The following is a 230,686-nucleotide window of genomic DNA, read 5'->3' as shown; positions in this document are numbered from 1 at the left end:
CGAGAACCGGTGGCCGTCGAGCCGCCAGGCCGACCCGATCCGGCCGTACGGCGACTCGTGCGCGGCCGCGGCGCGCGTGAGCCCGCCGCCGGGGCGGGGTCGGACGCGGAAGCGGCGGTACGCGGGCTCCACCGGCTCGATGCCCGCGGTGTACCGGTGCAGGAACGAGATCACCGCGCCCTTGGAGTAGTGGTTGAGCGACTCGTGCGGGACGCCGTCGGCGTCGACGCCGTCCCACCGCTCCCACACCGTCGTCGAGCCGCGGTCGACCATGACCAGCCACCCGGGCTCGGTGTCCTGCAGCAGCAGCTCGTAGGCCACGTCGAGGTGCCCGGCGTCGGCGAGCACCGGCAGCAGGTGCGGGGTGGCGAGGAACCCGGTGCCCAGGTGGGTGCCGGCCTTGCGGACCAGCTCGACCAGCCGCTCGGCGACGGCCGGGCGCAGCCCGTCGGGCACCAGGCCGAAGGCGAGCGCACGCACGTGGTCGGCCTGGGTGTCGGAGACCAGCCGCCCGTCGTCGTCGAGGTACTCGGCCTGCCAGGCGGCGCGCACCCGCGCGGCGAGCCCGGCGTAGCGGGCGGCGTCGCCGTCCCGGCCGAGCACCGCGGCGATCCGGCCCGCCAGCTCCGCGCTGTGGGCGTACCAGGCGGTGGCGACGACGCCCTCGTCCGCGGCGACGAACGCGCCGAAGTCGCCGACCTCCTCGCCGGGGACCAGCCACTCGCCCCAGTGGAAGCCGGTGTCCCACAGCCACCGCTCGTGCGGCGCGGGCTCGGGCCGGCGGGCGGCGCGCTCCGGGTGGCGCCGCTCGCGGGCCGCGCGCTCGGTGCGGTCCAGCCAGCGGACCACCGCCGGCCAGGTCTCCTCGAGCACGCGGGTGTCGCCGTAGGCGCGGTACAGCTCCCACGGCACGACCACGACCGCGTCGCCCCAGCCGGCCGAGCCGTTGAGGAACGACACCGGGCTGTCCCGGCCCTCACCGCGCGGGCACGGGCTGACGTTGGCGACCGTCCCGTCGGGCCACTGGTCGGCGACGACGTCGTGCAGCCACTTCGTGGAGAACCCGGCGACGTCGTAGAGGAACGCCGCGGTCGGGACGTAGAGCTGCCAGTCGCCGGTCCAGCCGTGCCGCTCGCGGTGCGGGCAGTCGGTCGGGATGTCGCAGGCGTTGTCCCGGAAGCTCCACACGGCCGCCTCGTGGAAGGCGTCCAGTCGCGCATCGCTGGAGGAGAACCAGCCGGTGCGCCGCAGGTCGGTGTGCACGACGACGCCGCGGACGTCGTCGGGGGTGAGGTCGCGCGGGTGGCCCTCGACCCGCACGTAGCGGAAGCCGTGCGTGGTGCGGCGCGGCTCGAAGACCTCGCCGGGCACGCCCGCGGAGACGACGACGTCGACCTGGCCGGCGGGCAGCCGGTGGGGCAGGAACGGCAGGTCGGGCTCGAGGTTGGCCACCGTGACGTCGCCGTCGGGGGCGAGCCACTCGCCGTGGGTCAGCGTGAGCGTCGTCCCGGCCGGGCCGAGGTCGGTCAGCCGCACCCAGCCGTTGACGTTCTGCCCGAGGTCGACCACCTGGGCGCCGCCCGGCAGCCGGGTGACCGAGACGGGCACGAGCTCCTCCACCCGGCGCACCGGCGGGGCCGGCGAGTCCACGAGGCCGGCGAAACCGTGCTGCACCACGGTGACCGGGTCCCAGCCGGCGTCGTCGAAGCCGGGGGCGTCCCAGCCGCGGGGCAGGGCGCGCAGGTCCCAGCGCTCGCCGGCGACGAGGTCGGCGGCGAGGACGTGCCCGGTCGCGCTGCGCCAGTCCGGGCCGGTGCCGAGCACGGTGACCGTGCCGTCGTCGTGGGTCAGGTGCAGCTGGGCGAGGAACGCCGTCCGGTCGCCCCACTGGTCGGCGGAGCGGGTGACGCCGGTCTGGCCGCGGAACCAGCCGTCGGCGAGGACGACGGCCAGCGCGTGCCGGCCCTCGCCCACCGGGCCGACGTCGTGCGTCTGCACCTGCAGCCGCTGGTCGTACTGGGTGTACCCGGGGGTGAGCTCGGCGTCGCCGATCCGGGCGCCGTCGAGGAACGCCTCGTAGAGCCCCTGCGCGGTGGCGTGCAGCCGGGCGGAGGCGACGGGCCGGTCGGCGGCGAACTCCCACCGCAGCAGGGCGGCCGCCCGCTCCCCCGCCGGGCCGGCCGGGACGGTCCCCGGCTCGATCCACTCGACCTGCCAGTCGTGCGCCTCGAGCAGGCCCGTCTCGAACCACGCGGGCCCGGACACCGGGCTCTCGCCGAGGTCGGTGCGCACCCGCACCCGCCAGGTGACCCGCTGGGCGGAGCGCAGCGCCGGGCCGGGCCACGGGACGAGCACGTGCCGGTCGTCGTCGACCCAGCCGGAGTCCCAGCCGTCGTCGGTGGTCAGCCGGTACGCGTGCTGCACGCGGGCGCCGCCGGGCAGCCGCCAGGACAGCCGCGGCGACGTCGTCCCGGTGCCGAGCGGCTCGTCGAGGTGCTCGACCCGGAGACCCGACGGTGCGGCCGTCACAGGACGGGGACGGACTCGGCGTGGTGGCAGGCGGCCTCCGTGCCCTCGACCAGCCGCAGCGGCGGGCGCTGCTCGACGCAGACATCGCTGGCCAGCGGGCAGCGCGGCACGAAGGGGCAGCCGGTGGCCGCGGGCTGCGCCGCGCCGGCGGTGCCGAACCCGGCGGCCTCGCGGGCGGCGCGGCGGGCGGCCTGCTCGGCCGGGCGCGGCACGGGCGCGGCGGCGGTCAGCGCCACCGTGTACGGGTGCCGCGGCGCCTGGCTGACCGCCTCGACCGGCCCGGTCTCCATGACCTGCCCGCGGTAGAGGACCACCGTCCGCTGGGCGAGGAACCGCACGACGCCGAGGTCGTGGGCGATGAAGAGGAACGCCAGGCCGTGCTGGTCGCGCAGGTCGGCGAGCAGGTTGAGCACCTGCGCCTGGGTGGACAGGTCCAGCGCGCTGACCGGCTCGTCGAGGACGACGACCTTCGGGTCGCAGACCAGCGCGCGGGCGATGGCGATGCGCTGGCGCTGGCCGCCGGAGAACTGCGACGGGTAGCGGTCGACGGCGTCGCCGGGCAGGCCCACCGACTCCAGCCCCTGCCGCGCCCGCGCCGTCGCCTCGGCGCCCTTCACGCCCATCAGCCGGAGCGGCTCGACCAGCGTCTGGCCGATGGTGCGCGCCGGGTTGAGCGAGGAGTACGGGTCCTGGAAGACCACGCGCAGGTCGGCGACCTGGCGGCTGCGCTGCTTGAGCGACATCCGGGTGACGTCCTGGCCGTTGACCCGGATCGTCCCGGACGTCGCCGGCTGCAGCCCGAGGACCGCCTTGCCGATCGTCGACTTGCCCGAGCCGGACTCGCCGACCAGGCCGACGGTCTCGCCGGGGGCGATGTCGAGGCTGACCCGGTCGATGGCCGGCGGGGCCTGCCGCGCCCTGCGGCCGGAGCCGTAGCGGACGACGAGGTCGCGGATCTCCAGGGCGGGCGTGGTGGTGGCCGCGACGGGCGCGGTCCCGGCGGGGGCGGTCATGCGGGGACTCCGGCGGTCGGGGCGGGCTTCTGGACGGACGTCTCGTCGCCGGCGGACTCGGGCTGCCACACGGCGTGCTCGCGGGACAGCTCGTCGGCGCGGACGCAGCGGACGGCTCCCTCACCGTGCGCGGGCAGCACCGGGAACGGCACCGTGCACGCCTCCTCCGCGAACCGGCAGCGGGTGGCGAACCGGCAGCCGGTCGGCCAGGAGCCCGGCGGCGGGACGGTGCCGGCGATGGAGGCCAGCCGCTGGGGCACCGGCTCGCCCTCGGGCACGTGCGGGTTCGCCCCCAGCAGCGCCATCGTGTACGGGTGCGCCGGCCCGTCCAGCACGGCCGCGGCGGTGCCGGACTCGACGACCTCGCCGGCGTACATGACGGCGACGGTGTCGCAGATGTCGGCGACGACGCCGAGGTCGTGGCTGACGACGACGACCGACAGGCCGGTGTCGCGCACCAGCGCCCGCAGCAGCGACAGGATCTCCGCCTGCACGGTGACGTCGAGGGCCGTCGTCGGCTCGTCGGCGATGAGCAGCCGCGGCTCGCCGGTGAGCGCGAGCGCGATGCAGACCCGCTGCGCCATGCCGCCCGAGAGCTGGTGCGGGTAGCTCCTGAGCACCCGCTCGGCGTCGACGATGCCGACGTTGCGCAGCAGCTCCGCGGCGATCCGCTTCGCCTGCCTCCGGTCGACCCGGCGGAACCGGCGGATGGGGCCGGTGAGCTGGGAGGCGATGGAGAACACCGGGTCCAGCGCGACCATCGGCTCCTGCGAGATCATCGCGATCTCCCGGCCGCGGACGCGGTTGAGCTCGGCCTCGGACAGCCCGGCCAGCTCCCGGCCCTGCCAGCGGATCGAGCCGCCGGTGACCGAGACGCCGTCGGGCAGCAGCCCCATGAGCGAGCGGGCGGTCATCGTCTTGCCGCAGCCGGACTCGCCGACCAGGCCGAGGACCTGCCCCTGCCGCAGGGAGAAGGAGACGCCGGTGACCAGGTCGGGGCCGTCGTCGACGGAGACGGTGAGGTCGCGGACGTCGAGCACCGCCTCCGGGTCGGCCGGGGCGGCGGGCACCGCGGTGGCCGCGGCCACGGCGCGGCGCAGCGGCCGGCGACGGCGGGCCGTGCCGGGGCCGGCGGCCCTCCCGGCGAGGGCGTCGGCGAGCTCGTTGGCCGCCACGACGGTGAGCGCCAGCACCAGGCCGGTGGGGACCATCAGCCACGGCGCGTTGTAGATGTAGCCCGAGGCGTCCTGGATCATGAAGCCCCAGCTGGGCTCCGGCTCCCCGGGCCCGAAGCCGAGGAACGCCAGGCCGGCGACGATCAGCAGGCCGATGCCGAACAGCTGCGCGGCCTGCACGGCGACCACCGTGGCCATGGACGGCAGCACGTGCACGAGGTTGACCCGCAGCGAGCCCAGGCCGTTGACGCGCGCGGCGTCGACGTACAGCCGCTGGCGCACCGACTGCGCCACACCGAGGAGCACCCGGTAGACGGCGGCGGAGATCAGCACGCCCATGATCGCCATGACCGGGTACAGCCGGTTGCCGATCACCCCGATGACGGCGAGCAGCAGGATCGTCGCCGGCAGGGCGAGGAACACCTCGGTCACCCGGCTGATCGCCCGCTCGACCCGGCGCCCGCGCTCGGCGGCGACCAGGGCCAGCGGCAGGCCGATCCCGAACGCGACGACCAGCATCAGTGCCGAGGCGAGCAGCGGCAGTGCCCCGGCGGTGAAGATGCGGGAGAGCAGGTCCCGCCCCAGCGGGTCGGTGCCCAGCCAGTGCTCGGCCGAGGGCAGCGCCAGCCGGTTCGCGGTGTCCTGCTGCCCCGGCTCGAAGGGCCGCCACAGCGGGGCGGTGAGCGAGGCGACCACGACGAGGAGCAGCCAGGTGGCGCCGAAGACCCCGCCGGGGCGGCGCAGGGAGGACGGCAGGCCGCGGCGGCGGCGGGCCGGCGGGACCGGCTCGGTGGCGACCTCGTCGGCCGCGTCGAGGGGCAGCACGCTCATGCGGTACGCACCTTCGGGTCGAGCGCCGCGACCAGCAGGTCGAGCAGCAGGTTGATGACGACGACCACCGCCGTGGCGACGACCACCACCCCGACCAGCGCGGGGAAGTCGCTCGACGACGCGGCGGCCTGGCTGGCCTGGCCGAGACCGGGCAGCGCGAAGAGGTTCTCGATGATCACCGAGCCGCCGAACAGCGCGATGAACTGGATGCCGAGCGTGGAGACCACCGGCACGCTGGCGTAGCGCAGGGCGTGCACGTACCGGATCCGCCACGGCGGCGTCCCCATCGCCCGCAGGGTGCGGACGTGCTCCTGGGTCAGCGCCTCGCGCATGCCGGCGTTGGCGGTCCGGGCGACGATCGCCGCCCCACCGACGGTGAGCGTGAGCACCGGCAGCAGCAGGCTCCGGAACCAGGCGGCCGGGTCCGCGGAGAACTCGACGTAGCCGGTCGCCGGCAGCCAGCCCAGCTGCAGCGACAGGAGGTAGACGAGGAGGATCCCGACCCAGAACGCCGGCAGCGACAGGGCGACGCCGCTGCCGGTGGTGATCCCCTTCCCCAGACGGCCGCCGCGCACCGCGGCGGTCACGCCCAGCAGCACTCCCACGATCCCGGACAGCAGCGTGGCGAAGAAGGCGATGGAGGCGGTGACCGGCAGACGGTCGGCCAGGTCGGCGGCGACGTCCCGGCCGTCGACGAGCGAGCTCCCCAGGTCGAGCCGGAACAGGGACCCGAGGTAGTCGAAGAACTGGACGTACAGCGGGCGGTTCCAGCCGAGCGCCTCGTTCTCCGCGGCCACGGCCTCCGGAGTGGCACCGGCACCGAGCCGGACCGCGCCGGGGGTGCTGTCGCTGGCGTGGACGAGCAGGAAGGTGATCAGCACCGCGGCCAGCAGGGTGCCGATCGCCAGGGCGAGTCGCCGGGCGACGTAGGCGAGCATCTGGGGGTCCCTCGATGAGGAGTGGTCTGGGGCCGGGCCGGCGGCCGCCGGGCGTGCCGGCGGCCACCGGCCGATCAGGGAGCGGTCAGCTCGCCGGCTCGATGTCGGAGAGCACGAGGTAGGCGTTGGTCCCGGCGAAGGACGGCTCGGCGACCGACTCGGCGTTGTAGCCGGCGTAGACGAAGTCCTCGTACACCGGGACGAACCAGCCGTTCTCGGTGATGGCCCGGTTCAGGTCGGTCAGGGCCTGCTCCTGGGCGTCGCCGGTCGCACCGAGGGCGGCGCCGAGCGGGCCCTCGATCTCCGGCTCGGTGGCGTCCTGCATGTTCATGAAGCCGCCGTAGAGGGCACCGGCGACGAAGCCCGCGGGCTGGGCGCCCACGGTGAAGGGGCCGAAGATCACCGGGTCGGTCCGCACCGCCGCGAAGACCTGGTCGGTCGAGGTGGCGGTGACGAAGTTGAGCCGGATGCCGACCTCGGCCCACTGGCTCTGGATGGCGACGGCGTCCTCGTCGGGCTGGCCGAGGACGGTCAGGTCGACGTCGAAGCCGTCCGGGAACCCGGCCTCGGCGAGCAGCTCCCGGGCGCGGTCCGGGTCGTAGCCGAACTCCTCGTCCAGCGCCGGGTCGAAGCCGGGGGCCTCCTCGGGGAAGAGCTGGGAGGTCGGCCGGGAGCCGTCGTGCAGGTCGCTGACGAGCGCCTCGCGGTCGGTGGCGTAGGTCATCGCCAGCCGGGCCTGCTCGCTGGCGAAGGCCGGGTTGCTCGCGCCGGTCTTGTCGATGACCGGGAAGCCGACGATCGTGCCGCCGACGCTGACGACGCTCTGCCGCTCCTCGACCAGGTCGATCGTCGTCGGGTCGAGGACGGTCGCGACGTCGGCCTGGCCCGAGACGACCGCGTTCGCCAGCGCCTGCGGGTCGGTGATGACGTTGAAGACGATGGAGTCGTAGGCCCACTCGTCGGCGCCCCAGGCCTCGTCGTTCTTGGCGAGGGTGTAGGTGCTCGCGCGCGTCGTCTCGCCGGTGTCGAGGGTGTAGGCCCCCGAGCCGTTCGGTGCCGTCTCGAGGGTGCTCGGGTCGGCGACACCGTCGCGGCCGACGATGATGCCCGCGGTGTCGACGAGGTTGTTCTCCGGCGTCGCCTGGGGCTGTGCCCAGGTGATGACCACGGTCCGCGGGTCCTGCACCGTCACGTCGGTGATCTCGGACGCCTGCCCGGGGGCCAGCGCGCCGTAGGCCTCGAGGTCCGGGTCGCTGCGCCGGTCGAGGTTGGCCTTGACCAGCTCGGCGTCCAGGGTCGACCCGTCGGTGAAGGTCACCCCCTCGCGCAGGGTGAGCGTGGTCTGGGTGTTCTCCGGGTTGTTGGAGAACTCGGTGACCAGGCTCGGCTCGACCGTGCCGTCGGAGGTGGTGACGAACAGCGCGTCGTACAGCGCGCTGAAGAAGGTGAACTGCCCCTGCGAGTACCGCAGCGGGTCGTAGCCGGTGGGCGCGGCATCGGCGTCGTAGGCGAAGGTCAGGGTGCCCGTGGCGCTCTGGCTGCCGCCGCCACCGCCACCGCCGTTGCCGCCGCAGGCGGCCAGCGTCGCGGCGGTCGCGGTGGCCAGCACCGCGGCACCGATCCGCACGGTCGTCGGCCGGGTGCGCCGGCTGGTCAGCAGGGTGGATCGATTCATCGTGTCCTGGCTCCTCATCCTCGACGGACGCGAGGGGTCTGGACGGCCGACCGGCGGCCGTGCGGGCTGCTCCGCCCGACTGCTCCAAGACGATGAGGACGACTGCGCTGTGGCGTCAGGCACAATGCCGGTCAATGGAAAACGAGTGTGGTGCGCACCTCACCGGTGACGGACGGACGTCCTCCCGGTGAACGAGGACCCCGTGGCCGACGTGACCGACGGACCGGGCCCGGCGCCGCGCGTCCGTGGCAAGCGGCCGCCGCAGGGCGACCCGGTGGTCGACCGCGCACTCGCCCTGCTCGCCGCCTTCGACGCCACGCGTCCGTCGCTGACGCTGGGCGAACTGGCCCGCCGCAGCGGCATCCCGACCAGCTCCACGCTCCGGCTGGCCGGCCGGCTGGTCGCCTGGGGCGCGCTGGAGCGCGACGCCGAGGGCCGGTTCACCGTCGGGCTGCGGCTGTGGGAGGTGGCCTCCCTGGCGCCCCGCGCCCGCGGCCTGCGGCAGGTGGCGATGCCCTTCCTCGGCGACCTGGAGGAGGTCACCCGCCAGCACGTGCTGCTCGCCGTCCGGGAGGGCGGGGACGCCGTGCTGCTCGAGCGGCTCTCGGCGCACGCGGCGATCCCGGTGCTGTACCAGGTGGGCGGGCGGCTGCCGCTGCACTCCACCGGCGTCGGCCTGGTGCTGCTGGCCTACGCCGACCCCGACGTGCAGGAGGAGTACCTGGCCCGGCCGCTGGTGCACGAGCCCGAGCGCACGCCGGTGTCGGAGGCGGCGCTGCGACGGACGCTGGCCGAGGTCCGCCGGGAGGGCCTCGCCCACTTCCGCCGCCGCGTCCCCCGGCCGATCGTCTCGGTGGCCGCGCCGGTCTTCGACGCCGCCGACCGGCTGGCCGCCGCGGTCTCTGTCGTCGTGCCGCAGGAGGGCGCCGACGCCCGCGTGCTCGGCCCCGCGGTGCGGACCGCCGCCCGCGCGATCTCCCGCGGCCTCGGCGCTCGGCGCCCGCTCGGCCCCGGCCGCTGAGGCCGCCCGATGCCGGCAGGCCCGCGCGACCGTCCGCGGTCGTGCGACGGGCGGCCGAGCGGGCCGGTGCGGGTGGGTTCAGGCAGCGGGTGCGCGCGGCGCCGGCGCCAGGGGTGCCGGGGTGGTGATCTCGGTGCCGTCGGGCCGCCAGGTGCGCCAGGTCCCGGTGGGTTGTCGTTCCACGCGGAAGCCGTGGTGGACCTTGGTGTGGTGGCGCTCGCACAGCAGCGCCGAGTTCTCCAGTGACGTCTCGCCACCGTCGATCCAGTGGACCAGGTGGTGCACGTCGCACCACCACGTCGGGGCGCCGCACCCGGTGAACACGCACCCGCCGTCGCGCAGCTCCGCGGCGCGGCGGATGTGCCGGCTCATCAGCCGCTGCTCCCGGCCCAGGTCCAGTGGTGCGCCGTCGGGGCCGAACACCACCCGGGAGACGGCGCCGTCGCAGGCCAGCCAGCGGGCCCTCGCGGCGGAGATGGTGGCGCCGAAGCCCATCCGCCCGGCGTTCGGCCGCCCGGCCGGGTCGACCAGGTCCTCCACGTCGATGACGACGGCGACCTGCGGCCTGTGCCCGCGCAGCTGCGGCAGCGATCCGGCGGCGAGGGCGTTGTCGGCGACCTGCACCAGCGCGTCGCCGAGGCGCTGGGCGCGGGTGCGCCCGTCGCCGGCCGGGCGGTCGGCCTGCACGTGCGCCTCCAGGGCGGTCTGCAGCCTCTCCCCGCCGACCGCGTCCAGGTGCCCGCGGATCGTGAGGGAGCCGTCGGCGTGCCGGGCCAGCGTCAGCGACCGCCCCTCGGTCGGATCCGGCTCCGGGCCGTCGGGATCGAGGTCGTTGCAGTAGTGCTGCACCACCTGGACGAGGTCGGCGTGCGACTGCTCGACCGCCACCCCGGTGAACGCCGCGTCGACCACCGCCAGGTCCACGCCCTGCTCGACAGCGGAGGCCAGCCGCTCCGGGGTCACCGCCTCGGCCGCCTTCGCCATCTGCTCCGAGGTCGCCAGTCCGGCGTCGTGGGCCTCGGCGAGGGCGGGCAGGTGCTCCAGCGCCCGCCCGGTGCGCACCAGCCGAGAGGCCTCCGCCGTCGACAGCCGGCAGTGCCCGCGCAGCCACGAGGCCATCGACGCCAGCCCGTCCCGCTCCGGCGCCTGGGACAGCTCCGCGGCGCGCACCGCGCGGGCCAGTCGGGCGTCGATCCGGTTGCGCTCGGCGACCAGCGTGGCGACGTCGTCGAGCACGTCCCCGCCGCCCAGCCCACCCGAACACATGTACGAAGCCTAGCCGATCAGGCACCCGTCCGCGACGCGAATCCGCAGGCCAGCGGCTCGTCCACAGGTTTCCGGTAGCCGTCGACAGGGACCCACAGACGCCTCGACCTGCCGGTCAATGGCACGGGGATGGCCGGACCGGCCCCTCGCTGAGGAGGGTGACGCGGACCACCGCCGAGCACCGGAGGACCCGTGCCGATCCACCCCATCATCGCCGCGAACCTGCACCTGCTGGAGGGCATCGAGTCCTTCGAGCAGGGTCTCGCCGACCCGGAGCAGCGCGCCCGCCTCGACGCGTTCCTGTCGATCGAGGGCGCTCCCCCGCCGCCCGCCGTCGCCGCCCGGCCGGCGTCCGCGCCCGGTCCGCACGGCGACGTCCCGGTCCGGGTCTACGAGCCCGACGGCAGCGGCACCGACCGCCCCTGCCTCGTCTGGCTGCACGGCGGCGCGTTCCGGATGGGCGACCTGGACATGCCCGAGGCCGACTGGACCGCGCGGCAGGTCTGCGAGCGGGCCGGTGCCGTCGTGGTGAGCGTCGACTACCGGCTCTGCGTCGGCGGGGTCACCTACCCCGTGCCGCACGACGACGCCGTCGCCGCCGTCCGGTGGGTGCGCGACTCCGCCGCGGTCCTGGGCGTCGACCCCGCGCGCCTCTCCGTCGGTGGCGCCAGCGCCGGCGGCAACCTGGCCACCGGGGCCGTGCTGCGGCTGCGCGACGACGACGGCTGGGCCCCCGCGGCGCTGGTCCTCGCCTACACGACCCTGCACGCCGTCGTCCCCGCGCCGTCGGCCGCGCTCGCGGCGCTCATGACCGAGGTCCCCCGGCTGCTGCGCTTCCTGCCGGAGGACCGTGCGTCGATCACCCGCAACTACCTGGGCGGGCCGGAGAGCCGCGCGGACGGGTACGCGATGCCGGCGAACGCCGTCCTCGACGGGCTCTGCCCCGTGCTGCTGCTGAACTCCGAGTACGACGACCTGCGCGCCTCCGCCGAGGCGTTCACCGCGGCGCTCGCGCTGGCCGGCGTCGACGTCCGGCAGGTGCTCGTCCCCGGGATGCTGCACGGCTTCCTCAACACGCCCGCGGCCGACGTCGAGCCGGTGGACCGGGCGCTCGCGCTGGTGGCCGAGGTCGTCGCCGGGCAGCCCGTCGCCGTCCCGGTGTCCGCGTGACCGTGCCGGTCAATGGCACGGGCGTTGGTCGGGTGACCCGGGTCACCGATGCTCGGACGGTCAGTGTCGACCCGACCCGGGAGTGCAGATGAGCTTCGAGTACCTGATCGACCCGGAGAAGGGCCCGCAGTGGCAGGGGGTGCTGCCCGGCAAGCCGGTCCCCTACGTGCTCAAGCGCGGCGAGGGCGAGCACGCGATGCTGTTCGGCGACCTGTTCAGCGTGCTGCTGTCCGGCGACGAGACCGAGAACCAGTTCGGGATCGTCGTCAGCGACTCCCCCGCCGGCGACGTCATCCCCACGCACTCGCACAACGCCACCCACGAGACGTTCTTCGTGCTCGACGGGAAGGTGCGGCTGTTCTTCGAGGACGCCGAGGGCGGCAAGCAGTCGCAGCTGCTCACCCCCGGCGACTTCGGCTTCGTGCCGGCCGGGTTCGCGCACGCGTACCAGATCGTCGAGGACGCCCGGATGATGGGCACCCTCTCCGGCGGCTTCGAGCGGTTCTTCCAGCACATGGGCCAGCCGACCGACCACCCGACCAAGGACCAGCCGCCGTTCATCCCGGACTTCCCGCGCATGCAGGCGGCGGCGCAGCAGCACGACATGCAGTTCATGCGCGACTACGAGTGGCCCGAGCAGGCCTGAGTCCCGCACCTCGCTCCCCGGGCGCGGTCCCTGACCAGGGGCCGCGCCCGGCGTCCGTTCCGAGGAGGCCCCGTGCCCACGCCCGCCCTGCCGCTGCCCCCGCCGGCGCACGCCGCTCCCCTGCCCGCGCCCGCGCCGGGCCCGGACGGCACCCGCGTCCTGTCCGGGGTCGCCTACGCGGCGCTCCCCGGCGTCCGGCCGCTGGAGCTCGACCTGTACCTCCCGCCCGGCGACGGGCCGCACCCGGTCGCGCTGTTCCTGCACGGCGGCGGGTGGCGGCTGGGCAGCCGGCACTCCGGCGGTCCCGCGTTCTCCGGCCGCACACTGTTCGAGCGGGTCGCGGACGCCGGGATCGCGGTGGCCAGCGCCGACTACCGGCTCTCCGGCGAGGCGGTCTGGCCGGCGCAGCTGTCCGACGCGAAGGCCGCCGTCCGCTGGCTGCGCGCGCGGGCGGACGAGCTCGGCGTCGACCCGGACCGGGTGGCCGCGTGGGGCGAGTCCGCGGGCGGCCACCTCGCCGGGCTGCTCGGCCTGGTCACCGACGCGGACCTGGAGGGCGACGTCGGCGTGACCGGCCCGTCGAGCGCCGTCGTCGCGGTCGCCGCCTGGTACGCGCCGGCCGACCTCGCCGGCTTCGCCGGGGACGCCGGCGCCGACCCGGCCGACGCCGGCACCCGGGAGGCGCAGCTGCTCGGCGCCCCGCCGGCGAGCGTGCCCGACGCCGCGGCCCAGGCGAGCCCGGTCACCCACGTCCGGGCGGACGCGCCGCCGTTCCTGCTGCTGCACGGCACCGGCGACCGGTTCGTGCCGTGCGTGCAGAGCGAGCGGCTGGCGGAGGCGCTGCGGAGAGCCGGGGCCGAGGTCGAGCTGCACACCTACGACGGCGCGGACCACATGTGGCTGGGCGCCCCGGACGCGGCCGCGGACGCGCTCGACCGGACGACCGCGTTCCTGCGCGCCCGGCTGCTCGGGACGTGATCCGGAACCGTCCGGGACCGCTTGCCGGTCAATGGAATCGCCCCTCGGCAGAGTGACCCCGGCCACCCATCCTCGACGTGTCCGGGCGCGGCCACTGAGCCCCCCGGCCCCCAGATCTCCCCGCCCCTCCCCCGCCTTCCGCGCGCGAAAGGCGACCGAGGGCGGCACCGCAGTCCGACAGGAGTCCCCGTGACCGAAGCGCACGTCCCGTCCCGGGTCCCGGTCCTCGTCGCCGGCGGCGGCCCCAGCGGGCTGGCCGCCGCGATCGAGCTGGGCCGCCGTGGCGTCGAGGTGCTCGTCGTCGAGCCGCGCACCGAGCTGGACCCGCTGCGCCCGCGCGCCAAGACCACCAGCGTCCGCACGATGGAGCACCTGCGCCGCTGGGGCCTGGCCGACCGGCTGCGCGCCGCCGCGCCGCTCCCGGTGTCCTACGCCCAGGACGTCGTCTTCTGCACCGGGCTGTTCGGGCACGAGATCACCCGCTTCCCCGAGGCGTTCGGGCTGTGGACCGAGCCCCGCCAGGTCGCCGCCGAGGCCGGCCAGCAGGCGCCCCAGTCGCAGGTCGAGCGGCTGCTGCGCGAGGCCGCCGCGGCCCTGCCCACGGTCACCCTGCTGGTCGGCTCGCGGGTCACCGCGATCACCGACGGGCCGGACGGGGTCCGCGCGACCGTCGAGGGCCCGGACGGCACGGGCACCGACGTCGTCGCCGGGTACCTGCTCGGCTGCGACGGCAGCGCCGGCATCTCGCGGCGCGCGATCGGCGCCCGGTACGAGGGCTCCTCCGGCGCGATGCCCAACCTCAGCGTCACCTTCCGCTCCCGCGCGCTGGAGGAGCGGCCGCTGTGCGCGCTCGGCGTGCACCACTGGGTGATCGGCACCGAGCGCGGCGGGCTCATGGGCCGGCTCGACCTCGACGGCACGTGGTGGGCGATCGTGCAGGGCGTCGACACGGTGGCCGAGGACGCCGACCCGGAGGCCCTGGTGCGGGCGATGGTCGGGGACGACATCGACGTCGAGGTGCTGGCCACCGACCCGTGGCAGGCCCGGATGCTGCTGGCCGACCGCTACCGCGGCGAGCGCGTGTTCCTCGTCGGCGACGCCGCGCACCTGAACCCGCCGTGGGGCGGGCACGGGTTCAACACCTGCGTCGGCGACGCCGTGAACGTCGGGTGGAAGCTCGCCGCCGTCCTGCAGGGCTGGGCGCCGGCCGCGCTGCTCGACAGCTACGAACCCGAGCGGCGCCCGGTCGCGCGGCGCACCATCGACGCCGCCGGCAGCCAGGAGGCGTTCCTCGCCCCCGCGTTCACCGGCCGCGACCTCGACGACGACGGCCCCACCGGCGTCGAGCTGCGGGCGGCGCTGGCCGAGGCGCTGCAGGTGAAGGACCCGGAGTTCCACAGCCTCGGGCTGGTGCTCGGCTACGACTACCCGGACTCCCCCGTCGTGGTCCCCGACGGCCGGCCGGTCCCCGCGCCGGCCCTGGCCACCTTCACCCCCTCGGCGCACCCCGGCGCCCGGCTGCCGCACGCCTGGCTGGGCGACGGCGACTCGCTGTTCGACCGCCTCGGCGACGGCTTCACCGTGCTGCGGCTGGACCCGGCCGCCGACGCCGGGTCGCTGGCGAGCGCCGCGGCCGCCCGCGGGGTGCCGCTGACCGACGCCGACCTGTCCGGCGTGCCGGGGCTGCGCGACCTGCTCGGCGCCGACCTCGTCCTCATCCGCCCCGACCAGCACGTGGCCTGGCGCGGGGACGCGGTGCTCGACGCCGACACGCTGCTCGCCCGCGTCCTCGGGGCCGCCGTCCCCGCCTCCGCCCTCCGCTGACCCCCGATCCGAGGAGACCCGCCCCATGACCGCCGCCCAGTTCCTGGAGGGCTTCCTCTGGGGTGCCGCCACCGCCGCCCACCAGGTCGAGGGCGGCAACGTGAACAACGACCACTGGGAGATGGAGCACGCCGAGCACTCGCCGTTCGCCGAGCCCAGCGGCGACGCGTGCGACTCCTTCCACCGCTGGCCCGAGGACCTCGACCTCGTCACGGGTGCCGGGCTCTCCGCCTACCGGTTCAGCCTGGAGTGGAGCCGGATCGAGCCCGAGGAGGGCGAGGTCTCGCGCGCCGCGCTCGACCACTACCGGCGGATCGTCGACGGCTGCCGCGACCGCGGGCTGGCGCCGGTGGTCACGCTCGTGCACTTCACCCAGCCCCGCTGGCTGTCCCACGACGGCGGCTGGACCGGCCCGAAGGCCGGCGACCGGATCGCCCGCTACACCGAGGCCGTGCTGCCGGTGCTGGCCGACGCCGAGTACGTGTGCACCGTCAACGAGCCCAACCTGGTGGCCGCCCAGCCGGTGATGGGCGCGATGGCGATGCGCGGCGAGCCGATCAGGGGGTTGCCCCGCCCCGACCAGGAGGTCGCCGAGGCGCTGCTCGGCCTGCACGCCCGCTCGATGGACGTGCTCCGTGGGAACGTCGCCCGCGCCGGCATGACGCTGGTCGGCCGCGAGCACCTCGCCGAGCCCGGCGGCGAGGAGCGGATGCGCGCCGAGCGCGCCGCCTTCGAGGACCAGTTCCTCGAGGCCGCCCGCGGCGACGACTTCGTCGGCCTGCAGGTGTACACCTGCGCCCGCTTCGACGCCGACGGCCTGGTCGCCCCCGCCCCGGAGCTGCAGACGCTCGCCCACGGCATGGAGCGCCGGCCGGAGGCGCTCGGTGCCGCCGTCGCGCGGGCCGCCGAGGTGCTGCCCGGCACGCCGCTGCTGGTCACCGAGAACGGCATCGCCACGGCCGACGACACCGACCGCATCGCCTTCACCCGCGACGCGCTCGCGTCCCTGGCCGCGGCGGTCGACGGCGGCGCGGACGTGCGCGGCTACGTGCACTGGTCGCTGCTGGACAACTTCGAGTGGATGCTCGGCTACCGCCCGACCTTCGGCCTGGTCGCCGTCGACCGGCAGACCTTCGCCCGCACGCCCAAGCCGAGCCTCGCCTGGCTCGGCGACGTCGCTCGCCGGAACGGGCTCGCCTGATGCGCGTCGTGGGCATCCGCCGGGCCGGCGGACCGGTCGAGGCGGCGGCGCTGTCCGACGACGGCGCGACGGTGACCCTGCTGGCGCCGCTGGCGGGGTTCTGGGCCGACGCGGCCCGGTTCCTGGCCGCGGAGCCGGCCGGGGACCCCGTCCCGGTCGCCGGCGTCGAGGTGGTGCCGCCGGTGCTGCCCGGCGCCCGCGTGGTCTGCATCGGGCTCAACTACCTCAAGCACGTCGCCGAAGGCTCCTTCGCCGGCGAGGGCGTGCCGCCGCACCCGACGCTGTTCGCCCGCTGGACCCGGTCGCTGACCGTCGGCGGGGCGGAGATCCCGGTGCCCGCCGACGAGGACGGCCTCGACTGGGAGGGCGAGGTCGTCGCCTACGTCGGGTCGACGCTGGTCGACGCCACGCCGGACGAGGCGCTGGCCGCCGTCGTCGGCTACTCGACGTTCAACGACGTCACCTCGCGGCGGGCGCAGAAGCTCACCTCGCAGTGGATCCTCGGCAAGAACGGCGACCGGTCCGGACCGCTCGGGCCGATCGTCCCCGCCGCCGAGGTCGGCGACCTGCGCGACGGGCTGCGCGTGCGGACCCGGGTCAACGGCGAGACCGTCCAGGACGGGCGCACCGACGAGATGGTCTACACCGTCGGCGACACCCTCGCGCTGATCAGCCGCACCATCACGCTGCACCCCGGGGACCTGCTGGCCACCGGCACGCCGTCCGGCGTCGGCTACGCCCGCACGCCCCCGTGGCTGATGCGGCCCGGCGACGTCGTCGAGGTCGAGGTCGAGCGGCTGGGCGTCCTGACCAACCGCATCGTCGGGAACGAGGCCCGGGAGGTGGCCGGCCGTGGCCGGTGAGTTCCGGCAGTACCTGTTCCTGCACGACCACCCGCGGCTGGCCGAGGTGCGTGGGCTCGACGCGTACGCCTACGGGGAGTTCGCGCGGAAGCCGGGCACGTTCACCGGCGGGCTGGTCGAGGGCTGGACGCCGCTGTACCTGGCGCCGTTCCGCGGGGTCACCGAGGACGGCACGCTGCGTCCGGAGGTGCACCGCTGGGAGCCCGCGCGACCCGGCGAGGAGGCGCCGGTCGCGGCGATGGTCGAGGCCGCGGAGGCGCTGCTGTCGCTGCTGTCACCGGAGGACCGGGAGCGGGTGTCGCACGCCGTCGACGCCCCGGAGTGGCAGACCTGGGCCAACCCGGAGTTCCTGCAGTTCGACACCGGCCTGCGGCTGGAGTTCCAGCCGCCCCAGGTGCGCGAGGCGGCGCTGGCGCTGGTCCGCGCGTCCCTGTCGCCCGAGGGTGCCGACCTCGTGCACGCCGCGATGCTGGTCAACGGCTTCCTCGGCGACGTCGTCGACCTGCCCGCGCTGCTCGGCGAGTGGAGCTACAACCTCGCCCTCTACGGCACCCCGGACCTGCGCGCGCCGTGGGGCTGGCAGCTCTACGGCCACCACTGCGCGGTCGACGTGCTGGTGGTCGAGGGCCGGATGGTGGTCTCGCCGGTGTTCGTGGGCGCCGAGCCCGACGAGATCGACGACGGCCCGCACGCCGGGATCTCCGGCCTGTTCGCCGACCGGATCGCCGCCGGGCTGGCCGTCATGGCGGCGCTGACGCCGGAGCAGCGGGCCGCCGCCACGGTCTACGAGCGGATGGTCGACCCGGCTATGCCGCCCGGCCGGGTGCACCCCGGCGACGAGCGGCACCTGGCCGGCGCGTTCCAGGACAACCGGGTCATCCCGGTCGAGGGGGTCCGGGTCGCCGACCTGCCCCAGGACGCCCGGCGGCGGGTGCTCGACGTCGTGGCCACCTTCGTCGCGCTGCTGCCCGCCGGCCCCCGGGCCGCGCGGCTGCGCGAGGTCGAGGCGCACCTGGACGAGACCTGGTTCTCCTGGATCGGCGGGCACGAGCCCGGCGACGTCTTCTACTACCGGGTGCAGTCGCCGGTCGTCGTCGCCGAGCTCGACCACCACTGCGGTGTCTTCCTCGACTACGACACCCCGCAGCCCTTCCACGTGCACACGGTGCTGCGCACCCCGCACGGCAACGACTACGGCCGCGCCTGGGTGCGGCAGTGGCGGGAGCGCGCCGGCGGCTGAGCGGCCTCAGCCGGCCGCTTCCTCCTCCTCCTCGTCCTCCTCGTCCTCCTCGTCCTCCTCCTCGCCCTCCTCGTCCTCCTCGTCCTCGTCGTCCTGCTGGTCGGCCTGCTGGGCGTCCTGAGCCGGCCCGTCGTCCTGCTGCCCGTCGTCGTCCTGCTGCCCGTCGTCGCCCGCCTCGTCGTCGTACCCGTCCGCGCCGGCCATGACGGCGTAGAGGTCCTCGAGGACGTCGAGCGCGGTGTCGATGTCCTCCGGCGCGCGGTCGGCGAGCGCCCCGAGGGACTCCACGCGCTCCTCGGTGAGGAGGTCGGGCAGGCGCTCGAGCAGCGTGGCGACCGCCTGCGGCCCCTGGCCGGTGAGCGCCCGGCCGACGCGCAGCAGCGCCCGGACCGCGGCGGCGCCGCGCCCGTTGCCGAGCAGCTCGCCGGCCTGGTCGAGGTTCTCCTCGGCCAGCACCCGGTCCAGGCCGGCGGCCACCCGCTCCACCCGGCCGTCGTCGAGGACCTCGCCGGCACGGTCGACCACGTGCGGCAGGCGGTCGTCGGCGAGGAGCAGGTCGAGCCGGGCGAGCAGCCGGCCGAAGCGCTCGTCGGCGGGGAGGTCCAGCAGCCGGCCGATGCGCTCGTCGGCCGCGAGGTCCAGCAGCCGGCCGATGCGCTCGTCGCCGGCCAGGTCCAGCGCCTTCGCGACGCGGTCGCCGGTCACGAGCTCGAGCAGCGCGTCGAGCCGGTCGACCCGGTCCGGGGAGGCCAGGCGGTCGATCCCGGCGCCCAGGCGCTGCAGCCGCCCGGAGGAGAGCAGCCCGTCGAGCGCGTCGAGGGCCCGCGGCACGACGTCCGCCCGCGCCCGGACCGAGTCCGCCACCCGGGACATGCCCGCGATCCGGTCGGGGGTGAGGACGGCGACCAGCCGGTCGGTCAGCGCGGCCACCGCGGCCGTCCGCTCGGGGGTCAGGACGCCCGCGAGCCGCTGCACGACGCCGGTGGCCGTGTCGACCACCTCGGGCGCGACCGCGGCCGCCCGCGCCACCGCGGGGGCGACCCCGTCGAGCAGCGTGCGGGTGCTCCGGAGCACGTCGTCGGCCATCGGCAGCAGGTTCTCCGCGCGCGGCAGGGCGGCGCCGAGCGTGCGGACCGACTCGACGAGGGTCCGGGGGAGGTCGAACAGGTCCGCGGGGTCGGGCAGGCGCATTGGCGCTCCCTACCCGCTCGGTGACCTGACTCACTCGCGGGACACGCCGGCGTCCGGCGCCACCCGGTCAGGTGCCCCCCCCCCGGCGGTTGTGCTCCGCCACGGCATCGGGGCAGGGCACGACCGCCGGCCGGACGTCAGGAGCGGTGCACCTCGTCGTAGCCGTAGTCGCCGCCGGGGTCGTGCCCGGTCCGGTCGGCCGGCTCCGCGCCCACCGGGGGCACCGGCGCGCGCGCCGCCCCGGCAGCGGCCCCGTGGGCCATGTCGTAGCCGTAGTCGCCGTCGGAACGCTCAGCCGGCTGGGTCACGGCCCCTCCTCGACGCCCGTCGTGCACGTGCGGCCGATGGTCCGCGCCCGGCCGGGACGCGGGCAAGGGCCGCCGCCGCGGTCAGCGGGCGACGCGCGCCTCGGCGGCCGCCCAGCCGGCGTCGGACCCCGAGGGCCGGTACTCCACCAGCGCCTGCGTGGTGCGCAGCAGCCGGCGCATCTCCCCCAGCCCGCCCTCGAGGGCCCCGAGCGCCCGGGCCTGCACCAGCGCGTTGCCCAGCGCCGCGGCCTCCACCGGGCCGGCGAGCACCGGCCGCTGGCAGGCGTCGGCGGTGAGCTGGCACAGCAGCGCGTTGCGCGCTCCCCCGCCGACCAGGTGGACGACGTCGACGTCGCGGCCGGACAGCTCGACCGCCGCCCGGACCGTGCGCCGGTAGGCCAGGGCCAGGCTGTCGACGACGCAGCGCACCGTCTCGGCCTGGCTCTGCGGCGGCGTCTGCCCCGTCTCGGTGCACACCTGCGCGATGCGCGCGGGCACGTCGCCGGGCGGCAGGAACCGCGGGTCGTCGACGTCGACCACCGCCGTGAAGGCCGGCACCCGCGCGGCCGCGGCGAGCAGCTCGGGCAGGTCGGCCGGCAACCCGGCCGCCGCCCAGGTGCGCAGCGACTCCTGCAGCAGCCACAGCCCCATGACGTTGTGCAGGTACCGCACGGTGCCGTCGACGCCGAGCTCGTTGGTGAAGCCCGCCGTCCGGCCGGCCTCGGTGAGCACCGGCTTCTCCAGCTCCACCCCGACCAGCGACCACGTGCCGCAGGAGACGTAGGCGAACCGGTCGCCGCGCGCCGGGACCCCGGCCACCGCCGACGCGGTGTCGTGCGACCCGACCGCGACCACCGGCACCTCGCCCAGCCCGGTCTCGGCGCGGACCTCCGCGGTGAGCCGGCCGATCTCGTCGCCGGGCTGCACGAGGTCCGCGAGCAGGTCGCGCGGCAGCTCGAGCCGGTCGAGCAGGCCGGTCGCCCACTGCCGCGTCGTCGCGTCGAGCAGTCCGGTCGTGGAGGCGTTGGTGACCTCCGCGACCCGCGCGCCGGTCAGCCAGTACGCGAGCAGGTCCGGGACGAGCAGCGCCTGCCGGGCGGCGGCGAACCGCGCCGTCCCGCGCATCGCGGCGAGCTGGAACACCGTGTTGAACGGCAGGTGCTGCAGCCCGTTGACCCGGTACAGCTCGTCGGGCGGGACGACGGCGTGCACCACCGGCACCGCGGTCTCGTGCCGGGCGTCGCGGTAGTGCACCGGGTTGCCCAGCAGCGCGCCGTCGGCGTCGAGCAGGCCGACGTCGACCGCCCAGCTGTCGATGCCGATGCCGTCGAGCCCGTCGGCCTCGCGGCCGGCCGCGCGCAGCCCGTCGAGCACGCCGGCGTAGAGGCCCAGGACGTCCCAGTGCAGCGTGGCCGCCGTGCGCACCGGCCGGTTGGGGAACCGGTGCAGCTCGGTGAGGTCCAGCCGCCCCGGGCCGACCCTCGCGGCCATGACCCGGCCGCTGGAGGCGCCCAGGTCGACGGCCGCGAGGGACAGCTCGCGGGTCACCGGAGGAAGGCCGCGGCGACCCCGGAGTCGACCGGGACGTGCAGGCCGGTGGTCCGGGTGAGCTCCCCGCCGGTGAGGGCGAAGACGGCGTCGGCGACGTGCTCGGGCAGCACCTCGCGCTTGAGCAGCGTGCGCTGGGCGTAGAACTGCCCGAGCTCCTCCTCCGGCACCCCGTAGACCGCGGCGCGCTTGGCGCCCCAGCCGCCGGCGAAGATGCCCGACCCGCGGACGACGCCGTCGGGGTTGATGCCGTTGACCCGGATCTGGTGCTCGCCGAGCTCGGCGGCCAGCAGCCGGACCTGGTGGGCCTGGTCGGCCTTGGTCGAGGAGTAGGCGATGTTGCTCGGGCCGGCGAACACGGAGTTCTTCGAGGAGATGTAGACGACGTCGCCGCCCATCCCCTGCTCGATCATGATCCGGGCCGCCTCGCGGGAGACGAGGAAGCTGCCCTTGGCCATGACGTCGTGCTGCAGGTCCCAGTCCCGCTCGGTGGTCTCCAGCAGCGGCTTGGAGATCGACAGGCCGGCGTTGTTGACCACGAGGTCCACGCCGCCGAAGGCGAGCACCGCCTCGCGGAACGCGGCGGCCACGGCCTCGGCGTCGGACACGTCGGCGGCCACGCCGATCGCGACGTCGGGGCCGCCGATCCCGGCCGCGGCGTCGGTGGCCTTCTGCAGGTCCAGGTCGGCGACGACGACGCAGGCGCCCTCGGCGGCGAGCCGCTCGGCGATGGCCTTGCCGATGCCGCTCGCCGCGCCGGTGACCAGCGCGACCCGGGTGGCCAGCGGCTTGGGCTTCGGCATCCGCTGGAGCTTGGCCTCCTCCAGCGCCCAGTACTCGATGCGGAACTTCTCGCTCTCGTCGATCGGCGCGTAGGTGGAGACCGCCTCGGCGCCGCGCATGACGTTGATGGCGTTGACGTAGAACTCGCCGGCCACCCGCGCGGTCTGCTTGTTGGCGCCGAAGCTGAACATGCCCACGCCGGGCACCAGCACGATCGCCGGGTCGGCGCCGCGCATCGCCGGCGAGTCGGGCGTCGCGTGCCGCTCGTAGTAGGCCGCGTACTCGGTGCGGTACTCCTCGTGGAGCTCCTTCAGCCGCCGCACCACCTCGTCGGTGGTCGCGGTGGCCGGCAGGTCGACGACCATCGGCCGCACCTTGGTGCGCAGGAAGTGGTCCGGGCAGGAGGTGCCCAGCGCGGCGAGGGGCTGCAGCTTCTCCCGCGACAGGAAGTCCAGGACGACGTCGGAGTCGGTGAAGTGGCCGACCTGGGGCCGGTCGGTGCTCGCGAGCCCGCGGATGACCGGCGCCAGCGCGGCCGCCCTCGCCCGGCGCTCGTCCTCGGGCAGCGCCTCGAAGCCGGGGACGACGGCGCCGAACGGCTCGGCCTCCCCGCGCTCGGCGAGGAAGCGCTCGGCGGTCCGGATGACGTCGAGGGAGTTGGCCTCGGCCTCCGCGGCGGTGGCGCCCCACGCGGTGATGCCGTGGCCGCCGAGGACGCAGCCGATCGCCTGCGGGTTCTTCTCCTTGATCGCGGCGATGTCCAGGCCGAGCTGGAAGCCGGGACGGCGCCACGGCACCCAGACGACGCGGTCGCCGAAGCACTCGCGGGTCAGCGCCTCGCCGTCGGCCGCCGTCGCCAGGGCGATGCCGGAGTCGGGGTGCAGGTGGTCCACGTGCGCGGCGTCGACGAGCCCGTGCATCGCGGTGTCGATCGAGGGGGCGGCGCCGCCGCGGCCGTGCAGGCAGAAGTCGAACGCGGCGACCATCTCGTCCTCGCGGTCGACGCCGGGGTAGACGTCGACCAGCGAGCGCAGCCGGTCCAGCCGCAGCACGGCCAGGCCGGACTCCTGCAGGGTGCCGAGGTCGCCGCCGGAGCCCTTGACCCACAGCAGCTCGACCGGCTGACCGGTCACCGGGTCGGTCTCGGTGCCCTTGGCGGAGGTGTTGCCGCCGGCGTAGTTGGTGTTGCGCGGGTCGGAGCCCAGCCGGTTGCTGCGCTCGAGCAGCTCACGGACGACGGGGTTGGTCACGAGGGGTGCTTCCTTCCGGGAGTCCGGGGACCGCCTTTCGCGCGCGAAAGGCGATGGGAGGGAGTGCCTTTCGCGCGCGAAAGGCGAAGAGCTCAGGCGCCCCAGGAGGCCTGGGTGCCGCCGATGCGCTCGCGGGCGATGCGCTCCTGGTGGCCGGAGCGGGCGTAGGCGGCGTACGGGTCGGCGGCGAGGCCCTTCGACTCGCGCAGCTCCGCCAGCAGCGGGCGGACGTCGGTGGAGAAGGCGTCGGTCAGCGCGCCGTGCGCGGCCAGCACGTCACCGGAGGACTGCGCGGCGGCCAGCGCCTCGCGGTCGACCAGCAGCGCCTTGGCCGTGGCCTCCTGCACGTTCATCACCGAGCGGATCTGGCCGGGGATCTTCGGCTCGATGTTGTGGCACTGGTCGAGCATGAAGTTGACCTGCGACTCCGGGCGCAGCGCGTCCGCGGCCACGATCTCGTTCATGATCCGGAACAGCTGGAACGGGTCGGCCGAGCCGACGATCAGGTCGTCGTCGCCGTAGTACCGGGAGTTGAAGTCGAACGCGCCGAGCCGGCCGACCCGCAGCAGCTGCATGACGATGAACTCGATGTTGGTGCCCGGCGCGTGGTGGCCGGTGTCGAGCACGACGGTGGCCCGGTCGCCCAGGGCCAGGCAGTGCAGCAGCGAGGTGCCCCAGTCGGGGATGTCCATCGCGTAGAAGTAGGGCTCGTAGAACTTGTACTCGAGCAGCAGCCGGTGGCCCGGGTCGAGCAGCGCGTAGATCTGCTGGAGCGAGTCGGCCAGCCGGTCCTGGCGGCCGCGCAGGTCGTCCTGGCCGGCGTAGTTCGTGCCGTCGGGCAGCCACAGCTTGAGGTCGGCCGACCCGGTGGCGCGCATGACGTCGACGCACTGCGCGTGGTGGGCGATCGCCTTGTCCCGGACCGCCTTGTCCGGGTGGGTCAGCGACCCGAGCCGGTAGTCGTCGTCCTGGAACAGGTTGGAGTTGATCGCGCCGATCGAGACGCCGAGGTCGGCGGCGTGCGCGGCGAGCTTGGAGAAGTCGTCGACGAGGTCCCACGGGATGTGCAGCGACACCCGCGGCGCGGCGCCGGTGTGGCGGTGCACCACCGCTGCGTCCTCGATCTTCTCGAACGGGTCGCGGGCGACGCCCGGCTGGCCGAAGACCTTGAAGCGGGTGCCGGAGTTGCCGAACGCCCACGAGGGCAGCTCGATGGTCTGCTCGGCCAGCGCGGCGAGCGCGGCGGCCCTGCGGTCAGAGGTGCCGAGGTCGGTCACGAGGGGTCTCCCGTCGGTGCGGTGGTGGTCTCCCCGAGCGCCGTCAGCTGGGCGTCGAGGTCGAAGACGAGCGGCAGCTCGGCCTTGCCGGAGCCGTCGCCGGTCACGAAGAAGGGAGCCATCGAGGCCTCCCACCGGGCGCTCACCTCGGTGGCGTCCACGGCGGCCTGCGCGGCGGCCAAGCCGCCGACACCGTCGTCGGTCTCCACGATCCCGACGAGCAGGCCGTCCTCGCGCAGGTAGAGCCGGTAGTCGCGCCAGCCGGCGTCGCGCAGGGCGCGCAGCATCTCCGGCCAGACGGCGGCGTGCCGCTCGCGGTACTCGGCGAGCCGGTCCGGGCGGACCTGGAGGGTGAAGCAGGCGCGGGGCACGGGCGTCTCCTTGCGGGGGGTCCCGGTCCCGCCGCCGGGGAGCCGGCGGCGGGACCGGGCGCGACGACTCAGAAGTCGAAGTCGTCGATGTTGTCGGCGTTGAACACGGTGGGCTCGCCGAGCACGACGACGCCGTCGGCGCCGACCTCGTACTCGCCCAGGTCACCGGCCTCGAAGGTCTCGCCCTCCTCGCCGGTGATCCGGCCGGCGGCCAGCGCGGCGCCGGCGTGGGCGGCCAGGTAGCCCAGGTCCTCGGGGTTCCACAGGGCGAAGGCGGTCACCGTGCCGTCCTGCACGAACTCGCGCATCTGGTTCGGGGTGCCCAGGCCCGTCAGCGCGACCCGGCCCTTGTACTCCGAGCCGGACAGGTAGCGCGCCGCGGCGGAGATGCCCACGGTGGTCGGCGAGATGATGCCCTTGAGGTCCGGGTAGGTCTGCAGCAGACCCTGGGTCTCCTGGAAGGACTTCTCGTCCTCGTCGTCGCCGTAGACCGTCGTCACGATCTCCATGTCCGGGTACTCCTGGGCGGCGTACTCGGTCATGAGCTCGATCCAGGTGTTCTGGTTCGTGGCGTTCGCCGTCGCCGACAGGATCGCCACCTGGCCGGCGCCGCCGATCTGCTCGGCCATGAGGTCGATCTGCGTCTGCGCGATGCCCTCGGCCGTGGCCTGGTTGATGAACAGGTCGCGGCACTCGGGGTTCGTGTCCGAGTCGAACGTGACGACGCTGGCGCCGCCGCTGCGGGCCTGGTCCAGGGCGCTGCAGATGGCGTTCGGGTCGTTGGCCGAGGTGAGGATGACGTCGGCGCCCTGCTGGGTCAGCGTGTTGATGTAGCTGACCTGCGAGGAGGCGCTGGCCTCCGACGGGCCGACCTGGCTGAACTCGCCCTCGACCTCCCCGACGGCGCGCTCGGCGCCGGTGGCGGCGACGTCGAAGTAGGGGTTGTTCAGCTGCTTGGGCAGGAAGGCGATCGCGAGGTCCGCGGGGATCTCGGCGTCGGGGTTCGCGGAGGCGCCGGCGGCGTCGTTGCCGCCGCTGCTCCCCTCGTCCTCGCCGCGGGTGGTCCCGCCGCAGGCGGCGGTGGTGAGCACGACGGCGGCCACCGCCACGCCGGTCAGGCCACCGCGCAGGCGGCGGCTGGTCAGGAACAGCGACATCGGGGTCCCTCTCTTCGGGTGGGTGGGGTCTGGTGGTGCGGTGGTGCGGCTGTGGGTGGGGAGCGGGGGCGGGTCAGGCGGGGGCCCGGCGTCGCCGGCCCTTGACCCGGGCGGCGACCTGCGGCGCGACGACGGCGGTGATCAGCAGGACGCCGGTGACGATGTTCAGGACGTCCGAGGGCACGTTGACCAGCTGCAGCGCGTTGCGGACCGAGGCGAGCAGCAGGGCGCCGGCCATGACGCCGAGCAGGCCGCCGCTGCCGCCGAAGATGGAGACGCCGCCGAGCAGGATCGCCGCGATGACCTGCAGCTCCAGGCCCGTGGCGTTGTCGGCGCGGGCGCTGCCGTAGCGGAGGGTCCAGTAGACGCCGCCGAGCGCGCTGACCACGCCGGTGGCGACGAACAGCCACAGCTTGGTGCGGGCGACGTCGATGCCGCTGAAGCGGGCGGCGTCCTCGCTGTTGCCCATGGCGTACAGCGAGCGGCCGACCGGGGTGGCGTGCAGGAGGACCGCGGTGACCGCGACCAGCACCAGCAGCGGGAGCACGACGGTGGGGATGCCGGTCGAGCCGATCGAGCTGATCGCCCACGTCGTCCAGGCACGCGGGAAGTCGGCCACGGCCTGGTCGCCCAGGACGACGAACGCGAGCCCGCGGTAGAGCGCCAGCGTGCCGATGGTGACCGCCAGCGAGGGCAGCCCCAGCCTGGTCACGAGGAACCCGTTGACCGCGCCGAGCACCGCGCCCAGCACGAGGACCAGCGGGATGATCGCCTCCAGCGGCAGCCCGGCCACCCACAGCTGGCCCATGACCGCGCTGGACAGGCCGACGGTGCTGGCCACCGACAGGTCGATCTCGCCGGTGACCACGACCAGCGTCAGCGGCAGCGCGATGAGCGCGATGACGACGACGTCGAGCAGCAGGAAGCCGGCGTTGCGGGTGCTGGCGAAGCCCTCGACCGAGAACGCGGCGATCACGAGGAACAGCACGAGGAACGTGGTGATGACGCTGCCGCTGGGCAGGGTCGGCCCGCGGCGGGCCGGCGCGGCGGCCGGCGCGGCCGGGGCGGGGGCGGTCTCAACGGTCACGGCGGGCGTTCCTCCCCCGGAGGCGGGCGGCCAGGCGCAGCTGCAGCGCCCGGTCCAGTGCGATGGCGGCGAGGATCAGCGCGCCGACGGCGGCGTCCCGCCAGAACGGGTCCAGGCCCAGCTGCGGGAGCGCGGTGCCGATCGTGGTGAGCAGCAGCGCGCCGAGCGCGGCGCCGTAGACCGAGCCGCTGCCGCCGAAGATGGCGACCCCGCCGACGACCGCGGCGGCGACGACGAACAGCTCCTGGCCGGTGCCGGCGGTGGTGTCCAGCGTCTGGAACCGCGCGGCGTAGAGGACGCCGGCGAGCCCGGCGAGGGCCCCGTTGACGACGAAGGCGGTGAGCACCCGCCGGCCGACCGGGATGCCCGACAGCCGCGCGGCCTCGGGCGCCGAGCCGATGCCGTAGAGCTCGCGGCCGCTGCGGAAGGTCCGCAGGTAGTAGCCGACGAGCAGGACGACGGCGACGGCGATGAGGAACAGCACCGGGACGCCCAGCAGCCGGGCGCCGCCCAGGGACTTGAAGCCGGCGGGCAGGTCGGCGGCGTTGATCTGCAACCGGTCGGCGCTGGAGGCCCACAGCGAGTCCAGCCCGCGGAAGGCGTAGAGCGTGCCGAGGGTGACCACCAGGGAGGGCACCCCGGCGGCCGCGACGATCAGGCCGTTGAGCAGGCCGCAGACCGCGCCGACGGCCGTGCCGGCCAGGATCGCGACCACCACCGGCGTGCCGGGGGCGACCACCAGCAGCGTGCCGGTGGCGTAGGCCGACAGGCCGAGCACCGAGCCGACCGACAGGTCGACGTTGCGCGTGATGACCACCATCGTCTGGCCGGCGGCCAGGACGGTGAGGATCGCCGCGGACAGCAGCAGGTCGCGGACGTTCTGCCCCGACAGGAACCGCGGGTTGGCGATCACCGTCACGACGACGAGCAGCACGAGCGCGGCGAGGATGCCGAGCTCGCGCACCACGAACAGCCGGTGGACCAGCGCCGACCCGCGGCGGCCGGTGCGCTCGGGCGCGGCCAGCTCCTCCGGCAGCGCCGCGGGGGTCCTCGTCAGGGGCGCGCTCACCGGGCGGCCCCCGCGGTCGAGGAGCCCTGGCCGGTCGCGGCCAGCATGACGCTGTCCTCGTCGGCGCGGGCGCGGGGGATGTCGTCGACGAGGCGGCCCTCGGAGACGACGAGGACGCGGTCGGCCATGCCGAGCACCTCCGGCAGTTCGCTGGACACCATGACGACGGCCAGCCCCTCGGCGGCCAGCTCCGACAGCAGCCGGTGCACCTCGGACTTGGTGCCGACGTCGATGCCGCGGGTGGGCTCGTCGACGATCAGCACGCGCGGCTCGGTCGACAGCCACTTGGCGAGGACGACCTTCTGCTGGTTGCCGCCCGACAGCGTCGACACCGGGTCGGACAGCTTCCCGGCCTTGACCTGCAGGCGCTCGGACCACTCGGCGGCCTGGGCGCGCTCGGCGCGGGAGCTGAGCAGGCCCGCCCTCGCCAGCTTCCAGCGCCGGGTGAGGGTGGCGTTCCTCTCCACCGACAGCTCCATGACCAGGCCCTGCTGGCGGCGGTCCTCGGGGACGAGCGCGATGCCGGCGGCCATGGCCGCGGCCGGGTCGCCCTTCCTCAGCGCCTTGCCGGAGACCCGGACCGAGCCGGCGTCGTAGGTGTCGACGCCGAAGACCGCGCGCACGATCTCGCTGCGGCCGGCGCCGACCAGGCCGGCCAGCGCGACGATCTCGCCCGCCCGCACGTCGAAGGAGACGTCGGAGAACACGCCGCGGGTGGTCAGGCCGCGCACCTCGAGCACGACGTCGCCGGGCTCGACGTCGACCTTCGGGAACAGCGAGGAGACCTCGCGGCCGACCATCCGGCGGACCACCTGGTCGACGGTGAGGTCGCGGGTGGGGTCGGTGGAGACCCACTGCCCGTCGCGCATGACGGTGATCCGGTCGCAGAGGTCGAACACCTCGTCGAACCGGTGGGAGATGAACAGCACCGCGGCGCCGGAGTCGCGCAGCGACCGGGCGACGGCGAACAGCCGCTCGACCTCGACGCCGGACAGCGCGGCGGTGGGCTCGTCCATGACGAGCACCCGCGCGTCGAACGACAGCGCCTTGGCGATCTCGACCATCTGCTGGTCGGCGATGGACAGGCCGCGCGCCGGGCGGTCGGGGTCGAGCGCGACGCCGAGGCGGTCGAACAGCGCCCGGCAGCGGCGGCCGAGCTCGCGGCGGTCGATGCGCCGGCCCGACAGCAGCGGCTGGCGGCCCATGAAGATGTTCTCCGCGACCGACAGGTCGGGGAACAGCGTGGGCTCCTGGTAGATGACCGCGATGCCGGCGGCCCGCGCGGCGGCGGGGTCGGCGAGGGTCACCGGCCGCCCGTCGAGCAGCACGCGGCCGGTGTCCGGGCCGTGCACGCCGGCGAGGATCTTGACCAGCGTCGACTTGCCGGCACCGTTCTCGCCGACGAGCGCATGGGCCTCCCCCGCGCGCAGCTCCAGCTGCGCGCCGCGCAGCGCCGCGACCGCGCCGAAGCTCTTGCCCACGTCCTCGAGGGCCAGGACCACGGTGCCGTCCTGTGCCCGACCGGCCGCCGGCGGCGCGGGTGGCGCCGAGGCGTGGTCCACGACGACCACCTCCGTTTGTGAAACGATTCAGGCGTGCTGTGGCGCAGACCATAGGGAGGCGTTTCGAGACGTGTCAACACCGCGTGTCCGGCCCGCGACCGGTGTTTGACACGTTTCAGTACACGGGCGACCATCGCTGCCGGACGGTGTCCCCCGTCACCCACCCCGACCCCCTGAGGAGACGCCGTGCCGGTGAGCATCCGCGACGTCGCCGAGCAGGCCGGCGTCTCGGTCGGGACGGTGAGCAACGTGCTCAACCGCCCCGAGGTGGTGAGCGGGCCGACCCGCGAGCGGGTGCTCGACGCGATCGCCGCGCTCGGCTTCGTCCGCAACGAGTCGGCCCGCCACCTGCGCGCCGGGCACAGCCGGACCATCGGCCTGGTCGTCCTCGACATCGCCAACCCGTTCTTCACCGACGTCGCGCGCGGCGTGGACGACGTCGTCGACCCGGCCGGCCTCGCTGTGATCCTGTGCAACTCCGACGACCGCCCGGAGAAGGAGGCCGCCCACCTCGACGTGCTCGCCGAGCAGCGGGTGCAGGGCGTCCTCATCACCCCGACCGCGGAGCTGTCGCCGCACCTGGACTCGCTGCGCCGCCGCGGGGTGCCGGTGGTGCTGGTCGACCGGCGCGCGCCCGGCCCCGACCAGTGCGCGGTCGCCGTCGACGACGTCCTCGGGGGCCGGCTGGCCGCCGAGCACCTGCTCGAGCGCGGGCACCGGCGGATCGCCTTCATCGGCGGTGCCTCCGGGCTGCCGCAGGTGCAGGAGCGGCACGCCGGCGTCGTGGCCGCCGTCCGGGAGGCCACCGGGGACGACGACGCGCTGCTGGTCCTCTCCCCCGAGCACCTCACCGTCGACGGCGGCCGCGAGGCCGCCGCCCGCATCGTCGGGCTGCCCGCCGCCCGCCGGCCCACCGCCGCCGTGTGCGCCAACGACCTGCTGGCCCTCGGCGTGCTGCAGGAGATGGTCCGCCAGGGCGTGCGGGTGCCCGACGACTTCGCGATCGTCGGCTACGACGACATCGACTTCGCCGCGGCCGCCGCGGTCCCGCTGACCTCGGTGCGCAAGCCGCGGGCGGCGCTGGGGTCGCGGGCCGCCGAGCTGCTGCTGGACGAGGCGCGCGGCGAGGGGCACGTGCACGTGCAGGAGGTCTTCGAGCCGACGCTCGTGGTCCGCGAGTCGAGCATGGTCTTCCGCGACAGAGAGGGGACCCCGTGAGGGTCGCGCTGTTCGCCACCTGCCTGGTGGACACGGTGGTGCCGCAGGTCGCCCTGGCCACCGCGCGGCTGCTGGAGCGGCTGGGCCACGAGGTGGTCGTGCCGCCGACGCAGGCCTGCTGCGGGCAGATGCACGTCAACACCGGCTACCGGCGCGAGGCGGTGCCGATCGTGGCCAACCACGTGCGGGCGTTCGCCGGGGCGGAGGCGGTCGTGGCGCCGTCGGGGTCGTGCGTGGCCTCGATCCACCACCAGCAGGCCGCCGTCGCCCGCCGCGCGGGCGAGGAGGGGCTGGCCGCCGAGGCGGAGGCCCTGGCCGCGCGCACCCACGAGCTGTCGCAGTTCCTCGTCGACGTGCTCGGCGTGACCGACGTCGGCGCCTACTACCCGCACCGCGTCACCTACCACCCGACCTGCCACTCGCTGCGCCTGCTGCGGGTGGGCGACCGGCCGCTGCGGCTGCTGCGCGCCGTCCGCGGGCTGGAGCTGGTGGAGCTGCCCGGCGCGGAGTCCTGCTGCGGGTTCGGCGGCACCTTCGCGGTGAAGAACGCCGACACCTCGACGGCGATGCTCACCGACAAGATGGCGAACGTGCTGTCCACGCACGCCGAGGTGTGCACCGCCGGCGACGCCTCCTGCCTGATGCACATCGGCGGCGGGCTGTCCCGGCTGCGCTCGGGCACCCGGACGGTGCACCTGGCCGAGATCCTCGCCTCGACGGAGGAGAACGTGAGCCCCGACCAGACCACCGCCCCCGCGGTCCCGGCGTGAGCGCGACGCCGCTCGCCCCGGGCGCCCCCCGATCCGGGACGACGTTCCTCGGCCTGCCGACCGCCCCTCGCGGCGTCGGCCACCTGCGCGGCACGCAGCCGTTCCCCGACGCCGCCCGCACGGCCCTGCGCGACGGGCAGCTGCGCGCCAACCTCGGCCGGGCCACGACGACGATCCGCGGCAAGCGCGCCGCCGTCGTCTCGGAGGTGCCGCACTGGGAGCAGCTGCGCCAGGCCGGCAGGGCGCTCAAGGCCGCCACCATGGCCCGGCTCGACGAGCACCTCGAGGAGCTCGAGCGGCAGGTGACCGCGCGCGGCGGCACGGTGCACTGGGCCCGCGACGCCGCCGAGGCCAACCGCATCGTCACCGACCTGGTGCGGGCCACCGGCAGCGACGAGGTGGTCAAGGTCAAGTCGATGGCCACCCAGGAGATCGGCCTCAACGAGGCGCTGGAGACCGCGGGGATCAGCGCGGTCGAGACCGACCTGGCCGAGCTGATCGTCCAGCTGGGCGAGGACACGCCGTCGCACATCCTCGTGCCGGCGATCCACAAGAACCGCTCGGAGATCCGCGAGATCTTCAGCCGCACCATCCCCGGCGTCGACCCCGGCCTGACCGACGAGCCGCGGCAGCTGGCGATGGCCGCCCGCGCCCACCTGCGCGAGCGGTTCCTGCGCGCCCGGGTCGCCGTCAGCGGGGCCAACTTCGCCGTCGCGGAGACCGGCACGCTCGCCGTCGTCGAGAGCGAGGGCAACGGCCGGATGTGCCTGACCCTCCCGCAGACGCTGATCACCGTCATGGGCATCGAGAAGGTCGTGCCGCGGTGGGAGGACCTCGGCGTCTTCCTGCAGCTGCTCCCCCGCTCCTCCACCGGCGAGCGGATGAACCCCTACACCTCGCTGTGGGCCGGCGTGACCCCCGGCGACGGGCCGCAGGAGTTCCACCTCGTCCTGCTCGACAACGGCCGGACGGCGGTGCTCGCCGACGAGGTGGGCCGCGAGGCGCTGCACTGCATCCGCTGCTCGGCCTGCCTGAACGTGTGCCCGGTGTACGAGCGCACCGGCGGGCACGCCTACGGCTCGGTGTACCCCGGCCCGATCGGCGCGGTGCTGTCCCCGCAGCTGACCGGCGTCGAGGACAACGCCTCGCTGCCGTACGCGTCGTCGCTGTGCGGCGCCTGCTACGACGTGTGCCCGGTGGCGATCGACATCCCGTCGATCCTCGTGCACCTGCGCGCCGAGCACGTCGAGGCGGTCGCCAGGGACAGGGAGCGGCCCACCGCCGAGGCGGTCGCCTTCCGCGGGCTGTCGCGAGTGATGAGCAACCCGCGGCTGTGGCACCTCGCGCAGCGCGCGGCCGGGCTCGCACGGCTGTTCGCCCGGGGGAGGCCGACGCTGCCGGCCGCGCTGCCGCCGCCGGCGAGCGCCTGGACCCGCACCCGCGACCTGCCCACCCCGCCGGGGAGGACGTTCGTGCAGCAGTGGAACGAGGAGCACGGCCGGTGAGCGCGCGCGAGGAGGTGCTCGGCCGGATCCGGACGGCGCTCGGGACCGACCGGCCGTCGGTCGCCGTCCCGCCGGTGCCGGCGCCGCGCGAGCTGCCGGCGGCCGAGCTGCTGGACCTGCTCGCCGAACGGGTGGAGGACTACCGCGCCACGGTGCTCCGGTGCGCGCCGGCCGACGTCCCGGCGACCGTCGTCCGCGCGCTCGACACGGCACTGGGCACCGGCTGGGACCCGGCCGGTGTCGTCGTCGCCCCCGGGGTGCCGGCCGCCTGGCGGCCCTCCGGCTCGGCCGAGGACGACGGCCGGCCCGCGGTGGAGCTCGCCGCGTTCGCCGCGACGCTCACCGGCGTGGCGACGGCGGTCGCCGAGACCGGGACGCTGGTGCTCGACGGGTCGCCGCTGTCGGGCCGGCGGGCGCTGTCCCTGCTGCCCGACGTCCTGGTCTGCGTGGTCGAGGCCGCGCAGGTGGTGCCCGACGTGCCCGACGCCCTGGCCCGGCTGGACCCGGTCGCCCCGCTGACGATGGTCAGCGGCCCGTCGGCGACCAGCGACATCGAGCTGCAGCGGGTCGAGGGCGTGCACGGCCCGCGCACCCTCGTGGTCGTCCTCGCCGGCTGACCGGGCGCCTGGCACGTCCCCCGAGCGGGCGGTCCGGTGTGGCACCGCCTTGCTGCGCGGAGGACCAGCGGTCATCCTCCGACGGTGCGCCGTCCCTCGACCACCTCCCCGGCCCGCGGTCCTGAGTGACCGCTCCAGTGCAGTCGATCACCCGGCGCCGCCGGTCGATCGCGACGGTCTGTCTGTCCGGACTGCTCGAGGACAAGCTCGACGCGGCCGCGTCGGCGGGCTTCGACGGCGTGGAGCTGTGCGAGCCGGACCTGGTGTCCGCGGCGTGGACACCGGCGGAGGTGGCCGGCCGCTGTGCGGACCTCGGCCTGTCGATCGACCTCCTCCAGCCGTTCCGCGACCTGGACTCCACCGATCCGGACCGCTTCGCGCGCAACCTGCGCCGCGTCGAGCGCACCCTCGACGTGGTGGCCGCCCTCGGCACCGAGACGCTCCTGGTCGTCTCGTCCGTCGCGGCCGACGCGGTGCAGGACCTCGACCGGCTGGCCGCCCAGCTGGCCGAGGCGGCCGACCGGGCGCAGCGGCGTGGGCTCCGGGTCGCCTACGAGGCCCTGGCGTGGGGCACCCACGTCTCCACGTGGGAGCGCAGCTGGGAGGTGGTCCGCCGGGCCGGTCACCCCGCGCTGGGACTGTGCCTGGACAGCTTCCACGTCTTCGCGCGGGACGGGGACGTCGCCGGCATCACCGCGGTCCCCGGCGACAAGATCTTCTCCGTGCAGCTGGCCGACGCGCCCGACCTGCGGATGGACGTGCTGCAGTGGAGCCGCCACCACCGGCTCTTCCCGGGGCAGGGGGCCTTCGACCTGCCGGGGTTCCTCGGGGCCGTCCTCGCCGCCGGCTACACCGGGCCGCTGTCACTCGAGACCTTCAACGACGTCCACCGCTCGTCCGCACCCACCTGCACGGCGGCCGACGCCATGCGCTCGCTGCGGTGGCTGGAGGAGGTGGTGGCGCGCGACCACCCGGGCAGTGGCGCGCTCCTGCCCCCTCCGGCACCGGACCTGACCGGCTGGTCGTTCGCCGGGCTGACCGCCGACGGGACCTCCGCGTCCCGGCTCTCGGAGGTCCTCACCTCGCTCGGTTTCACCCGCACCGCCCGTTCCCGGACCGAGCCCGTCGCCGTGTGGGAGCAGGGCGGGGCCCGGTTGCTCGTCGACTCCCGGCGGAGCCAGCCGTCCCGGCGGGGCGCCGTCGCCCTCACCTCCCTCGGGGTCGCGAGCACCGATCCCGTCCGGTCGGCCCAGCGGGCGCGGGCGATGGGCGCCCCGGTGGCGGAGCGCGGCTCCGGCGCCGCCGGGACCGGGTCCTGGGCGGTGGCCGCACCCGACGGCACGGAGATCCGGTGCACGCCTCCCGCGTCGGAGGGCTTCGTCCCGACGGGTGAGCGGCCGGGGGCCGGCAGCGGGTTGACCCGCATCGACCACGTCGGCCTCACCGTGACGCCCGACGACGTCGAGAGGACCACCCTGTTCCACCGCGCGGTCCTGGGGCTGGAGGCGCACGGCGAGGCCGACGTCCCCGGCCCGTCGGGCCTCCTGCGCACCCGCGGGATCGCCGGCCCGGACCGGGCCGTGCGGCTGGCGCTCACCGTGCCGGTCCTGCGCCGCGGTGAGTGGGCGTCCGAGGTCCCGGAACCGCAGTACGTCGCGTTCGCCACCGACGACGTCGTCGCCACGGTCCGGGCGCTGCGCGCGGCCGGTGCCCCGTTGCTGCCCCCACCGGTCAACTACGCCGACGACCTGGAGACCCGGCTCGACCCGGACCCGGACCTGCTGGCGGTCGTCCGCGAGCACGGCCTGATGTACGACGAGGACGGGGACGGCGGCTACCTGCACGTGGCCACCGAGCTGGTCGGCGACCGGGTCTTCTTCCTGGTGGTCCAGCGACTGGGACGCTACGACGGCTACGGCGCCCCGGACGCTCCCGCACGCATGGCAGGGCACCGGCGCAGGGCGGGCGGGCGGTCCCCCGTCGCCGCCGCCCCGGCGGCGGGCACGCCCTGCCCCGTCGGTCGCCGGGCCTGACCTCCGCCGCCACCGCTCGCGGGCGGCGGCGTCCGCGCTCAGTCGATCGGCTCCGGGTACAGCGCCCGGACGGCGGGCATGTCGAGCGCGCGGATCGTCTCGACCAGCAGGTCGAGGGAGTCCGCGGGGATCCACCCCGGCTCGGCGAAGACCAGCACGCCGTCGCGGTAGACCCGCAGCGTCGGCGCCGACCGCACGCCCAGCTCGGCCGCCAGCGCGGCCTCGGCCTCGGTGTCGACGGCGGTGAAGCGCAGGTCCGGGTGCCGCGCCGCGGCCTGGTCGAACACCGCGGTGAACGCGCGGCTGCTGCCCGACCGCGACGTCCGGAAGTCGACCAGCACGATGCCCGGCGCGGAGACCGCCGCCGGGAAGTCGGCCGCGCCGATGGTCGCCGTCGTCATGTCCCCTCCCGTCTCCTCCCCCAGTGTGGCCCCCGGCCCCCCCGGCGCACAGCCGCGGCACTCCTCGCCGGCGTCTCGGGTGCGGCGCCGGCGCGGGCTCGGCTGGTGACCGCTGCCGTACGCTCCGTACCCGGCGCCTGCGGACGGGGAGCCGGGACGGAGCCGGGGTGAGCAGCGACGACGGGACCGGGGACGTCGAGCGCTACCGCTACCTCGCCGAGGTCACCGAGTCCCTGACGCAGAGCCTGGACACCGGCACCACGGCCGACCAGCTCGCCCGCCTCGTCGTGCCGGTCCTCGCCGACTGGGCCACCGTCACCCTGCTCGCCGGGGACGGCGCCCCCGGCAGCTCCGCCCGCGCGCACCGGGACCCCCGGCGCCTCGACGACGTCGACACCTACCTCGCCGGGCGGGTCACCGCCCCGCGCGACCAGGCCGCGCTCGCCTCGGCGCTCGCGTCCGGCGAGCCCGTGCAGCTGGAGCGCATCGAGGCGGACCTCGGCCCGGAGTCCCTGCCCCAGGGTCCGGTGCGCGCGGCGTGGGAGCGGCTGGACCCCCGGTCGAGCCTGTTCGTCCCGCTGCAGGCGCGCGGCTCGGGCTTCGGCGTCCTGTCCCTCGTCCGGTGCGGCGACCGGCCGCCGGCCGGGCCCGCCGACGTCGCGCTCGCCGTCGAGGTCGCCCGCCGCGGGGCGCTGGCGCTGGACAACGCCCGGCTCTACGGCCGCCAGCTGCGGGCGGCCGAGACGCTGCAGCACAGCCTGCTCACCCCGCCGCCGCAGCCGCCCGGTCTCGAGGTCGCCGTCCGCTACCGGCCCGCGGTGTCGCAGCACCTGGTCGGCGGTGACTGGTACGACGCGTTCCCCCGTCCCGACGGGACCACGGTGCTGGTCATCGGCGACGTCGCCGGGCACGGCGTCGAGGCCGCCGCGGCGATGGCGCAGCTGCGCAGCGCGGTGCGCACGCTCGCCTACGACTCCCCCGACGGGCCGGCGCGGACCCTCGACCGCGTCGACCGGGTGCTGGCCGGCCTGCACGTCGGCACGCTGGCCACCGCGCTGGTCGCCCACCTGGCGCCCGCGCCCGGTGGTTCCGGCCGGCTGCTGCGCTGGTCGTCGGCCGGTCACCTGCCGCCGCTGGTGCTCGGTGCCGACGACGCGGTGCGGCTGCTCGAGACCCCGCCCGAGCGGCTGCTCGGCACCGACGAGCCCGGCCTGCGCCGCGACCACGAGGCGGCGATCGCACCCGGCGAGACGCTGGTGCTGGTCACCGACGGGCTGGTCGAGGTCGGCCGGCAGGGCATCGACGAGGGTCTCGCGGCCGCCGCCGAGGCGCTGTCCGGGCTGTCCGGGCTGGCCGCGGACGCCCTGTGCGACCGGCTGCTCACCCGCGCCCTGCCCGGCCGCACCGACGACGACGTCGCCGTGCTCGCCGTCCGCGTCCTGCCCGGCTGAGGCCGCTCACCGCCCACCGGGTGGTCACCTGCCGGGGTCACCGGCCTGCGGTGACCCCGGCAGGTGACCACCCGACGCCGGACGTCAGCCCCAGAAGGCGCGGACCTCGTCGGCGACGCGCGCGGCCTGGGCGCGGCCGGCGCGGGCGCAGGGCTCACGGGTGGCGGGGTCGAGCGGGTTGGTGCCGAAGGCGCGCACCGCGGCCTCGTCGGCGAGCACCAGGTGCGCCTTCCCCTCCCGCCGCAGCGTCGCCAGCTCGTCGTCCAGCGACGGGCCCAGCGGGCTGCCCGCGATCCCCGCCATCGGCGCGACCACGAGCACCGTGTCGCAGCCGGCCGCGAGGTCGGCGTTGGTCGCCGAGCGCATCCCGCCGTCCATGAACCGCCGCTCCCCGATCGTGATCGGCGGGTAGACGCCCGGAACCGCGCAGGACGCGGCGACGGCGTCGAGCAGCGGGAACCCGGTGTCGCGGTCGACGGCGAGGAACTCCCCGTCCGCGGTGTCGACGGCGGTCACCACGAGCCGCTGCGCGGGCCACTCCGGTGCGCCGATCCGCGCGCCGATGACCGCGCGCCGCTCGGACTCGGGCACGGTCTGCGCGCGCAGCGCGAGTGCGCCGATCCGGGCGCGCGCGTCCTGCTCGCCGGTCGCACCGGCCAGCGCGGCGGCGAACGAGGCGAAGAAGGCCGCCCCGTCGAACTGCACCGCCCGCTCGGTCGCCGGCACCGGGCCGAGCTGCGCGGCGTGAAGCTGCTCGAGGTCGTGACCGGTGCGCAGCAGCGTGCCGACGATCGAGCCGGCCGAGGTGCCCACCACCAGGTCGGCGTCCCGGACGTCGACCCCGGCCTCGGCCAGCCCGGACAGCAGCCCGATCTCCCAGGCGATCCCGGCGATGCCACCGCCGCCGAGGACCAGTGCGCGGCTCACCTCAGGACTCCGGGACGCCGGCGCCGGCGGCCGTCCGTCGGGCAGTCACGGAGCGGGGGGAGGGAGGAGATCACGGGCGCCAGTCTGGCGTCGCCGGCGGCGCACGGTCGACCCGCCCCCACCCTCCACCCGGGTCGCCCGGGTGCACGTGCGGCCCGGACACGCTACGCAGGGTCCATGAGCGCGGGGGCCGGGCAGCCAGGAGCCGAGCAGCCGGGAGCCGAACAGCTGCGGGCCGGGGCCCGGCGGGCGTGGGCGGCGCTGCGGCCGCGGCTCGCCGACGAGGCGGTCGCCGTCCTGGGCGAGGCGGAGGCGGACGCCTTCCTGGCCCGGGCCGACCTGGCGCTGCACGACGTCCACGAGCCGCTGGCCGTCCTGTACAGGGACGCCGCCGACGACCTGTTCGCCCGCGGGCTGCGCGCCGCGCTGGCCGCGGCGGCCGAGCGCCCGGAGCCGCTGCGGCGGATCGACCGGCGGCGGGAGATCGACCCGGCGTGGTTCCAGCGGGCCCGGGTGCAGGGCTACGTCTGCTACGTCGACCGGTTCTGCGGCACCCTCGCCGAGCTGCCCGGCCGGCTCGGCCACCTCGCCGAGCTGGGCACCACCTACCTGCACCTGATGCCGCTGCTGCGCCCGCGCGAGGGCGAGAACGACGGTGGCTACGCGGTGGCCGACTACCGCGCGGTCGACCCGCGGCTGGGCACCATGGCCGACCTCGAGGCGGTCGCGGCCGCGCTGCACGAGCGGGAGATGGCGCTGTGCATCGACCTCGTGCTCAACCACACCGCCCGCGAGCACCCCTGGGCGCAGGGCTGGCTGGCCGGCGACCCCGCGTACGCCGGCTTCTACACCGCCTTCCCCGACCGGGAGATGCCCGACGCCTACGACGCGACGATCCCGGAGGTCTTCCCCGACCGGGCCCCCGGCTCGTTCAGCTGGGTGCCCGAGGCGCTCGGCGGCGCCGGCGGCTGGGTGTGGACGACGTTCTGGCCGTACCAGTGGGACCTCGACTACACCAACCCCGAGGTGACGCTGGCGATGGCCGGTGAGATCGCCTGGCTGGCCAACCGCGGCGTCGACGTCTTCCGGATGGACGCCGTCCCGTTCATGTGGAAGCGGCTGGGCACCAGCTGCCAGAACCAGCCCGAGGGGCACACCCTCCTGCAGCTGCTGCACGCGCTGACCCGGCTGGCCGCTCCCGGCGTGGTGTTCAAGGCGGAGGCGATCGTCTCCCCCGACGACCTGGTGGCCTACCTCGGCGGCCACGACCGCTACCGGCCCGAGTGCGAGCTGGCCTACCACAACTCGCTCATGGTGCTGCTGTGGAGCAGCCTGGCCACCCAGGACGTCCGGCTGGCCCGGCAGGCGCTGCGCCGGATGCGGCCGATCCCGCCCACGACCACCTGGTGCACCTACGTGCGCGGCCACGACGACATCGGCTGGGCGGTCACCGACGAGGACGCCGCCGCCGTGGGCCTCGACGGGTTCGCCCACCGCCGGTTCCTCAACGACTTCTACGCCGGCCGCTTCCCCGGCTCCTTCGCCCGCGGCGCGCTGTTCCAGGAGAACCCGGTCACCGGCGACGCGCGGATCTCCGGGTCGGCGGCGTCGCTGTGCGGCATCGAGGACGCCCTCGACCGCGACGACCCGGTCGCCCTCGACGCCGGGGTGCGCCGGCTGCTGCTCCTGTACTCGGTCGCCTACGCCTTCGGCGGGGTCCCGCTGCTCTACATGGGCGACGAGCTGGCGCTGCGCAACGACAGCTCCTACCTCGCCGAGCCCGAGCGGGCGCCGGACAACCGCTGGATGCACCGCCCGCCGATGGACTGGGCGGCCGCGGCCCGCCGCGGCGACCCGACCACGCTGGAGGGCCGGGTGTGGGCCGGGATCCGCCGGCTCGGGGAGGTGCGCCGGTCGCTGCTGGCGCTGCGCGGCGGGGTGGAGTCGACGGTGGTCGACGTCGGCAACGACGCGGTGCTGGTCTGGCGGCGGCGGCACCCGCGCGGCGGCACGTTCGTCGGGGTGGCCAACTTCTCGCCGCACCCGCAGCGGATCGACGCCGACACCGTCACCGGGTTCGGCACGTTCGCGCAGGTGCACGGCAGCGACGGGCCCCTGCCCGTCCGCGACGGCCTGCTGCTGGTCCCCGGCCTCGGCTCCGCCTGGTTCGCCGAGCCCTGACCGGTGCGGACCACCTCACCCGCGGAGGAAGTCCGCGACCAGCGGCGCCAGGACCTCGGGAGCGACGACGTGGCCGGAGGCGGGAAGCACCCGCAGCGCGCCCGCCGGGAGGAGGTCCGCCAGCCGCCGGGCCACCTCCTGCATGAACGGAGGGCTGTCGCCGCCGACCAGCACGAGCCCGGGCCGCGCCGCGCGGCGGGCGACGTCCTCGGGCACCGCGCCGCCGGTCCGCACCGAGTCGAGCACCGCCAGGTCGTACGCGAGGGTCGGGGCGAGGGCCAGCAGCTCCGCCCACCGCGGCGTCGCCCGCATCGCGTCGACCACCTCGCCGGGCATCCCGGTGCCGCGGCACCACCGGTCCACCGCCTCGTCCCGCTCCCCGGCGGCCAGCAGGTCCAGGATCCCGGCCGCGAAGGTGCGGCTCTCGCCCCGGAACGCGGGGTCGTCGGGGGCGAAGGGCGGGTCGTGGAGGACGAACCGGTCCACCGGCAGCCCCGCCCCGACGGCGCGCAGCACCAGGGCGGCGCCGGAGGAGTGCCCGTAGAGGGACGCGTGCCCGCCCACCGCGTCGACCAGCGCGGTGAGGTCCTCGACCTCCCGCTCGACGGCGTACGGCAGGGTGTCGCCGCTGTCGCCGCGGCCCCGCCGGTCGTAGTCGATCGTCGTGAACCGCTCGCCGAGCGCCCGGGCCGTGGGGCGCATCAGCGCGCGGTCGCACGTCGCGCCGCACACGGTGACCAGCGGCGGCCCGGACCCGCAGACCTCGTAGGCGATGCGGGTGCCGTCCGCCGAGGCGACCGTCTCGTACGTCATGCCGGGGAGACCGGCGGACGGCGCACCACTCATCGGCACCACACGGAGGAGGACACGTGGCACGGATGGACCTGAGGGTTCGGCTGCTGGGCCGGCTGCTCGCGCGGACGTCGATCACGCGGATGGACGGCGAGCGGCTGCGCAGGGCGCAGCAGCGGCGCGTCCCGCACAACCCGGTGACCGACCTGCTGCTCGGCGGCGTGGCACCGGGCGTGCGGCTCACCGACGGGACCGCACGGGGCGAGGCCGGCAAGGTGCCCGTGCGCACGTACCGGCCGGAGTGGGCCACCGGCCCCCTGCCGCTGGTCGTGAACTTCCACGGCGGCGGCTGGACGCTGGGCAACCTCGACTCCGCGGACTGGCTGTGCAGCAGCGTGTCCGCCACCGTCGGCGCCGTCGTCGTCTCGGTCGAGTACCGGCTCGCGCCCGGGCACCGCTGGCCGGCCGCGGCCGAGGACTGCTACGCCGCCCTGACCGACGTCGTGGAGCGGGCCGCCGAGTTCGGCGCCGACCCCGAGCGGGTCGCGGTGATGGGCGACAGCGCGGGCGGCAACCTGGCCGCCGTCGTCTGCCTGATGGCCCGGGAGCGCTCCGGCCCGCGGATCGCCCACCAGGGGCTGGTCTACCCGTCGGTCGACCTGACGATGAGCAGCCCGTCGATCGACGAGAACGCCCACGCGCCGATCCTCACCCGCGCCGACTGCCGCGCCTTCCGCGACCACTACCTCGGCGACGGCGACCCGCACCACCCGCACGCCTCGCCGCTGTTCGCCACCGACCACGCGGGCCTCCCGCCGGCGCTGGTCCAGGTGGCCGAGCACGACCCCATCCGCGACGACGGCGTGCGCTACGCCGCGGTGCTGCGGGACGCGGGCGTGCCCGTCCGGCTGACGGAGTACGTCGGCATGCCGCACGGGTTCCTCGCCTTCCCGCGGCTGTGCCGGTCGGCGCCGCAGGCCCTGGCGGAGCTGTGCGCGGAGCAGGCGGCGGTGTTCAGCCGCTGACCGTGGCGCCCGCCGTCGCGGGGTGCCCGGGCCCGCTCCCCGCACCCCCGGCCCTGCCACCACCTGCCGCACGCCCTGGCGGCTGCTCCCGTCACCGCGCACGGTGGGCAGAGCCCATGGCCCCTGTCGGTCCACGGGCCCCGCGGGCCCCTCCGGGTGGCAGACCTGGCCACGACCGCGGGACGTGCCGCCGGTCCGGTCTCCCGAGGACGCCGCCGCACTCGGCCGGCGACCGCGGGCCCGCCTCGGGCTCCCGTCCCTCAGTGGTCGCTGCAGCAGTCCCGCTGTCTCGGGGACTCGAACGGGACGACCTCGCCGTCGCCCGACGCGGCCACCGGCAGCACGAGGACGCCGTCGCGGTACTCCGGGCGCACGTGCCCGCGCGTCCGCAGGACCAGGCCCGGGTCGTCGGCGACGCCGACGAGGTCGACCGCCTGCACCGACGACCGGGTGGTCAGCTCGGCCAGTGGCAGCCGGCCGGGGAGGTCCTCCTGGCCGGGGAAGCGGACCAGCCGGCCGGAGGCCCGCTCCCGGTGCGCGCGGCCGACTGCGACCGCGTGCTCGAGGTGCCCGGGGTCCCCGGCCGACGGGGCGTCCCCGTCCCCGGAGACCACCACCGCGTCCCCGGGGCGGGCCCACGCCGCGACGGCGGCTGCGAGCTCCGCCGAGCGGGGAGCCCGCAGCGAGCCGGCGTGGTGGTTGCCGCCGGCCGACCGCACGACGTGCGTCGCCACCTCGGTGGCGCCGACCCGCCGGCCGAGGTCGAGCAGCCGGTGCTCGACCTCGGCCAGCGCGGCCGGCGAGGTGCCCGTGTCGCCGCAGACGGCGAGCCAGCAGTCGCCGGAGCGGCACTCAGCCAACGGTGACGAACACCGGGTTCGAGTAGAACCACAGGTCGGTCCAGGGGTCGCTGTTGCCGTCGGGGTCCTGCCGCGGCTCGATGCTGCCGGGCGCCGAGAAGTTGCCGTCGGTCCCGCGCAGCCGCAGGTAGAACGGGCGGTCGACCCGCCGGAACACGTGGTTGACCACGACCTGCCCGTTGCCGCGGACCTCGAAGGACTCGACGACGGCGGTCTCCGGCGCCGTCTGGGTGTCCCGGTCGGCCACCGGGCCGGTGATCGGGCCGCTGATCAGGTCGACCCGGCGCAGGACCGGCACGTCGCCGTGTGCGTTGGGCCGGCGGCGCGGGGTGATCCGGACCTGCACGTGCACGTTCTCGCCGCGGCCGACGCGCAGCTGCTCGCCCAGGGTGGCCGGTGCGTCGCCGCCGTCGCCCCGGACGCTGACCTCGAGGGCGTCGACGAGGTCGCCGTGGACGACGAACGCGCGCCCGGCCCGCAGGCCGTCCATGACGGCGCCGTAGTCGCGGCTCGCCGCCCCCACCCACGTCCGCGAGTAGTGGCCGGGGAAGAAGTCACCGCGGCCGACCTGCGGGACGCCGCCGTCCACCGGGTCGCCGTAGCGGCCGTTGGCGGTGAACCACTCGCTGGAGTCCGCACCCACGGGACGGACGAGCTGGTCGCGGTAGACCGAGTGCGAGTCGGAGTTGGCGGTGATCCACCAGGGCCGGCCCTCCGCCAGCAGCGAGTCCCACACGCCGCCGACCTTGGCGGTCATCCAGTCGAAGCCGCCGAAGGTCCGGTAGGACTCGAGGGGGTAGCCGGGGAAGCTGTCGGGCCGGGGGCTGTTGCCGTAGTAGCCGCGCGCCTCGCCCGGGCCCTCCGGCGCCGGGATGCCGGCGGCCTGGTGCCCGGGCGCGCCCTCCATGCCGATCGCGATCCGCGGGTCGGCGTCGCGCCACGCGCGGAGCTCGTGCGGCGAGTCGATGCCGTTGCGGGCGGGGTGGTTGGCGAGGAAGAGCGCGTTGGGGGTGCGGCGGTTCGTCATCTGCTGGCCGAGCCACCGGATGCCGGCCACCGCGCGGTCCTCGGTCGTGTTGCCGAGGGAGCCGTCGAACTGCTGCTCGAACTCCCGCAGGACGGCGACCTCCTCGCTGCTGGGGAGGACGAAGACGGTGCCGTGCTCGGCGGCCGGGATGTTCCACTCCAGCCCCTGGAACACCAGCACGTCCCGGTGGGCCGTCCGGGCGGCGCGGATGTCGGGGTTGACCAGGTCGACGCCCAGGCGCGCGTGCGTGGCCGAGCCGTGGTCGGTGACGACCATCCAGTCGACGCCGTTGCGCCGGGCCTGCTCCACCTGCTGGCGGACGGTGTAGAGGCCGTCGGAGCTGTACTGCGTGTGGACGTGGTGGTCCCCGTTGAGCCAGGTGTAGGAGGCGGCGCCGCCGCTGCCCCCGCGCGGGGCGGCCTGGGCGGTCCGGGGCGCGCCGGCCACCGTCGCGCCGGCCGCCAGACCGAGGACCCCGGCCGCCTGCAGGAACCGCCGGCGCGAGAGGTCGCCGGGCGAGAGGTCCCGGTCGGGGACCGAGACGTCGCCGTAGGGCGTCCAGGCGGCGGGCCCGTGCCCGTGGTCGTGCCCGTGGTCGTGGTCGTGGCCGTGGTGGTGGTCGTGGTGGTGGTGCGGACCGGACACGTCTCTCCTCGGGGAGCGGCGACAGGAGGGCCGGCCGCGGGAAGCGGTCCGGCCCCGACCCATCCTCAGGACCGAGGTGACCGACGGGTGGCTCGTCGATGACACACCGTGGTGCCCGGCGTGACGTCTGCGCGACGGGCGTGGGGATGCCAGGGTGGACGGGTGACCGACGTCCAGCACCGCGACGGCCGCCGCACGGCCGCCGTCCGCACCTACCAGGGGCACGGCATCCACGCGGCCCCCGGCGTGCACGAGTACGCCGCGAGCCTGGTCCGGACGCTGCTCCCCGACGGCGGGCGGGTGCTCGAGGTCGGCTCCGGCTGCGGCGCGCTGGCGCTGCGGCTGCGCGACGCCGGGGTCGACGTCGTCCCCACCGACCTCGACCCGCCGCACGAGTGGATCGCCCGGCTCGACCTCGACGACCCGGACTGGACCGACGAGACCCGCGGCCCGTTCGACCTGGTGGTGTGCGTGGAGACGCTGGAGCACGTGGAGAACCCGCGGCAGGTGCTGCGCTCGATCCGGGCCCTGCTGCGCCCCGGCGGCCGGCTGCTGGTGAGCACCCCCAACGTCACGCACCCCCACTCGCGGCTGCTGACCCTGCTGCGCGGGGCGCCCTACATCTTCGGCCCCAGCCACTACCACTCCCCCGGCCACATCACGCTGCTGCCGGACTGGATGCTCACCGAGCACGTGCGGCTGGCCGGGTTCGACCGGATCGAGGTCACCACCGCCGGCGACACCCTCTACACCGGGCCCATGCGGCTGGCCTACCGCGTGGAGATGGCGGTGCTGCGGCTGCTCGGCATCCGGCAGCGGGCCACCTCCGGCGACGGCGTCTGCACGTTCGTCACCGCCACGGCGGTCTAGCGGCCGGGAGCGTGTGCGCCGACGCCGCGTCCCGGCGCACGGAACGCGGCGTCAGCGCACCCCGTCCCGGTCCCCGACACCTGCGTCCGGGAGGTCTCCCCATGTCCCTGGTGACGGTGCTCGCGACCGGCGGCACGATCGCGACCCGCGCCGACGCGAGCGGGGTGTCGACGGCGCAGGACGGCGGGGCCGACCTCGTCGCCCGGCTGGCCGGGGACCTCGGCGTCCGCCTGAGGGTCCGGGACGTGCTGCGGGTCGGTAGCTACCTGATGACGCTCGAGCGCGTGCACGCCGTCGCGTCCGCGGTGGCCGGCGAGCTGGCCGACCCGGAGGTCGACGGGGTCGTCGTCACGCACGGCACGGACACCACCGAGGAGACCGCCTTCCTCCTCGACCTCGTCCACGGCGATCCCCGGCCGGTCGTGCTCACCGGCGCCCAGCGGCCGGCGGACGCCCCCGACAGCGACGGGCCGCGCAACCTCGCCGACGCGGCCACCGTCGCCGCGAGCCCGGCCGCCCGGGACCAGGGCGTCCTGATCGCCTTCGGCGGGCACGTGTTCCCGGCACGGGGCACGCGCAAGGGCCACACGCTGGCGGCCGACACCTTCACCGCGCCGGACGCGGGTCCGCTGGGCTGGGTCCGGGACGGCGCCCTCCTCCTCGAGCGCTCGGCCCGCCGCTCCGCTCCCCTCGACCTCGCCCGCGTCGACCTGTCCGGTGTCCGCGTCGACGTCGTCGCCTGCCACCCCGACGCCGACGCCACCGCGCTGCACGCGTTCGCGGCGGCCGGCGCCCGCGGGATCGTCCTGGAGGCGACGGGCGCCGGCAACGCCAACCCCGTCGTCTGCCGGGCCGTCCGGGAGCTCACCGACGCCGGCGTCGTCGTCGTCACCTCGACGCGGGTGGCGGCCGGCCCGGTCGCCGCCCTCTACGGGAACGGTGGCGGCACCGACCTGCTCGCCGCCGGCGCCCTCCCCGCCGGCCTGCTGCGGCCCTCCCAGGCGCGGGTGCTGCTGGCCGTCCTGCTGGGGCTGGACCGGGACCCGGATGCCGTCCGCGCCGGGTGGCGGGCCCGGACCGCCGGCTGACCGGCACCGGCCGGCAGGAACGACCCCGGCTGCAGGTCGCGGTCCGGGGAACCCGAGAGGAGAGGTGCATGCCCAAGGAGATCCTCTGCGCCTTCGGCGTCGACGTCGACGCGGTGGGCGGCTGGCTGGGGTCCTACGGCGGAGAGGACTCGCCGGACGACATCTCGCGCGGCATCTTCGCCGGAGAGGTCGGCGTCCCTCGCATGCTCGAGCTCTTCCGTCGCAACGGGATGCCGAGCACGTGGTTCTGGCCGGGCCACTCCATCGAGACGTTCCCGGAGCAGTTCGACGCCTGCGTGGCGGCCGGGCACGAGATCGGCGTCCACGGCTACAGCCACGAGAACCCCATCGCCATGAGCCGCGAGCAGGAGTCCGCGGTGCTCGACCGCTGCATCGAGCTGATCGAGGAGCGCGCCGGCCGCCGTCCCACCGGCTACGTCGCCCCGTGGTGGGAGTTCTCCCCCGTCACCAACGAGCTGCTGCTCGAGCGCGGCATCAAGTACGACCACTCGCTCATGCACCGGGACTTCGAGCCCTACTACGTCCGGGTCGGCGACAGCTGGACGAAGATCGACTACTCCCGGCCGGCCGACACCTGGATGAAGCCGCTGGTCCGGGGCCGGGAGACCGACCTGATCGAGATTCCGGCGAACTGGTACCTCGACGACCTGCCGCCGATGATGTTCATCAAGGCCAGCCCCAACAGCCACGGCTTCGTCAGCCCCCGCCACCTCGGCGAGATGTGGCAGGACCAGTTCGACTGGGTCCACCGGGAGATGGACTACGCGGTGGTCACCTTCACCGTGCACCCCGACGTGTCCGGCCGGCCGCAGGTGCTCCTCATGCTCGAGCGGCTCATCGAGCACGTCAACGCCCACGAGGGCGTCCGCTGGACGACCTTCGACCAGATCGCCGACGACTTCGCGGCGCGCCGTCCCCGCCGGGACTGACGGCCGGCTCCCCCCAGCTGCCGCCGGCGGGCGCCGAGCGCCCGCCGGCCGAACGGAGGTCCCCAGGTGTGCGGTGCATGCGGCCCCGGCCCGGCCGAGGACTGGGCCTCCCCCGTCCTCGGCTCCCCCGCGGCGCGGTCGGCGGCGGCCGCGGTGGTCGGGGCCGCCGCTCCCCGCGGCGTCCGCGTGCGGGCGGTGCCCGGCGGGTGGACGGTCGCCCGTCCCACCGGCGGGACCACCGTGGCCGGCACGCTCACCCGGCTGGTCGAGGCCGCCGCGGCCGATCCGGGCGCCGAGGTCGACCTGCCGCCCGCGGCCGGTGCCCACGTGCCGGTGGGCGGGCGCCGTCCGGTGACGCTGGTGCACGGCGACGCGGTCCCCGGCGCGGTGGACACCCGCGACGTGGCCTGGCCGCACCGGGTGACCGGGGCCCGCGCACCCGTCGTGCTGACCGCCCGGGAGCGGCCGGAGGAGGTGCTGGACCTGCTCCTGGCCGACCCCCTCCGCCGCTCCGTCCGGGTCGCCGGCCTCGAGAGCGCCACGCTCGCGGGGTGGCGAGGCCCGGCCGCGCGGCTCCCCGGGGTCCCCGCCGCGGTCCCCCGCGACCGGGTGCCCGCGCTCGCCGCCCTGCTCGCCCTGCGGCTGGCCGGTCGCGGACCGCACGAGCGGACCCGCACCCGGGTGGCGGTCGACGGGACGCCCCTGACGCTCGACGCCCTCGGCCGTCGGGTGCTGGCCCTGCACGCGGGCGAGGGGTGACCCGGGCGACCGGCCCGGGCTCCCCCGCCGCCGTCAGATGGGGAACTCCACCCCCTGCGCGAGCGGCAGCTCACCGGAGAAGTTGATCGTGTTGGTGGCCCGGCGCATGTAGCCCTTCCACGCGTCCGAGCCGGACTCGCGGCCGCCGCCGGTGTGCTTCTCCCCGCCGAACGCGCCGCCGATCTCCGCCCCCGAGGTGCCGATGTTGACGTTGGCGATGCCGCAGTCGGAGCCGTCGGCGGCGAGGAAGCGCTCGGCCTCGGCCTGGTCGGAGGTGAAGATGCTCGACGACAGCCCCTGCGGGACGTCGTTGTTGAGCGCCACCGCCTCCTCCAGCGTGCGGTAGGGCAGCACGTAGAGGATCGGCGCGAACGTCTCCTGCCGGACGATGTCGGTCTGCCCGGGCATCCGGACCAGCGCGGGCTCGGCGTAGTAGGCGTCCGGCGCCTCGTCGGCCAGGCGCCGTCCCCCGCCGGCCAGCACCTCCCCGCCCTGCTGGCGGGCGGCCTCGAGCGCGTCCTGCATGGCCTTGAACGCGGCGTCGTGGATCAGCGGCCCGACCAGCGTGCCCGGCTCCAGCGGCGAGCCGATCGGCAGCCGGCGGTAGGCGGCCGCGACCCGCTCGGTGAGGGCGTCGACGACGTCGACGTGCGCGATGAGCCGGCGCATCGTGGTGCAGCGCTGCCCGGCGGTGCCGGCGGCGGAGAAGACGATCCCGCGGGTGGCGAGGTCGAGGTCGGCCGACGGCGTGACGATCGCGGCGTTGTTGCCGCCGAGCTCGAGCAGCGACCGGCCGAAGCGGTCGGCCACCCGCGGCCCCACGAGCCGGCCCATCCGCGTCGACCCGGTCGCCGACAGCAGCGCCACCCCGGGCGACTCGACCAGCGCCTCGCCGACGTCGGCGCCGCCGAGCACGACCTGGCTCAGCCCCTCCGGCGCGCCGGTCTCCGCGATCGCCCGGTCCAGCAGGGCGGCGGAGGCGAGCGCGGACAGCGGCGCGAGCTCCGAGGGCTTCCAGACGACGGGGTCGCCGCAGACCAGTGCGAGCGCGGTGTTCCACGACCAGACGGCGACGGGGAAGTTGAACGCGCTGATGACGCCGACGACGCCGAGCGGGTGCCAGGTCTCCATGAGCCGGTGGCCGGGGCGCTCGGAGCTGATCGTGCGGCCGTAGAGCTGCCGCGAGAGGCCGACGGCGAACTCGCAGATGTCGATCATCTCCTGGACCTCACCGGCCGCCTCGGAGGTGATCTTCCCGACCTCGACGCTGACCAGCGTGGCGAGGTCGGCCTTGTGCTCGCGCAGCAGCTCGCCGAACCGGCGGACCAGCGCGCCGCGCACCGGCGCCGGGACCGTCCGCCAGGTGCGGAACGCCTCGTCCGCGCGCTCGACGGCGGTCGCGACGTCGGCGGCGGTGTCCCGGCGCAGCGAGGCGACCCGCTGCCCGTTCACCGGGGAGGTCACCGGGAAGTCGCCCGCGATCGCATCGAGGTCGACGCCGCAGCGGCCCGCGGCGTCGGCCGCCAGGCGCGCGAGGTCCTCGGCGGTGGGCAGGGTGGTCACAGGGCACTCCTCAGGGTGGGTGTGGTCGCCATCGTGCAGTCTCCCGCCGGCGGCCCCGTCCAGAGGCTCGCCGCGAGCTTGCGAGCGGTGAGGGGGACGGGGTCCTTCATCGAGCGGTGGGGGCAGAGGGGTCCTCACACGATGTTCAGTTCCGGGCGGACGCCGGCGCCGGCGAACCGGCGGACGTCCAGCCCGGAGACGTCGACGAACGGCTGCGCGCCGACGTACAGGTCACGCACCACCTCCCCGACCGCCGGTCCCATGAGGAACCCGTGGCCGGAGAAGCCGGTGGCGTACAGGAACCCCTCGACGTCGGCGGCGCGGCCGATGAGGGCGTTGTGGTCCGGCGTCATCTCGTACAGGCCCGCCCACCCGCCGGCGACGCCGACGCCGGCCAGCGCGGGCGCCCGCCGCTCGATCGCCGCGCCCAGCCGGGGCAACCAGGCGTCGGAGCGGGTGAGCCGGAAGCCGGGGGTCTCGTCGGGATCGGACATGCCCAGGAGCAGGCCCTCGCCCTCCCGGTGGAAGTAGAACGAGGTGCCGAAGTCGATGGTGAACGGCGTGTGCGGGTCCAGGCCGGGCACCGGCTCGGTGACCAGGATCTGCCGGCGCAGCGGGCTCACCGGCAGGTCGACGCCGGCCCACGCGCCGACCTGCGCCGACCACGGGCCGGCCGCGCAGACCACGGCCCCGGTCCCGATCGCGCCCGCCGCGGTCTCGACGGCGGCGACGCGCCCGTCGCGGACGTCGATGCCGGTCGCCGGGCAGTGCGGCAGCACGGTGACCCCAGCCCGCCGCGCGGCGGAGGCGTAGCCGAGCACGACCGACTCGGGCGTGCAGTGCCCGTCGGTGGGCGACCACGCGGCGGCCAGCAGCCCGTCCGGGTCGACCATCGGGGACAGCCGCACCGCCTCGGCGACGTCGACCATCCGGCTGGGCACACCGAGGTCGTTCTGCAGCGCCACCGCCGCCTCGAAGTCCGCGACGGCCGCGGCGTCGTCGAGGAGGAACAGGTAGCCGACCGGGGCGAAGTCGATCTCCTGCCCGAAGCGGGCCGGGAAGTCGCGGAAGGTCTCCAGGCTGCGGGCGCCGAGGGCGACGTTCACCGGATCGGAGAACATCGCCCGGACTCCCCCGGCGGCCCGGCACGTCGAGCCCGACCCGAGGGCGTCCCGCTCGAGCAGGACGACGTCCTGGACCCCGGCCAGGGCGAGCTCGTACGCCGTGGCCAGCCCGACGACCCCGCCGCCGATGACGACGACCGAGGCCGAGCGGGGCAGCTGCCGGGTCATGGGACCTCCTGCTCAGGACGGGACGGAGCCCCATCCTGGGCCCTGGCGGCCCCCCGCACCACGACCCGGCCGCCGCGGAGCCCGATCAGGCGGGCCGGACCCCGAACGTCTCGGCCAGCCGCTGGATCTTGCGCGCCCGGCCGAGCCGGGGCAGGTCGCTGCCGTCGCGGATGACTTGGCCGCGGGCCTCGAAGTCGGCGAGGAAGTCCAGCGCCCACGCGACGTCCGACGGCGCGGGGCTGATCACCTCGTTGATCACCGGTGCCTGCTCGGGGTCCAGGCACAGCTTGCCGGTGAGGCCGAGGGTCACGGTGACCGCCGACTGCTCGCGCAGCACCGGGTGGCTGGTGCTCACCGTGGGGCCGTCGATCGGGCCGGGCAGGCCGCCGATCCGGCTGGCCACGACCAGCCGGGAACGCGGGTAGGCCATCGCCAGCTCGTCGGCGCTGGTGCCGGTGTCGCGGCGGTAGTCGCCGCTGCCGAAGGCGAGCCGGAAGGCGCCGCGGGCGCGGGCGATGGTCACCGCCTCCTCGATGCCCAGCGCCGACTCCACCAGCGCGAGCACCGGCGTCGAGCCGCCCAGCCGGTCGAAGGTCTCGGTGACGTGCTCGCCGGCCTCGGTCTTGGCCAGCATCACGCCGGCGAGCCCGGGCAGGCCGGCCAGGGCGGCGACGTCGTCCTCCCAGAACGGCGTCGAGTGGTCGTTGATCCGCACCCAGGTCGACCGGTCGCCGTCCCGCAGCCAGTCCACGACGCCGGCGCGGGCCTCGTCCTTGCGGGCCGGGTCGACGGCGTCCTCGATGTCGAGCACCACCTGGTCCGCGCGCGAGGCGTACCGCTCCGCGAACAGTTCCGGGCGGGCGCCGTTGACGAGGAGCCACGAGCGCGCGTCCGCCGGGCCGACCCTCCTGCGTGTCGTCATGACGTCATCCTCGCCCGGCGCGCGCGGAGACCCGGGAGCGACTCCCGCCCAGCGGGATGCTGTGAGCGACCCCACGCCGACCGGATCGGGCGGTCACCCGACCGAATCGGTCGGTCGGCCGTAGCTTGGGACCGTGGCCCGCCCGTTCCGGCAGCAGATCGACGAGGGGATCCTCGACCGCGCCGCCGCCCTCTTCGCCCGGCGTGGCTACGCCAAGACGTCGGTCCAGGACGTCGCCGACGCCGTGGGCCTGTCCAAGGCCGGGCTGCTGCACCACTACCCCAGCAAGGACGCGTTGCACGAGGCCGTGCTCGCGCAGGCGGAGACGCTCGGCAAGCGGGTGCTCGACCAGGTGGCACACCTGCCGCTGGGCCCGGCGCGGGACCGCCGCGCCGTCGAGGTGCTCGTCGACGTCGCCCTGGCCCACCCCGGCGTCGTCGCGCTGCTCCTGGCGCCGGCCACGCAGGGCGAGCCCGGCGCCGAGGGGGCCCTCACCGAGGGGGCCGGCGCGATGGCGCTGGCCGCCTTCGGCGTCGACCCGGAGACCGCCGAGCCCGAGCGGTGCGTCCGGGTCGTCGGTGCCCTCGGCGCGCTCGCCGTCCTCACCCTGGCCGCCCGCCAGGCGGACCTGACCCCGGCGTGGCGGCCGTACGTCGTCGCGACCTGCTTCGACGCGCTCGGCCACCGCCGTCCGCGCGCGACCCCTTCCCACCCCACCCAGGCGGAGGCCTGATCGTCCATGGCAGTCCTGTTGTCCCGTCTCGGGACCTCCTCCGCGCGGCACCGGTTCGCCGTCCTCGCCGTGTGGCTGCTGGTCCTCGTGGCCGGCGGCGTCGGCGCGGTCACCCTCTCCGGGCCGACGTCGACCAGCTTCTCCATCCCCGGCCAGGAGTCCACGACCGCGCTGGAGCGGATCGGCGAGGAGTTCGGCGCGGGGGCCGGCGGCGTGTCCGCGCGGGTCGTCGTCGCCGCGCCCGAGGGCGCCACGCTGACCACGCCGGAGAACGCCGCCGCGGTCACCGGGCTGGCCGGCACGCTGGGGCAGCTGCCCGGCGTCGTGTCCGCGACCGATCCCCTGGACCCGGCCGCGCCGTCGGTCAACCCGCAGCAGACGGTCGGCTACAGCACCGTCACGTACGACGCCGAGGCCGGTGGGGTCACCCCCGAGGAGCAGGACGCGCTGCGCGACGCCGTCGCCGACGCCCGCGACACCGGGCTGACCGTCGAGGTCACCGGCCAGGCGCTGGAGGAGGTGCCGGCCGTCGGCGGCCCGGCCGAGGTCCTCGGCGTCGTCGTCGCGCTGGTCGTCCTGGCCGTCACCTACGGCGCGCTCGCCGTGGCCGGCATGAACCTGCTGACGGCGCTCGTCGGCGTGGGCGTCGGCGTCCTGGGCATCACCATCGCCACCGGCTTCGTCGACCTGTCCTCGACCACGCCGATCCTCGCCGCGATGCTCGGCCTGGCCGTCGGCATCGACTACACGCTGTTCATCGTCACCCGGCACCGGCAGGAGCTGCTGCGGGGCGCCGACGTCCACCGGTCCATCGGGCTGGCCGTCGGCACCGCCGGCTCCGCGGTGGTCACCGCCGGGCTCACCGTCGTCATCGCGCTGGCCGGGCTGTTCGTCGCCGGCATCCCGTTCCTGACCCAGATGGGTCTGGCCGCGGCCGCGACGATCGTCGTCGCCGTGCTGGTGGCGCTCACGCTGGTGCCGGCGGTGCTCGCCCTGCTCGGGCACCGGGTGCTGCCGCGCAGGAGCCGCGCCGCGGCGACCGCCGGGACCGCCGTGCCGGCCCGCGGGCGGGGCTTCCTCGGCGGCTGGGTCGGCACCGTCACCCGGTTCCGCACGGCCTCGCTGCTGCTCGCGATCGTGGGCCTCGGCGTGATCGCGATCCCGGTCGCGTCCATGCAGACCACGCTCATCCAGACGCCGGCCGAGGGGACCTCCGCCGCCCGCGCCGACGCGCTGCTGGCCGAGGGCTTCGGCGAGGGCTTCAACGGCCCGATCACCGTCCTGTTCGAGGGCGACCGCGCCGCGGAGGCCGCCGGGCAGGCCGCGGGCGCGGTCAGCGGCCTCGACGACGTCGCGCTGGTCGCGCCGCCGGTGCCCAACGCCGACGACACCGCCGCGCTGCTCACCGTGGTCCCCGGGTCGGGCCCGACCACGCAGGCCACCGAGCAGCTCGTCGCCGACCTGCGCGCACAGCTGGCCGACCTCGACGGCGTCGACGCCCACGTCACCGGCGCGACGGCGGTCAGCGTCGACGTCGCGCAGAGCCTGGACGAGGCGCTGCCGAAGTACCTGCTGCTCGTCGTCGGGCTGGCGCTGGTGCTGCTCGTGCTGGTCTTCCGGTCGCTGCTGGTGCCGCTGGTCGGCGTCCTGGGCTTCCTGCTGACCATCGGCGCCTCGCTCGGCGCGACGGTGGCGGTGTTCCAGTGGGGCTGGCTGGCCGACGTGGTCAACCTGGACACCACCGGCCCGCTGCTGAGCCTCACGCCGATCCTGGTCATCGGCATCCTGTTCGGCCTGGCGATGGACTACCAGGTGTTCCTGGTGTCGCGGATGCACGAGGCGCACAGCCACGGCACCCCGCCGCTGGAGGCGATCCGCACCGGGTTCCGGCAGGCCGCGCCGGTCGTCGTCGCCGCGGCGCTGATCATGTTCAGCGTGTTCGCCGGGTTCGTCCCGGCCGGCGAGGCGACGATCAAGTCGATCGCCTTCGCGCTGGCCATCGGGATCCTGGTCGACGCGTTCGTCGTCCGGATGGTGCTGGTGCCCGCCGCACTGGCGCTGCTCGGGAAGGCCGCCTGGTGGCTGCCCCGCTGGCTGCGCTGGCTGCCGGTGCTCGACGTCGAGGGCGCCGCGCTGGAGCGGCACCCCGAACCCGCGCGCGAGCCGGCGCTGGCCGGCGACCCGCGCTGATCCACGACGTCCACGGCCCGTCTCCCCTCCCGGGGAGGCGGGCCGTGCGGTGTCATGGCGGGGTGGTGGACACGAGCCCGGTGAACCGTCCCGACGTCCTGCGGTACGTCGCGTTCAGCGACGACCCGTCCGGCGGCAACCCCGCCGGGGTCGTGCTGGACGCGACCGGCCTGACCGACGACGAGATGCTGGCGATCGCCGCCGACGTCGGGTTCTCCGAGACGGCGTTCCTGCTCCCCCACGCCGACGGCCTGGACGCCCGGTACTTCAGCCCGCTCGCCGAGGTGAGCTTCTGCGGCCACGCCACGATCGCCACCGCCGTCGCGCACGCCGAGCGCGCCGGCGCGGGGACGCTGCACCTGCGCACCGCGGCCGGCGAGGTGCCGGTGCGGACCGGGCGCGGCGCCGACGGCGCCTGGACGGCGACGCTCACCAGCGTCCCGCCGCGGACCGCGCCGCTGACCGACGGCGACCTGCGCGACCTGCTGGCGCTGCTGCGGCTGACCCCGGGCGACCTCGACCCCGCGCTGCCGCCGCGGGTGGCCTACGCCGGCGCGTGGCACCCGGTGCTGGCCCTCGCCTCCCGCGAGCGGCTGGCCGTCCTCGACTACGACGTGCCCGGGCTCGGCCGGCTGATGGCCGACCGCGGCTGGACGACGGTCGCGCTGGTGTGGCGCCAGGACGCGACCACCTTCTCCGCGCGCAACCCGTTCCCGCCCGGCGGCGTCGTCGAGGACCCGGCCACCGGCGCGGCCGCGGCGGCGCTCGGCGGGTACCTCCGGGAGGGCGGGCACGTGGCGGTGCCCGCCCGGCTCACCGTGCTGCAGGGCGCGGACATGGGGCGGCCGAGCACGCTGTCGGTGCACGTGCCGGCCGGGAGCGGCGGCATCGAGGTCAGCGGCACCGCCGTCCCGATCCCGGGGTGACCCGCGTCAGGCCCGGCCGTCCTCCTGGTCGATGCACAGGACGTTGCCCTCGCTGTCCTTGAACCAGGCGGCGCGGCCCATGCCGGGGATCGAGGCGATCTCCCCGCTCCACTCGACGCCGGGCATGTCCTCGTACGTCTCGAAGGCGACCCCGCGGGACTTGAGCTCCTTCACCTGGGCCTCGACGTCGTCGACGTGGAACTGGGCGATGGTGTGGCCGGCCTGCCCGGCGTAGTCGGTCCGGTAGACGCCGAAGCGGGTCCCCCCGGCGGTCTCGTACTCCAGGACCTCACCCATGAGCTCGCGCACCGGGGTGAGGCCCAGCTTGTCGGCGTAGAAGGCGCGCGCCCGGTCGATGTCGCTCGCCGGGATGTTCGCCGCGACGCGGCTGTCGTCCAGCATGACCGGCTCCCGAGGGGTGGGACGGGTCCCCCGTGCTGACGTCCGCGGACGCTAGACCCGGCCGGCACCGGGGGGCAACGGAGACCGGGCCGTCACCCTCCCGCGCCGCCTCAGACCAGGCCGTGCGCGTGGACGGCCTCGGCCACCTGCAGGAAGCCGGCCACGTTCGCGCCGAGGACCAGGTCGCCCGGGGAGCCGTACTCCTCGGCGGTGGCGTGGCACCGCTCGTGGATGCCGCGCATGATCTCCTCCAGCCGGGCCTCGGTGTGCTCGAAGGTCCAGCGGTCTCGCGAGGCGTTCTGCTGCATCTCCAGCGCGGAGGTGGCCACTCCCCCGGCGTTGGCGGCCTTGCCGGGCGCGAACGCGACCCCGGCCTCGCGGAACACCCGGACCGCGTCGGGCGTGGCCGGCATGTTGGCCCCCTCGACGACGTAGCGGCAGCCGCTGCGGGCGAGGACGGCGGCGGCGTCGCCGTCGAGCTCGTTCTGCGTCGCGCTGGGGATCGCGACGTCGCAGGGCACGTCCCAGACGCTGCCGCCGGCCACGAACGACGCCGAGCCGACCCGCTCGGCGTACTCGCCGATCCGGGCCCGCTCGACCTCCTTGACCTGCTTGAGGACCTCGAGGTCGATGCCCTTCTCGTCGACGACGTAGCCGCTGGAGTCCGAGCAGGCGACGACGGTGCCGCCGAGCTGGTGCACCTTCTCGATCGCGTAGACGGCGACGTTGCCCGACCCGCTGACGGTGACGCGCCGGCCGTCGAACGACTCCCCGGCCGTCTCCATCATCGCCTCGGCGAAGAAGGCCGCCCCGTAGCCGGTGGCCTCGGTGCGGACCAGCGCGCCGCCCCAGCCCAGGCCCTTGCCGGTGATGACCCCGGACTCGTAGCGGTTGGTTATCCGCTTGTACTGGCCGAACAGGTAGCCGATCTCCCGGGAGCCCACGCCGATGTCCCCGGCGGGCACGTCGGTGTACTCGCCGAGGTGCCGGTAGAGCTCCGTCATGAACGACTGGCAGAAGCGCATGACCTCGGCGTCCGACCGGCCCTTGGGGTCGAAGTCCGAGCCGCCCTTGCCGCCGCCGATGGGCATGCCGGTGAGCGCGTTCTTGAACACCTGCTCGAAGCCCAGGAACTTGACGATCCCGAGGTTGACCGACGGGTGGAAGCGCAGCCCGCCCTTGTAGGGACCCAGGGCCGAGTTGAACTCGACGCGGAACCCCCGGTTGATCTGGACCTCGCCCGAGTCGTCCTGCCAGGGCACCCGGAAGATGACCTGCCGCTCGGGCTCGCAGATGCGCTCGACGGTCTTCATCTCGGTGTACTCGCCGTGCCGGCTGAGCACCACGGCGAGCGACTCGAGCACCTCGCGGACCGCCTGGTGGAACTCCGGCTCCGCGGGGTTGCGGCGCAGCACCTCCTCGTGGATGCGCTCGACCACCGGCGGGAGGCTGTCGGCCACGGGGATCCCTCCACTCCTCGGCCGGACCCGTTCCGGATCCGCGGTGCGGTCATGATGCCCGGTCCGGGTCCGGGTCCGCCTCGCACGTACCCACCTCGCCGGGCGGTACCCGGGACCTACCCGGCGGCCTCCAGCGCGGCGGCGAGGTCGGCCCACAGGTCCTCGACGTGCTCGATCCCGACGCTGAGGCGCACCAGCCCGGCCGGCACGTGCTCCTGCCCGGGCAGCTTCGCCCGCCGCTCGACGGTGGACTCCACCCCGCCGAGGCTGGTGGCGGACGCGACGACCCGCACGTGCGCGCACACCGCGTCCGCGGTGGTGGCGTCGGCCACCTCGAAGGCGAGCACCGGGCCCGGCCCGCGCATCTGCCGGGCGGCGAGGGCGGCGTGCGGGTCGCCGGGCAGGCCCGGGTAGCGCACCCGCTCCACCGCGGGGTGGGCGGCCAGCCGGCGGGCGAGCTCGCCCGCGGACTCCTGCGCCTGGCGCAGCCGGACGGCGAGGGTGCGGGCACCGCGCAGCGCGAGGAACGCCTCCAGCGCGCCCGGCGTGGCCCCGGCGACCTCGCGCCGGCGGGCCAGCCGCGCCCGGTCCTCCGGGCGGCGGCACACCACCGCGCCGAGCAGCAGGTCGGAGTGCCCGCCGATCGCCTTGGTCGCGCTGTGGACGGCGAAGTCGGCGCCGAGCCGCAGCGGGTTCTGCAGCAGCGGGGTGGCGAAGGTGTTGTCCACGGCGACGAGCGCCCCGCTCGCGGCGGCGACCGCGGCGACGTCGACGACCTGGAGCAGCGGGTTGCTCGGCGTCTCCAGCCAGACGAGGTCCGCGTCGCCGGCCGCGGCGGCGAGCGCGCCGGCGTCGGCCGCGTCGACCGTGCGCACCGCCCAGCGCCCGCCGGCCGCCGCGCCGTCCGCGAGCAGCGCGCGCAGGCCGGTGTAGCTGTCCCGCGGCACCACCACCCGCGCCCCCACCGGCAGCAGCTCGAGGACCGCGGCGATCGCCGCCATCCCGGAGGAGAAGGCCACCGCGGAGCCGCCCTCGAGGTCGCCGATCAGCTCCTCGAACGCCTCCCAGCCGGGCGTGCCGTCGTCGCGGGAGTACTCCCGCCCCGCCGTCCCGGCCGGGGCGGCGCGGAAGTTCGACGCCGGCACGATCGGGACGTTGAGCGGCTGCCCCGGCGCCCCGCTCCCCCGGCCCAGGACCGCCAGCCGGGTCTCCGCCCGCAGCTCCACGGACACCGCCTCCTCTGATGCAGTATGTTGCACTATCGAGAGCAGCGTACGAGGAGTGAGCGGGTATGACGCAAGCGCCCGGGGTCAACGAGCTGATCGGGCAGCGTGTCCGGCAGCACCGCACCGCCCGCGGCTGGACCCTCGACGAGCTGGCCGACCGCTCCGGCGTCAGCCGCCGGATGGTGATCACCATCGAGCACGGCGAGGGCAACCCGAGCATCGCCACCCTGCTGCGGATCAGCGACGCCCTCGGCGTCGGCCTGCCCGTGCTGGTCGACGTCGAGCGCCCCCGCGCGCTGACCGTCACCGCGGCCGGGCAGGCACCGGTGCTGTGGCGCGGCGCGCGCGGCGGGCGGGCGCTGCTGGTCGCCGGCACCGAGCCGCCCGACGTCGTCGAGCTGTGGGACTGGACCCTGCACCCGGGCGAGGAGCACACCAGCGAGCCGCACAGCGCCGGCACCCGCGAGCTGCTGCTGGTGCTCGACGGCGGGGTCGACCTCCGCGTCGGGGACCGCACCGAGCGGCTGGGGAGCGGGGACTCCGCGGCCTTCGCCGGCGACGTCCCCCACGGCTACGCCGCCCCCGCCGACGCGACCGGCCCCGCCCGCTTCACCCTGACCGTGTTCCAGCCCGACGTCACCGGAGGACGCAGATGACCGACCCGCAGGAGTGGCTGGCCGCTGCCGCCGTCGACGACGCCGTGCTCGCCCTGCGCCCGGACTACCGGGCGCTGCTGCTGACCGCCGACGGGCTGCAGGGCGGCCCCAGCGACGCGGTGAGCGAGCGCGTCCTCGCCGCCGCCGAGGCCACCGCGCGGGAGCGGCTGGACGGGCGCAGGCCCGAGGAGCTGCCGCACCCGGCCGCCTGGCGCGAGGCGTACCGGGCCTTCGGCGCCAAGCCGCAGCGCACCCGACCCAGCGTCGAGGCGCTGCTGCGCCGCCTCAACGCCGACGGTCTGCCCCGGGTCGACCGGATCACCGACGTCTACAACGCCGTCTCCGTCGCCCACCTGCTGCCGCTCGGCGGGGAGGACCGCACCGCCTACGCCGGCCCGCCGCGGCTGGTGCGCGCCGACGGCAGCGAGCCGTTCGACACCACCGCGGGCGGGGAGACGGTGGTCGAGCACCCGGAGCCGGGCGAGGTCGTGTGGCGCGACGACGCCGGGGTCACCTGCCGCCGCTGGAACTGGCGGCAGGGCGTGCGCACCCGGATCACGACCGGCACCACCAGCGCGCTGTTCATCCTGGACGTCCTGGACCCGATGACCGACGACGACGCGCACGCCGCGGCCGACGCGCTCACCGACGCCCTGCTCGCGCTGGGCCCCGGCGCCGTCGTCCACCGGCGGCTGCTCGGCGCTCAGGCGTCGACGGGGGCGTAGAGCCCGGCCGAGGCGCTCGCGCCGCTGACGACCAGGTCCGCCACCACGCGGGAGGCGACCCACGCCTGCACGTGGCCGGTGCCGTTGTAGCCACCCAGCGCGAGCACCCGCCCGCCGGTGCCGGGCACCGGCCCGCACCGGGGCAGGGGGTCCGCGGCGAAGCCCACGACGCCGGCCCACCGGTGCGTCACCGGCGCGCCGACCCGGAGCTCCTCGCGCAGCCACCGGTCCAGCCGCGCCTGCACCGGCCCGGAGACCTCGGCGCGGTCGGTCCAGCTGGCGTCCCCGTCGAGGTCGGAGAAGCCGCCGAGGGCGATCCGGCCGTCCGCGGTCTGGTGCACGTACTCGTGGCCGTAGCGGGCGTACACGGGGAACGGGAGGACCGTCTCCCCGAGCGGTGCGGTGGCGAGCATGTTGAGCCGCCGCGGGCGCACGGCCGCCGCCGTGGGCACCAGCGCCGCGAGGTCGCCGTCGACGGCCACGACCGCCCGGTCGCAGCGCACCGTCCCGGCCGCCGTCCGCACGACGACGCCGTCCCCGTCGGCGGCCGGCGGCGCGACCACCGCCGAGCGCTCGAAGACCCGCGCGCCGCGCGCCTCCAGGGCGGCGGCCAGCGCCCGCAGCCAGCGGACCGGGTGCACCGACCCGTCGTGCGGGAAGAGCAGCCCGGCGCGCTCCGGCCGGGCGAGCGGGCCGGGGAGGTCGTCGCCCGCCACGACCTGCCCGGGGAAGCCGTCCTCGGCGAGCGCCGCGGCGTTGGCCCGGACGTCGTCGGCCTCGGCCGCGTCGACGGCGAGCCGGAGCAGCCCGTCGACGCGGAAGTGCGCGCGGGCGCCGACGGCCTCGGCCACCTCGAGCACCTCCCGCTGGGCGGCCAGCGTCGCCGCGTGGACGGCGACCGCCCGCTCGCGCCCCCAGAGCTCACGGGTCTCGTGGTACATCGGCGCGGCGCCGGCGATGAAGAAGCCGCCGTTGCGGCCGCTGGCGCCCGACGCCACCTCGTGCCGGTCGAGCACGACCACCGAGAGGCCGGCGTCGAGCAGCCGCCGGGCGGTCGCCAGCCCGCCGACGCCCGCGCCGACCACGCACACGTCCGCCCGCGCCTCCCCCTGCAGCGGGGACCGCGGGCGGTACGGCTCGTCCTGCCACAGCGGCACCGGGGCGCTGGTCACGGGTGTCCTCCTCCGGGGGTGACGGTGCCGCGACTCTGCCGGACCGGGTGCGGGGAGTGCCACGCCCCCGGCGAGCCGACGACGGCGAGGGGGTCCCGCGGCTCCGCGGTCAGCCCTTGAGCAGGCGCATCGTCTGGTGGGAGACGGCGCGGGCGACGGCCGGGAGGCCGATCAACTTGTTCATCTGGAACGCCTCGAACGCCTCGGCGTCGGCGACGGCGACGAGGAGGAAGTAGTCGGGGACACCGAACAGCCGCCGCACCTCGACCACCTCCTCGAAGGCCAGGACGGCGTCCTCGAACTCCTCGACGGTGCGCCGGTCGTTGGCCCGGATCTCCACCGCGACGACGACCTGGAAGGCCCGTCCGGCCGCCCGCGGGTCGACCACCGCCCGGTACCCGGTGATGACCCCCTCGGCCTCGAGCCGCTTGACCCGGCGCAGGCACGGCGGCGGGGCGAGGCCGACCTCCTCCCGGCCGCTGCCGCAGTCCCCGCCGGGTCGGCGCGCCGAGGTCCGTGCCGGGGTCCGCCTGGCGGCACCGGTGGCGCTGGGGATGATCCCGCTCGGCGTCGCGTTCGGCCTGCTCGTGCTCCACTCCGGCCTGGCGTGGTGGTGGGCGACGGTCTTCAGCGCCGTCGTCTTCGCCGGGTCGCTGGAGTTCCTGCTGGTCGGGATGGTGGCCGCGGCGGCGCCCCTGGCGCAGGTGGCGGTGACGGCGGCCGTGGTCAACTGCCGGCACGTGTTCTACGCGCTGTCCTTCCCGCTGCACCGGTTGCGCGGACCGGTCGCCCGCACCTACGGCACGTCCGCGCTCACCGACGAGGCCCACGCGTTCACCACCGGCCCCGACGCGCAGCGGTGGTCGAGCACCCGGATCGTCAGCCTGCAGGTCGTCCTGCACGCCTCCTGGGTCACCGGCGCGACCCTCGGCGGCCTGCTCGGCGACGTCCTGCCGCTGGACTCCCTGCACGGCCTGGACTTCGCGCTGTCCGCCCTGTTCACCGTGCTGGCCGTCGACGCCTACCGGGCGCAGCCGGACCTGCGCACCGCGGTGGTGGCGCTGGCCTGCGCCCTGGGCGCAATGGTCCTGCTGCCCGGGCAGGCGCTGCCGGCCGCCTACGCCGGCTTCACCGCACTGCTGCTCCTGCGCCACGGCGCCGGCCGCCGGCGCGCGCGCCGCCCGACCGGCCGCCGACCCGGGAGCGGGGCCCGCCGTGCCTGAGCCCGGCTACGTCGCCGTCGTCGTCGGCCTGTCCGCCGCGGTGACCTGGACGCTGCGCGCCGCACCGTTCGCCGTGCTGGCACCCGTGCACGACAGCGCCGTCGTCGCCACCCTGCGCCGGCACGTGCCGCTGGGCGTCCTGTGCATCCTCGCCGCCCCCACGCTGCGGGACGTCCCGACCGGCTCGGTGGTCGCCGCGCTGCCGTTCGTCGTCGCCGTCGCGGTCACCGTCGGGCTGCACCTGTGGCGGGGGCACGTGCTGCTCAGCATCGCCGTCGGCACCGCCGTGCACGTCACCCTCGCCACCCTGCTCGCCGGCGCCTGAGGCCGTCCGCCGCAGCCCCCGCCGGCCGGTCCGGCGCCCGCCGTCCTGCCGACCCGGTCGGACGCCCCCCGGGGCACGGCCGGGCCCCGACCGTCGACGGGCACCGCCGCCCCGTCCGGACACCCGTCGGCGACGTCCCGGCGACGCGTTGACCATAAAAACGACAGCGCTATAGGTTCACTGTCCCACCCAGCGCTCGCCCGGAGGTCACCCATGCCCACCGCCCGCCGTTCCGCCCGCGCGGCCGTGCTCGCCGCCGTCCTGGTCCCGACCGTCTGCGCCTCCTCAGCCGCGGTGGCGGCACCGGGCAACAGGCCGGGGGACCAGCCGACCGGCCCCGTCCGCGAGGTCGTGTCGTTCGGGGACAGCTGGTCGGACGCCGGCACGTTCGGCTACGTCTTCGGGACGACGCCGGGTGAGGCCTGGCCGCAGCTGCTCGCCGCCGAGTACGGGGCCGACCAGGAGGTCAACCGCCTCGTGACGCAGGGCGAGGACGGCGCGGTCCTCTCCGAGGAGACCGTCGGCGGCCTGAACTACGCCGAGGGCGGGGCCTTCGTCGCGCCGATCACCGACGACCCGGACGGCACGCCCCGCCCCATGACCGCCCAGCTGGAGGCGTTCCTGGACGAGCACGGCTCCTTCGACAGCCACCAGCTCGTCACCGTCTGGGCGGGCGGCAACGACATCCTCACCCACCTGGCCGGTGACGAGGAACAGGCCGCACGCTTCGTCGTCGGGGACCTCACCGGCGAGGAGATCGAGCAGGCGACCGACGAGGTCGTGGCGGTGGCCCGGCGCGAGGCGGACCTGGTCGCGGACGTCCTGGCCGCCGGGGCCAAGCGGGTGGCGGTGCTCAACATGATCGACCTCGGGATCACCGCCGAGGGGCCCGGCATCCAGGCGGGGGGCAACGCACTGGCCGGGGCGCTCACCACCACCTTCAACCTGGCGCTGGCCGACGCGCTCCCCGAGGACCGCCGGGTCCGGCTGGTGGACGTGGCCGGCCTGTTCGCCGACGTCGAGGCCTCCCCCGCCGAGTACGGCTTCGAGGTCGTGGACGGCGACGCGTGCACGAACGCCGGGTTCTCCTGCGGGCCGGACGCCTGGGTCACCCCGGACGCGGACCGGACGTACGCCTTCGCCGGCTACGGCCACTTCACGGCCGCCACCCGGGAGCTCATCGCCGGCTTCGTGCACGACGAGGCGGCCGCCGCCTGGCACGTCTGAGCACCCCCGGGGAGGCCCGGCCCCATCCGGGCGCCGGGCCTCCCTGCCTGCGGGAACCGAAGGAAGCGGTCGCGTCCTCGTGTCCCGAGACGGCCGTACAGGACGCCCCGAGCTCGGACACCCGCTCGAGCACGAGGGAAGGTCCCGCGATCGAGGTCGCGGGCCCTTCCCTCGTTCTGGGAGAGCCTCGCTCGACCCGCGGACGCGATGGCTGCCACCCCGGTCGCTGACGGGCACGGGGGGTCCGACCGGCCCGGGACGGGCCGGACGTGCGGTCCGGTCAGTGCTGCAGCCGACCCCTGAGCGGTGCCCGGGCCCATGGTTCTCGGACCCCCGCTGGGTCAGGACTGCGCGCGCAGTCGGGCAGGCGAGCGCCTCAGCCGATCCGTGACACGTGGACGGGTGGGAGCCGGTGCCGCCAGGGAGCCGCTCGCTCCAGATCCGCCGCCAACTGCAGCACGGTGTCGTCGCGCCCATGGGGAGCAGCGAGGTGGATGCCGATCGGCAGGCCCTCCACCGAGACCTCGAGCGGGATGGAGATCGCCGGTTGCCCCGAGCAGTTGAAGACCATGGTCGTCACCTCCAGCTGCCCGACGGGGCTGCCGTAGTACCACTCCGCCGGGACGTCGAGATCCGGGTCGTAGGTGCCGAGTGGTGGGGGCAGTACGGGCAGGGTCGAGCTGACGTAGGCGTCGAATCCGGCCATGAAGCGGTTCATCCGCCGGCGGACGTCGTCGAGGACGTCGAGCGCCCGCCCGAGACGCAACGGCGTGAGCCGTCTTCCGTGCTCCGCCCAGGCGAGGGTCAGGCCCTCGAGATGCTCGTCGTCCGCCGGCCGACCGCTGGCCAGCGCGGCCTCGTCTACTGCGATGGCCGTCTCGAGACCCCAGACGGCGAGGGTGGCCTCGACATAGCTCTCATACGGCAGCTCCGGACGGCACTCGACCATCTCGTGACCGAGGGCCGCGCACAGCTCGACCGCGCGTTCCACACCGGCCCGCACCTCCGGGTCGGTGGGGCGGCCGTCCATGCGCTCGAGCGTGTACCCGATGCGCAACGGCTCCGACGGTCGTTCCAGGCAACCGGCGTAACCGGCCTCGGGTGTGGGGAGGCCGTGGGTGACGTCCGGGTCCGGGCCGGCCAGGACGTCGAGCATGCGTGCGGAATCACGCACGGACCTGGTCAGGACGAACTCGTAGACCAGGTCACCGACGGGTCGTCGCCACGGCGCGGACGACACCCGGCCGCGACTGGGCTTCATACCCACGACTCCGCAGCAGGCGGCGGGCATGCGGATGGATCCGCCGCCGTCGTTGCCGTGGGCCACGGGGACGATCCCCGCGGCGACGGCGGCCGCGGCCCCACCGCTGGATCCCCCGGCGATGCGGCTGCCGTCCCACGGGTTGCGGGTGATCCCGTACGCGCGGGTCTCGACCGTCGCCATGATCGCGAACTCGGAGGCGGTGGTCCGCCCCACGCTGGTGACGCCCGCGGCACGGAGCCGCCGCATGAGCTCGCTGTCCTCCGCGGCCATCACGCCCTCGAGCAGTGCACTGCCGCAGGTGGCCGACCGCCCGCGCTCGTGGAAGCCGACGTCCTTCATCATGATCGGCACCCCGGCGAACGGGAGCCCGGCGTCGACCTCGGTCACCTGCTCCAGCCGGTCGGTGTAGAACTCCGCGACCGCACCGACGGTGCCGGCAGTCCCGTTCGCCGCTCGGTGCGCCGTCTCGACCAGTTCGCCCGCTGACACCGATCCGGCGCGAACGGCCTCGGCGAGTCCGGTGCCGTCGAGTGCGGCGTAGGCAGCGAGATCCATCAGGCCGACTCCTGCACGGGGAGGGTGGTGGGCAGCGCTTCCCCGCGCTCCTCCCGCGTCGACGCACGGACGGCGTAGATGCCACCGACGAGCGCGAGGCCGGCGCCTACCACCGGAGTCCACGTGAACGGCGCGACCGGTGGCGCCGGCACGAAGTAGGTGACGAGCGCCAGCCCCATGACCGTGACGCAGAGGATCGGCGCGACGTAGGTGAAGAGGAGCCCCTTGCCGTGGCGCCGTCCGTACACGAAGCCGGCGACTCCCACCATGAGGTACGCGAGGATCTCACCGAAGACCCCGGCGAGCGACAGCCAGGTGAACGAGTTGAAGGCACCCGCGGCCGATCCACCCTGCCACGCGAAGAAGAACACGACGGCGACGGCGACGGCGACGGCGACCACCGCGGTCGCGACGTGCGGGGTGCGATGGGTCGGGTGGCTGCGCGCCAGGGACCGAGGCAGCAGGCCCTTCTGAGCCCAGCTGTAGAGCAACCGCACCGTGCTGTTGGCGTTGGCGATCGCGACCGAGAAACCCGACAGGGCGACCATGGCGAGGAGGAACTGCCCGTAGCCGGGGAAGAGGTAGATGTCCGAGAGCTCGAGGAGGACGCCGCTGACCTTGGTGCCCCACTCCTCGCCCACTCGCTCGGTCCCGTAGCCGCTGACGACTGCCAGGGCGGTCAGGATGAAGAAGCCGCTGGCGATCCCGCCGGAGATGAGGACGGCTCTGGGCACCGTGCGGGTCGGTGCCTCGGCCTCCTCTGCGAGGTAGACCGAGCCCTCGAGGCCGCCGAAGGTGTAAACGGCCAGGCCGAGCGCAGCGAACAGCGCTGTGGCACCGATCCCACCCAGGTTCCACGGCAGGAGCGAACCCCAGGCGATGCCCTCGAGGCCACCCTGCAACAGGATCGCCAGGTCGAACACCAGCAGGGCTGTCAGACCGAGGAAGGTCATGGCCAGCAGGAGCGTGACCGAGACCGTGACGCCGCGGAAGACGACGAAGAGCCCGACCGTCGTCAGGACGACCGCCCACCAGATCCACTGACCGCTCAACGCCGTCATGCCGGGGGTCACGGCGGCGAAGAAAGCCTGGGTCAGGAAGGCCGCGGCGATGAAGAGCGACGGCACGATGAGCACCAGGCCGTACACCATGAACCAGCCGGTCACCGCGCCCGCCCGCCGCCCCAGCCCCTCGGTCGCGATGGTGTAGAGACCACCCGCATCGCCCACGACGGCGGAGAACTTCGCCACGAGGTAGAGGAAGCCGGCGATCCCGATCGCGGCGATGAGCAGGGCGGCGGGGGTCGCTCCCCCGGCGAACAGTGCGACGGACGCGACCACGACGACCGCGGACAGCTGCGGCTCGTCAGCCCCCAGTGACTGTGCGATCAAGCCTGGCGTGCGCACGGAGTTGGCCCTCAGGCCCGTCGGTTCGTGCTTCGTGCTCATGGGTTCTCAATCCGTAGTGAGGAGGCGGCGGATGACCCGCCGTCGAGTGGTGGAGGTCACGCGGCCTGGACGCGGCTGTAATACCTACAGTGCTGTCGGTTTTGTTGGCAAGGGTGCGACTCGGCGAGTTGTCACACCCGCGCCTCGACCAGCCCCGCGCCGAACGCCGGAGGTCACCGTCGCTTCCCAGGAGCAGGGATCCCGTGGCTGCCGCTCCGGTCCCGTCCCACTCATGACGTCCGCGACGACACCAGCGATGGTCGTGCCCCCGCCCGACCCTCCGGTGACGAGCGGGACCCGCAGCCGGCGACCGCCGCGCTTCCCGTGACGCGTCGGGGACTCCAGGCCAGGGACGACTCTGGAGCAGCGAGACCGATGACTCCGGCGGTCAGAGACGGACGACGGCCCAGCCGAACTGCGCGATCCCGGCGCGCGCCGCGACCGGGCCCACCTCCGTGGCGGCCAACCTCGAGCCGGTCTCCAGCTGCGGGTGGATCGCGGTGATGACCCGGTCCTCCTCGTCGAGCAGGGCGGTGGCCCCCGCCGCCACGAGCAGTCGCTCGACGGCGTCGAGGAAGGCGCGGACGTCGAGGTCGGCGGCCACCACGCCCAGCGTCTCGCCGCCCACGGTGAGCGGCACGGCCGCGGTCATCGTGACGTCGTCGGTGCCCCAGCTGTCGACGTACGGGGAGAGCAGCGTGGGCGCCCCGCTGGCGTAGGGCACGCGGAACCAGCGGGCCCGGGGGACGTCGTAGAAGGAGTCGGACCTGGGGTTGAGGACGTGTTGCTTGACGCGGACCTCGCCGTCCCGGATGACCCACCAGGCCATCGAGGGCACCCCGGCCCCCGACTCGGTCGGCGGGCGGACCGCCAGGCCGGCCCCGGTGACCAGCGCCCGGTTCCGGAGCATCGCGCCCACGTCGGGCTCGAGGGCGTCCCAGGCCCGCGGTTCACCGAAGACCGGGTGCCGGGTGAGGTCGAGCCGCCGGGCGGCCGTCTCCCCGAGCCCGGTCAGGTCGCCGAAGACCGGGGCGGTCAGCTCGACGACACCGGCGGCGGCGTCCCGCAGCGCACCGTCGGCGGACGCCGGCGCCGTGCCGGCCATCAGACGGCCCACCCGCGGGTCCGCAGCTCCGCGACCCGCCCGGCCACGTGGTCGACCGCCCGGACCACGCACCCGCGGGCCACGTCGGGCTCCGCGTCGCGGACCGCGCGGACGGTGGCCTCGAACAACTGCGACACGGTCGACCTCACACCTGTGTCCACGTACGCGAGGGTCAGCAACGGCGCGTACTCCACCTGCAGACCGATCATGCTCGTGCTCAGCCGCACCGACTGCGCCGCCGCCGCCAGCTCGATGAGGAAGCGGCTGTCGGCCCGGCGTGCCTCCACCTCGTCGCCGGCGGTGGACAGCCGATCGCTGCCCCGCTCGAGCAGGGCGACGTTCTCGGCGGAGGCCCGGCGGGCGGCGAGCGCCGCGGACTCCGCCGCGACGGCGCGCCGCCAGTCGGCCAGGTCGCGCAGGTCCAGACCGGACAGCGGTCGGGCCTGCTCCGCCGCCGCACGGAGCTGGTCCGGCCGCCCGGCGGTGACGACGGTGCCGCCCCCGCGGCCGCGCTTGGTGGTGACCAGCCCCTGGTCCCGCAGCTGGGTGAGGGCCTCCCGGAGGGTCACCGGGGAGATGTTGAACTGCGCCGCGAGGTCGGCCTCGGCCGGCAGCTGCTCGCCCTCGGCGAGCACCCCGAGGGTGATGGCGGTGCGCAGCCGGACCGCCACGACGTCCGCCCGGCCCTGGTCGGCCAGCGGCGCGAACAGCACCCGCCGCGTCAGCGTCGACAGCAGATCGGTGCGCACGTCACCTCCGGTCCCGTGGCGTCGCGGACGCCGATCCCGGCGGCCACCCTAGTCGGCCCGGCCCGGCCGGGCCGGGCCGGTCGTCGGACGCGGGACTAGACGGCCCGGAAGACACCGTCGTCCTCACGCACCCGTCCCGCCCGCCGCAGGCGTTCGAGGTGCAGTTCGGCCGTCCGGCGCTCGACGGCGGCCACGAAGGGCAGCTGGACGTGGGGGCGGTACACCAGCCGCCGGGCGACGACGTCGGCCACCGTCAGCGGCTCGGCCAGCATCGCGAGGAGCGCCTCGTCGCGGCGGCCGATCACCGCGGCGAACTCGTCGAGCCGGGCGAGGAACTCCGTCCGGCCCTCGACGACCCCGCGCTGGTGCGCGGTGCCGTACCAGCGGGCCTCGACGTCCCGGAGCCGCGCCAGGGAGGCCTCGAAGGCGTCCAGATCGCTGCCGACGTCGCCGTAGTACGGACCGAAGGACGTCAGGTCGATGTCGCCGGTGAAGAGGAAGCCGTCCGGCTCGACGAGGAAGCCGCAGTGGCCCGCGGTGTGCCCGGGGAGGTGGACGACGGTCAGCGACCGGCCGCCGAGGTCGATCACCTCACCGTCCGCGACGGGCCGGACGTCCGCGTGGCCGACGAGGGAGAAGGTGTCGCGCAGGGTCGCGCGGAACTCCGCCGCCTCCGGGCCGGCCATCCCGAAGCCCGAGAGGAGGACCTCCGGGTCCTGGACCGCCGGGGCGTCGGCCGGGTGCGCCAGGGCGGGCACCTCGGGGAAGACGTGCAGCCCGGAGACGTGGTCCTCGTGGCCGTGGCTCACCGCCACCAGGTCGACCGCCCCCGTGGCCCGCCCGCGGCGCGAGACCTCGAGGGAGGGGTCGACGAGGACGGTGGCCTCGGACCCGGAGACCAGCAGCGAGTTGCCACAGGGATAGCGGCCGCCCTCCGGGGAGGCGAGGACGGTCACGCCCCCGTACCGGACGTCGTGATCAGCACCTGGACCCATGCGTGCAGTGCACCCCCTCGCGGCGTCGGGCACCGGTCGGACCCCCGCAGAACACGATCCGGTAACCGCCCGGCCGACGACCGTTGACTCAAACCGACAGGGCTATATGTTTACCCGCACGCCGAGGTGGACCTCCGGCCGACGACCCGGTCCGACGTCCACCCGCAGCGACAGCAGGCCCGGACACCCACGCGGCCGCTGGACGAGGTTCCCCCGCTGAGGCCCTGCTGACTCCGAGGAGTTCGACGTGAGTGATGTCCGTGTCGCGGTGATCGGCGCCGGGGTCTGCGGGCTGTCCACCGCCACGGAGCTGCAGGACCTCGGCGTCGGGGACGTGGTCGTCCTCGACGCCGGCCACCCCGGCGACGGGTCGTCCGGGCTGTCCGTCGGCATGGTCGAGACCCAGTACGTCGAGGCCGCCGACATCGCGGTCCGGGCGCACGGCCGTCGCCACTACGACCGCCTGGAACGCGACCACGGGCTGACCTTCGTCCGCGGCGGCTACCTGCGCACCGCCCGCAGCGCGGCGGACCTCGACGCCTACGGGCGCAGCATCGAGCGGCAGCGCGCCGCCGGCGTGCCCGACGCCGAGGTCCTGACCCCGGCCGAGATCGCCCGGCGGTGGCCGCACCTGGTGGTCGACGACCTCGTCGGCGGGCTCTTCGGCCCCTCGGACGGGCACATCGACGGCTACGAGTACTGCACGCTGGCCGCCCGGCTCGTCCGGGAGCGGGGCGGGCGGGTCCTGACGAACGAGCGGCTGGTCGGCGCCGAGGCGTCGTCGGGCGGGTGGACGCTGCGGACCCCCCGCCGGACGGTCGAGGCCGACGTCGTGGTCAACGCCGCGGGCCCGTGGGCCGGCGCGGTCGGCGACCTGCTCGGGGCGCCGGTGCCGCTGGTCCCGCAGCTGCACGGCGCGGTGACCATCGAGCTGGCCGAGCCGCTCACCCCGCTGCTGCCCTTCGTCATGGACTACGTGCCCGGGTCCGGACGGGCCGGCGTCTACTTCCGCTCCGAGCGCGCCGACCAGCTCATCGCGGGGCTGCACGTGGAGGAGGCGGTCGCCGACGCCGTCTCGCCCGACGTGCCCCTCGGCCGGGTCGACGACGCCTTCCTGGAGGAGCTCGTCGAGCGGCTGACCGAGCGACTCGCCGACACCGACGGCGCGGCGATCGGGCGCAGCTGGACCGGTCTCTACCCGATGACGCCCGACCACCGGCCGATCGTCGGGCGCCACCCCTCCCGCGCCGACGTCGTCTGCGCCGTCGGCGGCGGCGGCAACGGCATCCAGCTCGCCCCCGCCATCGGCCGGGTCGCCGCCGAGGCGCTCGTCGGCGTCCCCGAGCCGACCTTCGCCGCCACCGACCCGGGCTGGGACCCGGCCCGCCTGGCGCCGGCGGCGCCGGCCGCCACCCAGGCCCCCTGACCGCCCCGTCCGATCCCCCGCACGCAAGGAGAGTCCCGGTGACCACCAAGCTCGACTACGGATCGACCGACCTCGGCGACGCCGACCTCGACGCCCGCTTCGAGGCCGCCCTCGCCGAGGCCCGCAAGGGCAGCGAGGTGCTCGCCCACGTCATCGCCGGGCGGCCCGACGAGCGCGGCGCGACGTTCACCCGCGAGGACCCCTGCGCGCCCGGGACCGTGGTCGCCACCGCGCGCACCGCCGACAGCGCCGTGGTCGCCGACGCCGTGGCCGCCGCCCGCGCCGCGACCCGGGGCTGGCGGACGACGCCCGCCGCGGACCGCATCGCGGCGCTGCGGCAGGCGAAGGCCGGGTTCGCCGACCGCGCCGCCGAGATCGCCGGCGTCGTCTCGGCCGAGACCGGCAAGACCCGGCTCGAGGCGCTGGCCGAGGCCCAGGAGGCCGTCGACCTCGTCGAGCACTACTGCGCCGAGATGGAGCGCAACGACGGCTTCGTCACCCCCCTCCGGTCGGCACCGGGCGAGCGCAACACCGACGTCCTGCGCCCCTTCGGCGTCTTCGCCGTCATCGCGCCCTTCAACTTCCCCGTCGCCCTGGCCGTCAACATGGCCGCGGCCGCGCTGGTCACCGGCAACACCGTCGTCGCCAAGCCGTCGGACAAGACGCCGCGCTCCACGGCGCTGGCGTGGGAGATCCTGGGCGCGGCGCTGCCCGCCGGCGTGCTGAACGTCGTGCACGGCGGCGCGGACACCGGCCGCGAGCTGGCCGGCGCCGCCGTCGACGGGATCGCCTTCACCGGCTCGGCCGCCGTCGGCTGGCAGCTGGTCCGCGAGCTGGGTCAGGGCGCGTACGCCCGGCCGGTGCTCGCCGAGATGGGCGGCAGCAACCCCGCGATCGTCACCGCCACCGCCGACCTCGACGACGCCGCGCACGGCATCGCCCGCTCCGCGTTCGGCCTGTCGGGCCAGAAGTGCAGCGCCTGCCGCCGCGTGGTCGTCGACCGCCGCGTCGCCGACGAGCTCGTCGCCAAGCTCGCCGCGGCGGCCGAGGCGATCGTCGTCGGCGACCCGGCCGACCCGCGCACCGGCATGGGCCCGGTCGCCGACGACGCCGTCAGCCGCCGCATCGACGACGCCCTCGCCGCGGCGGCGCGCGACGGCCGGGTGGTCACCGGCGGCCGCGCCGAGGAGCGCAGCGGCAACTTCTACCGCCCGGTCGTCGTCGCCGACCTGCCGCTGGGCCACCCGCTGACCCGCGAGGAGCTGTTCGCGCCGTTCGTCACCGTCACCGCGGTGGACGGGTTCGACGAGGCGATCGCGGAGGCCAACGCCGTCGACTACGGCCTGTCGGCCGGCGTCTTCACCGGCGACCAGGACGAGGTCGACCGCTTCCTCGACGAGATCGAGGCCGGCGTCGTCTACGTCAACCGGCGTGCGGGCGCGACCACCGGCGCCTGGCCCGGCATCCAGTCCTTCTGCGGCTGGAAGGCCAGCGGCTCGTCCGGCAAGGGCGGCCTGGGCCCCTGGTACCTGCCCGGCTTCATGCGCGAGCAGTCGCGCACCGTCGCCGGCTGACCGACCCGACCCCACCGACCGAGGAGGCACCGTGACGGTCGCCGAGCTCCGGGACCGCGCCCGCCGCGTCATGCCGGGCGGCAACACCCGCAGCACGCTCTTCGTGCCGCCGCACCCGCCGTACGCGGTGTCCGGCAGCGGCTGCGTCGTCACCGACGCCACCGGGCACCAGGTCGTCGACTGCAACAACAACTACACGGCGCTGATCCACGGCCACGCCCACCCCGAGCTGGTCGCGGTGGCCACCGAGGCAGTGGCCGCCGGGTCCGCCTTCGGGTTGCCGACGGAGTCCGAGGTGGTCTGCGCCGAGCTGCTGCGGGAGCGGGTGGGCCTGCCGAGCTGGCGGTTCTGCAACTCCGGCACCGAGGCCGTGATGATGGCCCTGCGCGGCGCCCGCGCGGCCACCGGCCGCGACCTGGTGGTCCGCTTCGCCGGCAGCTACCACGGCACCTACGACGCCGTCGTCGACCCCACCGCCCCGGGCGTCCCCGGCAGCGTGGCCGAGGCCGTGGTGACCCTCCCGCAGGGCGACGCGGGGGCCTTCGCCGACCTGATGCGGGCCCGGGGCGGCGAGGTGGCCGCCGTCCTCGTCGACCTCATGCCCAACCGGGCCGGGCTGCGGCCGGCGGACCCGTCGTTCGTCGAGCTGGTGGCCGCGCTGACCCGCGGGGCCGGCGCGCTGCTGGTCGTCGACGAGGTCATCACCCTGCGGCTGGAGGTCGGTGGCCTGCACAGCCGCTACGGCGTCGAACCCGACCTGGTCACCGTCGGCAAGGTCGTCGGCGGCGGGTTCCCGGTGGGCGGCGTCGGCGGGCGCCGCGAGGTCCTCGACGCCTTCAGCCCGCTCGCCGACGGCGCGGTCAGCTGGGGCGGCACCTTCAGCGCCAACCCGGTGACCATGCGCACCGGCACGGCGGCCCTGCGGCTCTTCGGCGCCGACGAGGTGGCCGCCCTCAACGCCCGCGGCGACCGGCTGCGGGAGGAGCTCGCCGCCCGCGGTGTCGCGGTCAGCGGCTCGGGCTCGCTGGTCCGGCTCCTGCTGCCCGACCCGGGCGCCACCTGGTGGCGCCTCTACGAGCGGGGGGTGCTGGCCGGCACCAACGGCCTGCTCGCCCTCTCGACCCCGATGACCGACGACGACGTGGACACCGTCCGCGACGCCGTCCTCGCCGCTGTGGAGGTGGCCGCGTGAGCGCCGTGGCGCAGGAACCCGTCGTCGTCCTCGACCGGATCCACAAGCAGTTCGGCGACCTCGTGGTCGTCAAGGACGTCTCGCTGTCGGTCGCCCGCGGCGAGGTCGTGGCGATCATCGGCCCCAGCGGGTCGGGCAAGAGCACGCTGCTGCGCTGCATCAACCTGCTCGAGCGGGCCGACTCCGGCCGCGTCGAGGTGGTCGGCCGGGCGGTCGAGCCCGGCGCCGGCGTCTCCCACCGCGACCTCGCCGCCCTGCGCCGCAACGTCGGCATGGTCTTCCAGTCGTTCAACCTGTTCCCGCACATGACCGTGCTGCGCAACGTCTCCCTCCCGCAGGAGCGGGTGCTCGGCCGCAGCCGCGCCGAGGCCGACGAGCGCTCCCGGCAGCTGCTCGAGCGGGTGGGCCTCGGCGCCAAGGCCGACACCTACCCCTCCCGCTGCTCCGGCGGTCAGCAGCAGCGGGTCGCGATCGCCCGCGCCCTGGCCCTCGACCCGGAGGTCATGCTCTTCGACGAGCCGACGTCCGCGCTGGACCCGGAGCTGGGCCTGGAGGTCCTCGCCGTCATGCGCGAGCTGGCCGCCGACGGCATGACCATGGTCGTCGTCACCCACGAGATCCACTTCGCGGCCGACGTCGCCGACCGCGTCGTGGTCATGGCCGACGGCGCGATCCTCGAGGAGGGCAGCCCCGAGCAGGTGCTGCGCACGCCGGCCACCGACCGTGCCCGGCGCTTCCTCAGCGCGGTGGTCGACCGCTGATGGACGTCCTCGAGGCTGTGCTGCTCGGGGTGCCGGTCACCCTGCTGGTCACGGTCCTGGCGTTCGCGCTGGGCGCCGTGCTGGCGGTGCCCCTGGCGGCGGCCCGGCGGTCGCGGGTGACGCCGGTCCGCTGGCTGGGCCGCGTCGTCATCGACGTCGTCCGCGGGATCCCGCCGGTGGTCTGGCTGTTCCTCATCTTCTTCGGCCTGGGCAGGGACCTGATCCGGCTCGAGCCGATCGAGGCCGGGGTGATCGGGCTCGGGATCATCTCCGCCGGCTACCTGGCCGAGATCTACCGCGGTGGGCTGTCCGCCGTGCACCGCGGGCAGTGGGAGGCCGCCTCGGCGCTGGGGATGGGCGGCAGCGACACGCTGGTCCGCATCGTGGCGCCGCAGGCGTTCCGGGTCTCGCTGCCCGCCGCGACCACCTACGCGATCAGCCTGCTCAAGGACTCCACGATCGTCTCGGCGATCGGCGTCACCGAGATCCTTTTCCGGGCCACGCAGAGCGCCCGGTCGATGGGGGCGGGACTCACCCCGTTCTTCGTCGCCGCGGCGGTCTACATCCTGCTCAGCGCGCCGCTGGCCTGGCTGTCCCGCGGCCTCGACGCACGACTCCGGGCGCGGGTGGCGCGATGACCGGCCTGCTGACCTCGTGGGGCGACTGGCTGCCCCGGCTGCTGGAGGGCCTGCTCACCAGCCTGCAGCTCACCGTGGTGAGCCTGCTGATCGGGGTGCCGCTCGGCCTGGCGCTCGCCCTGCTCAGCTCGGCGCGCAACCGGGCGGTGCGGTGGACGGCCATCGGCCTGGTGGAGATCGGCCGCGGCACGCCGGCGCTGGTCATGCTGCAGTTCGTCTACTACGGGCTGCCCTCGGCCGGGCTGTCCCTGACCGCCTTCGTCTCCGCCATCGCGGCGCTGTCGCTCACCACGGCCGGCTACACCAGCGAGATCCTCCGCGGCGGCCTGCAGGCCGTGCCGGCCGGGGAGACCGAGGCGGCCGGTGCCCTGGGCATGTCGCGCCGGGACACGCTCCGCTACGTCATCGTCCCGCAGGGGGTCCGGATCGCCCTGCCGTCGCTCATGGGCTTCGCGATCCTGATCTTCCAGGCCACGTCGCTGACCTTCACGATCTCGGTCGTCGAGCTGCTCAGCCAGGCCTACTCCATCGGCGCGGCGACCTTCCGCTACCTCGACGTCCTCGTGCTGGCCGGGCTGCTCTACCTGGCCGTGACGATCCCCGCCGGCTGGCTGACCAACGGCACAGAACGGCGGCTGTCCCGCCACCTCTGACGGCACCACCCGCTCCACCCACCGCACCGCAGCGCGACGGCGATCCCGCCGTCGGGCCCGTTCGTCCTGAGGAGATCACCGTGAAGACGCACCGCCTGAGCGCCGCCGTCCTCGCCCTCGGTTCCGCCGTGGCCCTCGTGGGCTGCGGATCGGACCCGGCCGGCGAGGTGGCGGCCGACTGCGAGCCCGCCCACCAGTTCGAGACGGTCGAGGAGGGCGTGCTCACCGTCGCCCTGACCAACACCCCGCCCTACTCCTTCGAGGAGGGCGGCCAGGCCGAGGGCATCGACAGCGACATCCTCAAGGAGATCGCCGCCGACGAGTGCCTGACGATCGAGTACGAGGCCTACACCTACGCCACCGCGGTCCCTGCCGTGGAGACCGGCCGGGTCGACGTCGCGGTCGGCGGCTTCTACCGGACCGCCGCGCGCGGCGACGTGGTCACCCTGAGCGCCCCCGTGTACCTCGACGAGCTCACCGTGATGTCGGCCGACGGCGTCTCGACCGTCGACGACCTCATCGGCAAGCAGGTGGGCACCGTGGAGGGCTACCTCTGGGTCGACGCGCTGCGCGAGCTGCTCGGCGACAGCCTGCGGACCTACCCCGACTCGCTCAGCCTCGCCCAGGACCTGACCGCCGGGCGCCTGGACATCGGCCTGGACGGCTACGGCGCCGCGGCGCAGTCCACCGAGGGCACCGACTTCCGGATCGAGGTCCTCGAGACCGACCCGCGGGTCCCCGCGACCGAGGAGCCCTCGCAGACGAGCCTGCTGCTCGACCCGAGCAACGACGCCCTGGCCACGGCGATCGACGAGCACGTCACGCAGATGCGCGCGGACGGCTCGCTGGTCGAGATCCTCGAGGCCAACGGGCTGCCGGCGTCGGCCGCCGAGGTGGGCGACCCCCGGCTGATCTGACGGTCCGCCTGCAAGTCAGGGGCCCGTGGTCGCGCTCACCCGTGGCCACGGGCCCTCCCCGTCTGCCGGTGGGGTGCCGTGCTGGTCCCCGTCCACGGCGGTGCCGGTCCCCGTGAGCACACGGGGTCGGCCGACCACTCCGCCGGCCGGGCGCCATCCCGGATCGGGCTCACGCGGCGGTGACGCACGCCCACACGTGCTTGCGACCGTCGTCGACCGTCCAGCCGTGCGTGCGGCACAGCCGGGCCACGAGGTGCAGGCCCAGACCCCCGTCGACCGGGTCACGGTCGACGGCCGGCACCGGAGGACTCTCGACCGCGGCATCGGTGACGTCGACGAGCCAACCGCCGCTGGCGGCCACGACGCAGACGGCGACCGGCGACCGGCCGTGGCGCATGCCGTTGGAGGCCAGCTCCTCGTAGACCAGGAGCAGCTCGTCGACGTCCACCGGCGCGCGGTCTCGCAGCCCCGCCGTGCGCACCGTCGCCTGGAGCTGGTTCCGGCTCACCGTGAGGTCGACGGGCGTGCACAGCTCCCGTCGCCAGACCGCACGGGCGACGTCGGGCACGGTCGGGAGCGGTCGCTGAGTCCACATCACCTGGTCCATCGGCCACCCTCTGCTCGGGGAGGAGCGAGGCCCCGGACCGATCGGCACGTGTCCGCTCCAGGCTCCGGCGGTCGGGCAGGGCACAGGGACCCTGCTCCTTGCGGCCGCTGCTGTTCTGTAATCCGAGCGTAGGCCTGCGGGGGTCGGGGCCGCCCGGCCGAGCGCGTGCTCCACCGGCGAGGGGTGACCCGACACGCTCGGCCCTGTCGCTGCAGTCACGGGGTGCACCAGGAGATGGCGCGTCAGGTGACCGGGTCGGACGGGCTGAGGAGCTGGGCCCCTCGCACTGCGGGGGTGGGCCGACGCGGAGCCGGGGGCCAGGGTGCCGAGGGGGGTCCGGAGGACGGTGGAACCGGCCCTACGAGGAGTCGCTGAGCGGGGCTCGAGCTCCTGGTCGGCGCTGGGAAGGTGGCGGCGTCACCAGGTCGCCGGACACCGCCGGCAGCACCCGGTCGACGTAGTCCCGCACCGCGGCCTGCATCCCGACGTCCCGGCCGGCCGCCTCGGACAGGAACCACCGGTGCTCGAGGACCTCGTGGAAGATCTCGGCGGCGTCCAGCCGGCTGCGCAGGTGCGCGGGGACGGCGGCGATCGTCGGCTGGTAGCTCTCGTTCAGCCAGCGGATGGCGGCCGCGGTCTCGGAGACCGGGCCTCCCGCCACCTGTTCGAGCGCGGCCCGGTAGCTCACGATGTCGGCGAGGAGGCGGCGGGCCTGCTTCTCCTGGACGTCCAGCCCCGTCCGGCTGAACAGCGCCCGCCGGCAGTCGCCGGGCTCCGCGACGCGGGTGGTGAGGCGCAGCCGGCTCCCGCCGGCCGGGTCCTCGACGAGCTCCACCTCGCCGACGTCGAACCCCAGGTCCTGGAGCCTGCGGATCCGCCCGGCGACGCGGAGCTGCTGCTCCTCGCGCGACACCACCTCCTCGCTGGTCAGCTGGGCCCACAGCTGCTCGTACCGCGCCACCAGGTCGGCCGCCGCCAGTGCCGGGTCGACGTCCTCGGCCAGGGAGCCGCTCTCCCGCAGGGCCGTCAGTTCGCTGACGACCCGGGCGTAGGCGACGTCCGTGTCGTGGTCCCGCTGGCTCTGGGTGAGCCGCTCGTGCACCTCCCCCGTCTCGGCGTCCACGAGGTAGGCGGCCAGCGTCCCGGCGTCGAAGCGGAACAGGGTGTTGGCCAGGGAGCAGTCGCCCCACACGATCCCGGCCAGGTGCAGGCGGACCAGCAGCTCCACCTGCGCGTTCATCACCCGGTCGATCAGGTGCGCGCCCCGCGGGTTGGCGAACAGCGCGAGGAACGACGACGAGTAGTCCAGGAAGCGGGTGACGAGCACCGCCTGCTGGTCGCCGGGCCGGTCGACGACGGCGCCGACGACCTCGACCGCCGGGATGCCGAGCTCGTGCAGTCGGCGCAGCACCTCGTACTCGCGGCGAGCGGGTCGCTCGGGCAGCTCCTTGAGCGCGAACACGCGTCCGGCCTCCGCCACGAACCGGACGACGTGACGGGAGCGCCCGTGCTGCGGGATCTCGACGAGCCGGTCGTCGGTCCACTGCGCGAGCGGGACGTCCCAGGGCAGGGTGAGCAGATCGGCCGCCGCCTCGGCGGGAGGACTGAACACGAAGCGCATCCCGGACCTCCGGTTCCCGGACCCGGTTCTGATGCGAGGTTAGCGCGCGCCTCCTCGGATGCCGCACGATCGGCCGCAGGCCGGCGCGCCGCCGGGGCCGGCGCCGTGAGGGCGAGCGGGGGCGTGCCGACGGCCGCCCACGGTCGGCTGCGGCACCGCGTGTCCCCGGTGTCCGTCCGGGTCGTCAGCCCGGCCAGGGTCCACACCCACCGGTCGGCGGCCACAGCGAGGTGGTCGGGGACGAGCTCAGCGGCACACCGGGCCTCCGAGCCGTCGGCGGCAGACCCGTCCCGGGTGGGGACCTCGAACACGGCTGAGGTGGTCGTGCACCCTGCGGATGACGACCTCCCCGCCCCGACCGCGGAGACCACCCGCTCCACCGACCCGTGCCGGACGTCGCCGACGGCGAACACCAGGGCACGCTGGTCTCGAACTCGTGGACCCCATCCCGGCGGAGCCGCCGCGTCGATCTCCCGGATCGGGTGGTCGGACATGGTCGCGCCGACCGCCTGGATACGGCCGAAGATGACCGCGGCGCCCGGCCGGTCTGCCCGCTCCCCTGGGTGGCTGGCGCGAGCCCTCCAACACCCAGGCCGACCTGCGCGACGCCTTCGCCGCCGCCGTCCTCGAGGCCCTCGACACGTGAGCCACCCCTGCTTCTGCGGACGGGGCGAAGCCGTCAAGACGCCGAGACGTGCGAGACGTGTCCGCCGCGGCGGAAGGAGGGGCGTCTTCGCAGGCGGAGGGGACACGGGACCGCAGCGAACCAAGGCGGACAACGGAGCGCGAGGAGGAATCGTGGCGAGACACGGTGGTGGGGAACGGCTCCTCGGATCCGCGCTGACGCCGCCGTCGGCCCGCCGGCGAGTCGGCTCCGGCGTCTGAGGTGACTCACGGGGTCGTGCTCCGCTACAGATCCGGTTCAGACGGGTCGGGCGAGCGCGACGAGAACCCGTGTCCGTGAGCCGTCCCGGCGGGGGCGGATGCCGGGTGGATCCTGCTCCTCCTCTTCCCCGTACGGACGTCGCGACCAGCAGCCGGCAACCGCGGCGGTTCCGTGGTGATCGGGCTGCATCCTGCTGTCGGCCGGGACGGATGCCGCTCCGCCCTGCTCGACGAGCTCGTCCGGCCAGTGCGGCAGCCGCGCCTGTGGTGCTGTCCCTCAGGTCAGCAACTGCCGCTCCATGAGGACCTTGACCAGCTCGGCTCGCCGTCTCACGCCGAAGCGCTTCAACATCTGGGCGATGTTCAGCTTGATCGTGTGCACGCTGAACTGCAGTGCCTCGGCGATCTGGTGGTTGTCCGCCCCGTCTGCGACGAGTCGCAGGATGGCGAGTTCACGATCAGTGAGCGGGGAATGGTCCTTGCCTCGCCTCGACCCGATGAGGGAGGCGTTGACCACGCGCGGATCGAAGTAGGCCCCTTCCGCCTTCGCCGTCCGGAGCGCGTGCGGGAGGGCGCTCGTGGACGTGTCCTTGAGCAGGTAGCCCACCGCGCCCGCGTGGATGGCGCCCTGCAGCAGGTCCTCGTTGGCGAAGGCCGTGAACATGAGGACGGCCGTCCCGGGCACCCGTTCGGACAGCTCCTCACACAAGGGGAAGCTGTTCCGGGTCCCGAGTCGGAGGTCGAGCAGGACGAGGTCGGGCTCCGTCTCCTGGATCAGGGCCAGGGCACGACGGGCGTCGGTCGCTCCACCGCAGTACTCGAGGTCCGGTTCCTTGGCCGCCATGGCCTCGACCGCGAACAGGATGATGTCGTGGTCGTCGATCGCGCAGAAGCGCACCACGTCGTCCACCGCGTCACCACGTGCGGGGCACGTCGAGGCAGACCCTGGTGCCCTCGTCGGCGCTCGAGTCGATCGTCAGGGACGCTCCGATCCTGGCCGCGCGCCGGCGCATGGACGTCACCCCGAGGTGCCCCATGCTGGACAGCTGGGCCGGGTCCAGGTTCACGATGGGAGACCCCCGGCCGTCGTCCGTGACGCGCAGCGTCACGCCGGTCGCCGAGCTGTCGATGCTGATGGTCTGCATGGTGCAAGCGGAGTGCTTGAGCGAGTTCGTCAGGGCCTCGGCGCCGACCTGGACGACTGCCTCGGCCACGTGGGACGGCAGTGGGGCCTCCGTCATCGGGCCGATGACGAGGACGGTCCGCGAGACGCCCGGCCGAGCCCTGACGGAGGTGATGCTGTCGAGGACCTGACTGACGCTCATCTGCGCAGGGCCCCGCGGCACCAGCTCGCTCAGTTCGGCGCGCAGGGTCTGCAGTGCGTCGGCAGCCGACTGGCGGATGGCCTCGACCGACGCCGCGGCCGCCCCGTCCTCGGCGGATGCCGCGGCCTGCTCGGCGGTGAACCCGATCTCGACCAGACGACGCACCACCGAGTCGTGGATGGCGTGCGCGAAGTCCTCGCGTAGTCGGCCCAGTCGAGCGCTCTGCGCGGACTCCTTGAACTCCGAGGTGTTCATGAGCAAGGACACGTACTCGGCGTACTCGCTGAGCAGACGCTCGTCGGTCTCGCTGTACGGCCGTGGGGTCCGGTTGCCCACGTACAGGACGCCGTGGACCTCGCTCCCGCTCCGGGTCAACGGGGCCGCGACGGCGGAGAGGATCCCCTCGTCGAGGGTCTCGCTCACTGGCGCCTCGAGCAGTCGCTCGTCACGTGCGTAGTCGATGGAGGTGACGACCCTGCCCGTCCTGCGGGCCAGACCCCCCAGGCCCTGGCCGAACTCCATCCGCAGGTGTCGGAAGTCCGGGGTGTAGACCTTGGAGAACGACGCGAAGTAGTAGTGCGTGCCGCTCGGCTCCTGCTCGGGCAGCGCCAGGTAGGCGGCGTCCGAGCGGAGGAGCACCCGTGCGGTGTCGACCAGGGAGCGCAGTCGCCCCATGGGCCCCGCACCGCTGGTGTCGGCAGCCAGCACCGACCGGAGGGCAGAGCTGAGCTGACGCTGGATGTGCAGGGTGCCGCTCAGGCGCGACTCCCCCAGCGTTCGCGTGAGCCGGGGCAGGTCGGCGACCCCCCTGAGCCGCTGGAGTGACTGACACTCTCCACCGTCGACCTCGATGCCGACGAGGACCACTCCGCGACCGAAGGGGTCGCGCCACGGCATGGCCAGGGCCGACGCCAGGTGGAGGCCGAAGGGGCGCAGCCTGGACCGGGCCGCCACTCCGGACACGCTCACCGGCGCCAGCGTGTCCAGCGACTGGTTCAGGCGCAGCGGCTCGTTCGCGATCGCCGGCTCGAGACCTGTGGAGCAACTGTCGGAGAGGACGAAGAAGTCACTCCCCCCGGTGCCGGTCGGCTGGTAGAGGGCGATGGCCCGCTCGCTGAGGACCGCCTCGCGCAACTCGACGAGGATCTCCCGGAGCGAGTCGAACACCGCCCGGGAACCACCTCCGTCGGCCCAGTAGACCTGCGCTGCCTCCGGGATCACGCCGGGGGCCTGCCGCGCTCGGCCGGGGAGCGACCGGGCTCCAGCGGCACGGGTGTCGGGTGTGCCAGGGGACGGCCCTCCTGTGGCCGGGGCGATCGGCTCCCCCCGAGCCTAGGGGCGGCTCGGGGGGAGCGTCACGCTACTGCCGCGCGAAGCTGGAGTCGGCGGGCGCCGGCTCCACTCCGCGGACGTCGGGCAGCGCCATCTTGCGGCGGTCCTCGTCGTCGGGCACCCAGCACCGGGCGATCTCGTCCATCGTGGCGAACCAGACGCCGTCCTTCTCCGCGAGGTGCTGGATGAGCCGCTCGTACCACATGATGTGGTGCGCCTGCCCGATGATCTGGGGGTGCACGCACGTCGCGTACACGGCGTTCTCGACGTTCTGGTAGGCGTAGTCGAAGATGTCCCGCCAACGCCGGAAGATCGTGTCGGTGTCCTGCATGCCCGTCGACGTGCCGGTGTAGGCCAGCGGCGGGAAGTCGTCGAGATACCAGTTCACCGGGATCTCCAGCACCTCGCTCGCCCGGCCGGCGACGTTGCCCTTCTCCCAGTTCACCTGCCACCGCTGGGGGTGGTACGGCACGAGGTCGCGGGCCATGAGGCTCGTGTCGTAGGTGAAGCCGGACTCCTCGATGATGTCGAGGGTGTTGTCGCTGTAGTCCCAGTAGGGCGAGCGGTAGCCGGTGGGGCGGATGCCCAGCTGGTTCTTGAAGCTGTCGAAGGCGAGGTCGACCAAGCGCCGCTCGGTGTCACGGCTGATGCCCGGCGGGATCTCGTGGTAGTAGCCGTGGTGACCGAACTCGTGCCCGTCCTCGAGGATCTTCCGGCACCACTGGGGGAACGTGTCCACGGAGTGGCCGGGGGTGAACCAGGTCGACTTGATGTCGTAGCGCTTGTACAGCTCGAGCAGCCGCGGCACTCCGACCTCGGCACCGAACTCGCCGCGTGACATGAAGGCCGGGCTCGGCCGGTTGAACGCCCCCAGCCAGAGCGCCTGGGCGTCGAAGTCCGTGCCCAGGTTGACGGCGATCCTCTTGCCCTCGGGCAGCTGCAGGTGTCCCACGTGCGTGACCTTCTCTCTGTTGTGGAGGGGATCCGGTGCCGTCAGTCGTCCGACGGCAGGAGGTCGATGACCTGCTCGGCTGCTTCCTCGATGCGGTCGCGGCTGTACAGGAGCGGGAAGGCGTCGTTGCGCACCCACGGCTCGAACAGGTCGGTGTAGTGCGGGCTGTCGTGGTTCCCGGACTGTCCGGGCGCGTTCATGGCCGTCGAGGAGTCCCACTCCCCCACGTCGATGGCGATGCGGAACGTCGATCCGGCGGTCTGGACGAAGTTCGGCCCGTAGGCGGTGTTGCCCACCGTGTCGCCGCTCCCCCCGCGCGGGAGGGGTCCCACCGACAGCCTGTCCTCCGGGACACCGGTCAGCAGGGCCCGGAGCGGGTGGGTGGCCCGGGCGACGTGCAGCCGGCCCCAGGCCCACTCGCTGCGGTCCGGTCCGAGCAGCTCCCCGAGGTCGGCGAGCGCCGTCGCCAACGTCTGCGGCACGGCGGCGGCCAGGAAGCCGGCCGGGTCGGGCCCGAGCCGGTGCCCCGGGGACTCCAGGAGCTCGATGTCGATCCGGGCGTCGGCGAGCAGGTCCTCCTTGTTGGCGATGGCGGCGAGGACGTCGGCGTTGTCGTCGCGGGCGGTGACCTCGGCGACTGCCCGGGCGAGCAGGGCCGGCCGCAGGTGCCGTCGGTACCAGACCTCGAACAGGGCTGCGGCAGGTGAGTCGGGGCGCAGGTCACCGTCCCAGTCGAGGAGGAGGTCGAGCCCGTCGATCTGGTCGCGGTCCGGGAGGTCCAGCCCGCGGACGGCGGCCAGGATCCGCTGCGCCGGGATGCTGACGTAGTCCCCCTGCAGGTCCACCATGTCCTGGACGGTGGCCGCGGTCAGGCCGCCGAGGACGTCGTCGATGCGGTGCCGGCGGTACGGGGCGTACCAGTCGTAGGTGATGTGCCGATCCGGGGGGAAGTCCTCCGGCAGGTTCATCTCGTTCGCCGTGGCCAGCCACCCCTGCTCGGGGTTGAGCGCACCGGGCAGTTCGTCCATGTCGTAGAAGCCGGCCCACTCGTACCTGCCGTCGCCGGGCACCGGGAGCGTGCCGTCCCAGTTGGGCCGGATGGGGGTGAGGCCGCCGGTCTTCCAGCCGATGTTGCCGCGGGTGTCGGCGTAGACCTGGTTCTCCGGGGGCGCGCCCCACCGGTTCATCGCGCCCAGGAACTCGTCCCAGTTGCGCGCCCGCATGTAGTCCATGCTGCCGAGGTAGGGGGCCATGCCGGGCTCGAGCCAGGCGGCCCGCACGGCGAACGCGGTGTTCGTGGAGGGGTCGCTGCGGATGACGGGGCCGTGCCGGGTGAAGGCGAGCTCCACCTCGACCTGCCCGCCGCCGGCCACCTCGATCGTGTCCCGCTCGACCCGCATCGGTTCCCACCGGCCCTGGTACCGGTACTCCAGCGGGTCGTCGGGGTTGAGGTCGTAGACGTACAGGTCCTCCTGGTCGATCGCGAAGATCGTCAACCCGAAGGCGATCTGGCCGTTGTGGCCGATGCTGATGCCCGGCAGACCCGGTTCACCACCGCCGATGACGTCGAAGCCGGGAGCGCTCAGGTGAGCCAGGTAGCGCAGGCCGGGGAGCGCGGCCGCAGCCCGGTGCGGGTCGTTGGCGAGCAGCGGGCGCCCGGTGGCGGTCCGGTCACCGGAGAGGACCCAGTTGTTGCTGCCCTCGGGCAGGACGGAGCCCTGCGCCTCGCCGGGCTGGCGCGCGGTGAACACCGGTGGCGTGGTGGCCAGGTCGTACACCGCCAGGACGTCGTCAGGGATCCTGGCCAGGTCGAGCCCCTCCGGGACGACGAGCTCCCGGTGCGGCTCCCGCCGTCGCCGCAGCTCCTCGACGGCGACCCCGTGATCGCGGATCGTCAGAGCCCGCGCCACCTCCTCGCGGAGGTTGTAGAACAACCCGTGGCTGCGGATCCGGGTGACGTCCGCGGGGTCCCAGAACGACGGGGTGTAGCCGAGCTCCCGGAACTCGACGGGCAACAGCTCCGGGTCCTCGCGCGTGAGCTGGACGAAGGCGTTGATGCCCTCCACGAAAGCGGTGCTGGCGCGCTTGGTGTCCGACCCGTAGGACAACCAGTCGGCGTGGGCGTCCCCGCGGAACAGGAACAGGCGCGCGGCCCGGTCGCGCTCGACGTGCTCCGCGCCGAACACCTCCGACAACCGCCCCAGGCCCCGACGCCGCCAGAAGTCGATCTGCCAGAGCCGATCACGCGCTGCGTTGAAGCCCTGCGCCCTGAACGCGTCGTAGGTCGTGGCCGCGTACACGTGGGGAACGCCCCACCTGTCGACGATGATCTGCGCCGGCTCCGTCAGGCCCGGCACGACGAAGGTGCGCTTGTCGAGGTCGTGATCCCGAAGAGAAATGATCGCTCAACTCCCTCGTAGAGGTTCGGTCGCCGAGGTCCTGGCGTGCCGCGCGCCGCTGGCCGACTGCCGTCGCGGCGATCGCCCAGGTGCACTGAAGCCGGAACCGGTGGAGCCGCGCGGGCAGCATTCCCTCGTTCGAACGGCGAACCGGGACTAGCCAGGCGGCTAGTGGACGCAGGCGGCGGTGGCCCGTTCCTGACCGGAGCGCCCTGGGGAGCAGGACGAGCCGGGGGGTCGACCGCGTGCGGTCCTCCGCCACGAGGAGCGGGGCCGACATCGCCGGTGGGAAGCAGCCGCCACGGCGTCGGTGGGCGGGAACGGGTACCGAATGTGCGGAGATGCTGGACTCGGGGGTGGCATTGCTGGTCCCTCGACGACGGCCGTGAAGCACTCTGGCTGTGCAGTCCCAGGCGCGGGGCCGCACTCGTCACCCGGGACGCATCGCGACGCCGGCTCAGCCAGTGGCTGATCTCGATGCCGGCGAGCGCGGGCGCTGCTCGACCGGCTGCGGATGTTGGCGAGGCCTCCACCAGCCGGGGCGCCGCACTGCGCGAGCAGCTCGCCTCGCCGACCACCTGCCCCGCAGCGGCTGTCACAGGGTGTTCCCTCAAGCAGCGAGGCCGGGTGGGACGAGCACCAGCTTTCCGATGTGCCCCTTCGTCAGGAACGCCTCCTGCGCGAGGGCGATCTCCGCCAGGGGGTACGTGCGCGAGACGACCGGTCGGACCTCGGCGCGTTCGACGTACTCGATCGGGTTCCCGAAGACCTCGTCCTCCTGGAACGTGCAGCCGAGCAGCGAGAGGTCCTTGAGGTACAGCGTGCGCAGGTCGATCTCCGCGATCGGCCCCCCGATGGCCCCCGCGATGGCGTAGCGACCGCCGGGCCGCAGGAGGTCGAGCCACTGCGGGAACTGGGCCCCGCCGACGAGATCCATCACCACGTCGACGCTCGCCCTGCCGAGGGTGCGGACCAGGTCCTCGCCGCGATCGACGATCCGATCGGCACCCTGAGCCAGCACGTCGGCGGCCTTCGCGGCCGAACACACCGCGGTGACCGTCGCGCCCCGGCGCTTGGCGAGCTGCTCCGCGGCGAGTCCCACGCCCCTGGGAGGCGCCGGTCACGAGCACCCGTTCCGCCTCCACCGCGGCCCGGTGCAGCATGTTCTCCGCCGTGGAGTAGGCGCAGGGCACAGCCGCGAGTTCCTCGTCGCTCCAGTCGCTCCGCACGGCATACGCCTCGCGAGCGGGAGCGACCGTGAACTGCGCGAATCCGCCGTCACTGTGATGAAGCCGACCCAGCGTGCCGCGCCTACCGTTGGGCGACTGCCCCAGGCACAACGCCACGAGGGGGCTGTGGCACGCCGGCACGGCCAGGGCTCCCCACGGGCATCCGGACCGCGACGACACGGCGCAGACGGGAAAGATTGGGGCTTAGTGGGGCGCCGCGGATCTCCCCAGATCACCACGGGCCGTTGAGCTGGAGCTTTGCTCCCCCGATTGGACTCGAACCAATAACCCTGCGAGTTGATCTTGGTGTCGTCGACGACCGTTGGTCAGTATCGAACGTGCAGGTCGGCGACGTTCGCGTCATCGGCCGGCATTGGTCATCGGCGGGCGTCGAGGGTGGTTTGTTGGTCGTAAGTTGGTCGCGTCATCGACACGTGCGCTGCTTGCATACCGAGGACGCGAGGCGGCGCAGCGGGACCGGGATGCAGCGCAGCAACAGCCAAGCGCGTGAGTGGCGCAGCCCGGACCGGGCACCCACGGCTCGCTGATCTGGTGTGCCGTCCCGGGCGGCCGGTGTCCGTCTGATCAACCGATTCCCGTGCTGCCGGCGCGGCTCCCCCGCCCGCGACGATCGGTGCTGCGCCGTGACGCAGCCGTGACGTCGTGGTGACGGCAGCTCCCTACGCTCCGTCTCGCACGTTGCCGGAGCACACATTGCTGCTCTCGAGACCCGCCGACGCGAAAAAGGGAGAGCCCCTCCCGCGCGTGGAACGGTCCTGGTCCGGCACACCTGCACCCGGCTCCGACCAGGGGTGAGAAGGGTTGCCACGCACATGACCGGAGCGGACATCGGCGATCTGCAGTTCCCGTCGCGCACTGCGGCGCCCGTACCGCTCATCGGCGCCGGGCGGACGGCTCGTGCGGGGAAACCACGGTGAGTGAGCCGGACGAACTCGTCGCCCGTACTCAGGACGCGCGTCGCGAACTCAGGCGGATCCCGGGTGTGCGGACGGTGGGACTCGGCGCAAAGCTGGTGGCGGGTGAGCCGACCCCGCAGGTCTCGCTCCAGATCCTCGTCGCCACCAAACGGCCCCTGTCGGAGCGCAACCCCGAGGAGGTCATCCCGGCCGAGATGGCGGGGGTGCCCACCGACGTCATCGAGGTCGGGGACCTGTACGTCGTCGCGGAGCCGGACACCAAGGACTGTCGCGAGGAGGACACCGCCAAGTCCCGGCCCCTAGAGGGCGGCATCCAAGTCGAACCGCGGCACGGGTGGACCGACATCGCCACCGGGACGCTGGGCTGCCTGGCCAGGACGACGGACACCAACCAGGTCGTGATGTCCTCCAACGCCCACGTGCTCGCCGACGAGGACGACCACGTCGGCGACACGGTCGGCCAGCCCATCATGTGCTCGGTCTGCTCCGCCCGCTGCTCGGACCCGGTGGGAAAGGTACTGCGCTTCAAGAAGACGCCGCACGTGGACGCCGCCATCGCCACCGTGGACGCGGGCATCACGCCCGCGACGCAGATCAAGGAGATCGGTGCGGTGGCGGGCACCCGGCCGATCACACCCGAGCAGGTCGGGTCCGACCACATCCCCGTCCAGAAGCGCGGCAGGACCACCCGTTGCACATTCGGCACCGTGGTCGGCTGGATCGCCGACCCGACCGAGATGAAGAACCACAACGGCAGCGTCAACCGAGTGGCCACGGACTTCCCCACCGTCTTAGTGCGGACACCGTCGAAGTGCTACATCCTCGACGGGGACTCTGGCTCCGTCGTCGTGGACGAGGACCGGAAGGTCGTGGGTCTCAACTTCGCCGACAACAAGGACGGCCGGTTCGGCTTCGCCTGTCCCATCCAGTTCGTCTTGAACGAGCTGGCGATTGAGATCCTCACGGCCGCATCCCCGGTGCCCGTGACCCACCAGAAGGTCACGCTGCCGGCCCTCGCCCGGCGCTGGCCGCCGCCGGTGGAGCGACCCTACTGCTGCTCACGCGAATATCGACCCCAGTCCGCCGCTCCTCCCGGGTACGGAGACCTGCGGTGAGCGAGTCGGCCGTCCTTGAGTCACGGGCCGCAGGCCGGCGGCAAGAAATTCTCCGGCTGCAAGAGGCCCTTGAGCCAATTTGGGCTGAAACGCTTGGGGACCCACGGGTTGTTGTGGCGCTCATCGATGGCCCTGTAGATCTGACGCACAATAGCCTGCGGGGCGCGGACATCACGCAGTTGTCGGACGTGATTCCTACCGACGGCCCTGCATCAAGGCATGGCACGCATGTGGCCAGTGTCATCTTCGGCCAACATGATGGGCCTGTACGTGGTCTCGCGCCACAATGCCGCGGCCTCGTGATCCCAGTTTTCACCGACGATGGCAGCACGCATGAGCCGACGACCTCGCAGGAACACTTGGCAGCAGCCATAATGACCGCGGTCGCGCATCGAGCACACGTAATCAATATCAGTGCTGGAGAGTTCACGTCAGAAGCGTCGGTGACTCCAGCCCTGGAGCGGGCAATTCGTGCGGCTACCGCGGTCGGAACTTTAGTAGTTGCCGCTGCAGGGGAGGTGGGGTGCGTCCACCCGCGAGTCCCTGGGTCATTAGCCGGTGTGCTGGCTGTGGGGGTTGCGGGTGCGCCAGATGCCCTTGCGCCCCGCTCCGACAGCGTCGATGGAGGGTGCATACTCGCGCCCGGAGAGGCAATTCCCGGCGCCCTACCGCATGGTGGCGTAGTCCTCGCGAGCGGAACGAGCTACGCGGCAGCCATAACCTCTGGCTTGGCAGCGCTCCTCCTCAGCCTGCAAGTTAAGGACGGCCGGTCGCCAGAACCCCCACTTGTGCGTGAATCGCTCATCACCTCAGGCCCTACTCTGAACCCGCTCGGATCCGTTTGGGAGCTCCGCCGGCGGCGGGCCATCCCGCCATTAGCAGAGTCGCCACGCAACCCTCGGGCAAATTGGCTGCTTAGTGCGCTGGACGGCTGGGAGTATGCCGTCAACTCCAACGCACTGGAGCGCAAGTTCGCTGGCGTGAGAAGCGAGGACTTCGGCACCGTCACCGTTCACGTGCCTCAGACGTTGTCTTATCGCGTCGAGGACTTTCGCTATCGCATTGGCCTTAACCGGCTCGGCATGAGGTTAATTCCGGTCCGCGACGAAGGGGACCTTGTACTGCCCACTGGCATCTCCGTGGGTGGCGCCGACATGCTGGACGCCGTACTCCGCTGCGAGCTTTCGCTAAGCGATGACGAGCCCATCTTCGCCATCCTGAGCTACATTCACCCGGAGGACCATGCGGTCGAAATCGCGACGCTGCCGTGGTCGTCGAAGGTCCAACTTGCCCATCGCCATGTCGGGGCCTACCTCGGTGCGGGACGTACGACACACGCGCTTGGCCGACAGAACGCCCAGCAGGCGGGAAGCGCGCTCCACATGGGCCTAAGCGCGGACAAGCATCCCGCCAACGTCCAAGTCGTATCGTTGGAGGGGGTGCCGCAGGCGGTACTGAATCGCAACGCTCACATTGTGGATGAAATCATCACCGCAGGTGCTCGTGTGCCCGACGACCCGGACAACATCGTGGACTGCCCAATGGTTGACCTAACGACCGTGCTGCAGTATTACCGCGACGTTATCCGTCAAGCCGAGTACCTGGAAGATCCCGCGTGGTACACCAATTGCAGCGTGAACAAGATGATAGTAGTCAACGTCCTTCTTAATCTGCCTCACAACGCTGCAGCGTTCGTTGAGTGCTTCGGAGAGGACGGTCCCGAACTTTGGGGGGAGTTCAAAGAGCGCTACGCGATAGTTCATGGCAAGCAGTTCGCGACCGCTCAGGAGACAGCATTCACACCGCTGTGGAAGCTCGCTGGTTTGGCACCGCACCTCATCCGCCCGCTTACTCTGCGTGAACACCTCGCTCACCGTGCCGCTCAGGCTGAGGACCGACTTGATGGGTACAACGGGCGCCGACCCCTTGCGATCAACGCGGGTCTGGCGTGGCCGCTGGAGAACGTCGTTGATTTGCTACGCAACTTCATCGGCACCTATGTGCCCTTCGAACGTGCGGGCGGAGCCGTGACGGTCGCCGAGCTTCTCTTATTGGCCCAGCCGGTCGCCCATCGGATTGGCGTCCCCCCTCAGGCGTACATCGAGGCAGTCACACCGATCGCCGGCAAGATCCTGGCCGCCGAAGCCGTGCGGCGGGGCGCATTCGCCACAGCGTGGCTAGAAGCCGTCCACCGTGAGCTGCACTGGACGGCTCGAACAGCCACCCCCGCAGTGGACCGGGACGCCGCTGTCGGTGCATTCGTTCTCGCCGCGAAGCACGAGTTCCTTAAGCTCTTGCGCTGCGGCCTCCCACGACCCGACGACGCCGCAGCATGGCTCGGGGAGGCACTGCGCCCAGACCTGGAAGACCTGAGGCGCCGGACCACCGACGTTGGCGGACGAACCGGACGTTTTGCTAGCCCCTCCATCTTTCACCGAATGGCACTTGGCCACCATCGTACGAGCCCATTCGTCGAAATACGGACCGTGTGCACGGCAATGGACCCAGCTGACCTGCAAGTGAGCCCGAGCGTTCGTTCCCGAGGTGAAGCACATGAACGGCCATGAAGGGACACTGACACCCCCGGCGCCCGATCGGCTCGTGTACGCGCTCGGGCAGATCGGCTATGACTTTCCCTCCCGAAGCAGGCGCGCCTCGTTCCAACAGCGGATGCCGAGCGACGCAGACCCGGACCGGCCTGCGAGCCTGCTTGACCACCTAGATGAGCACCCGCAAGACGCAACGGCGGTGCAGTGGACGCTGGTGCTTGAAGGTGTGCCGATCTACCTCCTGGAACCGGCTGGTCCCTTCGCGAGCGATACCTATGCGCTACTGCGGCGCTTTCTGCGGGAACAGCTCGTCGAGGGGGTGGAGCGGGTATCAGTTCCGGGTGTCATCACCGACGTTGCGCGGCACCGCTCCGGGCAGGAATTGCCCGTCGTCGTCCCAGAACTGCGCGGTATGTACAGTTGGACGACTGAGGCACTCGTAGAACGCGTCGTCGAGGCGACCCCAGGCGAGGCCGGCGAAGGTTACAGGGGCCAGGTGCAGGCCGGGGTGGAAAGCTTCCTCGAGCGCGTCTATTACGAACTGCGGAACGTCGGTCGATCGCCGCATGAGCGGGCGATCAACTACGCCGCCACTAACGCATTCGAAGTTGAGCACGTCTATGAGCAGGCGATCGGCGAGGAAATGGAACTCGAGACGATTGAGGTGGAGCCGGCGGCAATTTCTCCGCCCGACGCGAACCCCTGGGACGTTAAGCTCGCATTCTTTTTTCCGAGGCGACCCGAGGCTATGGTTCGGAGGCAGTACCGATTCACGGTCGACGTCGCGGACGTGGTACCTGCAACAATCGGGCCAATGCGATCCTGGTGGCTTCGTTAGCGAGTCGACGAAAGGAGTAGGGAGTTGCTGCTACCAAAGCAGAACAAGGCGGCTGTGACGGTCGGGGTTCCATTTCAGCTCAGTCAAGAGGTGGGGCTCGGCGACGCGCTCAAACGGTTGACGGCAAGAGTCGGCATCCAGCCCTGCGCGCCGTGTGAGCAGCGCGCAGCGGCACTGAATCGATACGTCGTATTTACTGGCCGGCCGCCGCGACATTGATTCAGTCCGACGAATCAACCAATGTGACCCTTGAATACTCCGAGAGGAGTGGCGTCATGCAACTTCCAAATCTGGCCGCGGCCACTAGTCTGGTCAGCGCCCCATCGGTGGGCCTGCCACCCGCTCACGGCGTAACCCTGCTGTCTAAGAACCCATGTCCCTCTGGCCAGCATCAATGCTCCTGCCCCAACGGCCAATCGATCTGCTGTCCAGATATCTGTACCTGCGCGTGCAGCAGCACGCAGGGTTTCCCCTTCTGCGACAAATGCACGTAGGCCTCTGGGCGGCGTTGGACTGATCGTGGGCCAACGCTAGAAGCTGCGTCGGCGTCCTCGTCGACTTGACGACAGAGGTTGTTCTCATGTGGGAGGTGCGTGGACGACTCGCTGCGCGCCGCCGGATTGCCGGCTCTTCGCACTTGGACGTGATCGGCCGCGCATAAAGGGGCTCGTGGTCCCGCGATGAGATGGGTGTTGCTGAGGCACGTATCCAGAAGCACCACGAGCCGTGATCGAGGCTACGGGCTCGCCGCGTGAGGCGGCGAACGCTCTGTTCGACCTGCCCGGATACCGCGTCGTGGACGTGGTCGACCGCCTCGGCCAGCTGCGTCAAGGGATCGCCACGGGAACCGCGGACGAGGCGCCGTGCCCCTCCTGCGGGGTTCCCTCGGCTCGAGTTCACCAACGGCGAAGGCAGCGGCTGGCCGAGGTGCCGATCGCCGGGCCGGTGGAGATGGTGCTGGTCCGCCGCCGCCTCGCCTGCGTGGAGCAGCTGTGCGATCGGCGGACGTTCGTCGAGGCCAGTGACGAGGTGCCCCGCCGAGCATGGGTGACGCCCCGGCTTCGTCGGGCGGTGCTGGAGGCGGTGGTGTCGGCCGGGTGGGTGGTCGCCAAGGTCGCCGGCGCGGACGGGCTGTCCCGGTGGACGGTGCAGCGCACGGTCAACGCCGCCGCCGACGCGCTCACCGACCCGGACACCGTCTTGGTGCGGAGGCTGGGCGTCGATGAGCACCGCTACCACTCGGTGCGCTTCTTTCGGGACCCTGCCGGGGGCTGGCGCCACTACGAGCCCGTGGATGACCACGCTGGTCGACGCCGACACCGGTCGCGTGCTCGGCGTGGTCGACGGGCGGGACTCCGCCGGCGTGAGCGCCTGGCTGGCCGCGCAACGACGCCTGGCGCGCCGCGGTGGAGGTGGTGGCGATCAACCCGTCGGCGGCGTTCCGCCGGGCGCTGCGCGAGCAGCTCCCGCGGGCCGCGGTCAGCGTGGACGCCTTCCACCTGGTGAGGCTGGGCAACGACATGCTCACCCGGGTGCGCCAGCGGGTCACCCGCGAGACCAAGGGCCGCCGCGGCCGCCGCGTCGATCCGGCCTGGACCAACCGGCGGCTGCTGCTGCGCGCCGGCAACACGCTTAGCCCGGCGGGGCTGGGCCGGCTCCAGACCACCCTGCGCACCGACGATCCGACCGGCGAGGTCGGTGCCACCTGGGGCATCAAGGAACAGCTGCGCCGGCTGTTGGCCAGCTCGACCCTGCCCCAGGCGCACGAGCACGAGATGCTGCTGGGCACCTACGTGCTGGCCGCCGACCTACCCGAGGCCGACCGGCTCTGGACCACCGTCACCGACTGGTGGCCGGCCATCGAGGTGCTCATCGTCACCGGCGTCACCAACGCCGCACCGAGGCGGCGAACACCTCGATCAAGCAAATCAAAAGCACCGGCCGCGGCTACCGGAATGCCGCCCTGTATCACACTCGTATCCTGGCCAGTGCCGCCCAAAGCGCGGCATGAACACCGATCCCAGTGCCGGCATCACGCCGAACTATAAAGAGCCGGATCGCCAGTCCTCTGGAGGCCTCAGGGCGTCTCCCAAGGCATACTCTTGGAGCCTGTCATGACCGGTGGTCGCAAACTCCGCAGAGCATCGCTGGCCACCGGCATCACCCGATGTCGCCGCCGGCGGGCCCTGGTTCCGCTTCATCCGGTTCCACCTCATTTTCGTCGGCCCTATCGGCTTCCGATCCGAGGAACGGCATCGCGTCCATAGTCAAGGCCGTGAGCACGGCGATGTCAGGCCGCACGCCGTCCGGCGCGAGCCGTGCCGGTTCGATTGTGAGCCGACCACTGTTTGACACTACGAATACATCTTCCGAGTCGGGGGCGGTGACCAGGGTCCCGTCCCTCGGGATGGACGCGAACGTGTCCAGCACCCACCGCGGCGCTCCGAGGTCCGAGTTTGGGGCCGGTGAGTCCGCCCCGTGCCTGGCCAGTATTGCTTCCGATTCCTCGGGGAGCGGGACCTTCGCGCCGAACAAATGGACGAACAGTTGACCGGACTCCACGTCGCGGAGCAGTGCGCCGTTTTGCAGGGCGCGGAGACCGGGTGTTACCACGTTGTGCCTCTTCAACGCCTGATATCGCAGCCAGATTTGCACCTCTGTGAGCGGCGCGAGATCGACGCGTTGACGGTCCACCTCTTCCTGTTCTATCGAGAGGCGCCAGTTCGTGGCAATACCACGCCCCCAAGACTCGACGTCCCCGGCACCCTCACCGAGCGGTCCACTGGCACTTTGCAGAGGCACCGTCCGAGCAAGTGTCACCGCCGATCGAGACGGCAATATCGTCACCCGACTGACGCCGTCCCTAGTCCGCTGTACGTACCGCCCCCCGTGCTCCACAACTACGGACACAACCCCGCTGTCCGATCGGGCGCCGATCAGCGCGACCAGCACGTCAAGAAGCTTGTCCTCGTCACGGGCCGGCAGATCGTCGAGCTGGACGCTGTGCCGCAACTCCAGCGTCTGCCGGAAGTCGGCGAGCCGGACGGGATCGGTGATCGAGATCCGGTGCCAGTCGGTGACCCAGCCCGTTTGCCGCCGGTAATCGTCGTAGGCGATTCGGTAGTCAAATAGGTTCACGTGCCGCCGCCAGGACTGTTCGTACTGGGCGACTAGTGAGGCCGTAGAGACCAAACCGTCTCGATGGTCACTCTCAACGTCTGGGTGCAGATGGCCATGGTCATAGCGCACCGGGAAGTCACGCAGCGTGTAGATCTCCAATGCACGGGCGGCGAAGAACGCGTACCTGGTCAACCTGTCCATAAAACCCTGGGCGTTGCGAACGAACCCGAGCGCTGCGGCGGCTAGCACTGCCTGATCGTCGGTGAGGGCAGCTGCCTGGGCCTCCGCCGTTGTCCGGCCAGCCTTGGCGGTGTCTAGGCGGATTCCCGCCGACTTCACGGCCAGTCCCGCCTGGGTCAGGCGGAGCTCGGCCAAAAGCTTCTGCTGGGCGGTCTGCAGTGCGTCCTCGAGCAGCCTCTTGTATCCGACGTCGTCCACCCTGGCGGTCATGAGCTCGTTTAGCATCTTGGTGAAGCTAATCACGGTCATGATCGCGTCCCTGGCCTTCGTAACGTGATCCTTGAGGCCTCGCGCCGCCTCTTCCAACTTCTTGAGCTCAGTCCGCTGGGCCTCCGGCTTGCTGAGTTCGGCCACAATTGTCGGCAACTCCTTGATTTGCCCCGCGATCAGGGCGATTGAAGATGCCGCGCCCACAATGCTGGCCCCGCCGGTGGGAATAGCGGCGATGACGCTTGCCACGAGGGCGACGCTTCCGATGACGACGCCAAGGACATCGACCTGGGCATTGCGCATCTCCTCTTCCTTTGCGGTGATCTCTCGCCGAAGCCGCCCGAGTCGGGCCTCCGCTCGGCGGCTCTCCTGCTCGTAGCTGCCGCGCTCAACCTCGGCGGCGGCTGCATCGGCCTCCAGTGCTTGGACCAAACCGGTCAGGTTCGCGACTTCGCGGACGAGGTCCTGTCGCTTTTGATCCAGCGTGATGGTCAGGTCGAACATGCGCGTCGCCGCAGCGAACATCGAGTCGACGAGCGGGCTGTAGTCGGTGTAGACATTCTCGAAGTCCTCGAACGCGGCCAGTGCATCGAAATTGCGCGGATACCCAAATATGTTCTGGCCCTGCAGAATCTGCCTTCGGTAGGTAGATGCCGCGTCATGCGCTGGCTCCAACCGCAAAACGCTCTCCATCTCGCGCAGCGCAGCGACCACTGGTTCCACACCCCCGACTGGTGCGGCTCCGTCGGAGCGGTAGTGGTACTCGCCGACGACGTACCGGTAGCCGGCCCAGTTGGGGGCCAGAGTGCGGGCACGGTGCCAGAACTGCTCCTCCGTCACTTGCGAAATCGCCGCCTGACCGACGGTGCCGACCGGACCGACGTCCCCACCATCGCCCACCGGCCCCGGGTCGCCGTCCTGGCCGTCGACACAAAACGTCCCATTCGGCTTACACCAGTCCCGGCCCTCGCCTCCAGGGCCACCAGGCCCCCCCGGCCCGCCGGGACCGCCCGGACCGCCCGGGAGCCGCACCTGAGTACTCCCGCCGAAGCCGCCTGGCACCGCATCGACGACGCAGTCGACGACAACGCTGCCGCCCACGCCGCCCGGTAGCCCGGTGCCGCCCTTGCCGCCCTTCCCCCCGGGTCCGCCGGTGCCCCGACGGCTCGTGCCCGGATCCCCCTGGGCACCACGCAAGCCGGTCCCACCGGCGCCACCGGGCAGTTCAACGTTTAGCCCGACGATTCGTTGGCAGGCGATCGTGATGCTCGCCCCGGCCACACCGGGCTGACCGGGAGGCACCCCAGGCCGCGTCACCTTGAGCACACCGGCGGCGCCGTCAAACGTGTCGGCGACGATGACTAGGTCGCAGTCATCTAGCTCGAAAACACCGGGCGCCACTGTGACCTCGCGGGCTGCCAAGAGGACGCTCCCCCGCGCCGGGATGACTCCCCGATCGCGCAGCATCCGGAGGAACACATTCAGCCGATTGTCAAGGTAAAGACGATCGCGGATGACTTCCCGACTGTAGGCCATCGTCGGCTCCAGGTTGTTGCGCGATTAGTCGAGTGAGTCGAAGTCTTCAGAGGACTGGCATTTGCTGGACTACCCTCGGGCGCGGACGGACCCTGGCCTCCCGCTTCATGGGCAACTGTCGGAGCGAATGCCTGCGGACCCGATCCGCAGGAATCGAGCGGACAATAGGAGCAGCACCGTCACGCCAGCGTCACGGTCACGTCAACCACGCCAACGGCGGCCAGTCGTTCACGCCGCCACCGAGAGCGACGATGTCGTAACGCTGACGCCCAGCGCTTGATTGAAGGCGCAAGCCGCCGCGGCCGATGCACACCGGGTGAGTGAGCTCACCCCGAGCTTCCAGGTCCAATCCGCACCGATGAACCACTGCCGACGAACCACTGCCGACGAACCACTGCCGCGCCGTGTCATCTGCTCGCGCGGCTCCGGACCCATGCCGCGGGTGAGGACAACCGGAGTTGCTCGTGCCCCGGCCAGGGGCACGCGGATCCCCGCACGGTGAGCGCTCTCCCACAACGGCCCGGCGCGTATGGCCGCATAGACGGCCTGTTTCACATCGCCGTACCGCCCGGCTGCGGCCGGCCGTTTCCGCTTAGAAGAACCCGGTCCTCAGACCAGCCGGGCAGCAGCTCGCCGCGCAGTCCGACGTCGGCGACGGCGACGTCGGCCAGGCGGCAGGCCGGGTCCCGGACCCGCCGAGCCCACTCCCCCAGCTCCCGCACGTCGACCCGGACGCCCTCGGCGAGTGAGAGGACGTCGCCAGGCGAGTGCACCAGCCCGAGAGCCACCCCCTGCAGGCGCCACAGCGCCGTGCGGAGGCTGCCGTGGGCGTGCGCCTCCGAGACGTCGGGCCACAGGTGTCCGACCACGGTGGCCCGCGGGGGACGACCGGACAGGCATACGTGGGCCACCAGGCGTTGCACCCCGCGCGGGAGGTCGTCACCCCTCCCCTGGCCCGGCCCGTCCCCGAGGTGGACGGTGAACCCGTCGAGTTGACCTTGAGGTCGTCGGCAGCAGGTGGTCGGCGACGAACGTGCAGGTCAGCCAGCATTTGCGTCATCGGCCGGTGTCGGTCATCGCCGGGCGTCGAGGGCGGCTTGGTGGTCGTAAGCTGGTCGCGTCGTCGACGCGCACCTGCTCCGCCTGGCTCCCACCCGCTAGGTGGAGGCTGGCCCGCCACCCGCGGTGCAGGTCATGTGCTCCGCGTCAGCGGGCAGCACGAGCGCATATACGTGACCGTGCAAAGCAAGCCCTCCCCGTCCTGCTGGCCACGGAGGACCTCGAGGCGCTCGAGGAAACGATCGCGATTGCCGACCGCCGCGCCAGGCGCTTGAGGGATCTCAATCGCCTCCCTTCATGAGGCGTGCCGACACCGGCAACGACCTCACCGGCGGCGTCTGTTGAGAGCCAGCAGGAGCCATAACGAAGGACGCACGAACCACTCGAAGGCTCCGCAGACCGAACACTTCGGTGGGATGAAATTGCCGCACACCAAGGGGCGTGCGCGAACGACCGGACTGCTGCCGCACCGCGGGCAGCGGCCCACGACAGGGTCGCCGCCAGACCCCTCGAACTCCTTCGGGGAGCCACTCATGGCCCTCCTCGTGTTACGAGCACTACAGGTGACGCGCGTGGACATGATGGTGGCCGAGACGGATAAATTCCCTACTCGATCCGTGCGGTCACCCAAACGGGAATTTGGGTCTGTGAACGGCCTACCGCACCTACGCCGGCAGCTCAGTACGTTCACCCAGCGGTGACGCGAAGTTGTCCCGCCCCGCCGGTGCGGCTCCAGCGGTACACCATGCCGGTACCCGTGCGCGCCTTGCACCTCGGCGATCGAGTCGGGGACCCGCGGCTGGGACCCCTTCGCCCCGACCTGACGTTCGCCGCGCTCCTGCCGCTCACGGGTGTGAGCCGACGCCTGGCGTCAGCGCCGCCTCCCTGGCATATGCCACCGCCTCCCGAGCGATCCGGTAGCGGCGCGTGCTCGACCAGCTAGAGGTATGAGGTGCCCAGCCCAGAGATGAGGCCGAGTCGACTCCGGGCCGGCTGTCAACGACACGATGACCCGCCGTGACCTAGACAGGGACTACCCGGAAGACGCCGCCAACCGTTTGAGCGCCGTCCGGCCCGTCTTGCTCGGCGCGAGTTCATGTCACCCGGAGGACAACGACCTAGCCGCAGTCGGCCACTTCTGTCGGAGGTTGAACCCGTTCTCGACTTCAGGACGAGTCAACTGAACCGGGCAGTCCCCTGCGCCAGTCCTACGGGCGGCGCTGCCGCTGCTCAAGCGGATGATCCGGGAGCTGGCCGCGGACACCGAACTGTGGGCCGATCCGGTGGGCGAGTTCCAAGGCTGGGCTTGCTAGGGCATGGGCAACGATCAAAGGCGTGCAGACGCCGCCCCAACGGTAGACAGCGACCGCTGTCGGCGGACAAGCAACGCAGGGATCCTGCACCTACCCGGTCCCGAAGGCTGACGAGCGCCTGATGAACCGCAGCGCTTGTTGCAGTCGATCAATCTCTCCGAGCATGCGCTGTTGCCAACGACCGACGTCCGGTGCGGGATCGACGTCTGGTGCGGCCGACCCGTCGGACTCCGGGGAGTCGGCAAGCTCGTCACACAGCCGGATCAGCTTCTCCACGGAACCCACGAGGCCGACTGCCTGCGCCGCGCTCACGTACGACCGGAGGCGGCCGAGGACATCCTTGAGGTGAACGGCGCGGTCCCGCGCCTCCGTGCTCCCCATCCGCATCGGCGGTCGGACCTCGCGGGTGAGGCGGCGCAACTGCCCGCACTCTTGCATCGCCTGCGTGACCCAGCTCTGGCTGCTGCGGGTGGTTTCGACCAGGGAGACGTACCGCGCGAGATCGCGTGTCGCCGCCAGTGACGCGCACTGCGCCGAACGCAGGAACGTGGAGAGCTCCAAGGACAGGACCCCGACGTCGGGCCATAGGTCCTCGAAGGCATGGTCGTCGCCCTTCCGGTATCGCACAAGCGCCTCGATGAAGAGATCTGGTTCGACCAGCACGACGCTCTCGTACAGAGCCTCCCAGTCCCGGCGAAAGTCCAGCGTCTGCACCGCGAGCATCGTGTCCGCGTCGAGGTCGGGACTGATCATGCGATGCAGCGTGTATGCGTTGATGTACCGCTTGACCTCACGCGGGTTGATCTGGCCCTCGGTGGCGACGTACGCCAGGAACCCCCGAACCCGCTGGCTCAGGTCTTCTCGCTGGACGTCGCTGAGGCCCCCGTGATCGTCCAGCCATCGGAGCAGTTCGTCGAGCTGACCGGGCGCGATCGCCGGCAAGGTGTAGGGCACCTGGAACATCTTTTTCAGGTAGTCCCGCTCGATCTGCTGCTGGACTTTATTTTCTTCCGCGTCTTCTTCCGCGACCACCGACTGCTGGGCGAACTTGCTCCGGACCGCAGCTTCGACGACACGTTCGTCAAGGCCGACCACGAAGACGAAGCCGGGCATGTCGAAGAACAGCTTCATGGACTCCAGCACGGTCAGCGCCCGCTCCGGGAAGCATCTGTCCAGGTCGTCGACGAACACGATGATCCGAGACAGGCCAGCCCGTTGGACCTCCCCAAAGGCTTGGCTGAGCTCCTGGAAGGCGGCGAAGTAGAGCGACTGAGCATTCATCATAGTGTCGTCAGGAACCGGGTTCAGCTCGTCCAACGCCTTGCCCGGTTCAACGGTGAGGGCTACGCCGCCCGGCACGCCGATCTGCAGGGACGTGGCCCGCGCGAGGGCACGAACGACACGGCCGATGCGCTGAGCGATGCTCCGCACGCGCTCCGCATCGGGGCTTCCGGCGGCCTGCCTGTTCGCCCACTCCGCCAGGCTTGCCCGGATGGTGTCAAGGAGTGGGACGATCAGGTGCACCTCCCGCTCGTAGCGCCACGCGTTGAATTGGACCACCCCGGCACGGGGCTGATTGAGCCGGACGAGCCGTTCGATCTCATTCATCAGCGTGCTCTTCCCAGAGCCCCAGCCGCCGAAGATGCCCACCGCGAACCGCGGCTCGCCGGATTGCACGATGCCCGCCAGCGCCGCGGCGATGGAACCGAAACGAAAAGCCGGATCCTCGGCTGGGATATCTGGGACGATGTGGCCCTGGAACGGTTCTGCGGCGGTCACCGACATGCCTGCTCACCCCTGCAGCGCCGCGGTGCCGGCCCGGCCGCCGGTCACCGGAAGGTTGAGGGCGGAGAATCTAGCAAGTCCTCGTCACGGCCGCGTCACTACCGCGTCACGTCCGAACGGATACCAACGACTGCCCTTCTTTCGACTTCCTCACTGCAGACGGCACCGCTCGGGAGCAGCTGCCACGAAGGTGGAGCCAGGAGTGCACCGCGGACTCGACGGGGGGCGGGGACGTCCGGGCCTCGACCGCCGCGCTGCTGTCGGCCCGATTTCCGTACGTGTCCCCGTCCGGCGAGCTCTACCTGTGCGCCGATCCCGACGAGGACGGCGACGAGGAGCCGATCCGCACGGCAGACCTGGACGGCGGGGCAGCCGAGAACAGCGGCCTGGCGTCGGCGCTGAACCTGTGGGAGATGCTCGAGCCGCGGGTCGCGGCGCACAATGCCGCGGTTCACGGGGACAGCAGGACGGCCCCGCCGTCATCGTGGTGCCGAAGCTGCTGCTGGTCGACAACCACTACGAAGACGCATCGACGGCAGTCCGCTGACGCCAATCTTCGTCGACGTGGGGTCACACGCAGAGCACCGCGGGCGGACAGCTACTCCGGCTCTGCGCCGCGACGGACGAACACCCCGCCACGCAAGCTGCGGCCAGCGCTGCTCCCACGCCTGGGATGCCGCCTAGAAGCGCCCTGCAGTCGGCTCCGCATGCTGCCTCCCAGACCTGGATCGCCCCGATGCAGAGCGAGTTGTTGACGGAGTTGTCGCGAGGTGTGCACCCGATCGGACCGGGATCGCGCGGTTGGCAGCCACACTCAGCACGACAGAGTGCCACGCAGTTCCGCGCGAGTTCGCCGGACTGCCGGCAGCCGTCGATGCACGGCTGCCAGCACTGCTGACAGCTGTCCTGCGCGAGACGAACGCCAGAGGGCGGTTGCTGACCAAAAGACCAGACCTCCCGATAGCGCCGCCGTGATGCGTCCAGGGAGCCGGCTGCGGAGAATCCCGGAAGCCGCGACGTCATGACGCTCGCCTCCTCAGTGCCCGCGCCAGGGTGACAGCACGACCCTCTGGTTGAGCCAGGTCGCGCGCTCCCTGCAGGGCGTGCAAGGACGGATGCCCAACGAGTTCGTAGTTCGTTTGATCACGTCTCCGAGACCCACCTCCTCGCCCACGAACCCGGGAAGACGGATGTGGTGCGGGCGTCGGCGGGCGTCGACGTTGTCGGCTGCCATGAGTTCCTCCTCATGCCTCATCGGTCGTAGAACGGAGCGAGGCGGGAAACCAGGAAGGGAAATTCCTCAGTGACATCAACGCGGACGAAGAAGCTCTCCGTGACATCGGTCCGCCTGTGCGTGTAACGGAAGATGACGTCCACGATGTCGCGCACGCCGGCCAGTCGCGACGGTCGAACGTCGACGGCACTCAAGGACTGATTCTCGTTGAAGGCCTCGGCCGTGCGGACGTATATGGCCGGATACCGCACCGCCAAGTAGTTCAGCGCGCGGTGGGCGCTGGTGGCGCCGGCGTTGTCGGCTAACTGCATCACCCGGTCGAGCAGTTCCCCGGCGGCTACAGTGAAGCGTTCATCATCCTGATCGCCCGCTCGCGGGATCGCCTCCAGCAGGGAGTCGCGGGTAAACGACCACAACTGGTCGAGGACGACAACCGGAACAGCGAGGCCGCCGCACAGGTCGGGGGGCGCGATAGGCCCCCGTCGACCGACGACGACATCCATGTCACCTCGATCAGATCCGGTGCGAACGGTCTCGATGAGCAGGTCGAGATCGGTTCCGTCCCTGGGAATCAGGACATATGTCTCGAGACCCTCGATGAGGAGTGTCCAGCAGAGGTGTCGCGCCAGATAACGATTACCAGGATCCGTGAGCGTTCGTTGCAGCATCTCGCGATCGGTCTGTCCGGCACCATCGGTGCGGCTGATCACCTGCGCGAACTCCTTCTCCACTCCGAGAGTCGGAAAGCGCGGTTCCACGCGCCCGATGGCGTAGACGAAGGACTGCGGCGGGGGGCCGGACGTCACGGCTGCACCGGCCGCATCCGGCCGCACCACGCTCGTGGCAGTCGAGACCCCTGACGCGTCCGCAGACGCTGCCCCAGAGGGCCGCTCTCCAGTCACCGATTCGCTCATCGAAGTGCTCCTTCCCCCTGGGGGACTCGTCCCGGTTGGCTGGCTCGCCCCCCGGCGCCACCGCGCAGCCGCATGTAGGCGGCCCAGGCGTTCAGGCGAGGCGGGACGACGGACGTCCGACGGCCAGCACCCCTGAGGGCGAAGGTCACCCGCTCGGCGGCGACTCCGGGCGCCGTGGACCACAGCAACGCGCAGGTTCCAGCCACCACGACGGCTGCGACGCTGGTGCCGCTGCTGACGGTGGGTGGCCCGTCGGTAGCGAGGCCCCTCAAGGTCCCGGGTGCGGCTATGCCGCGGATCCCCATCGATCGCGAGAGGTTGGATGAAGGCGTTGGTCGTCCGGTGGCGTCGCAGGCGACAACCGGGACGACTCCCGGATGCCGTGTCAGGGTCGAGCTGGTGACCTCGTGGTCACCGCCTGCCGCTGCGACGACGATGGAGCCGCGATGCACCGCGAATCCGAGCGCATCGGCCAGCTCCGACTCCGGCCCCACGGAGGGGCTCACCACTGCGCTGATGTTGATGATGCGAGCACCCGCCTGCACCGCTTCCACAAGAGCGCAGGCGAGCTCGCCGCCGCTGGCCAGCGGTGGGTCGGAGGCCGTCTCCAGGTGGAATATCGGCCGGACCAGCACGGTGCAGCCAGGACAGATCCCCGGTGTGGGCGACGACGGCCGGGCGCATAGGACGCCCGCAATGAAGGTGCCGTGCTGACAGATTGGACTGGTCATTCCCTCTGCGGTGGCGAACCCGTCCGCGCCCACACGCCTCAAGTGTGCCGTCGAGAGATCTGGGTGCGACCGGGCGACCGGCCCATCGAGCATGGCCACGACAACGTCCCGGTGGCCGCTCTCGATCGCCATCAGTCGTCGAAGACCAACGGCGTCGAGGGGATCGGGAGGAAGCATGTCCGCCATCGGCGGTGCCCTTCGAGGGATCCTGGTGAAGGCATTCCCGGTAGGCCGCGCAAGAGGTGGTGCTTGGTCAACCGGTTATGGGTCGCCAAGCGGACGAACGGACCGGGATTGCCCTCGCGGACTCTCTACGAGAACGAACCCGTACCGCCCGTCAGACGATCTGCGGAAGCGCCATCGGCCTCATCCCCAGTGCTGACATGATGATCGGGCGACCAGAGGCAAGTACGGCGTTCCGCATAATACCGAGCGGGCAATGACTCGTGAAGGTAGGGACAAGGCGGGTCCTGGCCCCCCGCCGTGTTCCTCTCGGAGGGTCACTGGCGTGTCGAAACGCATGGTGACCGGTCAGTGCCGACTGGCATCCGATCGGTGAATGGAGCACATGCGGGAATAGGTAGCGCCGACCCTGACTGCGGGGCCGCTGCCGCCTGGCACGGTGACTGAGGTGGCGCAGCGTCGGTGGACGACGCAACACGCCTTCCCGAGCACCACCCAAATCACGGCCGCAGCCAAGGGCAGAACGCGAGGGGCGCCGCCACGCCACCAGGCATCTACAGGGCGGTCACGTCCTTGTCGCCTTCCTGATGGCCACCGGGCTGCGCATCGGCGAGGCCTGCGGCCTGGCCTGGAACGCCGTTGACCTCGACGCCGGCACCGTGCAGGTGCGCGCGGCCGCCTTCCACGTCCGCGGCCAGGGCCTGTTCGTCAAGACCACCAAGATCGACGCCGGCCAGCGCATCCTCGTGCTGCCCCGCTGGTGCACCGCGATGCTGCGCGACCGCGCCGAGCGCCTCGATGCGACCGCCGATGACCGCGGCGGCCGACCAGTCTTCCCCTCTCCCCGGGGCGGCTGGCGCGACACCTCCAACACGGCTCCGGCGCCAGCCTCGGTTTGGCCTTGCGCCGTGATCCGGCGCACCGCGGACGTCGAGTACCCAGCGATGGGTGAGGTCTCCGCAGCCTGAACCGCAAATCCGGCGCTCACTACAAGGGCGAGCGCGACGGAGTAATCGAGGCACCCCAAGCCTTCCTCGACGTCGATCAGCAGAGCTGGCTCGTTAGCTCGCACAGCGGCGAGATGCGCCGCTGGGACCTCGGACCCTGGGACCGTGAGCCGGATCGGTTCCTTGGCCGCTTTATCCGACTGAACCGCTGACCACCCGCGGGCGCCCTGACTATTCTATTGCTAGGCGCTTTGCGATAATTCGAAGACAGTAGGCAACCATGCCTTTATATGCGACATAGACGACCACCACTCCGGCTCAAACTCCCTAAGGCGATAGCCAGTAGTCGCGCCAAGAGCTTCATCCCGCCCCTCGACCCGCTCGACCGCTGGCGGGACGGCAACGGCTCGGTCCTCAAGACCTACTTGAGCAGGCACGCGGTTCACCGCACGTAATGTAAGAGCACGCCGGATGGATCGCGTGACTGCATGCTGCCTGTCAACTCCGACCGTGCTCAGCAGCAGGGCAATTCAAAAGTCAACACGCGAACCGGATCACCGGCGGCATCTTGAAGGTAGCCATCGACGCTCGCCCAGGAGTCGCTTGCTCGGCCCTCGGTCCGGGGCACGACCGCGAGCGCCGTTCCGTACTGGTCCTCCTCTGTCGACGCCTCGACGTGCGGCGGCAACTTCACCGCGCAACTCGTCGTCACGACACTGCACGACCCGCCGTGCGTGGCGAACTGCCGGGCGGCGTTCTCCTGCCAGCGAAAACGGACGATCGGAGGCGCGAAAATGGGGATGAAGAGGTGCGTGGGGCCCAGCGTAGAGACCTCGCTGCCCACCGTGAAGAGACGCGCCTGGTCCTCACAGATGAGGATGGCGATCCGGCCGACCCTGCTGTCGAGGACGTGGCGATCGCGCCCTTCCTTCATCCATTCCGCCACGGGCCCTGGGGCTAGGTGGCCGGCAAGTTGCCAGTCGTGGAGTTGGGCGTCGTCCAGCGTGAAGGGCTCGCACTTGTCCTGCCGGAGCACCTCGCGGCCGGTCTCCCGGTGTAGCAGCACCGCTTGGTTGCGGGGTTGCTGGGCCTCGCCTTCCGCGGTCAGCGGACCCGAGCCGACGAGGATCCAGTGGAGGTGGCCGTCGCGGGGCCGTTCCACGCGCAGCAAGGTTTGCTTCCACAGATCCAGGAGCTCGTCGTTGAGCGCGAGTTCCGGGAGGACTCCGATGTGTGCACCCGACCTGTCGAGTTCGCATAGGGCAGCCTCGATGCGCCGACGCCAGTGGTTTGTGTCGTCGATACCGGCAAGTCTCGGGCGGATCGAGTACCAGGCGCCGAAGTCCTCGATCCTCCGGATGTCCAGTTCATCCAGGTCCTTGACGAACGCCACGCAGCCGACGACGAGCCGCGGGGGGGTTCCCGCGCGGAAGTCAAACGCGGCGGGGACATGCCGCAGCCGGAGCCGGGTACCCGGCTCGGTCGCACAGGGCACGAACAGCAGGTGCTCGAAGTGCTCCGCCTCATGATCCGGGACGATGTTGGGGCGCGCAGGAAAGGCGCGCCGGGGGATGACGGCGCCGTACGCCGCGTCGGCGTTGTAGCGACCGAGCCGGCACAGGACGTCCACGTGGTGGCCCAGCCGGCCGTGACCGTCCCGAGCGGCATAGGGCACGACCGTGGCGAACGCCTCGTCGATGGCGCGCAACAGCAAGAAGGCGGATCGCGCGTCCTGGGTTCCCGTCCTGAGTTGGTCCTCCGTGACCACCCCCGCCTCCGCAATGGCGTGGGACGACTCGGCGATAGACCTCCTCGTCTCCGTCCGCCACCGAGCCATGTCCAGTCGGTCCGGCGGTGATCGACGCAGCCGATGGGCGAGGAACGCGAAGGTCTCTGCGGCATCCAGACACCGACGCGGCGCCCTGGGGTTTCGTTCGTGAGCCATGCCAACCCCCTGGCGGGTGGTGGGTCAGGTCCCGTCATATTCCGCTCCCCTACGCCCACAGGGGGGCCTACACGGGAGGCCTGCGCCGAGACGTCGGCCGTAGTGGCGGGGCGTTACGCAGTGTGCCGACTCGCCACTGCACGGCACTGCACTGCACTGATAACTTGACATCCACTTGACCCGGCCTCTCACTGGATGCGGAAGTACTACGGCCACCCGGAGGTAAGTGATGTCCACCACGGAGGAATGGGGCGCGCACGCGTTCACCGCCGCCATGCAGGAGGTCACCACCGTTCCGGAGCCTTCCCCCGGCCGGACACCGCTGGAGCACGAGGTCCTCGACCTCTCACAAGTCGTCTTCAGCCCAGGCGGCCCTCCCCCAAGCGGTCTGCAGAACCTGGACGGCAGCTGGTGGGAGCGCGTCAGCCGCGTGGTCGTGGACGCCGTCCTCGCCCGGGACAAGGCGGCCGTCGACCTCCTCGACGGGCTGCTCCGCCGGCTGAACCGCGCGCTCGCGGTCGCTCAGCACGAGGAGGCCTCCAGGAATGCGCCGGGCCCCCGCCTCGACGCCCTGCGCCAGGCGGAGTGCTGGTTGCACATGGCCATGGAGTTCGTACGCACGGCGCAGGAGCGGATTGCTCCCGTCGCGTTCGCGGCGGCGGTCGCGGGCACCCGCGCTGAGAGCTTCCTGCGCATCGTCGAGCAGGAGCCCGGAATCAACAGCCGCGGGATCCGCGAGCGCATGAGAGAGACGACACTGGCCGGAGGAGGTCGTGGCGCCGCCATCGACGAGGCGCAACTGAGCAGGCTCGGCAAGAAGCTGCGGACCGATCGCCTGGTCGTCGCTACCCGCGGTCGTTCCGGTCTGTCCTGGGAGCTGTCACCACTCGGCGCGTTGGTGCTCGAGCACGTTCGCCAGACCCGTGTGAGGGTTCCGCGGCCTCGACGAGCGCAGCCGGTGGACAACATGCTCATCGCCGTCGGGGCGTCCACGGCGTCTGAGGTCGTCACCGCCACTCTATCCGCCAGTGAACCGCGTGAGATCACGGTCCTGCGCGATGAGGAGTCGGTGACTTACGAGCGCCGCGACCTATCGTCCCGGGCGGTGTCTGGGGATGAGCCCGTGCCTGTCGCAGCCGCGGTTCACGACCTGGTGGACGAGCCGGCAGCCAGTACCAGGCCGAGCACGTTCAGCCTGGGTAACGGCGTCGTATACGAGCAGGTGCCGTAGTTCACAGCCCCGCGAGCGCCCCGGGTCTGCCCCCGCGGACCCGGCTTGTAGCCACCCCCATGCGGTGTTACTGAGAACGCCGCCCGCGAAAGTCAGCCGTCACTGATGCAGGTCGGGGCGGTCAGCCGCAGACCCCTCTGCGCGCGACCGCCGGGCCGCGCGGTCCTTGGCCGCGAGGCCCGCCTCGGTGAGGCGATGATGGTGGAGGCGTTGGCCTCGCCACGGGGCTGCCACTGACATCGACACTCGCGTCCGCAACTACCCCAACGCGCTTAACCTGGCCGCCTACCGACCTGGCGTTCTTGCTCCGTCGGACACCCACTAGCGCAAGGTCACCCTGGCTCGAGTGCGTGCAGAAGGTCGAGTACGTGGCAGGTTCCGTCTGACGGGCCGCCGATCGCGCCGGCTGCGATTGCGCGATGTGGGTCAGTCAACGGAGCCCCGGCCACCTCAATAGAGCACGATTTCGCTGGCGCGTACGCACGGAGCTGTCCGTCCGTTCGGCCCAGGGTCATCCCTTAGAAGGTTGCGGAGTGACGCCGCAGGCAATCCACGAAGGAACCGTCCGATGGTGACCGCGCCCGTGCCCGCGCTCCGCCCGAGGCCGAGGTGACCCACAAGGCAACGCTGCGCCCGAAGGCTCGACCAGTTAGCTGGTATGAGGTCGACGCCCGACAACGCGAGGGTTTCGAGCGGGCGGCGCCGGTCGGTGTCGCCTAACCCCATGCGGTCATGACTGGGGGGTGACGTCCCGGTGACGCCGTGGTGACGCCTCCGCCTCACCATGAATCCGGACTAGGTGCCTCGACCGACGGAGAGTGAGCATGAACCCATCCGGTGGCTCGCTGGAGAACTACCGCCTTGCGGATCCAGAGGTACTGGCAGTCGCCCGACAATTGGCCCCGGAGTTGTTCGCCGCGCTAGAGATTGCAGCTGGGCTGGACGCCGCGGCATACCCGTTGACCGCGGACACCGAGATCGAGCGCGCCCTACTGCAGGTAGCGAACTCGGCGGGCCGCTACGAAACGCCCGGCATTCAGATCAGCGCCGAGGACGCGAGGGACAGGTTCCCAAATGAATTCCTGCCGGTAACGGACCACCTGGACCTGTTGAAGAAGGTCTACATGGCCATCGTTCGCGCCCATGAAACCGCTGCACGGGAGCGCATTGCGCAACTCAAGCGCGGCGAGTACGAGATCCGCCCGAGCCACCCCTTCGACGTGGGTGACCTCTGATGCCCGGCAGCGGAACGACCAGCGTCTTCTTGCCTGCCGGCCAGAAGACACAGATCATCTGGTCGTCATTCGCCTTCACGACCTACACAGTGACGTTCGACGTGCCAGGAGTGACCATCGACTGGGAGCGCAATTCCAGCCTTCCCCCCTGGCACACTTGGGGAACACACAACAGCAGCCAACCGTTCGGGGCCACGGTCGCGGGCGCCTACTGCAACTTCTGGATGACTTCACCGGTCGCCATGACGGTCCACATGCGCTGACCCCTCCAGTCGCCATCTCGGATTCCAGGGAGAGGGACGGCCCTGCGACTAAGTCGTCCCGACCGAGTACGAGCGAGTGCCCATCCGCCACACGCCGCGCGCTCGTCGCTGACCGTCGGCCGGAGAGCCCGAGTAGCCGCCGAGGCTCACGGGCGCACCCCGCAACACCGCCCGACAAGTGGAACTAGTTGTCCGCCAGCGCCCATTTCGGAGGTGCGGTATCGCGTCCGTATCATCTTCTATCGCGCTCAACCTGCCGGGTCGCACGCTGCCGCGATCGCTCCCGAGGAGTGGTTGGATATGGCACTTGCGGGATTTGCCGGACTCCTAGCTCTTATCAAGGCTGTTGGGACATATGCAGGGGCAGTAACCAGCCTCTACGGCTTCGCGAATACTGTTCGCGAGTTCTTTGCTGGCCCGAACGACCCTGCTCGCGACAAGGTCCTTGCCACCTACAATGCCGTAATTCAGTCGCGCAAGATAATCCTGGAGGCGAGCTCCGACATCCTTGACGCACTCAAAGAACTCGACAAGACGATCTTCCGCAGCACGCTTGCAGATAAACTGGGGGACGCGGACCAGGCCGTGCAAGCGCTAGACAACTGGCGGCGCTCCGGCTCCGAGGTCATGAAGGGTGTTTGCACTTGATCGATCCGCAGGAGCAGTAGTCGACGTCCTCCAGTTAAACGCCAATCGTGTATACCCGAGCGCGGCTCTGGTGTTCAACCACGTTCAGATACTCGGCGTCCGCCTATTCGTACTAACGGAACTCGACCCGGAGTTCGAAAAGTCTGCAGTTGCGAGAAAGGCGATAACAGGCGCCATTTCGATGATCAGGTCCGCCGCCAGTGAGATAAGGGCGACGATCGACGACGTCAACAAAATTGTGGTGGACCGGCGCCAGTTCCGCGGACCACTTCCTCCGGATGGCGGTCCCCGACCCTACGTGTACAACGCGCGCATTATATACTCGAACGCGAGCGCCAGCTCAAGGTTCTCCGATTTCCTGGGCCCGACGGAGGATCCGTCAGAACTAGACCATCAGATCGACGCAGTGATGCCCGTTGTCGAGGCGGCAAGAGCCAAAGGGATTGTGGACGATGCGGCCGCTTCCAGGGTATCCGAACTAGAAGCCGCCGCCGACCAGTTCGAAGTCATTCTTCACGGGTCGGAACTTCGATGTATAACGAACATCGTGGGGCTTTCGATCTCGTCGATTCAGCAGCAACGATTCGCCGAACTGCGTCGAACCCGAGGTGTTCCCGAGAGCGTGCAACTGCTTCTGCAGGGGTCGAACGAGGATTTCGTGCGCGCCGACTTCGACTTCAGCCGAGCAGCTAGAGAGCTGAGTGGCGACGAGAGGGACGAAGAACTACTGCAGATGGTCTTCGACAAATTTGGGGGCATGGCGATACTTCGGCTATTCTTGTGAGCGACCCCTGGACGCGGCGTGTCCACTTGCCTGGAATTCACAGCAGGCGCGACGTGGCAGGAGCGCCTCGATGAGGCCGATGGGATCCTCCAAGCCTGCCGATCGCCATTCCAGTTCCCCGCGTCAATGCCGACTACTCAGGGGTCGACGGGCAAGTCGTCCTGTGCCACGTTTGCCGTTGGTCGGTGGGATCGCCCGGTCTGGTGACCGCTGGCCACCCGGACGCTGACCGAGTCCAGCCCGGCCCGCGACCGGTCCGGCTGGACCTGCTGGCGAAGCAGTCGAGCGCCGCCTCGTGCAGCCGATCGAGGACACCGGCCGCGGCTCACTCCTGCACCTGCCGCAACAGGTCCCACCCGGGCCGTGGCCCCACAAGGTGAGCAGCTCGGCCCAGCCGATCCGGGTGGATGGGACAAGGATGACGCCTTCGAGCACGGCTTGGTCCGAGACCCGAGACGCTGGGACGTCCGGTGCGGCCGTACACGGCGGGTTCTGCGGCGGGAGAAGCGGCTAAATCAGCGCTCACACTTCATCACCGGTTCACCGCGACGGCGGGGCGCCCGGCACGCGGCGCCGGCTGCCCAGCTTGATGCCGGGCCGGGCGACCGTGTCCACGCCGTCTGCTCAGCCGGCCAACATGATCGTGTAGCCAGTTGTCTCGGTGGTGAAGTGCAGCGCGACTCTGTTGGCCCCCGCTAGGCGAGAGCCGTTGAGCAGATCCGTTGCGACCGTTCCGGCTGCACCCAGCGCATCCACGACCACGGGGGCGAGATCGTCGTGGCCGGTGCTGACCGGGCCGCCAGTAGGTTCGCCAAGGCGCAGGGTCAACCACTCCCCGTCTCCCCTCAGGAGCCTGGTGAGCGGCGTCATCCGGGCGAGTGTCACCGGACCTCGGCCGATGGACACGTCGTCGTTGGAGGCCAGCCCGCGCTCCACCGCTCCCCGAAGGGACGGTGTCCGCGCGTGGCCGAGCTGCACGTCGAGACCCTCGCCGCGCTCGATGCGCCGACCGAGGACATTGAGTAGGTTCCCCACGTCCTCGTCTCCTTGCAGCAGGACGAGGTTCCGCTGGGCGACGTGACGATCCGAGTTGGGTGCCAGTACCCCGGTCCATGGGTCCGCGAATGATTCCACGACGGCGAGCAGGCAGGCGTGGCGCTGCTCCACGTCGGGCACGGTCCAGGGCTGTGGGATGGGCACGACCCGATGGGCTTGACCAGAATCGCGGTCGCCGAGCTCAATGAACGTGCCGCCGATGAAGTGAGGGCCGTAGGTGGGGTCCGGGCTGCCGGCGAAGAAGCCGGGTGCGACCCAGTAGGCGCGCACGGCTACGCCGAAGGCGGGGAACCGCCCGAGGTTCCACACATGCACGGCCACCGTGTAGCGGTCACCGATCGTCGGGCTCTGCACAGCCTGGGTGAGGTCGAGTGGATCCCCGGGAGGCAGCTCGGGCAGCAGGTGGATGTCCGGACTCAACCAGCAGGGCACCGGCTCCCACAGCGGACGTCCTCCCGAGTCACCTGGGGTGCCACGGATGAGCAGGTGGGGAAACCAGAGCCGATCGGGCGGCCTGTCGGTCAGTTGACGGCCGAAACGACGACGCAGGTCACCGGCCAGGTCGGATGGCTGCCATGCCGGATCCCGATCCGGCAACGCCTCGACGAGCGGAACCTCCGGATCCTGCCCTGACGGCGCGGTGCCTCGCACGGCATCGTGCTGGTCCGGCATTAGCCCTGTCCCTCCGGTGGTAGATCTCCGACCCGATCCCTGTCGCTCTGCCGGATGTCCTCGCCGACGACCACGTTGCCGCACTCGCTGGAGGCCGCCTGAGGATCTAGGTAGTGGACCAGCCGACGATCGGTCGGGTCGAAGCTGTGCTCCGGCAGCGGGGCGGTCGGCGGAGCCGGCTGGTGTTCGACGCCGTACGGATCGAACTGGGCCGGCGGCGTGCAGGGCTGCTGCATCTCGAACTCCGGCGTCCCCGCCGGCCAGCACCTCCACAATTGCTGGAGGCCTGCGGGGTCGGCGGGGTCCGCGGCCGGCACGTGCCTCGTCCAGTCCCAGCACTGCCAGGCGTAGGCCCGGTCCGAGTCGAGATTGAAACTGCGCACGGGTTGGCCGTTGGACAACCTTGAGACGAGGTAGAGCGTGTAGTCCACGGGCGAGCCCAGGTGCCGCCCGTCCGGCAGGTACGTGGCAGTGATCTCCTCCGTCTGATCGGGGCCCGTGGCCGCCTCGTACTCGGCCGCGACCGCCACGTCCGTGGCGCTGTCGTCGAGCAGAACCGGCGCTGCGTCCCCGACGAGGTACGGACCCGCATGCACGAGGTCGGCCTCCCAGCCGATGCGGAAGCCCTGGATGTCCCGTTCGGGGTAGCGCCATGGGGCGACCCATTCCGAATAGGGATCCAGAGTTCCATTGCTGGGGATGACGGGCGGGGCGCCTGCTGCGAGCAGCAACTGCGCGAGCACGGGAACGGGGTCCCTCGGGGTGTCCCGTGGGTAGGCGGGATCGGCGTGCCGAGCGTCAGCTGGATCGGGACGGCCGGTCGGTTCGTCGAATCCGGCGGGCAGCGGCGCAAACCCCGTCGGGTCGGCGAGGTCGCCCCGGAGCGCCCCGCGGAAGAAGGTGCTGCTCCGCCCGAGCATGACCAAACCTGGATCGATCTCACGGGTGTCCGGCGTGATGAACCCGGTCATCACGAGCAGACGTCGGGATGCCATGTATAGGGAGTACAGCGGGCTGACGACTGCATAGTGCAGGATCGCCCGAGCCGGAAAGGTCACCACGTCGATGATCAGTCCCGGCAGGATGGTGACCAGCCAGATCACCACCTGCCCGATGAACAGCACCCACGCGATGATGGCGAGCAGGATGTCCAAGAAGGTGACGTCGTCGTCGGAAAGGTCCACGCCGCGGTCGGGATCGGAGGCACTCGTCCCGCCAGGGGGTGTCGGGAATGAGTGGTCGTTGATGAGTGCAGGCGGGGAAGGCGGCTCGAGGGACAGGCCGGATGTGGACAGGTGAGCCAGATAGCGGAAGGCGATCTGCCACATGACCTGCAGCGCGTCGGCGTTGGGCCGTCCGTCGTCGCTGTAGGCGGGAGCCGCTGTGTTGAGGACTTCGGGCGTGATGTCGGGCGCCGTGTCCGCGTACACCTGCTTGAACGTCTCCGTGAGCAGGGTGACGAGGTGCTCGGGCAGTTGCTCGGGGGACATCGAGAAGTGCTGGCGCCGAGCGTGTTCGGAGGCCGGGTCGGAATCGACGTCGTAGGCCGGCAGTCCAGCGAAGTAGTCGTAGGCGGGCGCGTCCGCACGTCCGTTGTACGGGGCATCCGCGCGGACCCTCCATGCGATGCGGAAGTGCAGTCCGGACGAGCCGATCGTCCGGTAGTGCGTACCTGTGCCGTACCGGTCGGCGTAGGCCCTCGAGTCGAAGTGGTTCTCGACGAGGTGGTGCCGTTGCCAGTGGAGGCGGAAGGGGCCGCCTGACTTGGCGTTCGTGAACGCGTGCCCGACCACGTCCGTCGCGCAGTGGCTCGCCCATCCGATGGCGAATGCCTGGGCCGCCTCGCCGTTCGCCCGTTCGTCGTCATCGGTCGCGTTGAGTTCCCGCTGTCGCCCGCGCTCGAATAGGACGCGGGGGACGTCGTAGGTACGACGGTAGTGCAGCATGTCCGACCAGTAAAAGGCCGACTCCGCGAAGCCCTGCGGAGGCCCGGACGTGAGCTGGCCGAAGATGTCGACCGCTCGGGTCGGCAGGGTCAGGATCGCGTTGGTGACCGCCCCCGACAACAGGTCCACCGCTTGCCCGATCTGTTTGCTCAGACCGCCGGTCAACTGAGCTGCGATCGCGCTGTCATTGGCCCCCACGGGCCCCATCCACTTATCCCACGGACCGAGGATGTGGTCCTCGACCGTCGTCCAGACGCCGAAGATCCAGTCGGCCACCGAGAGGAGGGGACCGCCGTGCGGTGCCTTGAAGTCCGGCAGCAGATAGAACAGGTCCGGTCCCAGCGCACCAAGTGCCAGGTAGTTGCGCCACTTGTAGGCGAGGTCACCCAGACGCTGAGCCTCAGCCGGATCCAGGCCGTAAGCGCCCGGGACCTGCCCGCTGCGCAAGCGATCGGCCGCCAGTCGGGCGGCCTCCATGTGGATGTACCAGCCAGGCATGCCCCCCCCCCGCCGCGCCGGAGGACCCCGAGTTGCAGAAGACCCTAGGGAGGCGCCGTCACGGGAACGTCACACTCCTGTCACCCCGCCGGACCCGGCATCGCCCACCGCCGTCAGCGCTGGCAGGCGTGCGGATCACGGACGGACCGATCCTGCTCGGTGCCCGCCGACACCTCGAGCGACCAGTCGCCGACGTGCACGTCGACGACCGTGCCGTCGTGGTGCCTGCCGATGCTCAGCGGCTGCCAGGCACCCGGATGATGCCGTCTCCGGCGACTCGCCGGGCCACCAGGCATCACCGGTGCGCCGCTCACCCAGCACTCAGATTCGGTCCATGCCCCGCATCGCCACCGCGGGACCGATGATCAGCGACGGGCGGGGAAGGCTGGCTTGTGGGCCGGATGTCGGTCGTCGAGCGCATCCTCGAACCCGACGCTCGTGGCGGGGCGGGGACTCTATCGAGGCGGGCCGGCATCCCCCGGACGACGCCGTTGATGACCTGAGCCAGCCGACCCCTGACCATCCCGACATTGGCCGCCGGTTCAGGGTCGTCCGCATGCGCTCGCCCTCGCAGATCCGGCGCTGCTCCTCCTCACGGTGCATCCTGCGTGGCTGGCGCCGACGGCACACCGGCTGGTCCTCGTGCCGGCCCCGTCCACGCAGCGGCACGGACGTCCGGGGACACCTTGTTGGGATCCGCCGTCACGGCTCAGGCCGCACCGCGAGGCATAGCCGCGCCGCCGTCCCCCTCACAGAAGGACCGGCGCGTGTCACGGAGCCGCCTGCTGCAGCGCCCGGAACAGACGCCGCGCATCGCCGAGACGGACGGCAAGGCTGCCCGCCGTCCGTCCGTAGGTCGGCGCGGGCGGCGGCCAGGCGGCCGGGGACGCGTCGCCCACCCCTTGCGGGCGTCCTCCATACCCGGCGGCAGAACCGGCGAGGTGTGGTCAGGGACGTTCTCGAGAGCTCCCTCCCGTCCTGAGGTTCGGGAGGAGGGACACGCGGCGACTCGCCGGCGGTCCGCCCGGCGGGGGCTTCGTGAGGTAGTGGATCTCCAGCTTGCCGACACCCTCCCGGTGGGAGCGGCGGACATCTCCGGCCTCCACCGGTAGTTCCCGTGTGGACCGGGACGGGAACAGGCCCCGCCGCTGTCGGACGGTCGTTACTGCCAGGACAAGGTCGGGCAAGGAGTCCTCTGACCAGACGGGGATGTGGCCGAAGCCCGCCTGTGCAGCACCGGCCACCTTGCTGACGAAGAACCGCAACCGGACGGGGGTGACGCTGTGCGGGGCAACGTTCACGCCGGTGAAGGCCTCGTCCAAGCGGATGCGCCCACTGACCGGCATCCGCCACTCCACCGACGGCGCGGTCAGGCGCGCCCGGATGAGTGCATCGGGCTGGAAGCTGTGGTTGACGCACAGGATGTCCAGCGTGATGACGAGCTGTGCAAGCGGGTCATCCGGGTCGCAGACGATGAGGTCCGTCGCGCCGCCCTCGCCGAGGTTCCGCACGTACAGCCGCTCCCGCGTCTCGCCGAGCTGGACTGACAAGTTCGGGCGATTGCGAGAGATGTCCAGTCCGCGCGCGAGGGCGAAGGTCAGCAGCACGCCACTCAGCCCGCCGAGCAGGACCTGCGGCCACGAGACGCTCACGATGCTGCCCTGCCGTGTCGCTACGTGTCGATGACGCCTGCGCTGTGGGCTTGCCGGCCGGCCGGCCGGCTCGAGGCGCGGCCGCCCGCCCCCCGCGGCAGATCGAAGACGGTCACGGACAATGACACGGCACCGAGAGAGGGCCCGTCGCTGCGGGGGTCCTCCTCATCGCCAAACGCCGTCATCAGCGGCTCATCTACCCCGTGAACCGGTAGGCTCCGTGCCTGCACTCCATGATCGGCTTCCTCGCGATCCGTCTTCCCTCGCCATCCGGCGAATCGGGGCCCCACTGGGCGAGGCGTGCGGCGATCACCGAACCGCCGAACCCGCCGCCGTCGACGAATGTCTCGACAATATGTGGCGGTCGTCCGATGTGGGGGCTCGCCGCACAAGAGGTATAGACGGAGGAAAGGGCGGACCGCGCTTACGCCCCCCGCTCGGCCATCCCGAAGGCCACGCCGGCACGGGAGATCTGCGCCCTGTTCACGCGAGGTCTGCACCCTGTCGGGGTCCTCGCGTTCCACCGCCCGGACCTGCCACCACAGCCGCACTCCCGACGACCTGCGCCCGGCGCGGAGAGCGGGTTCGTTCACGATGAGCCCTCCTCGACGGCCAGCGAGAACGACGCTAGGAGGACCGCGTCACCGCTGTGTCACCGCGGGGTCAGCTCACCGAGGCTTCCTGGATCCGGTTCACGCCCCGCAGGCCGGTGACGAGCCGGGTCATCTGCTCGCTCGGCTCCAGACCCATGTCTCGGGTGAGGACGACACGGAACTGCTCGTACGCGCGTAACGCCTCGGCGGCGTTCCCCTCTGCCAGGTGCACGCGGATCAGCACACGGTAAGCGCTCTCCCGCAACGGCTCGGCGCGCACGGCCGCGTAGGCGGCCTGCAGCGCCTCGCCGTACCGCCCGGCCGCGGCCAACCGCGCGGCGACTTCCTCTAGCGCATGCATGCGCAGCTGCCGCAGCCGTTCCCGCTCCAGGAGGACCCAGTCCTCATACCAGCCGGGCAGCAGCTCACCGCGCAGTCCGGCGTCGGGGACGTCGATGTCAGCTAGGCGGCAGGCCGGGTCCCGGACCCTCCGCGCCCAGTCTCCAAGTTCCTGCACGTCCACTCGAACACCGCCGGCCAGTGAGAGGACGCTGCCCGAGGCGTGCACCAGGCCGGGCACCACCCGGTGGAGGCGCCACAGGGCCGAGCGCAGACTTCCGTGGGCATGCTCCTCCGGGACGTCGGGCCACAGAAGCCCGGCGACGGCTGCCCGCGGCGGTCGACCGGACAAGCACACGTGAGCCACGAGGCGCTGCACCCCTAGCGGAAGGGCGTCAACCGATCCTCGGTCAGCTCCGTTACCCAGGCGGATGGAGAACCGTCGAGTTGATCTTGAGTGGCTCGGCAACCGTTGATCAGTGACGAACGTGCAGGTCAGCGGCCGTTCCCCTCACCGGCAAGCGCTGGTCATCGTCGGGTGTCGAGGGTGGTTTGTTGGTCGTAAGTTGGTCGCGTCGTCGACGCGGAGTTTCAACCACGACGACGCCGAGGCTCACCCGTCCACGCTGATCGCACGCGTCAGCGGTCGGCGCGAGCGCGCGGGCTTGACCGTGCATGGCAGGCCCTCCCCCGTCCTTTTGGCCACCGAGGACCTCAAGTCGCTTGAGGGGACGATCGAGATCCGCGCCGATACTGAAGACCAATGATCAGGAGGTCTACCTCCTGATCATCCCGACGGTTGGCCGCAAGCCCACAGACTAATGCCCGAGGCTATCGCCGCGACCGCCTACGAGTTCATCGTCGCTGTTCGCAGCTGCTCGCCGAGAAGGTCGCCGTACCGGGCTGTCGTTGCTACGGCGACTTCGCGCTCGACCTTAGCGACGAAGGTTCCGAACCCAGCCGGAGTACGAGGTCGCTGGGCCCAACCCCAACGAGGACAGCCCGGAAGCAGTCGCAGGCTCGCAGCGCCTCTCCCGCATGGGCCTGCGTCCGATACACCCTTTTGACCGGACGATGCGCTCTTACGTGCAGCGGTTCTGCGCACACCGCGGCCTACGCGGATTGCAGGGCCTCCGTGCCGGCCAGTTGTACTGACCACCGACCTGATCCGGGGCAGGCACGTGCCGCTGCCGCAGTCGTTCCCGCTGTGCAGCAGGACCCAGTCGCTCTTCCGTGCTGGCTGAGGCCCCATACGCCGCGCTCGATGGCCTCCCCGGTGATGGTGCAGATCGACCGCGGCCGCTACGGCCTCTGGCGTCCTTCCCACCCGGCCGGCCGCACATCCGCCACCTCAACCGGCGGCCGGTGTGCCCACCAACGGGCTTCGCCGTCCGGAGCGCGTCACAGGGTCGTCCCCGCACCGACGGCTTGCCGGTGTCGGGGGTGCCGACGACGGCCGTCTCTGCTGGCAACACGTCCGTCGCACATCGGGTGGCGATGCGGCGACCAGGTTCCGGGACGCTGTCAGCTGGGCACCGGTTCCGGTGGTCCGCCGGCCGTCAACTCGTGCGGAACGTGGCCGCGGCGTTCCGGTCGCCTCCGACCGTGGGTAGCTCGGGGGTCCGGAAGAGCAGACCCTCCGACTCCATGGTGTCGAGGCCCGGTAGGTTGATCGGAGAGGGCGGAAAGGCGCTGGGGCGGCCGTCCGCGACGCGGGCGACGCTCCACACGTACCGGGCTCCTGGCAGTAGTGGCTCCGTGTGGGAGACGATCGGCCCGGTCGACGGAGAGTCCCCTCCGGGGACTCTCCGGTACACCGCCGTCAGCCGCCGCCCGGTCGCGGGGTCGACGTGCCACGGGATCATCTCGGGGGCGCCACCGTCGAGACGCCATGTGACATACCGCAGGATGAAGAACTCAGTGGGTTCCACCGGAACGAGCGGCGGTTGGGTCTCCGCCGGGAAGCGCCAGCGCAGCGGCACGGACACCCGCCTGTCCGGGGCCGGTACGAAGGGAACGGTTGCGTCCGCCCCCGGACTGAGCACGGCGGGCGGAGACGGCGCCGGTCCGGACACGGGGTCGCCGACCCGGAACGACAACTCGACCGACGGGGCCACCGGGGGAATCAGCACGGACGGCAGTCGCATCGCCGGCCGCCATCTCCATCTATACGTGACCACGTCGAGGCCCTGGGCGCTGGAGATCGGCAGAACGCACTGCCACTCGCCGTCGACCGCGGTGACCGCCGGGCGTTGCCCGACGGCGACCACCGTCCCGCCGTCCCGAGGGCGGGTGATCCTGAATGTGACGAACAGTCCGCGCCGCAGCGGACGGCCCGAGCGCGTCCTCACGCGGGCCAGCACCACGACCGTCTCGCTCTGCCCGGACACGCGCTCCAGCGGACCGTACGGTTCGTACCGGAATGGGGAGTCCAGTGCGTCGCGGACGTCCAGCCAGCTCAACGCCTGGCGCCCTGCGTCCGCGAGCAGGCGGGTGCCTCTCCGCGCGACTCGCGCGATGGTGGTGGACAGCATCGGCATCACCTCAGGGGTTGGTGTGGGGCCAGAACTGCGGGATCCGGGGGGCGGGCCGCCTCGTCACCGATTCCCGCTCACGCGGGTGCACAGCCGGAGGATCGAGAAAGGGCCGGCACATGCTGGCCGAGCTCCTAGGAGCGGCCGAGGTAGACGCGCCGCGCATCGCCTGCACCACGGGTGAGCTGGTCACGCACCTCCTGGAAGTGCAGCGCCGATGCGTGATTGTGCAAGCCGCTGGAAACCGGGTCAGCCGCCGCCTGTTGCAGGAGGTCCCCGAGAGCCGTTCCGGCGAGCGTGCGCTGGAGCACCTCGAACGCGGCACGGGCCTGCTCGTACGACGCGATCGGCCCCGCCAGGCGCTCGAGGTCTTCGGTCGTCAGCTCACCCGCGGCCTCCGCGTCCTGGGTCACCGCCAGTACGACCGCGTCACCGGCGATGTTGAGGTGACCGTACGCACGCACCCGCTGCTGCACCGCCGTCGTGACGTCCTGGCTGATAAGCCGCGCGAGATGCGCCACCCGGACATTGTTCTGGCAGTACGACAGGCGATCGTTACTCATGGCCGTGAACGCGAGGACCGCGTTTGCGGTGATCAACGTGCCTTGGCTGTATCCGATCAGCAGCAGGGGCGTGTTCGCCTGCATCGCCGTGTGCAGCGCGGCGATCACACCGATCGTGGCGGGGTTGGCGAACGCTGGCCGGAGGCCCCTGGACAGGGCCTCTCCGGTCACCTTGTCGACCACCCATTCAAAGAGCACGTCCAAGAAGAACCGGCGGTTGTGGATGAGCTCGACCGACACATCGGCATAGCCCACCCTCTGGGCCGGCGTGAACAGCATGTCCCGGATCCGCGCGACCTCGAAGATCGCCGAGTAGTGGTCCGTGTTGATGCCGTTGACGTAGAAGCACCGGAGGACCTCGGGGTCGTCGGCTTCGATGACGAGTCGCTCGGGAACCGCGAGCAGCCACTCCGCGAGGTCGGGCGGAGCCTGGTCCGGAGGCGGGTTGAGACAGTTGGCCAGGCGCGGAGGGATGGCATCTTCGCGGTGGTTGAGACTCGTGAGCAGGCACTGTGCGATCCGCCGGTCCGGTGCGGTCAACGACGGTCCTCCGTCCGCGACGGGCACCCCAGTGGCGTCGGGCAGTACCTGGGGAAACACGCTCAGGTAGGTGTCGCGGCCGTGTTTCAGGCCGAAAGTGACGGCTCCGTTGCTGCAGACCGGAGGGAAGCCGGTCCAGCATTTGGCCGCATAGCCACGGTCGGCGTCGAGATTCCAGTCGCACAGCGTTACTAGGTCGTGGCGCGGATCGCCCGCGTGCTCGATCAGCCAGGCGGTGAAGTCGACGGCGTTGCCGAAGGCCCCGTGTCTCTTGACGAGCTTCTCCGTGGCCTCGGGGGAGGTCGCGGACGCGTACCGCTCGAGGATGTCCGGTCGGAACGGAAGTTCGGAGAGGAAGACCTCCGGCGTCGTGCGATCGGTGAGAGGGTAGGGAGCCGCGGTCGTCTCCGGGAGCTCGGTGCACCGCGAGGTCTCGCATGCCGTTCGACCGATCGGACCGGTCTCCGGTGGAGGGATTCGGCATGCCGGGAACCGCATGTGATCCTGGTCCGGCGGCCGGAGGGCCGGATAGCCGCGCTCGATGCCCTCGCGGGCGGCGGCGGGGACGAGCAACTGCTCGGCGATCCCCGCGGTGACGACCCCCGCTTCACCCCTCAGCCGGGCGGTCTCCGGCTCCGGGTACTGCAGGCCCGCGAGGGCCAGCGCCTCCTGGAACCACCGGTAGATCTGATACAGGGCGCACTGGCAGGCGTAGAGCATGAGCAGCACCTGGCGGACCGCTAGGTCGCCGGGGCTCTCCGGATCCAGCCGCACGGTCGTGAGGAGGGACTTGACGACGTCACGGAGCCAGTTGACCGCTGTCAGGTAGTTGGTCATGAACTGGTTGACGGCCTCGGGGGCATCGATGACGATCGGCGCCGGTGGCGGGGACGGTGGAATGAAGGTCGCCAGGAAGTCGGCCAGGTCGGCCAGGTCGTCGTTGGCGCCGACATACGGCTCGCGAGGGCGGAGGTCCTCGTTGTCCCCGAGGTAGGACATCGCCGTCCGCAGGACGTCGTAGCAGGTCTTGACGTAATCCCGGCCGGGCATGCCCTCCGGCACCTCAGGGTGCGCGATGTCGGCGTAGGTGTCCCTCAGCGCCGCACAGATGAGGTCGGCGATGTCGTCGTCGAGCGACTCGTGGTCCTTGAAGCTGAGGTGCTCCCAGAGATGGGTCCGGACGCTCTCGCCGGGGAACCTGCGTTGCCACACCCACTGGTCGATGAAGTTCTCCACCACGACATGGCGCTGCACACCGATGCGGAACGGCGCATGGCAGAGCACGTTCACGTAGGGGTGACCCACGACGTCCGTGGAGATGTGGGACAGATAGGCCAGGGCGTACGCCCTGAGCTTCGCCCGTACCGGGCCTTCCTTCTCCTCGGCGCGGTCGAGCAGTGCCCTGGCGAAGGCCGACGGCCGGCGGTAGTGGAGCATGTCGAACCAGAACCAGTCGGGTTCCTCCATGCCGGCCTGCAGCGGTGGCTGGAAGATGTCCTGGTAGGTGCCGCGGAAGAACTCAATGCCGTCGCCGCCCGCCAGCCCGGCGACGCCGACGACCGAGGCGCCCACCGCCGTGTCCAACAACTCGTCGAGAAGCGTCTCGATCTCCTGCGTCTCCGCCGAGACCTGCCGTGCGAACTCGACGATCGGTCCGAGGCCGGGGATCTCCGTCAGTGCGTCGATCGTCTCGTCGACGACCTGCCCGAGCGGCTCGAGCACCTCCTCGATGGGTTCCATTGCCGCCGCGAACCCGCGCCGGAGCCGCAGATAGGCAGTGTGGAGGGGCGCCAGGAGCCTGAGCGCCGGATAGTCGCCGCCGAAGAAGAAGAGGTCGGGGCCGATCGCCCCGAGGTCAGCCGCGAAGCGCTGCTCCTTGAGCAGCTTGCCTCGGGCGTGAGCCGCGGTTCCCTCCGGCGCGGTCAGGAGGGACTCCACGGCCTGCGTCAGCACGACATGGTGCACGCCATACTTGGGCATCGGTGCGCACGCCCTCCTCGATCGGGCCGTCGGCTAGTCGGTCAAGGCCAGGCTCGGGACCCACGCCAGCGCCATCGACCGATGACGTTGCGAGACGGACAGCCCGTCGAACAGGTAGTCGCCGGCGCTTGCGTCGGTGTACAGACCGGCGAAGACCCTCGCGGCCTCGGTGGGCACGAACAGCTCGATCCGATGCTGGGTCCACACGTTCGTCGCTCCCGTCGCCGAGAGCTCGACGGGCTGCGACGCCTCCGGCGGGCTCAGCTCGGGAAAGCGCCCGTCAACCGAGGCGAGGCCCGGCGTGTGCGTGCGGGTGCCGTCGTCCGGAGCCCGCGCGAGGTACTCGAACTGGCACACGGTGTCCTCACCGAACCGGAGTGACACCAGGGGCGTCTCCAGCTGCAGGAGGAAGTCGTCCGGTGCGTCCGTGCCGCGGATCCCCCTGCGCCGCTGTCCCGCCCCGGGGTCGAGCGCGTGGTGCCAGATGAAGCGTCGCTCGTCGACCGCGTTGTCCTGGCTCCAGTCCAGTGCGGTCCAGTTCCCGCGGAGACGCCAGCCGGTCTGGAGAATCGGAGGCGGATCGACGCCGCCGATGAGGTTTCCGGCGTCCACGGTGCGGCGAAAGACGTCCTGCCGTGCGCGCCTGCCAAACGGGTCAAGCAGCGCGTCGCTGACGGAGACGACGACGGCCGTTGCCGTCTCCGTGGACGTGGCGGGGTCTGCCGCGGCTGCCGAGTCGACCGAAGTGCTGAGGGCCAGGGTCTGGCCCGCCTCGACGACCAGGGTCGCGGTCACCGACGGACGGCCGAGTTCCGTCGTGCCCCACCCGGAACCGGGCCCGCCGGTCGAGGCGGCCGCGGCGGTCTGGCAGAAGACGGAGACGAAATTGGCGGCGGTCGGCCCCCAGTTGCGGATCTCGTACTGGATGGCGAGTTGTGTCTCGGAGGCACGCGAGACCGAGGTGATCCGCGCGCTCAGGATCGGTTTGACCAAGATGTCCTTCTGCGGTCTGCGATCCGGGGACATCGTCGCCTCCGTGGCTGGGACCGGCGCCTGCGCTGCCTCATGGGCGTACGGGACCGTCTCGCTCCGCCTGCGTGTCGGTCAAGGGAGGAGAACGCGTTCGACGGCAGCTACCAGCGATGTCGGCTCGGTCTCCAGGTGACGCAGTGCTCCGACGATCGGTGACAGAGCCCTCGCTCCGAGGCGGCGCCGGCCGAGCACCGCAGTTCAGGCGTCGAGGATTCGTCGCGCCGTGACCCGGGCGCGATCCGCGGTGCTGCGAGCACCGCCCGTGCCACGGCCGACTGCCGCAGCCTCGCCGACACCTCCATGACCACCGACGTCCACTCCGGTCCGGCCGCCGCCATCAGCGCCCTGACGGCCTCTGGGCCTCGGCGCAACCGTGCCCCTTACGTCCTGCAGGCGGCGGTGGAGAGTCCGGGCCGCCGCTTGGCTCCGCACTCGGGTGGCAGCCCCGGCGTTGGCCACGATGCCTCCGGACGCCGGTGACCGGGGCCGCCGTGCTGGGTGTCCGCCGTCCTCACCCTCTGCCTCCGGCACCCTCGTCGCGATCGTCGAGCCGGCACGCGCCCCGGGACGGGATGACGCGATGGTGACGCATCGGTGACGGGACGTCCGGACCGTTTAAAGGCGTGGGAGACCCCGTCGTCGACCGGCGCCGGACTTGACGGAGAGCAGGTCCTCGGATGGCCTCCGCCGGTGCGGCATTCATTCTCCGGGCCGGGCTGCGACCGGATTTTCCTCACCCTTCCTGCCGGTCCGGAATGCCCTCCGTGGACGACAGGAGGGCGACGTAACCGAAAAAGGTGACCGGCACTTCCCGCGGCAACTCACCAAGAGAGGCGGGCCAGGTGGCACTGGACGCGATAGCCCTCGACGTCCCTTCCCTGCCGGCCGTCGTCGCGGGTCCGGTCCTGCGCAGGCTCACCCGTGCCCAAGTGTCGGTCTGGGTGGCGCTCACCCGGGGCAGCGACGTCACCTTGCACGTGCGGTTGGCCGGTCGACCCGTCACCGAGGTCACCACCACTGCAACGCCGGTGCAGGTCGGCACCGCCCTGTGGCTGTGCGTGGTCACGGGCGCGGCCCCCGATGGTGGTGAGTTCGCCGCCGGCGCCCTGTACGAGTACCGGCTGTCGTCACCAGGCTGGCCGTCGGAGCCCGCGTGGGGCGACCTGGCCCTCGGGACCGCTCAGCCCTCCTTCCCCGGCCCACCGGCGGCCGTCGACGACCTCGTCGTGCTCCATACCTCGTGCCGCAAGCCGCACGGTGGGGGTCTCGACGGTCTGGCCCTGGCCGCCGCCCTGATCGCCGAGCGCCTCGCGGCAGGCACCCCCAACCCCCGCCCCCATCTGCTGGTGATGAGCGGCGACCAGATCTACGCGGACGAGGTGGCCGGGCCGATGGCACCCCGGGTGCGCCGCGTGGCCACCGACCTGGTGGGCATCGACGAGACCTCCGTGTTCGGCTCCTTGCCCCCCTTCACCGGCCGCCAGCTGCCGTCCGAGGGCTTCGGCCTCACGTCCTCCGCGGCCAGCGACCACCTGTGGACGCTCGGGGAGTTCCTCGCCGCCTACCTGCTCTACTGGTCCGACACGCTGTGGCCGGCTGCGGTTCCCGCCTGGGCCGACGTCGACCCCGCCGTCGACCTACCTCCCGGCCTCGACGCCGGAGCCCGCGCCGCCGCCGAGGTCACCTGGACCGAGCAGGTGGCGTCCCTGGGCCGATTCCGGGCCGGCCTGCCCGGCGTGCGGCGAGTCCTTGCGACGGTTCCGTCGGTCATGATCCTCGACGACCACGAGGTCACCGACGACTTCAACCTCAACCACCCCTGGGCCACCGCCGTGTACGGGAACCCCGCCGGCAGCCGGATCGTGCTCAACGGGTTGCTCGCCTACGCCCTGTGTCAGCACTGGGGCAACGCGCCGGGCCGCTTCACCACCGGCGGCAGCCCCGAGGCCCGGCTGCTGGTCGCCGCCGCTCACACCGGCGCCACCCCGGACACCCCGGCCCTGCGCACCCTGCTCGGCGTCCCCGACCCCCCGCCGGCTCCCCCGTCGGTGTTGCGCGACCCCACCGCGCCCGGCACCGTCCGCTACGACGTGGAGCTCGGTCCGGCCGACGGCTGGCCCGTGCGGGTGCTGGCTCTGGACGAGCGCACGGCCCGCGAGTTCCTGCGGGTCGACCGCCCCGCAGCCCGCATCTCCATGGCCGCCCTGGCCGCCTCCCTTCCCGGCCCCGACGCCGGCGCGCCGGCCGCCGCCACCCTCGTCATCGCCCCCTCCCCCGTGCTCGGCACCCACGTCATCGAGCACGTCATCCAGCCCGCGATGTCACTGCTGCCGGGCGGCTCGGTCTACGCCGACTTCGAATCCTGGCTGGCCGCCACGCCCAACCACCAGGAGCTCCTGCGTCGACTGGCCGCCTACGGCCCCGTGCTGCTGCTCGGCGGCGACGTCCACTACAGCACCACCGCCGCGCTGCGCTACGAGCGCGACGGCGCCACGACCCGCGGCGCCGGTGTCACCAGCAGCGCGGCGAAGAACGCGGACGCCAAGACCATGGTCCTGCACCTGCTCGGTGACCTGGCCACGCGCCTCGGCATCGAGCGCATCCGCCGCTTTAGGGGATTCGCCGCGCTCACCGCTGGCCAACGCGCCGCCCTGGCCAGCCCGCCACCGGCAGGCGCAGTGCTGCCCTACGACGACATGGTCGACGTGCTCCTCGGCCGGGTCTTCCGCGCCGGCCAGGAGACGCCGGCAGTGCTGTCCGAGGAGGTGGCCACCGCCTACGGGCTGGGCGCGGGCGACTGGCGCTACTCGATCGAGCCCGTGGACGACGAGCGCCTGCCCCCGGCGGGCCCGCTGCTCACCGACATCACCGGAGCGCCTCCGCCGTGGGTCGGCTGGGACCCTGCCAGGTCCTTCGCCATGCTGCGGGCACTGCGGGCGTCGGACCTGCACCGGATCGGCCGGGTGTGGGACGGCCTCCCGCAGACCTCGCTGCTGACCTTCACGTCGGGCCCCCTCACCGTGCACCACGTGTTGGCCTCGCCGGTGGGCGAGGACCTGGCCGCCGCCGGGCGGCACACCACCCAGACGGCCGTGGAGCTGGGATAGATGGCCGCCGACTCGGTGTTCGAGGGCATCACCCACGCCCTGGTCGACGCCATCACCTCGGCGCTCGACGGCGCCAACGTCCTCCTTCCGCCGCTGGACCCGCCGGACGCGGCCGCGGCCCGGCAGGCCCTGGCGCAGCTCCCCCAGCGCGCCCGCGCCGTCACGGAGGCGGCCGACCCCAACGCCTGGGTGGGCGCCGTCGACTCGTGGCGCAGCGGCCTGCGCGATGTCGCCGATGCGGCATTCGGCGGCCCCGACGGCCCCGAGGCCATGCTCGTGCGATTCCTCGACGAGCGCCTGCCCCGCACCGCCGCGTTCCTCACCGTCGCCGGCGTGATCGCGCGCGACCCCGACGGGCAGGACACGATCGACTGGGTCCGCGCCGATCAGGTGTTACGGGATCCCGGCACGGCGGTGAACGAGGAGTTGTGGGACGCCCTGCTCGGTGACGCCGGCGCCCCCGGCACCGGGCGGCTGCCCGCCGTCCTCGTGGGGCTGTTCCTCCTCGTCCCCCAGACGCTGATCGCACTGGCGCGGGGGGACAACCGCATCGCCCCCCTGCCGGCGCCGCCCACCGACGCGCCGGGCCCCTGGCGGGACTTCCGTGAGCGCAGCGAGGACTGGATCTCTATCACCGTCCCCTTCGGGGACCCGGCATCCGCCGATCCGCATCCCGGCTCGATCTACGACCTGGCCGCCGACCTGCTGCCTGACCTGTCGGCCACCCTCGGGATCCGCTCGCAGCGGGTCGCCCGCGGCGGCGGCACCCGCACCCTGTTCGAGATGTGGCTGGCCCTGGCCGCGACCGGCGACCGCTGGCAGTACGACTTCGACGACGGCTGGCACCTGCGGGTGGAGCCGGGCATCAACGTCGGCTTCGGTTACGACGGCTCCTGGCACGGCGCCTTCCGCCAGTTCCCCCTGGCGAACGTCACCGAGCCGCCGGGCCCCGACGACCCCGTGATCGTGTCGTTCGGACGGGAACTACCCGACGACGCGCCGGACCTGGCACTCGGCCCTCCCTACGACACCCGCTTGGTCGCCAGGGACCTGGTTCTCTACCTGGAGATCCGCGAGACGACGCCGGTCGTGGTAATCGGTGTCCGCGTCGAGGACTTCTCCCTCGTGCTCACCAACCGGTGGTGGCGCACCTTCGGCGTGTCCAACACCGTCCTCGGCGACGGGGTGCGGTTCGACCTCGACCTCGGCCTCGCCTACGTCGAGGGCACCGGCCTGCGGCTCAACCTCGGCGCCGGCCTCGCCGTCACCTTCGACGTCGATGCCACCATCGGCCCCAAGGACGGGCCGGTCAACGTCACCCTCCACAGCATCGAGGTGCTGGTGCCGATAACGGCCACGGCGTCCTCGTTCGACATCCGCGCCGAGGTGCGCTTCCACGTCTCACTGAAGCTGGGGCCGGCCACCCTGGTGTGCAGCGGCCTCGGCGGCTGGGTGGGCTGGTGGACCGTCGACGGCGACAAGCAGTACGTCGGTTTCCTGCCGCCCACCGGTGCCGGCCTCCAGGTCGAGGCCGGCATCTTCACCGGCGGCGGCTTCCTCGACTTCACCGGCGGACCCAACGAGCGCTTCGGCGGTGTGGTCTACGTGAAGGTCGGCACCTTCGAGGTCACCGCCTTCGGCCTCCACGAGCTGACCGGCTCGCCCGCCGACGCAAACCGGAGCCGCTCGTTCATCCTCGTGCTCGGCGTGCGCTTCTCCCCCGGCATCCAGGTGGGCTTCGGCTTCGAGATCTCCGGCTTCGGTGGCCTCATCGGCATCAACCGGCGGGTCGACACCGACGCCCTGCGCGAGCGGCTCACCTCGGGTGCGGCCGGCAACGTGCTGTTCGCCGAGGACCCCATCCGCAACGCGCCGGCCCTGCTCGGCGACCTGGGGGCACTGTTCCCCCCGGCCGAGGGCACCCATGTGTTCGGCCCCACCATCCAGTTCTCCTGGCTCAACCTGGCCGGCCACAAGTTCCTGCTGCTCGACATCGGCCTGTTCTTCGAGTTCCCGGGACCCACCAAGATCGTGCTGTTCGGCTCGGCGCGGGCCAGCGTGCCGCCCATCCCGGACGTGCCGAAGCTGCTGCAGCTGCGCCTCGACGTCGTGGGGTTCGTCGACTTCCCCAGGCGGATCATCGAGGTGGACGCCACGCTCATCCAGTCGCACGCGCTGTTCGTCTTCCACCTCACCGGTGACGGCGCCTTCCGCCTCCACTGGGGCGACCCCGCCTACCTGGTCCTCAGCCTCGGCGGAACCCACCCTCGCTTCGAGCCCGAACCCGCGGTGCTGCCGGAGATGACCCGGCTGGCCCTCACGCTCGACAGCCCCAGCCCGGGGCTGCTCGTGCGGGCTGAGGCGTACTTCGCCGTCACTTCGAACACGGTGCAGTTCGGCGGCCGGATCGAGGTCGGCTACAAGCTGGGACCGCTCAACCTGGTGGGCTTCCTGGCCCTCGACGCCCTCGTGCAGTTCTCACCTTTCTGGTTCGAGGTGTCGATCTCGGCCGGCGTGCGGCTGCGGTGGAACTCCTTCACCCTCGCCGGCGTGCGCCTCGAAGGCGTGCTGTCCGGACCGGGCCCGTTCACCATCGTGGGCAAGGCCTGCTTCGAGATCCTGTGGTTCGACATCTGCGCCGAGGCCCGCATCGTGCTGGGCCCCTCGGCCGAGCCCGCTCCCGCGCCGGTGTCCAGCGTGGTGCAGGAACTGCGGTCGGAGGTCGCCGACCCCGCCAACCTGGAGGCCGTCGGCGGCGACGACCGGGAGGTGGCCCAGCAGCCCCGGCCCACGGCCGGCGCCCGGCCGCTTGTGTCGCCCCTCGGCGCCGTGCGCTGGACGCAGAAGCGGGCGCCGTTCGACGTGCTCCTCGACCGGTTCGAGGGCAACCCGCTGCCGACCCAGCAGTCGGTGATCCTGGAGTGTCCCCATGCGTCGGGCACCGCCGTCGGCCTGTTCGCTCCCGGCTCCTTCACGAACCTGTCGGAGTCCGAGGCGCTGAACCGCCCGGCCTTTGAGCAGTTGGACGCCGGCGTGGTCCTAGGCTTCGCGACGCAGGAGTCCGCCGCCGTGCTGCACCCCGTAGCCGTGGTGGAGATCCGCCTTCCCGAGCGTGTCCCCCTGTCCGCTCTGGCCTTCGCCTTCGCCCGCATCACCCTCGCGGCCGTGACCGAGCGCACCGGGCCGGCGGTGGTGCGCACCACCGCACCGACGGTGACGGTGACCGACGAGCGCTTCGCCGTGCGCACCACCGGCGGGGCGCTGCTGGCCGAGGGCCGCCCGGTCACCGACGCGCACCAGCGGGCCCGCCGGGTCAGGGGCGTGGCCCTGCCCGCCGATGATGTGGTCGACGTGGGGGTGTTCTGATGCCCGATCCGCTGCGCCTGAATTTCCGGGGCTGGGCGCGATCCGGCATCTACGCCGTGGTGTCGGGTACCGCCCTGGACGACGGCCGGCTGACCGGCCGCATCGGGATGACCCTCCGCAACCAGGAACCGCCTCACGACGAGGCGGAGGAGGAGATCTCCTTCGACGTCCTCGGCCCCGGCGACGTGCTCGGCCTGAAGCCGGGCGCCCTGGGCCAGTGCATGCCGGCCCCTGGCACGCCGGACTTCGCAGAGACCAAGTGCGCCTACGTGGAGCTGTCCGCGGCCGACCTGCCGTGGCGTTACACGCCCGAACTGGCCACGCTGGAGCAGCTGCGGCCGTGGCTGGCGCTGGTGACGGCCAAGCCCGGGGCGGGCGAGGTCGCGCTGAGCAGCGGCAGCACGGTCACCCTGGCAGGGGAGGCGCTGGCCACCCACGACCTGGCGCGCTCGGCGCGGTGGGCCCACGTGCAGGAGGACGCCGACCGCCCGGACGCGGCCCGGGCCCGGCTGCTGTCACCGCGCAACCTCGACCCCGAGACCGAGTACCTGGCCGTCGTCGTGCCCGCCTTCCGGCCCGACGGACAGCCCTCCTGGACCACCGGCACGGCCAGCGTCACCCTTCCCGCCTACCACTGGTGGTCGTTCCGCACCGCCGAAGAGGGCGACTTCCCCACCCTCGCCGCCCGCCTGCAGGCGACCGAGGCCGATCCCACCCTGGGACGGGCCCCGCTGGTCTACACCCCCGTCCCCGACGGTCCCGAGCTGTCCGCCCGGGGTGCGCTCGCCCCGATCGGCGGCACGGACGCCGCCCTGCCCCCGGCCGTGGCCGCCGACGTGCAGGTGCTCACCACCCGTGTGGTCGACCCGCGCCGCCCGGTCGTGGGTCTGCCCGTGTATGGAGACGCTTGGTTGGCCGATCCCGCGAGCACGCAGTGGGGTGCCGTGTTCCGCCAGGACCCCCGCTCCCGCACCGTCGCCGGGCTCGGCCTCGGCATCGGCATCGACGAGCAGGATCTGCTGGCCGACGCCGCCGCCGCGCAGGCCGGTGCCCTCGCCGCGGCGGCCCAGCGGGTGCGGAACCTGGTCGCCGGCCTCGGCGCGGCCCGCGGCCTGTGGACCCGCCGCCTTCCCGTGGACCCGCTGCGCCGCCTGGTCGTGTTCGGCCCGGCCCTCGGCCGCATCATGACGCCGTCGGGCACGGTCCTCGGCCGGGCGACAGCCGACGGCCGGCCGCTGCCAGCCGCCCTGTTCTCGTCGGCCGCCCGCCGGGCCCTGCGCCCGGGACCCAACCGCACCGCGCTGGCCACCTCCGGCGCCGCCGACCCCCGAGCGGTCATCGTGGCGGCCAACGCCTGCCCACCGCCGCCCGAGCGCGCGCCGAAGGGCCTGCCCCACACCGACGACATCGCCGACCGGACCGGCGTGGAGCCGCTCGACACCGCCGTGGAGCAAGGAGTGCAGGGTGGAGGGCCGCGGTTCCAGGCGCTGCAAGAGCTGATCGAGCGGTTCGACCGGCGCCCCTATTCGGACCGCATCATCGACCTGTTCGACTCGATCATGCGGCAGGTCCTCGACCGGGCCCGTCAGGGTGGCCGCCTGCAGACCCTCGTGCTGCTGGCCATTCTGGACTCGCCCACGGGCAAGCAGCCCGACGAGGAACGACTCCTCGAGCTGCTGCGCCGCCTCGACAGTGAGCCCGACAGCGACTCGCTCCTCCACGTCGCTCGGCCGCTGCTCACGCGGGAACCGGTCCGCCCGTGCGACCCGGTCGACCTAGACGTGCTGACCGAAGGCGTCGCCGCGGCGATCGACCCCACGGGGGACCGCCCCTTCGTGGCCGATCGCGTGCTCGGCGGCATCACCGGTCTCGACGATCAGCCCCTGACCCCGCCCGAGCTGTGCCCCGACCTCGACATCCCCGCCTGGCAGTTGCTGCGTGACCACGCGCCCGACTGGCTGCTCCCAGGCGCCCAGCAGCTGGCCGACAACGCCGTGGTGGCCGTGGAGACCAATCCGGCCTTCGTTGACGCGTTCCTGCTCGGCCTGAACTCCCAGACGCTCGGCGAGCTGCGCTTCCGCAACATCCCCGTTCGCCACGGCTGCACGCCCCTGCGCCAGTTCTGGTCGCGCACCGACCCAGCGGCGGGGTTCTACGTCGACGACATCGTCGGCGTGCACGCCTGGCCAGCCGCCTCGGACCTCGGGTCCACCGCCCACCAAACACCGGCGGCGGCCAGCGCCGACCTCGTGGTGGTGTTCAAGACTCCGCTCTTCCGGCGCTACCCCGCCACCCTCGTGTACCTCACCCCGGCGCGCCTGGTCGGCGGCGAGCCCGACTGGGCGGCCGATCCGGACTTCGACTCCCGCCTGCTCCCGTCGTTCCAGGGATCGGTGACTCCAAACATCACCTTCTTCGGCTTCGACCTCGACCCCGCGCTCGGTGCCGCGCACTGGGTGGTGCTGGAGGAACCGCCTCAGGGGTTCCAGTTCTTCAACACAGCCCGCCAGCCCGACGGCGCCCCCTTGCCCGGCTTCGACGCGGCCCGCATCGCCCGGTACGACGGCGCCCTCCACGGCGGCTCCTTCGCGGACGCCGCCTTCGCCGACCCGTACCGTGTGCTGATCCGCGGCGAGGCCCTGATCCCGGAGCCCTCGTGATGGTGCTTCCCCTTACCCAGCCCGATCCCACCGCGAAGCTGCGCGAGGCCCTGCGCCTGCTGCGCCTCGACATCCGACCCGCCCGCCGCTGCCTCGAAGCGACCCTGGGCTGGCTGTCCCGGGTCGCCAGCTCCGAGGAGCTGCTCGCCGAGGTCGCCCGCCACCCGATCCGCCGGCCGCTGTTCCCCCGCCCCGCTCCGTTCCCCCGCGACCGCGACGCCAGCCGACTGGCCCTGGCCGTCCTCGCCGCCCGGGCCGACCTGGGCGGGCGCTTCACCGACATCTCGCAGGTGGCCGCCGTCCGTCCGGTCGACGCCTCGGCGCTCGCCGTCCTGATCCACGTGGGCTGCGAGCTGGCTGAGGGTGACCGTGACACGCCTCCCGGGTCTCCGCCGCCCACCGTCGGGGTGCTCCTGCCGCTTCGGCTGGAGACCCGCTTCGTGGCGCCGTCCGCCGTCGGCGGCCACTGGACGCTGAAGGTGCGCGTCGTGCCCGACGCCGCCTCGCTCGACCGCCATCAGCCGACGGCGACGGCCGACGAGCTGGACGCCGTGGAGCGGCTGTGGGTCGACGCGGACGGCGACCTGAGCACCGACGCCGGCCGGGCCCAGTGGACCCGCTTCGCCGCCCAGGTCGGGGCTGCCGGTCGGGCCGCCTGGCTGGCCCGCACCTTTTCGGCGGTGAACGACGGCGCCGGCGGCTGGACGATCACCCGGCCGGGGAATGCGCGCACGGAGATGGCGGTCAGCTGTGTGGCCGGCCTTCCCGAGCGTCTCGAACTGTGGTGGGTGCGGGGCGGGGCGGCGCCTGCGCTCGCCGCCACCCTGGCCGTGGACCGATCGCGGCTCACCCTCGACCCGCCCGACGTCGAGGCGGGGCAGGTCCGCTGGTGGACCTCCTTCGCCGAGGCGAAAGACGTCCGGCTGGGTGCGGAGCTGGACCTGGGCACCGACCCCAACGACATCGACGTGCTCTACGTCGTCGGCCTGGGCGACGACGATCCCGCCGAGCTGCTCCGCGCCCACCGCGACGCCGGCATCCTCGGGGTGCTGTCCCTAGGGGCGCCCACCAACGCCGTGGCCGGTGAGCCGGCCGCCGACCTGGCCCGCGATCCGGAGGTGTGGCGCCAGCTGCTCGTGGCGCCGGGGCCCCAGGACGGCGCCGCCGCCGTCGCGTACGCCCTCACCGGATCAGGGACCGCGCTCGGTCCCCTGCCCGGCGGCGACACCAATGACATCGACGTGGGCCAGGCCATGGTGGCGGCCCTGTGGCCGGCGGTCTGGGGCCACGGCCTCAAGGACGTGTGGAGCCTGAGCGATGACGGCTTCGCCCTCGCCCGGTGGGCCGGAGAGCACCTGCTGCCCGAGGGCCCGGTGCCGCCCGTGCGCATCGGCGATCAGCCCTACGGCGTCCTGCCCGTCACCTCCCTGACCCGGTGGGCCCCGGCGGCGGGCGACCCGGCCGTGGAGGCTTCGCTGCGCGACGTCCTCCTCGGCGTGCGGCCGCTGTGGATCGCGGCCGGCGAGGCCGGCGGCACAACCGCGGGAGCGGACACGGCCCGGCTGCTCGATCTACTCGCCCAGGTGCCCTCCTCACCGGGCTACGCCTGGCGGTGGCTGCTCCCCCTCGAGCTGGTGCACGGCCTGTGGTGGGCATTCGGCTCGGGGATCGGCTTCGCCGCGCTGCACGACTGGTGGACCGACCTGGCCCAGCCCGTGCTCGACCTCGGAGGACATCCCGCCCGTCGCTACGCCACCCTCGGGTGGCCGCAGGACCTGCGCATCCCGCTCGTGGAGCCCGACAACATCGACGTGGACTTCGCCGAGGCGGTGGAGCGGATCCTCGGATTCCCGCCCAACGTGCTGGCCTCCGAGGACCGCCGAAGCGAGCTGTTCCAGTCGTGGCCGAATAGCCTGTTGCTGCGCCTGCTCGTGCACGCCCGGGCTGTCGGCGCCGCCGAGGTGGCCCGGGCGGCCAAGCAGGACACCGGGCCCCTGCTCGACCCGGTGGCGGCGGCCAACGACACGCCCACGGTGCTCCAGCGGTGGGGCACCCAGTTCGACGACTCCCAGCTGAGCGGCAACATCCAGAGCGACCTCTTCCACATCGCCCACGACGCCGCCGCGCGGCTGGCACCCGAGCCGATCGAGGTGCTCGAACGGGTGTTGCGGGCCACCCTGGACACGGCTAGCCACCGCATCGACCCCTGGGTCACCGGCCTAGCCTGGGGACGCCTGCGCCGCCTCACGAGCGGAGCCGGGCCGGCCCGCTTCGCTCTGGGCGCCTACGGATGGGTCGACGCGCCGCGGCCCCGGGACGTGCCGCTGCAACCGGACGAGTACCTGCACGCCCCCTCCGAGGCCCAGGCCCTGACCGCGGCCATCCTCCGCGACCGGTCACTGTTCGACGCCGAGCCCGCTCGCTGGCAGATCGACCTGGACTCCGAGGGCGTGCGCCTGGCCGAACACCTGGCCGCCGAGGTGCGCCTCGGCGCCCACCTGTCCGAGGCCCTGGGTCGCGCCGTGGAGCGGGCCGTCGCCGCGCGAGCCGCGGTCCAGCGGCTGCGTCGCGACTTCCCCATCCGCAGCGAGCACGACGGCCGGCGGGTGTGCGACGGCCTGGCCGTGCTCACCCGGTTCCGCACCCACCCGGACAGCCTCCTGCTCACGCCCGCGCAGCTCGCCACCCTGGCCCCGCTGGCCGAGGCCGTCGACACCTACGGCGACCTGCTGGTGGCCGGGGCCGTGTTCGACGTCGTATCCGGCCGGGCCGCGCTGGCCGCCCGATCGATGGAGGCGGCCGCCGGCCTCACCGCCCCGCCCACGCTCGACGTGCTGCGCACCCCCCGGACCGGCCGCAGCGTGGCGACCACCGTCATTACCGCCCTTCCCGACGCCCCGGCGCCTGCGCCGGTCGACGCCTCCACCAGCCCCGCATGCCTGGCCGAACCGGCCGTGGCCGCCTTCCTCGTGGCCACGGTGGGCCCGCCTGACGGGCCCGCCTGGACCTGGCAGGTGCTCGACGGTGACGGGAACCCGACGAGCACGGTGACCCTCGCCGACGTAGGGCTGGGCCCCGTCGACACCCTGTCGCTGTCAGTCGGCGACCTCCACGCCGCCGCCCTGGCCCACAGCGGCGGTGCCGCGCTGCTGCCGGATCCCGACACCGAACTCGCCGCCCACGGCCGCGTCCGTCGACTCGCCGACCTGCTGGGCACCCGACCGGTGGTGCCGGGCGACCTCACCGCCGACACGTCGACCCCGTCCGAGGCGGCCGTGCACGGCGACCTCCTCGCCCGCTACACCGCCGTGCACGGCGTGGCCGTCGACCTGCAGATCGCCCTCACCGCGGTGACCGGCGGCCCGGAGGCCGGCCAGCGGGCTCGCCTGCGCGACGCCCTGCGCTGGGGCATCACGCCGCTCACGGCCGACGCCCCGGATCCCGGCGTGCTGATGGCCCGCGCCCTCGCCGCCCTCACCGACCGCCTCGGCCGCTCCCCCACACCGGCAGCCGCCGCCGCCCTCTCCGTGCCCCTGCTCGCCCAGGCCCTGGCCGAGCTGGTGTCGCCCGAGGGCCGGCTGCCCGTGCTGTCGCGGCTGCCCCTCGACCAGCTGCCCGTGGCCCTCGCCGCCGAACCGCCCGCCGACGGGGCCACCCCCCTGGACCCGGACTGGCTGGAGGTGGTAGCAGCGGTGCGGGCGCCGCTCGCCCGGCTGGAGGCCGAGCAGCTGCTGCGCCGCCTCACCCCCGACGGCGAGCCCCTCACCGCCTGGACCAGCCGCTCCGGCGACCCCTGGCAGGTCGACCTCGGCGCCGACGCCGCGGAGCCGGTGCCGCCGTCCACCCACCTGGTGGCCGCCTTCGGTCCCGCCGGCGCCCTCGATCCGGGCACCGAGCCCGGCCGTCCGGTGGCCCTCGGGCTGCTCGACAGCTGGGGCGAGACAATCCCGGGCACGGAGCAGGCCACGCAGGTCGCCTTCCACTTCGACGCCCCTGGCGCGCGCGCCCCGCAGGCCATCCTCCTGGCCGTCCCCCCGGTGACCGACCAGCCCCTCGACACCGCCACCCTCGTCACCATCCTCGCCGAGACGCGGGAGTCGGCCCGGACCCGCATGGCCGATCCTGCACACCTCGGCGCGGTCGCGACGGCCACGCCCCTCACCGTGTTGCCCGTCCACGACCCCGGGGTCGACCCATCGCCGTCCTTCTGAGCGGAGCAGCCGTGCCCTACCGCTACGATCTGGCCCGCCGACTCGAGCCCATCCGCCCCGCGGGCGACCTCGACCGCGGCTTCCGCGCTGAGATCGCCGACCCCCTGTGGTTCCTCGGCCGGCAGTGGCAACTGGGCGAACACCGGGGCGAGGACGCAGCCTCCCCCGTGCAGGTGCGCGTGCAGGCCTCCCACGTGCCGATCGACCCCTACGACGGCGACCCGGCCATGGACCCGCGGCTGGTGCCGGCCGAGGCGATCGTCGAGTCCGAGCCCGGCGAGTGGTGGACACCGGGCCGGCGGGTGCGGGTCGGCCTGACCGCCGCCGCCCACCTGAGCGAGCAACAACGGGCCGACGCGTCGCTGCACCTACCGCCGTTGCCGCCGCCCTACGACCGGCTCCCGGCCGGCGCGCTGGACGGCCGCGCCCTCCACCAGCGGCGGGCGGAGCTGGGCCTGCCCGCCGCGCCGTTCGCCGACGTGCCCCCCACCGAGCCCGCCGACCTGTGGGACCCGGCCGAGCTGGTCCACACCGCGGCCTTCACGGCCGGGGCCGGCGCGGTCACCCTGCACCTGCCCCGCCACGACGGCGGCGACGTGGACTGGTGGTCGGTGTCGGCCGACGCCCCGCTCCCCCCTCCCGCCCCTCCGCCCGAGCCGGTGTTCCTGATCCCGGGGCGCCTCAGGTATCCGGGGGCGCCCCATCCCCGGTGGTGGCAGATCGAGGACGCCCGGGTGGACGTGGGCGGCTTCCCGCCCGACCGCACCCATCTGGCCACCATGCTGCTCATCGACCTCATCGCCTCCCACGGCGACGACTGGTTCACGTTCCCCCTGCCGACCTCCAGCGGCAGCGTGGTCACCCTGCACGAGGTCACCGTGGTCGACGCCTTCGACGGCGAGACCACCCTCACCACACCGGCGACGTGGGGCCTGTTCCGGGTGCACGGCCTCGCCGAGACCTCGCTGGTGGTGTGGCCCACGGTGGCCACCCCCCTCACCGGGCCGGTGCTCGACGACGTGCTCGTGGGCATCGACGAGGACGCCAATCTCCTTTGGGCTGTGGAGCGCCGCGCCGGAGGCCGGGACCTGGCTCCTCCACCGCTGCCTGCTGCGCCGCCCGTGGTTGGCGAGGTTGTCGGCAGCGCGCGCACCCGCTACGGCTACCGGCCCAGCAGCCCCCTGCCCCGCTACTGGCACCCCTACCTCATCGAGGAAGTCGATGGCCGCCGGCGGTTCGTGCAGGGCAGCCTGGTCGACCTGGAGCAGCGGCCGCCCGAGCCCATGCCCGAACCCGTCAGCCCCCTCCTCCGCGACCACGACGCCCCCCACACGGCGCCCGTACACCAGATCGAGCCGGCCGCCGTGCCCACCACCGGGCTCCGCCTCGAGCGCCGCTACATGCTCGCCCGTCGCACCGACGGCCTGCCGGTCCTGTGGTCCCAGCGACGACGGGCCTTCCTCCTCGCCCCCTCCCCGTCCCAGCTGAGGTTCGACGTGGTGGTGTCCATCCCGGAGACCACGGGACCCGCCGGGTGACGGAGATCCCGTCGTACCACCCAGCGACCGCTGGCCGTGCCGCCCATGAGTGGTCCGCCCCCGAGCAGTTGGGTACCTGAGCGGCATCCGGCGTGACCGTGCGAGTCGGTGCTCGGCCATCGGCCCTGCGGCTGGCTCCCGGCGGTCTGCCCCACCGCCTCCAGGCAGATGCCGACCTGAATGTGCCCGCCAGGGACGGCAGCGTCGTCCGATCCGATACTTCGCTGACCGACGCCCACCGGGCGCAGATCCCCTCTCGGCTACCGCTGTGCCCGCCCGCGGCCCGGCGAGCGGTGGTTGATCCCGGGCGTGCTGCGTATGGGCTGCGCGTGGGGGCTGTGCCGCGGCCCCAGGATGCCCCTCGCGGGCAATACACCAAGCGCTGCCCGAAAGGGTCCGGAGCTGGTGGTCAACGACGCCCAGCCGGCCAGGCTGAGACACCGCGTCCGTCGGTCCGAGCGCCGCGAGCGGGAAGGCGATCGGTAGCCGAGTCTGCGTTCGCGGACGGTGCCAGTGCCTCGGCCACGGACGCACGAGGACATCGTCGGTTAGGTGAACTGCCCGCCCAGATCGGTCCAGCCGGGGCTCCACTGAGCGCCGTTCCAGTACCGATGGAACATGCCGCGCCCCTGCCCCAGGCCCACCACGTCCAGGCGGTCCGGACCCCAGCTGCTGATCGCCGGTGGAGCGCTGAATACCCCGCCCAGGTCGGTCCAGCCGCTCCACTGCCGACCGTCCCACGACTGGTGGAACAAGCTCCGGCCCAGACCGAGGGCGACGACGTCGAGCCGGTCCGGCCCCCAACTGGCCACCGCCGGCGGGCTGGTGAACGGCCCGCCCAGATCGGTCCAGCCGCTCCACTGAGCGCCGTCCCACGACTGGTGGAACATGCTCCGGCGGCTGTGGAGAGCCACGAGGTCGAGGCGGTCGACATCGCGGCTGACCATGGCCGCCGCCCGGGTCGCCCAGATCCCCCCAGGCGCCGAACCACTGCGTGCCGTTCTTGTAGGTGTGGAACAGCCGGTCGCTGTCGCCGTCAGCCGCGATGGCGCCGGCGTCCAACATGTCCGAGGCCTGGGCCAGCCCCACGACATCGACACGTCCCGGCCCCCAGGAGGCGGCGGCGACCGGGCTACGGAGGACCCCGCCGACCTCGGCCCAGCCGCCGCTCCACTGCTGACCGTCCCAGGTCTCGTTGAACAGGCCGGCGGCCAACCCCAGCCCGAGGATTTCCAGGCGGTCGGCGCCGGGGGTAGCGATCGTTGCCCCGGCTTCGCCTCGGACGTCGCGGAGTCGGGGCCGGTCCGCCGTAGCGCCCCCCCGGCAGCGGTTCGAGGCCGTGGTGCTTCGTGAACTGATTGCTGAAGACGCTAGATTGTCCGCTTAGTTCAGTCAGCGTGGCGCCAGCCGGTCAGTCGGGTGCCGTAAGAAGCGGCCGTATGGGCGGCGGTCAGCTCGTTGATCTGCCCCCAGTGCAGACGTCCGCCCACACCCGAGGCCACGTTCTGCAGGAACGTGAACCACTCCTCATTGCCCGAAAGATGGCGGACGGAGGATATCTCAATTGCCACCGCGAGGGAGCTGGGGAAGCCATGCATGGACAGCAATCCTGTGGAGGTGCGGGACCAGCGCAACGCGATGTAGCCTGCCTGCCGATAGTTCAGCGCAAGCTCGAGCGCGATGCGCAGGAAATCGCTGCACCCCTGCTGCATTGCGTCAAAGACAGGCTCGATCGAGTCGGCGCGGTAGCATGGCTGATCGTTCTCCGCCATGGATCCGGTTACGACATCGTGGTACGGCCCGATTCGGCCCTGTATTGATGTCGTGTACCGCTCGAGAAACACGCCGGCGGTCGCTTCTGGGATTGCCGAGCCGCCAGCCTTCGTCTCCCAGAGGGCATCGAGGACGTAAGCCATCATCCGTCCAGCTGTCATCGCTGGACTTTGAGCCAACAGCGACCGCAGTGCTGGCTCAATCTCATCTGCGGCGGCGCTGGCGATGTGATTTCTTGGGAAAGGCTGCGAGCGCAACCTTCTCAACGTGTCATTCAATAGGCCCTCAGCACCCAAGTCGCACAAACTGTTGACGTACGGGACCATATTGAAGTCCCCACCCGCTGTCTGCCAGCGGCGACGGACCCAGGCGTAGGTGGGGTTGTTCGAGTCGAAGACCACTTCGAGACCCCCGGGATTCGCCGGATCGACCACCTGAAGGAAGGCAGCCGGAGGAGGCAACAGATCGAGCAGCGGCTTCACTGGCTCTCCCAGCGCGCGGCCCGCCGTCAACGCGCCGATCACCAGGTCCCGAGGCTGAATCACGGTCCATTCCGCCACCCGAAAGGCAGGGACCACGCGGAGCACACAGGAGTAGAGGACCCCAAAACGCCCGAGTCCGACCTGTACAGCAGAGAAGACCGCGTCGTCGCGGACAATCTCAAGGTCCCGGCAACGAAGGGCCACCGCAAGTTGGGCATCGTCGGTGACAGGGTCCGATGCGCGCTCTACCCAAACTTCGCGGCCGCCATCGGTCACAAAGTGAAACGCGGCCACTAGGTCGCACATGGGCGGCTGGCCCACATCCCCGCCGTGAGTGCCAGTCGAGATAGCCCCGGCCAGCGTCTGCCCATTGGCGCCACCAAGAGCGGGCAGCGCAAGGCCAATCTGGGACAACTCCTGGTTCAGGTGATAAATCCGTATGCCGGCTTCCTGGTGAACCAGGTGGGTAGTCACGCGGGCAAATTGCCCGCGGTTCTGATCGGTCGGCAAAGCGAAAACGTCGAGCAGTCGGCGGCTCAAGTTGGTGATCGAGACCGTCCAGTCCGACGAGTAGGCCACACCCTCCTGAGACCAACCATTGCCGACGACCGTCAACTGGTGGCCCTCGTCGGTCGCCCGGCTGACGACATGCACTAGGTCTCGGAGGCTGGTCGGCTCGAAACGCCGTCCAATCTGACCCGCCACGCGACCGGATCAGTTTTGCCAGTTGTACGCAACCAGTTCGTCACCGCTGTACGTCCGGGATCGGCACACCATCATGAATCCCCTTCGCGGATTAGTCCGCCACAACCCGCAGCAGGGCCTCACCTGGGACCCTGCGGCGCAAATCGGCCCATAAGGTCGCGCCCGCGTCGCATGAGATCCCAGTGGTGCAGAGCGGTCGTACCGCGCCGGCCGTGGCTGACCGCCGGACGTCAAGGACGGCCACCGCGGGAACGGGTCGGATGCCCGGCCTGTGGTGCGCCTCGGCAATGGGCACAGGTGACGCCGGGATTCCTGACCCGAGCACGGCGGCGAACTCGACCGACCAGGTGCTCGTCCCGGACATCATCACTCCCTGGGGCCATGAAGCCCTCGCGAGCGACCGCGTGCAGGTTCGACGAACTTCGCATCACCAGCAAGGGCTTCGAAGGGTCGCGACGACTCCGGGATCGTGCGGGCGGTAGGCGCGTCCGCTCCCGACCTCGGTTCTACCGGTCCGCCGTCACCAGAACGTCACCGGCATGTCACCTGGTACCGCCCCAGCCGTCGTCGCCGGCCAGGAGGACGGCGCTACGAGGGCATCACCGTGACCTCACTGCGGGGGCGAGCCCACCGGAGGTCCCGAGCCAGGTTCGGCCGCGGCAAGCCAGCGACGAGTCGGGTGATCTGTTCGCTCGGCCGCACACCCATCTCCTTCTCAAGGACGATCCGGAACTGCTCGTACGTCCGCAACGCCTCGGCCGCATTCCCCTCCGCCAGGTGCACGCGGATCACCACACGGTGAGCGCTCTCCCGCAGCGGCTCGGCGCGCACCGCCGCATAGGCAGCCTGCAGCGCATCGCCGTACCGCCCGGCCACGGCCAACCGTGCGGCGGCGTCCTCCAGCGCGTGCATCCGCAGCTGCCGCAGCCGCTCCCGCTCGAGGAGGACCCAATCGTCGTACCAGCCGGGCAGCAGCTCGCCGCGCAGTCCGACGTCGGGGACGTCGACGTCGGTCAAGCAGCTGGCCGGATCCCGAACCCGCCGCGCCCAGTCCCCGAGCTCCTGCACGTCCACCCGGACGCCGCAGACCAGCGAGAGGATGCTGCCGGATGCGTGCACCAGCCCGGGAGCCATCCGTTGCAGGCGCCACAGAGCCGACCGCAGGCTGCCATGGGCGTGTTCCTCTGGGACGTCGGGCCACAAGTGGCCGGCGATGGTGGCCCGCAGTGGTCGCCCGGACAGGCATACGTGCGCCACCAGGCGTTGGACGCCCCGCGGGAGGTCGTCGACCGGCCTCTGACCGGGTCCTTCGCCGAAGTGTATGGAGAACCCGTCGAGCAGTGAAATCCGTGGGCTCGAATCGACAGGCACGGTGGAACACCCCCTGGGGCACCTTCTGGCTGAGGGGCGATGAGGTACAGGCCTCGGAGCGAAAATGCTCCGCGGCCTCGCCTCATGTCAATCCGTTGTCGTTCCGTAACGGAGGAAGTGATCGAGCCAGTGACTGACCGCATCGACGACCTCACGGGGCGACGACGTGAGGGTGAGGGTGCGGTCCTCCTCCGATGTGTCGAGCCCGACCTCCGTCACACGGGCCCGGAACCGGTCGATTCCGCCCTCGAGCCAGATCCGGACGAGGAGTGCAGCGCTTCGTTCGTCGGTCACGGCAGCCTTTCGCACTGGCCGGTCACGCAGCGTGAGACTGCATGCGGAGGACGACACTCCTCCGCGTTGCCAACCGGGGAGCTCATGCTCCCCCGTGACGATGCGTGAGTGCACTCCCCTGACCTGATGAAGTCACTGACGCCTCGGGGTGACCGGAGCGCACGCCCGCCGGCTTCCTCCCAACCGGGTCGCGTCTCGACCCGGGCGGTCATCGGCCGCGACTCGATGGACAGGCCCTTCGCCCAGGACGAGGACCGGGCCGCAGCACCCCAGGACGTCCGTCGATGACGGGGTGTAGGCCGCCATCGCCGGGCTGCGGGCCGGCCGGACGCTGCTTGAGGTCGATCAGCATGACGGGCGGCGAGCCATACTCGGGGCGCGGCACTGCTTTCCACGGAGTGTTCCACGTAGGGGCGGTCGTCTGAGCGACAGCCCAGCCCAGTCCGAGAGTCGAAACGCGCGCCACCTTCAACGACACCGACTGGACTGCCGTGACAGGACGGTCGCAAGCCCATAGCCCCGAGGAGTTGTTCCAGGACCAGGCGGGTCAGGCCGATCTCATCGGCTGCGGCGGCGTCATGACTGTTCGCAGAACAAGAGCAGTCATGGAGCACGAGGACGCAGGCATGCTGAAGCAGGCTGAGGTGGATGACGTGATGGCCTCCTACCCGGGGGCCCAGCGTCGTTCAAAGGCTCTTAGCCAGGCGAAGCCGCGCTCGACCACCGAACGTGGCGGCCGACCCCGAAACTCAACCCTAGGGAGGCGTGCCGCGCCGGAGCACGTTGATACTAGGAGCGGTCGAGCATCCAGTCAGGCGCTTGGTCCTTCGCAATCAGTCCCACGACGAAGTACCCGAAGAATCCAACAGCCAGGCCGATCGCATAGCAGGCGAAGATTCTCGTGTCGTCCTGGAAGAGAGTGGTGACGGCAGCTCCACCTACTGCGCCGAAAACTGTCGCGATGTCGGACAGGGAAACGGCTTCGGTGTTGCGCCTAAGCGTGCGGTAGGTCACCCACCCGATGACCAACCCGAAAGCAATCGCACCTATGACCTCAAGCATGTGGCTCCCCTTCTCACCTCGCGAGCGTGTCGAGTCTGAGATCCGCCACGCAATATGGCGTGTAGGCAAGCCCCAGTGGATTACCGATCTCGAGCAGGCGTCTGCGACCGGCCCGCACCAGCTCGCCGACGGAATTTCCGGTGGTCAACGTGGAGAGAAAGTCGATCGCGAACCGACTGGCCAGCTTCTCGGGGATCGTGATCTCCACACCGATGACCCCGGATGCCCGGCTGAAGGCCAAGGCATCGAGGAAGGACGCCAGGTCGTCAGGGGTGACGTCGACCGTCTCGCATCCGTTGATGAACACGAGGGGGTGCGTGCCCGCCCACCGCACCCTCCACGTGACTAGGTCGGAGGGCAGCAGTCGTTGCTTGTGCCCCACGCCCAGCCAGACGTCGGTCTTCTCCCGGCCACCGTGACAGTAGAAGTAGACGACGTGGAGATCCGGCCGCTTCAACACCGTCCCGATCTGGAAGCGGTCACTGCGGACCGCGGTGTCGTATGAGCGGATGGCTTCGACGTCGGCCTGGTGGTTGCGCAGCTGACGCAGGTCCTCGCTGACCGCCATCAGCATGTTCGTGCCATGGGGGGCGGCAATAACCCTGGGCACATCCTGGACGACGGGTGAAGCGGCGTCCTTGACGGCCCCGCGAGACCGCCGCTGAGTGCTCAGCGGCTGCTCAACGACATGCCGAAAGCCCCAGAAGCCCGAGGGGCAGATTACGTTCGGGTCGTCAGCGCTGGAGCAGCGCGTCGTGAAGCACGTGAGCCGGTCGACCCACCCCGCGGGGCCACCACGGATGATGCCACGCTGGAACTCCTCGCATAGTGTGTTCCTGGGATCGGACGTGAGCGGCTGGTCGTAGATGAGTGCCCAGGGAAACGCCCGGGTGGCTGACGCGGTAACAGCGATTTGAATCGTCGTGGGCCGGCGAAGGCGCTCCTCCAACTCGTCCTGAAACTCCCAGTCCTTGCCGACAACCATGTCGGCGTACAGGGTCCACCCAAGCCGCGCAAGCGCCCTGATCTCGTCCAAGACGGCATCGGGACGGCCTCTGTTGTCCGGCTCGAAGCGGTATCGGTCTGGGGTGCCATCGCGTTTGAACGTCGAACAGATGGCCTGGAGTGCCTCCCTGGCCGCCCTGGCCTTCGACCCCATCTCGTTGTCCGACAGGTTGAGGCTGCGCGGCTCGCCGGCGCCCACTACACCTATCGTGTGACTCCCCGAAGGATCGTCGTTGACGACGATGCTCAAGGCTCGAGGCTCCAAGTCGTCGACGTGGTCGAGGCTCCCGCTCAGAACAAAGTCCGTCACCGCATCCTGAACTCCGGGCATTCCCTCCGACTCAGCAACGGTGACCGTGATGCGCAGGGACTGGAGAAGCTGGTGCTTGTGGTAGAGGCACAAGCGCGCCGTCGACTGGCCAAGTCGTGACGGAGTGGTGACGGGGATTCTCAGGACGTCACTCTCGCCAGGAGGGGGCGGCAGCAGCAACGTGTGCTGGGTCGACTCCGCTTGGAGGTCGCGGCTGAACACGACGACGGTGATGTCGACGCCCTCGCCGGGTTCGAAGGGCAGGGGGTCGTCGGGGAAACCGGCAGGTGAACGGTTGATGCTCTGTGACAGCGCGAGCCCGATATGAACCGCGAGGAAGTAGCGGCGTGAGGCCATGAGCGCGTGCGTGGAGGGTACGTTCCTGTCGTCATCGGCGAACCAGACGTTGACCACGCGCTGGGTGTGCGATAGTTCTGGCAAGGCTGCGCGCATATCCGTAAGGCCTGTCGCCGCGTCGGTTAGCGGCACCCACGCGCCCGATTCTCGACCGTAGTCCAGCGTCATGCCGCGCCAGGCGTCGAGGTCCTCGACTGCCCGTGCCACGTCCCCAAGGCGATGGACGTCCTGGTCAGGAAGGATGCCCCGTTCAGCAGCGAAGCGCCCTCGCGCTTCAAGCCGGGTCAGCAACCGGCCCGCTGCCGTGTGGTAGTCGCTTAGGTCGGCGAAGAGCGACGGCAGGGATGAGGAGATTCGGATCTGATGCTCGCCGCCGTGATGACGCAGCAGCGCCGCGTAGCCCCCCGCTCTCTGCCGCGCCGCGATCACGCTGTCGAGGTCGATGTCGTGCACCACGTCCAAATAGATCTGCTGGGCCTCCGATGGCTCTTCGGTAGGTGCCGTCGACAGGACCACGATCGAAGGGCCATCCATCCGCAGCGCGCGATGGGCCAGATCCAGGGCGGGCCCGGGGTCCGGCCCGCTCACCTCAAGGATGAGCAACCGCGCGGCGGGTTCGACAGTCAACGTCGCCAGAGCTCGGTGGTCAAGTGGCGGGCCATAAGCACACAGCAGAACCCCCTGCCCGTCGCGCCACTCGGCGGCGCCACGAAGGTGGACGACGTCAAAGGCGGCTCCGGCGCAGATCCTCATCAGCACATCCACCGTGGCCGGAGCAGTACGGGTGACTCGGAAGTAGCGCATGGCTCCGGGGTCGGCCGGGACCGGTTGGTCCTCGTTTACGCGCAGCGAGCCGAACAGCAGATCAACGGGCAGGTCCACCGGGACGAGGGCACGGGCTGCGTCACCCTCGGCGATGCGCACCACGGGTCGATCCCGCAAAGACGGCTCGAAACGGAGCCCCTCCCACTGAGCCGCGAAGAGGGCCGGCTCCCGGACATCGACCAGCACTGCGCCTTCAGGTCCGCCGTGCGCGGCTTCCTCCACGACCATTCGAAAAGGACCCGCAGACAATGCGCTTCGAAGCTCATTGACGGCGATGGCTGGATCGAGGTCGATCGCCGTGACCGCGCTGAAACCTTCGTACTCCACTACCGCCGTCGTGGACGACGCCAACGGCAGCGCAGGCTCAATTCGAATCGTCAACATGCTACAACTCGCACGAGCAGCGGCCATGCTGACATCGCTGTCACCATTCCCTCACAACGGCCGTCACCGACTGCCTTCAGGCGTCCACGTGCTGCTCTCGTCGTGAGAATAGGCGGCATCATCGAGCCAGTGCGGCTGAACGGGTGGGCAGCGGACTTCTCGTCATCCTGTGGATGCCCCCCGCCCTGTGCCAGGGCCACCGACGGCAACGACACGGAGAGAGGGCCCGTCTGCCCTGCTCCTTTGACGGGCGTCTTGTCCGTCGGCAACCTGACCATGTCCAGATTCCCCTTTCATCCCACATACGCCGGTGAGACGGATACCGCTGGCCCCCCTTGGCCCGAAACCCAGAACAACCCCGTCGGCTGCCACCGCCTCATCGCCGTCCTACACACGGTCCGAGCGACGCGGCGCCTCGCGCGGACACCTTCCAGACGTACGAGTTGTGGACTTAACCCATGCAACCGTCCGTGCGTCACCGGAGCGTCACCAGAACGTCACCGCCTAGCCTGCATGACTGATCTCAAGGGGGTTCTATTTCGGCGTAGTCTGATGCGCTGAGCGCTGAGGCAATCGAAAGGCACAACTTCTACGCGATCAGATGCATCTGGCTACGACGCTGACAACTTCGGTTTGCCTTGAACGCGGAAGAACCTCCGAGTGCGGTGTGGCTTGTCGAAGGCCCACTCCGCGCCCGGAGGTTCTCGCGTCTCACGCTGATCTCCGCACGACCATGCTCGGCCGCAGACTGACCGTCTCCGGATGGCGGGCCAATGTGCGGCCGCCGCACATCACTGGAGCCTCCATCACACCCTGGCGGATGGCTGGCCTTTGCCCGCCTGTTCGCAAACGAGTCAGCCCGCCGCAAGGTACTGCCGGCCTGGCTGCACGAGTACAACCATCACGGGCCCCACACCGCGATCGGATGTCACCCGCCGATCACGTGCCTGAACCGCCTCGCGGGTCAGTACACCTCGAAGTGCGTCGCGACATTGTGCGGTGTCCCGCAAGCGAGGCTGGCTTGACCAGACGACCAAAGGCGCCCGCCCTACTTCTTGAGCCCGGTGACGCAGTGGTGACGCGTCGGTGACGGTCCAACGCTTAGGTCCTCCATACGACCTGAGTTCCCGCGTGAACGGACAGGCCTGACGAACGACGCCCCTGGGGGCTGATGCGGTGAAAAAGCTTGAAATCCGCCACGAAACGGCATTGCCCATGCGCGAGATCTCCGCGTTGGCACTCCGCGCCGGGCCGGGGGGCCACAGCCACCTTCTCGCGGTCAGTGACGAGGACTGGGCGGTCATCTCGGTGGAGCTGGAAGAGGGTGGCGAACCCGGACGCACGTGGCGGCAGGACCTGTACCTGACCCTGCGCGACACCCCGGTCGACGTCCAGTCGAAGTCCGGTTTTGAAGGCGTCGCGGCCGACGGCGAAGGCTCGATTCTCCTACTACAGGAGGAGAAGCATCGCCTGCTCGTGCTGTCGGCCGACCTGTTACGGCTGCTGCAAACGATCGTGCTCGCCGCGCCGACCGACGACGAGCCCGACCTCGGCGTCACCTGGCCTGGCGAGCCAAACGCGGGTGGCGAGGGGCTCGTACTACTCCAGCAAGGGCACGTCGTGATCGCCAAACAACGGGACGAGCCCTGCCTCATCGAGTTCGGTCCTCAAGGCCACTCACCATTGGGCATCGGCACGGACACGGTTCTCGCTCCCGGACAGCGCTTCGAGCGGTTGGACGCGAGCGAGTGTGAGTTCATCCCCCTCGCCGCGTGGCCACTGGGTAAAGACACGGAGCATGCACTGCCGACCATCAATGATCTCGCCCTGGGCCCCGATGGCTGCATGTACGCCCTCAGCTCACACGCTCACATGCTCACACGTTTCGAGCGGCGATTGAAGCGTGGCGAGCGGGCCCGAGCTGTGGACATGTGGTCGATCGGGAACGGGATCCCGGGCGGAGAAAAGGCGCGTCCTGAGGGCCTCACCATTCTTCCCGATGGCCGACCACTCGTCGGCATCGATTCCAAGCGTGCTGGTAACAACCTGTTGGTCCTTCAGCGGCTCGACAGCGATGAAGCTTGAGACGCCAATGGGTGAGCGGAGTTCACGACTGGGACAGCCGGCCGCGTCAACACGTCAGCGTGGGTCCGGATGCAGGATGTTCTAGACGCGCCTAGAAATCGTTGCCGAGCCATTGCGGAGCTGTCCGGCGCTGTCAGATGGAGACTCCCGTCGCGGCTGCTCGAGAATGCCTTCGACTACCGCACATCGGTGAGCCCTCTCCCGCTCTGGTCGCTCGTCCGTATACAGCACACGGACAATGGTGGGCGCGGTACTCCGCCTCGACCCGCACGGAAAGGATGTCCGCCGCTGCGGCCATAACATGCGCGCACCGTGGTCCCGCTCATCCCGCCTGCGGACACCTGGACCGCCCGACTCCGGCTCGCTCCCACCGAACCTCGCCAGTACACCAGCACCACCCACGCCATCGTGGCCGACGGAACCAATGAGCCCCGGTACGACCTCAGCATCCCGCGGCAGAACGGCCAGGTGCGCCTCGACGTCGGAGACTTCCCGATCGCCTTCCTGCCCCTCCGCGGGGATCAGGCGGTCCTGAACTTGTGCTCGGTCCACGCGGCATTCCAGCCGGGCGATCCGCATGCGGCGCCCGCGCGGCTTGAACTGGACGCCGACCACCGGTCCGTCGCGTTGACCCAGCCCGTTTCAGCGGCGGACGGAACGCTCATCCTTGAATTTCGGCCGCTAGACGGCGCACCGCAGCTGCGGCTTACACCGCCCCCGGCAATGTTCCGGATCGTATCACTGGCGTCGCTGCAGGGATATGACCCCCAGCAGGTTGTCGTGAGTGCGCTCTTCCTCGACTCCGACGACCGGATCCCGCTCGACCTGGTGCCGGAGAGACGCACCGACGCCCCCGGCTCGGTGACCACCGTCCTGCTCACGCCGGTGCAGCCGCACGTGATCTGGCGCTACGTATCGACGTCCCCTTTCCAGGCTATCGCTGGCGGTTCCACCACAGCACCGTGCACCAGCCATGGTTGGAGATATGCACCTCCAGCGAGGCCTTGACCCTGACAGCAAACACCCCAGGAGAGGACCGGGAGTTCCGAGATCGCGATCCGACCTTATGACTTTTGCTGAGCTGGCCCATCGACCGGCGCACCGCTGCCCGGGAGCGGGCGCACTCGATCGGCGTGGAGTCGACCACCCACACGTCATCGGCCCACAGGCTGGTGTCGGTGGCCAGGGCGCGGATCAGCCAGGTCACGGTGCCGGCCAGCCGCCGTAGCCGCTTGTTGTCGCCGGGCTGCTGAGGCAGGTAGGGACAACAGCGGATGCAGCTGCTGGTCGGCGAAGCGCAGCCAGCGGGCCTCGCTGGTGAACCCCAGCAGTGCCTGCAGCACCGCCAGGGTCACTAGTTCGGCGTCGCTGATCCCGGGGGGGGGGGGGCGATGCCCCCTGGCGGCCGCCACGGCCGGCGCTGCGGCGCGGCCTTCAGCAGGTCGTCGGTGCGGGCATACAGCGCCGTCGCGAGGGTGTCCAGGTCGGCGTCCACGAGGGCCTCCCGGCCCGACGTTGGGTTAGCAACGCCAAGCCTGAGCACCCTCGCCCGTGATCACACCGGGCGCCGCCCCGACCCCTTGAAATCAGCCATCTAGGTCACGGAACGGCATGAAGCAGTCACGTGCGCAAGCGACGCTCGTGCTCGATGTGCAGTGACCCTCGAAGACGCAGAGCTCCCTTGACGCGGAGGCGCCAACGCAGTCACCTAACTGCAGCCCCTACGTCGCGGAACTCGGCCTGCATGTGACTTGCTGGCTGCGGGGGCCGCCATAGCGCACCCTTCTACCGAAGCCATTGAGAGCTCGGGACATACACCGAAGTCGAGGCAACGATGCTGTACAGCGCAGAAGTTCGCTGGTTCTTCGATCCGTCCGACGCCGACTCCCTGCAGGGGGAGCTGCGAGAATGGTTCAACCAAGGGTCGCAGAGACAATCAGAGCTCGAAAACGAAAAGATCAGTATCTGGTCTTTCCTGGATGCGAGGCCGTAGGCGTCAAGATGCGCGACTTCGATGACCCAAAGGGGGGCAAGTTTGAGGTCAAGGCTGCATTAGGGGCCGCTGAAGTGTTGTCTGTTGGGCCTCAAGCACGCGGCCGGGCGGACACGTGGGTTAAGTGGTCCTTAGCGACCGACAACTTCAAGCCCTGGGTCGCGGCCATCACGAGTGGAGAAGGCGCAGAGAAGACCTGGGTGGAGGTGCACAAGGAACGCCTACTACGGAAGTTCAGCCTTGACGCCGGTCTACTCGAAGTGTCGCTGAACGCCCGCCCGATAGAAGGGTGCATCGTTGAGCTCGTCTCACTGCATGTTGACGGGTCGCGCTGGGTTACATTTGGATTTGAATAATTCGGTCAAAGATTCACTGTGCGAAACAACTTGCGAGAGGTCGCGGCGAGCTGGTTCTAGCTAGGCGCCCCAGTGGCTCTTGCCGTGGCGAACTCCGTAGCGTATCCTACACGGGCAGGGGGCTTCATTGATCACTGATTCATGCAGCGGTTGCCAGGAGCGAGTTGGGTAGCTATTCCACTGGACCTCGTCCGCTCCCAAGGCCCACCGCTAAGGGGACTGTCGACCGCGACGACGCTGCGGTAGCGGATCGATCGGGCTGCTCCCACCGCCCAGACCCCGCCGCCACCGCTATTAGGTCGCCAACTGATCGACGGCCGGACCGCGCCGGCTAGAATCATCGTCGTGCTCAGGTAAAAAGCGGATTACGCGGCCAGAACATGTCGTGCCATTTCACCTTGCCGTCGACGACGTCGGTGAGGCCTACGCCCTGACTGCTCAGCTCGTACGGCCGCTGCTCGCCGCCGCGGGCGGTGAAGGTATGACCCCTGGCGGTGCCGCTGGATCTCCAGACAGTGATGACCGTCTCCTCTTCAACGATCATCCTATCCACAGTGAAGCGGAGATTATCGAAAAGGACTCGGTACTGCCTCAGATGCTCCTCGAAGGCTTCGACTCCGTGGAGGAATTCAAGCCCACGGCGAAGATCGTCGTTCTTTGACCCGTAGTTTTCGTGAATGATGTCACTAACTGCCGCCACATCCGCAGAGTTCCATCCCTCCTCGAAGAAGCGACGGACAACAGCCTTTTCGACGTCGTTTGTCGCCATGGCGCGCTCCTTGATTACGGTGCCGGGCCCGCGAATTACGCTGCTGACCAGCACCTCGGTCACGCTGCTCGCTCCGGTCCCGGACGGCTGGGCTCATTGCTGCGCATCCGCTAACTCGAGGGGGGAAGGATCATCCGTGACCGCCTCAATACTGTCACCGCGTCTTCGCCGTATCGGGACTTGACCGGCCGACAGGCCCGGCCTTCTCGAGCCGGGTGGCCACCGTCGTGGGGAAGATGCACCTGGTGACCCAGGCTGAGCTGGCTCCTAGGTCCGCGTAACCACCGCAGTGCATTTTCCACAACGTCGCGTTGACGCCATCGCGCCGCAGGCTGGGCTGCAATTTTCGGCGCTGCCGCCTGCCGCCCGCCGCGACGACTACGGCTGGCTTGCCTCGTATATTCTGAGCGCTCGCTGCGAGTGCCCTCGGCGCACCCGAAACGTCTGTTGCACCCGCGGGTCAGTCCTCGGCAGCTTCATTCCTCCCTCAAGAATTGAGCCGGGCACCTCAAAGCTGTACACGACCTCGTCGCTCGCGTCGTCCACATGTACGCCCGGGTTATTTAGCACCTCGTGCACTCGCGCGTAGCTGGACTGCATCTCCTGGACCAGATAGTCGACCTGCGCCTCCATGTTGAAGAGCACGTCCGCGCCGAGCACCTGACCTTGGTAGAAGTGCTGGAACAGGCCGGCCCGACGTCCGGAGGACGTCCACTGCGCCAGGCCCACCCCCGGCAGCGCCGGACCGAGGCCTGCGGACCGGTCGCGGGTCATGATCTCCTCCGCCGTGAAGTCGACCTTGTCGCCGCCGAAGTCGCGGGCCCGCATCGGAGTCGCGGCGGAGCTGCCTTCGATGCGCTGTGGCAGGATGCCGGATTCGGCCCAGAGGTTGCCGACGATGCCGGCAGCGCCGGCTACCGGGTAGCCGTACTGCTCGACCAGGAGCGCCATGACGTATCGCATGCGCTCGTCACCGTCCACGGCGGCCCAGTCCTCACCTGACGGCACCGGCGTCTCGTCCGGGAGAAGCGACCTGTCGTCCTCTGGCTCTGCCACCCCGAGCGCGTCCCAGGTTGTCGGGCCGACGACGCCGTCCACCTCGAGCCCCGAGCTCTCCTGGAAGTCGAGCACCGCCTGCTCCGTAGAGTCGCCGAAATCGCCATCCATTGGGCCAGGGTCGATCCCTGCGTCCAGGAGCGCGGCTTGCAGCCGTCGCACCCACTCGCCGGTGGCACCCCGCCGCAGGCTAGGTGGCGCACTCATGAGAAGCTGCTCCTTCCCGTCTACGGCACCTTGAGCACCTGACCGACGAAAATCTGGTCAGGACGCGCGATGTTGTTCGCGCGCTGGATGACCCCGTACTTTTCCGGATCGCCGTAGAAGTGCATGGCGATCTTCCGCAGCGTGTCCCCTGCCTGCACGCGATAGGTGCGCGGGCTCGAGCCGCCGACGTCGGGTGAGCCCGGCACCTTGAGCACCTGACCGACGAAAATCTGGTCAGGACGCGCGATGTTGTTCGCGCGCTGGATGACGCCGTACTTTTCCGGGTCGCCGTAGAAGTATGTGGCGATCTTCCGCAGCGTGTCCCCCGCCTGCACGCGATAGGTGCGCGGGCTCGAGCCGCCGTCCTCGGGTAGGGGCGGTGTCCCGCCGGAGGACTGCGGCGGCAGCGGAGGCAGCTTCTGGAGGACCCAGCCGACGATCTGCAGCCCCGGCTGGGCGACGTCCCCGGATCCGACGCTGGGCATCACCTCGAAGGGCCCCCAGCTCATCGCGTTCGTCAGTGCCTGGCGGTCCGCGTCGGACCAGGAGGCCTGGATGGACAGCTTGCGCACTGCCAGGAAGGCCAGCGGGAGGAGGGTCAGGCTTCCCGGCCGTCCGGACTGGTTCGCCGAGCCCTGTTCCTTGCCGGGGATTACCCAGTTGTCCGCGTTCAGGAAGGACGTGTTCAGCCACCGCTGGTTCAAATTCACCAGGCAGTATTCGAATGAGAGCTGCACCTCGGACGTCGTCACCTCGACCGTTGGGGCGTCGGCGAGCAGGTCTTCTTTGAATCGCAGTCGGTCGAGTACGTCGAACTGGACGAGCCCGCGCCTCCTCAGCAGTTGCAGTGAGTCCTCCCCCCGCTGCCCGCGGTGGTCCCGCACCCTGGGCGACGTCCGGTGGTCCCGCACACTAGGCAGGTTTCGGACCAGCTCTTCCAGCCGCTGGTCGGAGGGCAGCTCCCGCCACTCGACTGAGGGCGTCGACGACGGCTGGTCCTCGCCCCGCACCGTGAACGAGTGAGACGTCCACACCTCGTTGCTGGCAAGGTCGTACCAGTCAGCCGGCGTGAAATCCGTCAGGTGGTAGCCGAGAGGTACCCCCGACACGGAGGTCATCTCCGCGTTTTCCAGCAGGTTGAGTGCATCCGCCTTCATCGACGAGAAGGCCTGGATCAGCGCCTCCCGATGGTGCGTGTCCGTCCCCGCGGGGAGGTGTGGTTGCGCCGGTTTCAGCAGCACCTCCTCATAAATGGCGTCGATGGTATCGGCGAGGAAGTTCACGCTCGTTCCGTCGCCGACCTCGGCCGGGAGGCGATTGGCGAAGTCCGATATCTTCTCCCGGGCGACCGCGGCGCTGAACGGGCTGCTCGGGTCCAGGGGATTCGCCCGGAAGTCGTCCTGCGACATCTTTGAGCCGAACTTGTCGAACCGGAATACGACTGACCTGGAGTCCGAGGAGCCGAACCGACTCAGGAAGAAGTCGTTCAGTGTCTTGAACAGCGCGTCCATCGAGAGTGCCATGGAGCAGCCCTCCTTCCTGAGCCGGATCGACAGGGAACCGCCGCGCTCAGCCGTTGTCCTCTGTGTCGTCGTCGGTGCGGTCGCCTACTGCATGTGGTCGCGACTGGCCACCTTCGGCGAGGCAGGCATGATCTGCGAGACGTAGCCAACCAGCTGGATGCCCTTGGTCGTGAGCCCCTCGCTCTCCCGATCCGTGGAAGCGTCGAGGCGGTAGTTCTTGCTGCTGTAGCTGCCGCTGACGGCGAAGGGGCCCCAGCCCACGGATGCACCCGCCCCGAGGCTCGAGGTCTGCTCATCCCACTGGCTCTTCCAACTGTCCCATTTGATGCGGAGATCCTTGATCAGGATCAGTCCCGTGATCATCGAGGGAAGGAAAACTAGCTCGGTGCCGTCCTGAGGGAGATGCTGTCCCATCGTTCCGTCGGAGACGCAGTGCGCCGGATAGTCGCCGTACAAGAACCAGTTGCTCAGGCCAAGGAGCGTTGGCTTGACCACCGCACTCTGGACGTCGGCGATCATATAATCGAAAGAGATCTCCAGGTTATCGGTCTGGAAGTTCATCGCTTTTCGCTGCTTGTCGTATCCGAAATTCCCACCGACCTTCCAGAATCCGAGGCTGAATCCGGCGCTAGCTTGGATGCTCGTGCTTGAACGGGTGACGTGGGTCTCGCTGTGGAAGTCGGTCTTGGTGTAGCTGTTCCACCCGCGGTCGTCCCGCTCGTCCGCCCAGTTAGCTGGCAGGACCGTCGTGATCGGCAACTGACCGACCCCCGGGAAGTCGAACAGGTTCTGCTCCAGGTCGCGCTTCGCCTTCGAGATGAGGGCCATCGCCGGATCCCTGCCTTGGGCAGCGAGAATGTCGAGGGCCCCCTCGATCGCTTCCTTGCGGCCAAGTGCGCGCCACCGATCCAGCGCCTTATCGAGCTTCCTGCGCAGGAGGTTGCCGGTCGTGGGCCATGCCTCGATCTTGTCGGGGTTGGTCGAGGCGTCCGCCCACGCGAGGTAGTAATCTTCCTGAGCCTCGTCGTAGGCGTCGGAGTACTCCAGGTACTTCTCGTACGCACGCGTCGGCTCACTCTCCTCATCCATCAGCAGCGCCTCGGCATCCGAGACCGCCTCCTTGATCTCCGGGGAGAGCTCCAGGTTGCCTGGGATCCCCTGGGCGCCGGTGACGATCGCCCACCAGGTGTCGAAAACCGTGCTCGCTCCTGGCATGACCGTGTAGCGGTTACTCATCTGCAGCTTGACATTTGTGATCATGTGGGTGTTGAGGAACGCCCTCATTTCCCGATTGATCTCCGCAAGCTGCAGGTCCTCGTAGACCTTTTCCGGGTCGAGCCCGGCCTGCTTGGCGCCACTGCCCTTGACGTCCTTCGGGTCGGTGTTCTCCGGGAAGGAGACCTGTGCCTTTCGATTCGGGTGGAACGGGTCGATGAAGTCCTCCCTCCGGATGGGAAGACCAATGTCCCGGAACGCCACGAAGTACCCCTCCTGCTGCTGGGAGGTCTCTGGGTCGAGTCCCGTGGCCTTGAGCTCGAGGTCCTTGAGGATCTTGAAAGGATCAGTCATGGGAAGTGTCCTCCATCTCCGGGATTACGGGAACGTTCTCTTGCGATTTACGAGGGGTGTTGCGCTCACATAGCTTTGGAGCCGCATACTTATGGAATGACCCGCGACAGCAACCGCAGTCGACGCCTCAGGATTCGGGGCGCGTCGCCTCCAAGGCCGTCAGTGCTGCCTCTACCTTCTCCTTGTGACCAAACGACACCCAACGGTCGTAGGCGGCGCGGACCTCCTTGTCGAGCGCCATGCCGTGGATTGGCCAGAGCCTCAGCAGATCGGGCTGCTGCTGCGCCTCCGTTAGCGCCTTTTCGTAACGGCGCTTTGCCTCGCGAAAAGCCGCCTGATGTTCCAGGTACGCCTTGTATTCTGCGGTGGGGTTGCCGTCACTTCCACGCAACAGCATCTCTGCACTCGATCTCGAGTTATCCAAGGGGCTCACCGCCGTTGCAGGCCAACGCAAATGGGTTCCGTGATGGACCAGGAGAAATCAGTCGGTCCCGTACTTCAGGCGCGTGCACGGGTCGACTCTGAGTGAACGTATACGGGCGTCGTATGGGTGGGGCACAGTGTTGGGGGGTTCTCCGGTAAAGGTCGCTTCGATCCTGCCGATGACAGGACCGTTGGCGATGAAGCAGACCCAGAGCGAGGACGCCCTTAGCAGGTCCGTGTTTGGGATGGAGGTCGGCGTCTCACGACCCCGAGCATGGGGAGGCGGCGTCACCGCGCCGTCACGGCTGTGTCACCACCCCACCGGTCCGCCGCCCAGCTCAGGCGTGTCTCCCAAACGGTCGCTCGGTGAGGGTCGATCGTCGCTCGATGGCGCGGTCAGGCATGCTGTCTGACGCGGTCTGGGCTCGGCTGGAGCCGTTGTTGCCCAGCTCGGACGGGATGCGTGGGGCGGCCGTTTCGAAATCGGGCAAAGAGCCCTCCACACCGCTGCCCGCAAGCTCACCAGCGCTCCGATGGCCGTCGTCGAGACGCCGCGCAACGCAGAGGGCCGCGGGTAGCCCGGACAACACCCGGCCAACGAGATTCGCCACGGGCGCTACCGACACCGCGGCATCGTGAGCCGGATCAGAACCAGTGCCGCGTTGGCGACGTTCCCCCGAAGGCAGTTCGTCGGCAACACTCCGGCGGTGGCGGATGACCCGATGGGTGAGGCAGCGAATCACACCGACGCGGAGGACGCTCGTCTGACCGCCGGGCTACGAACCGCTACGCCTGAGGCGCGTGCTCGACTCCGGACTGCGCTGCGGGCAGTTCGTCGAACGCGACAACCGCTGGCCGAGTGGCGTGGTGGGCAACAAGGCGCTGATGGCGCCATCCATTTCCCGTTCCCGGTCTACCACCCGGCGGTGGACAGGCTCGTGTCAGCCCTCTACCAAGTGCACGCCGTCGTCCCCTTCGACTGGATGCATTGGGACGGCGCTCGCCGCTACCCGCGTGCGGAGGACGTGTCCAATGCGCCCGTGGCGGATGCGGTGCGCTTGGTGACAGCCATCGTCCGTGGCGAGCGGTTCTGCGACGGGACCATCGCCGCGGCGCTCGAGGACGGTCGGCTGCCGGCCGCCGCGCAACGGGTCCTCGACGACGCACGTGCCGGGGACGACAGCACACGCGCCGGTGAGCAGTCCCCCGCATTGCCGCAGGGGTCGACCAGACACTTCATCGCCGTGCCCCCCGAGCCCACCTCCGGAGGAGGTCCGGGACATCGCGGATCGGCTCTTCGACGCGCTGCAGGAGGACCGCGCCAGACATCTGCGCGGGAAGGACGCCGAGCGCGACTGAGCACGGAGACCGCAGGGTCCCAGGATGAACCGCCCCGGGTGCAGAGGGCCGCGCACACACCGCGCCGAGGAGTCCCTGGCCGTCGGCCCGGTGACCGAGATGTCTGGCTCGTCCCCGACAGCCCATCTTGCTGAGCTGGATCGCCCGTGCCGGTCACCGCAGCCTCCCTCGAGCCACGCCCGGCGCTCGCCCGGCGCACTTACCGAAGGCCGTGGTCAGTGGCGAGTGAGTCGACGGCCTGCACGAACACGAGCCGCGCCTGCGAGGACGTGGCCGGCGCGGCACCGGACATGCTGAGCTCGAGCGCTCGGCGCAGCGGGTGCGGCGACCCGGCGACGGCCTCGTTCCGCGCGAGCAGCCGGGTGACCTCTTGAGCCGTCGGGAGCCGGTCGCTCTTGGCGAGGTTGCACGGCGCGCAGGCGACGACGAGGTTCCAGACGCCGTTGAGATCGGGCCCGCGCCAGACACCGGTCGTCATCAGCGAGAACGGGTAGACGTGGTCGACGTGCACCGCTGCAGCGGCCAGCGTGACGGGGTCGGTGCAGTAGAAGCACCGGCCGTGCTGGAAGCCGATCAGTCCCTCGCGGACGCCGGCCAGGGCGATCCGGCGCGTCGGGGTCAGGAACACGTCCCCGGCGGCGGAGACGGTGACCCCCGAGCGCACCAGGCCGCGGCCCACCTCGGCGTCGAAGCATGCCTCGACGATCGACCACCGCGCCTCCAGCTCCGAGCGCAGCAGGTCCTCGTGTCCGGCGACGGCCAGGAGCTCCGGTGTCAGCACGATCCGCCGGGCACCCCCGCGCCCCTGCAGCGCGTAGAACCGGTGCCCCACCTCCCCGGCGCCGCGCAGGTTGTGGAACTTCCGCATCACCATCTGCGGCATCGACGCCACGGCGGCGTCGAGCAGCCGCTCGGTCGGGCGGCCGTCCCGCAGGGACGCCGGCGACTCCTCCCGCAGCACGGTGAGGAAGTCCGACTCCCCGATGACCGACGCCGCCGGCCCCTGGGGGTAGCGCTGCGCGTGGAGGGCGAGCTGCATCGCGTAGGGGGCGGCCAGCTCGGTCAGCGAGACGTCCTCCCGTCCCTGCCCGGCCAGGTCGAGAAGCGCGCTGCCGAGCGCGAACTTGTACGTCCGGGAGTTCGCGCCCATGAGGACGGCCATCCGCCACGACGTCACGGCCGTCGGTTCGGTTCGGTAGAACTGCACGACCGAAGTGAAACCGAGGGGAGCACCAAACGTGGGCAAGCTGGTCCGTGACCTGATCCCCGCCCTCATCGAGCGCAGCGGCAGGACACCCCGGGTGCGTCCGCTCGGCGAGGATGAGTACGTCGAGGCGCTGCACGCCAAACTCCTCGAGGAAGCCGAGGAGCTGCGGACCGCGGACAGCGGCTCGCGGCTGGAGGAGGCCGCCGACGTCTACGAGGTCCTGCTCGCCATCGCCCGGACCCTGGACGTGGACATGGCCACGGTGGCGGCCGCCGCCGACGCCAAGCGCGCCGAGCGCGGCGGCTTCGAGCGACGCCTGTGGCTGGAGCTCTGACCCGGGCCACATCGGACGTATCCGGAGGACGACGGGCAAGCGACGCGAAGACCTCGAGCGCCACGGGCACCGCCATAGCCGACCTGACCGAGGAGGGCGGCGGGGCGCCCACGAGGTCGTGCGGACAGGTGACCGGGGCGGCCGTGGCACGGCTCGGTCGACCTCGGTCACGGCTCGGAGGGTCGTTCCGCTGGCGGTGGTCCCCCGCAGCGGCACGTCGGGCACACTGCGCCCCACGTCCGCACGGGGGAAGGAACCAGCCGGGATGCCGTCCGACTACCGCAGAGCCGCGCTGCTCGTCGACTTCGACAACATCTACTCCTCGCTGCGCGACGTCGACCCGGCCGCCGCTCGCGTCTTCGCCACGGACCCGCTGCGGTGGTCGGGCTGGCTGGAGGACCGGCTGGGAGCGGTGGGGCCGGACGCCGACGAGACCACACCCCGCGTGCTGCTGCACCGGACCTGCTATCTCAACCCCTCCACCTACGGCACCTTCCGCGCCTACTTCACCCGCGCCGGCTTCCGGGTGGTCGACTGCCCGTCGTTGACCCAGCAGGGCAAGAACAGCGCGGACATCCACATGGTGATCGACGCCCTCGACCTGCTGGCCCACCCGACCCGCTACGACGAGTTCCTCGTGCTGAGCCTCGACGCGGACTTCACACCCCTGTTCCAGCGGCTCCGCTCCTTCGACCGCCGGGTGATCATGCTCGGCAGCGGGCCGTCGTCGGCGGCGCTGCGCAACACCTGCGACTACGTCATCCCCGACGACGTGTTCATCTCCGAGGCACTGCTGGAGGAGGACCTGTCGCCCGACAGCGACCAACCGTCGGCGGCCGCGCCGGTGGCCGCGACACCGGCGGAAGCCACCGCGCCTGACCGGCACACGGCCCGGGAGCCCGCGGCCAGCACGTCGACGGTCGTGATTGGCCCGGCCGGTGACGGGCCACTGCGCAATGATCTGTCCCAGGCGCTGCGGCAGTTGGTGGCCGCCTCACCCGAGCCGCTGCGGATGGCCTACGCGGCCAACGCGCTGCGCACCCGCTTCGGCCCGGCGGTCACCGCCAGCCGGTGGGCGGGCACCGGCGGATTCAAGGCCTTCGTGCAGTCGATCGCCGACGACCGGCTGCAGTTCCGCATCCAAGGGGTCGTCGGCTTCCTGTACCAGCCCGGGCGCCACGACATCGACGCCGCGATGGCCGCCGCAGCCGCCACCACGCACACCGGCCGACCGGCCGACACCAGCCGCTTCGCCGGCCTGTGGGCCGACGCCGCCGCCCGCGTGTGCCGAGTCCTGGGGTTCCCCGCCCTGCTGCCCTCCGAATGGGCCGGCATCTTCACCAGCCTCGCCGCCGAGCTCACCGCCCGCCGCTTCACCGACATGGCCGCGCTGGAGCGGGCCGTGGCCACCGCCGACAACTCCCGCGCGTCCGTGCGGTTCGTCGGCGTCGGGCTGTCCCAGGCCGGCTACGACCTCACCGCATCAGAGCACACCGCCCGCGGCATCGGTGAGTGCTTCCACAGCAACATGCTTCGCCTTGCCGACAACGCGCAGCTGCCCCTCGACGAAGCCGACCGGGCAGGTCTGTGCGATTGGCTGCTCGAGGGTTTGCCCCCCGAGCGCCAGCCTGCGGGCCGCACATGACACCGCCGAACCGGCATGGGCGGGTGCAGACAACCGAGGACGGCACCGGATGCGGTGACGGGCGGGGTCGAGGAGCAGGCGGCCGAGCCCCATCCGCGCGGCGACGGGCGACCGAGACGGCGCTGGGCCGGTCCGCGCGGCAGTCACGCTGGCCGCTCGCCGGTGGCCGCCGCTGCTTTCCGCACCGCCCGGTCGGGTGCACAGCCGCTCCCCCGCGACGGCGATGCCGTCGAGCGCGTGAGGCCAACGAACGGCCGCCCCTGGCCGCCGGAGCCGGGGCCGGCTCCGATCCCGCATGGTGAGCGGAAGGCGGGCGGCGCAGCAGTCACCAGCCGAACCGCGCATCAGGGGTATGCGCCTCGCAGGACATCGCAGAGTCCGTTGCCGCATGGCACTTCGTCGCTGTCCGCCAGCGCGTCAGCTCGCGTGAGGCTCCGCTGGGCCTCACGTCCTGCGCCCCCGCGAGCGCCGCTGACGCTCGCGGGGGCGTGCCCGTGCCGCCTCGGTCACGATGGCGATACGCCGCACCGACGTTCCGGTGCGGCCCCTCGGGTGATTCACGCGGCGGCGACGTCCGCCGTGCGCCAGCAGGCGGCGATCAGCGGCGACAGCAGGAGCTCCACGCTGTCGGTCAGCGTGACCAGGCCAAACCATTGCGCCAGACGCACGGTCCGAGGCAGGTCGAGGACCTTGTCGGCCGCGAGCAACTGCACGTCCTTGGGGCTGCACGGCTCCTCGTACTCCACGAGCACCTCAAGCAGACGAGCCATGTCGGGCCAGCCCGGGAGCAGCGCGCCGCTGCCGGTCAGGAACGCCCGGCACCACGCCGGGTCGGCCTGCGCGGCCCGTAGCCGCTCCAGCGCGGCAGCCGGGCGGGCGGTGCGCCCCTTGCGCCGCGCCGCCTCAACCGCGAGGTCCTCGACCAGCTGCGGCCAGCCGTCCGTGACGGCCAGCGCCTCCTGCGCGAGCGCGCCGTCGGCGAACACGTCCAGGCCGCCCTCGCCGCGCCACCGCAGCGGCAGGGTGTACTTGTCGTACCGCTCCAGCGGCACGACGAGTTCCTCGACGTCGGGCCGCGCGGCGAGCTCGAGCAGCCAGTCGGCATTGCTCTGCCCGGCAAGCAACGCCACCGTTCGGGACGCGGCCGGATTGCGCGGCAGGCCGGCGCCGGAGTCGTCGCCGATCGCGAGCGTGAGCGCCTTGGCGCACGGCTCGGAGCCATTCATGCCGGTCAGGTCGAACGCGACCAGCAGCCGCTGCGCATCGGTGGCACCGCTCTCGAGCAAGGTGCGGTACGCCCCGGAGGTGCCGGGCAGCTCGACGGTCACCATTGTCGGGGCAACCTCGACCAGGCTGTCGGCAACCTGCTCGATACCCGTGGCGGTGGTGCCGACGATGACGCGGGCCCTGTTGCCCTTGCGGAACAGCTGCCCGAGTTGTGCCGTGGTCAGCGGGCTGCGCCGCACGCCGTCGCGGCGCGCCGGCCGCTCCTGACCGCGGGCCTCGTTGACCTCCAACGCCGACAGCGCGACCTCCTGCAGGTGCCGCTCAGCGTCCTCGCGGCTGCCCAGAGCGCGCAGGACCGTCTCGTTGCGGATCGCCCGACCGGTGCTGTCGTCGGTGACGTCGGCGAGGATGCCGAGACCGGCGAGCTCGTTGAGTAGTTCGCGGAACGCCACGAGCGTCGTGCCGGCAAACCCGGACGACCACGCGGTGCGGCACTCGGCGTACAACTCGGCGTCGGGCATCCGCGCCCCCGGCGGGTTGTCATAGGCGTGCAGCGCCAGCACGCTGGTGATGACGCGGGTCCGCTTGTCGATGTCGAGGGTGGCCCCGAACGCCTTCCGCACATCCCGCCGAGTCGTCGGGTCCGTGAGCGCGGCGACCACGTCGGCGGTATTGATCGTCCACGGCGGCGGCAGCGGCGTCTTGTTGCCGGCGCGCCTGTCGAGCTGCGTGGTCAGTAGCCTCTCGGCGACCAACTGGATGAGCCACGGCTGGTAGTTGCAGTACAGCAGGACCCGCTGAGCGTCGTCCTCGCTCACTCGGTAGCCGAGGGAGGCCAGCGGCCGGGTAAGCAGCTGATAGGCCGGCTGGCTGGTCAGCGGCCCGATCTGCAGGTGACCGGTCGGGCTGAACGGGATGTTGCCGGCGGCGTAGTAGTGCTGCACCGAGTGCAGGCCGGAGAACACGACCTTGCACTCAAAGCCGGTCTCGCTGCTGAGCTGGTACAGCCGGCGGACGTGCGCGAACTGCGGCGCGTCGCCGTTGAAGAATCCCTCAGCCTCGTCGAGCAGGATCAGCACCCGCTTGCCGGGCTGGGCGGTCCAGCTCTTGACCGCCTTGGTCACGCGGTCCTTGGGGTTGCTGCGCGAGGACCGCGGCCCGGCGGTCACGCCCTTGCCCTCCAGCTTCTCGGCGAGTTCGCCCCACAGCAGGTCCGGGTCGTCGCCGATGCCGCTGATCCGGTCGACCTCGATCCACACGACGGCTAGGTCGTCGTCGACGGAGGCGTCGGCGTCGCGCTCGATGGTGTACAGCAGGGCGCTCTTTCCCAGGCCGCGGCCGCCATAGACGACCGACGGGCCATTGGGATTCATCAGCTGCCGGCGCTCGCGGGCGCGGCCATAGAACATCTCCGGCGGCACGTCGGCACGCTTCTCCCGCCGGAACGGCTGGGTGGCGGTGAACGGCAGCGTCAGGCGCATCAACATCGCGAACGTCCCGCGGCGGGTAGCGATCCACGCCAGCGCGGCGTCGTCGAGCACAAGCGCGGGCCGACGGGACGGGTCGGACCAGCCGACGGCCAGCGCGAGCCGGTCGGCGGCCGGCATCGTGCCGAAGTAGCACACGATCAGCGGCAGATGGGAGCCGTCGGAGTCGCGCCACTCGGTGAGCTGCTCCACGGTCGGGTTGTTCCACACCAGCAGCAGCCGGTAGCGGCCCTGCGCGGCGGAACCGAACGCTGGCACGAGCGCCTCACCGGTGACGGCGGCGCCGTTGATGTCCAGAAAGCGGCGGCCGCGGGCGTACGCGAACGGCTTGCCGTCGAGCTGGTCGACCTGTGCGCCGCGGGCGTCCAAGCCGACCAGACGAAGCGCCGGCAGCAGGCTGTCACGGGCGACGTCGCGGTTCCAGCCGCTCTCGAAGGCGCCCCGCACGGTGTTCCAACCGTTCAGGCCGGCGTGCACGTCGTCGCGGATGCCGGCCGGCAGCGGCTGATCCGGCAGAAAGGGGTGGCGGCTGCCATCGCGGATCGCGCGCAGGAGCGCCCCGTCGAGGCCCCTGGGCAGCGCGGCGATCGCCGGCTGGAACTGGCCGAGCAGGTCATCGTCGACCGGATCAAACAGCGCCTCGCCGGCCGCCAGACGGGTCAGGTCGTCGGCGGCCAGGTCGAGCAGGCCCTCGCCGATGCGCCGCTCGACCCGCGCGAGATCCTCCGCGGCCACCGCGTCGGTGGCCTGCAGCTCGGCCAGCTGGGTGCGCAGCCGGGCCCGGTTGTTCTCCTGAAGCGCCTCGAGCTCCCTCTGCACGTCGGCCGCTGTCAGCGCGGCGGTGCGCACGTCAGGCTCGGCCTCGTCGAGCAGGCTGATCGCCCGGCCCAGGCGCCGGGACAGCTGATCTTCGGTGGTGGCGTCAAGGGTGATGCCACTGCCGGTCACCGTCGCGCTGTCCGGATCGGCCAGCCGCGAGCGGGACAGGTGCTGCTGCACGCCGGTGAGCTGTCCGCGGAGCTGCTCGACGCGGCGCTGTTGTGCGTCGTCGAGCGCGGTCAGCCACGCGGTGCGCCCTGGCACGCTGAGCCGCTGCAGCAAGTGCCGGGCGCTGCGGAAGTCGTCGCGCTCGATGTGCTGGTCGGCAGCGCGCTTCAGGTCCAGGCCGGTGTCCGGCGCGTCGAGCAGCGCCGTACTCAGCGCGGTCAGGTCGCTGTCCAGCGGCGGCTCGAGCTTGATGCCGGCGGTGGGGTCCCACGCGGCCTGCGGCAGGGCGAGCAGCGGCAGGTCGAGAGTCTCCTGCGGATCGGGCTCCGGGACGGCCAGACCGCCGTCCCCGGACAGGAGCCGGACCAGGCGCTGCACGTGCCGGACGGCGGCGGTCGCGGCGGCCGCCACGAGCGGATCGGGGTCGCTGGCGCGTCCATTCAGCAGCGCCGTCAGCGCCTCATGGCGGGTCAGCAGGGTCTCCCGCAGCGCGCTGAGCTGGCCGCGGACGTAGTCGGGGCTGCCCGGGCCGTGCTGCTGCACGGCAGCTGCCCAGCGGGCTGCGGCGGCGAGGTCCTCGCGCAGGGTGCTGAGCATCTCCTGCCGGACGGTGCCCTCGATCGCCTTACCCGCCGGCGGCCGGTGGGCCTTGTCGTCGTCGTCGATGAGTCGGTCGAGCGCGGACGGCTTGCTGAGCCGGCTGATGATGGCGTTGACCGCCTCGACGTGCTGGCGCCGGTCGCCGGCGGCGGCGTGCAGCGCGTCGCCGAGCGTCTGCGGCGCCGCGGCGGTGTCCTCGCCGGCACTGCGGAGCCGGGACAGGACGGCGGCGGCACGCGGCAGCCGGCTGGCACGGTGGGTGCGGATGCGCTCGGTGGCCTGGGCTGCGGCGTTGACGACGTCGGCCTCGTCGGCGGCGACGCGGGTCAGGGCGGTCAGGCCCCGCCCGGCGAGATGGCCGGCGCGGGCCGTGTCCCCGAGGGAACGGGCCAGCGGCGCGGCGGCGCTGTCCATGCGATCGGACAGGTCGACCAGCAGGTTGCCCAGCGCGGCGCTGCCGGTGACGGCGGTGGCGAGCAGCGTCGCGCCGGTGGTGAGCAGGCGTGCGGCGTCACCGTCGACGAGCTGCTCGATCTCGCCGGCGGTGGCGCGCGCGTTGAGCTCATGCTCGTGCGGGCCGCTGGGGCCCGTCGCGGCGGCGGCGAGCGCGGCGAGCTCCGCGGCGGAGGCGACGGCCGGCAGGTGCGGGCGCAGCAGATGCGCGGCCAGGGCGTACTGGCCACGGCCGACCCATCCGGCCGCCTTGCTGATCAGCGCCGCCAGGTCGACGGTGCGGGAGGCGGCGTCCGGCTCCGGTGGCGCGCCCGCCGGCCCAGCTGCGGCGGTGACCTCCGGCTGCGGCGTGGCGACAGTCGGCGTTGTGCTGTCGGTCGCCGATGCCACGGAGCCGAGGGGCTGGACGGGCACGGGCGTCGCCGCGGCCCTCGGCGTCGGCTCCGCCGGTGCGGCCACCTCGGTCGTGCCGGTCGGGATGTCGGTGGACGCGATCCGACCCGGATCAGCACCGGCGGCCGCCGCGGCGGCGATGTCGAGGACGCGGTCGGCGTCCGCGGCGAGGTCGCGGCTGCCGCCGCTACCGACGGCCTCGGTGGTGCTCGTGCTGCCGCTCGGCAGCAGGCCGCTGGCCCGGGAGTTGACCTGCCGCCCGGCCTCGGCCCGGGGCCCGGCGGCGCCGGTGTCGGTGGTTGCTGCCGCGTCGCCCTCGTCGGCGGCCTCGGTGTCGGCTCTGTCGACGGTCCGGGCGCCGGCGGCGGTGTCGATTCCGTCGGGGGTCTGCTCGGCCGCGCGGGTCGGTGCCGCGGTGGTCACCGGCTGCGTGTCGCCGTTGCTCGTGGTCGGCGGCAGGTCGACCCGGCCGCGGACTGCTGCCAGCAGCAGCGGCGCCAGCGCGGTGGGAGCGGTCTGTTGCAGCGTCTCGTACCGGTCGTCGATCGCGTCGTCGTCCTGCCCGGCGGCGGTATCGCGTGCCAGGGCGACGACGCCGCTGAGCATCCGCGCTGCGGTGATGTCCTGCTCGGTGAGCGGCGGCCAGCTGTCGAGCAGCTCGCGCGCCTGGCTCACGGCGGCCTGCAACGCGTCGTGCGCTCGCGCAGGGACCTGCGCGGCCAGCAGCGCCCGCAGTTGCTCGCGGATGCTGTCGGTCCGCGTGAGCTCCTCGACGGCTCCCTCGATCGCGCCGAGTGTCGGCTCGAGGTCGCGCTGCAGCCGGCTGCCCAGCGCGGCGGCGATCTCCAGCAGCGCGGTCCGCGCCGCGGTCAGGTCGGCCAGCGCGGTGGCTGTGGGTGCCTGCCCGAGAGACAGCCGGTGCAGCGTCTGGGTGCAGCTGTCGACCGCCGTCCGCACCGCGATGCGCGCGAGCGCCACCGACGCCCCGGGGTCGACGGCGGCCTCCGCGTTCGTCGTGTCGGGCATCGGGATCGCGCGCCCGACGGGGCTGGTGGCGGAGCTGCCGTCCACGGTGCCCGTGGTGCTGTCGGCGGGCACCGCTGGCTCCGACACGGAGGAAGAGGCAGCGGTGACGGGGCCGGCGGCATGCTCGTCGATCTCGTCGCCGTCCACGCCGTTCGTGTCCACGTCGGCGTCTGGTTCGCACTCCGCAGCGCCGGGCAGCCGGTTGTCGAGCCCCCGCCCCGCCTCCGCGTCGTGCTCGTGGTTCGGATCGTCAGCGCGGGGGTCGGCGGAGTCGTCTTCGATCATGCGCTCCAGCGCGGTGTCCAGGCTCAGCCCCAGCGTGGTCCAGAACCGCTGCAGCGCCTGCTCCTGATCATGATCAGGCAGCAGCAGCGCGAACGCTCCTTGATCGCATGCCCGCATCCACGTCAGCGCGATGGGCAGGAACAGCGGGGTGCAGTCAGGGCACAGCGCCACGGCGATCGCGCGGCCGGCGGCGTCGATCGGGTCGTCGTCCGGCCAGGGGGTGCGGGTGCGGCTGTGCCGCAGGATCCGCGAGCGGACGTGGCGGGTGAGCTCGTGGGCGGCGTGCCGGGCGCCGGGGGCGCCCCGCTGCAGTCCCCTCTGCAGTCGGGTGGTGACGTCGGTCACCAGTCGCTCGGTGACGCGGCCTCGTACCGCCGGCAGGCCGATGTCCTTGAGCACGTCGCCACGGACATCCTTCGGGCAGCGGTTGAGGAGTTGCTGCCACGTCGAGGGGTCGACCCGGTCGATGAGATCGCTGTGCCGCCGCAGCAGCGTGTCGCTCAGCGACGCGATCAACTCGTCTGCGGCCTCCCCCTGCGTCCGGGCATCGGCGTCGACGCCCATGGATCGCAGATGGTCGGCGTTGTCTCGGGCGGCCGCGCCGGTCGTCACGCACTCTCCTTCGTCGAAGCGGCGGCCAGTGTCGCACCTCACGGCGACAGATCGGGGCTGTGCGGCAGAAGTGCTCACCGCCGGACCTGCGCCTCACTGACATAGGTGACCTGCGGGTTGAGGGTTTGCGGGTCCCAGCCCATCGCGCGGGCGTACGCGACGGCAAGGTGATGCTGCTGCGGCGTCCGGCCGCGCGGGAGCCGGCGCAGGTGCCCGCGGCGGAGGAATTCCTCGGCGCTCAGGCCGACACCGCTGACCAGCTCAGGCTTGCGGCTGGGCCGGTCGGCCGGTGTCGGATGCAGGCTCAGAACCACAGCAGGGTCGCCGGCGGACAGCCGCGACGCGGTCGGTTCGACGTGCCAATAGGCATCACCGGGGCACGGCCAGCGCGGCGCTAGCCACGGCCCGTCGCCGTCGTCGCGGGTCAATAACACGCCCCAACTGACGCGTACGGCGCCGGTGCCGTTAGTGGCCGCGTCGACGGCCTCGCACACCTGCGCGGTCGACGGCGACGGCTGTCGTGCGCCGGTGGCGTGCTCGCGGACGGCGCTGACCAGCTCGCGCAGCGGCACAAACAGGGCGCTGGAGCCTGGTCCGTCCGGCCGGCCGTGATGGCGGAGCAGCGCTCGCAGCACCGACGGGGCCAGCGCGTCAGCGTCAGCAGTGAGGTCGACCGGCCCGAACAGGTAGCGCAGCACCATCTCGGCGCTGAAGTCGTAGTCCAGCGGGATGCCGTCGACGTCGACCGGCTCGTCCAGCGCGGTGCTGGCAACCGCGATCTGGTAGCTGTCGGTGCTCCACGAGGCGGTGAGCCGGATTCCGAGAAAAAGGTCCTCGGGCCAGGTCAGGCCGTGCAGCCGGCGTCCGTCGAAGGTGATCCGCTGGCGGCGCTGCTCGGCGGGCAGGTCGCCGCCCTGGTGATTGAGATCGAGGTGGAGCACGCTGCCCGGCTCGACGGCGGTCCGCATCGCCGCGGCGACCTTGGGTGTCAGCGGCACGATGCCGCCGGTGGCATACCGGGGGCCCAGGACGAACTTCCAGCCGAGGGTGGTGTCGTCGACCCACGAATCTCTCGCCGGCGGCGCGCCCGGGCCGTCGTCCCGGCTGTCGGGCTCGGATGCCTCGGTGGGCGTGTCGGCCGGCGGCTGATCCCCGGCCGGCTCAGGCGTGCCCGCGGGCGTCGCGACCGGCCCGTCCCCGGGGTCGCCTACCGGGTCCGCGGGCTCCTTGGTCGGCTCCGCCTGCGGGGCGCCGAACCGGTCACCGCTGGTACCGGCTGGATCGGCGTTGCCGGCGGTGCCGGTCGTCGTGGTCCGTGCCCGCTGCCTCGGCAGGTAGGCCGTGGCCGGCTCCAGTGCGGTCAACCAGCCCAGCGCCAGCGGCAGCTCGACCGGGTCGAGGATCTCGTTGCGCGCGGCCACGTGCGCGCGCCAAACTCCGCCGCCCTGCCAAGCGTCGTCGAGGCGCACGTGCACCTCGGCACCGCCGACGTCGACGATCCCGTCGTGCACGTCGGCCAACTGTGTCGCGAGGTACAGCTGCACGCAGGTCAGCGCGGTGGCGTACCGCGGGCCGCGCAGCCCCGCCGCGGTCCGGTGGGGATCGGCGACGTCCCGCACCTGAGCGCGCAGCGCCGGTCCGATCGCGAAGTACGTCGGGCGGGCAGCGCGGACCAGGTTGCGCCGCTCGACCGGCAGGCACGCCCGGGCGACGGTCCGGCAGAACTGGTCGACGTCGGCCGGTTCGACCTCCCGGGCGATGCCGTCGCCGTGCAGCCAGCGGCTGTAGGTGTCGGGGTGCAGGTAGTGCTCGCGCCACCGCAGCAGTCCGGCGGCGTCCAGCAGCGCGGTGAGCACGTCGAACGTCGCGTGCAGCGTCGCGCTCAGCGCCGCGTCGTCGTCGACGGGGCCGAGCGGCGCCAGCGCCCGGCGCAGGTCCTCCCGACGGCGGCGCAGCATGTAGGAGGCGTACAGGCGGGTGTCGTCCAGCTCAGCCTGCGCGGCGTCGACGTAGCTGGCGTGCACGACGACGTGCCGCTCGTCGGTGATCGCCCGGCCGGTCAGCCGTCTCAGTCGCTGCCCGGCGGCCGTGCCCAGCGCGGCAGCGTCGAGGACCAGCCGTTCCCGCACGAGGATCTCGCCGGTGGGGACGTCACTGCCGGGTGCGGCCGCGCCGGCTGGGGCGCCGGACAGCCACGGTGGGCAGGTCCCGTCGGCGGCGAGCTGCTCGTGCTCGGCGTGCCGGAACACCACCTCGCACGGCTGCGGGGCCCCGCCCGTCGCCAGTTGCGCCAGCGCCCCGACCGGCAGCGCGTCGATCGTCGTGTCCGCGGACACGGTCGGCAGCCGGTGCGCCGCCAGCAGCGTCGGGTCGTAGCTGCCGGTGGTCAGGTCGTAGGCGTAGGCGAGCGCGTTGAACGCCAGCGGCACGCTGACCGGCAGGTCCCGCACCCGTGCGAGCTCGCGTAGGTAGCCGACGACGCCCGGCTGGTCGGACAGCGCAGCGGTGAGCAGGTCGGTCGGCAGGTGACCGACCTGCGGCAAGGCCGTGGCCGGTCCCGGCGGCGTGCTGCGGCCGGTCATGCTTGTCCCGCCGCGCCGGCCAGGTGCGCCTGGGCGGAGACGCGACGCGGTCCGCGAGCAGCGTTGCTCGCCTCGCGCACGTGCCGTCCGTCGTCCACGACCCGTCCAGCGGCACGGAGCCGGTCCAGGCTGTCGCTGATCTCCTTGGCGGTCGCGCTGGGGTGCTCACCGAACTGCGCGGCGTCACGCAGCCGCTGCTCGATGCTGCGGTAGCCGCCCAGCCGGGGCACATACACGCGGTCCTGACCGGTCAGCACCAGCAGGATCCGCCTGGGCGTCAACCCGTTGAACGTCGCCTTCAGCAGCGCCGCGACGCTGCCGTCCAGCAGCGCGGCGCGCATCCCGGCGTCGACGCCCTGGGGCTGCAACGTCCCGTGCACCAGCGCGTACAGCGGGCTGTCGGGAGTCGTGCCGGGGCCGTCTTGTGCGCCGGCGCACACCGAGCACTTGACCCGGTCGGTCGAGCAGCACGCCGCCGGTACCGGCACGTCGAAGTACTCGGCCAGCCGGTGATTCAGGCAGGTGCGGGCCGGGGCGAAGAACCGCTGCAGGTGCGCCGCCTCGGTGATCGCCCGGGCGAGCTTGCCCTGCACTCGGCTGGCGTACTGCGCCGGCAGCGAGGCGCCGCCCGGCTGCGGCACGGCGCCGGCCGGCACCGCCAGCGCGACGAGCATCCGGTCGTTGGGCCGTTGGGAGACGTCCAGGGTCGCGGCGTCGTGCAGGTCGCACAGCAGCAGCCACAGCTCGGCCAGCCCCGGCGCCAGCGCCGGCAGCCCGGCGGCCCGGCAGCCGGCGTCGGCGTGCAGGTACGGCAGGAGCCGGCGCAGCGGCGCACCGGCGCGGGACAGCGGCCCGCCGCGCTGCGGCAGTGCGGCGACCGCGTCCGCGACCGCGACCGCGACCGGCGTGTCCGGGGTGCGGATGCCGGCGCCGAGCGCGACGACGGCGGGAACGTCGCCGCTGTCGACCACGGCACCGAGGTCGGCCAGCGCGGCGACCGCCCGGGTCAGCCCGACGGTCCACTCGCCGCGCAGCCGCGGTTGGTCGGCCTGCGCGGGGGTCAGCAGTCCCGCCTGCACGTCGGCGGCGAGCATCTGCTGCACGCATCCGACGGTGTCCAGGTAACCGCGGGCGGCGGCGTGCAGCACCGCACCGCCGAAGCGCTGCAGCAGGCCGGCGGGCAGGTCCAGCTGCGCCATCCATGCGGCGGTGCCCAGGCTGCGGTCGGTCGCGAACGCCAGCGCGTGCGTGGTGTCGGTCAGCGTGGCGACGTCCCGCCCGGCGACGTCTCGGCCGCCGCGGCCAAGCTGCTGGTACAGCGCGGCCAAATCGGTCGGCGGTGTGGCGCAGAAGACGGTCCGCACGTCGTCGCGGTCCACGCCGAGCCCGAACGCGGAAGTGGCGACGACGACCATGCGGGCGTAGTCGGCCTCCCCGGCGTGCGCGGCCTCCTTGAACTCCAGGCTGACCGACGCCTTCTCCACTTCTGGCAGCCGGCCGTGGAACTTGCGCAGCAGCACCGGTCGGCCGTCGAGGTAGTCGCGCAGATGCGCGTGCAGCCAGTCGGTGTCCCGCACGGTGAGGCAGTAGATGATCGTGTGGCCGGTCTCGGCGTCGACGATTTGCTCGCCCAGCGCCGCCATCGACCGGCGGTTGCCGGCGCGGACTGCCCGCCGGCCCAGCGTCAGCTCCGGGCGCAGCGGGTTGGCCCGCACGACGACCAGCTGATCGGGGTGGACGAGGGCGTCGTGTCCGCTGCCGGACACCAGCCCGGCCAGGACCTCCTCTCGCAGCGCTTGCTCGACCGTGGGGGTCGCCGTCGCGGTCAGCGCCTGCAGCGTGAGCACGCCGGGGTGATTGCGACGCAGCTCGCGCAGCAGCGCACCGGCGCGGCGGAAGCTCGGCCGGAAGTCCTCACCCCACTGCACGTAGGTGTGCGCCTCGTCGATCGCGACGCGGGCCAGCGCGCCGCATTCGGCGCCCCGCGTGAGCGCCTGCCGGAAGCGGGACTGGGACAGCCGCTCGGGGCTGACATACACCAGCTTGATGCCGTGCGTGGTATCGCCGGACAGCGCCTCGACGACTTCGGTGCGGCCGGCGCGGCTGACCGACTCGGGCAGGCTGGCGACCAGCGCGCGAACAGCGCCACCGATGGTGTGGTTGAGCCCGAGCGCCTGGTCGTGCATGAGGCTGATGAGGGGGCTGACCACGACGGTGACGCCGGGCAGGACCAGTGCGGGCAGCTGGTAGCAGAAGCTCTTGCCGTGCCCGGTCGGCAACAACGCGAGGCTGTCACGGCCGGCGGCGACCGCGGCGATCGCCTGCCGCTGCTCGGGCTTGAGCGTGCGGGGCTCGCCGGCGAGGAGGGTGGCGACCTGCTCGCACCGGTCGAGGATCTCCTGCTCGAGCGTGCCGGCGGCGCGGTGTCGCTCGACCTCCCGCTCGGTCAACTCGAGCCGGCGAATCGCCAGCGTCGCCGGCAGCAGTGTGTGCTCCTCCAGCGCGGCCGGCGCGGTGAGCGGGGCGACGCGGTCGGCGGTCAGCGCGCCGATCTGCCCGAGGAAGGGCCAGATCTGCGCCCATGCCTGCCGCATGGTGACGACGTTGCCGCCGGCGGTCTCCCCGGTGTCGGGGTCGTCGACGAGCAGGCCCTCGTCGAGGCTGCCGAGGAAGACCTGCCGGTACAGCCGGCGCAGCGGCAGATCGCCGGCGAGCTTGCGGTCGCTGATGACGATGACGCCGCGGCTGGCGTGGTTGCGGATGAGCCGACCGACGGCCTGCCGCAGGTCCAGCGCGGCCAGGGGCAGGTAGTAGGTGGCATTGGCGGTCAGATCGGGGTCGTCGGCGCCGTCGAGCTCGGCGGCGCGGCGCACGTTCTCGCGCCGGGCGGCGATCACCGGGTCGGTGAACACCGGGAACGGCAGCTTGTTGATCCACACCAGGTGGTTGCGGCCGGGTTCGCTGACGTCGACCCCGGTCCACAGACCCCGGGTGCCGACCAGCACGCCGCCCTGGTGGCTGGCCGGGCCGGTGAACTCGGCGACGGCCCGGGCGGTGCCGTGGGTGACCTGGTTGTGTACCGGGATGGCGCGACCGTCGGCGGCGTGCAGCAGGGTGAGCTCGTCGGCGATGCCGGCGGCGGCGTTGCGGCTGGTGGTCAGCACCATCGCGCCGTGGATCCACGGCGTGTCGGCGGGCTCGTCGGCACCGCCGGTGTCGTCGCCCGGCGGGGACGCGTCGGCCCGCCGGGTGACTTCGCGGGTGTAGCCGGCGAGCTGGTGCGCGACCGTACGCATCGCCTGCTTGGGCTGCTCGGCCCAGGAGGGGAAGTCCGACAGGGCGAACAGGCGCGCCTGGGTGCGGTAGTCGAACGGCCCGTCGAGGCGAATGACGGCAGCGTCCGCCAGCCCGAGCCGGGCGCGCGTGTACGCCCACGGGTCGGCGTCGGGCGTCGCGACGGTCAGCGTCGCCGACAGCAGTGCCAGGCGGCGGAACGTGGCCAGCAGCGCCTGCCAGGTCGGGTCGTTGGGCAGCTCGATCGGGCTGGCCCTGAGCGTGATGCGGTAGTGCGCCAGGCCGCGCCGGTCGAGCTGACCCGGCTCGGCGGCGTACACGACGCGGTCCGGGCCGGTCAGCGTGGCGGGCTGCGCAGCCGGGACGTCGTCCGGCTCGATGTCGGCATCCGCGTCGCTGTCCGGGTAGCTGTCCGGGTCGCCGTCGGCGTCCCCGCCGGTGTCAGCGTGCGGGCCGTTGCTGACAACATCGCCGGCGCCGGAATGCGTGTCGTCGTCGCTGGCGTCCGGGCTGTCGGGGTCGTCAGGCAGGTCAAGCTCCACGACTGGGGCGACGGCGCCGCCGTCGGCCGCGTCCTGGCTGGCGGCGATGCCGTCACCGAGCGGACCCGCCGTGCCGCCATCAGGCGCCGTCGGCGGTGTCGGCAGCAGCCCGTCCAGGGTGTCCTTGAGCTCCAACGCGTGGGCGCGCAGCCCGCTGGCGCGCTGCTGCATCGCGGCCAGGCGCTGCTCGTCGAAGAAGTCCAGCCGGCCCGCGGTCGCGTCGGCCAGCTGCCCGAGTTCGTGCAGCACCCGGCCGACCTGCCCGGTGAACTCGTGCAGGATCCGGCCGATCGTGCGCGCGTCCCGGGCGGCGTGCGCGCCCGTGTGTGGCGAGGCGATCGTCAGCGTCCGCCCGCCGACGTGTGACTGCCCGACCTTCGCGTCCAGGACGCGCGACAGCGTGCGGCGCAGCCGGCCGTCGCGCCACCAGCGGGTCAGATCGGTCAGGCTCGCCCAGGCGGCGCCGGTCGCGCCGGTCGGGCGCAGGTCCGACAGCACCTGCCGCAGCGCGCCGAGCGCGTCGTCGACGTCCTCGGCGGACAGCTCGGCCGACAACGCATCGGTCGCGGCGCCCTCCAGGGCGTGTGCCTCGTCGGCGATGATCAGGGTGGTGTCGGCGCGGGCGCCGAGGGCGTCCCAGTGCGACAGCAGCAGCGCGTGGTTGGCGATGACGAGCCGATGGGCGTTCAGCGCCTCATGCACCTCGTCGGTGTGCGCGGCGACGGCGATGCGGGTGGGGTCGCGCCACTCGCCGTGCGCGGCCTGGCTCAGGCTGGTCAGCCAGGCGTGCACCGCCGGGCCGCAGTACTCGGTGAGGAACGCCGGTAGGTCGGCCCGGTCGACGCTGTGCGCCGCCCACCGGTAGGTCTTGCTGCGTTCGGCATTGACCAGGCGCAGCAGCAGGAAGGCGAGCAGCTCGCGGAAACGGACGTTGTCGGTGTAGCGGATCAACGCTGCGGCGGTACCGACGTCGGCGCCGCTGGCATCGGCGAGGGTGTAGACCAACCCGCGCAGGCTGAGCCGGTTGCTGGCCCCCTTGACGACGTCTGTGGTGTCCAGCAGCCCGGGCACACCGTCGGCGAGCTCGGCGAGCTCGCGGGCCAGCTGGCTCTGCAGCTGCTTGGTGTGGGTGGAGATGATGGCGCTGCGGTCGGGATCGTCGGCCAGCCAGGTCAGGGCGGCGGCCAGCGCCGACAGGCTCTTGCCGGTGCCGGTCGGCGCTTCGATGAGCGCGGGGACGGCGGTCGTGGCGGCGGTGGTGATGGCGTCGGCGACCTGCTGCTGCGACGGGCGCGCCTCGGTCTGCGGGCCGTGCAGCGCCCGGGCGAGGGCCGCCGGGGTGATCTGACCATGCTCAAATAGCCGGGCGGGCACGGCGAGCGGGTCGGGCACGTGTCCGCGGCGCGGCTCCTGCCCGGCGAGCAGCTCGTGCAGCAGGTCACCGAGGCGGCTGGCGGTCTGCCGCTGGGGCATGCCGGCCAGCGCGGGGCTCAGCGCGGCCATCAGCCGCCAGGCGCTGCTGTCGCGGCCGAGGGCGCGCAGCAGTGCGTGCAAGTCGGCGTCGGCGCGTGCGAGTTGCCGCGCGCCGTGGGTCAGCAGCCGCTGCAGCGTGCGCGAGTCGCCGAGCGCGTCGTGCCACCGGCCGCCGCGGCCGGCGCCGACGCTGTCGGCGAGCTTGGCTAGCTGGTGGGTCGGCTCGGCCGGCCACAGGCAGTACGCCAGGTACAGCCCGTCGACGGTCTGACCGGGCATCGCCGGCAGGTCCGCAGCGGCGAGCGCCTCCGCCAGGGCCGGGAAGTCCACAGCCTCGCCGTTGTAGGCGACGACAAGGTCGACCCCGTCGACCCAGGTGAGAAACTCGGCAAGGACCTCGGCGGCCGGTCTTGCGGCGGCCTCGTGCTCGGCCTGCCGGTGCGGTGGGACCTCGTAGCCGTCGGGCAGCTTGAGGAAGGCGTTGAACGTCTCGCCTCGCTCGGCGGTCCAGGCCGGATCGGTGCCGAACTTGACCGCGCCGAGCTGCCAGATGCGCCGGGTGAGCGTGCCGCCATCCTCGACGCGAGCGCGCAGCGCGGCCTCGACGTCGAAGGCGAGGATGCGCACGTCGGCCGGTCCGCTGCCCGGGTCAGCCGGCCCGTCCGCCGGCGTCTCGATCTGCGTTGGCTTGACTGTCGTCGTGACCGCCTTCAGAGCAGCGGTGCTCGCGGGGAGTGCAAAAGACCCGTCGGGCTGGACAGCGAGCTCGCCGGCCGCGGCGGCCCGCTGCAGCAGCGCGAACGTCGCGGCCTGACCGGCAGGCAGGCGCGCGGCCGCTAGTACGCGCTGCGCGTCGGCCAGGGTGCCGGTGCTAATTGACTGCGCGCGCAGAAGCGCAGTCAGTCTCGTCAGCGGCACCAATACCCTCCGTAGGTCGTCGACGCGGAGTCTGTCACCTCCGGCCGACATGACCGGGGAGTTGGCCGCTCGCGCCGCCAAGCGTGCAGCGGCTGAGTACTAGAGGTTGGTCGCGGCACGTCCGCGCTGCCCGCCCCAACTCCCCATGTCGCCGACGCCTTCCCGAGGTCCAGCCCGGCGACCCGATCGAACAGCACCTCCACCGCGCTCCCCTGCCACGGTCGACACCGATGGGCGTCGCCGGGAGGGCCCGCTGCGAGGACACAGACCCGCGTGCTCGCAGCAACAATCAGAGGCACCCGAGGACCTCGCGCCCTACACGGCTACGGGCTCGCCCGCACCCCTGTGTCGCGACGTCACCGGCCCCCCGACAGCGTTCTCATCAGCGAAGGTAGCAATCAAGATCGCAAGCCATCACACCTCATGCACTGTCGGATCCGGGAGGCCCGAGGCGGAGGGGCCGTCGACGCCGGCGAGCCGCGGGCCGTCTACCGGGCCAGCGGGATCGGTGTCTCGGTGGTGAGCCGGGCCGCGCCGACGGACCCCGTGCCGGTCGAGGATCTTCCGCACCGCGGAGAACGACCGGTCGGTGAGCTCGGCCAGCTCCCGCAGGGACCGACCCGCCGCGTACTGCTCCATGACGAAGCGCTCCACCTGCGCCTGGACGGCGGGATCCGGCCGGGGCGAGGCGGTGCCTACGAAGGCGGCCAGGGGCCGGTGCTCCGTGCGTGGCGGGTATGGCACGGGCGGACGGTAGCGGCCGGCGGCCGGCCCCGTCGTCGCCCGCCGGGGTGACCGCACCGAGCCGCTCGCCTCAGCGGGGCTCGCGTGGGTCGCCGGGAGCGGTGGGACGCGGTGAGACGCGGCTCCCGCCAGAACTGGAGGACTCCGGGTCCCCGACTGGAGGGCGGGTTCCTACCGTCCGCGGCCGTGATGGCCCTGCACAAGCTGACTGCGGGCGACGGCTACACCTACCTCACCCGGCAGGTGGCGGCGTTCGACGCCACCGAGCGGGGCCACGCCGGCCTGAGTGACTACTACTCCCAGCGCGGCGAGTCGCCCGGGCGGTGGGCCGGCGGCGGCCTGGCCGGACTGACCGGGATCGACGCCGGGCAGCCGGTCGGCGAGGAGCAGATGCGGGCCCTGTTCGGCGAGGGCCGCCATCCGGACGCGGCGCGCCTGGAGTCGGAGGCGCGTGCCGCGGGACGGTCACCGCCGGAGGCGCGGGCCCCGGGCGCCCTCGGCCTGCCGTTCCTGCGCTACCCCACTCCCCCGGACGGCTTCCGGGCGCACTGCGCCCAGCAGTTCGCCGCCGCGAACGCCACGCGCCACCGCCCCCGCGACGCACCGCTGCCGGCGCCACAGCGGGCTCGGATCCGCAGCGAGGTGGCGCGGCGGATGTTCGCCGCCGCCCACGGCCGCCCGCCAGCCGATGCCCGGGAGCTGTCCGGGTTCATCGCCCGGGCGTCGCGGCCGGTGACCCGGGCCGTGGCCGGCTGGGACCTGACCTTCTCACCGGTGAAGTCGGTCTCGACGCTGTGGGCGCTGGCCCCGCCGGCGGTCGCGGCGCGGGTCGAGGCCGCCCATGCCGCGGCGGTCGCCGACACCCTCGCCTGGTTGGAGGAGCACGCCGCCTTCACCCGCCTCGGCGCCGGCGGGGTGCGCCAGGTGGAGACCACCGGCCTGGTCGCCGCGGTGTTCACCCACCGCGACTCCCGCGCCGGCGATCCGGACCTGCACACCCACGTGGCGGTGAGCAACAAGGTGCAGACCCGCGACGGGCGGTGGCGGGCGCTGGACGGGCGGGTGTTGCACAAGGCCAACGTCGCGGCCTCCGAGCGGTACAACACCCGGCTGGAGGCCCACCTGGTCACCCGGCTCGGCGTGCGCTTCACCGAGCGCGTCGGCCGGGAGGCCGACCAGCGGCCCGTGCGGGAGGTTGTCGGCGTCGACGCGCGGTTGTCTTCGGCGTGGTCGTCCCGGCGGCGGGCGATCGACGGCCGCCGGGCCGTGCTGGCCGCGGACTTCCAATCCGAGCAGGGGCGGCCGCCGACGGCGGCCGAGGCCATCGCGCTGGCCCAGCAGGCGACCCTGGAGACGCGGGAGGCCAGGCACGAGCCGCGCTCGCTGGCCGAACAGCGGGCGGCGTGGCGACGCGAGGCGGTGGCCGTCCTCGGAGGTCCGTCCGCCCTGGCCGCCATGCTCGCCCGCGCCCTGGGCCGCCGCCCGCGGCACCGCCGCCGGCCGGTCACGGAGACCTGGGTCCGGTCGACCGCGAGCCGGGTGCTGGGCACGGTCAGCGGGCAGCGGGCGAGCTGGCAGTACTGGCACGTCCGCGCGGAGGCCGAGCGGAAGGTGCGCGCGGCCGATCTGGCGCCGGGCGATGTGGACGACGCCGTCACCCGGATCACCGAGCGTGCCCTCTCCCCCGCCCTGTCGATCCCGTTGGGCGACCCGGATCCGGTGGTCGAGCCGGCCGAGCTGCGCCGCTCGGACGGGGAGAGCGTGTACACCGTCGCCGGCGCCCGGCTCTACACCTCCCGGGCGGTGCTGGACGCCGAGGCCGCGCTGCTCGCCGCGGCCGGCCGCACCGACGGCCGCCGCGCGGATCCGGCCGTCGTCGAGCTCGCGCTGCTGGAGACCGCCGCCAACGGCACCGAGCTCAACCCCGGCCAGGCCCAGCTGGTCCGGGAGCTGGCCGGCAGCGGCGCGCGGGTGCAGCTGGCCCTCGCCCCGGCCGGCGCGGGCAAGACCACCGCGCTGGCCGCCCTGGCCCGGGCCTGGACCGCCGGCGGGGGCACCGTGCTGGGCCTGGCGCCGTCGGCGGTGGCCACCGCCGGGCTGCGCGAAGCGATCGGCGCCCCGTGCGACACCCTCGCCAAGCTGCTCTGGTCCCTCGATGCCGGGGATCCGCCCGGCTGGGTCGCCGGCATCGGGCCGGGCACGCTGGTGCTCGTCGACGAGGCGGGCATGGCCGGCACGCTCGACCTGGCCCGCACCGTCGCCCACGTGCTGGGCCGGGGCGGGTCGGTGCGGCTGGTCGGCGACGACCGGCAGCTGGCCTCGGTCGCCGCCAGCGGCGTGCTGGCCGCGATCGCCGCCACGCACGGCGCGGTGACGCTGACCCAACTGGTGCGCTTCGCCGATCCGGCCGAGGCCGCGGCCACCGTCGCGCTGCGCGACGGCGATCCCACCGCGCTGGGCTTCTACCTCGACGCCGGCCGGGTGCACGTCGGCGACGCGGCCACCTGCGCCGAACAGGCCTACGCCGCGTGGGCCGCCGACCGCGCCCGCGGCGTCGACGCGCTGCTGCTGGCCGCCACCCGGGAGACCGTGCGGCAGCTGAACCAGCGTGCCCGCGCCGACCGCCTCGCCGCGCGCGGACACCCGACGGGTGCGGAGGTGGCGCTGGCCGACGGCACCCGGGCCTCCGCCGGGGATCCGGTGATCACCCGGGCCAACGACCGGCGGCTGCCGCTCGGCGCCGCCGACTGGGTGAAGAACGGCGACCGGTTCATCGTCACCGCCGTCGGCCGCGACGGCGCCCTCGCCGTCGCGCATCCCGGCACCGGGCGGCGGCTCACCCTGCCGGCGGCCTACGTGCGCGCGCACGTGCAGCTGGGCTACGCGACCACGGTGCACGGCGCGCAGGGTGTCACCGCCGCCACCTGCCACACCGTGCTCACCGGCGCCGAGTCCCGGCAGCTGCTCTACGTGGCGCTCACCCGCGGCCGGCAAGCCAACCACCTGTACCTGGCCACCGTCGGCGACGGGGACCCGCACAGCATCGTCACGCCGGCCGCGCTGTGCCCGCCGACCGCCACCGACCTGCTAGCCGCCATGGTGGAGCGGGACGGCGCGCAGACCTCGGCCACCGGCGCCCGCCGCGCCCTGGCCGATCCGGCCGCGCGGCTGCGCGCGGCCGCCGCCCGGTACGCCGACGCGCTGCGGTTCGCCGCCGAGCACCGCCTCGGCGCCGCGGCCGGAGAAGAACTGGAGGTCGCCGCCGCGCGGCTCCACCCCGGCCTGACCGCCGCCGCGGCGTGGCCGACGCTGCGCGGCCACCTGGCGCTGCTCGCCCTCACCGGCGCCGACCCGATCGCGGTCCTGCGCGCCGCGGCCGCGGCCCGGGAGCTGGACAGCGCGCACGATCCCGCGGCGGTGCTGGACTGGCGGCTGCCCGGGCCCGGCGCGGCGGGTCCGCTGCCGTGGCTGCCCGCCGTGCCCGCGGCGCTGGCCGACGATCCGCAGTGGGGGCCCTACCTCGCCGCCCGCGCCGACCACCTCACCGCCTGCGCGGTCCGGGTCGCGGCCACCGCCGCCGCGATGACCGCGGCGACCGCCCCCGGCTGGGCCCGGCCGCTGCTGAACCCCGACGCCGCCGCGCTGCGCGCCGACCTCGCCGTCTGGCGGGCCGCCTCCGCGGTGCCCGACGCCGACCGGCGCCCCACCGGCCCACCCCGCCCCGCGGCCGCCGAATGCCGCCACCAACGCCGGCTCGAGGCGGCCCTGGCCGCGACCGCCCCGGCCCGGGGCGGTGCGGTGTGGGCGGCGCTGGCCGACGGCATCAATCCCCGGCTGCGCCGCGATCCGCACTGGCCGGCGCTCGCCGACCGGCTGGCCGCCGCCGACCGCGCCGGCCTCGACGCCGCCGGACTGCTCGCCGCGGTGGCCGCGCGGCGGCCGCTGCCCGACGAGCTGCCCGCCGCCGCGCTGTGGTGGCGGCTGGTCCCCCACCTCGCCCCGGCCACCGTCGCCGCCGCGCCGGGCGCCGAGGTGCTCCGCCCGGTTTGGTGCGCCACGCTGCAGGCGCTGCTGCCCGACGGCCACGGGCCGCGGGTGCCGGCCGACCCCGCGTGGCCGGCCCTGGTCGCCGCGGTCACCACCGGGATCCGCGGCGGCTGGTCCCCCGCCGACCTGCTCACCGCCGCCGTCGCCGGCCTGCCCGCCGCGGGCGGCGACTGGGGCGAGAACGGGTTGGCCGAGGCGCTGGTCTTCCGCGTCGCCGCGCTCACCGACCCGGCGCCCGTCGAGGTCCCCGAGCCGCTGCCGGCGGACCTGCAGCCGCCCGACGACGCCGACCAGCTCCTCCCCCGCGACGATGAGGCCGCCGCCACCGCGGATCCGGCCGTCCCGCCCCCAGGTGACCGGGACGCGCCGGTCGATCCCGACGACGAGACCGCGCCACCGGTCGCGCCGCGGTACGTCACCCCGGACCCGTTCACCGGGCCCGGGCGGCCCGAGGTCGACGAGGCCGACTACCTGCTCGAGCAGCACTTCTGGGCCACCGCCGCGGTCGGCCGCGACCGGCTGATCGAGCTCACCGCCCAGGCCGCCGCCTTCTTCACCGACTGCTATTCCGGCTCGTGGGCGCCGGGCTACCTGCGCCGGCGGCTGGGCACCGACCTCGCCGCCGATCCGCGCCTCGGCCCCGGCTACGCGCCGGGTGGGTGGACCGCGCTGGTCGACCACCTCCGCCGCCGGGGCGCCACCGACGAGGAGCTGCTGGCCGCCGGGCTGGCCCAGCGGGCCCGGACCGGGACGCTGATCGACCGGTTCCGCGACCGGCTCACCTTCCCCATCCATGACGTCGACGGCGTCGTCCGCGGCTTCGTCGCCCGCTGCCATCCCACCGCCCCCGACGACGGCCGCGCCGGCCCCAAGTACCTCAACACCCCCCGCACCGACCTCTACCGCAAGGGCGAGCACCTGCTCGGGCTGCACGGGAACCGGGTGGCGCTCGCCGCCGGCGCCACCCCCGCCCTGGTCGAGGGGCCGCTGGACGCCGCTGCCCTGACCCTGGCCGGCGACGGGCGGACCGTCGGCGTCGCCGTTCTCGGCACCGCGCTCACCGACCGGCAGGCCGACCTGCTGTGCCCCTACCTCCGCGGCGACGGCACCGGCGTCCTCGTGGCCACCGACGCCGACGCGGCCGGCCGGCAGGCCGCCGAGCGGATGTACTGGCAGCTCACCGCTCGCGGGGACGACCCCCGCCGCCTGGCCCTGGCCGGAGGCCTCGACCCCGCCGACCTCCTGCAGCGGGAGGGCGAGGCAGCGCTGCGGACGGCGGCCGAGTCCGCCGGTCACCTCGCCGATCTGCTGCTCGAAGCCCGGCTCGCGGCGACCGCCCACGACATCAGCCCCGCCGCGGTGCAGGCAGCGGTCCGCGACGCGGCCGCCATCATCACCGCCGCGCCGCCGGCCCGGTGGGTGGACCGCATCGACCGGGTGACCGAGGCCTTGCACGTGCCGCCGGGCACCGTCCACAGGGCCGTATTCGACGCCAGGACGGTCACCGGTCTCCCCGTGAGCGGCTACGGCCCCATGCGGCCACGGCAGCGGTGCCTCTCAACGCTGACGTCAACACCGAAAGACGCCTCCAGCGCAGTTGAAATTTGCCTTGGCGACTACCGCGAGGCCATGCACAGGGCCGGGCAACCGAGGCTGTGAAGGGGGCGCTCACTAGCCTCTCACCCTGGAGGCGCCGATCGGCGCTTAGCCAACTGTTGTGATGTCCAACCAGCTACTTTGAAGCAGGACCGTCAGCGCACCCACGCGAGGCGTGGTACGGCAGACCCAGCACACACGACGCTGTCTAGGCCGCCCGCGATGGCCGCAAGTTCTGCGGCCAACCGCATCAACCCTGCGCCGACGTTCGCGCCCGGATTTGACGGAGCCAGCGGGACCGAACGGGCTGCCCCGCACCACTGCAATGCGACGTCGCGAGACGGCGAAACGTTTTGCACCTGAGAAACGAAGGTCCTCATCGCAATCCACCCCACTCCCAGGCGGCCCGACAGGGCGGTTATCCACCACCCGACCTGGGGGATCTCCTAGCCAACGGCTAGCGGTCTACCGACAGAGGTGACTCGCATCCGCGCACCTCAAGGGCATCCCAGCCAGGCCCCTAACCAAGCCCACGGTCATCGACTACCGTAAGCCGCCAGCAACTCTCCCTCGGTCAGCACTCCAAGTATTACATATATGTCCGGCCGCGCTATCCGCGTCTTTGAGCAGTACACCAAGGCGAAATTCCAGGCCTGTTCCCGCCCATCATCGAGATTGCGACCCGCAGCCTCAGCCAACTCTAGGGCGGCGCGACTTTGCGCCGAGACTCCCTTTCTCCAGCGAATTCCATCCGCCCCCATACCTCCGTATCCGCCCGGGGGGTCGTCCAGGGATGTTCGAGCGACCTCTTGCAGTTCTTTCTGGACCCGATCAGTCTTGACCTTGGTCACGAGGTCTTCGACCGCAGATGCGGTCCACTTGGCCCGGTCCACCGACTCTTTGTAGCGCCCCGAGCACAGAAGCGAAAGAGGCGGAGGTTCACCTCGTGAGGGGGGCGAGCTCACCTCAGAGGGAGCTGAGGCGGAGTGTCCGGACCGGGCCGCCGGCGCAGGAGGTGGAACGCGCCCCGATCGTCCCGTGGGCCACGGACAGGGAGCCGGGCAAGCGGACCGCGGCGATCGTCGGCTGAGCGGAGCCGACGGTGGCAACCTGGCGTGGCAGCTATGCCAAGCAGAGCTTGGCCTGGCCGAAGAACCTACAGCGACCTGGCAAGCCCCACCGCAGCCCCGTCAGCTGCGGGATCAAGTGCTATAGCTGGCCCTCGCTAACGACCTCGTGCATGGTTAGCGACGGGCGGTCGTGGACCGCTCGGGGCCCGTGCAGTCACGCGGCAGTGCCGGCCGGTAAAGCCTTCGGTAAACGGTGGAGCGGTTCAGGTCGTGGGGCTCGTTCCTGGCTGGAGACCAGTCCGGCGACCGCGGGCAGCATCGTCTCCAGGTGCTCACGTCGGCCGAGGTGCCGGGACAGTGCTCGCCAGTTCTTCAGGTGGCTGATGCCGTGCTCGACGCGGATCCGCTTTGACGCGTGAGCCCGGCGTTCGGCCTCGTGTGCCGCGGCGACGGCGGGAAAGACCGGGATCTGGTTCTTGCGCCGGGCCGGCCGCGGAGTGAGGACCGCGCCGGCGGTCTGGGTGCTCAGCCCTTGATAGCCGGCGTCGGCCAGCAAGGTGACGCCCGGGATGAGGGCCAGCAGCTCGACCAGGCCGGCCTGGCGCACCTGGGTCAGGTCATGGATCGAGCCCGGACGGCTGTGTCCGCAGAGCAGCAGCCGTCCCGCAGGGTCGGTGATCACCAGCGCCTTGACGGTGTTGGCGCGGGCCTTGCCGGAGACGAACCGAGCCCGGCCGGCTTTGTGGGCCGCCGGGCGGCGCACCCGGACCTCGGTGGCATCGAGCAGGCCGAGCTGCCCGCTGGCACCCAGGTGGGCGATCACGTCGGCCAGGGTGCGCAGCCGGACCCCGCCTTCGACGGTGCAGCCGCGCTCGGCCAGCAGCGGGCGTACCTCGCCGACGGCCCGGGTGATCGTCGACCGGGACACCCCGAACCAGCAGGCCAGCACGTCATGGGTGACCCCGTGGCGCAGGTGCACCAGGGTGGCCAACAGCCGGTCAAGGAACACCAGCCGGTACCGGGCACCGGCTCCCACCGCCCGCCGCCGCGGCCGATCGGCCAACCGTGCCTCCTGGCGGGCTTGCCAGCGTGGTCCCAGCTCGGCGACCAGCTCAGCAAGCACTTCCCGGGACAGCCCGGTCACATGGCGATCGGCGACAGCGGCGGCACGGGCCAGGCTCCTCGACACACCACGACCTTGCTCCGTCCTTCATGAGCAAGCCGCCCTGCCAACCATGCACGAGGTCGTAAGAAGTCGTTGCATTAGTCCGCGGGTGGGCGGCGTGCGCAGATGAGTATGCAGGCAACCGAGCGAGGCTAGTAATTGTGACGCCGCTCCAGTTGTAGCGCAGGGCCAGGCTCTTGCAGGACAGCAGCCACGCATGCCCGCTGGAAGCCCAGGGATGGCGGCCGAGCCGTTCGCTCAAAGTCGCAGCCGAGCCGGGCGATGCGGGCGGTGATCCCGCGGCGGCCCAGATTGCAGCGGACCCGGCGGTTGTCGTCACCCTCGTCCGCTTGCGACTGGCCCGACCGCTGGCCACGCCCAGCGCCCTTGAGCGCGCACGTTTAGTCGAGCAGAGGCTCGACCACCTTGCTGTGCCGGTTGGCGCCCGAAACGGCGATGACTAGGGGAGCTTTGTGGCATCGACGAGCACGAAGTAGATGCCCTTGAGGGCCGCTCGGTCATAATTGGGGGGCCGTACACCGCCGGTGGACGCGGTGGGATTGATTAGCGGGCTCAACCAAGGCTCACCTCTCATCGCTGATGAGCCATGGCGGAGACGAAGTCCACGTCTTGAGACACCTTGCTCCCATTCACCAGGCACACGCCTGTCCCCGCCATCGACTACTGCAAGGTCTTTGAGCCACCGAGCCAATTGAGGGCGACCCATCGATCCTTTCGGCGGCATGCCACGGTGCCGCCTACGAGACAATGCCCATTTCGCACGTCACCGTCGCCGGACCCAGCACCGCTTTGGCGCTCAGCCGTGGCTTGAGGAGCGGTCTAGCTGCCTGTCGTTCCCCGCCGCCGCTGAGAACCCTGCGGGCTCTCATATCGACGTGCAGTAGCTCGTCGGGTGTCTGACGTTCGTAGCTAGCAAGATGTCGGCGGAGCGCCGTAGCAGCACCCCCCATCGTGGAGACGGCGAGCCCCCGACTGGATCGCGATGCGCGCCAAGCCCGAGCGGCGTGACCCCGCAGAACCAGGATTCGCCGCTCCGATGGCGGGTTTGAGTGGACCGCGGAACGCCCTGCGCCTGAAGGATCGCTCGACCATACCCGCCCGCGCGAGGCGTTCTGCCCCCGGCGACCAGCCATCAGGACACAGCGGGGCCAGCAGTAGCCGGTCGCGCAGGATCAGGGTGACGTTTACTTGGAACACGAAGACCTCCGGGCTGATGAGCGGTTCCATACAGCTCCACACCTCACCCGGAGGTCTTCCTCATGTCAGCCGACGCGGGTGCCAACGTCCGCGGTCAGCGCGGTTGGGCAAGTACTAATCACGGTCGCCTTGCGATCGCGTCGCGACTTCCTCGTCCGACAACAAGCCGCCCGAGTCCTCCTCGGCCTCCTGGACGTCGCGGGCTTCGCGCACGAAGCGTTCAGCAAGCTCACCCTGAGTGAGCACGACGGACTCAACCTGAGCGCCCACGAGCGGCGTGATCATCGCGAGGAACTTGCCGTGACGCGTCACGGCTGCCGGCTTGCCACGCCGGTTGATCTCCTCCAGCACCGGAGCCGTCCGCTGGTTCAGCTCGGTGACCGTATAGACCATCGCCTCGTCGAACCTATGCGGCATCGCCTGTTGCAAGGTCTGTCCCGCGTCGCTCCAACGGTCGCCTTGCGATCGTGTCGCGACTTCCTCGTCCGACAACAAGCCGCCCGAGTCCTCCTCGGCCTCCTGGACGTCGCGGGCTTCGCGCACGAAGCGTTCAGCAAGCTCACCCTGAGTGAGCACGACGGACTCAACCTGAGCGCCCACGAGCGGCGTGATCATCGCGAGGAACTTGCCGTGACGCGTCACGGCTGCCGGCTTGCCACGCCGGTTGATCTCCTCCAGCACCGGAGCCGTCCGCTGGTTCAGCTCGGTGACCGTATAGATCCTTGCCTCGTCGAAGCGATGCGCCGTGCGGTCCGCGAACCGGTACGGCGTCAACACTGACGTACCCATGTCGCCTCCAAGGACGTCTACTCTGCAAACCCGGAAGATACTATCATCCTAGTATCTCGATCTTGCAACCGCTCGTTGCCTCACGCGACGACTGCGACATCGGCCATCCAGGTCTACTACTCCGCTAGTAGCGTAGCTGAAGGGGAGGACCGTCTAGTGTCCGCACCACCCCCGGCCACACCACCCCCGGCCACACCACCCCCGGCCACACCACCCCCGGCCGCACCACCCCCGGCCGCACCACCCCCGGCCGCACCACCCCCGGAACAGTCGGAGATCGACTCGATCCAGGCGGCCGCGAGATGGCTTGTTGCCGCCGCAGCGTCGGTGTTTGCAGTCCTCATGGCTGGCGTCCAGTTGTCAGCTATCGGGCGACTCACTACAGAACACGTGGGTCGCCTTGCTGTGGCAATCGTCGCGAGCATTCTAGCGCTGGCCGCAACTGCGGCGATTCTCGGACAAGCTGTACGTGTTCTTGTCCATCCAGGGTGGACTTTAGGAAAGCTCGCACATCTCCAAGCGCTGGGAGGATGGCAACACCATTGGCTCAAAGAGCAGCTCGGTGGGTTACGGGGAACTTTGGGCACTGGTCAAACGACACTAGAACCTACACAACTATACCGGCATTTTGCGACACTCAATGATGCACTGGCCACCTATCGCCAAAAGGGCGAGGTGGAAGTTGATGCAGACTTGGACAAAGAGCGGTCACCCAAGATCCGATACACCGACGCAAACGAGAACGAACTGACAGCCCGAGTGACTGCTGCGGAAGAGACTGCGCAACGGATTGCCGTAGCCGCCAACCTGCTTGAGACGCGCCGTCGCTTTGCACATCTACGGACGGTGATTCTTGCGGTGGGAGCTGTGCCCATCCTAGCAATACCCGTCTTCATCGCAGCCACAACACCTCCACCCGAGACTCCGATAAGAGCTCCAATAGCGGTACGTGTCGTCTTCTTTGACACCCCAGAGGCAAAAGCTGAACTATCTGAGGCCAAGCTCCCGCCCGGGTGTGCCGGTCGCCAAGTCCGCGCAATTGCTGTCGGTGGGACTTTGGCCGAGCCTGTAGTTGTCAGCGATTCGCTCACAGCCTGCAATATCAACCGCGTGAAGATTGGAGTCGACATCGGAGTCGCCTATCCGGAGAACCCCCGGTAGGTGCCATGAGTTGCACCGCTGACGCAGCTCTATTGGCGTCACAACATGGAGTTGCCCAGCGGCTGCTGCACTGACCGCGACTGTTGGCGCACCTACATCACCGGCCAGTAGGTTACACGATCCTTGATCACCCACAACCACTGAACCAGTTTCAACTTGCTTGACTAACGGTGCGTCAGGGGTGACGTAAAGCGGTCGACGTTCCCTGCGATCAAACGTCGGGTTGAGGTCCTCGGCGGGCGCCGCCCCGAGGAGCCTTGCGTTTGAATGTGATTGCCGCCGGAGACGCGGCGAGTTGTGCTCGGTCAAGAAGTCGCTCGAACGATCCGTAGAACTGCGCCTCTCGGGCGCTCCTGCCGGCCGAGCGCCGCGGAAGCGAGGCGGCAAGGGGGACGGCGACAGTGAATGCGTTGGTCAGTCCGGTTGACAGCTCCGCGGCCCGACCGACAACCAGCCGGAGACGGTCGAGGTCGGCGCCGGAAGCCTGCACCGGACGTCCGGCGATCACCGCCGTCACCCGGTCCCCGGGCATGTCCTCCATGGGCGGCAGGTCCCGCGCGTTCGCGTACAGCCGGCCGCTGTGGGACCAGCGGTCGACGGCGGCGACGAGCCGGTCGGCGAGGACCGGCAGCTGGCCGACCGCGTACCCAACTGCCGCGGCTCCGTCCGCCAGCTCGTGGTGGTCACCTCGCCCAGCGGTGTCGGCGTACCCGTCGACCTGGTCGCGCAGCAAGCGGACGAGCGCCTGCGCGCACCGCACCACGCCCCGGCGATCGGCCGGGTCCGCCCGTCGTCCGTCGTGGAAGACCGTGCTGGCGCGGCCGGCCAGTTGCCAGGCGAGCGCGGTGAGCACCAGCGGTCCGGCGTCCTCCCCGGCCCGGCCGGCGGTGAGCGCGGCGGAGCGGCTGGTGAGCTCGGCGGCGGCGACGGCGGCCCGGAAGTCGCGCACGGTTAGGTCGTCGGCCCGCCGCGCCCGGTCGAGGGCGGCGACCAGCGCCGCGGCGGCGTCCAGGGCAGTGACGGCCGTCCCGCCCGGCGGCGGCCCCGGGAGGGGCACCAGCCGGTCGAGCACCGCGTAGCCGGCGGCGGTCGGCGGATCGGCCTGCGCGTCGCGTTCGACGGCGGCGGCCAGCCGCCGGACGGTGATCAGCTCCGGGGCCGCCGCCGACGGCAGCTGCCGGCGACCGGACCGCGCGCACCGGTCGGCCGCCTCGGCCACCTCGACGGTGACCGCCCACCGGTGCGCGCGGCCCATGCCGGCCCGGTCGCGGCCGACGAGGTCGGCGGCGGCGCCGGCGAGGTCGGTGAGCGGCCCGCCGGTGCGCGGCCACAGCCGGCCGGCACTGACGCACGCACCGGCGAGTTCGGTGGCGGTGCGCTGGCGGGCACTGGCCGCCGGGCTGAGCCCGTCGTCGGTTAGCCCGGTCAGCGCCCGGCCGAGGTGGGCCAGCGCGCCGGTGACGTCCTCGACGGTCCCCGTCGGCGACCCGGCGCCGGTCCGGGCGGTGAGGTCGTCGAGCAGCTGCTGCACCGAGACGGCCACCGCTCAGCCCAGCCGGCGCAGGGCGCGGCGGGCGGCGCGGGCGGCGTCGAGCACCGGCGGGTGGGCGAAGGCGTCCTCGTCCAGGTCGGCCAGCGCCGCCATGGCCACCCGCAGGGTGAGGCGGACGTCGCCGTCGATGAGCTCCGCCGGCGCGGGGCGGGCGCCGGCCAGCTCGAGCAGCTCGGCGGCGTACAGGCAGTGCAGGGCGATCTCGGCGGGGACCTGCTCGCGGTCGGCGCCGACGGCGTCGAGCAGCGCGGCGGCGTGGTTGAGCGGATCGGCGATCGGGGGCACGGTCATGGCGGGTCTCCTCGGGTGGGGTGGGCACGGGTCGACGCTGCGCCGCGGCGCCGTCCGGTGGGGTGTCGCGGCGGAGCTGTGGGGCGCCGGTCGGGCTGTGGACGTCCGCCCGGTCTCCCTCAGCGGAGAGCCGCACGGCCGGAGCGCCGGGGTTCGGCAGGGCGGCCGGGCAGTCGTCGAGCAGCCGCCAGTGCAGCTCGCGCGCCGGATGGCGATGCGGCAGCGGCGCCGCGGTGGCCAGGACGGGAAGCCGAGCGGCGACGTCGTAGCCGGCGGCCGCGGCCCGGTCGAGCGCGGCGGCCAGCGGCGGCCAGTCCGGGCCGTCCACCAGGCGCGGGTCGATCCGCCCGACGAGGACCTCCCAGGTCCGGCCGGCCGACGCCCGGTCGCCGCCGTCGGGCTCGCTCTCCAGTGCGCCGGCGATCTGCAGGATGCGGACCGCGACCGCACGCCGCTCCTCGGCCGTGGGGGCGTCGCACCAGGCGGCCAGCAGGCCGGGGGTGTGCCGGGTCATCCAGACCCGGCTGACCCGGACGCCGCCGGTCAGCGTCACCCAGTCGCCGCGACCCGGCCGGGGCCGGTCCCCGCCGCTCACGGGGTCACTCCACGCAGGGGCCGGGCCGACGGGCCGGTCGCGGCGCCGGGCCGCCGGCGGCCGGCGTCGCCGGCGAACAGGTCCCGGCGCGCCGCGGTGGCCTCCGCGGTGTCGTACGCGTCGGCCCACGAGCGGGCCGGCCAGTCGAGGTGCCGGCCGGGTGGGCAGCCGATGCCCAGCCGCTCGGCCATCCGGGCGTGGAAGGCGGGCAGGGCGTAGCGGTGCCACTCCTCCAGCGGGTGCGGGGTGGCGGCGTCGGCGGCGGCGGCCCGCAGGCAGGCCAGCACCGCCAGCTCGGTGGCCAGGTGCGGATGGGCGGGCCAGCAGGCGGGGATGGCGGAGGCGGTCTGCCAGGCGTAGGTGGCGTTGAGCCAGCCGGCGACGGCGTCGAGCCACGGCCACAGCTGCGCGCGTAGGGACGGCGCGCAGCCGGCCGGGTCCCAGGGCCGGTCCAGCAGCGGCAGGCCGGCCGGCTCGAGGCCGGCGTCCTCGGCCTGGCGGAGGTGCTCCAGGGCGGTGCGCACCAGCCGCGGCGGCGCCGGGAACGGAATGACCAGCTCGGTCACGCCGCCTCCTCCCCGCCGGGCGCGAGGTCGACGCGGGCGGCCGCCGCGGGTGCCCGGTCGGTGCGCTCATCTGCGGTGGACGCGGCGGCGCGGGCGGCGGCGACCCGGGCGCGCGCGGCGGCCTGCGCGGCCAGCAGCGCCCGCCCGCGGCGGCCGGTGAGGCAGCGGTCGAGTGCGGCGATCAGCGGCGGAGCGTGCTCGGCGACCACCAGCGCACGGCCCGGCGGCAGCCCGCGGATCTCCTCGGGCCGCAGCACCGGCACGTCCTCGCCATGCGTGGAGCGGCCCCACCCACCGCGGCCGGACGTGTAGCTGGTGCGCCGCACCCGGGTGGTGCCGGTCAGCTCGGACAGGTCCCGGTTGAAGCCGCCGTCCTTGCCGCCGCCGAAGGCGACGAGCACGTTGGTCAGCCCGAACAGCGCGCGGGCCTCGTCCTCGCCGTAGACGACCACCAGCTGCCGCCAGGTCTGCGCCGCGTAGAGGAAGCTCACGCCCAGGGCCCGGTCGTTGGCCATCCGGGTGCGCAGCGTGGGCAGCGGCGCGGTGGAGGGCAGCTCGTCCAGGCAGGCCAGCAGCGGCGGGCACAGCCGCCCGGCGGGCGCTCGGTCGGCCAAGTGGAGGGCGGTGTCCAGGACGTGCTCGGCGAGTGCGGTCAGCAGCGGCGCCGCCGAGGCGTACGGGTCGTCGCGGCCGAGCAGGTAGACGGTGCCGCCGGCGGCGAGCACCGCGGCGAGGTCGGTGGCCGGCCGGCCCGGCCCGGGGGTGCAGCGGCGGCGGAGGTCGGCCTGGAAGAACAGGCCCAGCGCCTGCTGCACGGTGGTGGCGGTGTTGCCCGCGGTGCGGTCGTCGCCGTGCAGCGCGCCGTGCAGCAGCCCGTCCCACAGCGGGGCCGCATCCGGATGGCCGCGCAGGATGTCGGCCGGCTGCGGACTGGCCTGCGGATGGGCGGCCCACGCGAGGACGTCCTCGATGCTGCCGCCGGTGAGCGCGGCGGCGTGGAGGAATGCCTGCAGCACCTTGGCCGCCTCGAAGGCGTAGAAGCGGGCGGCGCTGTCGGCGCGGCCGCCGCCGACCGCGCCGGTGACGGTGCCGCCGGCGAAGGCCTTGGCGCGGCGCTCGGCGACACTCGGGTCGGCGCAGCCGGCGACCGGGTCCCACACCAGCTCCGGCAGGCCGGGCACGGCGCCGAACGGGTCGAGCACGGCCACCGGGCGGCCGCCGGCGGCGCGGGCGTCGACGGTGAGCAGCAGGTCCTCGGCCTTGGTCAGCGTGACCAGGGCCGCGCCGGGGGCGCCGAGCAGCGCGGGGGCGAGCAGGTCGAGGGTCTTGCCGGAGCCCTGCGGGCCGTAGACGCCGGTGGTCCGGTCGAACGGCACCCACAGCTCCCCCGCCGCCGGCGCGGCGGCGCGGCCCAGCCGCCACCCCACCGCCCACGGATCGGGAGCGCGCCGTCGCCCGGTCCGGCCGCCGGAAGCCGCGAACAGGTCGGGCCGGATCACCGCCGCGACCCGCCGCAGCCGGGCGCGGCCGAGCACCTGCGCGGCCTGGCCGCGGCCGGCCAGGCCGGTGGGGCCGCCGAGGAGGCGCCGGCCCACCCGGACCCCCGCGCCGGTGGCGGCGAGGAATCCCGCGGCCCCGGCGGCGACGGCGGTGTGGACGGCGCCGGGCGCGGGTGTGGCCGCGGCCTGGGCGGCGGTCAGGCCGGCGGTGGCGTCGCCGGTGAGCAGCCCGCCGACCGCGGCGGCCAGCGCGCGCGGCCCGGTCGGCCACACCCAGCCGCCGCCGGCCACCGCAGCTACTGCTGCGCGGGCGGCCGGCAGCAGCAGCGCGGCGGCGACCAGCCAGGTCAGCGCGGCGGCGGCCGGAATCTCCCAGCCGGCCGGGCCGACGTCGGCGCGCGACCGGAGTCCGGCCGGGGCGGAGTGGGATCCGGAGATGCGCACGGGGTCCTCCTCGAGGTGCCGGCGGGTGGGGGGTGCCGGGTCAGCCGGCGGCGGTGGTCGCGGACAGGTCGACGCCGCGCGCGGCCAGCCAGGGCACCGGGTCCACCGGGGCGCCGTCGACGCGGACCTCCAGGTGCAGGTGCACGCCGGTGCTGTTGCCGGTGGAGCCCTGGTAGCCGAGCAGCGTCCCGGCGCGGACCTGCTGCCCGGCGGTGACGGTGAAGTCCGACAGGTGGCCGTAGCGGGTGGTCACGCCGGCGCCGTGGTCGACCTCGACGAGGTTGCCGTAGCCGGCCACATCCAGGCCGCCGTCGCGGTCGCAGTAGGCGCTGGTGCACGCGGCCCGGGTCACGGTGCCGTCGGCGGCGGCGTAGACCGGGGCGCCGCGGGGACCGGCGAGGTCGAGGCCGGCGTGCAGCGCGCCCCAGCGGGTGCCGAAGCCGGAGGTGACCGTCCCGGCGGTGGGCCGGATCCAAGACCCCGCGGCCACGGCGAGGCCCGGGCAGATCCCGGCCGCCGCGTCCGCGGGATCGGCGGCCGTTGCCTGGGCGGTCGGCCACAGCGCGGCGGTCAGCTCCCGGGCGAGCGGCTCCCAGCGGGCGTAGGCGCCGCCGTAGGCCGACACCTGCACGGCCTGCGCGGCACGGGTCAGCGGAATCGTCGACCAGTTCGGCACCGCGACCAGCCGGCGGTAGAAGGCCTCGGCGGCGTAGACCGGGTCCATCAGCTGGGCGACCGTGCCCCAGCCGGCCAGCCAGCGCTGCTGGAAGGGATTGACGCTGTCGTGGTCGGAGCCGACCCCGTCGTGCGCAAAGTCCAGGCTGGTGGCGGTCACCGCCGCCTGCCCGGCGGTGAGTGCGGGGCTGCTGCCGTCGTTGGCCAGCATCCGCAGCCGCGACTCCTGCCAGGCGGTGGCCAGCGCCACGGTCACCGCGTACGCGGGCAGCCCGCGGGCGGCGGCGACGTCCGCGATGGTCTGCGCGTGGCCCATCTGGACCGCGTCCAGGTCGATCCCGGCCACGGTGGTGCCGGTGCCGCCGACCGAGCACGCCGCCGAGGCCGCCGGGGAGCCCGCCCCCGGGGCGGCCAGGATCGCCAGCGGAACGAGCAGCAGGGTGAGCGCCGCCAGCACCGGCACGGCCACCGGAGCCGCGGCTCTCCACAGCCAGGCCCGCGCCGCGCGCTGGGCCCTGCCGGTCATGCCGGGCCGCCGGTCAGCGCCTCGTTGGTGAACGTCAGCCGCAGCTCCGGCGCGGTGAGCACGGTCTGCACCTGGAACGCCCGGTCCCCGACCAGCCACAGCGCCCGGCCCTTGCCGGCGACCGCCCAGCCGGTGACCACCCGCTGCGCGGTCGGGGTCAGCCCGAGCAGGGCGCCGAGCTCGTCGCCGACGGCCCGGTCCTGGCCGTGCAGCACCTTCACGTCGCACAGGTGCAGCAGGTCGCGGGCGATGGCGACCGCCTGCGAGCCGGCGTCGCCGGCGGTGAGCATGTCCGAGGGCTTGTGCGCCAGCAGGACCTGCACGTCGGCGTCGCGGCGGGACAGCCGCAGGTTGGCGTCCAGGCTTTTCATCGCCTCAGGTCCCAGCCGCATCTGCCACCAGGTCTCGTCGCGGACGACGATGCGCAGGTCGCCGGGGTCGGCGATCTCCCGCATCGCCTGCCCCCAGGAGTTCAGGCAGGTCAGCGCGATGCCGACGGCGGCGTCGCCGAGCGGCTCCAGCCGGGACAGCGACAGCGACTGGATGGGGGCACGCCAGTCGACGGCGACGGTGGTGTGGTCGTCGAACAGCCCGGCCAGCGAGCCCTTGACCAGCGCGCCGAGCGCGTCGCGAAGCAGCCGGGTGGCGTCGAGGAAGTGCCGCCGGTCGGCGTACCGGCAGGCCTCGACCAGCTCGGGCGCGGGGTCGTCCAGCGCCCGCCACAGCCGCGGGATCGTCGGCTCGGCCAGCCGGGTGGCGGCGGTGCGGTGGCCGGTGAGCAGCCGCAGCGCCTCCCCCACCGCGGTCTCCTCCACCGGGCCGAACGGCACCGCCTGCGACCCCACCAGCCCGCGGAGCAGCACCAGCCAGCGGGCGAACACGACCGCCTCCCGGCGGCGCGCCTCCGCGGCGGCGAGGTGCTCCCAACCGTGCCCGAGCGGGCCGAGGGCCAGCGGGTTGACCCGGGCGGGCAGGCCGGGGCCGACGACGAACGGCTCCACGCCCAGCGCCCGGCACAGCGGCTCGTACTCGTCCTTGGTGTCGCCCAACACCAGCGTGCGGTAGCCGTAGCCGAGCATCCGCAGCGCGAACGCCTTGACCGTGGCCGACTTGCCGCGGCCGGGCTTGCCGAACACGACGACGTTGGGATTGGTGACCGGGATCGCCTCGTCGGTGACCCAGCCGACCGGATCGCAGTAGAACGCCCCGCCCGACAGCAGGTCGATGCCCAGTTGCGCGCCGGTCGGCGGCAGCCCGGAGGTGGCGATCAGCGGCCACACCACCGGCGTCTGCTCCGACGTCATCCGCCACACCGCCAGCGGCGCCGGCGTCGCGGCCCGCCCCCGGCCGCGGCCCCGCGGGCCGCGCCGCGGCACGGGCTCGGCGAACGGCCCGCGGTCGCGCGCCGCCCGCGGCGCCGTGGGGACGGCGGGCAGCCGGTGGCCGAAGTCGTCGAGCAGCACCGCCACGCCCCGCCCCGCCCGGGCCGCGCGGCGGATCACCGCCGCCCCCGGCGGTCGGGCAGCCCGATCCCGAGCGGGATGGCCGCGGCGGCGAACCCGGAGTCCTGCGCCAGGTCCAGCCGCAGCGGCACGTACCCGGCGGCGCGGATGGACGCGTCCAGCCGCCGGCCGTGCTCGGCCACCGGCCAGGTGCCCGGCACGGTGACGCAGGCGGCCAGCGCGGGGCGCACGAGCGCCCGCCCGGCGGCCAGCTTCTCGTCGGCGACGCCGATCCGCTCGGTGTCCCGCCGCTGCCGGGCGCGGGTCCGGAACCCCATCCGGGCGCGCAGCTCGTTGCCGGTGGTAGCGCTCATCGCCTCCCGCCCGACCAGCCGGGTGGCGCGCTGCAGCGGCAGTGGCGCGAGGAACACCGTGAGGCAGCGCCGTTCCCCCGCCGTGGTGGGCACCAGCACCGGCGCCAGCGCGCCGAGCACCGCCCCGGAGTCGGGCAACAGCACCGTGTCGGTCACCGACGCCCAGGCGTCGTGCACGTAGTGCCGCAGCTCCGCCCGCGCGCCGGTCGGGCCGGCCGCGGCCATCGGCACCCCGGTGGCCACCGGCCGCCCGTCGGCGGCGGCCAGGTCGGCGGCGACCAGCGGGCCGCGGTCGCCCGGCGCGAAGCCGGTGCGCACCGCGGCGGCCAGGGCGGCGGAGTCCAGCCAGGTCACCGCGGTGCAGCCGACCGGTCCGCGCAGCGCGGCCTCCACCTCGGCCATCACCCCGTGCAGCACCCGGGCGCGGCCGTCCACCCCGCCGCCGGCCTCCCGCGCCGCCCGCCCGATCCGGCCCTCCCCGACGACGACGGTCACGAACGCTTCGGTGCGCACCGCGGCCGGGGTCAGCGCCGCACCCAGCAGCGCGTTCACCCGGACGGCCAGCGCCGGGGCGTCCGGGCGGGCGTGCGCCCGTTCCCAGGCGGCGCGCTCGGCGCCGTCGTCAGGCACGGTGCGCACCTGCACCGCCAGGCTGTCGACCAGCTCGGTGCGGGCGGCCAGCTCGACCAGCTCGGCCAGGCCGGCGCCCATCCGGTCCCGCTGGTCCGGCTCGGCCAGCCCGATGCCGGGGTGGTCGATGCGGGCCACCGCCGCCCAGGTGCGCGCCGCCCGGTCCTGCACGATCACCGGCCGGTCCATGGTGGGGCCGTAGGGCGGCCCGTCGTGGGTGCGGACGGCGGCGAGCACGCCGGGCAGGTCGGCGGTCGCCGGGTCGTCGCCGGTGCCGGCGGCGGCCTTCGAGCCGAACACCGTCCAGCCCAGCGCTGCGCCGAGCGCGTGCACGCACAGGTCGGCGAGCCAGCAGCCGGCCGCCCGGCCGCGGACCGGCACCAGCAGCACCGCGGCCAGCAGTGCCCACACCGGCAGCCATCCCAGCAGCAGCCCCCACGCCCGCGCGTTCAGCGCCAGCAGCGCCGGGATCCCGGCGACGGTGACCAGCGTCAGCTGGGCGCCGGTCATGCCGAGGAACCAGCCCGACACGTCGCGGGAGTAGTCGCCGTAGCGGACGCCGGTCACCGCGCACCGTCCTCGTCGGGGCCGTCGGAGCCGTCGGACCCGTCGAACCGGTCAGGGAAGGTGGGGTCGAGGTGCTCGGCGGGCCAGGCGGCGGGCGAGATCCCGTCCGGGCTCCCCGACTCCGCCGGCGGTGGTTCGCCGTCGTCGGAACCGGCGCCGCGGTGGGGGGTTCTGGGTGCGCCCGTCCGAACCAGGGAGCCGGTGCCATTTGCCCGCCTCGGGCTGGCCGGCGGCTGCCCGTACCAGGGAGCCGGGTGCCCCACGCCGGCGCCGGACAGCACGTCGGCCGCCGACGCCGCGACCCCGGCCGCCACCCGCCCCGCCTCCGAGCTCCCGACGGTCAGCGCGCGCAGCGCGCCGGTGAACCGGCCGCTCGTGGCCGCGTCCGCGGTCGACTCCCCCTGCGCCCGGTCCCCGGCCGTCCGGGCCGCCGCCCCCGACGCGGACGCCCCGCCGGAGGCCCCGGCGGCGGCCGCCTCCGCGGCACCGCCGCTGGCCTTCTGCAGCGCGCCCAGCAGCCCACCGGAGGCGGCCAACGACGAGCGCAGCGCCGCACCGCTCGAGGTGCCCGGGTCGACGAAGGCCAGCAGCCGGAACAGCGCCAGCGGGCAGACCGCACCGAGCAGGATCAGCAGGCAGCCGACCACCGCCGTGCCGGCCGCGGACCCGGTGCTCGTCTCCTCGGCGCCGGTGACCACACCCTCGGTGATCGTCACCCCGACCCCGAGGACCAGCACGGCGACCGGGGAGACCAGCAGCGCGGCCAGGAACCAGCGCAGGCTGCGCCAGAACCAGGCGCCCGAGGCCTGCGCCAGCAGGCCGCCGGCCGCGATCGCCGACGTCGCCGCCAGCACCAGCAGCGCCGCCTCCCGCACCAGCATCAGCAGCAGGTAGCCCACGCTCGCCGGCACCAGCAGGAACACCGAGCTGATCCCGAGGACGGTGGCGACGGTGCCGTCGACGGCGTCGCGGGCCACGTCGATCGACGGGTCGAACGCGGCCAGGGTGTCGATGTCCAGCAGGCCGCGCAGCAGGCCGGTGGTCAGCCCCGAGACGCCGGTGACCAGCAGCGCCGCCACCCCGACGTAGCCGGTCCAGACCAGACCGAACTGCGCCAGCCCGACCAGCAGCCGGCCGAGGGTCTGCCCGTCCCGGCGCAGCGCGGCCGCGCCCAGCTGCACCAGGCCGGTCACCGCGGCGACGGCGGCGCCGATCCCGAAGGTCACCGGATAGATCCCGACCAGCGGGCCGTCCGCGGACAGGTCCGGCGTGGCCAGCGCATCCACCACCGAGAAGGCCAGGCCCAGCAGCCACAGCCCGGCGTCCCACAGCGCCAACATCGCGGCGGTCCACACGTCGCCGACCACAGCGCCGGCCACCTCGCCGGCCGTGCAGAAGACGTCGGTCGGCAGGCACGGCAGGACCTCCTCCCCCGTGGCCGGGTCCGCGGGGAACGCCAGTCCCGGCGGCGCGGCCGCCGCCGGACCGGCGGTCGCCAACGCGCCGGCCAGTGCGAGCAGCAGGGCGACGAGCAGCACCCGGCGGGCGGGCACGGCACGACGCCGCGGGAACGCCGGCCTAGCCATGGCGCAGCTCCCGGTAGCCGGCGGCGCTCGCCGCCTCCGTGCCCGGCCAGATCGACGGCGCCGGCGCCGGCTCAGCCCCGGGGCCGATCACCCACCGCCCGCCGGTCCACACCATCCGCTGGCAGTCGGCGATCGCCACGCGCACGGTCCGCGCCACGGTGACGGTGAACTCCAGGTCCACGCACACCACCGCAAAGTCCGGGCCCACCGTGCCTTTGACCAGCCCCATCACCGGCCGGACCACCACGGCCAGCTCCGGCGATCCCGCACTCGACAGGCCCGCCGCCGACAGCAGCCGCGCCATGCCGCGCACCCCGCTCCACGTCTCCGCCGTCGGCCCGCCCGGCGCCGCCCACGCGGTGATGACCCGCCGCACCCCGTCCATCGAGCCGCTTTCCATGGCCGTGAGGTCGAGGGCCGCCAGCTGCGCGAGCGCGCCCTCCGGCGTGTGCGGGAAGCCGGTGGGCACGTCGGCCGCGCCCACGCCAGTGGCGCGCGGCAGCACGAGGACCTCGGCGGTCCGCGTCGCGACGGGGCCGGGCAGCGCGTAGTCCGGGTCGGCGCTGGGCATCGGCGCGGCCGCCAGCGCGTCCTCCCGGGACACCGCCGTCGAGGAAGGCGGGGCCCCTCGCCCGGCCGCCGGCGCGGTGGGCTCGTCGCCGGTCAGGGCGGCGACGACCGCGAGGACCACCCCGGCCAGCACCGCCAGCGCGACCAGCGCGCTCGCCACGGCGACCGCCAGTAGCCGGGCCGGGCTCCACTCCGAGGCGCCGCCCGCGTCCCGTTCCGGTCGGCGGCGCATCAGGTGCACCCGCTGCCGGTGATCGAGTCGAGGATGACCAGGATGACCGTGTAGGTGATGGCCACCAGCACCACCACCGCGACGCCCATGGCCCCGTACCGGGAGGCGTGCGGGTGGGAGAAGATCCGCCCGGCGAGGATCGCGCCCAGCGACACCACCGCGCTGATGACGATCAGCGCCAGGACCCCCCACTTCACCCAGGCCGTCACGTCGTCGGCGAAGGCCTGCATCCCGGGCGGCGCCTCGGGGCAGACCGCCGCGGCCTCCTCCCCCGGCTCCTCGACGAGCACCCACCACGCCAGCCCGGCCGTCTTGGGAACCCCGAGCACCGCAGCCGAGGCGACCCGGACGAGGGTGGGCGCGGCGACGACGCGCACTGCCGCCGTCACGGCCGCTCTCCCTTCGGGGCGGCGGCCCGCCGGCGGTGCCGGGGAGCCGGGGGCAGGCCGGGCGCGAGCAGCGCCGCGAGCGCCCGACCGGCGGACGTCACCGGCCTCGGCAGCCGGTCCCCGTTGAGGCCGGTGGTCTCCAGCCGCCGGTCGAGCGGAACGCGCACGACCTGGCCACGGGACCGCAGCTCTCCCAGCATCGGCCCGCAGCCGGCCTCGACAACCCGCGGCCATCGGACCGGCCCCACCGCGGCCACCACGGCCTCGCCACCGAGCGTGGACAACGCGTGCTCGGCCTGCCGGACCGCGGGCACCGTCACCCGGGTCACAACCACGCACGCGGTGCGCTGCCCAACCGTCCCGTCGGCGGCCGAGAGCAGCGCGACGGCGAGGGGCCAGTCGACGTCGACCACCGACACCGGCTCGGCGTCGTCCGCCGCGGGAAGCCGCGGAAGCCCCTCATCGCCGGGGCGTCGGGTCAGGCGGAAGACGTCGAGATGGCCGCGTCGGCCGCGCCGCCACCCGGCCCCGTCCGCGCCCAGCTCAATGCTCGACGCCACCGCAAGCCCCGATCGCGCAGGCGGCGCGTACTCGACCAGCTGCACGGGCCGATCGAGAGCCAGGCCCTCCGCGACCGCCAGTGCGACCATCGACGCGCCGGCACCGGCATGTCCTGCCAGGACCAGCACCACAGAACCGCCGATGTGGGCCTCGGCCCAGGGCCAGTGCACGTCATCCGAGCGGGACGCTTGGGCCTCCGCCGAGGCGCCCCCCACGCCGTCGCCGATGGCGACGCCAGTGCTGCTCCGGCCGTCGAAGGCGCCGGCCCGGATCGCGAGGACCGCCGCCCTCATCGACTCGACCGTCATAGGCCGTTGCTCACCAGTCCTAGTGAGACCAGCGGTCGCCGCCGACGCCGGGGGAATCGGGCAACGGCCCGACGGGCCCGGGGTGGTGTCACGACCGGACGACGCTGCAGAGAAATGCATGCCGCCGACCGTGTCGACGCGGCTCCGGTCATCCTCCAGTCGTCGAGGGCCGACCGATCCGCAAGCATTCGGCTGCCACAGATCGACCTGGTGCGACTCTTGCATAGAACTGCAAGGCGCTATCGGCGCATCGGTCGAGCGCTGGAGAATTACTCAGGAATCGATCAGCAGGTTGGCACCCTCTTCATGGGCGTAGCGATCCGTAGCGGCGGCACGCGTGACGGAGCCGCCGCCGGTTAGAGCGCGGCGGCGGCTTCCGCTAGGCCGTCCTACGGTCTCCCCGGAGGTCTCCGAGGGCTGCATAGTCCGAAGCCGCCCAGCGTCAGGTCCTGCTTGACGCCGGGGGACCCGGCACTTGGGCACCGTCCGTCGGCTCCCGCCTAGCTGCTTGGCCCCCGCGCCGGGCCGATGCCTGGCCCGGACACGAGCGACGATCAGCTTTCGGGCATAGACGGTGGTGCGGGCATTAACGTGGGCCACGAAGACCTACGGTTGGACACGGCGCCGTCAAGCACCGCCACCCCTTCCGGAGGGCTCCCTCGTCATCAAGCCACCACGCCGCCTGTTAACAACGCCCCTGGTTGCGGCACCTGGTCCGCGCCATGAAGAGGCCGAGGGGCTGTGGACAAGAGGACACCCTGACCGGACCACATGGGAGACCCTGGGTGCGTGAGACAGCAGAGCCGCGCCGTTGCCTGCGCCGACTGCACGACGGACCGCACCGACGTTCCAGACGATGAGCCGTGTCCAGCCTGCGGGAGAACTGCCAAAGCCAAGTCCGTGACGCTGAATGACTTCAGTAGGACTACGGATCAGATCCCCGAGTTGGAGATCCGACCGGACCAGCAGCCCCGCTGGTGGGAAAGGTGGGAACGGGTGTTGCGGGCCCTCGATCGGCTCAAGAAGGCATACACGCCGTCTGCCGGACTCGATCGAGAAGACATGCGGCGTCGGGTCGACGAGTTCTTCCTCGACTGCTGGAGTCTCGGGGATTGGCTCATCAACGACGATCGGATCACCCCACGCATCTCACGTGGCACCATTGACCACGCCATCAAGGCCAGCCGAGCCCTCACCATCTGCGGGGGCTACGCGAATACGGCGAAGCACAGGACGCGGAAGAGCCCGACTCATATGGAGGCCCGCATCTCATCCTTCAAGATGTGGCCCAAGGGGCATCGAGTGCAGATTACCTACCGCTCACAAAATCAACGGTCAACCAACCGAGATGCGCTGCGCCTGGCCCAGCAGTGCGTCGCCGACTGGCGACGCTTCCTGAAGGCCCACGGGCTGCGACCGCCGGCGACGTGAAAGGGCACGCCCCAGCCCGCCGTGCGGACAGCGCCGCCGGCAGAAATCGATCGAGGTCAGCGGCCAACTGTACGGCGAGTTCACTCAGTGCGACACCCCGCGAGCCGGACGGCTGAAGAAGTGGAACCACACCGACACCGCCGACAAGGGCACCGACTTCCTCTGCAGCGTCGACCACGTCGAGCACGACGGGGATATCTACCTGACCGACGTGATCTTCACCGTGCTCCTGCAGCTGTCGGTGCTGGATTGGCGTTGCCTGCCCGCGGCAATCAGGACTTGGCGTCAGGAGTCGGCCATGCCAGCCGCCGACGCTCTCCGTCAAGCCCGGTGAAAAAGGCGGCGTGACCGCCTCGGTCAACTGCGTAGGCGTCGTGCTGCTCACCGAGCTCAAGACCCTCCGGGAACGGTGTCTCGAGCAACTGGGCGAACCCGGCCATAATCCCGAGCGTCTTCTCCCGGATGACGTCCATCGCGGAGGCCAGCGGGCGGTACTCCACGGGCTCGTCGCTGATCTGGATGGAGGCCTCGAAGGCGAACGTCGGCATGACGTCGAAGTACTGCGGATCCACAGGACGACGGACCTTGAGCCGTCCGACGACCGAGCCGTGCCCGATCTCGCCTTCACGTCGCCACTCATGGACGACCTCGAGCGGTGCCTCAGACCGGATAACGAACGGCCCCATGTCGACGGCAGTCCGGCCGATTACGTGAACCTGCCGGTGCTTGTCGCGATTGGAGAGCCAGCGCAGGATCTGCAACGGGGAGGTGTGCGCCCGGTCGCCGCCGTAGAACGGCTGAACCGCATCGATCATCTCCCAGACGGGAGGAGCGACCAGGGAGGCAAGCTTCCGTCGGGCCTTGCCGAACTTGTGCACGTCGGTGTGGATTGGGAAGTAGACATCCTCGGGACGGGTCGGCGGGCCGGCGTGCGCCACTACCGCGTCGTACATCGCATGATCTAGGGCAGCACGGAAGTCGCCCAGGACGTCACCAAGCAGGATGCTCCAACGCTCCGGGTACTCCTTCTTAACCCGCAGCCGCCAGTCTATCCGGACCAGCGGGTCCTCGCGGGCGCCGGTGTTGTCGAACTGGACGTACTCGAAGGCGCTGTCGAGGTCGAACTCCCGCATCTCCCGGGCAAAGGCCTTCTGGTGCTCGACAGCGCGAGCCCACTTGATCCACGCCGAGCGAAGCACGAGTCAACGGTACGTGAGTGCCCCGTCACCGCGGGGACGCTGCGGGCGGCCGAGGAAAACTCACGAACTTCCACGGAAGGGTAAGCGCTACTGAGTGGGCGTTAGGCAAATTAATATTGAGGGAAAGTGAGGTACCGAAGAGACATCCCTCGCCTCTTCAATCTTTCAGGACGAAGTTGCCAACCGATGGCAGGACCGACCGACAGACGGACCGCACACGCACAGGATGAGGCGCTCCTGCAGTCATCCTGTGCCGGGGCCTGCGCACGTGGCTGAGGCTAGATAAGCCGCTTTCGAGTCCGCGCAGGTGATCACCCGCTCGCGGGGCCGGGATGGCCGCGGAGGGGCAGTTGAGCAGCCACATCTAGACGCAAAAACATGTGTGCCCGGACGTGGTCTGCCGTTGCGCGAGGGGGCACAGGACGGACCTCGTGCACGTCGGTCTCCAAGCGGAGTTCTCGATTACGCGGAGAGCCGCCTCATGAGCCGGGACGTGGGGTGATCCCTCCGGCGTCATGCTCAACAGCTGCACCATGCTGCGTTGCCACGGAGGTGGAGTGGAACCCCGGGTCATGGCGACGCAGGCGAACCCGGCGGCGTGCTCCCCACGGACATGGGGGTGATCCCTTGCCACGGCCGTACCCGACGGCGAACACGGCGTGTTTCCCCACGCGGTGTGGGGGTGATCCGCGCTTCGCGAAGCCTCAGCCCACGCCGAGGGCGCTCCCCACGGACGTGGGGGGTAGTCCCGAACCAAGGACGCGACGGTGCAGGGCTTGTTGTGCTCCCACGGACATGTGGGCCATCCATAGAACTGTCACGCCACGGCCACCAGCGGTCTGCACCATGGCAAACGCGGGGATGATCCCGTACTCGAGCATCTACACGCGACGCTCCGCCGGTGCTCCCCACGGACGTGGGGGTGATTCGGTAACCAGGCGGTCATACGCGGGAATGACGTGGTGGTCCCCACGGACATGGGGGTGGTCCAGCGTTCTCGTGCGCGAAGTCGTGACAGAAGTGGTGCTCCCCACGGACGTGGGGGCGACCCGAAGCTCCCAGGGTTGATCACCAGGGTGGCCTTCGGTTCCCCACGGACGTGGGGGTGACCCGTTCAACATCGCGATCAACCCCGAGACCGGACAATGCTGCCCACGGACGTGGGGGTGATCCTTGGCTGCACCAGCTGCGCAAGCGTGACGTTCGGTACTCCTCACGTACGTGGGGGTGATCCCTTGTTACAGCCGTATCCGACGGCGAACACGGCATGTTCCCCACGCGTTGTCGGGGTGATCCCGTCCTGACCGACCTGAGGCATCTCCGGCCGGCGCACTGCCCACAGAGAGGTGGCAGTGATCCCCTCGTTGAAGGGCTGGAGGGCCTGCTCTTCGGTTCCTGCAACTAGCCGTGGGGATGATGCCGGGGTCAGGTACCGGACGGGTTGGCGGCTCAGATCCCCGAGGAGTAGCCGTCTTCAGGCATGGACCTCAGCCGGCCGGTTGGAACGGGATGCCACAGGCGCCGGGGTCGCCGACCTCCGAGGAAGCCGCTTCATCGAGATGGACGGTCATGGCCAAATCGACCGTGGTGATCGAGCCGCCCTCAACAACCAGCAATGTCGAGCCGGTCGCCTCACCGATGTCCGTTGTCTCCGTCTGCCCTGGTGCTACGTCCATGGAACCGCCACACCACAGCATCTCCATGGGGAACTCCGGGAGGTCGGGATTGCTCGCCTCCCCGAGCCAGAAAAGGAGACGGTGATCTCCAGGTGCTCCCCACGGAGGTGGGGTGATCCGTACGGCGCCGGCCTGACCCCGCTGTAGATCGTCTGACCGGGACTAGGGCCTGTCCTGCGGATCTTGTGCGCCGCCACCCCTGTCCCTGAAGGCGGCTTTAGGGCCACATTCTGGCCGCTTACCCCTCCGCCACCACCGCTGAGAACATCACCCGGGAAAGACGTGCGGCGCACTCCCGAACGGGGGGCCGGTGCGCCTTCCACACATCCGGCAGATCTTGTCGTCCACCGTCGAGGGCTGCTCGCCGTCAGGATGTCGCTGGACGTAGGAGTGAAACCCGAACCAGCACCGCAGTGGCTTCCGAGTCATGAACCGAGGCTAGGAGTCGCCGATTCCGCCAGGAAGGGGCTTACGGACCGGCGCGGCAGGCCCTCGCCGCTGACTCTGGGCGTCTTCTTGGCGCCCCTGCTCTGGAACCCCTGGCGGGTCGAGGTGGGGAGGACTCGCCCTACTGTCCCTAAATGGGCCGCTTAGGGACACCGCCAGCAGTCACGGCGCACATGATCCGCAGGAGAGGCCCTAGTCATTGGAGTGGACTGTTGCCGTCCACTCGAACCACACGGCGCCGTGCCGCCCCACTGCCCCGACAGGCCCCTCGATGACCAGCGTCGACCAGTCGGGCACCGCGCCGTCCGCGGCAGTCATGAGCCGCAGTTGACCGCGCGGGCCGGCGGTCGCCCGCGGCATGGACAGGCCGGCATCAGCGGCGCGTACGAGGATGGGCGGACGCGATCATCGTGTCCGGTGGCTACCCCGACGACCTCGACCGCATCATCTACACCGGCCAGGGCGGGCAGGACGGCAACGGCCGACAGGTCCGCGACCAGGAGTTGACCCGCGGCAACCTGGCACTGGTGCGCTCCGAGGAGCGGGGCTTGCCGGTCCGTGTCATCCGCGGGGCTCACCGCGGGTCACCCCATGCCCCTACGCCCGGGTACCGCTACGACGGGCTCTACATCGTCGCGGAGCATTGGTCTGAGCCGAGCGTCGACGGCCCGCTGGTGTGGCGTTTCGTGCTCGAGAAGGCTGACGGGGGTACCGACTGGACCCGTGAGGGTGCCGCGTCGCCCACCGCACCAGTCCCACAGGGCGATCAGGCTCCCGGGCGTGCCGTCAGCGTGAGCCAACGGGTCGTGCGCAACAGCGCCATCACCCAGTGGGTGAAGAACCCTGCACGACCACACGTGCCAGGTGTGCGGCATCCGCCTCGAGGTCGACGGCGGCGCCTACGCCGAGGGTGCCCACATCCGAGCCCTCGGCCGCCCTCACGATGGCCCCGACGTCGTCGAGAACGTCCTGTGCCTGTGCCCCAACGATCACGTGCTGTTCGACAAGGGCGCCATCTACATCGACGGCGCCCGGGTGTTCCGGACCGCGGACCGGACGCCGCTTGGGTCGCTGCGGACACATCCGCGGCACCGACTCGACGAGGTTGCCGTCCAGTACCACCGCGAACGCTTCGCAGGCATCCGGTAGGCCGCCAGTCGACTCAGCACGTTAGCCGACTGCTATCCCGGCGTAGATCAAAGGCGAATACGAGGAGCCTTGAATCGAGGGCCTCGAAAGCGCGGAGGGCGCTGTCCTGCACTTCGAGCCGCCATGGAGGCGCTCCCCCAGCTAACAAACGCAATCATGGCGAGCCCGAGATAGACGCACAACGCCATCATCCACACCATCATCACAAGCGTCAGCCTGAGCATCGTGATCATCATCGAGATCGCCAAGCCCACCATCACACGTCTCCCCGCATCCCCGTGAGGCCCAGCCAAGTGGCGTAGACCAGGCAGGACCGTATCTAGCGAGAAACCACGTCGACTAGTCCTGCGGCCACGTCACCTGTCAGGTTGAGGCTCCCTAACGAGACATCAGCAGCGGTGTGTCGCACCGTATGGCGGCCGACGCCTGCGGCTACATCGAACATGTGTTCCAGCCGCCGCGCCTCATCCATGGGCAACTGTTCGACCCGCCCCGTGACGTCCTCGTCTTCAACGACGGGCAGTGGTGGCCCGGCGAGCAGACCGCGTGGCGGCTGTGCGACGACGGGTTCGGCTGGCGCGCCGCGGTCACCTGGCGGCAGTTGCACGACTACGGCTGGGGTCGGCATCTGACGTCGGTGAGGCCGGAGCAGGTGCGCCTGCCTTAACCGCCACGACTCTGCTGCAGTCCGACGCAGGGACTCCAGTGGCAGAAGTGACTTCGCAGGCAAAGGTTGCTAATGGAGGAGAACCTGTTCCGTTTGAGCACGCCGCGACGGATGCCCGGGTCGAGAAGCACAGCGGGAGATGGTGACGGGGACCTCAGCACCCCTCACCGGGAGAGAACATGCGTCTCCGCACCACCGCCGCCGCCGGCATCCTCATGACGGCCGCCTTGTCCTTCGGCTTCGCGGGCACCGCCCAGGCCGCCGACCGATACAACTGCCCGGACTTCGTCTCGCAGGCGGACGCCCAGGCGGTCTACGACGCCGACACGAGCGACCCGAACGGCCTGGATGGCCCCATCGGCACCGGCTCCACTGGCGTTCCCGGCGTGGCCTGCGAGGAGCACGACTACGTCGCTAACCCGGGGACCGTCACCGCCGCCATGGCCCTCGGCACCACGAGCCAGGTGACCCCCGGTACCACGAGCCAGGTGACCAGCCGTCCGGCGGGGGCCGTGGCCGCCGGCGACGGCAGCTCGTCCAGCGACGCCAGCGCGCTGCCCTACGTCCTGGGCGGCGTCGCTCTAACCGCGGCCGGTGGGGCCGCGTTCGCTGCCCGGCGCAGCTCCCGCGCGACCGTCTGACCTTCGCGACGTGCGGCACCGCGCACCCGACACCCGCCCCGGCCACACCGTGGCCGGGGCGGGTGGCGCGGTGCGCATCGTCGGGGCGTACCCCCCGCCACTCCCTTCGGCGCAAGCGTCGAGCACCGACGCCCAGCTTGAGGTCCTGCTCGCCCGGCCGCCCCGAGTCACCCGCTACGGACAGCCCAGTCGCCGGGCTGTCCGTAGCGCCCGGCCACGTGCCGCCCGTGTCTGGGGGTGCACATCGGCGGTGCTCGCCGCCGCAGGAATCGCCGCGGTCGTCGTCCTGCCCCAGGGCGCGAACGACCCCGTCCGACTCGACGAGCCCCTCGCCGTGGTCGCCCCGCCGGTCCCCGCGACCGCGACCCCGTCCGTGCCAGCTGCCGAGCTGGCCAGTTCGGCGGTCACCGCACCGCAACTGCCGGCCAGCACTCCCACTCGGGTCCAGATACCGGCCCTCGGAGCCACATCCCAGGTCATGGAGCTCGGCCTGGAGCGGGACGGCTCCATGGAGGTTCCGCCGGGGGCCTATCCCGTGGGCTGGTACGACGGCAGCCCCACCCCCGGCCAGCTCGGGCCCGCTGTCCTCGCCGGCCACGTGGACTGGGAGGGCGAACCGGGAGCCTTCTACGGCCTACGGGAGCTGCGCCCCGGGGACACCGTCGTCGTCGACCGCGCCGATGGCACCGTTGCGACCTTCCGCGTCGACCGCGTCGAGGAGCACGCCAAGGACGACTTCCCGACCGAAGAGGTCTACGGCGACATCGACCACGCTGGCCTCCGCCTCATCACGTGCGGCGGAGCGTTCGACGAGGACTCGGGGGACTACGAGGACAACATCATCGTGTTCGCCAGCCTCGCAGCGGTCGGCTGATCAGGCAGTACAGCCTAGGTGGCTTAGAACACCGGCGCGGAGTTGTGGGTCGCTCCAGGCCGTGTGGTGCTTCGCTCACACAACGTGGTTATAGCTGTGACGATAGTGGCGATGCGGTCGTTCAACGCCGACATCGACCGGCTGCGTGCGCTGCATGACGCGATCGGCGAGTGCCTCGAGGGTTTGTCCGAGACGGCGTCGAGGTAACGACGCCCGCGAACCCGCCCCGCCCTGGTCGTGAAACCCCCGGGGCGGGGCGGCGTCGCGCCACACTGAAGCTTTGCCGACGTGGTGACCGGCGGAGCTCACTGGCCGGCCGAGAGCATCCGCAGAGCCCAAGGCCCCTGCCCGTTCCGGGTCTCGCCATCTACCGTCACGTCGTCCTCGCTGCCGTGGCATAGGGCGGCAGCCCGGAGTGCGGAGGTAGATCTCGTGAGGATCGTCGCCCGTACAGGACTCATCACCGGCGCGGTCGTCGCCATGACGATGGCCGGCCTAGGCGCGGCCTCGGCTGCCCCGCCAACCGACCCCGGTCACTGCGGCGAACTGGTCGCCGCAGCCAACCAGGTGGCGCCTGGGTTCGGCGGCTCGGTCGTCGTCTCCGGCCTCGCACACGACCAGGCAGAATTTGCAGCCGTCAGCTCGCTCGCCACCAACCAGTGCGAGGGCGTGACGCCCCCTGGCTAAGCGGCGGACCCGATCCGCTCAACGCGACTGCTCATCTGGCGAGCCGGGCAGGGGGCCGGCGTCGCGGTAGCACGCCCGCGAACCCGCCCCGCCCTGGGCGTGAGCCCCCGGGGACGGTGCGGTGCTGTGTCGCGGGGCAGTACTGGATTGCTCGTCCACCGGTCCGCAGCTAGTCCGCAGAACGTCCGCAGCTCTCAAGCGGTAACCAACGCCAGCAAACGCGTATCCGCAGGTGAGAGGCCAGACCGCCTTGACGGGGCAAGGTCCTGGCCCCGCACGGCTAGTTCTGGGTCAATGCACCGAATTGCGCTCATCACGCGTACGCACTGACCTCCCTGTACAGGCCTCCTCGACGCCCGGGTAGTGGTCGTCGACGTGCACGAAAAGTTCCTGCGACACGCCAGGAGCGACACGCCGTACGCCCGTCCTGCGACTGTCAGACGGTGGCGTCGAGCACCTCAGGAGTCCGGCCGGGTTCGTCCTGGGGACGCAAGGACCTCTGCGTCCCTGGCGTCCTCCGTCTGGGTGGGCCGACGTGGGCTCGGCCGACTATGAGTTGGACGGAGTTGAGCCCGGCATCCTGGCCGTTGGGCCCAGCCGTCGGCCCGAGGACCCTCGCTGGCGTGACGATCCGGTGGTTTACCGATGCAACCGGTAGGAGATGCGGACCACAAGGGGAGGACGAGGTGATCCTGGCGAAACCGGCATGAAGCTGAAGCGGACCGCACCCTCCCCACGGACGTAGGTGATCTCGGTTGGAGGTCCAGGTCGTCTCTGAGGTCCGGTCCTCACTGACGTGGGGCCCTGGCTCAACGACCTCGGGGCCGGCGATGACGACGGCGTAGAGCATGACGATCGGGACGATGGTGCTCGACTTCGACCGCACGATGGTTATCTCTTTTGCCGCCAGCCTGCTGATGTTCACCTCATGCGCAAGACGATCATTTCGTGGGCAAGCCATCGGGCGATCCGTGCGGCCTAGTGTCCTCGGTGTGAGCGCCGACATGTCCGACGACGCGACTCCGTTCCTGACGCCGGAGCGGGTGTGGCGTCGCGAGGAGGTGCTCGCCAGGCCCTCCCCCGTTCCCGCTGCTCCGGGCGTCTATGGCTGGTGGTTCGACCGCCTGCCGACCTCGATGAACGTCACCGGATGCCGCAGCTGGCGTGGTCTCACACTGCTCTACACCGGGATCAGCCCCAAGCGGCCCCCGCGGAACGGACGCCCGCCGAGCAAGAGCCACCTTCGTGAGCGCATCGAGACTCATTACGCTGGCAACGCCGAGGGTTCGACGTTGCGCAAGACCCTGGGATGTCTTCTGGCCGAAGAACTCGGCATCCAGCTCCGCAGGGTCGGGTCAGGTCGAAGGCACACCTTTGTCGAAGGCGAGCAGGCACTATCCAGATGGATGGCCGATCACGCGCGCGTCAGCTTTGTCGAACACGAGCGCCCGTGGGAGCTGGAGGACCAGCTCATCGCCATGTTGGACCTTCCACTCAACCTCGACGGCAACGGCCGAAATGCGTTCCACGCGGAACTCACGCGTGTGCGGAAGCAGTGCGTCGCCGCAGCCGACGCACTGCCCGTCCTACCGAATCCTGGAGTCGGCGGACGCTAGATCAAGCACTGGCCGAGCGACATCTGAACGGTGTGACCCCCTTCGAAGGCACGAGAGCCCACCCGACGCCCCGCTGGAGTAGCCACCGACGGGGCCACCGGGGGCTGTGCTTCGCCGCTCGGAACGTGGGGATGATCCGCCTACGTGGAGCGCGGCGCGTGACGGCATGAGGGAAGGAGGTCCAATAGGCGGTCTGGGGTGCCGACTCGTCGAAGGCTCGGCTTCAGCGTCACGCCTGCGCTGCCGACAGAGCCTTGGGAACCAACAGCGACGCCACCTACGTCCGGAGATGAGGGCCTTCTCATGCGCTTTTTCGGTGCGATCGTTGCCATCGCATTTGTGATGAGCGTGTTCGACGGGTGCGACGATCCCACTCCGGACTCTGGCGGGGGCGGGGACACGTCAGGAAATACCGACTACTCGACCGACTACGACAGCGACCCATCGGGGAATGCCGGCGACCCTGGGTACTCAGATGCGGATGTGGCCAGCCTCGGCCATGACATCTGCGCCGCTTTCGACCAGGGCATGAGCGACCGCGAGGTGGAGTCATTCTTCATCAACAGTGGACTCATGGCCTCAGAGGCGGACGGCGTCGTGTACCTGGCGGTAAATGCATACTGCCCCGAATACTTGCCTTTGGTCGAATAGTCGACGACGAGTCGGGCAGCATTAGCCACGCCTTCGATGCATGAGGGTTCTTGACCAGCGGCATCCGGACGAATAGGCAACGTGACTCTCGGCTACCCCGCTCGACCTCCGCCGTGGGGCTGCCCTGCGAACACGAGGGCGGCCGTCACGTCTGCGGTCACGCCCGCATCACCCCACCGTCGGGGGGGCGTCGCCGGACCGGGCGAAGGGCGGCCCAACAGCTACCGGACGCCACCGCGACCGGGCGGGGCTGCAGCGGGGACGATCCGGAGTTGACGCCAGCCTGCCGATACCTACCTCATGCGCAAGACGATCATCGTGACCATCGCGGCGGCGGCGCTCACCGCCGGCTGCGGGGGTGGGGATTCCGCGGAGGCGACCGCCCAGGTCACCGAGTCCAGCCCGAGCGCCGCCGCACCCGACTCCGCGACCGCGGCCGCACCGTCCACGAGTGCCCAGGCGATGGACGCGGAGACCGCCCTGGCCAGCCTGAAGGACGCCGGGCTGCCCATCACCGACAGCGCGGTGATCACGGAGGCCAACGACGCGAACGACCTCATCGGGCGGCCGGGGCAGTACGTGTCCAAGGTGGCGTTCGCCGACAGTCGCGTTGGCGCGCCGATCGACCCAGCCGAGCCTGGCAACGAGGGGGGCGGCTCGATCGAGGTGTTCGCCAACGACGCCGACGCGCAAGCCCGGTCGGACTACATCCAGGAGGCCCTGCAGAGCCTCGGCCCGGTCGCTGGCACGGAGTATCACTACCTGGCCGGCCCGATCCTCGTCCGTGTCACTGGCGAGCTGCCCCCGTCCGTGGCGGCTGAGTACGAGGCTGCCGTCGCCGGTTTGTCCTGAGACGACGAAGAGCCTGGCCGGTCGGCCGCCGAATAGTCGACGGGCCAGGCTCAAGCCGAGCAGCCAGCAGGCATGATCGCGTCCGTGGCTCTGGTGTCTCTGGCGCTCACGCTGACCGGACTTGTGGCGCCCCTGTTCGGCGCCGGAACCACCTAGACGTCGGGACCTTCCTCGGAGCCGCCGGGCTCAAGGTCGCCGTCGGAGTCGCCGTCGGAGTCGCCGTCGTCGAAGTCGCCGTCGTCGGGCGGGACCTGCCCCGCGAGCGCCGCGGCCAGCCGCTGGCCGGCGTCGGTCAGCCACCGTTGCAGGTGGTCGACGACACCGGCCTGAAACGTGCTGACCGGCAGCTCCACCGGCACGGCGATCCAGCCGTCGGCCTCGATCACCTGCCCGGGGAAGGCCCGGTGGGCGGCGGCCGCCGTGCTGCGGCTGAACGTCAGCCACAGCGGGGACCGTCCGTGCCGAGCCCACAGCTCCAAGCTCACTCGGAGGGTCACAACGGCGTTGCCCAGCCGCATTCGCTTGCCGTACGCGAGCGGTCCGCCGCGGGTGATCGTCTGCCGACGCCCGGTGGTGGTCGCAGCGCCGCAGGTGAGCAGACGCCGGTGAACGGTGTCGACGACCGACGCCAACGTCAGGATGCGGCGGGGCAGGTCCTGGTCGGTGCGCTGCTCGATGGTCCACGGGACGAAGCTGTGGTCATCGACCTTGCGCACCAGGCCCAGCAGCTGGCGGGTGTCCTCGGCGACGGCCTGGTCAGCGACCCCGGCGATGCGGGTGAGGAGGTCCTCCCAGCTGATCACGGCGACGGTCATGCCGTCGGCGGTCCGGGCGATCCACCACGGGCCAGTCGTGCCGCCGGGCGTCAGCGGGTAGAGGCCGATGAGCTCGTCCATGAGGATCGCGACGCGGCGCGGCGGGACGACGAACACCAAGATGCCGACGTGCGGGCTTCTATGGCGGCCTCACGTACTGGCGGCGCCTCCGCTCGAGGTAAGCGCCGCGGACCTGCGCGGGCGCGAGCCCGGCACCTCTCCCGTCAAGGTCATCGAGCGGTCTGCCGATACCGCGGGTGGACAGCTGCACCTTGCGGCAATCGCCGCCCGCCCCTTAGGACAATCTAGTGACCGAGTCTTCTGATGGACTCCCCGAATCGATCGAAATTCTTGACGGACCTACGAGCTTAGTTGCTATCCCTATAAATGAAGGCACGAACGCGTGTCGCGCGGCCGGACTAGCAACTTGGGCGCTTGGTCGCCGAGAGGCGCTCGCCGATATATTCGTCGAACTGACCCAGCTCGGATTTTCCACCCGGCTGCTCGAACGACAGCCTTCCAACGAGGACAACCCGCTAGAGCGCTTACAGACAGCTACCTTCGATGAAGAACCCGATTCTGCGCGCGTTCGTCGCTGGGAGAGCTTAGCGAATTCCGCCAGACTGGATGACGCGGTTGTCTTCTTGGTCGAACTGCTGCGGAGCCCACTAGAACGTGAGTCGGCAACTGCAGCCTCCGCCCTCTGGCGCATCCTTGCCTCACCCGAGAGCCCGTGGCAGGTTTTCCGTTTCCCTCGGTGGTCACTGACCGACCCAAACGCAACTAGCTACCCTGACGACTTGACCTGGTGGGATGGCTACGATTGGGAGTGGCGATGCTGGAATCGCCTGACTTCACGTTGGGCCTCCCGCATTCGTGCAGTTAGCGACTTGCTTCGTCAGCGCCTTGGTCGGGCACTCAGGTCTACCGATCCGATAACTCGAGAGATTGCCGCAGCAGCTTTCGCTCCGGTCAACCTCGAGCAGCCAGCGCATCTGCAGACGCCACAACCGAATCAACAACACGCGAACGCCGTATCCACCATGGTGCATGGAACCTGGGCCTGGAGGGGCGACTGGTGGCGACCGACTGGGGACTTCTTCCAGTTTATTCATTGCCACCATCGATCCGACCTATATCAGCGAGGTGCGCGCTTCAGTTGGGACGGATCCCTCCGGGGCAGTCATCGACAGTTGGCCGCACAGGATCTTGTCGACTGGGCGACGGATCGCGCACCCGCAGGACTTCGAACAGTCTTCGCTCACAGCTACGGAGGTGAGGTCGTGGCGCTCGCGGCCAGAAACAGGCTACCCGTTGACGAGATTGTGCTATTGAGCACACCTGTAACCGAGAGCGTGCAGGAATTGCCAGATTTGTGCAGCAGAGTCGTCGACGTTCGGATCCCCTTCGATATCGTACTTGGCTTGACAGGACACCGTCAGCGACTGCCAGAACGCCACAATGTCACTGGCGTGATCATTGATCGCTGGTTTTGGTCCCACTCGGCCAGCCACAGTGCGGACGTCTGGCAGAAGGAGGACGTCTCGTCACAGGCCGGGATGTGAGATCCGCAAGCCCCATCAAGCTGCCAACGCCAGGTAGCTGAAGAGCGTCGCCTTGCCGGCATGTGTCCTCACGAAGCGCGATCGAGGTACTGACGGCGAGCGCGGGTGATGGTCTCAGCGGTGCTGAGGGGTAGGTCCATCTCATCGTCCCCGTCGTGGACGTCGATGAGGCGGGCGACGTAGGTCTCGGCTTCGGCGCGATTGCCTGCGCGATAGGCGACCCGCATGGCATCCAGCAGGACCCTTTCGTCGTCCGGCGCGACCAGGAGCGCGGTGGCGCTGGTGGCACGGGCGGCATCCAGGTCGTCATGAGCGAGTGCTGCCGTGACGACCTGGTGGGCGACATCGCAGATCGCCGCGGTGAGCGTGAGGTCCAGGCCGCCGAGCCACTCGTAGCCTGAGGGACGTTGGGCGAAGGGCGGTCCGGACACCAGCTGCAGCGCCGCCAGCAGATCGGGCATGCCGTCGTCGCCGCGCACGCCGGCGCGGGCGCGCAGCTGGCGGAACAGGTCGGCGTCGACGAGGACGTTGGTGAGCGCGTAGGGGCCGCGGTGCCCGGAGCTGAGGTGCTTCTCCCCGGTGGCGGGGTCGGTGCCGAGCCAAGCGCGGGCGCCGGCGGTGATCCGGTGCACGTAGGCGCGGGCACTGACCGGGTCGCTCCTCCCACCGCGCGCGGGCTCCAGGGCGGTGGCGGCCTCGTCGACGGTGGCGCCGTGCGGGCGGGTGGCGAGGTAGGCAACCGCTTCCTCGTAGCGGCGGCGCAGCCCGGACTTGGCGACGGCCTGCTCGTCGCCGTGTGCGCGCAGCCTGACCGGGCCGAGCAGGGTCAGCCGCGGCCGGGTGCAGTCGGGATCCCACCAGTCGGCGAGGTCGCGGTCCAGTTGCTCGAGGTCGTCCTCGAGCCTCCTGCGCAATCCGGTCGCGCGGGGACGGTCGACCGCCGCGACACCGTCGCCGGCCGGGGGCCCGGTGGGTGCTCCACCACTGTCGGCCGACTGCGGTGGCGCCGGGTCGGGCGCGGCAGCCGAGGAGCCGCGCTGGCTGGGCCGGAGCGGGGCAACGGGTGCGGTTGGCTCGCCGCTCTCACGCGGGAGCACGTCGTCGCGCAGGGCGCCGCCGGCGTCGGTGTGTGCCTGCCAGGGCCGGTCGCCCTCGGCGGCGGGGATGGGCTGGTCTGCGGCGTCGCGCTCGAAGGCCAGCAGCGTGGCGATGTCGCGGGCCTGCTGAACGGTGAGCTGAGGCGCCGGCAGGTGCAGACCGAGAGCAGGCAGGTGCAGCGACCCGTCCTCGGTCACCGTGACCAGCCACTCGTCGCCCTCTTGCGCCGGCTCGGCACCGAGCACCAGGACGACCGGACTGCGGTCCCTCCGGCCGCGCAGTGCGGCGGCGGCCTCGGCCAGGCCGTCGCCGTCGTCGGGGCGGTGCGGGGCGAGGACGACGTGCGGCATCCAGCCGGTGCCGGTCGCTGCCTGCAGCCGCCCCTGCAGCACGTCCTCGTCGTCGCGCTCGCCGACTTCCTTCAGCACGGTCTGCAGGTCGGCAGCGCAGGCCTCCTCGACCGAGCGGATCCGGTCGGGGGCGAGGTCGATGAGTTCGCCCCCGAACCCGACGGCGGTGACGGTGAGCAGGTCCGACCAGCCGTTGACGGCGAGCTCGGCGGCCAGGAAGCGGGCGAGGTCCTCCCGCCGGTCGGCCGGTCCGCTGACCCGCACGGCGCCGGGGTGCTCGAGGTCGAGCAGCCAGCGCTGCCGGCCGTCGGTGCCGAGGCTGACCAGCGTCGGGTACGGGGCCAGCCGGGCTCGGGCCACGGCGCCGTCGACGCCCGTGTCCGCGTCGAGCTCGACGGACCACCACAGACCGTCGTCGTCGGCGGTCCACGGAGGCGGCGGTGGCCGGTCGGCCGGCGCGGCGAGCCGCAGCTGCAGCTGGCGGTCGTCCAGCCGGGCGGCGACGACGTCGGGCAGGCGCCCGCCGGGGTCCTCGGCGACGAGCACGGACAGGATGCGGAGCGCGCGGTCGAGCGCGGCGTAGTCAGCCCGGCCGGCCTCGGCCGCGGAGGTGAGGGCGGTCTCGGTGGCGGCCAGCTCCGGCGGCAGCGGAGCCAGCCGGCGGCCGGTCCGGCGGCGGCGCAGGCGCCGGCGGCGGTGGGCGAGCCACGCCGTTCCGAGGCCGGCGGCGAGCAGGGCTCCGGCGCCGGTGAGCATGGCCGCCAGCTCCGATGGTGACTGCTCTTCGGCGTCGTCGTCCGCGGCAGTGGGCGTCGGATCGGGAGCGGCAGAAGGGTTCGCGTCCCGGGGCGGAGCCGGTGCCGTCGACGGCGCCTCGGGAGGCGGCGTCGGCCCGTCCCCCGGCGGTGGGGTCGTCTGCGGGGGCGCGGTGTCGGCCGGCGGAGGCGGCGCGGGGACGGGTGCAGCGACGGCGGGCAGGTCCAGCACCTGGCCGGGCTGGATGAGGTCAGGATCGGTGAACAGGCCGCCGCCGGGCAGGGGCTCGCCGGCGTTGAGGTCGAAGATCGGCCGCCAGCCGTCCAGCCCGCGCTCCGCCGCGATGTCGGCGAGGGTGTCCCCGGGCTGCACGGTCACCGCAGCCGCCGTCGGGTCGCCGGCGGGGACGGCGGCGTCGGCGGGGAGGACCAGCACCCAGCCCGGGCGGATCGACCCGGGATCGCCGAGCGCGCCGCCGTCGGGCTGGGTCCGGCCGCGGTTGAGGTCGACGATCTCCTCGAAGCGGGTCCAGTCGCCCAGGTAGTGGGCGGCGATGCGGCCGAGGGTGTCCCGTGGCTGCACGGTGTAGGTCGGGCCCTGGGTCGAGGGGGCGGCCAGAGGAGGATCCGGGGCCGGGACGGGCGCCGGCGCGGGTTCCTCGACCGGCTGCTCGACTCCGACCGGCGGTCCTGCCAGCGCGGGCACGGCGAGCAGCGGCGCGGAGCCGGCGCCGACCACGGCGGCCACCAGCAGCCCGGCCAGCCGCTGCGGCGCCGCGAGGCCGGGAAGGCGCAGCGGCGGCAGTCCGCGCAACTGTGCGGCCAACTCGACGGCCACCGACAGGGCGAGGACCGCCCAGGCGGCCCAGCCGACGACCACGAGCAGCCCGAGGAACAGCGCGCCGGTGTCCGGTCCGCTCAGCGCGGCGGTGACCTCCGCCCAGGACGGCAGCTCATCGGGCAGGTACGCGCCGCCGAGCCGCCACAGCGCGGCGGGCACGCCGAGGACCCCGGTCGCCAGGACCAGGAGGGCGACCAGCCGGCGCAGCAGGTCGGTCGTCCGCGCGGTGGTGGTCATGGGCCCGCTCCCCCGCTCTCGTCGGTGACCAGGTCGGCGGTCCCGGAGCCCTCGACGGTCAGGGTGGCAATGCCGATCAGCCCGAGGAAGGTCGTGGGCTGGGTGATGGTGGTGGTCACCTGCAGGGTGTCGCCGTCGACGACGGTCACCACACCGGCCACGTCGTTGCGGGCCAGGTAGCCCTGCGCCGCGGCGACTGCGGCGGCCGGGTCCACCCGGACCTGCCCGGCGAGGGCGGCGGCGACGTCGAGGGCCTGGCCGCCGGCGCGGGCGGCCTCGTCGGCGATGGCGTCGGCGCGCTGGGTGGCGGCCACCTTGGCGCCGCCGTCGACGGCCAGGCCGATGATCAGCAGCAGGCCGGGCACGAGGACGGCGAGGAACACGCTGATCGCCCCGCGCTCGGAGTACGGCCGCCGGAGCCGCTGCCGGGTGCTCATCGCTCGCGGTAGGCGTCGACGGGACTGGTGAAGGCCGCCTCGACGGTGATCGATCCGGGCAGGCCAGGGGCCAGCAGGTCGGCTATGCCGACGGCGCAGCTGATCGTGACGGTGACGTCCCCGGGCTCGCCGGGCGGCGCGGCGAAGCCGGCGGTGTCGAAGTCGACGCGGGTGCCCTCACAGCGGAGGTCCTGGGCGGCCAGGGTCCGCTCGGCCTGCTCGCCGGCCAGCGCGGCGGCGGTCGCGGCGTCGCGGGCGAGCGAGGCCTCCCGGGCGGCGGCCCGGGCCGCCTCCTGCACGGCGCCCTCGGCGATCTGGGCGCGCCCGGCGAGGACGGCGAAGGACAGCAGCAGCAGGAACGCCGGGGCCAGCAGCGCCAGCTCCACCGACACCGACCCCCGCTCCCCCACACCGGCGCTCACGGTGCGGGCCGTTCGACGGGACCGACGGCGGTCTGGGTGACCGACCATCCCGGCAGGCCGGGAAACAGGCTCAGCGAGGTGCCGGTGACCGTCACCGCGATGCTGGCCGGCGAGCCGCTCACCGTCACGTCCCGGCCGGTGAGCAGGTCGGCGGCGGTGCGGTCGAGGAAGTCCTCCGCGGCGGACTGGGCGCGGGCGGTCGAGGCAGGCTGCACCCGGCCCTCCCGGGCGCCCTCCTGCGCGGCGCCGAGCGCGACGGAGCGGGCGTAGAACCACAGCGCCGCCTGGATCAGCGTCATGACCAGCAGCAGCACCACCGGGAAGGTGACCGCCAGCTCCACCGACGCCGCGCCGCGCTCCCCCGACGGCCTCCGGCCTGCCGCGCCGGCGGTCCGGCCGCCCCGGGCACGGCCGGGCCGGGCCGGCGGTTCGGGGCCGCGGAGGCTGGCGGGGCGGGCCACGGCGCTACTGGATCTGGGACGAGCGCGAGGTGACAGCGTTGGCGATGACCGCCACCAGCGCGACGGCGATGCCGATCAGGGCCACGGTGATGACCACCTGCTCGACCGACAGCGAGCCCCGCTCCGGTGCGGCCCGGACCGCGCGGAGCCGGTCGCGCAGCGCCGCCATGAGCGCGGTGAGGATGCTGATCAACGGGATCATCGGGGGTGTCCTTCTCGGTCGGGGTGGGCGGTCAGGTGGCCAGCAGCCGGGCCAGGGCGGGATAGAGGAACAGCAGCAGGAACGCGATCGACAGCAGCGCGACGGGGGCGGTGAGCTTCTCGCTGGCGGTGTTGGCCGCCGCCTCCTCCTCGGCCAGCAGCTGCACCCGCAGCGAGGCGGCGCGGGCGCGCAGGGTGGGGGCGATCGAGGCGCCCTCCTGCGCGGCGACCACCGCGATGTCGGCGACGTCGGCCAGCTCCCCGACGCCGGTGTCGGCGGCCAGCCGGCGCAGCCCGTCCCAGGGCGGGTCGCCGGCCAGCCGGGCGGTTAGCAGCGCGTCGGTGATCCGCCGGAACACCCAGCCCTCCCCGACGGCGGCGGCCCGCTCCAGGGCGATGGTGGGCCCCTCGCTGGCGTCGCGGCGGAGGCTGACCAGGTCCAGGTAGGAGCACAGCGCGCGGCGCAGCTGGGCGCGCGCCTCGGCGGCCTGGTCGCGCACCACGAGGTCGACGACGAGGAACAGCCCGCCGGCCAGCGCCAGCGACCCGGCCACCGGCACCAGCACCGGCAGCCGGACGCCGGCCACGCCGAGCACGGCGGTGAGCAGCGGCGCGAACACCGCGCCGAAGGCGGCCAGGCCGATCTTGCGGGCGGCGTAGCCCTCCGGCGTCCAGCCGATCAGCGCCAGCGCCTGCGCCGGGGCCCGCCGCCCGGCGGCGGGCAGCCGGGCCGCGGCCCACGTCCCGGCGCGGCCGGCCGCGCGCGCCCACCGGTCCCCCGCCGCCGGTCCGGCTCCGGCCGGGACGGGGGCCGGGCGCCCGTCCAGGCGGGCCAGCGCGTCGGCCAGCCGCGGCTGCTCCACCACCAGGACCGCGCGCAGCAGCACAAACAGCCCCAGTCCCACGAGCGCGCCGGCGCCGATCAGGGCCGCCTGGAGACCGCTCACGACGCCGGCACCTCCTCCGGCTCGCGCCCGGCCCGGCGGCCGCGGTCGGGGTCGACCAGGAAACGGGCCGACGGCGCGGGGGCGGTGAGCCGGCGCATCCACAGCAGGCAGCCGACGATCAGCCCGCCGATGGCGGCTAGCACCAGCTGGCCCAGGACGGTGCCGTAGGGCGCCAGGTAGTCCCCGTTGAGCGCGGCCAGGCCGGCCGCGCCGAGGGTGATCAGCAGCAGCCAGCGGGCGTTGGCGCGGGGCTTGGCGCGGTCGGCCTCGACCTTGCGGCGCATGGTGACCTCGTCGGTGAGGCTGCCCGCCAGCTCGGTCAGCACCCGCGCCAGCCCCGGCCCGCGCAGCTCCGCGCCGAGCAGCAGCGCGGCGACCACCAGGTCCCCGGCGGCGTCGTCGAGGTCGTCGGCGAAGGCCAGCAGCGCCCGCGACGTCGGCCACCGGGCCTGCAGCCGGGCGGCCAGCGTCGCCACCTCCGCCTCGATTGGGGCGGGCGCGGTGCGCGCCGAGCGGATCAGCGTCTGCTCGAGCCCGCCGCCGGCAGCGAGCACGTCCGAGCCGCGGCGTACCCACTCCTGCAGCGCCTCCAGCCGCTCCACCGCGGCGGTGCCGCCGGCGAACTGCGCCAGCAGCCACGGCACCCCGACCACCGCGCCCCCGGCGAGGGCGCCGCCGACCGGCCATCCCGACTCCAGCCACACTCCGGCCGCCACCGCGCCGGCGGTCCCCCACAGCACCCGCCGGCGCCGCGCTCCGCGCGGATCGCCCGGCGCCGCGGCGCGCCGCCGGCGGCGCGGCGGCCGGGCCGGCGCCGCCGGGGCGGTGAGGGCTTGGGCGGCCAGCAGCAGGCCGCCCACCAGCAGCGCCCCGCACGCCCCGGCCAGCAGGCCCGCGCCGCTCACCGCCGGCTCCCGGTCGCCCCGGCCCAGCGCCCGGGCGCGGGCCGCAGCCAGGCGGGATCGAAGCCGACGCGGGTGTAGTCGGCCAGGTCCACCGGATCGTGCTCGGCCACCGCCCGCCCGTCCGGGCCGGGGGCGAACACCTCGGTGAGCGCCGGGCGCCCGCCCTCGCCGATGCCGTTGCACTCCACGACCTGGCTGACGAACCGGTGCCGCTCCCCGCCGGCCCACCGCTCGTCGACGGTGGCGAGGTGCACGACCAGGTCGATCGCCGACGCGCAGGACCGGTAGGCGTGCTCCGGGGTCACCCCGGGCCGGCCGCGCATGCACAGGTTGGCCAGCCGCTCGAAGGCGTGCGCGGCCGAGCGGGCGTGCAGGGTGCAGGCCGAGCCGCCCTCGCCGGCCTCCATCACCTCGATCAGCGGCCACGCCTCCTCGCCGCGCACCTCCCCCAGCCACACCCGGGACACGTTCATCACCAGCGCCTGTTCCACCAGCTCGGTGAGCGTCACCTCGCCGAGGCGGCGGCCGTCCGGGCCGCGCTCGCCGGTGCCCTCCCGCGCCTCGAACGGCACCACCCGGGGATGCCGGTCGGGCAGCTCGTGCAGCAGCAGCTCGAAGTGCTTCTCGATGGTGGCCAGGTTCTCGCCGGCCGGGAGCTCGTTGGCCAGCGCCCGCAGCAGCAGCGTCTTGCCGGCGCCCTGCCCGCCGGTGACCACGAGGTTCTTCCGCGCCCGCACCGCCGCGCGCAGGAACTCCGCCAGCGGCCGGTCCAGCGCCCGCAGCCCGATCAGGTCATTGAGGTCGACGTCGCGGATCCGGTGCCGGCGGATCACCAGCTGCGGGCGCGGCACCGTCTCGATCACCGCCGCCAGCCGGGACCCGTCCGGCAGCCGCATGGTCAGCAGCGGGCTGGCCGTGGTCAGCGTCCGCTCGGCGCGGCCGAGGCGGGCGGCGATGTGCTGCAGCTGCCGGACCAGGTCCTCGTCGGAGTCGGCGATCGGGCCGACCCGGACGTCGCGGCCGTCGGCGTAGCCGATCCACACGTTGTCGTGCCCGTGCGCCTCGATGTTCTCCACGCGCGGGTCGTCCACGTAGGGCTGCAGCCGGCCCAGCCCGAACTGCGCGGCGAACACCGCCTCCGCGATCGCCCGCTCCTCGGCCGGGGTGGGCACCGGCTGCCCGGCGCGCATCCGCTCGCGCACCAGCCCGTCGATGCCGTCCTGGACCAGGGTGCGGGCCAGCTCCTGCTGCGCTCCCGGCGTCAATGCCGGGCGGCGCTTGAGCTCCTCGGCCAGGGCCGTCGCCGTCGTCTCGTGCAGCCGGCGCACCAGCGCCCAGTCCAACGCGGCCGGTGGCTCGTCCAGGTCCCGGACGGGGCGCCGGGCGGGTCGACCGTCGGTCATCGGGTCAGCGGCCACGGCCGCCTCCGGCGGTCGTCGAAATGAAGGAGCTCGACGGCGGTGGGATCGACGGCGGCGGGGTCAGCCGGCCCTCGCGGGCGGCGGCAACCCCGGCCAGCCCGACCGCCGTGGACCGGGCGGCCCGCAGCAGCGCCGACTGGGGAAACAGCCGCCCGGCCGGGGTGCCGTCGCTGAGCACCGCCGCCGCCCGGGCGTCCCGCGGCAGCACCCCCACGACCGGCACGCCCACCGCCTCGCCGATCTCCCGCTCGCCGTACGGCTCCCCCGGCCCCACCACCAGCGCCGCCAACGCGCCGGCCCCCGGGCCCAGTCCGGTTCCCTCGTCGCGGAGTTCGGCGACCGCCTGGGCGCTCGCGCGCACCGCCCGCAGCGTCGACCCGGTCACCACGACCACCGCGGCCGCCCGGCGGAGCACCGCGGCCGGGAAGTGCGCGGCCCGCAGCCGCCCGCAGTCGGCCAGCACGTCGACCGCGCCGTCCTCCACCGACGCGAGCGCGCCGGCCAGCCGCTCCCAGTCCACGTGCCGCGCGGTGGCCGCATCGGACAGACCGGGCAGCAGCCGCGCCCGCCCGCCGGCGTCCAGCCGCACCAGATGGGCGTCCAGCTGCCCGGCGAGCCCGCCGCGTCGGGCAGCCAGCTGCAGCTCGGTCAGCCCGCCGGCGGCCAGCCGCGCCCGGCCGTAGCCGGCCAGCACGTCGCCCCCGGCCGGGTCCAGCTCGGCCAGCACCGCCGCGCGCGGCCAGGACAGCGTCAGCGCCAGCGCGGCGGTGGTCACGCCGGGGGCGCCCTTGGCCGAGCACAGCGCGATCAACACGGCGGCCGCCCCTCGCCTACTCGCCGGCCACCACGACGATGGCGACCAGACCCGCGGCCGCGCGGGCCGCGACGTCCGGCCCGTCGGCGGCGTCGACGAGCACGTCGACCACCCGCAGCCCGTCGGTGCCCGGCGATCCGGACCGCACCACCGTGGCCGCCACCGGGTCGGGCGTTCCCGCCGTGCCCGGCACTCCCGCGGTGTCCGGTGCCCCCGCCGCACCGCTGCCGGCCACCGGGACCAGCAGCACGTCGTCACCGGGTCGCAGTGGCGTCGCGGGCAGCTGGACCGCCGCCACACCGACGCCGACCAGTTGCTGACCGGCAGGCGGCAGCGGCTGCGTGGTGAGCGCCTCGCGGGTGAGCAGCGACCCCGGCGTCAGGGTGGTGGCCGCGACCATGCCGATCACCTGGTCCCGCTCGGCGTACGGGATCGGATCCAGGGCCGGTTCGGCGGACACCTGCGCCTGCACCAGGTCGGCGGCGGTAATCGGCTGCCCCCAGGGCACCTCGCGGGCGACCGCGATGACCGGGGACGTCTGTCCCAGCGACGTGGCCAGGTAGGCGGCGCCGAGCGCACCGAGCACCACCATGGCCACCGCCAACGCCAGCAGCGCCGGGCGACGGCGGCGGCGCGGGGGCGGCAGCGCCGCCGCCAATCCGTTGAGTGCCGCGGCGCGACCCGGGGCGCCGGTGCTCGGGGACTGGGTGCGGGTCATCGGCTGCCGCCGTCCTGGTTGAGGACGTGAAGCTCACCGACGACCAACTCCGCCGACGACGACAGCTCCAGCGTCTCCGTCCCCGACAGGCCACCGCCGGACCAAGTGATCGTCCAGGTGCTCGTCGCGGTGATCGGCCACGCGCCCCCGGGCGCATGCCGGGTCGACGCCTGCGCGTAGACGTGGCCGCAGTCCGGGGACTCCCCTGCAGCTCCGGGCGTGTACGGCGTCCCGGCGCCGCAGACGACGGTGGTGCCGTCGCCCATGTCCCAGGCGATGCGGCTCACCTCGCCCACGGCGGTGACCGTGACCCCACCGGCCGACACCGACTGCCGGGTCGGGCCGAGGAACTGCTCACCCCGCTCGGTCCACATCCACACCGGCAGGCCGACCAGCCCGCTGGTCGAGCCCGGAGGCGGAGCCATCCGGATCTCCGGCGCGCGCATCACCAGCGATGCGATGGCCTGCTCCGCTAAGACCCGCGGATCCACCGGGGGTGCCGGTGGCACCGAGCCGTTCGGCACGAAGACGAGGACGGCGGCGAGGCCCGACCCGTCCCCGCGCGGACAGGCCCGCACGTACACCACGCCATCGGCCGCGGTCTGCCCCTGCCAGACCACGCTGTCCGGCGCCGGCTGCGGCTCGGCCACGCTGTACGTGCACGGGCTAGGTGCGGAGACCCCACCCCTAGCCTGCGGACCTTCCTCACTAGGGCTTCCGGTTCCTTGCCCGACCTCGTCTGCTGTCTGTCCTTGAGAGGTTGCCTCAACTAGGCAGATGCCGGTCTGCGCATCCTTTCTGGCGCATTCGACGGGCGGAGCTGCCATGGCACTACTCAGCGGGCTAGGAGCGGCGAGCATTGCGGCCGTCAGCAAGGCAACCCGAGACGGCCTCAGCATGGCCGGTCCGTCAGCGGCTCCAGAACATTGACCAACCAAGGGGAACCCGGCACGGAGTCGTAGCGAGTGACCGTGATGTCCCAGACGTACCGAGGCGGGGTTCCTGGAGGTATGGCCTCACCGCTGTCGACCTTGACCACACGCGTGCTCTGGCTGTCATAGCAGCCACTGATCCGCACCGTGGGCCCTCCCGAACCAGCCAGGTCGACGGCGGTTACCTCAAGATCGACCGCTGTGTCGCCTTCCTGCCGCAGGCCGAGCGCCGCATAGTCCCGTACCGCTGTGACAGCCAGTAGAGCGGCGGGATCGCCCGCATACCGCCGAATCTCCGGCTCCCAGTCGCTAGCTGTAGTGCCCAGCTGCGTTGCTGACGGTGGTGCGGCTGATCGGTGGCTGTCCGTCGAGCGCGGTGTGGCTGCGGTGATGGTTGTAGGTGTGTAGCCAGGCGGGCAAGGCAGCGGCGCGTTCTGCTGA

Annotated in this window: 163 protein-coding genes and 7 pseudogenes (1 of these 170 cut by a window edge); 70 read left to right on the top strand and 100 right to left on the bottom strand. The window is 72.4% G+C overall.

What is annotated here, in order from left to right:
* The 5 genes from ACI8AK_RS05790 to ACI8AK_RS05770 form a co-directional block, all read right to left on the bottom strand.
* Positions 1 to 2,529: the 5' portion of a family 78 glycoside hydrolase catalytic domain gene (locus ACI8AK_RS05790; RefSeq protein WP_456955449.1), read on the bottom strand. 117 nt of this gene lie to the left of the window's left edge; the window shows 2,529 of its 2,646 coding nt (coding positions 1-2,529); it begins with the start codon at positions 2,527 to 2,529; the stop codon falls past the left edge of the window.
* Positions 2,526 to 3,542 (bottom strand): ABC transporter ATP-binding protein, encoded by a 1,017-nt coding sequence (locus tag ACI8AK_RS05785; protein ID WP_456902019.1) that lies wholly within the window; start codon positions 3,540 to 3,542, stop codon positions 2,526 to 2,528. Before ACI8AK_RS05785 ends, ACI8AK_RS05790 begins: the two co-directional genes overlap by 4 nt.
* On the bottom strand, positions 3,539 to 5,548 hold the full coding sequence (locus ACI8AK_RS05780) for a dipeptide/oligopeptide/nickel ABC transporter permease/ATP-binding protein (RefSeq protein WP_456955447.1): 2,010 nt from the start codon (positions 5,546 to 5,548) through the stop codon (positions 3,539 to 3,541). Before ACI8AK_RS05780 ends, ACI8AK_RS05785 begins: the two co-directional genes overlap by 4 nt.
* Positions 5,545 to 6,486 carry an ABC transporter permease gene (locus ACI8AK_RS05775; protein ID WP_456955445.1) on the bottom strand — a complete coding sequence of 314 codons (942 nt, stop codon included), beginning with the start codon at positions 6,484 to 6,486 and terminating at the stop codon, positions 5,545 to 5,547. The genes ACI8AK_RS05780 and ACI8AK_RS05775 overlap by 4 nt, the downstream gene beginning before the upstream one ends.
* A gap of 85 nt (positions 6,487 to 6,571) precedes the next feature.
* Positions 6,572 to 8,161: an ABC transporter substrate-binding protein gene (locus ACI8AK_RS05770; RefSeq protein WP_456955443.1), complete on the bottom strand. Its 1,590-nt coding sequence runs from the start codon at positions 8,159 to 8,161 to the stop codon at positions 6,572 to 6,574.
* A 202-nt stretch (positions 8,162 to 8,363) separates the two neighbouring features.
* Between ACI8AK_RS05770 and ACI8AK_RS05765 the strand changes: the two genes are divergently transcribed.
* Positions 8,364 to 9,182, top strand: coding sequence for an IclR family transcriptional regulator (locus ACI8AK_RS05765; RefSeq protein WP_387985026.1), 819 nt, complete (start codon positions 8,364 to 8,366; stop codon positions 9,180 to 9,182).
* Positions 9,183 to 9,260: 78 nt separating this feature from the next.
* Here ACI8AK_RS05765 and ACI8AK_RS05760 read toward each other — a convergent pair whose 3' ends face one another.
* Positions 9,261 to 10,448 carry a DUF222 domain-containing protein gene (locus tag ACI8AK_RS05760; RefSeq protein ID WP_456955441.1) on the bottom strand — a complete coding sequence of 396 codons (1,188 nt, stop codon included), beginning with the start codon at positions 10,446 to 10,448 and terminating at the stop codon, positions 9,261 to 9,263.
* A 192-nt stretch (positions 10,449 to 10,640) separates the two neighbouring features.
* On the opposite strand from ACI8AK_RS05760, the gene ACI8AK_RS05755 reads away from it, so the two are divergent.
* The 7 genes from ACI8AK_RS05755 (at position 10,641) to ACI8AK_RS05725 (ending at position 18,370) form a co-directional block, all read left to right on the top strand.
* Positions 10,641 to 11,618 carry an alpha/beta hydrolase gene (locus ACI8AK_RS05755; protein ID WP_456955440.1) on the top strand — a complete coding sequence of 326 codons (978 nt, stop codon included), beginning with the start codon at positions 10,641 to 10,643 and terminating at the stop codon, positions 11,616 to 11,618.
* 88 nt (positions 11,619 to 11,706) lie between these two features.
* Entirely contained in the window at positions 11,707 to 12,264 is a 558-nt protein-coding gene (locus ACI8AK_RS05750; RefSeq protein ID WP_387985033.1) for a quercetin 2,3-dioxygenase, read from the top strand.
* Between the two features lie 72 nt (positions 12,265 to 12,336).
* Positions 12,337 to 13,242 carry an alpha/beta hydrolase fold domain-containing protein gene (locus ACI8AK_RS05745; RefSeq protein WP_456955438.1) on the top strand — a complete coding sequence of 302 codons (906 nt, stop codon included), beginning with the start codon at positions 12,337 to 12,339 and terminating at the stop codon, positions 13,240 to 13,242.
* Positions 13,243 to 13,431: 189 nt separating this feature from the next.
* Positions 13,432 to 15,066 carry an FAD-dependent monooxygenase gene (locus ACI8AK_RS05740; RefSeq protein WP_456955436.1) on the top strand — a complete coding sequence of 545 codons (1,635 nt, stop codon included), beginning with the start codon at positions 13,432 to 13,434 and terminating at the stop codon, positions 15,064 to 15,066.
* A 25-nt stretch (positions 15,067 to 15,091) separates the two neighbouring features.
* Complete coding sequence (locus ACI8AK_RS05735; protein ID WP_456955435.1) at positions 15,092 to 16,267, top strand: glycoside hydrolase family 1 protein; 1,176 nt, start codon at positions 15,092 to 15,094, stop codon at positions 16,265 to 16,267.
* Positions 16,267 to 17,130, top strand: a complete 864-nt coding sequence (locus tag ACI8AK_RS05730) for a fumarylacetoacetate hydrolase family protein (RefSeq protein ID WP_456955433.1) — start codon at positions 16,267 to 16,269, stop codon at positions 17,128 to 17,130. Before ACI8AK_RS05735 ends, ACI8AK_RS05730 begins: the two co-directional genes overlap by 1 nt.
* Positions 17,120 to 18,370, top strand: coding sequence for a DUF3500 domain-containing protein (locus ACI8AK_RS05725; protein ID WP_456955431.1), 1,251 nt, complete (start codon positions 17,120 to 17,122; stop codon positions 18,368 to 18,370). The genes ACI8AK_RS05730 and ACI8AK_RS05725 overlap by 11 nt, the downstream gene beginning before the upstream one ends.
* A gap of 6 nt (positions 18,371 to 18,376) precedes the next feature.
* On the opposite strand, the gene ACI8AK_RS05720 is transcribed toward ACI8AK_RS05725, so the two are convergent.
* The 10 genes from ACI8AK_RS05720 to ACI8AK_RS05675 form a co-directional block, all read right to left on the bottom strand.
* Positions 18,377 to 19,561 (bottom strand): hypothetical protein, encoded by a 1,185-nt coding sequence (locus tag ACI8AK_RS05720; protein WP_456955429.1) that lies wholly within the window; start codon positions 19,559 to 19,561, stop codon positions 18,377 to 18,379.
* A 137-nt stretch (positions 19,562 to 19,698) separates the two neighbouring features.
* A complete protein-coding gene (locus ACI8AK_RS05715) occupies positions 19,699 to 19,869 on the bottom strand; it encodes a hypothetical protein (protein WP_387985054.1) in 171 nt (56 codons plus the stop codon).
* A gap of 81 nt (positions 19,870 to 19,950) precedes the next feature.
* The gene (locus ACI8AK_RS05710) at positions 19,951 to 21,417 is read right to left on the bottom strand and encodes a rhamnulokinase (protein WP_456955428.1); all 1,467 of its coding nucleotides are present in this window, start codon (positions 21,415 to 21,417) and stop codon (positions 19,951 to 19,953) included.
* The gene (locus ACI8AK_RS05705) at positions 21,414 to 23,450 is read right to left on the bottom strand and encodes a bifunctional aldolase/short-chain dehydrogenase (RefSeq protein WP_387985059.1); all 2,037 of its coding nucleotides are present in this window, start codon (positions 23,448 to 23,450) and stop codon (positions 21,414 to 21,416) included. Before ACI8AK_RS05705 ends, ACI8AK_RS05710 begins: the two co-directional genes overlap by 4 nt.
* Positions 23,451 to 23,542: 92 nt before the next feature.
* Entirely contained in the window at positions 23,543 to 24,727 is a 1,185-nt protein-coding gene (gene rhaI / locus ACI8AK_RS05700; RefSeq protein WP_456955426.1) for an L-rhamnose isomerase, read from the bottom strand.
* On the bottom strand, positions 24,724 to 25,098 hold the full coding sequence (locus ACI8AK_RS05695) for an L-rhamnose mutarotase (protein WP_387985065.1): 375 nt from the start codon (positions 25,096 to 25,098) through the stop codon (positions 24,724 to 24,726). The genes rhaI and ACI8AK_RS05695 overlap by 4 nt, the downstream gene beginning before the upstream one ends.
* Positions 25,099 to 25,166: 68 nt before the next feature.
* Entirely contained in the window at positions 25,167 to 26,255 is a 1,089-nt protein-coding gene (rhaS, locus tag ACI8AK_RS05690) for a rhamnose ABC transporter substrate-binding protein (protein ID WP_456951180.1), read from the bottom strand.
* A gap of 73 nt (positions 26,256 to 26,328) precedes the next feature.
* Positions 26,329 to 27,342, bottom strand: a complete 1,014-nt coding sequence (locus tag ACI8AK_RS05685; protein ID WP_456955424.1) for an ABC transporter permease — start codon at positions 27,340 to 27,342, stop codon at positions 26,329 to 26,331.
* Positions 27,332 to 28,411, bottom strand: coding sequence for an ABC transporter permease (locus ACI8AK_RS05680; protein WP_456951182.1), 1,080 nt, complete (start codon positions 28,409 to 28,411; stop codon positions 27,332 to 27,334). Before ACI8AK_RS05680 ends, ACI8AK_RS05685 begins: the two co-directional genes overlap by 11 nt.
* Positions 28,408 to 29,913 carry a sugar ABC transporter ATP-binding protein gene (locus tag ACI8AK_RS05675; protein WP_387985076.1) on the bottom strand — a complete coding sequence of 502 codons (1,506 nt, stop codon included), beginning with the start codon at positions 29,911 to 29,913 and terminating at the stop codon, positions 28,408 to 28,410. The genes ACI8AK_RS05680 and ACI8AK_RS05675 overlap by 4 nt, the downstream gene beginning before the upstream one ends.
* A gap of 252 nt (positions 29,914 to 30,165) precedes the next feature.
* On the opposite strand from ACI8AK_RS05675, the gene ACI8AK_RS05670 reads away from it, so the two are divergent.
* The 5 genes from ACI8AK_RS05670 to ACI8AK_RS05650 all read left to right on the top strand — a co-directional run bounded on the left by ACI8AK_RS05670 (position 30,166) and on the right by ACI8AK_RS05650 (position 36,116).
* The gene (locus ACI8AK_RS05670) at positions 30,166 to 31,191 is read left to right on the top strand and encodes a LacI family DNA-binding transcriptional regulator (protein WP_456902009.1); all 1,026 of its coding nucleotides are present in this window, start codon (positions 30,166 to 30,168) and stop codon (positions 31,189 to 31,191) included.
* A complete protein-coding gene (locus ACI8AK_RS05665) occupies positions 31,188 to 31,961 on the top strand; it encodes a (Fe-S)-binding protein (RefSeq protein ID WP_387985081.1) in 774 nt (257 codons plus the stop codon). Before ACI8AK_RS05670 ends, ACI8AK_RS05665 begins: the two co-directional genes overlap by 4 nt.
* Positions 31,958 to 33,466, top strand: a complete 1,509-nt coding sequence (locus ACI8AK_RS05660) for a LutB/LldF family L-lactate oxidation iron-sulfur protein (protein ID WP_456955422.1) — start codon at positions 31,958 to 31,960, stop codon at positions 33,464 to 33,466. Before ACI8AK_RS05665 ends, ACI8AK_RS05660 begins: the two co-directional genes overlap by 4 nt.
* Positions 33,463 to 34,083 carry a LutC/YkgG family protein gene (locus ACI8AK_RS05655; protein ID WP_456955420.1) on the top strand — a complete coding sequence of 207 codons (621 nt, stop codon included), beginning with the start codon at positions 33,463 to 33,465 and terminating at the stop codon, positions 34,081 to 34,083. The genes ACI8AK_RS05660 and ACI8AK_RS05655 overlap by 4 nt, the downstream gene beginning before the upstream one ends.
* Before the next feature lie 125 nt (positions 34,084 to 34,208).
* Positions 34,209 to 36,116, top strand: coding sequence for a TIM barrel protein (locus ACI8AK_RS05650; RefSeq protein ID WP_456902006.1), 1,908 nt, complete (start codon positions 34,209 to 34,211; stop codon positions 36,114 to 36,116).
* Between the two features lie 38 nt (positions 36,117 to 36,154).
* On the opposite strand, the gene ACI8AK_RS05645 is transcribed toward ACI8AK_RS05650, so the two are convergent.
* Positions 36,155 to 36,517 (bottom strand): thioredoxin family protein, encoded by a 363-nt coding sequence (locus ACI8AK_RS05645; protein ID WP_387985094.1) that lies wholly within the window; start codon positions 36,515 to 36,517, stop codon positions 36,155 to 36,157.
* A gap of 167 nt (positions 36,518 to 36,684) precedes the next feature.
* On the opposite strand from ACI8AK_RS05645, the gene ACI8AK_RS05640 reads away from it, so the two are divergent.
* Positions 36,685 to 37,968, top strand: coding sequence for a PP2C family protein-serine/threonine phosphatase (locus ACI8AK_RS05640; protein ID WP_456902005.1), 1,284 nt, complete (start codon positions 36,685 to 36,687; stop codon positions 37,966 to 37,968).
* A gap of 84 nt (positions 37,969 to 38,052) precedes the next feature.
* Here ACI8AK_RS05640 and ACI8AK_RS05635 read toward each other — a convergent pair whose 3' ends face one another.
* Positions 38,053 to 38,895, bottom strand: a complete 843-nt coding sequence (locus ACI8AK_RS05635) for a patatin-like phospholipase family protein (protein ID WP_387985100.1) — start codon at positions 38,893 to 38,895, stop codon at positions 38,053 to 38,055.
* A gap of 177 nt (positions 38,896 to 39,072) precedes the next feature.
* On the opposite strand from ACI8AK_RS05635, the gene ACI8AK_RS05630 reads away from it, so the two are divergent.
* The gene (locus ACI8AK_RS05630) at positions 39,073 to 41,076 is read left to right on the top strand and encodes an alpha-amylase family protein (protein ID WP_456955418.1); all 2,004 of its coding nucleotides are present in this window, start codon (positions 39,073 to 39,075) and stop codon (positions 41,074 to 41,076) included.
* A 15-nt stretch (positions 41,077 to 41,091) separates the two neighbouring features.
* Here ACI8AK_RS05630 and ACI8AK_RS05625 read toward each other — a convergent pair whose 3' ends face one another.
* The gene (locus ACI8AK_RS05625; RefSeq protein WP_456955416.1) at positions 41,092 to 41,889 is read right to left on the bottom strand and encodes an alpha/beta fold hydrolase; all 798 of its coding nucleotides are present in this window, start codon (positions 41,887 to 41,889) and stop codon (positions 41,092 to 41,094) included.
* A gap of 65 nt (positions 41,890 to 41,954) precedes the next feature.
* On the opposite strand from ACI8AK_RS05625, the gene ACI8AK_RS05620 reads away from it, so the two are divergent.
* Positions 41,955 to 42,893, top strand: coding sequence for an alpha/beta hydrolase (locus ACI8AK_RS05620; protein ID WP_387985108.1), 939 nt, complete (start codon positions 41,955 to 41,957; stop codon positions 42,891 to 42,893).
* Positions 42,894 to 43,153: 260 nt separating this feature from the next.
* On the opposite strand, the gene ACI8AK_RS05615 is transcribed toward ACI8AK_RS05620, so the two are convergent.
* Complete coding sequence (locus tag ACI8AK_RS05615) at positions 43,154 to 43,753, bottom strand: hypothetical protein (protein ID WP_456955414.1); 600 nt, start codon at positions 43,751 to 43,753, stop codon at positions 43,154 to 43,156.
* Positions 43,746 to 45,425, bottom strand: a complete 1,680-nt coding sequence (locus tag ACI8AK_RS05610; protein WP_456955412.1) for a CehA/McbA family metallohydrolase — start codon at positions 45,423 to 45,425, stop codon at positions 43,746 to 43,748. Before ACI8AK_RS05610 ends, ACI8AK_RS05615 begins: the two co-directional genes overlap by 8 nt.
* Positions 45,426 to 45,587: 162 nt before the next feature.
* Between ACI8AK_RS05610 and ACI8AK_RS05605 the strand changes: the two genes are divergently transcribed.
* The 4 genes from ACI8AK_RS05605 (at position 45,588) to ACI8AK_RS05590 (ending at position 49,092) form a co-directional block, all read left to right on the top strand.
* Positions 45,588 to 46,295, top strand: a complete 708-nt coding sequence (locus ACI8AK_RS05605) for a class I SAM-dependent methyltransferase (RefSeq protein ID WP_387985114.1) — start codon at positions 45,588 to 45,590, stop codon at positions 46,293 to 46,295.
* A gap of 101 nt (positions 46,296 to 46,396) precedes the next feature.
* Entirely contained in the window at positions 46,397 to 47,383 is a 987-nt protein-coding gene (locus ACI8AK_RS05600) for an asparaginase (RefSeq protein ID WP_387985117.1), read from the top strand.
* A gap of 68 nt (positions 47,384 to 47,451) precedes the next feature.
* Positions 47,452 to 48,333 carry a polysaccharide deacetylase family protein gene (locus ACI8AK_RS05595; RefSeq protein ID WP_387985119.1) on the top strand — a complete coding sequence of 294 codons (882 nt, stop codon included), beginning with the start codon at positions 47,452 to 47,454 and terminating at the stop codon, positions 48,331 to 48,333.
* A gap of 66 nt (positions 48,334 to 48,399) precedes the next feature.
* Complete coding sequence (locus ACI8AK_RS05590) at positions 48,400 to 49,092, top strand: hypothetical protein (protein WP_387985121.1); 693 nt, start codon at positions 48,400 to 48,402, stop codon at positions 49,090 to 49,092.
* A 33-nt stretch (positions 49,093 to 49,125) separates the two neighbouring features.
* Here ACI8AK_RS05590 and amaB read toward each other — a convergent pair whose 3' ends face one another.
* From amaB to ACI8AK_RS05575, 3 genes are all read right to left on the bottom strand, one after another.
* Positions 49,126 to 50,655: an L-piperidine-6-carboxylate dehydrogenase gene (gene amaB, locus ACI8AK_RS05585; RefSeq protein WP_387985123.1), complete on the bottom strand. Its 1,530-nt coding sequence runs from the start codon at positions 50,653 to 50,655 to the stop codon at positions 49,126 to 49,128.
* 134 nt (positions 50,656 to 50,789) lie between these two features.
* Positions 50,790 to 51,947 (bottom strand): NAD(P)/FAD-dependent oxidoreductase, encoded by a 1,158-nt coding sequence (locus ACI8AK_RS05580; protein ID WP_387985125.1) that lies wholly within the window; start codon positions 51,945 to 51,947, stop codon positions 50,790 to 50,792.
* An 85-nt stretch (positions 51,948 to 52,032) separates the two neighbouring features.
* The gene (locus tag ACI8AK_RS05575) at positions 52,033 to 52,869 is read right to left on the bottom strand and encodes an HpcH/HpaI aldolase/citrate lyase family protein (protein WP_387985127.1); all 837 of its coding nucleotides are present in this window, start codon (positions 52,867 to 52,869) and stop codon (positions 52,033 to 52,035) included.
* Positions 52,870 to 53,002: 133 nt separating this feature from the next.
* Here ACI8AK_RS05575 and ACI8AK_RS05570 point away from each other — a divergent pair, with 133 nt between their 5' ends.
* The 3 genes from ACI8AK_RS05570 (at position 53,003) to ACI8AK_RS05560 (ending at position 56,718) form a co-directional block, all read left to right on the top strand.
* A complete protein-coding gene (locus ACI8AK_RS05570) occupies positions 53,003 to 53,602 on the top strand; it encodes a TetR/AcrR family transcriptional regulator (RefSeq protein ID WP_387985129.1) in 600 nt (199 codons plus the stop codon).
* 6 nt (positions 53,603 to 53,608) lie between these two features.
* Complete coding sequence (locus ACI8AK_RS05565) at positions 53,609 to 55,792, top strand: MMPL family transporter (protein WP_456955410.1); 2,184 nt, start codon at positions 53,609 to 53,611, stop codon at positions 55,790 to 55,792.
* Between the two features lie 62 nt (positions 55,793 to 55,854).
* Complete coding sequence (locus ACI8AK_RS05560) at positions 55,855 to 56,718, top strand: PhzF family phenazine biosynthesis protein (protein ID WP_387985133.1); 864 nt, start codon at positions 55,855 to 55,857, stop codon at positions 56,716 to 56,718.
* 6 nt (positions 56,719 to 56,724) lie between these two features.
* On the opposite strand, the gene ACI8AK_RS05555 is transcribed toward ACI8AK_RS05560, so the two are convergent.
* The 3 genes from ACI8AK_RS05555 to ACI8AK_RS05545 all read right to left on the bottom strand — a co-directional run bounded on the left by ACI8AK_RS05555 (position 56,725) and on the right by ACI8AK_RS05545 (position 59,806).
* Positions 56,725 to 57,120, bottom strand: a complete 396-nt coding sequence (locus ACI8AK_RS05555) for a VOC family protein (protein ID WP_387985136.1) — start codon at positions 57,118 to 57,120, stop codon at positions 56,725 to 56,727.
* 110 nt (positions 57,121 to 57,230) lie between these two features.
* Positions 57,231 to 58,580 (bottom strand): NADP-specific glutamate dehydrogenase, encoded by a 1,350-nt coding sequence (gdhA, locus tag ACI8AK_RS05550; RefSeq protein WP_387985139.1) that lies wholly within the window; start codon positions 58,578 to 58,580, stop codon positions 57,231 to 57,233.
* Between the two features lie 116 nt (positions 58,581 to 58,696).
* Positions 58,697 to 59,806 (bottom strand): trans-sulfuration enzyme family protein, encoded by a 1,110-nt coding sequence (locus ACI8AK_RS05545; protein WP_456901997.1) that lies wholly within the window; start codon positions 59,804 to 59,806, stop codon positions 58,697 to 58,699.
* Between the two features lie 65 nt (positions 59,807 to 59,871).
* On the opposite strand from ACI8AK_RS05545, the gene ACI8AK_RS05540 reads away from it, so the two are divergent.
* Together ACI8AK_RS05540 and ACI8AK_RS05535 are read left to right on the top strand one after the other, a co-directional pair.
* Positions 59,872 to 60,462: a helix-turn-helix domain-containing protein gene (locus tag ACI8AK_RS05540; RefSeq protein WP_387985144.1), complete on the top strand. Its 591-nt coding sequence runs from the start codon at positions 59,872 to 59,874 to the stop codon at positions 60,460 to 60,462.
* Positions 60,459 to 61,187, top strand: coding sequence for a B3/B4 domain-containing protein (locus tag ACI8AK_RS05535; RefSeq protein WP_387985147.1), 729 nt, complete (start codon positions 60,459 to 60,461; stop codon positions 61,185 to 61,187). The genes ACI8AK_RS05540 and ACI8AK_RS05535 overlap by 4 nt, the downstream gene beginning before the upstream one ends.
* On the opposite strand, the gene ACI8AK_RS05530 is transcribed toward ACI8AK_RS05535, so the two are convergent.
* The 3 genes and pseudogenes from ACI8AK_RS05530 to ACI8AK_RS05520 all read right to left on the bottom strand — a co-directional run.
* On the bottom strand, positions 61,166 to 62,359 hold the full coding sequence (locus ACI8AK_RS05530) for an NAD(P)/FAD-dependent oxidoreductase (RefSeq protein ID WP_387985150.1): 1,194 nt from the start codon (positions 62,357 to 62,359) through the stop codon (positions 61,166 to 61,168). The genes ACI8AK_RS05535 and ACI8AK_RS05530 overlap by 22 nt on opposite strands.
* Positions 62,360 to 62,468: 109 nt before the next feature.
* Complete coding sequence (locus ACI8AK_RS05525; RefSeq protein WP_387985857.1) at positions 62,469 to 62,747, bottom strand: Lrp/AsnC family transcriptional regulator; 279 nt, start codon at positions 62,745 to 62,747, stop codon at positions 62,469 to 62,471.
* Positions 62,748 to 62,768: 21 nt separating this feature from the next.
* Positions 62,769 to 62,915 (bottom strand): annotated as a pseudogene (locus tag ACI8AK_RS05520) (winged helix-turn-helix transcriptional regulator); the annotation flags it as partial.
* On the opposite strand from ACI8AK_RS05520, the gene ACI8AK_RS05515 reads away from it, so the two are divergent.
* From ACI8AK_RS05515 to ACI8AK_RS05505, 3 genes are all read left to right on the top strand, one after another.
* Positions 62,902 to 63,582: an AzlC family ABC transporter permease gene (locus ACI8AK_RS05515; RefSeq protein ID WP_387985153.1), complete on the top strand. Its 681-nt coding sequence runs from the start codon at positions 62,902 to 62,904 to the stop codon at positions 63,580 to 63,582. The pseudogene ACI8AK_RS05520 and the gene ACI8AK_RS05515 overlap by 14 nt on opposite strands.
* Positions 63,575 to 63,907 (top strand): branched-chain amino acid transporter permease, encoded by a 333-nt coding sequence (locus tag ACI8AK_RS05510; protein WP_456955408.1) that lies wholly within the window; start codon positions 63,575 to 63,577, stop codon positions 63,905 to 63,907. Before ACI8AK_RS05515 ends, ACI8AK_RS05510 begins: the two co-directional genes overlap by 8 nt.
* 213 nt (positions 63,908 to 64,120) lie before the next feature.
* Complete coding sequence (locus tag ACI8AK_RS05505) at positions 64,121 to 65,134, top strand: SGNH/GDSL hydrolase family protein (RefSeq protein WP_456955406.1); 1,014 nt, start codon at positions 64,121 to 64,123, stop codon at positions 65,132 to 65,134.
* 376 nt (positions 65,135 to 65,510) lie between these two features.
* On the opposite strand, the gene ACI8AK_RS05500 is transcribed toward ACI8AK_RS05505, so the two are convergent.
* The 5 genes from ACI8AK_RS05500 to ACI8AK_RS05480 all read right to left on the bottom strand — a co-directional run bounded on the left by ACI8AK_RS05500 (position 65,511) and on the right by ACI8AK_RS05480 (position 71,211).
* Positions 65,511 to 66,953 (bottom strand): amidase, encoded by a 1,443-nt coding sequence (locus tag ACI8AK_RS05500; RefSeq protein ID WP_387985160.1) that lies wholly within the window; start codon positions 66,951 to 66,953, stop codon positions 65,511 to 65,513.
* Positions 66,953 to 68,401, bottom strand: a complete 1,449-nt coding sequence (locus ACI8AK_RS05495) for an APC family permease (protein WP_387985163.1) — start codon at positions 68,399 to 68,401, stop codon at positions 66,953 to 66,955. The genes ACI8AK_RS05500 and ACI8AK_RS05495 overlap by 1 nt, the downstream gene beginning before the upstream one ends.
* Before the next feature lie 388 nt (positions 68,402 to 68,789).
* Positions 68,790 to 69,506 carry a cache domain-containing protein gene (locus tag ACI8AK_RS05490; RefSeq protein ID WP_387985166.1) on the bottom strand — a complete coding sequence of 239 codons (717 nt, stop codon included), beginning with the start codon at positions 69,504 to 69,506 and terminating at the stop codon, positions 68,790 to 68,792.
* Positions 69,506 to 70,255, bottom strand: a complete 750-nt coding sequence (locus ACI8AK_RS05485; RefSeq protein ID WP_387985168.1) for a FadR/GntR family transcriptional regulator — start codon at positions 70,253 to 70,255, stop codon at positions 69,506 to 69,508. Before ACI8AK_RS05485 ends, ACI8AK_RS05490 begins: the two co-directional genes overlap by 1 nt.
* Before the next feature lie 95 nt (positions 70,256 to 70,350).
* Positions 70,351 to 71,211: an MBL fold metallo-hydrolase gene (locus tag ACI8AK_RS05480; RefSeq protein ID WP_456955404.1), complete on the bottom strand. Its 861-nt coding sequence runs from the start codon at positions 71,209 to 71,211 to the stop codon at positions 70,351 to 70,353.
* Between the two features lie 286 nt (positions 71,212 to 71,497).
* On the opposite strand from ACI8AK_RS05480, the gene ACI8AK_RS05475 reads away from it, so the two are divergent.
* The 7 genes from ACI8AK_RS05475 to ACI8AK_RS05445 all read left to right on the top strand — a co-directional run bounded on the left by ACI8AK_RS05475 (position 71,498) and on the right by ACI8AK_RS05445 (position 78,411).
* Positions 71,498 to 72,676: an NAD(P)/FAD-dependent oxidoreductase gene (locus tag ACI8AK_RS05475; protein WP_456955402.1), complete on the top strand. Its 1,179-nt coding sequence runs from the start codon at positions 71,498 to 71,500 to the stop codon at positions 72,674 to 72,676.
* A 38-nt stretch (positions 72,677 to 72,714) separates the two neighbouring features.
* Entirely contained in the window at positions 72,715 to 74,250 is a 1,536-nt protein-coding gene (locus tag ACI8AK_RS05470; protein WP_387985175.1) for an aldehyde dehydrogenase family protein, read from the top strand.
* Between the two features lie 31 nt (positions 74,251 to 74,281).
* Positions 74,282 to 75,442, top strand: coding sequence for an aminotransferase class III-fold pyridoxal phosphate-dependent enzyme (locus ACI8AK_RS05465; RefSeq protein ID WP_387985177.1), 1,161 nt, complete (start codon positions 74,282 to 74,284; stop codon positions 75,440 to 75,442).
* Positions 75,439 to 76,203 (top strand): amino acid ABC transporter ATP-binding protein, encoded by a 765-nt coding sequence (locus ACI8AK_RS05460; RefSeq protein ID WP_387985179.1) that lies wholly within the window; start codon positions 75,439 to 75,441, stop codon positions 76,201 to 76,203. Before ACI8AK_RS05465 ends, ACI8AK_RS05460 begins: the two co-directional genes overlap by 4 nt.
* The gene (locus ACI8AK_RS05455) at positions 76,203 to 76,841 is read left to right on the top strand and encodes an amino acid ABC transporter permease (RefSeq protein WP_387985182.1); all 639 of its coding nucleotides are present in this window, start codon (positions 76,203 to 76,205) and stop codon (positions 76,839 to 76,841) included. The genes ACI8AK_RS05460 and ACI8AK_RS05455 overlap by 1 nt, the downstream gene beginning before the upstream one ends.
* On the top strand, positions 76,838 to 77,494 hold the full coding sequence (locus ACI8AK_RS05450; protein WP_387985185.1) for an amino acid ABC transporter permease: 657 nt from the start codon (positions 76,838 to 76,840) through the stop codon (positions 77,492 to 77,494). The genes ACI8AK_RS05455 and ACI8AK_RS05450 overlap by 4 nt, the downstream gene beginning before the upstream one ends.
* Before the next feature lie 80 nt (positions 77,495 to 77,574).
* On the top strand, positions 77,575 to 78,411 hold the full coding sequence (locus ACI8AK_RS05445) for a substrate-binding periplasmic protein (protein WP_387985188.1): 837 nt from the start codon (positions 77,575 to 77,577) through the stop codon (positions 78,409 to 78,411).
* A gap of 169 nt (positions 78,412 to 78,580) precedes the next feature.
* Here ACI8AK_RS05445 and ACI8AK_RS05440 read toward each other — a convergent pair whose 3' ends face one another.
* From ACI8AK_RS05440 to ACI8AK_RS05410, 7 genes are all read right to left on the bottom strand, one after another.
* On the bottom strand, positions 78,581 to 78,919 hold the full coding sequence (locus tag ACI8AK_RS05440) for an ATP-binding protein (RefSeq protein WP_456955401.1): 339 nt from the start codon (positions 78,917 to 78,919) through the stop codon (positions 78,581 to 78,583).
* 457 nt (positions 78,920 to 79,376) lie between these two features.
* On the bottom strand, positions 79,377 to 80,639 hold the full coding sequence (locus tag ACI8AK_RS05435) for a DUF4032 domain-containing protein (protein ID WP_456955399.1): 1,263 nt from the start codon (positions 80,637 to 80,639) through the stop codon (positions 79,377 to 79,379).
* A 1,162-nt stretch (positions 80,640 to 81,801) separates the two neighbouring features.
* Complete coding sequence (locus ACI8AK_RS05430) at positions 81,802 to 82,434, bottom strand: response regulator transcription factor (protein ID WP_387985196.1); 633 nt, start codon at positions 82,432 to 82,434, stop codon at positions 81,802 to 81,804.
* 4 nt (positions 82,435 to 82,438) lie between these two features.
* Complete coding sequence (locus ACI8AK_RS05425; RefSeq protein ID WP_387985199.1) at positions 82,439 to 84,016, bottom strand: GAF domain-containing sensor histidine kinase; 1,578 nt, start codon at positions 84,014 to 84,016, stop codon at positions 82,439 to 82,441.
* 193 nt (positions 84,017 to 84,209) lie between these two features.
* On the bottom strand, positions 84,210 to 85,133 hold the full coding sequence (locus tag ACI8AK_RS05420; RefSeq protein WP_387985202.1) for a polysaccharide deacetylase family protein: 924 nt from the start codon (positions 85,131 to 85,133) through the stop codon (positions 84,210 to 84,212).
* Positions 85,134 to 85,174: 41 nt separating this feature from the next.
* Complete coding sequence (locus ACI8AK_RS05415) at positions 85,175 to 87,490, bottom strand: penicillin acylase family protein (protein WP_456955397.1); 2,316 nt, start codon at positions 87,488 to 87,490, stop codon at positions 85,175 to 85,177.
* A 652-nt stretch (positions 87,491 to 88,142) separates the two neighbouring features.
* Positions 88,143 to 88,634 carry a zinc-binding dehydrogenase gene (locus ACI8AK_RS05410; RefSeq protein WP_456955395.1) on the bottom strand — a complete coding sequence of 164 codons (492 nt, stop codon included), beginning with the start codon at positions 88,632 to 88,634 and terminating at the stop codon, positions 88,143 to 88,145.
* A gap of 1,061 nt (positions 88,635 to 89,695) precedes the next feature.
* Between ACI8AK_RS05410 and ACI8AK_RS05405 the strand changes: the two genes are divergently transcribed.
* The 6 genes and pseudogenes from ACI8AK_RS05405 to ACI8AK_RS05380 form a co-directional block, all read left to right on the top strand.
* Positions 89,696 to 90,814, top strand: a complete 1,119-nt coding sequence (locus ACI8AK_RS05405) for a hypothetical protein (protein ID WP_456955393.1) — start codon at positions 89,696 to 89,698, stop codon at positions 90,812 to 90,814.
* Positions 90,811 to 91,560 (top strand): annotated as a pseudogene (locus ACI8AK_RS05400) (S8 family serine peptidase); the annotation flags it as partial. The gene ACI8AK_RS05405 and the pseudogene ACI8AK_RS05400, both read left to right, overlap by 4 nt.
* A gap of 234 nt (positions 91,561 to 91,794) precedes the next feature.
* Positions 91,795 to 93,381: a hypothetical protein gene (locus ACI8AK_RS05395; protein ID WP_456955461.1), complete on the top strand. Its 1,587-nt coding sequence runs from the start codon at positions 91,795 to 91,797 to the stop codon at positions 93,379 to 93,381.
* Entirely contained in the window at positions 93,368 to 94,201 is an 834-nt protein-coding gene (locus ACI8AK_RS05390) for a cyanobactin maturation protease PatG family protein (RefSeq protein ID WP_456955460.1), read from the top strand. The genes ACI8AK_RS05395 and ACI8AK_RS05390 overlap by 14 nt, the downstream gene beginning before the upstream one ends.
* A 726-nt stretch (positions 94,202 to 94,927) precedes the next feature.
* Complete coding sequence (locus ACI8AK_RS05385) at positions 94,928 to 95,707, top strand: transposase family protein (protein WP_456955391.1); 780 nt, start codon at positions 94,928 to 94,930, stop codon at positions 95,705 to 95,707.
* Positions 95,602 to 96,249, top strand: a pseudogene (locus ACI8AK_RS05380) (ISL3 family transposase); the annotation flags it as partial. The gene ACI8AK_RS05385 and the pseudogene ACI8AK_RS05380, both read left to right, overlap by 106 nt.
* 112 nt (positions 96,250 to 96,361) lie before the next feature.
* Here the strand turns inward: ACI8AK_RS05380 and ACI8AK_RS05375 are convergent.
* The 5 genes from ACI8AK_RS05375 to ACI8AK_RS05355 form a co-directional block, all read right to left on the bottom strand.
* Complete coding sequence (locus ACI8AK_RS05375) at positions 96,362 to 99,307, bottom strand: hypothetical protein (RefSeq protein ID WP_456955389.1); 2,946 nt, start codon at positions 99,305 to 99,307, stop codon at positions 96,362 to 96,364.
* A 551-nt stretch (positions 99,308 to 99,858) separates the two neighbouring features.
* Positions 99,859 to 100,176 (bottom strand): hypothetical protein, encoded by a 318-nt coding sequence (locus tag ACI8AK_RS05370; protein WP_456955388.1) that lies wholly within the window; start codon positions 100,174 to 100,176, stop codon positions 99,859 to 99,861.
* 1,593 nt (positions 100,177 to 101,769) lie between these two features.
* Positions 101,770 to 103,458, bottom strand: coding sequence for a KAP family P-loop NTPase fold protein (locus ACI8AK_RS05365; RefSeq protein WP_456955386.1), 1,689 nt, complete (start codon positions 103,456 to 103,458; stop codon positions 101,770 to 101,772).
* Positions 103,459 to 104,715: 1,257 nt separating this feature from the next.
* Positions 104,716 to 105,612, bottom strand: a complete 897-nt coding sequence (locus tag ACI8AK_RS05360; RefSeq protein ID WP_456955384.1) for a cyanobactin maturation protease PatG family protein — start codon at positions 105,610 to 105,612, stop codon at positions 104,716 to 104,718.
* Positions 105,609 to 106,475 (bottom strand): S8 family serine peptidase, encoded by an 867-nt coding sequence (locus ACI8AK_RS05355; RefSeq protein WP_456955458.1) that lies wholly within the window; start codon positions 106,473 to 106,475, stop codon positions 105,609 to 105,611. Before ACI8AK_RS05355 ends, ACI8AK_RS05360 begins: the two co-directional genes overlap by 4 nt.
* 638 nt (positions 106,476 to 107,113) lie before the next feature.
* On the opposite strand from ACI8AK_RS05355, the gene ACI8AK_RS05350 reads away from it, so the two are divergent.
* The gene (locus ACI8AK_RS05350; RefSeq protein ID WP_456955382.1) at positions 107,114 to 107,494 is read left to right on the top strand and encodes a hypothetical protein; all 381 of its coding nucleotides are present in this window, start codon (positions 107,114 to 107,116) and stop codon (positions 107,492 to 107,494) included.
* Between the two features lie 493 nt (positions 107,495 to 107,987).
* Here the strand turns inward: ACI8AK_RS05350 and ACI8AK_RS05345 are convergent, their stop codons facing one another.
* Positions 107,988 to 109,241, bottom strand: a complete 1,254-nt coding sequence (locus tag ACI8AK_RS05345) for a hypothetical protein (RefSeq protein ID WP_456955381.1) — start codon at positions 109,239 to 109,241, stop codon at positions 107,988 to 107,990.
* 406 nt (positions 109,242 to 109,647) lie between these two features.
* Here ACI8AK_RS05345 and ACI8AK_RS05340 point away from each other — a divergent pair, with 406 nt between their 5' ends.
* From ACI8AK_RS05340 to ACI8AK_RS05320, 5 genes are all read left to right on the top strand, one after another.
* Positions 109,648 to 110,649: a hypothetical protein gene (locus tag ACI8AK_RS05340; protein ID WP_456955379.1), complete on the top strand. Its 1,002-nt coding sequence runs from the start codon at positions 109,648 to 109,650 to the stop codon at positions 110,647 to 110,649.
* Positions 110,650 to 111,473: 824 nt separating this feature from the next.
* Positions 111,474 to 111,884 carry a hypothetical protein gene (locus tag ACI8AK_RS05335; protein WP_456955378.1) on the top strand — a complete coding sequence of 137 codons (411 nt, stop codon included), beginning with the start codon at positions 111,474 to 111,476 and terminating at the stop codon, positions 111,882 to 111,884.
* Positions 111,884 to 112,147 (top strand): hypothetical protein, encoded by a 264-nt coding sequence (locus ACI8AK_RS05330; RefSeq protein WP_456955376.1) that lies wholly within the window; start codon positions 111,884 to 111,886, stop codon positions 112,145 to 112,147. Before ACI8AK_RS05335 ends, ACI8AK_RS05330 begins: the two co-directional genes overlap by 1 nt.
* A 213-nt stretch (positions 112,148 to 112,360) precedes the next feature.
* A complete protein-coding gene (locus ACI8AK_RS05325; RefSeq protein WP_456955374.1) occupies positions 112,361 to 112,795 on the top strand; it encodes a hypothetical protein in 435 nt (144 codons plus the stop codon).
* A 70-nt stretch (positions 112,796 to 112,865) separates the two neighbouring features.
* Positions 112,866 to 113,579 (top strand): hypothetical protein, encoded by a 714-nt coding sequence (locus ACI8AK_RS05320; protein WP_456955372.1) that lies wholly within the window; start codon positions 112,866 to 112,868, stop codon positions 113,577 to 113,579.
* A gap of 624 nt (positions 113,580 to 114,203) precedes the next feature.
* Here the strand turns inward: ACI8AK_RS05320 and ACI8AK_RS05315 are convergent.
* From ACI8AK_RS05315 to ACI8AK_RS05300, 4 genes are all read right to left on the bottom strand, one after another.
* On the bottom strand, positions 114,204 to 115,307 hold the full coding sequence (locus ACI8AK_RS05315) for a hypothetical protein (protein WP_456955370.1): 1,104 nt from the start codon (positions 115,305 to 115,307) through the stop codon (positions 114,204 to 114,206).
* Positions 115,307 to 117,751, bottom strand: a complete 2,445-nt coding sequence (locus ACI8AK_RS05310) for a zinc dependent phospholipase C family protein (protein WP_456955369.1) — start codon at positions 117,749 to 117,751, stop codon at positions 115,307 to 115,309. The genes ACI8AK_RS05315 and ACI8AK_RS05310 overlap by 1 nt, the downstream gene beginning before the upstream one ends.
* Positions 117,752 to 118,698: 947 nt before the next feature.
* Positions 118,699 to 119,403 carry a hypothetical protein gene (locus ACI8AK_RS05305; protein ID WP_456955367.1) on the bottom strand — a complete coding sequence of 235 codons (705 nt, stop codon included), beginning with the start codon at positions 119,401 to 119,403 and terminating at the stop codon, positions 118,699 to 118,701.
* A 663-nt stretch (positions 119,404 to 120,066) separates the two neighbouring features.
* Positions 120,067 to 120,579 carry an AfsR/SARP family transcriptional regulator gene (locus ACI8AK_RS05300; protein ID WP_456955365.1) on the bottom strand — a complete coding sequence of 171 codons (513 nt, stop codon included), beginning with the start codon at positions 120,577 to 120,579 and terminating at the stop codon, positions 120,067 to 120,069.
* Positions 120,580 to 120,814: 235 nt separating this feature from the next.
* Between ACI8AK_RS05300 and ACI8AK_RS05295 the strand changes: the two genes are divergently transcribed.
* The gene (locus tag ACI8AK_RS05295; protein WP_456955363.1) at positions 120,815 to 121,102 is read left to right on the top strand and encodes a hypothetical protein; all 288 of its coding nucleotides are present in this window, start codon (positions 120,815 to 120,817) and stop codon (positions 121,100 to 121,102) included.
* A 792-nt stretch (positions 121,103 to 121,894) separates the two neighbouring features.
* Here the strand turns inward: ACI8AK_RS05295 and ACI8AK_RS05290 are convergent.
* The 3 genes from ACI8AK_RS05290 to ACI8AK_RS05280 all read right to left on the bottom strand — a co-directional run bounded on the left by ACI8AK_RS05290 (position 121,895) and on the right by ACI8AK_RS05280 (position 126,945).
* The gene (locus ACI8AK_RS05290; protein WP_456955361.1) at positions 121,895 to 122,869 is read right to left on the bottom strand and encodes a hypothetical protein; all 975 of its coding nucleotides are present in this window, start codon (positions 122,867 to 122,869) and stop codon (positions 121,895 to 121,897) included.
* Between the two features lie 134 nt (positions 122,870 to 123,003).
* On the bottom strand, positions 123,004 to 125,952 hold the full coding sequence (locus ACI8AK_RS05285; protein ID WP_456955360.1) for a zinc dependent phospholipase C family protein: 2,949 nt from the start codon (positions 125,950 to 125,952) through the stop codon (positions 123,004 to 123,006).
* Between the two features lie 33 nt (positions 125,953 to 125,985).
* Positions 125,986 to 126,945 carry a hypothetical protein gene (locus ACI8AK_RS05280; RefSeq protein ID WP_456955358.1) on the bottom strand — a complete coding sequence of 320 codons (960 nt, stop codon included), beginning with the start codon at positions 126,943 to 126,945 and terminating at the stop codon, positions 125,986 to 125,988.
* Positions 126,946 to 127,781: 836 nt separating this feature from the next.
* Here ACI8AK_RS05280 and ACI8AK_RS05275 point away from each other — a divergent pair.
* Genes ACI8AK_RS05275 through ACI8AK_RS05255 form a run of 5 tightly spaced genes read left to right on the top strand, consistent with a single transcriptional unit; the run spans position 127,782 to position 141,866 of the window.
* The gene (locus ACI8AK_RS05275; protein WP_456955357.1) at positions 127,782 to 130,091 is read left to right on the top strand and encodes a hypothetical protein; all 2,310 of its coding nucleotides are present in this window, start codon (positions 127,782 to 127,784) and stop codon (positions 130,089 to 130,091) included.
* Positions 130,092 to 133,457, top strand: a complete 3,366-nt coding sequence (locus ACI8AK_RS05270; RefSeq protein WP_456955355.1) for a DUF6603 domain-containing protein — start codon at positions 130,092 to 130,094, stop codon at positions 133,455 to 133,457. It begins immediately after the preceding gene.
* Positions 133,457 to 136,117 carry a hypothetical protein gene (locus tag ACI8AK_RS05265; RefSeq protein WP_456955353.1) on the top strand — a complete coding sequence of 887 codons (2,661 nt, stop codon included), beginning with the start codon at positions 133,457 to 133,459 and terminating at the stop codon, positions 136,115 to 136,117. Before ACI8AK_RS05270 ends, ACI8AK_RS05265 begins: the two co-directional genes overlap by 1 nt.
* A complete protein-coding gene (locus ACI8AK_RS05260; protein ID WP_456955352.1) occupies positions 136,117 to 140,328 on the top strand; it encodes a hypothetical protein in 4,212 nt (1,403 codons plus the stop codon). The genes ACI8AK_RS05265 and ACI8AK_RS05260 overlap by 1 nt, the downstream gene beginning before the upstream one ends.
* Positions 140,329 to 140,339: 11 nt before the next feature.
* Positions 140,340 to 141,866, top strand: a complete 1,527-nt coding sequence (locus tag ACI8AK_RS05255) for a hypothetical protein (protein WP_456955350.1) — start codon at positions 140,340 to 140,342, stop codon at positions 141,864 to 141,866.
* 548 nt (positions 141,867 to 142,414) lie between these two features.
* Here ACI8AK_RS05255 and ACI8AK_RS05250 read toward each other — a convergent pair.
* The 6 genes from ACI8AK_RS05250 to ACI8AK_RS05225 form a co-directional block, all read right to left on the bottom strand.
* Positions 142,415 to 142,813 (bottom strand): hypothetical protein, encoded by a 399-nt coding sequence (locus ACI8AK_RS05250; RefSeq protein ID WP_456955348.1) that lies wholly within the window; start codon positions 142,811 to 142,813, stop codon positions 142,415 to 142,417.
* Between the two features lie 441 nt (positions 142,814 to 143,254).
* The gene (locus ACI8AK_RS05245) at positions 143,255 to 144,826 is read right to left on the bottom strand and encodes an FAD-binding protein (RefSeq protein ID WP_456955347.1); all 1,572 of its coding nucleotides are present in this window, start codon (positions 144,824 to 144,826) and stop codon (positions 143,255 to 143,257) included.
* A 588-nt stretch (positions 144,827 to 145,414) separates the two neighbouring features.
* A complete protein-coding gene (locus tag ACI8AK_RS05240; RefSeq protein WP_456955345.1) occupies positions 145,415 to 145,960 on the bottom strand; it encodes an AfsR/SARP family transcriptional regulator in 546 nt (181 codons plus the stop codon).
* A 324-nt stretch (positions 145,961 to 146,284) separates the two neighbouring features.
* On the bottom strand, positions 146,285 to 146,491 hold the full coding sequence (locus tag ACI8AK_RS05235; RefSeq protein ID WP_456955343.1) for a hypothetical protein: 207 nt from the start codon (positions 146,489 to 146,491) through the stop codon (positions 146,285 to 146,287).
* Between the two features lie 789 nt (positions 146,492 to 147,280).
* Positions 147,281 to 147,553: a hypothetical protein gene (locus ACI8AK_RS05230; RefSeq protein WP_456955341.1), complete on the bottom strand. Its 273-nt coding sequence runs from the start codon at positions 147,551 to 147,553 to the stop codon at positions 147,281 to 147,283.
* A gap of 13 nt (positions 147,554 to 147,566) precedes the next feature.
* Positions 147,567 to 150,434, bottom strand: coding sequence for a CHAT domain-containing protein (locus tag ACI8AK_RS05225; protein WP_456955340.1), 2,868 nt, complete (start codon positions 150,432 to 150,434; stop codon positions 147,567 to 147,569).
* An 804-nt stretch (positions 150,435 to 151,238) separates the two neighbouring features.
* On the opposite strand from ACI8AK_RS05225, the pseudogene ACI8AK_RS05220 reads away from it, so the two are divergent.
* From ACI8AK_RS05220 to ACI8AK_RS05210, 3 genes and pseudogenes are all read left to right on the top strand, one after another.
* Positions 151,239 to 151,459, top strand: a pseudogene (locus ACI8AK_RS05220) (integrase core domain-containing protein); the annotation flags it as partial.
* A gap of 151 nt (positions 151,460 to 151,610) precedes the next feature.
* On the top strand, positions 151,611 to 152,519 hold the full coding sequence (locus ACI8AK_RS05215; RefSeq protein ID WP_456955338.1) for a hypothetical protein: 909 nt from the start codon (positions 151,611 to 151,613) through the stop codon (positions 152,517 to 152,519).
* A gap of 312 nt (positions 152,520 to 152,831) precedes the next feature.
* On the top strand, positions 152,832 to 153,527 hold the full coding sequence (locus ACI8AK_RS05210; protein ID WP_456955336.1) for a hypothetical protein: 696 nt from the start codon (positions 152,832 to 152,834) through the stop codon (positions 153,525 to 153,527).
* Between the two features lie 82 nt (positions 153,528 to 153,609).
* Here ACI8AK_RS05210 and ACI8AK_RS05205 read toward each other — a convergent pair.
* The 6 genes and pseudogenes from ACI8AK_RS05205 to ACI8AK_RS05180 form a co-directional block, all read right to left on the bottom strand.
* A pseudogene (locus tag ACI8AK_RS05205) lies at positions 153,610 to 154,014 on the bottom strand (IS982 family transposase); the annotation flags it as partial.
* 1,203 nt (positions 154,015 to 155,217) lie between these two features.
* A complete protein-coding gene (locus ACI8AK_RS05200) occupies positions 155,218 to 155,700 on the bottom strand; it encodes an ester cyclase (RefSeq protein ID WP_456955334.1) in 483 nt (160 codons plus the stop codon).
* Between the two features lie 315 nt (positions 155,701 to 156,015).
* Complete coding sequence (locus ACI8AK_RS05195; RefSeq protein ID WP_456955332.1) at positions 156,016 to 156,900, bottom strand: phage tail tip lysozyme; 885 nt, start codon at positions 156,898 to 156,900, stop codon at positions 156,016 to 156,018.
* A gap of 20 nt (positions 156,901 to 156,920) precedes the next feature.
* Positions 156,921 to 158,423, bottom strand: coding sequence for a LysM peptidoglycan-binding domain-containing protein (locus tag ACI8AK_RS05190; RefSeq protein ID WP_456955330.1), 1,503 nt, complete (start codon positions 158,421 to 158,423; stop codon positions 156,921 to 156,923).
* A gap of 84 nt (positions 158,424 to 158,507) precedes the next feature.
* Positions 158,508 to 159,992, bottom strand: a complete 1,485-nt coding sequence (locus tag ACI8AK_RS05185) for a hypothetical protein (protein WP_456955329.1) — start codon at positions 159,990 to 159,992, stop codon at positions 158,508 to 158,510.
* 127 nt (positions 159,993 to 160,119) lie between these two features.
* Complete coding sequence (locus ACI8AK_RS05180) at positions 160,120 to 160,389, bottom strand: hypothetical protein (RefSeq protein WP_456955327.1); 270 nt, start codon at positions 160,387 to 160,389, stop codon at positions 160,120 to 160,122.
* Positions 160,390 to 161,137: 748 nt separating this feature from the next.
* Between ACI8AK_RS05180 and ACI8AK_RS05175 the strand changes: the two genes are divergently transcribed.
* Positions 161,138 to 161,908, top strand: coding sequence for a DUF6508 domain-containing protein (locus ACI8AK_RS05175; protein ID WP_456955456.1), 771 nt, complete (start codon positions 161,138 to 161,140; stop codon positions 161,906 to 161,908).
* A 65-nt stretch (positions 161,909 to 161,973) separates the two neighbouring features.
* Here ACI8AK_RS05175 and ACI8AK_RS05170 read toward each other — a convergent pair whose 3' ends face one another.
* Complete coding sequence (locus tag ACI8AK_RS05170; RefSeq protein WP_456955326.1) at positions 161,974 to 162,981, bottom strand: HNH endonuclease; 1,008 nt, start codon at positions 162,979 to 162,981, stop codon at positions 161,974 to 161,976.
* 31 nt (positions 162,982 to 163,012) lie between these two features.
* Here ACI8AK_RS05170 and ACI8AK_RS05165 point away from each other — a divergent pair, with 31 nt between their 5' ends.
* Positions 163,013 to 163,315: a nucleoside triphosphate pyrophosphohydrolase gene (locus ACI8AK_RS05165; RefSeq protein WP_456955325.1), complete on the top strand. Its 303-nt coding sequence runs from the start codon at positions 163,013 to 163,015 to the stop codon at positions 163,313 to 163,315.
* A 265-nt stretch (positions 163,316 to 163,580) separates the two neighbouring features.
* Complete coding sequence (locus ACI8AK_RS05160) at positions 163,581 to 164,960, top strand: NYN domain-containing protein (protein WP_456955323.1); 1,380 nt, start codon at positions 163,581 to 163,583, stop codon at positions 164,958 to 164,960.
* Between the two features lie 557 nt (positions 164,961 to 165,517).
* Here ACI8AK_RS05160 and ACI8AK_RS05155 read toward each other — a convergent pair.
* The 4 genes from ACI8AK_RS05155 to ACI8AK_RS05140 form a co-directional block, all read right to left on the bottom strand.
* Complete coding sequence (locus ACI8AK_RS05155; RefSeq protein ID WP_456955321.1) at positions 165,518 to 172,030, bottom strand: hypothetical protein; 6,513 nt, start codon at positions 172,028 to 172,030, stop codon at positions 165,518 to 165,520.
* A 74-nt stretch (positions 172,031 to 172,104) separates the two neighbouring features.
* On the bottom strand, positions 172,105 to 174,612 hold the full coding sequence (locus ACI8AK_RS05150; protein WP_456955320.1) for a hypothetical protein: 2,508 nt from the start codon (positions 174,610 to 174,612) through the stop codon (positions 172,105 to 172,107).
* Positions 174,609 to 180,839 (bottom strand): DEAD/DEAH box helicase, encoded by a 6,231-nt coding sequence (locus ACI8AK_RS05145; protein ID WP_456955318.1) that lies wholly within the window; start codon positions 180,837 to 180,839, stop codon positions 174,609 to 174,611. The genes ACI8AK_RS05150 and ACI8AK_RS05145 overlap by 4 nt, the downstream gene beginning before the upstream one ends.
* 414 nt (positions 180,840 to 181,253) lie before the next feature.
* Positions 181,254 to 181,478, bottom strand: a complete 225-nt coding sequence (locus ACI8AK_RS05140; protein WP_456955316.1) for a helix-turn-helix domain-containing protein — start codon at positions 181,476 to 181,478, stop codon at positions 181,254 to 181,256.
* Positions 181,479 to 181,772: 294 nt separating this feature from the next.
* Here ACI8AK_RS05140 and mobF point away from each other — a divergent pair, with 294 nt between their 5' ends.
* Complete coding sequence (mobF, locus tag ACI8AK_RS05135; protein ID WP_456955455.1) at positions 181,773 to 187,289, top strand: MobF family relaxase; 5,517 nt, start codon at positions 181,773 to 181,775, stop codon at positions 187,287 to 187,289.
* A gap of 1,221 nt (positions 187,290 to 188,510) precedes the next feature.
* Here the strand turns inward: mobF and ACI8AK_RS05130 are convergent.
* The 13 genes from ACI8AK_RS05130 to ACI8AK_RS05070 all read right to left on the bottom strand — a co-directional run bounded on the left by ACI8AK_RS05130 (position 188,511) and on the right by ACI8AK_RS05070 (position 205,436).
* Positions 188,511 to 189,485: a transposase family protein gene (locus ACI8AK_RS05130; protein WP_456955315.1), complete on the bottom strand. Its 975-nt coding sequence runs from the start codon at positions 189,483 to 189,485 to the stop codon at positions 188,511 to 188,513.
* A 1,308-nt stretch (positions 189,486 to 190,793) separates the two neighbouring features.
* A complete protein-coding gene (locus ACI8AK_RS05125; protein ID WP_456955314.1) occupies positions 190,794 to 191,456 on the bottom strand; it encodes a hypothetical protein in 663 nt (220 codons plus the stop codon).
* A gap of 1,384 nt (positions 191,457 to 192,840) precedes the next feature.
* Positions 192,841 to 194,172 (bottom strand): hypothetical protein, encoded by a 1,332-nt coding sequence (locus ACI8AK_RS05120; RefSeq protein WP_456955312.1) that lies wholly within the window; start codon positions 194,170 to 194,172, stop codon positions 192,841 to 192,843.
* A gap of 3 nt (positions 194,173 to 194,175) precedes the next feature.
* On the bottom strand, positions 194,176 to 194,472 hold the full coding sequence (locus ACI8AK_RS05115) for a hypothetical protein (protein WP_456955311.1): 297 nt from the start codon (positions 194,470 to 194,472) through the stop codon (positions 194,176 to 194,178).
* A 591-nt stretch (positions 194,473 to 195,063) separates the two neighbouring features.
* On the bottom strand, positions 195,064 to 195,633 hold the full coding sequence (locus ACI8AK_RS05110) for a hypothetical protein (protein ID WP_456955310.1): 570 nt from the start codon (positions 195,631 to 195,633) through the stop codon (positions 195,064 to 195,066).
* Positions 195,630 to 197,576 (bottom strand): type IV secretory system conjugative DNA transfer family protein, encoded by a 1,947-nt coding sequence (locus ACI8AK_RS05105; protein ID WP_456955308.1) that lies wholly within the window; start codon positions 197,574 to 197,576, stop codon positions 195,630 to 195,632. Before ACI8AK_RS05105 ends, ACI8AK_RS05110 begins: the two co-directional genes overlap by 4 nt.
* Positions 197,577 to 197,616: 40 nt before the next feature.
* Positions 197,617 to 198,777: a M23 family metallopeptidase gene (locus tag ACI8AK_RS05100; protein WP_456955306.1), complete on the bottom strand. Its 1,161-nt coding sequence runs from the start codon at positions 198,775 to 198,777 to the stop codon at positions 197,617 to 197,619.
* On the bottom strand, positions 198,774 to 200,279 hold the full coding sequence (locus tag ACI8AK_RS05095; RefSeq protein ID WP_456955304.1) for an ATP-binding protein: 1,506 nt from the start codon (positions 200,277 to 200,279) through the stop codon (positions 198,774 to 198,776). The genes ACI8AK_RS05100 and ACI8AK_RS05095 overlap by 4 nt, the downstream gene beginning before the upstream one ends.
* Complete coding sequence (locus ACI8AK_RS05090) at positions 200,276 to 201,790, bottom strand: SCO6880 family protein (RefSeq protein ID WP_456955302.1); 1,515 nt, start codon at positions 201,788 to 201,790, stop codon at positions 200,276 to 200,278. The genes ACI8AK_RS05095 and ACI8AK_RS05090 overlap by 4 nt, the downstream gene beginning before the upstream one ends.
* Positions 201,787 to 203,376 (bottom strand): hypothetical protein, encoded by a 1,590-nt coding sequence (locus ACI8AK_RS05085; RefSeq protein ID WP_456955300.1) that lies wholly within the window; start codon positions 203,374 to 203,376, stop codon positions 201,787 to 201,789. The genes ACI8AK_RS05090 and ACI8AK_RS05085 overlap by 4 nt, the downstream gene beginning before the upstream one ends.
* Positions 203,369 to 204,178 carry a hypothetical protein gene (locus tag ACI8AK_RS05080; protein ID WP_456955298.1) on the bottom strand — a complete coding sequence of 270 codons (810 nt, stop codon included), beginning with the start codon at positions 204,176 to 204,178 and terminating at the stop codon, positions 203,369 to 203,371. The genes ACI8AK_RS05085 and ACI8AK_RS05080 overlap by 8 nt, the downstream gene beginning before the upstream one ends.
* Entirely contained in the window at positions 204,178 to 204,567 is a 390-nt protein-coding gene (locus tag ACI8AK_RS05075) for a hypothetical protein (RefSeq protein ID WP_456955296.1), read from the bottom strand. Before ACI8AK_RS05075 ends, ACI8AK_RS05080 begins: the two co-directional genes overlap by 1 nt.
* Entirely contained in the window at positions 204,564 to 205,436 is an 873-nt protein-coding gene (locus ACI8AK_RS05070) for a hypothetical protein (RefSeq protein WP_456955295.1), read from the bottom strand. Before ACI8AK_RS05070 ends, ACI8AK_RS05075 begins: the two co-directional genes overlap by 4 nt.
* A gap of 789 nt (positions 205,437 to 206,225) precedes the next feature.
* On the opposite strand from ACI8AK_RS05070, the gene ACI8AK_RS05065 reads away from it, so the two are divergent.
* Positions 206,226 to 206,867: a hypothetical protein gene (locus ACI8AK_RS05065; RefSeq protein WP_456955294.1), complete on the top strand. Its 642-nt coding sequence runs from the start codon at positions 206,226 to 206,228 to the stop codon at positions 206,865 to 206,867.
* Between the two features lie 272 nt (positions 206,868 to 207,139).
* On the opposite strand, the gene ACI8AK_RS05060 is transcribed toward ACI8AK_RS05065, so the two are convergent.
* Positions 207,140 to 208,066, bottom strand: coding sequence for a hypothetical protein (locus tag ACI8AK_RS05060; RefSeq protein ID WP_456955292.1), 927 nt, complete (start codon positions 208,064 to 208,066; stop codon positions 207,140 to 207,142).
* 1,487 nt (positions 208,067 to 209,553) lie between these two features.
* Positions 209,554 to 209,769, bottom strand: a complete 216-nt coding sequence (locus ACI8AK_RS05055) for a hypothetical protein (RefSeq protein WP_456955291.1) — start codon at positions 209,767 to 209,769, stop codon at positions 209,554 to 209,556.
* Positions 209,770 to 210,581: 812 nt separating this feature from the next.
* Here ACI8AK_RS05055 and ACI8AK_RS05050 point away from each other — a divergent pair.
* From ACI8AK_RS05050 to ACI8AK_RS05010, 9 genes and pseudogenes are all read left to right on the top strand, one after another.
* Positions 210,582 to 210,884: pseudogene (locus ACI8AK_RS05050) on the top strand (YDG/SRA domain-containing protein); the annotation flags it as partial.
* A 169-nt stretch (positions 210,885 to 211,053) separates the two neighbouring features.
* Complete coding sequence (locus ACI8AK_RS05045; protein WP_456955290.1) at positions 211,054 to 211,338, top strand: HNH endonuclease; 285 nt, start codon at positions 211,054 to 211,056, stop codon at positions 211,336 to 211,338.
* A 412-nt stretch (positions 211,339 to 211,750) separates the two neighbouring features.
* The gene (locus ACI8AK_RS05040) at positions 211,751 to 212,005 is read left to right on the top strand and encodes a hypothetical protein (RefSeq protein ID WP_456955289.1); all 255 of its coding nucleotides are present in this window, start codon (positions 211,751 to 211,753) and stop codon (positions 212,003 to 212,005) included.
* A gap of 179 nt (positions 212,006 to 212,184) precedes the next feature.
* The gene (locus ACI8AK_RS05035) at positions 212,185 to 212,646 is read left to right on the top strand and encodes a hypothetical protein (RefSeq protein ID WP_456955287.1); all 462 of its coding nucleotides are present in this window, start codon (positions 212,185 to 212,187) and stop codon (positions 212,644 to 212,646) included.
* A 250-nt stretch (positions 212,647 to 212,896) separates the two neighbouring features.
* Complete coding sequence (locus ACI8AK_RS05030) at positions 212,897 to 213,520, top strand: class F sortase (RefSeq protein WP_456955285.1); 624 nt, start codon at positions 212,897 to 212,899, stop codon at positions 213,518 to 213,520.
* A gap of 432 nt (positions 213,521 to 213,952) precedes the next feature.
* On the top strand, positions 213,953 to 214,207 hold the full coding sequence (locus tag ACI8AK_RS05025) for a hypothetical protein (protein WP_456955284.1): 255 nt from the start codon (positions 213,953 to 213,955) through the stop codon (positions 214,205 to 214,207).
* An 863-nt stretch (positions 214,208 to 215,070) separates the two neighbouring features.
* The gene (locus ACI8AK_RS05020) at positions 215,071 to 215,823 is read left to right on the top strand and encodes a GIY-YIG nuclease family protein (RefSeq protein ID WP_456955283.1); all 753 of its coding nucleotides are present in this window, start codon (positions 215,071 to 215,073) and stop codon (positions 215,821 to 215,823) included.
* 303 nt (positions 215,824 to 216,126) lie between these two features.
* On the top strand, positions 216,127 to 216,474 hold the full coding sequence (locus ACI8AK_RS05015) for a DUF732 domain-containing protein (RefSeq protein ID WP_456955281.1): 348 nt from the start codon (positions 216,127 to 216,129) through the stop codon (positions 216,472 to 216,474).
* Positions 216,475 to 216,774: 300 nt separating this feature from the next.
* Positions 216,775 to 217,326 carry a hypothetical protein gene (locus ACI8AK_RS05010; protein WP_456955280.1) on the top strand — a complete coding sequence of 184 codons (552 nt, stop codon included), beginning with the start codon at positions 216,775 to 216,777 and terminating at the stop codon, positions 217,324 to 217,326.
* Positions 217,327 to 217,478: 152 nt separating this feature from the next.
* Here ACI8AK_RS05010 and ACI8AK_RS05005 read toward each other — a convergent pair whose 3' ends face one another.
* The 13 genes and pseudogenes from ACI8AK_RS05005 to ACI8AK_RS04945 form a co-directional block, all read right to left on the bottom strand.
* On the bottom strand, positions 217,479 to 218,261 hold the full coding sequence (locus ACI8AK_RS05005; RefSeq protein WP_456955279.1) for a hypothetical protein: 783 nt from the start codon (positions 218,259 to 218,261) through the stop codon (positions 217,479 to 217,481).
* A 1,513-nt stretch (positions 218,262 to 219,774) separates the two neighbouring features.
* Positions 219,775 to 222,987, bottom strand: coding sequence for a LysM peptidoglycan-binding domain-containing protein (locus ACI8AK_RS05000; protein WP_456955278.1), 3,213 nt, complete (start codon positions 222,985 to 222,987; stop codon positions 219,775 to 219,777).
* Positions 222,984 to 223,424, bottom strand: a complete 441-nt coding sequence (locus ACI8AK_RS04995; protein ID WP_456955276.1) for a TadE/TadG family type IV pilus assembly protein — start codon at positions 223,422 to 223,424, stop codon at positions 222,984 to 222,986. The genes ACI8AK_RS05000 and ACI8AK_RS04995 overlap by 4 nt, the downstream gene beginning before the upstream one ends.
* A complete protein-coding gene (locus ACI8AK_RS04990) occupies positions 223,421 to 223,846 on the bottom strand; it encodes a TadE/TadG family type IV pilus assembly protein (protein ID WP_456955275.1) in 426 nt (141 codons plus the stop codon). The genes ACI8AK_RS04995 and ACI8AK_RS04990 overlap by 4 nt, the downstream gene beginning before the upstream one ends.
* Positions 223,843 to 224,307: a TadE/TadG family type IV pilus assembly protein gene (locus tag ACI8AK_RS04985; protein ID WP_456955274.1), complete on the bottom strand. Its 465-nt coding sequence runs from the start codon at positions 224,305 to 224,307 to the stop codon at positions 223,843 to 223,845. Before ACI8AK_RS04985 ends, ACI8AK_RS04990 begins: the two co-directional genes overlap by 4 nt.
* Before the next feature lie 4 nt (positions 224,308 to 224,311).
* Positions 224,312 to 224,509: a hypothetical protein gene (locus ACI8AK_RS04980; RefSeq protein WP_456955272.1), complete on the bottom strand. Its 198-nt coding sequence runs from the start codon at positions 224,507 to 224,509 to the stop codon at positions 224,312 to 224,314.
* 31 nt (positions 224,510 to 224,540) lie between these two features.
* Entirely contained in the window at positions 224,541 to 225,455 is a 915-nt protein-coding gene (locus ACI8AK_RS04975; protein WP_456955270.1) for a type II secretion system F family protein, read from the bottom strand.
* On the bottom strand, positions 225,452 to 226,360 hold the full coding sequence (locus ACI8AK_RS04970; RefSeq protein WP_456955268.1) for a type II secretion system F family protein: 909 nt from the start codon (positions 226,358 to 226,360) through the stop codon (positions 225,452 to 225,454). The genes ACI8AK_RS04975 and ACI8AK_RS04970 overlap by 4 nt, the downstream gene beginning before the upstream one ends.
* A complete protein-coding gene (locus tag ACI8AK_RS04965) occupies positions 226,357 to 227,778 on the bottom strand; it encodes a CpaF family protein (protein WP_456955267.1) in 1,422 nt (473 codons plus the stop codon). The genes ACI8AK_RS04970 and ACI8AK_RS04965 overlap by 4 nt, the downstream gene beginning before the upstream one ends.
* Positions 227,768 to 228,595: a hypothetical protein gene (locus tag ACI8AK_RS04960; RefSeq protein WP_456955265.1), complete on the bottom strand. Its 828-nt coding sequence runs from the start codon at positions 228,593 to 228,595 to the stop codon at positions 227,768 to 227,770. Before ACI8AK_RS04960 ends, ACI8AK_RS04965 begins: the two co-directional genes overlap by 11 nt.
* A 16-nt stretch (positions 228,596 to 228,611) precedes the next feature.
* Positions 228,612 to 229,313, bottom strand: coding sequence for an SAF domain-containing protein (locus ACI8AK_RS04955; RefSeq protein ID WP_456955264.1), 702 nt, complete (start codon positions 229,311 to 229,313; stop codon positions 228,612 to 228,614).
* Positions 229,310 to 229,963: an ATP/GTP-binding protein gene (locus tag ACI8AK_RS04950; protein ID WP_456955262.1), complete on the bottom strand. Its 654-nt coding sequence runs from the start codon at positions 229,961 to 229,963 to the stop codon at positions 229,310 to 229,312. Before ACI8AK_RS04950 ends, ACI8AK_RS04955 begins: the two co-directional genes overlap by 4 nt.
* A gap of 591 nt (positions 229,964 to 230,554) precedes the next feature.
* Positions 230,555 to 230,686 (bottom strand): annotated as a pseudogene (locus ACI8AK_RS04945) (IS481 family transposase); the annotation flags it as partial.

This window comes from Geodermatophilus sp. SYSU D00867, from assembly GCF_054050315.1.
This window is presented reverse-complemented; position numbering and strand designations above follow the sequence as displayed.

What these genes read in the sequence shown, in the direction of transcription:
- ACI8AK_RS05785 (WP_456902019.1), bottom strand. Translation starts at nt 3,542, where the DNA reads ATGACCGCCCCCGCCGGGACCGCGCCCGTCGCGGCCACCACCACGCCC.
- ACI8AK_RS05780 (WP_456955447.1), bottom strand. Translation starts at nt 5,548, where the DNA reads ATGAGCGTGCTGCCCCTCGACGCGGCCGACGAGGTCGCCACCGAGCCG.
- ACI8AK_RS05775 (WP_456955445.1), bottom strand. Translation starts at nt 6,486, where the DNA reads ATGCTCGCCTACGTCGCCCGGCGACTCGCCCTGGCGATCGGCACCCTG.
- ACI8AK_RS05770 (WP_456955443.1), bottom strand. Translation starts at nt 8,161, where the DNA reads ATGAATCGATCCACCCTGCTGACCAGCCGGCGCACCCGGCCGACGACC.
- ACI8AK_RS05760 (WP_456955441.1), bottom strand. Translation starts at nt 10,448, where the DNA reads ATGTGTTCGGGTGGGCTGGGCGGCGGGGACGTGCTCGACGACGTCGCC.
- ACI8AK_RS05750 (WP_387985033.1), top strand. Translation starts at nt 11,707, where the DNA reads ATGAGCTTCGAGTACCTGATCGACCCGGAGAAGGGCCCGCAGTGGCAG.
- ACI8AK_RS05735 (WP_456955435.1), top strand. Translation starts at nt 15,092, where the DNA reads ATGACCGCCGCCCAGTTCCTGGAGGGCTTCCTCTGGGGTGCCGCCACC.
- ACI8AK_RS05730 (WP_456955433.1), top strand. Translation starts at nt 16,267, where the DNA reads ATGCGCGTCGTGGGCATCCGCCGGGCCGGCGGACCGGTCGAGGCGGCG.
- ACI8AK_RS05720 (WP_456955429.1), bottom strand. Translation starts at nt 19,561, where the DNA reads ATGCGCCTGCCCGACCCCGCGGACCTGTTCGACCTCCCCCGGACCCTC.
- rhaS (WP_456951180.1), bottom strand. Translation starts at nt 26,255, where the DNA reads ATGTCGCTGTTCCTGACCAGCCGCCGCCTGCGCGGTGGCCTGACCGGC.
- ACI8AK_RS05645 (WP_387985094.1), bottom strand. Translation starts at nt 36,517, where the DNA reads ATGACGACGGCGACCATCGGCGCGGCCGACTTCCCGGCGGCGGTCTCC.
- ACI8AK_RS05630 (WP_456955418.1), top strand. Translation starts at nt 39,073, where the DNA reads ATGAGCGCGGGGGCCGGGCAGCCAGGAGCCGAGCAGCCGGGAGCCGAA.
- ACI8AK_RS05625 (WP_456955416.1), bottom strand. Translation starts at nt 41,889, where the DNA reads ATGACGTACGAGACGGTCGCCTCGGCGGACGGCACCCGCATCGCCTAC.
- ACI8AK_RS05620 (WP_387985108.1), top strand. Translation starts at nt 41,955, where the DNA reads ATGGACCTGAGGGTTCGGCTGCTGGGCCGGCTGCTCGCGCGGACGTCG.
- ACI8AK_RS05600 (WP_387985117.1), top strand. Translation starts at nt 46,397, where the DNA reads ATGTCCCTGGTGACGGTGCTCGCGACCGGCGGCACGATCGCGACCCGC.
- ACI8AK_RS05595 (WP_387985119.1), top strand. Translation starts at nt 47,452, where the DNA reads ATGCCCAAGGAGATCCTCTGCGCCTTCGGCGTCGACGTCGACGCGGTG.
- ACI8AK_RS05580 (WP_387985125.1), bottom strand. Translation starts at nt 51,947, where the DNA reads ATGACCCGGCAGCTGCCCCGCTCGGCCTCGGTCGTCGTCATCGGCGGC.
- ACI8AK_RS05575 (WP_387985127.1), bottom strand. Translation starts at nt 52,869, where the DNA reads ATGACGACACGCAGGAGGGTCGGCCCGGCGGACGCGCGCTCGTGGCTC.
- ACI8AK_RS05565 (WP_456955410.1), top strand. Translation starts at nt 53,609, where the DNA reads ATGGCAGTCCTGTTGTCCCGTCTCGGGACCTCCTCCGCGCGGCACCGG.
- ACI8AK_RS05555 (WP_387985136.1), bottom strand. Translation starts at nt 57,120, where the DNA reads ATGCTGGACGACAGCCGCGTCGCGGCGAACATCCCGGCGAGCGACATC.
- ACI8AK_RS05540 (WP_387985144.1), top strand. Translation starts at nt 59,872, where the DNA reads ATGACGCAAGCGCCCGGGGTCAACGAGCTGATCGGGCAGCGTGTCCGG.
- ACI8AK_RS05535 (WP_387985147.1), top strand. Translation starts at nt 60,459, where the DNA reads ATGACCGACCCGCAGGAGTGGCTGGCCGCTGCCGCCGTCGACGACGCC.
- ACI8AK_RS05505 (WP_456955406.1), top strand. Translation starts at nt 64,121, where the DNA reads ATGCCCACCGCCCGCCGTTCCGCCCGCGCGGCCGTGCTCGCCGCCGTC.
- ACI8AK_RS05500 (WP_387985160.1), bottom strand. Translation starts at nt 66,953, where the DNA reads ATGGATCTCGCTGCCTACGCCGCACTCGACGGCACCGGACTCGCCGAG.
- ACI8AK_RS05495 (WP_387985163.1), bottom strand. Translation starts at nt 68,401, where the DNA reads ATGAGCACGAAGCACGAACCGACGGGCCTGAGGGCCAACTCCGTGCGC.
- ACI8AK_RS05490 (WP_387985166.1), bottom strand. Translation starts at nt 69,506, where the DNA reads ATGGCCGGCACGGCGCCGGCGTCCGCCGACGGTGCGCTGCGGGACGCC.
- ACI8AK_RS05455 (WP_387985182.1), top strand. Translation starts at nt 76,203, where the DNA reads ATGGACGTCCTCGAGGCTGTGCTGCTCGGGGTGCCGGTCACCCTGCTG.
- ACI8AK_RS05450 (WP_387985185.1), top strand. Translation starts at nt 76,838, where the DNA reads ATGACCGGCCTGCTGACCTCGTGGGGCGACTGGCTGCCCCGGCTGCTG.
- ACI8AK_RS05435 (WP_456955399.1), bottom strand. Translation starts at nt 80,639, where the DNA reads ATGCGCTTCGTGTTCAGTCCTCCCGCCGAGGCGGCGGCCGATCTGCTC.
- ACI8AK_RS05390 (WP_456955460.1), top strand. Translation starts at nt 93,368, where the DNA reads ATGAACGGCCATGAAGGGACACTGACACCCCCGGCGCCCGATCGGCTC.
- ACI8AK_RS05375 (WP_456955389.1), bottom strand. Translation starts at nt 99,307, where the DNA reads ATGGCCTACAGTCGGGAAGTCATCCGCGATCGTCTTTACCTTGACAAT.
- ACI8AK_RS05360 (WP_456955384.1), bottom strand. Translation starts at nt 105,612, where the DNA reads ATGAGCGAATCGGTGACTGGAGAGCGGCCCTCTGGGGCAGCGTCTGCG.
- ACI8AK_RS05355 (WP_456955458.1), bottom strand. Translation starts at nt 106,475, where the DNA reads ATGGCGATCGAGAGCGGCCACCGGGACGTTGTCGTGGCCATGCTCGAT.
- ACI8AK_RS05350 (WP_456955382.1), top strand. Translation starts at nt 107,114, where the DNA reads ATGGCCACCGGGCTGCGCATCGGCGAGGCCTGCGGCCTGGCCTGGAAC.
- ACI8AK_RS05340 (WP_456955379.1), top strand. Translation starts at nt 109,648, where the DNA reads ATGTCCACCACGGAGGAATGGGGCGCGCACGCGTTCACCGCCGCCATG.
- ACI8AK_RS05335 (WP_456955378.1), top strand. Translation starts at nt 111,474, where the DNA reads ATGAACCCATCCGGTGGCTCGCTGGAGAACTACCGCCTTGCGGATCCA.
- ACI8AK_RS05330 (WP_456955376.1), top strand. Translation starts at nt 111,884, where the DNA reads ATGCCCGGCAGCGGAACGACCAGCGTCTTCTTGCCTGCCGGCCAGAAG.
- ACI8AK_RS05315 (WP_456955370.1), bottom strand. Translation starts at nt 115,307, where the DNA reads ATGCCGGACCAGCACGATGCCGTGCGAGGCACCGCGCCGTCAGGGCAG.
- ACI8AK_RS05310 (WP_456955369.1), bottom strand. Translation starts at nt 117,751, where the DNA reads ATGCCTGGCTGGTACATCCACATGGAGGCCGCCCGACTGGCGGCCGAT.
- ACI8AK_RS05290 (WP_456955361.1), bottom strand. Translation starts at nt 122,869, where the DNA reads ATGCTGTCCACCACCATCGCGCGAGTCGCGCGGAGAGGCACCCGCCTG.
- ACI8AK_RS05285 (WP_456955360.1), bottom strand. Translation starts at nt 125,952, where the DNA reads ATGCCCAAGTATGGCGTGCACCATGTCGTGCTGACGCAGGCCGTGGAG.
- ACI8AK_RS05270 (WP_456955355.1), top strand. Translation starts at nt 130,092, where the DNA reads ATGGCCGCCGACTCGGTGTTCGAGGGCATCACCCACGCCCTGGTCGAC.
- ACI8AK_RS05265 (WP_456955353.1), top strand. Translation starts at nt 133,457, where the DNA reads ATGCCCGATCCGCTGCGCCTGAATTTCCGGGGCTGGGCGCGATCCGGC.
- ACI8AK_RS05260 (WP_456955352.1), top strand. Translation starts at nt 136,117, where the DNA reads ATGGTGCTTCCCCTTACCCAGCCCGATCCCACCGCGAAGCTGCGCGAG.
- ACI8AK_RS05250 (WP_456955348.1), bottom strand. Translation starts at nt 142,813, where the DNA reads ATGGTCAGCCGCGATGTCGACCGCCTCGACCTCGTGGCTCTCCACAGC.
- ACI8AK_RS05240 (WP_456955345.1), bottom strand. Translation starts at nt 145,960, where the DNA reads ATGGCTCCCGGGCTGGTGCACGCATCCGGCAGCATCCTCTCGCTGGTC.
- ACI8AK_RS05230 (WP_456955341.1), bottom strand. Translation starts at nt 147,553, where the DNA reads ATGCTTGAGGTCATAGGTGCGATTGCTTTCGGGTTGGTCATCGGGTGG.
- ACI8AK_RS05225 (WP_456955340.1), bottom strand. Translation starts at nt 150,434, where the DNA reads ATGTTGACGATTCGAATTGAGCCTGCGCTGCCGTTGGCGTCGTCCACG.
- ACI8AK_RS05195 (WP_456955332.1), bottom strand. Translation starts at nt 156,900, where the DNA reads ATGAGTGCGCCACCTAGCCTGCGGCGGGGTGCCACCGGCGAGTGGGTG.
- ACI8AK_RS05190 (WP_456955330.1), bottom strand. Translation starts at nt 158,423, where the DNA reads ATGGCACTCTCGATGGACGCGCTGTTCAAGACACTGAACGACTTCTTC.
- ACI8AK_RS05185 (WP_456955329.1), bottom strand. Translation starts at nt 159,992, where the DNA reads ATGACTGATCCTTTCAAGATCCTCAAGGACCTCGAGCTCAAGGCCACG.
- ACI8AK_RS05180 (WP_456955327.1), bottom strand. Translation starts at nt 160,389, where the DNA reads ATGCTGTTGCGTGGAAGTGACGGCAACCCCACCGCAGAATACAAGGCG.
- ACI8AK_RS05175 (WP_456955456.1), top strand. Translation starts at nt 161,138, where the DNA reads ATGGGTGAGGCAGCGAATCACACCGACGCGGAGGACGCTCGTCTGACC.
- ACI8AK_RS05160 (WP_456955323.1), top strand. Translation starts at nt 163,581, where the DNA reads ATGCCGTCCGACTACCGCAGAGCCGCGCTGCTCGTCGACTTCGACAAC.
- ACI8AK_RS05150 (WP_456955320.1), bottom strand. Translation starts at nt 174,612, where the DNA reads ATGACCGGCCGCAGCACGCCGCCGGGACCGGCCACGGCCTTGCCGCAG.
- ACI8AK_RS05140 (WP_456955316.1), bottom strand. Translation starts at nt 181,478, where the DNA reads ATGGAGCAGTACGCGGCGGGTCGGTCCCTGCGGGAGCTGGCCGAGCTC.
- mobF (WP_456955455.1), top strand. Translation starts at nt 181,773, where the DNA reads ATGGCCCTGCACAAGCTGACTGCGGGCGACGGCTACACCTACCTCACC.
- ACI8AK_RS05115 (WP_456955311.1), bottom strand. Translation starts at nt 194,472, where the DNA reads ATGACCGTGCCCCCGATCGCCGATCCGCTCAACCACGCCGCCGCGCTG.
- ACI8AK_RS05100 (WP_456955306.1), bottom strand. Translation starts at nt 198,777, where the DNA reads ATGACCGGCAGGGCCCAGCGCGCGGCGCGGGCCTGGCTGTGGAGAGCC.
- ACI8AK_RS05085 (WP_456955300.1), bottom strand. Translation starts at nt 203,376, where the DNA reads ATGGCTAGGCCGGCGTTCCCGCGGCGTCGTGCCGTGCCCGCCCGCCGG.
- ACI8AK_RS05080 (WP_456955298.1), bottom strand. Translation starts at nt 204,178, where the DNA reads ATGCGCCGCCGACCGGAACGGGACGCGGGCGGCGCCTCGGAGTGGAGC.
- ACI8AK_RS05070 (WP_456955295.1), bottom strand. Translation starts at nt 205,436, where the DNA reads ATGACGGTCGAGTCGATGAGGGCGGCGGTCCTCGCGATCCGGGCCGGC.
- ACI8AK_RS05055 (WP_456955291.1), bottom strand. Translation starts at nt 209,769, where the DNA reads ATGGAGATGCTGTGGTGTGGCGGTTCCATGGACGTAGCACCAGGGCAG.
- ACI8AK_RS05040 (WP_456955289.1), top strand. Translation starts at nt 211,751, where the DNA reads ATGGCGGCCGACGCCTGCGGCTACATCGAACATGTGTTCCAGCCGCCG.
- ACI8AK_RS05035 (WP_456955287.1), top strand. Translation starts at nt 212,185, where the DNA reads ATGCGTCTCCGCACCACCGCCGCCGCCGGCATCCTCATGACGGCCGCC.
- ACI8AK_RS05020 (WP_456955283.1), top strand. Translation starts at nt 215,071, where the DNA reads ATGGTGCTCGACTTCGACCGCACGATGGTTATCTCTTTTGCCGCCAGC.
- ACI8AK_RS05015 (WP_456955281.1), top strand. Translation starts at nt 216,127, where the DNA reads ATGCGCTTTTTCGGTGCGATCGTTGCCATCGCATTTGTGATGAGCGTG.
- ACI8AK_RS05010 (WP_456955280.1), top strand. Translation starts at nt 216,775, where the DNA reads ATGCGCAAGACGATCATCGTGACCATCGCGGCGGCGGCGCTCACCGCC.
- ACI8AK_RS05000 (WP_456955278.1), bottom strand. Translation starts at nt 222,987, where the DNA reads ATGACCACCACCGCGCGGACGACCGACCTGCTGCGCCGGCTGGTCGCC.
- ACI8AK_RS04995 (WP_456955276.1), bottom strand. Translation starts at nt 223,424, where the DNA reads ATGAGCACCCGGCAGCGGCTCCGGCGGCCGTACTCCGAGCGCGGGGCG.
- ACI8AK_RS04980 (WP_456955272.1), bottom strand. Translation starts at nt 224,509, where the DNA reads ATGATCCCGTTGATCAGCATCCTCACCGCGCTCATGGCGGCGCTGCGC.
- ACI8AK_RS04955 (WP_456955264.1), bottom strand. Translation starts at nt 229,313, where the DNA reads ATGACCCGCACCCAGTCCCCGAGCACCGGCGCCCCGGGTCGCGCCGCG.